A 227,782-nucleotide genomic window follows, 5' to 3' on the forward strand; every position below is an offset into this window, starting at 1 on the left:
CGAGAAGTCGTGCAGGAAGCCTCCGACCAGGCGCTCCGGCCCTTCGCTCTTGAACAGCCCTACCGCAGCCGGGTTGGCCTCTTCCACCATGCCGTCGCGCAACAGGAAGATGGCGTCGCTGGACCGTTCGAACATGTGATGAAAGTTTGCGCCTGCCGCCTTCAAGGCATCGAAGTCCTTGCACCGCTGTGTGACATCGACTTCCATGCAAAAAATCTGCGCCAGCCCGCCGTCATGCCAGACCGGGATGCATGTTGAGTACACCCAAAGTTCGCGGCCGTCGCCTGTTTTGATTTGCCAGTCACCTGACGGCGGGCATCGGCCGCTGCGCCAGACTTCTTCCAGCATCGCGTCATGCTCATCCTGCCGGTCGCCATGCGAACACAGCTTGGACCTGCATTGGCCGACCGCTGACTCAACCGTAAGGCCGAGCATATCGGCGCATGCCTGGTTGCAGAACTGCATCACCCCATCACGATCCAAACTGCATACCGCGACTGACGGGGTCAACTCAAGCGCCGCGACCATCCTTGCGATCAGGTCGAGCGCAGCGTGGGCGGGCGTCAACGCATGGGGCAAGGGGGGCATGGTGGTACGCATAATCCCATTTTTGCCACCGGGGGCGGCGCGCCGGTTGCGATGTATCAAAGGTGCGCCAGAAGCTGCGGCTCCATCCCCGCTTTTTGCATTTCAGGTCGCCGTTTATGCGCTTTATCGCATTCCCATGGCTGCTGGACTTGTTAAAACCTACAGTGACACCATCGCAACCCGCGCCAGCGGACAACTTTAACGAAGAGACAATAATGAGCCCACAACCCGTGCACATGAAATCCCCGAAACGCTGGCGCCTTCCCCTGATCGGCCTGGTGGTGCTGGGCCTGGCCGGGGGCGGCTGGGCCGTCATGAAAGCGCGCGCCAAGCCGGCCGAAGCGCCGAAAGCCACGGCCGCCACGCCGGCGCCAGTGCTGGAACTGGCCAGTGCCGACGTGGCCGCCATCGATACGCGTGCGCTGTCGGTCGGCCTCCCACTGTCGGGTTCGCTAATCCCGGTCCAGCAGGCCACGATCAAATCCAAGGTGTCCGGCCAGGTGCAGCAAGCGGCGCTGCGCGAAGGGGTCTCGGTGCAGGAAGGCCAGGTGCTGGCCCGCCTCGACCAGGCCGACCTGACGGCGCGCCTGGCCCAGCAGCAGGCCATGCTGGAGGAAGCGCAGGCCAGGCTGAGCATGGCGCAGAAAAACGAATACAACGCGAAAGCGCTGCTGTCGCAGAAATTCATCTCGCAAACCAGCTTCGACACCACGGCCAATGCCGTCGCGCTGGCGCATGCCAATGTCAAATCTGCTACCGCCCTGGTCGAACTGGCCCGCATCGCGCTGAACGACAGCGTGATCCGTGCCCCGATCGGCGGGATCATCTCCAAACGTCATGTGCAGGCGGGCGATAAGGTCGCGCCTGACATGCCCGTCTACACCATCGTCGGCCTGCAGGAGCTGACGCTGGAAGCGCAGGTGCCGACTACCGACATCCCGCGCGTGAAAGTCGGCCAGCAAGTCAGCTTCCAGGTCGACGGCTTCGCCAGGCGCGAATTCAGCGGCAAGGTGGCCCGCATCAACCCGACCACGGAAGCCGGCTCGCGCGCCATGCTGGTCTACATCTCGGTGCCGAACGCCGACGGCGTGCTGCGCGGCGGCATGTTCGCCAAGGGCAATATCACCACCGAGCGCACCAGGGAGGCGCCGATGGTTCCCCTGGCTGCCCTGCGAGAGGAAGCGGGCAAGCAGGTGGTCTACAAGATCGCCGATGGCATCGTTGTGTCGCAGCCGGTCAGCCTTGGCCTGCGCAGCGAGGACGTGGGCCTGGCCGAAGTGACCGGAGGCCTGGACAAGGGCGCCAACGTCATCATCTCCAGGCTGGAAGGGGTGAAACCGGGCGCCAAGGTCAAGCTGGCGGCGCCGGCAAGCGCTCCCGCCGCCAAGCCGGCCATGTTGGCAGCGGCTAAAGGCTAAGGGACGCCGCCATGTGGATTACGAAAATCTCGATCCGCCAGCCGGTCTTTGCCACCATGGTGATGGTGGCGCTGATGGTGCTCGGCATCTTCTCTTACAAGGGCCTCGGCGTGGAATCCATGCCGAATGTTTCGTTCCCGTTTGCCGCGATCGAAGTGGTCTACCCGGGCGCCTCGCCCGAAGCGGTGGAAAACGACATCACGCGCCCGATCGAGGACATCGTCAACACCGTATCGGGCGTCAAGACCATCCGCTCGAACTCGTGGGAAGGCAAGTCCGGCGTCTATGTCGAATTCGAACTGTCCACCAATATGGACAAGGCGATGCAGGATATGCGCGACAAGATCGCACTGGTGCGCCCGAAATTCCCGCGCGAAGCCAAAGAACCCTTCATCGCCCGCGCCGAAGGCGAGAACGACCAGCCCATCGTCAGCCTGTCGTTCATCTCGGACAAGCGCAGCCTGCGCGAACTGTCCACCATGACCGACCAGATCCTGGCCAAGCGCTTCCAGGGCGTGCCCGGCGTGGGCCAGGTGCGCGTGTTCGGCACCACCAAGCGCCAGATGCTGGTCAGCCTGCGCCCTGCCGATATGCGTGCGCAGGGTGTCGGCGTCGATGAGGTAATGCGCGCCATCCAGAACACCAACGCCAACCTGCCGGCCGGCCGCCTGACTGCAGACGTCACTGAAACCCTGGTGCGCGTCGAGGGTAAGCTGAAGGAGGCGCAGGAGTTCAACAAGATTATCGTCGCGCGCCGCGCCAATGGCCCGGTCTATCTGGACCAGGTGGCCGATGTGATCGACGGCGAGGCCGAGGAGCAGTCGATCTCGCGCGTCAACGGCAAGCGCGCCGTATCGCTGGACATCACCAAGGTGCAGGACGCCAACGTGGTCGAAGTCGGCAGCGGCATCCTGAAAGTGGTGGAGAACCTGCGCAAGACCCTGCCGGAAGACATCCAGATCAAGGTGATGGATTCGCAGTCCGAGCGCGTGCAAGCGCAGCTCGACAACGTGAAGCGCACCATCATCGAAGGCGCAATCCTGACCATGGTGATCGTGTTCTTCTTCCTGCACTCGTGGCGCTCGACCGTCATCACCGGCCTGACGCTGCCGATCTCGGTGCTGGCGTCCTTCATCGCCATGAAGGCTTTCGGCTTCACGCTGAATTTCCTGACGCTGATGGCGCTGTCGCTGTGCATCGGCCTGCTGATCGACGACGCCATCGTGGTGCGTGAAAACATCGTGCGCCACCTCGGCTTCGGCAAGCATCACCGCAAGGCGGCAGAGGACGGCACCAATGAAATCGGTATCGCCGTGATGGCCACCACCTTCGCGATCGTCGCCGTGTTCGTGCCGGTAGCCTTCATGGAAGGCATCATCGGCCGCTTCTTCCTGCAGTTCGGCGTGACCGTGACGGTGGCCGTGCTGGTATCGCTGTTCGTCTCCTTTACGCTGGACCCGATGCTGTCGTCGGTGTGGCACGACCCGGTCAAGGACCGCTTCAAATACCTGCCATGGCTGGGCCGCATCATGGAAAAGGTCGAACACGGCGTGGAAAAGGTGCACAAGATATATGGCAAGGTGCTGGCGCTTGCGCTGAGGTGGCGCAAGCTGACGCTCAGCACCGCCCTTGGCTTGTTCGTGGGCAGCCTGATGCTGGTGCCGATGATTGGCGGCGAGATGTTCCCGGAGACCGACCAGGGCCAGATCTTCCTTCAGTTCAAGGTGCCTGTGGGCTCCAGCCTGGAATACAACGACGCCAAGGTGAAGCAGGTGGAAGCTGCGCTCAAGGAATTCCCTGAGATCGACGCCGTGCTGGCCAATGTCGGTGACCAGGGCGGCCGCCACATGTCCTTCATGCGCCTGAAACTGACCGACGCCAAGACCACCGGCCGCCAGTCGCAGCAAAAACTGGAGAGCGCGATCCGCAAGCGCCTGGAGAGCATCCCTGGCATCACCATGTCGGTGGGCCAGAAGCCGATCTTCATCGCCATCCTCGGCACCGACGAAGCGAAGCTGGAACAGACCGCGCAGACCCTGATGGCCAAGATGCGCCAGATCAAGGGCGTGGCCGACCTGGAATACAGCCAGGAGGGCGCCAATCCTTCGACCCTGATCAAGATCAACAACGAGCTGGCCAGCGACCTGGGACTCACCGTGCAGCAAATAGGCAGCGCCATGCGGCCTTTTGTGGCCGGCGATACGGCCAGCTACTGGCTGGCTGCCGATGGCCAGAACTATGAAGTCAATGTGCAATTGCCGAAATCGGATCGCCAGCGCATCGCCGACCTGGCCGACCTGTCGCTGACTTCCAGCAAGACCGGCCCGGACGGCAACCCCCTGATGGTGCCGTTGCGCCAGGTGGTGGACTTCGTGCCCGGCTTCAGCCCGCAAGTGCTGAAGCGCCAGGCCTTGCAGCGCCGCGTGGCGATCTACGCCGGCACCGAAGGCCGCCCTGCCGGCGACGTCGATGCCGACGTCAAGAAAGCCATGGACTCGATGACCTTGCCGGACGGCGTGCGCTTCGACGTGGCAGGCAATGCGCAGCAGATGGCCGAAACCATGAACGGCGCCATGACGGCGCTGGGCATCGCAGTGGTGTTCATTTACATCGTACTGGCCTCGCAGTTCGGCAGCTTCCTGCAGCCGATTGCGATCATGGTGTCGCTGCCGATGTCGCTGATCGGCGTGCTGGCGGCGCTGCTGGTGACGGGCTCCACGCTGAACGTATTCTCCGTGATCGGCGTGATCATGCTGATGGGGCTCGTGACCAAGAACGCCATCCTGCTGGTGGACTTCACCAACCACGGCCAGCGCGACGGCATGAGCCAGTACGACGCCATCATGGCCGCCGGCCAGGTGCGCCTGCGCCCCATCCTGATGACCACCCTGGCGATGATCTTCGGCATGCTGCCGATGGCGATCGGCCTCGGCGAAGGCGGCGAAACCCAGGCGCCGATGGGTCGCGCCGTGATTGGCGGCGTGATCACCTCCACCCTGCTGACCCTGGTGGTGGTGCCGGTGGCCTACACTTATCTTGACAGCTTCGGCAAGCGCGCCAGGCGCTGGCTGCGCCGCGGCCACCAGGACGAGGCGCCTGCCGTGGAAAAATCCGACGTGGCGGAAGCCGCGTAAAAGTTCGCCCTACCCGTCCCCGCATTGGCGGGGACGATACGGCGGCCGCCAGCCTCTCTCAACAACCGCCGTCGCCGCCTTCGAACAATTTGTTCCAGCCCTTTCCATTACGCTGCAGCATCTCATAGCGCCAGCTCTCATAGCCGCTGTACGCCAACAGCAGCTCCTGTTGTCCATCGCCGTCCGTGTCAACGTAGGCCAGCAGGCTGTAAGAACCCGCGTCTTCTTCCGTCTGCATTTTCTTGAAATAGCGGTGGGTAGCGCCATACTTCCCGCCCCGGTCCGCTTCCATGACCAGCAAGAAGGAATACCCTTGGCCAGACTCGGGATTGGAATACGAAGACGACGCCACCAGCGCAGGCGACGATTGCCCTGGCGCCGGGACCGCCGTAATGAGCAGGCCCCGCTCGTTCCCGGCCGGCGCACGCAGCAAGCGCGCGATAGCGGCTGCCGGCACGCCCTGGGCTTTCAGCATCGCGCCAGCTACGTCAAGCACGCTGCGTTTTTGCGCATCCGCGACAGACAGTTCCTGGCCAGCCGGCTGCTCCGTCAAGGCAAAGTTTGCCGCCAAGCCGCTGCGGACCGCGAGCCTGGCGCCGACACGCTTGTAGTTGGCCGCCATCGAGGAACAACCCATTTCCTGCCGGCCTGCCGCCAGCACCATTCCATCCACTCCGCCGCGCGCATAGAAGTTGTAGGCACGCCCGAGCGCAAAGTAACGACCGGCAAACTTCTGGTCATTCTTGCGCTCTTCCTCGTTGGCACCATTGCTCGCCGAATACCCATGCCACTTCCCGTCGGCAAAGCGAGCCACGGCGCTCATGCCTTCGCCGTCCACGGCGAACAGCATCTTTTCTTCGTTGGGCGCACGCGTGACGGTGGGCGCACGCAGCAGGGCCAGGCGGCGCTCCAGCTTCTGCGTCCACTCCGCATCGCCCGCGCTGCGCACCACTTGCAGCACGGTTTCGAAATTGCTTTCATCCAGCGGATCGAATGCCAGCACGCGTTCGGCCTGGTTGCGCAAGGCAGCGAAATTTCCGGCCTGAGCGCCGCGCAATGCGGCCAGCGCTGCATCCCGCGTCGGCAGTTGCGCTCCCGCCAGGTCGGCGCGCAGCCAGCCTTTCATGCTTTCCGCTCCGTCGACCGTCACCTTGATCCAGCCGTCCTGCTGGCAGAACAGCTCGAGCGGGCGGGCAATCGGTGCGTAACCGACCAGCTCGGCCGTTGCCGATGGCGCCGAGCGCACGGCGGCGGAGCTGGCAATGACGTAGGCCAAAGCGGGGTCCGCGCTTTCGGACTGCGCTGCACACTTTGGCGGGGATAAGGTGCCCTCGGCGGCAACTGCTGGTGGGCTGTTGAGGAGTGCGGTGGTAATCGATAGTGTGGCGAGGGCGTGTCGTTTCATTATTCCTGTGTGGTGGTGTCCGTCTCGCTGGTTTCGAAGCCGGCCTCATCGGCTGCCTGTTCGGAAGGCGGCCGGTTCTTGGCGTCCAGCTTGCGCTGCGCCTTCTCTTCCGCCTTGCGTTTCTTTTCCAACTCGCGCTGCCGTTTTTCGTACTGGAAATTCGTTTTTGCCATGGTGTGATCCTCCTGGCCTCAAGGTAAGCCGATTGGCGCCGCTGCGCAAACGAAATTATCCGCGCGGATGATGTAGCGCATGAAGCTGCTTCAAACGCTCGCGGGCGACGTGGGTGTAGATCTGTGTTGTAGAAATATCGGAGTGGCCTAAAAGCAACTGTACCACGCGCAGGTCGGCGCCATGGTTCAGCAAGTGGGTCGCAAACGCATGGCGCAGGGTATGCGGCGACAGCGGCGCCGTGATGCCCGCCTTCAGCGCATGCTTCTTCACCACCACCCAGAACATTTGGCGTGTCATCGGCCCGCCGCGGCCGGTCACAAACAGCGCGTCGTCCTGCTGTCCGGCGAGAATGATGCCGCGCGCTTCGCGCAGGTAGCGCTCGATCCACAGGCGCGCCTGTTCGCCGAACGGCACCAGGCGCGTCTTGGCGCCCTTGCCGGTGACGCGCAGCACGCCATCGTTCATGCTCAGCTCGAGCGTCTTCAGGGCCACCAGCTCCGACACCCGCAGGCCGCTGGCATACATCAGCTCCAGCATGGTGCGGTCGCGGATACCCAGCGGCGTGCGCAGGTCGGGCGCGGCCAGCAGCGCTTCCACCTGCCCTTCGCTCAGGGTGTGGACGAAGCGCAGCGGCTGCTTGGCCGAAGCCATGCGCAGGCAGGGATCTTCCGCGATATGGCGCTGGCGCAGTGCAAGCTGATAGAAGCGCTTCAGTGCGGACAGGCGGCGGTTGGCCGAGCTGGCCTTGGTGTCCGCATGGCGCGCCGCGAAATAGGCTTGCAGGTCGGCCGTGCCGGCCGCATGCAGGCTGCCGACCGCGGGCCGCGCCGTTTCCAGCCATTGGGCAAAGGCGGTCAGGTCGCGCCGGTAGGCATCGAGGGAATTCCTGGACAGGCCGTCCTCCAGCCACAGGCTGTCGCAGAACTCGTCGATCAGAGCAAGGTTGCCTGCTGCCATTGATATTCTTTATGTCCTTCGTGCGCCAGCAGCCAGCGCTTCACGCCGAGGGTGAAACCGTTCTGGTCGTCGCTGCCGGCAAATCCGCCCAGGCTGCTGGCGCCCATCACGCGGTGGCAAGGCACCAGCGGCGGGAAGGGGTTGCTGCGGCAAGCCTGCCCCACGGCGCGGGCCACGGAATCAAGGTGCCTGGCCAGCTCGCCGTAGGTGCGCACCTGGCCGCGCGGTATCTCGCGCAGCGATTGCCACACGCGGCACTGGAATTCGCTGCCGCGCATGGCCAGCGGCAGGTCGAAGACGTAATCGGCATCGTCGCAATAGGCCAGCAACTGCTGAACGGCCTTTTCCGCCAGCGCATTGGCGGGCGCCTGTTCCGGCGTGTCGCCGGGCAGATAGAACATTTCCGTCACGACTGCGCCGGCCGTGCCGACGCCCATGGCGCCGAACGGGAGATGGATGATGGCGCTGAACTGCCTGCCAACATGTTGTTTTTCGGTCACGCTTACTCCAATAAAACTGTGGCAATCATGCTACACCAGCGCGCCAGGATAGGGCAAAAAAAAACGCACCCTCAGGTGCGTCTTGAATCTTTTTTTTCACCGCCCCGGCCATTTAACCCCGCTTGTGGCGGCGGCCAACGGCATACTGTCAGGCAGCGTGTCTCCTCTATGATCCGCGGCCGCGCCGCTGGTTCTTCTTCTTCACTCCCCACTAAATCCTGTGCCCGTAACCATCATGGTGCAAGTCGCACCGTTCGGGGGCGTCGCCATAGTAACCGATCTTTTTCCGAATATCGTTATTTATTTTGAGCAACTTGACAGGAATTTACTTTGCTGTTTCGCGGTTGATGGCGTGGATCAGGTCTTTGCCGATGCGTTCTTCCATCTGCTTTTGCACCGGCAGCAGGGCATTGCGCCACAAGGCCTGCTCCTGGGCGCTCAGGTTGTAGATCTGGGTCTTGCCGGACTTGCGGATCGCCTCCAGCGCCATATCGTTGTCGCGCTGGGCGATGGCTTTTTCGTAGGTGGTGGCTTCCTTCATGGCTCCTTCCAGCTTGCCGCGGATATCCCCGGGCAGGCCGTCCCAGAATTTCTTGTTGACGATCACCGCGTAACCCAGGTAGCCGTGGTTGGAAATGGTCAGATGCTTTTGCACCTCATGCATCTTCTGCGTGTACATATTGGAGGGCGGGTTCTCGGTGCCGTCCACCACGCCGGTCTGCAGCGCCATATACGCTTCCGAGAAAGCCAGCGATTGCGGAACCGCGCCCAGTGCGCGCATCTGGATGTCCAGCACCTTGGAGGACTGGATGCGCATCTTCAGGCCCTTGAAGTCGGCCGGCACGCGCAACTGGCGGTTGGCCGACATGACCTTGAAGCCATTGTCCCAATACGCCAGGCCCGTGATGCCCTTGGTCTCGAGCTTCTTCAGCAGCGATTTGCCGATCGGGCCTTCGGTCACGTTGTACAGCGCCGTCTTGTTGGGGAAAATGTAAGGCAGGTCGAACACTTCGAACTCCTTCACGCCCAGCGGGCCGAACTTGGCCAGCGACGGCGCCAGCATCTGCACCGCACCCAGTTGCAGGGCTTCCAGCTCCTCCTTGTCCTTGTACAGTTGGCTGTTCGGGTAGACCTGGACCCGGACCCGGCCGCCGGTCGACTTCTCGGCGAGCTGCTTGAAGCGCTCCGCCGCCTGCCCCTTGGGGGTATCCGGCGCCACCACGTGGCTGAATTTGATGACGATGGGCGCCTGGGCCAAGGCTTGGGACGTGACAAATGCGGCCGCGCCGAAGGCGGCCAGGAGGGGCTTCAAATGCATAAGGTCTCCCGGCGATTTTGGTGCATTATTATTCTCACTTTATATTGTGTCCACCGGAATGGTGGCACACAACTGTGGAAACCCACAATACAAGCAGCAACTGGATTCGCTACCCTCGGTGCATGTTGAAACGCATATCCCTGCCCTCTTCCATACGCTGGCTGCTGCCGGTGGTCCTGGTGCTGCTGTTCGTTGCCATCGTGTTCTGGCTGCCGTGGCAGGCGCGCCAGCTTGAAAGCAATGAGCGACAGGAGCAGCTGATCGCCGATACCCTGTGGGTGGAACAGTCGCTCCGCTTCCAGCTCGGCCGCCATGAAGAAAGCCTGCGCGGCCTGGCCAATGAGATCGCCAGCGGCCACCCGGCGCCGGCCGAAGTGCAGCAGCGCATGGGCCGCATGCTGAGAAATGGTGCCGAGCTGAAAAGCGTGGTGCAGGTCGATCCCGCCGGCCGCATTGTCGTGGCAAGCGAGGGGGCGCCGGCCGCCCCGAACGGCAGCGCTATGCTTGGCGCGGCCTCGCTGGCGGCGCAGGACCATGCGCGCCGCACCCACGCTCCAGTCTATGCCGAACCGGAACCGATGGCCGGCAGCACCGCGCCAGGCGAGTTGAAGATGGACCTGCACTTTCCAATTTACCGCGGCGACCAGTGGCTGGGCAGCCTGGTGGCAAGCTTCCAGCTGAGCAGCCTGCTGGAGGAAATGGTGCCCTGGTGGTTCGCGCAAGATAACCAGATCAGCCTGCTCGACCGCGACGACAAGGTGCTGGCGCGCCGCAGTTCGGCCGGTCCCGGCCACGGCGTCTACACCCACAAGCGCGCCCTCGACCTGCCCGGCACCACCATCATCCTGATGACCGACAGCGTCAAGAGCGCACCGAAACTGCTGCCCAACCTGCTGGTCGGCTCCGTCATCGCGCTGTCGCTGGCCCTGTTGTGGAGCCTGTTCGCGCTATGGGGCCACATCTCGCGCCGCCTGGCGGCCGAGGGCGAACTGCGCCAGCAAATGTCGTTCCGCACGGCGATGGAAAACTCGCTGGTGACCGGCTTGCGCGCACGCGACCTGGAAGGCCGCATCACCTACGTCAATCCCGCCTTCTGCCAGATGGTGGGCTACCCGGCGGAAGAACTGATCGGGCGCTCGCCGCCCATGCCCTACTGGGCGCCGGACGTGATGGAGGAATATCAGCACCGCCTGGCCAGCGTACTGGCCGGTTCCATCACGCCCGAATTCGAAACCCTGTTCCAGCGCCCGGACGGCACCCGCATCCCGGTGCTGGTGTTCGAGGCGCCGCTGGTGGACAAGGAAGGGCGCCACACCGGCTATATGGGCTCCATCCTCGACATTTCCGACCGTAAGCGCATGGAGGAACTGAACCGCCAGCACCAGGAAAAGCTGCAAGCGAGCGCGCGCCTGGCCACCATGGGCGAAATCGCTTCCATGCTGGCGCATGAACTGAACCAGCCGCTGGCCGCCATTTCAAGCTACACCACCGGTGCGTTGAATATCCTTGCGCGCGGCGGCGACCCGGCCTTGCTGAAACCCGCGCTGGAACAAGCCGGCACCCAGGCCCAGCGCGCCGGACAGATCATCCGCAGCGTGCACGAATTCGTGAAGAACCGCGAATCGGAGCGGCAGGACGTGGCGCTGCAATCCATGCTCGACGCCATCCTGGTGCTGATCGAGCTGCAGGCGCGCCAGCATCATGTTTCGCTGCAAATCGACATTCCGGAATCGCTGCCGCCGGTGCGCGCCGACCGTATGCTGATCGAACAGGTGCTACTGAACCTGACCCGCAACGGCATCGAAGCGATGGCCGATGTACAGCCGCTGAAAAGGGTGCTGCGCGTGGTGGCTGCAAACGATCCCCTGGCGGGCGTGGTGGTGGTGCAGGTCATCGACAATGGCCACGGCATTCCGCAGGAAGTGGCCGAGCGCCTGTTCTCGCCCTTCTTCTCGACCAAGGCGGAAGGCATGGGCATGGGCCTTAACATTTGCCGCACCGCGATCGAATTCCATGGCGGCACATTGACCCACCGCGGCAATCCGCAAGGCGGTACCATATTCACTTTTACGCTGCCGGTCGCAGGCGGCGCCTAATACAGCAAATTCGGGAGACCCCAGAATGCTACATATCGTTGACGATGAAGCCGTGGTGCGCGATGCCCTGTCCTGGCTCGCATCCTCGCGCGGCATCGCAGCTACCAGCTACGACAGCGCAACCGCCTTTCTCGCCTTCGCACAAAGCGGAGCGTTCGATCCGGAAGGCGACTGTGTGCTGCTCGACGTGCGCATGCCCGAGATCAACGGCATCGCCGCCTTCGACCAGCTGGCGGCGCGCGGGCTGACGGCACGCCTGCCGGTCATCTTCCTTACCGGCCACGGCGACGTACCCATGGCGGTCGACACCCTCAAGCGCGGCGCCTTCGACTTCTTCGAAAAACCCTTCAATGACAACCAGTTGATGGACCGCGTGCAGGAAGGCCTGGCTGCCTCGCGCCAGGCCAGCGCCAAGGCGGCCGTGCAGGCGCGCCTGGCCACGCTCTCGAGCCGCGAGCGCGAAGTGCTGGACCTGATCCTGGCCGGCAAGATGAACAAGGTGGTGGCCGACGAACTGGGCATCTCGATGCGCACCGTTGAAGTGCACCGTGCCCATATCTTCGACAAGATGCAGGTCAAGACCGCTGTCGAACTGGCCGGGCTGCTGAAGTAAAGCGGGCTACACGCCCATGACGGCCTGGTTGCGCCCGCCCTGCTTGGCCCGATATAGTGCCTCGTCGGCACGCCGCACCCATTGTTCATAGCTCGCCTCGTGCTTGTCGCTGATGGCGATGCCGACACTGACCTGGCAGCGGAAAAGGCGGTTGTCGTGGTTGATCTCGCAGCCCGCCACGCGCTCGCGCAGGCGTTCGGCAAATACGAAGGCCCCTTCGCGACCGGTTTCCGGCAGCACGACCAGGAATTCCTCACCGCCGTAGCGCGCGCCGACGTCGACTTCCCGCATCACCGAGCGGATGCAGGACGCCAGCACGCGCAGGGCCGCATCGCCGCCCGGGTGGCCGTACTTGTCGTTCACCTGCTTGAAATGGTCGATATCCAGCAGTACCAGGGCCGAGGCATGGCCTGAGCGGCGCGCGCGGTGCCACTCCGCATCGAGATGGCGGTCGGCGGCGCGGCGGTTCAGCAAACCGGTCAGCGCATCCGTCGTGGCCAGGCGTTCCAGGTCGACATTCATGCGCTGCATCTCGTTCAACAGCCCGTCGGTCGAATCCTGCCAATGCGAGAACAACTGGTAGCCGAAGAAGGCGATGAAAACGATGATGGCCGCGAACACCCAGTAGAAGATCCATACCGTCTGGCGGAATACCTCCGGCGCGTGAGCGGCATCCGCCTCGGCCAGGCGGATCGTGACAAAGCCATAAATCAGTACGCCAGCCGCCACCGTTGCCAGCATGCGCAATACGGAGCGGCGCGAGCCGCCGCGCCGCCTGCGCATCAGTTTCTGGCGCTGCAACTGCCAGCGGTCCACGCGCGGCCACAACACGGCCATTGCCGGGCCGCCAATCAGGACGCTTTGCAGGAAGGAGCCGAGCCACCAGCCCTGCCATACCGGCAGCTGTGCCCCGGGCGCAATGTGATTGGTATAGCTCCAGATCAGGGCTCCGGACGAACCGAAAATGCTGGCCACGAAACAAAGCTGGACGTAAAACATCAGCGAGGTCAGTTGCCGCAGGTCGCGCCGCATGACCATGGCGCGGTAGCCGATCGCCAGGATGCTGAACCCCAGCGGATTGGCGCAGGCGAACAACAGCGCCCAATGCAGGGACATGCCGGCATACAGCGCCAGCACCAGGGTCGAACAATAGGCCGGAACCGCGCCCCACCACCAGCCCAGCGTAAGCGTCAGCAGCAGGCAGATGGGCAGCGGCGGATAAATGGTGACATAGGCGGTGACGCCGCCCATGTCAATGGGCATGCCGGACCAGTTCCATTTGACGGTGGCCACGCCCAGCGCCACGCAAAGCAGCAGCAACAGCAGCCAGCCGCCGAAGATCGCGCGCTTTTCTGGCGCACTGCCATGCCGCCACACATTCACAGGCGACAATTCGCGATAACTCTGTACTGCTTCCGCAAATGGAGACAATTAGTCACTCGGGATTTTTGACCAGGACAGGTCAATTATGCCCTAGTGCTGCCTGTTGATGCTGGCTAAGCGCCCATTCCACGTGCTCGCGCACCATTTCCGACGGGTGGCCGCGGCGCGCCCGCAGCGCAGCCAGGATGGCCGGGTCGCCCTCGGCGCCCATGCGCGCCGCATTGCCAAGTCCTACTGCGAGGTTGCGCAGCCAGCGCTCATGGCCGATGCGGCGGATCGGGCTGCCCTCCATGCGGCGGTTGAACTCCTCCTCGCTCCACGCAAACAGCTCGATCATGCCGGCATTGCCCAGGGCGTGGCGCTCGTCGAAATCCGGCAGCGTGGCGCGCTGGGCGAACTTGTTCCAGGGACAGACTGTCTGGCAATCGTCGCAGCCGTAGACACGGTTGCCCAGCAAAGGCCGCAGTTCTTGCGGGATGGAGCTTTTGAGTTCGATGGTCAGGTAAGAAATGCAGCGTCGCGCGTCCAGCTTGCCCGGCCCGAGGATGGCCTGGGTCGGGCAGACATCGATGCAGGCCGTGCACTGGCCGCAGTGCGCACCGGTCGGTTCATCGACCGGCAATGGCAGGTCGACCAGGATCTCACCCATGAAGAACATGGAGCCCGCGCTGCGGTTGATCAGCAAGGTATGCTTGCCGCGCCAGCCCAGGCCCGACTTTTCCGCCAGCGGCAGTTCCATCACCGGCGCCGAGTCGGTGAACACGCGGTAGCCGAACTGGCCGATCTCCGCGCTGACCTTGTCCGCCAGCTGCTGCAGCCGCGCGCGCAGCACCTTGTGGTAATCGCGGCCGCGGGCATACACCGAGATCACCGCCTGCGTGGGATCGGACAGGCGCGCCGTTTCGCGCTCGCGCCAGCCCTCGCCGGCTGCAGCGGGAAGGTAATTCATGCGGGCCGTGATCACGCGCACCGTGCCCGGCACCAGTTCCGCCGGGCGCGCGCGTTTCATGCCGTGGCTTGCCATATAGTCCATATCGCCGTGCATGCCGGCATCCAGCCACGCTTGCAACCCCGCCTCGGCAGCCGACAGGTCGATATCGGCAATGCGCACCTCTGCGAAGCCGAGTTCCAGCCCCCACGCCTTGATGCGGCTGGCTAATTCGTCTAAATTGGCTTGGGAGAGTGACACGGCCTTACAATGCGGGGAAATCCAAACCATCATTTTATTCGATGCAGCACTTTAAATCCCATCTCCACGACGAAGCCGGTACTGCGGCGCTAGGCGCTGCGCTGTCGCGCGCCCTGCTGCCCGGCATGGCGATCTACCTGCATGGCGACCTGGGCGCCGGCAAGACTGCGCTGACGCGCGCGCTGTTGCATGCGGCAGGCCATGTGGGACCGGTGAAAAGCCCGACATATACCCTGTCCGAGCCCTACCGCGTGAAGGTCGACGGCAAGCTGGCCAATGTGGTGCATTTCGACCTGTACCGCATGGGCAGCCCGGAGGAATTCCTCGATGCCGGCTTTCGCGAAGAGTTCAATCGCGAGAACGTGTGCATCGTCGAATGGCCGGAGAAGGCGGACGGCGTGTTGCCGCCGCCCGACCTTCATGTTTACCTCTCTGTAGCCGGGTCCGGACGTGATGTAGAATTGCAGCCGTCTTCCGCTCTTGGTACGTCATGCCTGCAACGCCTCCAATTCGCTCCAAACCTGTAAGCCGCCGCACGGTGCTCAAGGCCGGCGGCACCCTGCTGCTGTCCGTGTTCGCACCGATGACTGCGCAAGCCGCGCAGATCCTGGCTGTACGCGTGTGGCCGGCGGAAGACTACACGCGCGTCACGCTGGAGAACGACACCGATCTCAAGGTCAAGCACTTCCTGGTCCCTGACCCGGACCGGCTGGTGGTCGACATCGACGGCCTGGTGCTGAACTCCACGCTGAAAAGCCTGGTCGCCAAGATCGAGTCCAACGACCCGTACATCAAGGAAGTGCGCGTCGGCCAGAACCGCCCGAACGTGGTGCGGCTGGTGTTCGACCTGAAGGAAAAGGTCACGCCGCAGGTGTTCACGCTGGAACCGGTCGGCAATTACAAGCATCGCCTGATCTTCGACCTCTACCCGGTCAAGGCCGTCGACCCGATCGCCGCGCTGATCGAGAAAGGCGAGTGGTCGCAGGACGACAAGGCTGACGGCGCCAGCGCGCAGGCGCCTGGCAGCCAGGGCAACGCAACGGGCCAGCCTGCGCTTGCTGGCCAGCCGGCCTCCCCAGGCCAGCCCGCCGCGCCAGGCCAAGCCGGCAGCGCGGGCCAAACGGCCCTGCCCGGCCAAGGCAGCGCGTCCGCAGGCCAGGGCGCCGCTGGCAATGCCCAGGCCACAGCCAGCCAGCCCGGGGCAACCGCGCCAGCGCCCGGCGCCGGCACGCCTGCCCAATCGCCTGCCATCGCTGCGCAACCCGGCGAGCCGGACCCGGCGCCGGCACACCACAAGCCCGGCCAGAAATCCGGCCAGGAAAAGATGGTGCGCATGCTCACCATCGCGCTCGACCCCGGCCACGGCGGCGAAGACCCCGGTGCAATCGGCGCGCGCGGCAGCCGCGAAAAAGACATCGTGCTGGCCATCGCCAAGCGCTTGAAGGACAAGATCGAAGACCACCCCAATATGCGCGTCATGCTCACGCGCGACGGCGACTACTTCGTCCCGCTCGGAAAACGCGTGGAAAAGGCCCGTAAGGTCGATGCCGACCTGTTCGTCTCGATTCACGCCGATGCCTTCGTGAAAGCCAGCGCCCGCGGCTCTTCCGTCTTCGTGCTGTCCGAAAAAGGCGCCACCTCGTCCGCCGCGCGCTGGCTGGCCGACAAGGAAAACCAGGCCGACCTGATCGGCGGCGCCAACGCCAAAGGACACGACCCGCAATTGGCCAGCGTGCTGTTCGACCTCTCCACCACCGCCCAGATCAACGACAGTATGAAGGTCGGCAAGGCAGTGCTGGGCGAAATCGGCGGCATCAACAAGCTGCACAAAGGCTCGGTCGAACAGGCCGGTTTCGCCGTGCTGAAAGCGCCCGACATCCCGTCGATCCTGATCGAGACCGCCTTCATCTCCAACCCGGAAGAAGAAGCGCGCCTGCTGGACGACGCTTACCAGGACAAGATCGCGGACGCCATCGTCAAAGGCATCCGCCGCTATTTCGCCAAGAACCCGCCGCTCTCGAAGAACCGGCTCACTTAAGGAAAGCGCATGAACGAAGTTCGCATCTCCACTGCCGAAGGCGCCGAAGCCTCCATTTCCCTGTTCGGTGCACATCTGATGTCGTGGAAGACTGCGGACGGCAAGGAACGCCTGTTCCTGAGCCAGCGCTCAGCGCTCGACGGCAGCGCTGCCGTCCGCGGCGGCGTACCTGTCATCTTCCCGCAATTTGCCACCCGCGGCGACGGCCTGCGCCACGGCTTCGCCCGCACCTCCACCTGGCGCATCGTGGAGCAGGCCAATGACTGGGCCGAACTGGAGCTGGCGCAAACCGACCTGTCGCGCAACCACTTCCAATCCTGGCCGCGCGCGTTTGAATTGCGCCTGCGCTTCGAGCTGAAGGCCAATGCGCTGGCCATCAGCTACACCGTTCGCAACACAGGCCAGCAGGACTTCAGCTGGGCCGGTGCACTGCACACCTATTTCGCGGTCGCCGAATTCGAGCAGGCCACGCTGGACGGCATGCCCTTCAGCGGTGCGCTGGACGATATCCGCCCCGGCACACCGCAGCTTCTCCTCGACACCGGCGCCGGCCGGCTGCAGCTGGAACAGCAAGGCTTTTCGGAATGGGTAGTCTGGAATCCGGGGGCGGAAGGCGCGGCAGCGACCGCCGACATGGACGACGGCGACCACCGCCGTTTCGTCTGCATCGAACCTGCCCGGGTAGACAAGCAAGTGCTGCAGGCCGGTGCCGGATGGACCGGCCTTCACACCATCAGTTTGATTCCTTGATCATGCGGCCGGAGCTGGCCTGGATCGGACGTGCATTGAATGGATAAAGACGGCTGAACAAGGCCAGTTGCGCAGGCGAGGCCTGCACCGGCTCCTTCATCACCAGCCACAGCACGCCTTCGGTGCACGGCGGCGTGGTCAGCGAGCCCATAAAGGTGTAGTAGTCGCGGCGTTGCGGCAGCAGGTCGTTGGGGTCCAGCACGATGCTTGGCGTGGCCGTATCGCCTTTCTCCAGCGGCAGGTTGTTCCACACGGTCTGGATGGTCGGTTGCGGCTTGCCGCGCTCGAGCAGCAGCGCCAGCACCGCCAGCCTGCCTTCCGGATCCTTGTGCACCAGGTGCACCACCATTTCGAAGCCCTTGCCGTTGACGCGCTCCTCGGCCGGGCGGTGGAAGTGGAACTGCTGCAGCTCGTAGGTGCGGCCAGCCACGCTCAGGTAATTGCCCGGGCCAACCATCACCTGCACGGTATGCCCGTTGTCGGTCACATTGAAACCGGATGGACGGTAATCGAAGGCGATCTGCTCCAGGTCCACCTTCATGCCGTCACGGATATCGATCGGCGACTGGCGGCTGCCGCTTGAGCATTTCGCCCAATCCGAATTGATCTTGGACCAGTTGGCCGGGCCATGTTCACCCTCATAGGTCCAATGGGTGCCATAGACGCGCGGCGGCGGGGCCTTGGCGGCGACTTGGGCAGCGGCAGCCTTGGTGGCTTTCTGCTTGCGTGCCTTCTCCGCAGCGGCAAGGCGGGCGGCCTGATTGGCACGCATTTCGGCCAGGCGCTGGGCGATCTTCTCCGACAATTCCGCTTCCGCGCGCGCCTCTTCCTCGCGCTGGGTTGCGGCCGATGCGGCCGGCTTTTTGCGTACCGGCGGCACATACTTCGGGCCGCTGGCCGCACTGGCTTCCTTTTCAACGTTCGCCTTGTCGGCCGCAGCGGCAGCGGCCAAGTTGGGGCGAATGCTCGGCACGCCTTTCGACGGCGGGATGACGGGATCGGCGGCGCCTGCTGTCCCGATGACAAGACAACAGGCCGACAGGGCGATCAAGTTACGCATGTTAAATCCGGAGGAGAGACTGTTTCTCCGGTTAACGGTTGCGCTGGGGGAAAACTTGAGTGCGGCTTAACGCTTGAGTACGCGGCGGCCCAGTTTCCAGGCAGCGCCCAGTGCCATCGGCACCACGGCCGCGCTGACGCCCACCAGCACGATGGCGCTCAGGTGGTCACGCACCCAGGGGGTGTTGCCGAAGATATAACCGGCCACGCAAAGCGACACCACCCAGGCTATGGCGCCGACAAAGTTAAACAGCTGGAAGCGGCCATGGGTCATGTCCGACACCCCGGCCACAAACGGCGCGAAGGTGCGCACCACGGGGACGAAACGCGCCAGGATGATGGTCTTGCCGCCATGTTTTTCGAAGAATTCGTGGGTGCGGTTCAGCGCATCCTTGTTGATCCACCGGTAATCATGGGTAAACACGCGCTGGCCGATCGCCTCGCCTATCCAGTAATTGGTCGTATTGCCCAGGATTGCGGCAGTGGTCAGCAGGAACATCAGCAGGCCCAGATGCATGTCGCCGGTGGCGCAGAAGGCGCCGGCAATGAACAGCAGCGTATCGCCAGGGAAGAAGAACAGTACCACCAGGCCGGTCTCGCAGAAGACGATGGCAAACAGCAGTGCATATACATATACGCCGTACTGCGCGATCAGGGTGCCCATCGCGCGGTCTACGTGAACCAGCATGTCCAGCAATTGAACGAAATCCATTATTTATCCCAAAAAGGTTGCGGCGGGAATCATACCAAACTGTCCATCTTACAGGCTAAAATTCCCCGGCAACTTAGAACCCGCTTAGAACCCCACAAAGGAGACATTTGTGAAGTCCACCATGCTCGCCGCCTTCGCGTTGGCCTCACCCCTGGCCGCCATGGCCGCGCCCGCGAAAGAATTGCCGCCCAAGCCGACCGTCAGCGACATCATCAAGGCCGCGCCAGCGGCGCACTGGCGCCAGCTCGACCCGGCCAACACCCTGTACATGGACCTGCCGGCGGGCCGCGTGATCATTGAACTGGCGCCGGCCTTCGCGCCCAACCACGCCGCCAATATCCGCACCCTGGCCAGGGAAGGCTACTGGGACGGCCTGTGGATTTATCGCACGCAGGACAATTTCGTGGTGCAGTGGGGCGATCCGCGCGAGGACAAGCCAAAGGCGATCGGCACCGCCAAGGCCCGGCTGGAGCAGGAATTCACGGTAGCGATGAAAAACGACAGCCAGTTCACCCGCCTGCCGGACAAGGACGGCTATGCGCCGCAAGTTGGCCATTCAAATGGATTCCCGTCCGCACGCGACCCGAAAACGGGCCAAGCCTGGCTGGCGCATTGCTACGGTATGGTCGGCGTGGCGCGCGGCAATGAATCGGACAGCGGCAATGGCGGCACCCTGTATACCGTGATCGGCAATTCCCCACGCCACCTGGACCGCAACATCACCGTGGTGGGGCGCATCGTCAGCGGCATGCCGCTGCTGTCCGTGCTGCCGCGCGGCCCGGCGCCGATGGGCATGATCGAGAAAGAGGACCAATGGGTGCCGCTCAAATCGGTCAGGCTGGCAGCCGACGTGCCGGAAGCGGAACGTTCGAAGTTCGAAGTGATGCGCACCGAGTCGGCCAGCTTCAAGTCGGTGGCCGAAGCGCAGCGCAACCGCGGCGGCCCCTGGACCAAATACGCCGCCGGCCATGTCGACCTGTGCAACGTCCCCATCCCCGTGCGCGAAGTGAAATAAGGCAAATGTCCACCTTGGGGTCAGGAACAGAAGTGGACATTGTCCACTTCTGTTCCTGACCCCAAGGTGGACATTATAATGTGGCAATGAACGCGCCGACCCCACCGCGCCCGATCCGGGCCCTTCCTGACCAACTGATTTCCCAGATCGCCGCGGGCGAGGTAGTGGAACGCCCATCGGCTGTTGTCAAAGAGCTCCTGGAAAACGCCCTGGACGCCGGTTCGACCCAGGTCACCGTGCGGCTGGAAGAAGGCGGCGTCAAACGCATTTGCATTACTGACAACGGCCGCGGCATCCCGCCCGACCAGATGCCATTGGCCCTGGCACGCCACGCGACCTCGAAAATCGCCTCGCTGGATGACCTGGAAAACGTCGGCACCCTTGGCTTCCGCGGCGAAGCCCTGGCTTCGATCGCCTCCGTGGCGGCAGTCACCCTCACCTCCCGCACCGCCGACGGCGCCCATGCATGGGAACTGGAAGGCTCGCACGAAGGCACGGTGGTGCCATCCTCCGGCGCTCCCGGCACAACAATCGACGTGCGCGACTTGTATTTCAACACGCCGGCGCGGCGCAAGTTCCTGAAATCCGAGCAAACCGAATTCGGCCACTGCGCGGAGGTCGTACGCCGCATCGCCCTGGCCCGCCCTGACGTATCGTTCACGTTAAGCCACAACGGCAAGACTGTCGACCACTGGATGGTCAGCGACATGGCCAAGCGTAGCGCCCAGATCCTGGGCAGCAATTTCGAGGAGGCCCGCCTGGCGCTGGACGAAGGTTCCGGCGTGCTGCGCATCCACGGCTTCGCCGGCCTGCCGACCGCCTCCAAGGGCCGTGCCGACAGCCAGTACTTTTACGTCAACGGCCGCTTCGTGCGCGACAAGCTGCTGGTGCATGCCGTACGCGCCGCCTATGAAGACGTGCTGCATGGCGACCGCTATCCATCCTATGTGCTGGCGCTCGACCTCGATCCCGCGCTGGTCGACGTCAATGTGCACCCGTCGAAGATCGAAGTGCGTTTCCGCGACAGCCGTGCCGTGCACCAGTTCGTGTTCCACGCCGTACAGCGCGCGCTGGCTGCTACCTCAGCCACCTCGCACGGCAGCGTGCCTTCGCCACTGCCGGCCGCGGACAACCTGCAGGCCTCGGGTCCCGTCTGGCGCCCGCAGCAGCAGACCAGCTTCGGCTCGATCCTGAACCCGGAATATCGGCCAACTTTCTCGCCATCGCCATTCGGCGGCGCAGGCAGCGGCGGCGTGGCCCAGAGCACGGAACGCTACGGCGCCCTGTGGTCGAACGACCCGCGCGACAATTTCGTTCCCGGTGCGACGGCAGCGGACGGCGGCAATGGCTTCCGCGCCTCTTCCGATTACACGCTGCCGCAAGCGGCACCGATCGCCGCCTCGTCGGCGCAAATGGCCGGCGAGGAGTTCCCACTCGGCTTCGCGCTGGCGCAACTGCATGGCATCTACATCCTGGCCCAGAACAGCAAGGGCCTGGTGCTGGTCGACATGCATGCGGCGCACGAACGCATCCTGTACGAGCAGCTGAAGAACGCGCTGGACGCCCAGATCGACGGCACTGAAATGTCGGTGCAGAACCTGCTGATTCCCGTCACCTTCTACGCCGATGCAGTGGAAGTTGGCACCGTGCAGGAGCACGGCGACACGCTGAAAACCCTTGGCTTTGACATTGCCGTCATGTCGCCCACCACGCTGGCCGTGCGCGCCGTCCCCGCCCTGCTGAAGAACGCCGATGCGCAAACCCTGGCGCGCGACGTGATCCGCGACGTACGGGAGTATGGCGGCTCGCGCGTGCTGATCGAGCGCCGCAATGAGCTGCTCGGCACCCTCGCCTGCCACACCGCGGTGCGCGCCAACCGCATCCTGGCTGTGCCGGAAATGAATGCACTGCTGCGCCATATGGAAGCGACCGAACGCGCCGACCAGTGCAACCATGGCCGCCCGACCTGGGTCCAGATCGACATCAACGCGCTGGATAAACTTTTCCTGCGCGGGCAGTAGAACGGGCAGCAGGCTATGAACGAGCAGTCCAACAAGCGCCCGCTGGCGGTCGCCATCATGGGGCCGACCGCGTCCGGCAAGACCGCCGCCGCGCTGGCCATCGCACAGCAGGTCCCGTGCGAAATCATCTCCGTCGATTCCGCGCTGGTGTACCGCGGCATGGACATCGGCACCGCCAAGCCTTCGAAAGAAGAACTGGCCGCCGTGCCGCACCACCTGATCGACATCATCGACCCGCTGGACTCTTATTCGGTCGCCCAGTTCCGCACCGACACGCTGCGCCTGGCCGCTGAAATCAGCGCACGCGGCAAGATCCCGCTGCTGGTCGGCGGCACCATGCTGTATTACAAAGGTCTGGCCGACGGCCTGGACGACCTGCCCGGCGCGGACGCAGCGCTGCGCGCACAGCTGGACGAGGAAGCAGCCCGCATCGGCTGGCCCGCCATGCACGCGCGTCTGGCGCAAGTCGATCCCGAAACTGCCGCCCGCCTCAAGCCAGCCGACGCGCAGCGCATCCAGCGCGCACTGGAGATCCACGCCCTGTCCGGCAGGCCGATGTCCGAGCTGCTGGCCCAGCGCGCGAAGGAAGAACTGCCCTTCGACCTGGTGTCGTTCGCGCTCGAACCATCCGACCGCGCCTGGCTGCACGAGCGCATTGCGCGCCGCTTCGACATCATGCTCGATACGGGCTTCCTCGACGAAGTGAAGACCCTGCGCGCGCGCGGCGACCTGCACCTTGGCCTGCCATCGATCCGCTGCGTGGGCTACCGCCAGGCCTGGGAATACCTGGATGGCAGCATCGACTACGCGACGATGCGTGAAACCGGCATCATCGCCACCCGCCAACTATGTAAGCGCCAGCTAACCTGGCTGCGCGCGATGCCTGACCGGATCGTGGTCGACTGCTGCGCCGCGGACGCCAGCGGGCAATTGCAACAGCAAGTGCTTGCAAAAATCGCCACAGCGTAATCCATCCTTGACAGATCGCCGGCCGACACCGATAATGCTGGCCTTGCGGTGATATAGCTCAGTTGGTTAGAGCATAGCATTCATAATGCTAGGGTCGGTGGTTCAAGTCCACCTATCACCACCAAAGGATTCAGCGAGAACCCGCAATGCACCCGGTGCACTGCGGGTTTTTCGTTTTCTCAGCGCTCACGCGCAGCGTGGCGCAACACCTGGGTAACCGGCTCCAGCAGATATTCCAGGGGCGTGCGCCGCGCCCCTTCGATATAGACTTCCGCCGGCATCCCCGCCAGCAGTTTCAGGTCGCCCGCCCTGGCCAACGACGCCGGAGCGGCCTCCACCAATACGGAGTAATAGGGAGCGTCCGTGGCGCGGTCGACCAGGCGATCGGCCGAAATGTAAATTACCTTGCCGCGTACCAGTTGCGTAGTGCGGTAGTTGAATGCGGTGAAGCGGATGTCGGCCGGCTGGCCACGCGCAATGCGGCTGATGTCATCCGGGCGTATCCGCGCCTCCGTCACCAGGCGCGCGTCATCCGGCACGATGTCGGCGATCGTTTCGCGCGGCGCGATGACCGCACCGGGCACCGGATACTTCAGCCCAATGACTTCGCCGCTGGCCGGTGCGATAATGACCTGGCGCGCAGAAGCATCCGCCGACTTGCGCTGCTCCTGCTCAATCTCGGACAGGCGCGCGGTCGCCACCTTGAGCTGGTCGCTTGCCTGCTGTCTGTACTCGCCCTGCAGCGCACTCACCCGCAAGTCAATGTCAACCATGCGCTGCTGCGCACGCGCCAGCTCCGAGCGCCGCTCTTCAAGCTTGACCCCATAGTCGGCAACTGCCCCTTCGATCTGGGCGATTCGCGTGGCGGAAACAAAGCCGTCCTTACGCAGCTTGTTGTTGGTGTCCAGCTCTACCCTCTGGAATTTCATCGATTCGCCAGCCTGCACGATCTGCGCGCGCAGTGCGACGACCTCCTGCGCCACCCTGTCCCGCTGCGAATGCAGCAGCCGCACCTGTTCCACCAGGGCGTCGCGCCTTGCGGCAAACAACGCCCATTCCTTGCGGACCTGCTCGGCCAGGCGCTGATCGAGCTTCGCGGCCGCCGCTACATCTGCCGGGAAATCCAACGAGTGCTGCATGCCTTGCTCGGCCTCGAGGCGCGCCAGGCTGGCACGCTCCGCCTTGACCCGATAGTCCAGCCGGTTCTTGTCGGCATCGACTGACACATCACCAAGCACCAGCAGGGGTTCGCCCTGCCGCACGCGCTGGCCATCGCGCGCCAGCACCTGACGCACGATGCCGCCCTCCGCGTGCTGCACGGGCCTTCGGTTCAGGTCCACCTTCACATACGCCTGCGCCACTACCGCTGACGACAGGGGCGCGAACGTCATCCAGGCCGTTAGCGGCAGCAGCCCGAGGATCACCACAGCCAGGCCCCAATTGGCCAGGCGACGCGTTTCGCTGACAAGCAGTTGCAAGGAATTGCTTGCTGTCACCTTATGCAATGCGCTTTCCATCATGCCCTCCCTTCCGCGACGCGCGGCATTGCCACCACCTGCGCACCCGCCCTGCCCTGGCCAGGTTGTATCGCCTGCATGACCTCCGCCACGGTGCCGAAGTGCTGGACGCGGCCGGCGTCGAGGACCAGCATCTTGTCCATGTGCTGCACCAGCGTGCTGCGATGCGTGACAACGACCACGGTTACCTGCCCGCTCAGCGCTTTCAACGCATCGGCGAGCGCCAGTTCACCGGCCCCATCGAGATTGGAATTGGGCTCGTCCAGCACCAGCAATTTTGGATCGCCGTATAAGGCGCGCGCCAAGGCGATGCGCTGCCGCTGGCCGGGCGACAGCATCACGCCCATGCCGTCGATCTGCGTGTCGTAGCCTTGCGGCAGGCTCAGGATCAACGCATGCACGCCGGCGCGTTGCGCCGCCAGCACCACCTTTTCCGAATCGACCTCGCCCAGCCGTGCGATATTGTCCGCCACCGTGCCTGGAAACAGCTCAACGTCTTGAGGAAGATAGCCGAGCCAGGGTCCGAGCTCCTGGCGCGGCCACTGGGCCAGGTCGACGCCGTCCAGCCGTACCGTCCCCGCATTCGGCGGCCAGAGCCCGGTCAGCAGACGCGCCAGCGTCGACTTGCCGGCGCCGCTGGCGCCTACCACGGCCAGCGATTCACCTGGCTCCAGGCTGAATGTGACATTGGCCAGGATCATCCGCTCGCTTTGCGGCAGGCGGAATACCAGCCCCTGCGCCTGCAGCCGGCCGCTGGGCGCGGGCAGCTTCATCCGCTCCGGCTGCACAGCGGCGGCCAGCAACTCGGACAAGCGCGCGAAACCCAAACGTGCCTCGGCCAGGGTACGCCAGCTGCCGACCACCTGCTCCACCGGCGACAAAGCCCGCCCCAGCAGCACCGTGGTCGCCACCAGGATGCCTGCTGTGCCCTCGCCGCTGATGACCAGATAAGCACCCAGCGCCTGCACCATGACCTGTACCAGTTGCCGCGTCATGCGGGTGATGGCAGCCATTGCCACCGACTTGCGCGCGGTCGCCCCCTGCAGCTTTGAGACCTTGGCGCTCTGGCTCTGCCAGCGCCCGATCAACGCGTCGGCCATGCCGAGCGACTGCACCACTTCCGCATTGTGCAGGGACGATTCAAGATAGCGCGTGGCTTTGGCTGCCTCCATTTGCAGCGTTTCGATGCCGCGCCGGGTAATGCGGTCGTTGATCAAGGCCAGGAACAGCATCAGCACCGAAGCACCTGCCGCCGCAGCGCCAAGCAGCGGGTGGGCCAGCCAGATGACTGCGACATACACGGCGGCCCACGGCGTATCGAACAGCGCCAACAAGCCTTGCGCAGAAAAAAGGTTGCGCAATGCCGCCACATCGCGCAAACCCTCGGATGCAGCCCGCTCGGCGCGGCGCGCCGACCTCTCCAGCATCACCTTGGCGACAAGCGGCGCCAATTGCTCGGCAATCAGGTTGCCAATTACGCCCTGCAAGCGGCTGCGCAGGTAATCTAGCATCAGCATCAAGCCAAGGGCGATCACCATGCCCAGCAAGAGCAGCAGCAAAGTTTCCTCGCTCTGACTGGTTAGCACGCGGTCAAAGACTTGCAGCATGAAGAGCGCAGGAGCCAGCAGCAAGAGGTTGACGATGAAAGAAAATGCCGCGACAACCAAGAGCGGGCGTTTAATGATTTCAAAGAGCGGTTTCATGATTGGCCCCGTCCCGTTGGCAGATCAGGAACCGATCTTGATGTCGTTCTGGTTGAATGTGTCGGCCGGATTGTCCAGCGTCAGCGTTGCGAACAAGATGCGGTTAGCGGCGCCTAGCCCGTCCGGATCGTAGAAAAGGTTACCCGTGATGCTATCGAAAATCACCCTCACTCCGGCGGCCATGGCATCCGATGCGCCTCCACCTGCTGACGCCGCGAACTCGGACGAGGATAACGAACTGCCTGCGCTCGTAGCAATACCGCTAAAGGTGGTCCGCGACAGTTCGATCCAATCACCGCTCGCCGTCGATCCAGACGCATTGAAGTCAGTTACCGAATCGGCCGCATGGGGAGCTGCATCGAAAACGAAAGTGTCACGGCCGGTGCCGCCGGTAAGCACATCGGCACCCGCTCCGCCGATGATCCGGTCATCGCCGCCGTTACCGAAGAGAAGATCGTTACCGGCAGAGCCATTCAAGGTGTCGGCCGCATTGCCTGTCCCGCCAATGAATACGTCTCCTGCAGCACCGCCTGTCAAGTTATCCGATCCACCTCCAGCATCGATATACGAGGCTTGGTAAGTGCCGGCGGAACTAAGGTCGATCGTATCGCCACTGCTGTTGCTGTTGGTCGTGGTCCGGATATCAATCGTTACCGAAGCTGTCGCGCTGCCTCCGGCGCCGTCCGCTACCGTGTACACGAAGCTGCCCGACGTCGCGCTGTTGCTGCTTGTAAAGCTGATTGTGCCTGTGCTGGCATTCAGGGTGAGGCCAGTGATGCCGGTGCCGCCACTGACGCCCGTGATTACCAGGGCATTGCCGTCTGCATCGGTATCATTACCGAGCAACACACTGGTCGACATTGTGACGAGGGTGTTGTTGGAGACGATGATACGGTCGCCTGCACCGACAGGCGCCACGTTAATTGCGTCGACAGTAATGCCTGCGGTATCGGTCCCAGTCGAAAATGCCGAGCTGCCGCCGTTGACAGAAGTATCGGCTCTAGTTCCTGCCGTGCCGCTGGTGCCATCCCAGGCACGGAAAGTCACGCCATCGCTGACAGTTCCATTGAAATTCGAGGTTCCCTGGAAGTAGATCCGGGTATTCGCGTCCGCCGATAACAACAATGCGGAAGAATTCGAAACGTTGCCCACAGCCGCCCAGGTGCTGCCGCCATTAGTGGAATACCACCATGTTCCGTTAGCGGTGTTCGTTCCGGTCAACGCTACACCGGTCACTGCATTGTGGTCTGCATCGGTCACGTTATCCAGTCCGCCTGGGGGAGCTAAATCGACCAAGTCGGAGACAAGCGAACCTGCCGCGCCACTCGGTGCCCCAGCATTCTGGAGAACCCTTGCCAGGACAGGTGTCGCTGCGGAGACCAATACTGGCGCATCGTTAATTCCGGTTACGGTGAATGTCAGCGATTGCGCAACAGTCGCGCTGCCGTCGGACACGCCATAGCTTACCATTATGTCCTTAGTTTCACCGGAGGCCAGGCTTTGATAGCTTGTGTGGCCGGGATCCATCGTAAAACTGTGAGTCGCGGCGTCATAGGTGACACCATCTGGCAGCGTGGCCGGCACCGCCACCACCCCAAGCACTGCGCCATGATCCACATCCGATGCATTGACCAGTGCGTTGAGCGTCACTGCCACACCGTCTTCAGTCGCATTGCCAGTCACGGCCCCCGTCACCACCGGCGCATCATTGGTGCCGGTGACCGTGAACGTCACAGATGCAGGCATGGCCGTGATGCCATCCGACACCTGATAGCTGACTGTCACTTCTTTCTCCTGCCCCTGAGCAAGGCTCTGATAGGCCGCATGGCTGGGGTCTAACGTAAAACTGCGCGTCCCGGCGTCATAGCTGACGCCCGCTGGCAGAACACCCGGCACCGACGCCACCATGAGTGTCGTGCCGGCATCCACATCCGAGGCATTGGCCAGTGCATCGAGCGTCACTACCACACCATCTTCAGTCACATTGCCAGTCACGGCCCCCGTCACCACCGGCGCATCATTGGTGCCGGTGACCGTGAACGTCACAGATGCAGGCATGGCCGTGATGCCATCCGACACCTGATAGCTGACTGTCACTTCTTTCTCCTGCCCCTGAGCCAGGCTCTGATAGGCGGCATGGCTGGGGTTCAACGTAAAACTGTGCGTCCCGGCGTCATAGCTGACGCCCGCTGGCAGAACATCCGGCACCGACGCCACCATGAGTGTCGTGCCCGAATCAACATCCGATGCATTGGCCAATGCATCGAGCGTCACTACCACACCATCTTCAATCGCATTGCCAGTCACGGCGCCCGTCACCACCGGCGCATCATTGGTGCCGGTGACCTTGAACGTCACAGATGCAGGCGTGGCCGTGATGCCATCCGACACCTGATAGCTGACCGTCACCTCCTGCTCCTGCCCCTGAGCCAGGCTCTGATAGGCGGCATGGCTGGGGTCCAACGTAAAACTGTGCGTCCCGGCGTCATAGCTGACGCCCGCTGGCAGAACATCCGGCACCGACGCCACCATGAGTGTCGTGCCCGAATCAACATCCGATGCATTGGCCAATGCATCGAGCGTCACTACCACACCATCTTCAGTCACATTGCCAGTCACGGCGCCCGTCACCACCGGCGCGTCATTGGTGCCGGTGACCTTGAACGTCACAGATGCAGGCGTGGCCGTGATGCCGTCCGACACCTGATAGCTGACCGTCACCTCCTGCTCCTGCCCCTGAGCCAGGCTCTGATAGGCCGCATGGCTGGGGTCCAGCGTAAAACTGTGCGTCGCGGAATCGTAGCTGACGCCCGCTGGCAAAACATCCGGCACCGAATCCACCATGAGTGTCGTGCCGGCATCCACATCCGATGCATTGGCCAGTGCATCGAGCGTCACTGCCATACCATCTTCAGTCACATTGCCAGTCACGGCGCCCGTCACCACCGGCGCATCATTGGTGCCGGTGACCTTGAACGTCACAGATGCAGGCGTGGCCGTGATGCCATCCGACACCTGATAGCTGACCGTCACCTCCTGCTCCTGCCACTGAGCCAGGCTCTGATAGGCCGCATGGCTGGGGTCCAGCGTAAAACTGTGCGTCCCGGCGTCATAGCTGACACCCGCTGGCAGAACATCCGGCACCGACGCCACCATGAGTGTCGTGCCGGCATCCACATCCGATGCATTGGCCAGTGCATCGAGCGTCACTACCACACCATCTTCAGTCACATTGCCAGTCACGGCGCCCGTCACCACCGGCGCGTCATTGGTGCCGGTGACCTTGAACGTCACAGATGCAGGCGTGGCCGTGATGCCGTCCGACACCTGATAGCTGACCGTCACCTCCTGCTCCTGCCCCTGAGCCAGGCTCTGATAGGCGGCATGGCTGGGGTCCAACGTAAAACTGTGCGTCCCGGCGTCATAGCTGACACCCGTTGGCAGAACATACGGCACCGACGCCACCATGAGTGTCGTGCCGGCATCCACATCCGATGCATTGGCCAGTGCATCGAGCGTCACTGCTACACCATCTTCAGTCGCGCTGCCAACCACGGTGCCCGTCACCACCGGCGCGTCATTGGTGCCGGTGACCTTGAACGTCACAGATGCAGGCGTGGCCGTGATGCCATCCGACACCTGATAGCTGACCGTCACCTCCTGCTCCTGCCCCTGAGCCAGGCTCTGATAGGCCGCATGGCTGGGGTCCAGCGTAAAACTGTGCGTCCCGGCGTCATAGCTGACACCCGCTGGCAGAACATCCGGCACCGACGCCACCATGAGTGTCGTGCCGGCATCCACATCCGAGGCATTGGCCAGTGCATCGAGCGTCACTGCTACACCATCTTCAATCGCATTGCCAGTCACGGCGCCCGTCACCACCGGCGCATCATTGGTGCCGGCAATGGTGATCGTTGCGCTCTGAGCTACTGTCGCTCCGTGCACATCCTTGACAAAATAATTGACCACAATGGTACTTTGCGCGCCAGCCGCCAGATGGTCGAAGGCGCTATCTGCAGGATCAACCCTCAGTATGTGCCCCACCAGGCTGACGCCTTCGGGAATGTCGACAACAGACTCCCCGTCGACGACATAGGTAACGCTGTCCACGCCCAACGTTGCGGTCTCGCCGTGGTCGTCGTCACTCGCACCTGCCAATAAATCCACCGAATAGTAACCCGTCCCCTCTGCCGCGCCGGAAGACAGGGTAGAACCAACCACCGGTGCGTCGTTGCTGCCAGTTATGGTGATATCGACGACCTTGACCGCACCGTCCAGGCTTATCACAGTGAAAGTATCAGTCAGCGATTCGCCGAATGCGAGCGCCTGTACATGACTGTTCCCGTTATTCAGCGTGTAAGTCCACACGCCATTTGCAGTAACGCCGTACGTTCCGTAGTTGGTAGCCGTCCCCTCGCTGACAGGTTGGAAAGCATCGTCGGCACCGTTCAGGTCATCCGAGTAAAGATCGCCGCTGACCGTCGATGGTCCGCCACTTGAATTGCCGAATCCTCCAGCCTCACTTACCGTACCTGCCGAATTGCCACTGATAAGTGAAGTGCGGTAGTCGACCGTCGCAAATGCGGTTCCCGACTCTGGCTGCACCATCACGTCCAGCCTTTCCATCATTTGCACGGTCAACGTCGTTGCTCCCGCCGTGCCGGCGCTAAAGGTGAATACGAAATCACTGGCCGATCCATTCGAGACTTCACCCTGCGCACTCACCTTGACCGTCGACAGGAACCGCACATATCGTTCGAGCTCCGATCGCACTGCCGGATCGCACCACTGCTCCCAACTCAACTGAAGCTGAATCACATCCACGCCAGCGCCACCCGTGTACACATCCCTGGCTCCTGCTGCCAGGTTTTCGCTCAGGTTGTAGACCAGCGTATCCTGCCCGGATCCACCGTTAAGTTGGTCGCTGCCGCTGCCACCATCAAGTATGTCGCTGCCAGCGCCGCCATTTAGCGTATCGCTTCCGGCACCGCCATAAATGTAATCGTCGCCGTTTCCGCTGTTGATGGTGTCGCTCCCGCTGGTGCCGCTCAGCGTATCGCTTCCATTAGATCCGGTAATGGTGGCCATGCTCTTCTCCTGACTTCGCCGGCTGACCGACGATAGATGATTAATCGTAAATATTGATACTTTTCATCCAGCTAAATTGATCGCGGGGCATTTATATTTCCCATCAACATCGATATCAATTTAACAGCCGAGAATACGTGAGCGCATGAGAACAATGCCCTCTCTTATCCAGGTGTATCAGCCCATCAATAGACCGCCGGATACAGGGCTTTTGTCACGTTTCGTTCAGGAATTTATCGTTCAGCCGCTCGCATAAGCCTGTCAACAGTTTGGTTGCTTGATAAACAACTGTTGACAGTTCCGGCGGAACGCCTCATAATGCGTGGCTCTGGTGATATAGCTCAGTTGGTTAGAGCATAGCATTCATAATGCTAGGGTCGGTGGTTCAAGTCCACCTATCACCACCAAGATTCATGAGAAGCCTGGCCCGGAAACGGTTCAGGCTTTTTTATTATCTGGAGCCGGCAAGCCGGTCAGGGCTTGGCCGGCAATACGGCATCACTGGACTCTGTAATGAGGATCGGTGCTCCGTTCGCCAAGCCGCAGCATTGCGTCACCACCATAGACTCATTAGATGTGGTCTGAACCAGCAGCGGTCCAGGCCATTTTTGTTTTCCAACCGGTCCGGCAATTGCAGGTCCCTCACCAGGCCTAAGTGTTCCAGGCCGCGCAAAGCCCACCAGCCCGGGTCCCACTCCCCTTCCGCCAACCCAAGCCTCGCCGAATGCGGGAAGGCGTGGTGGTTGTTATGCCAGCTCTCCCCCATCGTCAGAAGTGAAGTCCAGCGGATGTTGCGGCCCTGGACCGCGGCGCCATCGACCTCATACGACATGTCGCCGTGATTATGGGCAAAATAGCCGATCAGCCAATGGCCGGTGACGCCAGCGGCGATGCGTGCGCACACGCCCCAGCACACGAAGGCCCAGCCGCCCCATAAATAGAACAGCACGGCCAGCGGCAACTGCTGCAGCATCCATGTGCGCTCCAGGAACCGGTAAAAGGCGTCGCCGGCAATGCGCTGCTCGATATGGATCGCTGGCGGATTGTCCAGCACCAGCTCGCAATGCAGCTGCCACCATGCGTCGTGCCAGAATCCAGCGCCGTGCCGCAAATATGCGTGACAATCGGATTGGCGTTGAGCGTAGTCCCGCAGCTCATGCTGGCGCAGCAGGCCAATCGGCCCGGCCAGACCAACTTGCACGCCCAGCCAGATCAGCAGGTATTCCAGCCATTTAGGACATGCAAAGCTGTTGTGAATCAACTTGCGATGGCTTCCCAGCGAATGCCCGAACAGCAGCACAAAGGCCGTTGCGATGGCGAACAACACCACCGCTGAGATCAGCGGATATGCCAGCGCACCATATAGCGCGCCGCCGCACATCGCGACCAGCCAGAGCGACTTTACCGGGGAATAGCGCACCTCGCCGACATCCACCGCGGGCAAGCAATCGCTTGCGACCCGATGATTTCTTAAGACGTTGCGAATCTTTCTCATGCCAGCCTCCCTTTTTTGCCACATCCATCGCCCGCGATTCGTGTCTAGGCGAGGGTCCAGCCGGGGAGACTTCGAGTACATGAGCGGTCGCCCCACAATTTAAATATTAACTAATTCGTTAATAGTTGAAATGATTTTTGAGCCCATGTCAAGCATGGCGAGGAACTCAGGGATTTCGCGCCAGCGTCGTCAGGCGTACGACACTGGCGACTTCCTTTCTCAGGTCTCTGCGGCAGGTGCGCCGTTGGAACAGCGCTCAGTGTCCGCTTTTTTTCTGGTAACGAAGACTTCAAGATACTCACCGTCTATCCCAAGGCTTCTGTCCCGGATGATGTAAGTAGTCGTCGTGGCGTCTGACCAGTAGTTCATTAATTCTTCAAAGTCATCCCCATAATCCCACGTCACCAGCGCCCTGCCGTCGCCAACCGGATTGCCGTGGTAGCTTTCTTCCAGCAGGTACTCGATTTGATTGCCAAGCAACCGTGCGCGCGGATAGCTCTTACGCAGCCCCTTGTGCTTGGGGGCTGTAAACACATGCACGCCCCCAGGTTTAAGGACTCGCATAATTTCCCTGGCTGCGCGATCCGGATGAAATATGTGCTCAAAGACATCCTGGGTAATGAAAATATCAAAGGTATGGTCCGGGAACGTCAGGGACTCCAGGTTTTCGCATCGCACCCCGCTGACCAACGTTCCTTCGGTGACTCCCTCGAAATACTGCGAGGACGAATAAGACGCGCAGTACCGCGAAATCAGTTCGTTCGACGGAGAGGACTCGTGTATGTTCTTTTCTTCCCAACCCTTGAAATAGGTATCCAGCACATGCTGGATATGGCGCTGCCGCGGAATGGAAGAACAGTTTGCGCACACATATTGGTCCCGCAGCCACGTTCCCTTCATTACAAAGACCGTCTCCTGCCTGCAGCAGTGGCAGTATCCGGGATTCGTTGACTCGCATACCTCCACAGGTTCGCGAACCAACCTCTCGCGCTCCTCATAAAATTGCGCAACTTCCTGTCTGAGCCGATCACGTTCGATCACAATCGGGCCAAAGACTGGCGATCGTAAGGCCAATGATTTGAAAATTTTTGGATACACTCAGCGCCCCATAGAATCTAAAAGTCTACCTCCGCCGGATAGCATCCTCCCGACTAGCGATGAGGATGAGTTGGCGCTTGTATCAGACTGCGAAACCATGGGCGCACGATGACTGGCCCACTACATTAATAATTATGCAATTGCAGGTGTTGTGTCAAGCAAAACGCCGAATCAGCGCATCAGGGGGGTATCAGGCGCCGGCGATCTGGCCGAAGCCTTCGCGCAGCTCGTCGGCTTCTTCAGGACGGACAACGCGGGCCACTTCCTTGCCGTCTTTCAGGAAGATGACCGTCGGCCACAGTTTGATGCGGAAGGAGCGGCCCAGCGCGCGGCCAGGACCGTCTTCCACCTTGAAGTGAGGGATGTTGGCGTACTCGCGGTAAGCCTCGGCGATGGCCGGCTGGGCGCCACGGCAGTAGCCACACCAGTTGGTGCCGAATTCCAGCACTGCTGGTCCGGTGAGCGCGTCGATGTCGGCCCGGCTAGGCTGCTCTGTCTTGTACACAGTTTCCATCATGCGGCCCACCTTACCACGATCGCGCGGGCTTATGCGCCCGGCTGGATCTTGCCGTCGACCACGCGCGGCACGTTCTGCGGATTGCTGTTGGCCAGGGTCGATGGCAGCGCCCATTCCGGCGCATCCTGGTAGCACACCGGGCGCAGGAAGCGGTCGATCGCCGTCGCACCGACCGAGGTGCTGCGCGGGTCGGAAGTCGACGGGAACGGGCCGCCGTGCACCATGGCATGCGCCACTTCGACGCCGGTCGGGAAGCCGTTGAACAGGATGCGGCCAGCTTTGCGCTCCAGCGTTGGCAGCAGGCCGGCGGCGATTTCGCGGTCGTCGGCCGTGGCGTGCACGGTGGAGGTCAACTGGCCTTCCACATGCTCGGCGATCCGGCGCAGGTCGGCCGCGTCGCGGCAGCGCACCAGCACCGAGCTCGGGCCAAAGTTCTCGTCTTCCAGCGCTGGCGTGGACAGGAAGGTGTCAACGTCGGTGCTGTACAGGTGCGGTTGCGCGGCGCATGCCGTACTGCCTGCGCCGCCTTGCGCCAGCAGTTCCACCTTGTCCAGCGCAGACAGCTTGCCCACCCCGGCTTCGTACGATTTGTGAATGCCAGGGGTCAGCATCGTGGTCGACGGCTTGGCTTGCACCGCGGCCGCAGCAGCTGCGGCAAACTCATTCAGCTCAGGACCTTCCAGCGCGATCAGCAGGCCTGGATTGGTGCAGAACTGTCCAGAGCCCATGGTCAGCGAATCGGCAAAGCCTTGCGCGATGCGTGCGGCGCCAGCTTTCAGCGCACCCGGCAGCAGGAACACCGGATTGATCGATGCCATTTCGGCGTAGACAGGAATCGGTTCCTTGCGGGCCTGGGCGATACGCACCAGTGCCAAACCGCCGCCGCGCGAGCCGGTAAAGCCGACAGCCTTGATGGCAGGATGCGCCACCAGGTCGCCGCCGATCTGTACATCACCGATCACCAGCGAGAACACGCCCTCATGCAGGCCGCAGTCGGCCACGGCTTTCTGGATCGCCTTGCCCACCAGTTCGGAGGTGCCGAGGTGCGCAGGGTGTGCTTTCACAACTACCGGGCAGCCGGCAGCCAGTGCCGATGCGGTATCGCCGCCGGCAACCGAGAACGCCAGCGGGAAGTTGGAAGCCCCGAACACGGCAACCGGGCCGACCCCGATCTTGCGCATGCGCAGGTCGGAGCGTGGCGGTACGCGTTCCGGCAAGGCGGAATCCAGCGTCGCCCCCAGGAACAGGCCATCGCGCACCACCTTGGCGAACAGGCGCAGCTGGTTGACGGTGCGTCCCCGTTCGCCTTCCAGGCGGGCTTGCGGCAAGCCGGATTCCTGCATGGCGCGCTCGATCAGTTGCGGGCCGATGTCGAGGATGTTCTGCGCCACCTGCTCCAGGAATTGCGCGCGCTTTTCCAGCTTGGTTTCGCGGTAGGAGTCGAATGCTTGCGCCGCCAGTTCGCAGGCGCGTTGCAGGTCGGCCGGAGTAGCCATGCCAAATGCTGGCTCGATCTCGGTATTGCGGGCCGGGTCGGTGGCCTTCATCTGGCCTGCGCTGCCCTTGATGGCGGCTTGTCCGATCAACATTTCACCTGCGATCTGCATTCTTTGCTCCTTGATGTAGTGGGTCGGCAGGGCCGAAAGTTTACTTGAATTTGGCGCAAGGGTCTGTGCGCTTTTGCGCAGCTACCTTGCGGATTTCGTCATAGCTGCCCTGCACTGCATCCGGCTCGACAAAGCCAATGGTGCGCACGTTCAGCCTGGGCTCTATGGCATTCAGCCAGCGCGGCACGCCGATGTCCTTGCGCACGTGGCCGTTGCCGGCAATAAGGACCACGTCGCGCGGCTGCTGCTGGCGAATCAGCTTGGCCATCCAGATATCGCGCGCAACCTGGGCATTGACCATGCCGGGCACCATCATGTCGGGCGCCATATTACAATGGCCTTCCTGAATCGCCTTTTCCTGGCCGCGCCGCAGGTCCGCAGGCAACGGGTCTTTCAGCTTATAGGCTGCAACGGTGGCGGCATCGAAACTGGAGGCGACGCCGTCGCGCACCACTTTCGACGCATCGGCGCGCGACAGGTTCACCGCGATCAGCGGCAGGTGGTTGCTTAGTGCGAGCTGGATGATCGGGTGGTAGAACTGCCAGTCCCACCCCTTTTTGTTCATGACGCGGATCACGCAGGAGGCGTCAAGGCAGCCCTTTTGCGCTTCGTCCAGCAAGTCTTGCGATTCGCGGTCGAACTGTTCCATCGCGATCGCGGGACGCCAGCCGGCCTCCACGCGCTGGCGCAAGTCCTCGAAGCGCAGCTTGTGGCCCTCCTTGTTGTCGTGCACCTCGCCCAGGAGCAGCACTTGCGGGTTGGACGCGGTGGCGGGGGCCGTGTAGGTAACGGCTTGTTTGCTGCTGCAGCCGGCCAATGCCAGGCCGGCCAGCAGCATTGCGATGGTGTATGGCTTCATCGATGCGTGGTCAGGCTTTCCTCGAAAGCGTCTAGTCTAACAGGGCGTGGATGGCTTTGCCGATCACCCCGGCGTGGGTCTCCAGTGCAAAGTGGCCGGTATCGAGCAATTGCACAATCGCGTTCGGGTTGTCGCGGCGATAAGCCTCGGCGCCCGGCGGGGTGAAGAACGGATCGTTCTTGCCCCAGATCGCCAGCGTCGGCACCTGCGCTTTGCGGAAGAACTCCTGGAATACCGGGTACAGCTCCAGGTTCTTGCGATAGTCGTAGAACAGCGCGAGCTGGATGTCGATGTTGCCGGGGCGGGCCAGCAGAGCGGAATCCAGGGTGTAGGACTCCGGCGCCACGCTGCCAGGATCGGCGACGCCGTGGGTGTACTGCCACTTGGTGGCTTCAGGCGTCAGGAAGCCGCGCATCACGTTGGTGTTCTCCTCGTTCGGGTCAGCCCAGTGCTTGCGCATTGGGCTCCAGCCATCGCTCAAGCCTTCCAGGTAGGCGTTGCCATTCTGGGATATCAGGGCAGTGACGCGTTCGGGTCTGGCCGCAGCCAGGCGCAGCCCTACCGGTGCGCCGTAGTCGAACACGTACAGTGCGAACTTATCCAGCCTGATGGCTTGCAGGAACGCCTCCATGGTATTTGCCAGGTTGTCGAAGGTGTATTCGTAGTGGCGTTCGGCCGGCACCTCGGTGAAACCGAAGCCTGGCAGGTCCGGTGCGATGACGCGGTACCGGGTCGCCAGCAGCGGGATCAGGTCGCGGAACATGTGGGAGCTGGTGGGGAATCCATGCATCAGGAGTATGGCCGGCGCGTCCGGGGCTCCCGCTTCGCGGTAAAAGATGTGGACGCCGTCGGCCTGGATGGTGCGGTTCATGATTAACCCTTTAAAGTTTGTTTTGATGGTTACAAGATTACGCCGGCCATGTAACTTGTCAAGCATTATTTTGATGGTTACAATCAAAGCAGGAGGACAGGAAAATGCTTGAGTTCTATGGTGATCATCCGGCGCTGGACTTGATCAATACCGTTGTGCAGGGAGAGGAAACCTGGCACGGCGATGCCGACGTCATGGCCTGGCTGGCGGCGGCAGGACAGCTTGCGGCAAGCGCCAGGGCTCCCGGCCAGCCGGGCGAGCTGTTGGCGGCGGCGCGTGCCTTGCGTGAGACGGTGCGCAGCGCCGTGGCAGCGCGCAAGGCTGGCAGGCGGTTCGGCGTCGCAGCCTTGAATGCGGCGCTGGCGCATGCCGAGCGCCACTTGGTGCTGGTGGAAGAAAGTGGGGATGGGCTGTCGCTGCACACGCGCTACGCTGCCCGCACGCCAGAACAGCTATTGGCGCCGCTGGCGGAAGCGGCGGCGCAGTTGCTGGCAACGGCCGACTTCAGGCTGGTGCGCAAATGCGAAGACCACGCGTGCACGCTATGGTTCCTGGACCGCACCAAATCCCACCGCCGCCGCTGGTGCAGTATGACGCTGTGCGGCAACCGCAACAAGGTGGCGGCCTTTCGCCAGCGCCAGCACGAAAGCTAGCGCAAGAGGAAATCGACCAAGCTGCGCACCCGCAGCGACAAGTGGCGCGCGTGCGGGTAAATCAGGTAGAACGGCCGCGAGCAGCCGCCATGCTGCGGCAGCAATTCAACCAGCTCCCCGCTGGCCAGCTCGCGCGCCACGGCAAAGCGATAGGTTTGCGCAATGCCGCCGCCATGCACAGCCAGCGTGCCCATGCCGAGGAAGTCTTCCGCACACACAAGGGCATCGCCGCCCGCCAGTTCGATCTCCGCGCCGTCGCGCATGAACTGCCAGGGAATCAGCCGTCCCGTGCTGGGCAGGACGAACTGGATGCAGTCATGCCCGGCCAGGTCCTGCAGCGATGCGGGATTGCCGCGCCGCTTCAGGTAGGATGGCGCGGCTACCAGGACCAGTTCGGCATCCTCCAGCTTGCGTGCGACCAGGGTTGAATCCTGCGGCGCACGGCCGCGCACAGCCAGGTCGTAACCCTCTTCCGCGAAGTCGATGTTGCGGTTGCTGACGTGGACTTCGAGCTGCACCCCGGGGAACTGCCGGCGGAACGCTGCGACACGCTCCAGCAGGCGATAGTGCGCATAAGGCGTCGGCACGCTGATACGCAGTTTGCCGGATGGCGTGGCCTGCTGCCCGGTCACCTCCCGTTCTGCCTCCACCAACTGCGCCAGCGCTTGCCGGCACTGCTCGAAATACACCTGGCCGCCATCGGTCAGGCGAATCTGTCGTGTGGTGCGCACGAACAGGCGCACCCCAAGGCGCTCTTCCAGCCGTGAAATCGAACGGCTTACCGCCGCCGGGGTCACGCCGGCCATCGCCGCTGCCGCGGTGAAACTGCCCTGCTCTCCCGCCAGCACGAACAGCTCGATGCTGCCCAGCTGCATATCATCGAAATGGCGCCGCATTCATTACCCCATGTATCAAGTCAAATACCAAAAGCCATATTTATCTACCGAAACAGCATAAGTATAGTGGGCTCACCTTCACCAATCTCATGGAGTTCAACATGACCAAGACAGCCATCGTCACCGGCGCCTCGAGCGGCCTGGGTTTTGCCATTGCCAAGGCTTACCTGGCGCGCGGCTACAACGTGATCGGCAATGCGCGCACCATGGCGCGCCTGCAAACCGCGGCAGCCCAACTGGGCAACCCGCCCAACTTCCTGCCGGTCGCCGGCGATATCGCCTCGCCTGCCACCGCCAAGGAGCTGTTCGGGACAGCGGCGGCGCGTTTCGGCAAGGTCGACATCCTGGTGAATAACGCCGGCATCTTCATCGCCAAGCCGGCCGTCGATTACACCGAAGCCGAGACCGATGCCCTGGTGGCGACCAACCTGAAGGGCTTCCTGTTCCCCGCGCAGGAAGCGGTGCGCCATATGGAAGCCAACGGCGGCGGCCATATCGTCAACATCACTGCCAGCCTGGGTGTCACGCCGGCCAAGGCGGCCGCCGTGCTACCGGTGCTGATCAAAGGCGGACTGAACATGGCAACCCGCGCCCTGGCGCTGGAAGTGGCCAGCAAGAACATCAAGGTCAATGCGGTAGCGCCGGGCATCATCGGCACGCCGCTGCACAGCCCGGACGCCGCCACCCAGGAATTCCTGAAAGGCCTGGTGCCGACCCACAGGATGGGCACGGCCGACGACATCGCCGAGGCGGTGCTCTACCTGACCGATTCGACTTTCATCTCCGGCCATATCCTGACGGTCGACGACGGCGCTGCTGCGGGCAACTGGTAAACCAGGTGTGGACAAAGGCCGGCCGCCACGCCGTCATCATCGACGAGGCGGGAACCGACAACCGGGGAGGGGCATGTGAATCGGTGGCGGGGCGCCGCGCGCGCCCGTCATAAACCGCAAACGCTGTGGATATTGCTCAAGGCGACACCACCGGCAATGGCGCGCCCAATGCAACTGACTTTCTGCCAGCCATTGTCGGCCACAGCAAAGCCGCCGATGACAAGGACCAATACCACGGCGCCAAGAATCATGGCTCCTCTTATCGAATCAGTAATCTTCATTATTCATCTGACAAAATCGTGGACAAGCGATTTTAGACGCTCAACGTGCCGCTCGACAACTAATTATTTGCCATCGCGTGCAATTTGCTGATGGTGTTCCAGTTGCGCGAGGTGACCGCATCGCCCAGCGCCTTGCCCATGGCAGCGGCGGCGCGGCTGGCCAGCACCCCGTCCGGGCACCAGATATAAGCGGCGTGACGGCCCAGTGCGAACGCTTCCGGCTGCCAGCTCTGCCGCGCCAGCGGTTCCAGCTTGCCGCGGTCTTCATCCGGTTTGTTGAGGACAGCCACCAGCAGGCGCGAATGGTCATGGGCCACGTCCTGCAGGCTGTTTTCCTTGACGATCTCGGCCAATTGGACGGCTTCGATCACGGTGACTTTGGCGGGGACGCCGAGCTTCAACACCAGCGCTTCCTCGATGCGCGCAGCGCAATCGATCGCATCGCTGGCATTGCAATCGAACACGACATTGCCACTGTTGAGCAAAGTGCGCACATCGCTATATCCCATATCGCTCAGCACCTTGCGCAGGTCGGCCATCGCAACGCGCTTTGCACGTCCGACATTTATGCCGCGCAGCAAGGCAATCAGGCGCTGCTTATCCATGACATTCCTCCCTGCATGGCTGCAGTATGCGGCAGTTGCGGCCGCGGCGGCGCTCAGCTCACCGATGGCGCGTGCAAGGGCGCGTCCGGGTGCTTGCCTCCGTGCTCGTCGCCGGGCGTCACGCGCGGGATACGGAACACGAAGCTGGCGCCCTGGCCCGGCGTGCTCGACACCGAAATGCTGCCGCCGAACTGCTTGACCACCAGGTTGAAGACAATGTTCAGCCCGAGGCCGGTGCCGCCCTGCCCGCGCCGGGTGGTGACGAAGGGATCGAAGACCTTGTCCAGCATATCGGCGGGGATGCCCTTGCCGTTGTCGACCACCTGCATCTCGATGTTGTCGCCGTCAGGGATGACGTTGATATCGATATTGCCAGCGCCTTCGGGCTCGAAGGCATGTTCGACGCAGTTCAGCGTCAGGTTGGTGATCACCTGCGCCAGGGCGCCGGGATAGCTGTCCAGCACGACGTCATCGGGGCAGTTGATCGTGACCACGATGCGGGTTTTCTTCAGCTTTGGCTGCAGGCTGGACACCACCTCGCCGATGTATTCCTTCAGTTCGAAGCGGCGCCGCGCTTCGCTGACCTGGTCGACCGCGATCTGCTTGAAGCTGTGGATCAGGTGGGCGGCGCGATAGGCGTTGTTCATGATCAGGCGCGCGCTTTCGCCGGCCGTGTCGATGTACTTCTGGATCTCGGACCTCTTCACCTGGCCGGCTTTCATCGACTCGTCAACGGCCGTGGTGGCATCCATCAGCACCGAGGCGCTGGTCAGGGCGATGCCGACCGGCGTATTGATCTCATGCGCCACGCCGGCCACCAGCGAACCAAGGGACGCCAGGCGCTCGGCCTGCAGCAGCGATTCCTGGGTGCGCTGGAGGTCGTCCAATGCCTGCGCTGTTTCCTGCGCCGAGCGGCGCGCCAGGTCCTCCGCTTCGCGCGTGCGCTTGATGATCGATTTAACCTTGCGCTGGATGGCGTTGAAGCCGCGGATCACATCGCCCAGCTCATCGCTGCGCTTTTCCGGCAGTTCCTCCACTTCGTCGGAACCGCGGGTGGCCAGCTCGAACAGGCCGTCGCGCAGCTTCTTCAAGGGGTCGAACACGATACGCAGGGAAAGCGCCAGCGCCACCACCAGGATCAGGTCGAGTGTCAGGACCTCCACCACCTTGCGCCGCACTTCGGCCGCCAGCGTGGCGTCGATCTGGGCACGGCTGAAATTGACCACGACGCGGCCGACGATCACCGGTTTCAAGGCACTGCCGGCGGCGCCCGCATCGCGGTATGCCAGGTCGGCCACCACCGGGGCGCCCGGCACGGCAGTTTCGGATTCAATGGGGACGATGCTGCCGTCTTCCTTGCGGCGCTTGCCGGAAAACAGGCCGACCGAGGTGTCATAGACGCGGATGGCGACCAGTTCCGGCGGCAGCATCTCGGCCGCTACGATATTGTCGACCTTGGCCTTGTCCAGGTCCCACAGGGCGGAAGGCAAGCTGGTTTGCAAACGGGTCAGCACCCCTTCACGCAGGCGCTGGTTGGCCACTTCCAGTTCATGGCCCAGGCTGTACTGCGCATAAGTGCCGGAAATGCCCAGCACAACGGTGACAATCACCACGAACAGTGCGGTCAGCCGGCCTTGGATACCAAACATTCACTCCCTCCCCCGAATTCCCACCAATGTAAGGGATGCAGTGGTGCTTGGCAAGATTTTAAGGATGATGGCTTTTCATCACTGAGGTAAGATTTGCTTTGCAAACAATGGAGAACAAAATGACGGGCACATACCGCCACCTGCCGCTGGCTAAAGTCGAGCCTGGCATGGTGCTTTCGGACGAACTGCTGGACACGCAAGGCCACGTCCTGCTGCCGGCTGGCGCCGTGCTGACCGAACGCATGCTGGAGCGCTTGCAGGGCCACGGCATCGAATCGCTGGCCGTGGTCGACGACACGCCGCCCGATCCGGCCCGCACGGCCGCCGAACGCGCAGCCCAGCTGGCGCGCATCGGCCTGCTGTTCCGGCGCCACGATCCGGCCAATGCCGAGGACTGGGCCGCCAACGCGCTGCGCGCGCTGGTCACCGAATTCCGCGTCGGCAAGGAGATGCCATGAGCGGACAAATCAGTTACGACGACGTGGTGAAGAACCTGGACGACCTGCCGTCGCTGCCGGCTGTGGTGATGGAATTGCTGAACAGCGTGGACCAGGAGGAAATCGATATCGCGGTGCTGGCCAAAAAGGTTTCGCACGACCAGGCCCTGACGGCCAAGACCCTGCGCCTTGCCAATTCATCGCTGTTCGGGCTGCAGGTCAAAGTCACCACGATCCAGCAGGCGATCACCTTCCTGGGCTTCCAGAGCACGCGCAACCTGATCACGGCGGCGGCCGTGACCGGCTGTTTCGCCGACAAGCTGTGCCCCGGCTTCGACCACAATATGTTCTGGCGCCATTCGATCGCCACGGCCGCTTGCGCCAAGGTGCTGGCGCGCCACGTGCGCTTCAACCAGGATTACGCTTTCACCGCGGGCTTGCTGCACGATATCGGCCGCCTGGTGCTGGTGTCGACCTTCCCGGACCTGTACGCCGAGGTGATCGCCTACCAGAAGGAAAACGACTGCTATATGCTGGAGGCGGAACGCGCCGTGCTCGGGATCGACCACGTCGAAGCCGGGCTGGCATTGGCGGAACACTGGAATTTTTCAGACACGATGCGGCTGGCCATTGCCGGCCACCACGAGCCAGGGACGCCGGGGGCCGGCTTCCTGGCTGCCATCGTGCACGTGGCCGACGCGGTGGTGCATGCGCTGGACCTGGTGCGCAAACCGGACGACCTGGTGCCGCCGGTTTCCCCCATCGCGTGGAAAGCGCTCAACCTGGGCGAAGACACTTTCCTGCACCTGTTCCGCGAAACGGAACTGCAATATGAGGAAATTGCGTTGGTGCTGATGACCTGAGGCGCCGGCGCGCTCAGTGCGCGCTGGCTTGCGGCATGCCGCCTTGGGCCGAAGAGCCGACCGGCTTGTCCTCTGGTTTCGGGCGGCCCTGGGCATCCGACAGGCGGTACTTGGTGCGGCGGTCGCCCATCAAGTCACGCAGTTCGCGGATGCTCATGCCTGTCACTTCATGCATGCGAATCAGCAGCGAAGCGCCGACTGGCAAGCGGTGATGACGGATCTTACTGATTACAGGCGGAGCAACTTCCAGCATGCGCGAGAGCGCAGCGTCGTTCTTCAATTGCATTTTGCCGAGCAGGATGTCCAGCAGGTGATTCGGGTTGTAGCTTTCCTGCGAAGCGAGAGCGTGGTGTGCCATGATGATCCTCTCTTGACAGTGGAGTGTTGAGGAAAGGGCCTTGCAGTCTTGCTAAATTTTCATGCTGCTCTGCGAAGCGAACCTTGTTCAACATCAAGACTTGGCGATGATTTGCCGAAAATCTTGACAACAATGCCATTTCAACACAGTCATTATTCCTGTGTCGCACGAAAGAACCACAAGGAAATTGTGTTACGCGGATATTTCAGGCCGTAACGGAAATGATGCTGCCCGGCGCCGGCGTGCCCGGCGTGGGGCGGTTAGCCTGGGCATTCTGGACCAGCAGGTCTTGCCGGGTAAGGAAGTCTTGCAGCTCTGCTGACTGGGCTTGCTCCAGGGCGCGGGTCTCTTCCCGGCGGGTGCTGATCTGCTCGGTACGCGCCGTTTGCTGTTCGCGGATGCGCTGCTCTTCCTGCTGCAGCTGGCGCTGTTCGGCCAGACGGCGCTCGGCGGCCGCACTGTTGACCTGGAAACTCGGGGTGGTCGGTCCTATTCCATTGATAGCCATGACATCGCTCCCGCAGAAAATTGCTCTTTTAACTCTAGAGCTCGCCGGGCCCGTTTTCAAGGGACGATTGGCGATTTACGGTAAACTTGCGGGTATGCAGAAAAAAGTCTTTATTAAAACCTTCGGCTGCCAGATGAACGAGTACGACTCGGACAAGATGGCAGACCTGCTCGGCGCGTCCGAGGGACTGGTACGCACCGAATCCCCGGAAGAGGCCGATGTCATCCTCCTGAACACCTGCTCGGTGCGCGAAAAGGCGCAGGAAAAGGTGTTTTCCGACCTGGGCACCTTCAAAAAGCTCAAGCAGGCCAAGCCTGGGCTGGTGATTGGCGTGGGCGGCTGCGTCGCCTCGCAGGAGGGCGAAGCCATCGTCAAGCGCGCGCCGCTGGTGGACGTGGTGTTTGGCCCGCAAACCCTGCACCGCCTGCCGAAGATGATCGAACTGCGCCGCCACACCGGCAAGCCGCAGATCGACATCAGCTTCCCCGAGATCGAAAAGTTCGACCACCTGCCGCCGGCACGCGTGGAGGGCGCTTTCGCCTATGTCTCGATCATGGAAGGCTGCTCCAAGTATTGCTCCTACTGCGTGGTGCCCTACACCCGCGGCGAGGAAGTGTCGCGCCGCTTCGAAGACGTGCTGACCGAAGTCGCCGGCCTGGCCGCGCAGGGCGTGAAGGAAGTCATGCTGCTTGGCCAGAATGTGAATGCCTTCCGCGGCGAGACCGCCGATGGCAGCGTCGCCGATTTCGCCATGCTGATCGAATACGTGGCCGAGATTCCCGGCATCGAACGCATCCGCTTCGTGACCAGCCATCCCAAGGAATTCACCCAGCGCCTGATCGACTGCTACGCGAGGATTGCGAAACTGGCCGACCAGCTCTACCTGCCGGCCCAGCATGGCTCGGACAAGATCCTGGGCGCCATGAAACGCGGCTACACGGCGCTGGAATACAAATCCATCATCCGCAAGGTGCGCGCCGTGCGCCCGAACGTGGTGATCTCGTCCGACTTCATCGTCGGCTTCCCCGGCGAAACCGACGAGGATTTCGAGGCCATGTACAAGCTGGTGCAGGACGTCGACTTCGACAACAGCTTCAGCTTCATCTTCAGCAAGCGCCCCGGCACGCCGGCCGCCAACCTGGCCGACGACACCCCGGCCGAGGTGAAATCGGCCCGCCTGCAGCGCCTGCAAGCCCTGTTCGATGAAAACACCAGGCGCCACAGCGCTGCCATGGTCGGCATGACCATGCAGGTGCTGGTGGAAGGCCGGTCCAAGCGCGGCGGCAACGAAGTGCAGGGCCGCGCCAGCAATACCCGCACCGTCCATTTCGACGGCGGCGCCAATGCGCAGGCACTGGTCGGCCAGATGGTCAGCGTGCGCATCATTGAAAGCCTGGATTACTCCCTGCGCGGAGAAGCGATACTTTGAAAACCAAAACCCCGGTGCAACCGCACTACTTCGTTCCAGAACCACTGGACAATACGCGCCTGGCCCATTTGTGCGGCCCGCTCGATGAAAACCTGCGCCAGATCTCCGCGGCGCTGGACGTGACCATTTTCCGCCGCGGCGAGAAGTTCATCGTCAGCGGCACCAATGCCGAACGCGCCGTTGCCATCCTGGAGCGCTTCTATGAAGTGGCCGACAAGGTGGTGCCGGTGGAGGAAGTGCAGCTCGCCCTGGTCGAACAGCGCGCCAGCGAAGCGCCGGACGATTTCGCCCCGACGGGCGAAGAGCCGCCCTTCCACGAGCCGGACATCACCAGCCCGGTGCTGAAGACGCGCCGCAACGACCTGCGCGGCCGCACGCCGCACCAGATCCGCTACCTGCGCAACATCCTCGACCACGACATCAGCTTCGGCATCGGCCCGGCCGGTACCGGCAAGACCTACCTTGCCGTCGCTTGCGCGGTCGACGCGCTGGAACGCGACGCCGTCAAGCGCATCATCCTGACCCGCCCTGCGGTGGAAGCCGGCGAGCGCCTGGGCTTCCTGCCGGGCGACCTGGCGCAGAAAGTGGACCCGTATTTGCGCCCGCTGTACGACGCGCTGTACGACCTGCTCGGCTTCGACCGCACCCAGAAAATGTTCGAGAAGCAGGTGATCGAGATCGCACCGCTGGCGTATATGCGCGGCCGCACCTTGAACCACGCCTTTGTCATCCTGGACGAGGCGCAGAACACCACCGTCGAACAGATGAAGATGTTCCTGACCCGTATCGGCTTTGGCAGCAAGGCCGTGGTGACGGGCGACGTGACCCAGATCGACCTGGCCAAGCACCAGAAGTCCGGCCTGGTCGATGCCATGCATGTGCTGCGCAATGTGCGCGGCATTGCATTCAGCCAGTTCTCCAGCGCCGACGTGGTACGCCATCCGCTGGTGGCGCGCATCGTGGATGCCTATGAAAACGCCCAGGAAGCCAGCGCCGAAATCGCCCCCCTGCTGCAAACCGTCAAACCCGCTGTGAAAGCTGTGCGCAATGTCCGAAAAAAATAAGCTGGCCCTGTCCGTCCAATACGCCGACCCGCGCCTGCAGGAAGAAATCACCCGCCCGATGATCCGCAAATGGGTCAAGGCAGCCCTGTTCGCGCCGGCCGAACTGACCATCCGTTTCGTCGACGCGGCAGAAGGCCAGGAACTGAACCGCGACTACCGCGGCAAGGACTACGCCACCAATGTGCTGACCTTTGCTTATAACGAGGGCGAGGAAGTGGCCGAGGACGAACCAACCCGCGCCGACATCATCCTGTGCACCGACGTGCTGCAGCGCGAAGCGGCCGAACAGAAGAAAACGGTGGAAGAGCACACCGCCCACCTGATCGTGCACGGCGTGCTGCACGCCCAGGGCTACGACCACGAAGACGACGAGGAAGCGGCCGAGATGGAAGGCATCGAAACGGAAATCGTCACCGGCCTCGGTTACGCCGACCCGTACTGAGCGCCCCACCGTCCCGGACGGGGCGATTCAAGCCTGGCCGAGTGCCAGTAGCGCGGCGTTATACCAGGCATGGGCCGCGAACAGGGCCGCCCCATACGCCGCCCGCATGGCCGCCCTGGCCTGGCGCACCGCCAGCACGGCGCCGGCCGATAACAGGAGCGCCATAGGAAGCGAGGCGAATGCGCCCGTGCCTCGCAGCGCAACATGGCTGGCGACAAACGCGAAGGCGATTATGGCGGCGCACGGCAGCATGCCCTGCCCGGCGGCTGCGCTGCGCTGCGCCGGCAGGCGCCCGACCAGCGCCGCCGCCAGCAGCAGTTGCCCCGTCTCCAGCAGCGGCCCCACCAGCACAAGCTGCGGCAACGCCTGCGCAGCAAGCGGCGATGCGCCGCCGGCCGGCCATTGGCCCAGTTGGGGCGCCAGGCGCGCCGCCAGCCATGCCAGCGACAAGGGCAGCGCCAGCAGCAAACCCGCCCCCAGCATGAGCCGCCCTGCCATGCCTGTGTTCCTGGCCATGGCCGTGCAGCTAGGCAGGCGCTCCCGCTGCCGGAAAGTCCCCGATCAGGGTATCCGGCTGCGGCTGCAGGTCCGCCAGGTTGGCGATCAGTTCGACCGCAGGACCGCTGGCGTGGCCGAAGTTGCAGACATACGCGCTGCGCAGGCGCCGGATCTGCTCGGCCCGCCCCGGGCTGCCGATCTCCTGGGCGATGATGTCCTGCAAGGAAGACAGGTCATCCATGCCGATACGCCGTCCCAGCAATTCCAGGCTGCCGATCTCCCAAGGCTCGAATGGCAGGTCCATCGCTTCGAAGCCGCGCTTGTCGACTTCGAAATCCAGCGTCAGCACCGGACGTCCGGTCAGGAAGGCATAGTCGAACACAATGCCGGAAATATCGGAGACCAGGATGTCCGACATGGCCATCGCATCCACCGGATCGTCGCTGATGTCCCAGCGGCAGCTGGCCATGGATGCAGTCTCCTGCCGCAGCTGTTGCAGCATCTCCGGCTCCGAGCGCGCGCTTTGCGGGTGCGGGCGGATGATCACCTGGGTATCGCCCTGCGCCAGTTCGCGGATCAGGCGGCTGCCAAAGCGGGCCAGCAGGCCGTTCTTGCCCCAGGTCGGCGCCAGCAGTACGCGCAGTGGCCTGTGCTGGGCGGAAGCTGCCGCGGCGCTGGCGCGCGCCTGGGCCACCGCATGGCGCGCTGCCAGGCCGTCGTAATAGATGCAGCCGATATAGAACAGGTCCTTGCGCTTGCGCCCGCGCAGCGTTTCCAGCTCGCGGATCACGCGCTCCTGGTGCGGCCCGTTCAACAGCACCGAATCGAAGAAGTCGAACGAATACGGCCGGTTGAACGATTTGTCGGTCGGCGAGTGCACGATATGCATATAGTGCTGCACATGCGGCGAGCGGCGGATCTGCAATACATCCAGTCCCGGCGTGGTCATGCAGACCAGCCGGGCGCGCAAGGTGCGCAGCCGGGCCCACGCCATCGCACCGCTGCCGATGCATTCGGTTTGCAGCAGCCGATGTTCGCCCTGCTGGCCCAGTGCCAGCAGCGGGTCGGCCGCATCGCTGCTCAGGTACAGGCAAGGCAGGCCGCGGCGCGCCATCTGCTGCAGCAAGGGCAGGAAAGTCCCCTGGTATTGCCTGCCTTCGCTGTAAAACACCACGGCATGCTGCGCGTCGCCGGCGGCACGCAAGGCGGCGCGCGCGGCCGGCGAGAACAGCAGAGCGATGCGTGCCCTGGAACGGTACAGCACATCCCTGGCCACGAAATAAGCGGTGCTGACAATGCCGACGATGACCGAGAACAGCAGGCTGCCGGTGCCCGGGTCCAGGTACAGCAGGGCCGCCGCAGTTTGATTCGTGAAATTGAACATGGCAGCTCCGGTCAAAGTTTCAGCGTCAGCATGGTGAGGCCGAAGGCAAAAAACACCAGTGCACTGAGGCGCGACAAGGCACGCGCCGTGCGCGGCCGGCTGAGCCAGATCCTGGCGCGTGCCGCCAGCCCTGCGTACATGCCGTGAATCACGATCAGTACCACGCAATAGGTGGCGATGGCCAGCACCAGCGGCATCTGCTGCTGCGCCGAGCCGGCGGCGCCGGCGACCTGCGGCAGCACGGACAGGAAGAACAGCAGCGACTTCGGATTGCTCGTCTGCAGCAGGGCGCCGCGCACCAAGCGGCTGCGCTGGCCGTCGGCTGGCGCCTCGGCCGTACTGGCGCCGATCGGTGTGGGCACGCGGTACCAGGTTTTGTAGGCCAGGTAGAACAGATAGCTGACGCCGCAGTATTTCAACAGCATGAACAGGAGCGGCGACGAACGGATCACCAGCCCGATGCCGGCCGACGACAGTCCGGCCATGACCGCGGCACCGATTGCCAGGCCGAACACGCCATGCATGGCAGCCCGCCAGCCGCTGGCGATGGCATTATCCAGCGTCATCAGCACACCGGGGCCCGGGCTGGACACCGTGAAAATCACCATGACGACAAAAATCCAGTACGTGTTACTCATTGTTTCTCCTTTACAGTCAGCGCCAGCCTGGCCGCCTGGGCGGGCGGTGCCGCTGCCGCCAGTTGCTGGTCCAGCACCATGTTCCAGCTCGCCTGCAAGTTCACAGGGCCGTTGTTTTGGTGCATGGCTTCGATCACGAATTGATGCTGCGTTTGTCCGGCCGGCTGCCATGGCGTCTCATACAGCGTGACCGGGCCCGCCAGCGGGGTGTAGCGGATCAGCTTGCCGCTCGCCTTGTCCTGGCAGCCGCCGATCGTGTCGCAGATCAGGCCCGGCACCTTGAAATTCGCGATATAGCGTGGATCGCGCTCGAGCTCGCCGTTGCTGTTGAAATCCTTCACCATCAGGAATGCCTGGTACATCGAGAATGTCTGCTGGCCCTGGATGCCGTCCAACAGCGGGTTGTCGGAGACCCAGCCATGGTCCGAGGCAAACACCACATAGCTGTTGTCAAGGATGCCTTCGGCCCGCATCCAGTCCATGAACTTGCCGACCCCGCGCAGCACGCAGCGGTGGGTCTCAAAGATCTTCTGCGTCTCCTGGTCGGCAAAGCGCGGCGCGCTGCGGCCTGCGGTGCCGCCCTGCCCGCCGCTTGGCAGGCAGTCCTGGTCCAGCAGGAAGGTGGCGCGCGGCGCTTCGTTGGTGATGAAATTGAAGGTTGGGCGGTCGGCGTCGACGCTCGACAAGGAGGGCATTGCGGCCAGGCTGAAGTAATTGTTGAGGTACTTGTCCATGCGCTTTTTCCAGGCGAAGGACAGCGACAGCCACTTGCCGTTGTCGTAGACGGCATTTTTCAGCGAGTGCGGCGCAACGCGGAATGCCGTCAGCGCCAGGTACTGCCGCGCCAGCCCGAAGAAGAACTCGGGCTTGCGTTCCGCCGTGACGGCCCGCTTGCGCGCTTCCACGCCGCGGCCGATGGAATGGATGCAGCGGCCCTTGCCGTCGGCAGCATACTGCGCATTGAACAATTCGCAGTCGCCGCTGCGCACCAGCCCAAACCAGAACGGGTCGGCATACTGCACCGCGTACCCTTTGGCGTGGAAGTTGTCGACGAAGATCCGGTACGCGTCGCTGACCTTTTCCTTCAGCGTGCCATCGGCGCGGGCATTGATGCCGCCGACCGTGTAATCCTCACCGCCGAACACCGACGGCAGGCCGTTGATGGTGCGGTTGCCGGAGGAGATGGTATTCGGGTACCACCTGAACCCGCGCAGCTGCTGCGCCAGCTGTGGCTCATCCTCCAGGATGGCCGGCATATAGCCGCTCATGGCGCCGTCCAGGAAGACCAGCAGCACGTTCGGCTGCGTCCGGGAATACTGGAACAGCTTGGCGCCGTCGGGCAAGGCGGCGGCCATGTTCTTGCGGATGCGCGTGTCCAGCGACATCAGGCTGAGGGCGCTGCTTGCCACGCCTGCCAGCAGCACGACCGCCATGGTATGGCGCATGGCAGCCGGACGGCGCAGCGCCAGCCACCATGCCAGGGTCGCCACTGCCGCCAGCAGGACGATGTCCAGCACCGCCTTGCCGGCGCTCGGCGCCAGCGCCTTCGGCGTGAAGAAGGTGAAGTTGTCCATCATGCCCGCGTCGGGCTGGTGGATGAAGGCGAACGCCAGCGCCAGCAGCATGATGCAGAACATCGCATATGTGCTCCAGGCGCGCAGTGCCCGTCCTGCCACGCGGTACCAGAGCACGCAGGCAAGGCCGAACGGCAGCGCCGCCGCCAGGCTGCCCGCGATGAAGAAGCCGACGTAGCCGGCCAGGCCGTCGACATTGTCTTCCAGGCTGGTAAAGCCGATCGGCAAGGCGACTGCCAGCAGCACGAACAGGCTGGCGCAAGCCAGGCTATAGCTCGACTGCAGGGTGCCGCCCAGGCTGTCGAGCAGCCGCTGCGTGCGGCCGCTGCGCCAGCTGGCGCGCACCTCTTCCAGCAGCGTGGCCAGGTGCGGGGCGGCGGCCGGCGGCGCCGGCAGCCGGCGCGCATACCAGGCGCTCTTGAGTACCGACAGCAGGTTGTTGCAGGTCCAGTACAGCACCAGGCCGCTGGGCGAGGCGTACAGCAGCGCCAGGAAGACCAGGGCCACTACCACCCCCTGCACCCAGTCGGAGCGGGACAACTGGCGCGAATAGATCTGCACGGCATACAGGTTGAGTGCCGTCATCAGCAGCGGCAACAGGTTGACCCCGCCCAGCAGGCCGTCCGGCCGCGACAGGTCGCGCAGGAACAGGAAGGCGGCACCCTGGAACGGCACGTAGTGCGTCAGCAGGCCGAAAGCGGCAATGAAGAACGGCACCTGGATGGCCAGCGGCGCCAGCGCGCGCAGCGCGTACACCGGATGATAGCCGTGCAGCCGATACAGCTGGCGCAGCATCATGTGCCGTTCCTGGCCCTGGAACACGGCCGTGAACTCCTCGATCTTGGGCCGCATGCGCCGCTGCACGTCGCGCTCCCTGCCCTGCAGCCATTCGGCCCAGTGGTAGGCCGGAACCAGCAGCAGGTTGAAGGACACGCTGAGGATCAGCAGGGCCACGCCGTGGCTGCCGCTCATCGCATAGGCCAGCTCCAGCACCGACAGCAAAGCCCAGCGTATGGGCTCGATCAGTGCCGCATTCAATAAATCCAGCATCAGTCAGTCCCTGTCCGGTTAGGCTACCGCCGCCAGCGGCGGGAACAGCATGTTGGCAATGGCCAGGTCTTCCGGCGTATCGACCTCGAACCATGGCAAACCGTCAGTGCCGACCGCGTCGATGCGTATGCCTTCGCCCACCAGGTTCTGCATGGCGTATTCCAGCGGCGCCGTGACGCCGGCGCGCCCGATCACGCTGCTGACCTGGCGCAGCAGCTGGGCGCGCGGCAAGCCACGCCGCACGAAGGTCAGGTTGACCGTCTTGAAGCTGCTTTCCAGGCCGAAGCCGGGAGCGCGCACGCTTTCATGCAGCCAGGCCGTCACCACGCCCTCGCCGACGCAGGCGAAGGTGCCGCTCAGCGCCGGTTCGTACGGCGCCAACAGGGTCGCCGCTTCGCCGCCGCGCACGCCCTGCTCCAGCAGGCGCTGCAGCAGGTCGCGGTCGATCACCACATCGCCTTCGATCAGCAGCAGGTGCTGGCGGTCGCGTTCCGGTTCCGCAGCGCGCAGTGCCATTTCCAGCGAAAAGACGGAACCGGTTTGCGCATAGCGTTCGTTGAACACGAAGTCGACCTGCATCGGCCGCGGCTGCAACATGGACCAGCCGGCAACGAACTGGCGGATCGCATGGTCCAGGTAGCCGACCACGATCGTGACCCGGCGCACATCCAGCGCCCCCAGTTGCTCGAGCATGCGTTCCAGGATCGGGCGGCCCGAAACCGGTACCAGGCATTTGGGAATGGCCCGGGTATTTTCCTTGAGTCTGCTGCCCAGCCCGGCAGCCAGAATGATGGCGTGGGTATCGGCGCCAAGGCCGACGGAATGCTTGATCATCTTGATATCCGTAGTCAAAGTGTTGGGATGTGAAAGCGCGTGGCTCAGCGCAGCCGCTGCAGCAGCTGGCGCAGGCGTTGCAGACCTTCGACCACGTCGTCGGTGCTGATCGCATACGAGATGCGTACCGAGCCTGGGTCGCCGAAGGCGGCGCCGGAAACCATGGCAATGCGCGCCTCGCGCAGCGCCGCTTCGCAGAACTGGTCGACATCGGCAATGACGGTGCCGTCGAGCTGCTTGCCAAGGTGGGCCGAGATATCGAGGAACAGGTAGAACGCGCCTTGCGGCTCGGCCACCCGCACCGCGGGCATGTCGGCCACGATGGCCAGCGCCCGGCGCAGCCGCTCATCCAGGGTGCGGTTGACGCGGGCGATGAACTGGCCGTCCTCGCGCGCCAGCGCATAGCTGATCGCGTGCTGCGCCACGCTGCTCGGGTTGGAAGTCGTATGCCCCTGCAGGTTTTCCATCGCCTTCATCACGTGGGCCGGCGCGGCCACGTAGCCCAGGCGCCAGCCGGTGAGCGCATGGCTTTTCGAGAAGGAATTGACCAGCACGATGCGCTCCTTCAGGCGCGGCTCGATGGCCAGGATGTGCGCATGCCGGTGGCCGGCACGCACCAGCGAGGCGTAGCATTCGTCGAAAATGATCCAGAAGTCGTGCTGCAGCGCCAGGGCGGCGATCTTCGCCAGCTCCGCTCCCTGGTAGACGGCGCCGCTCGGGTTGTTGGGCGTATTGATGATCAGGGCCTTGGTCTTCGGCGTGACCGCCTGTTCGACCTGGCTGGCCATGAGCTGGTAGCCATGTTCGCGCGTTTCAATGAAGACCGGGCGTCCTTGCGCCAGTTCCACCTGGGTCGGGAAGGTGACCCAGTACGGGTTGGGGATGATCACTTCATCGTCCGGGTCCAGCAGCACCATGGCGGCGTTGTACAGCGCCTGCTTGGCGCCGGCAGTCAGGCCCACCTCGTCGTGCGCGTAGTCGACGCCGGTGTGCTGCGAGACCAGTGCGCCGAGCTGCTTGCGCAGTGCCGGTGCGCCCATGGTCGGCGTGTAAATATTCTTGCCGGCGTCAATCGCCTCACGGGCGCCCTGCTTGACCGTGTCGGAAGTGTCGCCATCGAGTTCACCGGCGGCGAAATTGACGACATGCAGTCCCTGTGCCTTGAGCTCGTTGGCAATGGTGCGCATCCTGGAAGTGCCAGGCGGGGCGATTTTTTTCGTGCGTTGCGCGAGTGTCATGTTGTGGTTCCTTGTTGGATGGGCAAACGGGTACGGCTCAGGCCGTGCCTGGGATCAGCCGCAGGATCTCGTCGATGCCCAGGCAGCGCGGTTCGATTTCCAGCGTGCGGCCGTTGCGCAGGATGTCTTCGGCCACGCCTTTCATGGCCAGGTAGGCGCTGCGCAGCATGTGGTTGGCATAGATCACGACATTGAAGCCGGCGCGTTCGAGTTCTTCGAACTTCAGGTGCGCATAGCTGGTCGGCACGCAGATCAGCGGCACATCGGGGTGGCGCTGGCGGAACAGGCGCGCGAACTCGATGATCTCCTGGCCGTCTTTTTTCCGGCTGTGGATCATGATGCCGTGCGCGCCCGCTTCCACATAGGCCAGGCAACGCTGCAGCGCGTCGTCCATGCCGCGCTCGAGGATCAGGCTTTCGCAGCGCGCGATGATCATGAAGTCGTCGGTGATGCGGCTGGCGCGCCCGGCCCGGATCTTGTCGCAAAATTCCTCGATCGAGTCCTGCAGTTGCAGCACATCGTTGCCCAGCAGGGAATTCTTTTTCAGGCCGCGCTTGTCCTCGATCACCACGGCCGATACGCCGGCCAGCTCCAGCGCCTTCACGTGCAGGGCGAAGTGTTCCGGCTTGCCGCCGGTATCGCCGTCGAAGATCATGGGCAATGCGCACACGTCGAAGATCTCATGCACATTGAGCAGGCGGTTGCTGGCACTGAGGATTTCAATGTCGGGCAGGCCCTTCTGGGTGGAGTCGGTCAGGGAACTCGACCAGATGGCGTCATAACCCACGGTATGGCCGGGAGCCGGTTCGAAGCAGGCGTGCTGGGCCAGCAAGGCGGAAATCGGGCTGTGCGCTTCGAGGGCGCGCAGGCAGCGTTTGCTGTTCAGCAGCCGCTTGAATTCCGAGCGGCGTTTATCGGAAGTCATCATAGTTTCTTGTTTTCCTTATTAAGTCAGGCTTCATATTGAAAGGGAAACCCATCCCCTGCCGCGTGCCGCCGGCGGGGAAGGTCCGGACAAACGGGGAGGACTACTCCCAATGGGTAGACAGAAGCTCCTGCCATGCCTTCAGTGTTGCCGCGTCGAGCCCGGCGCCGCTCAGGACATCCGGCGGACGCGGAAATGCGATATCGCAGTAGGTGCGGCCCAGCACTTCGACCGGCGCGGCATAGCGCGGGATCGCGTGGAAGTGCGGATTGGGATCAACCATCATCAGCGCCAGGTAGTTGAACTTCACGGCCGGGACCAGCCGCCTGACGGTGGCTTCGAAACTGCGTATCAGCTGCGGCAATTCCGCCCCGGCCTGCGGGCTCAGCCCGCCCAGGCTGTCGACCGGCGCGCGGGCCGCGATAATGCAGCTCAAGGGGGTTGTCTGCAGCGGCCTGAGCAGCACAACCCAATGCTCGTATTCGGTGACTGCGGTAGCCGGATAGCCAAAACGCGCCAGGGTCGGGTTCACCTTGCCTCCTGGCCGAAGTGCCATGCGCGCCAGAACAGCAACATGCCGCATAGCGATCCCAGCAGCAACACCATCAACACCGTGCCCGGGCTGCCCGATGCCTTCACCAGCAAGGCGGCGCCCACCGGCCCGGCGGCACGCGCCAGCAGGGAGGGGGCGCCCAGAATGCCGCTATTGGCCGCATAGCTTTCGGTGCCGGCCAGCTCCAGCGGCACCGCCGCGCGCACCACCGTGAGCAGCCCGAGGGCCAGGCCGTAGGCTGCAACGAATAACAAGGACAGGGCGGGCAGCCATTCGGCCAGCCACAAGGCGGCCAGCGACAGCGACATCAACCCCAGGGTGAACATGCCCACGCGCTGCACGCTCGCTTGGCGGCCGAAAACCAGGTCAGCGGTGCGGCTCGCCACCTGCATCGGGCCGATGCAGGCCGCCAGGCTCAGGGCCGTTGCCGGGGCAAAGCCGCGCGACTCGAGCATCGGTATCGCCTGTACCGCCATGGCGGCGGTGATGAAGCCGCATATTGCGAAGCAGAGCGAGAGGTAGCCCAGCACCGAGTGGCGGGCCGGCCGCGCGCTGCGCTGCGGGACCGGCGGCGCCGGTGCGCGCTGGCCGGCCGGCAGGCGGCTGAACTGCAGCAGCACGCAGAGCAGCAAATGCATGGCCGCATACAGCAGCAGCGTATTGCGCCAGCCGATACGCTGGCCCAGGTAATAGCTCAGGGGCCAGAAGACGGTGCTGGCCAAGCCGCCAACGATGGTCAGCCAGCCAATGCGGCGCTTGTGCCCGCTCTCATAGCTTTGCACCACCAGGGCAAAGGCCGGTTCGTACAGGCTCATCGCCATGGCCAGGCCCAGCAGGGCCCACATGGCATACGCCATCCCGACCGAATTGGCGCCGCTCAATCCGACCAGGCCGGCCGCGGCGAGCCCGGCGCCAAGCATCATCACACTGCGCGCGCCCCAGCGGTCCATCGCCACCCCGACCGGGTAGGTGGCCAGGCCCCACACCAGCAAGGCCACGGAAAAGGCGCCGGTCAGCGTTCCGGCGCTGCAGTGCAGGTCCTGCTGCATGGCGTGTCCCAGGACGCCGAAGGCGTAGTACAGGCTGCCCCACGACACCAGCAGGGCAAGGGACAGCACGGGAACCAGGCATTGAAAACGCATTGTTATGTCATCAATTTGTCATATGCGCAGTGTGCAGATTGCCTCTCTGGCAATCAAACGAGAATTTGGTATGATGTGTTGAGTATTTTTCAACACCACCACGCTGAGTTATCGATGACTGTTCGCCCCCCGCTCCATGCGCTGTATGTGTTCTGCGTCGTTGTCAGGGAAGGCGGCTTCCGCCAGGCAGCGCAGGTGCTGCACCAGACGCCGGGCGCGGTCAGCCGCCAGGTCCAGGCGCTGGAAGAGCGTCTCAAGCAAGTGCTGTTCGAGCGCACCAGCGGCAATTCGGCCACGCTGACCGTCGCCGGCCGGCAATTGCACGACAAGGTCGCCGACCAGCTGGCCGGCATCATCGACGTGCTGGAGCCATCCGGGGGAACGGGAAGCCAGCATTCCATCCTGGTCGATACCAGCGTGACGCTGGCCATGCACTGGCTGATTCCCCAACTGCCGGATTTCCGGCAGCGTTATCCGCACATCCACGTCGACGTGCGCACCGTTGACGGCGATATCAATCCCTCGGCACCGGTCGACGTCTTCCTGCGGCGCGATCCGGCAGAATTGCGCGGGCTGCCTTCCCAGGCGTTCATGCAAGAGCGCTGTGTCCTGGTATCGAGTCCGGCCTTCGCATCGACGCTGGGCGCGCCGGAGCCGGACGGCATGCGCTGGCTGGCCAAGGTGCCGCGCATCGGCATGCGGTCCCGGCCCGACCTGTGGCCCGGCTGGAGCAAGGCCCATGGCATGGAGCCACGGATGCTGGCCCCGACCATTGAGTTCGACAATACCGTCCTGGCGATCCAGGCCGCCATGCAGGGGCTTGGTGTACTGGTGGTGCCGGAGGCCTTTGTTGCGGCAATGGTCGAAGGCATCGCATTGCAGCGCATCCATCCGGCCCGCATCGAAAGCGGCACGTACTCGTTTGCCGTGGGCCGGCAGCGCGCGTCGCCACGCGTCGACACCTTCACGCAGTGGCTGAAGGAGCGCGGGATGCGCTAATCGTTACGCTGGCGGAACAGGCAGGCGCCCGCCGCCACGGTAAACAGCGCCACGCTGCCGGCAATGTGGCGGTCGGCCTCGCTGGCCCAGGTCGGCGGCCGTTGCAGCAGCCGGAACACACCAGGGTCGAAACTGAAGTCGCGCAGCACGTCGTTGACCACCGCCACCAGCGTGTCGTCGGCCTGCTCGTTGCGCGTCGAGCGCGCCCTCTTCATGCAGGCTGTCGTAGTATTCATTGGCCAGCACGGCATGTTCGCCCAGCCATTGTTCGGCCCCGGAGGCCTCGATCGGCACCGGCTGCGGGCCGCGCCCGAACAGGTAAGCGCAAACGAGGCCGCACTGGTCGGAACCATAGGTGACTGCACTGATCTGCACGAGTTTCCAATCTGATAATTTCGGCCGGGACTCGGCCGTTTAGTGTATGCTATAGCACTTCGGAACAACGGCTTTCATGCCAATTATGCAAGAGCACTCTAGTAGCGTCAGGAATGACGCTAAACCACACCGGTCGCTGTTCGAGCGACTCACCGCCCTGATTTCCCCTGAGCCCGAGAGCCGCTCGGAGCTGCTTGAAGTCCTGCACGACGCCCATGAACGCAACCTGATCGACGCCGACGCACTGTCGATGATCGAAGGCGTGTTCCAGGTGTCGGACCTGTCGGCGCGCGACATCATGGTGCCGCGTTCGCAGATGGACGTCATCGACATTACCAAACCGATCGAGGAATGGATCCCGCTGGTGCTGGAAACGGCCCACTCGCGCTTCCCCGCCATCGAGGGTGAACGCGACAAGGTGATCGGCATCCTGCTGGCCAAGGACCTGCTGCGCTACTACGCGGAGGAAGAGTTCGACGTGCGCGACATGCTGCGCCCGGCGATTTTCATCCCGGAATCGAAACGCCTGAACGTGCTGCTGCGCGATTTCCGCGCCAACCATAACCACATGGCCATCGTGGTCGATGAGTACTCCGGCGTGGCCGGCCTGATCACCATCGAGGACGTGCTGGAGCAGATCGTCGGCGATATCGAAGACGAATACGACTTCGACGAGGAGGAAGACAATATTCTCTCCATCAAGGAAGGCAAGATCGGCCCGCGCTGGCGCATCAAGGCGCTGACCGAGCTGGAGCAGTTCAACGAAGAACTCGATGCCGACCTGGCCGACGAGGATGTGGACACCATCGGCGGCCTGGTGGCCAAGCACCTGGGCCGCATGCCGCACAAGGGCGACACCTTCGACATCGCCAACCTGCGCTTCGAAGTGCTGCGCGCCGACGCGCGCCAGGTCCATGTGCTGACGGTTGAAAAACTGCCCGCCTCGGTGGACGAGCAGGACTGATGCGCTGGCGTAAGACCAAGGCAGGCGAACCGCCTGCCGCGCCCCGCTCTACCCATAGCCGCATGCTGATCGCCGCCGTGGCCGGCGCGGCCGGCGTGTTTGCGTTTGCCCCGTTTGGCTGGTGGCCGCTGCAGATCCTGTCCCTGGCAATGCTGGTGTACCAGGCCTTACGTGCCGACGGCGTGCGCGCCTCCGCCCTGGTCGGATGGGCTTTCGGCTTTGGCTGGTGCCTGGCCGGTTTCCATTGGCTGTACGTCGCGATCAACCGCTTCGGCGGCATGCCCGCGCCGCTGGCAGCCATATCGATCGCCCTGCTGGCGGCTGCGATGGCGCTGTATGCCTGCGGCGCCATGGCCGCTACCGCCTGGCTGCGCAAGCGCTGGTCCCTGCCGCTGCCGGCCGCCACGCTGCTGGTGCTGCCGGCGTGCTGGGCATTGTTCGAATTCCTGCGCGGCTGGCTGTTTACCGGCTTTCCCTGGGTAACGGCGGGCTACGCCCACAATACTTCGCCGCTGGCCGGGTATGCTCCCGTGCTGGGCGTATACGGCATCAGCTGGCTCGCCGCCGTCACTGCCGGCGCATTGCCGCTGCTGATGCATCCTTTCCGCTACAAGGCTATCGCGCTGCTTGTTGCCATCTGGATGGGCGGCTTTGCGCTGGGGCGCATCGAATGGACCACGGCATCGGGCAAGCCGTTGTCGGTGCGCCTGGTGCAGGGCAACGTCCCGCTGCAGAACAAATTCAACAGCAAGCATCTCGGCGAGATCCTGCGCATGTACCAGCAGGTGGTGACGTCCGCCCCGGCTGACCTGATCGCGATTCCCGAAACCGGCGTGCCACTGTTCGCTTCGCAATTGCCGCCGGGCTACCTGGACTCCTACGGCCAGTTCGCGCGCCGTACCGGCAGCCATATCGTGCTGGGCATACCGATGACCAATGGCGTGGTGTATTCGAACAGCGTGCTGGGCCTGCCGCCCACCCTGGCCGCCAGCACCTACCGCTACGACAAGCACCACCTGGTGCCGTTTGGCGAATTCATCCCGACCGGCTTCCGCTGGTTCACCAATCTGATGCAGATCCCGCTCGGCGACCAGACGCGCGGCGCAGTGATCCAGGCGCCCTTCCCGGTGAAGGACCAGAAAGTGCTGCCGAATATCTGCTACGAAAATGTGTTCGGTGAAGAGATCGCGGAGCAGATTTCGCTGACCGGCGCAACCGTGTTGCTGAACGTCTCCGAGCTGGCCTGGTACGGCGAATCGATCGCCATCCCGCAGCACTTGCAGATGTCGCAAATGCGTTCGCTGGAGACCGGCCGGCCCATGCTGAGCGCTACCAACAGCGGCGCCACGGTCGTGATCTCGCCACGCGGCGAAGTGGCGCACGCCCTGCCCTACCGCCAACCGGGCGTGTTGAGCGCAACGGTGCAAGGCATGTCCGGCGACACGCCTTACATCAAGTTGCAGAACAAGCTGTTCCTCGCCTTGGCCGCCCTGTCCATCGCCGCCGCCTGGCTCTGGTCGCGCCAGCGCCGCAGCTAAAACACCTCATCAATAGTCCTGGCGCTCACCACCGCCAGGCACCATCGTTGCAACTCATCCTGAGAGCCGGCCTCGACTTTGCCCCGCACGCCGTCGTCGATCGGCCCAAAACGGATTTCGAGCTGATCGCACAGCATTTTTCGCAACGCTTCCAGTCGGCCACGAACCACGCCTCTTGCTTCACCTCTTGCCTCACCTCTTGCTTCCCCAATTGCTTCACCCCGCGCTTCGCCGCGTGCCATTCCCCGCTGTTCCGCGCGCTCTTCCCATAGGTATTTCCAGGCCATGTCAGTTCTCCCCTCCAAAAGATCCTGCTGCTGCTCGATCGCCTGCTGCCAGGCTTTCGGCAAACCCATCATTCGATCAACGAGGTCATATACGTCGCGGAATTTTGCCTGTTCCCATCCAACCGCTCGCAGGCCAGCCAGCAGTTTGTCTTTGACGATCGCGCATGCTGAAGGTTCCCTGCGCGTGCGCAGGGTGAACAGATGTGCCGCGACCAGCCACGCAAAAACGTTGTCGCTAAGAATCAGTTCTGCCATGAAGTCTTCAAGGTCTCGCAGCTTGACGGTTTCAAAAGCGAACGTGGTGCGGGTGTCGCCCGCAGAGAGATCGAATCGATGGGGCCGCCAAGTCGGACTACGGTCGCCCAAGATCGCGATGCTGCGCACTGGCAGCCGAAACTGGTCATAAAGGCGATATTGGCAAACAAACATGCGCTCCGCAAACCCTCGCTGGCGAGCGACCTGGACTTCGATATGCCACAGGCATGGCTGGCCGTCCTCGCCCTGGGCGCGGAGCAGCTTATCGACCCGGAACAGGCCCAGTGTGCTCTCGCGGGAGCATTTGCCTAATTCCTGGTCCAGGCTCTCGGGCGCAGGACGGTTTCCCCACGCTTCGCGCGGGAAAAGCACTGTGAAATCAGGCCAGTAGCGTTCGATCGCCTGCTTCCAGACGGAGTCATAGTCGGCGTTTGGCGTATCCATGCAGCTTGGACGGCCCGGCGCGGGCGGGGTTCCGGCCGCACGCCCTGGCTTTGATCGCGATCAAACGCCCTGCGGGCCGGGCGAAACTCTACAGGTTCGCCGCAAAAACCGCTAAAATGAGCCGTTTTAGCGAACCGATAACGCTCGCGCCCAGGGCGCCACCAACGACCACGATGCTGACATTTCAACAAATTATCCTGACCCTGCAGACCTACTGGGACAAGCAGGGCTGCGCACTGCTCCAGCCGTACGACATGGAAGTCGGCGCGGGCACCTTCCACACCGGTACTTTCCTGCGCGCCATCGGCCCTGAGCCTTGGCGTGCGGCCTACGTCCAGCCATCGCGCCGCCCGAAAGACGGCCGCTACGGCGAGAACCCGAACCGCCTGCAGCACTACTACCAGTACCAGGTCGTCCTGAAGCCGGCCCCGGAAAACATCCTGGACCTGTACCTGGGTTCCCTGGAGGCGCTGGGCCTGGACCTGAAGCAGAACGACGTGCGTTTCGTGGAAGACGACTGGGAAAGCCCGACCCTGGGCGCCTGGGGCCTGGGCTGGGAAGTCTGGCTGAACGGCATGGAAGTGACCCAGTTCACCTATTTCCAGCAAGTGGGCGGCCTCGATTGCAAGCCTGTGCTGGGCGAGATCACCTACGGCGTCGAGCGCCTGGCCATGTACCTGCAAGGCGTGGAGAATGTCTACGACCTGGTCTGGACCGAGTGGGAAGAAGGTGGTGTGAAGAAGCAGCTGAAGTACGGCGACGTATTCCACCAGAATGAAGTGGAGCAATCGACCTACAACTTCGAGCACGCCAACACCGACCTGCTGTTCGCGCAATTTGCCAACCACGAATCCGAAGCCAAGCGCCTGATCGAGCTGCAACTGACCCTGCCGGCCTATGAGCAGATCATGAAAGCCTCGCACAGCTTCAACATGCTGGACGCCCGCGGCGCGATCTCCGTGACCGAGCGCGCCGCCTACATCGGCCGCGTGCGCAACCTGTCGCGCATGGTCGCCCAGGCCTACTACGAGTCCCGCGAACGCCTCGGCTTCCCGATGGTCGCCAAATAAAAGAATACCGAACATGAATCAGACCCTGCTCATCGAACTGCTGACCGAAGAACTGCCGCCGAAAGCCCTGTCCAAGCTGGGCGCCGCTTTCGCTGCGGGCATTGTCAACGGCCTGAAATCGCGCGACTTCCTGGAAGAGGACAGCGTCGCCACCACCTACGCCACTCCGCGCCGTCTGGCCGTGTCGATCACCAAGGTGCGCGCCACCTCGCCGGACAAGCAGGTGCGCGAAAAGATCCTGCCGGTCGCCATCGCGCTGGACGCCGACGGCAACCCGACCGCACCGCTGACCAAGAAGCTGGCCGCCATGGGCCTGGCCCATGTCGCCGTGGCCGATATGGAACGCGCCCAGGACGGCAAGGCTGAAAGCTTCTTCTACACCAAGCTGGCTGCCGGCTGCGCCCTGCAGCTCGGAGCCCAGGCTGCGCTGGAAGAAACCATCGCCAAGCTGCCTATTCCCAAGGTCATGAGCTACCAGCGCCCGGACGGCGAGACCGTGCAGTTCGTGCGCCCGGCCCACGCGCTGGTCGCCCTGCACGGCGCCACCGTGCTGCCACTGACCCTGCTGGGCCTGAGCGCCGCCAACAAGACCGAAGGCCACCGCTTCCTGACCGCACCGGGCAAGCGCGAAGTGACCATCGCCGACGCCGAGTCCTACGCGGCAACCCTGGCAGAAGCCGGCAAGGTCGTCGCGGGCTTCGACGCACGTAAAGAGGCGATCCGCGCGGCCCTGCTGCACAAAGCCGGCGCCGACCAGGTGCTGATGCCGGAAGCACTGCTGGAAGAAGTGTCGTCCCTGGTCGAATGGCCGGTGGTGTATGAATGCCGCTTCGAGGAGGAATTCCTGGCCGTGCCGCAGGAATGCCTGATCCTCACCATGCAGACCAACCAGAAATACTTCGCCCTGACCGACGCCAGCGGCAAGCTGCGTTCGCGCTTCCTGATCGTGTCGAACATCGCGACCGACACCCCGGCAGCCATCATCGGCGGCAACGAGCGCGTGGTGCGCCCACGCCTGTCCGACGCCAAGTTCTTCTTCGAGCAGGACAAGAAGAAGTCGCTGGAATCGCGCCTGCCGCTGCTGAAGAACGTGGTGTACCACAACAAGCTGGGCACCCAGGCCGAACGCTCCGAGCGCGTCACCTCGCTGGCTGCTGCCATCGCCGGCCGCCTGGGCGGCGACAAGGCGCTGGCCGAACGCGCCGCGCGCCTGTCCAAGGCCGATCTGCTGACCGACATGGTCGGCGAATTCCCCGAGCTGCAAGGCATCATGGGCACCTACTACGCACGCCACGACGGCGAGCACGAAGAAGTCGCGCTGGCCGCCTCCGAGCACTACCAGCCGCGCTTCGCCGGCGACACCCTGCCGTCCACTGCCACCGGCACCGCCGTGGCGCTGGCCGACAAGGTGGAAACCCTGGTCGGCATCTGGGCTATCGGCCTGCAGCCAACCGGTGACAAGGACCCGTTCGCGCTGCGCCGCCATGCCCTGGGCGTGCTGCGCATGCTGGTGGAAAAGCGCCTGCCGCTGTCCATCTCCGCGCTGCTGGGCGACGCTGCCGCGCAGTTCGTGGCCGTGCCGAACTTCAAGGACCCGACTGCCGAAGTCACCGCCTTCATGATGGACCGCCTGCGCGGCATGCTGCGCGAGCGCGGTTTCAGCGTGAACGAGATCGAGGCTGTGGTGGCGCAAAACCCTGACCGCCTGGACGACATCGTGCAGCGCCTGGAGGCCGTGCAAGCCTTCGCCGCCCTGCCGGAATCGGTCTCGCTGGCCGGCGCCAACAAGCGCATCACCAACATCCTGAAGAAGAACGAGGAAGCGCTGGCACAGGCCAGTATCGTCAAGGCCGAACTGCTGCAGGACGCAGCAGAGAAAGCCCTGCACGCCGCCATGGGCCGCGTGGCGCCGGAAGTCGATGCGGCATGGGCCAGGGGCGACTTCACCGCCACGCTGAAGACCCTGGCGCAACTGAAGGAGGAAGTCGATGCCTTCTTTAACGACGTGATGGTCATGGCCGAAGATATCGCCCTGCGCAATAACCGCCTGGCGCTGCTGTCTGCCCTGCACGGCATGATGAACCGCGTGGCCGATATTTCCAAGCTGGCGGCCTGATATGCCTCAGTCCCAGCCGACCAAGCTGATCATCCTGGACCGGGATGGCGTGATCAACCACGACTCGCCCGACTTCATCAAGTCGCCGGACGAGTGGATCCCCATCCCCGGCTCGCTGGAAGCGATAGCCCGCCTGAACCAGGCGGGCTATCGTGTGGTGATCGCGTCGAACCAGTCGGGCATCGCCCGCCAGTACTTCGACATCAACACCCTGAATGCGATCCACCAGAAGATGCACCGACTGGCGCAGCAGGTTGGCGCCGACATCGACGCCATCTTCTTCTGCCCGCACGCGGCGGCCGACAACTGCGACTGCCGCAAGCCAAAACCTGGCATGTTCACGGAAATCTCGAAGCGCTTCGAGATCAGCCTGAAAGGCGTGCCGACCGTCGGCGACTCGCTGCGCGACCTGCAGGCAGGCTTCATCAGCGGCTGCGTGCCCTTCCTGGTCTTGACGGGCAAGGGCGAAAAGACCCATGCTACCGGTGGCCTGCCGCCGGGCACGCAGGTCTTCCCCGACCTGGCGGCCACTGTAGACCATATACTTAAGACCGATTGATTGGAGACCGTCGTTGCGACATTTCGTTCTGTTCTTGCGTTCCGCCCTGTTCATGGTTCTGATGGCAATTGCCACCGTCATCTGGTCCGCAGTGTGCATGCTGGCGGCGCCGCTGCCATACAACAAACGCTATTTCGTGACTTCGCGCTGGAATGTCTTCATCGTCTGGTGCGCCAAATGGATCTGCGGCATTCACTATCAGTTCAAGGGCTACGAGAATTTCCCCGATGCCCCGGCCATCATCCTGTCCAAACACCAGTCGGCGTGGGAGACCATCTTCCTGTTGGCGAACCTGCCACGCCCGCTGGTGTTTGTATTTAAAAAAGAGATCCTGTACATCCCGTTCTTCGGCTGGGGCATCGCACTGCTGCGCATGATCCCGATCGACCGCAAGCAGGGCAAGAACGCCTTCAAATCTGTTGTCGCGCACGGCAAGCGTCGACTCAGGGACGGCCAATGGATTATCATGTTCCCGGAAGGGACTCGCATTCCGGTCGGCCAGCAAGGCAAATACAAGAGCGGCGGCACGCGCCTGGCGGTGGAAACCGGGGCGGTGGTCGTGCCGATCGCGCTGAACTCCGGCGAATGCTGGCCAAAGAATTCCTTTATCAAGAAACCGGGCACCGTCACGGTGTCGGTTGGCAAACCGATTTCGTCGGAGGGTAAGACCCCGGACGAATTGATGGAGCAGGTGGAACAGTGGATCGAATCAGAAATGCGCGTCATTTCGCCCCACGCCTACAACGCTGGCTAGCCGAAAAGGCTGAAGCGCAACAGGAGGCGCCGCCGGCAGCGGCCGCGCCTTCTTCCCCGTTTCCCGTTCCCGCTCCCGCAGCAGTGAACCTGCTGCGCCCCCCGGTGCAATTGCGCCGCCCAGAACCCACCTCCCCGCCGCTGTCCGGCGACCAGGACAAACGACAGCTGCTGGTGGGCGAATACATCCTCGAATATGTGCTGAAGCGCTCGACGCGCCGCTCGATCGGATTCACGGTCGACGACACCGGCCTGTATGTGACCGCGCCCAGGCGCTGTTCGCTGGCCGACATCGACAACGCCATCCGCGCCAAGCAGCACTGGATCCTGTCCAAGCTCGATGAACGCCGCCAGCGCCGCGCCGCGCGCCTGGAAAAGCCGCCTGTCGTGTGGGATGACGGCGCCAAACTGCCCTACCTCGGCGAGGAAATCACGCTGCGGCTGTACCAGGCGCCGCGCAACCGCACAGAGTTCGATGCGACGGCAATGGAGCTGTCGATGGGCCTGGTGCAAGGCGCCACCGAGCAGTTGCTCAAGGAGCGCGTCAAGAACTGGTACAAGGCGCAGGCGGAAGGCCTGTTCCAGCAGCGGCTTGACCTGTATGCGGCGCGCCTGGGTGTCCAGTACGCCGGCTTCTCATTGTCCTCGGCCGATACGCGCTGGGGCTCCTGCACCGCGCAGCGCACCATCCGCCTGAACTGGAAGCTGATGCATTTCTCGCTGCCGCTGGTCGATTACGTGGTGGCGCACGAATTGGCGCACATCCTGGAGATGAACCACAGCCCGCGCTTCTGGGCCAACGTCGGCCGCATCTATCCGCAATACGAAGAAGCCAAGCAGTTGCTGCGCAAACGCGCTGCGGAACTGCCGCCCTTGTTTACCTGATGCGTTTTTCCGCGGCCGTCGCCTCCCTGCCCCTGTTCTCTCTGCTGGCGGCCTGCACATCGACGCCCGCGGCGGAACCCCGTTTCACCGTGGTCACGGTCGATCCGGCCCGGGAACGCCTGCAGCTCTTTCTCAACGATGAACAGGGGCGCCCCTACAAACGGCTGGGGAAGCTCGCATCGGCGCTGGCCGGACGCGGCCAACGGCTGGCATTTGCCATGAATGGCGGCATGTACCACCCGGATTTCTCGCCAGTCGGCCTGTTGGTTGCCGACAGCGTCGAACTCTCGCCGCTCAACCTGGCGCGCGGCAAGGGCAATTTCTTCCTGCGGCCAAACGGCGTGTTCCTGGTGACCGATGCCGGCGCGCAGGTTGTCGAATCGTCGGCTTACCCAGCACTGGCCGGCAAGGCGCTGATTGCCACGCAGTCAGGCCCGATGCTGCTGTCGGCCGGCACGATCAACCCACTGTTCGATCCCGCCTCGCGCTCCGTCCATATCCGCAACGGCGTATGTGCAATCGACGGCAAGGCAGCCTTCGTCATCAGCGAAGGCCCGGTCAACCTCCATGACTTCGCGCGATACTTCCGTGACACGCTGAAGTGCCGTGATGCCCTGTACCTGGATGGTTCGATTTCCTCGCTGTATGCCCCGGCATTGGGGCGCAACGACAACCGCGCCGATCTCGGGCCGATCATTGGAGTGGTGGCAAACTAGAGCCAGCCGGCGTCGCGGGCCAGGCGGAAGGCTTCCACGCGGTTGCCGGCATCTAACTTGCTGATCGCCTCCGACAGATAGTTGCGCACCGTGCCTTCCGACAGGCTCAGTTGCTTCGCGATGTCGGCGCCGCTGCGGCCCTCGCCGGCCAGGCGCAGTACCTGGCGTTCGCGTTCGCTCAGCGGGTCTTCGCTGCCGCCCCAGCTCTCCAGCGCCAGCTCGGGCGCGATGGCGCGGCCGCCGGCATGCACGCTGCGGATGGCTGAGGCCAGCGATTCGGAGGGCGCATCCTTCAGCAGGTAGCCGCGCACCCCTGCCGCCATGGCACGGCGCAGGTAGCCGGAGCGTGCGAAGGTGGTGACGATCACCACCTTGGCCGATGCGCGGCGCTCGGACAGCGCCGCCGCCAGTTCCAGCCCCGTCATCAGCGGCATTTCGATATCGGTCAGCACGATGTCCGGCTGCAGTGCTTCGCATAGCGCCAGCGCTTCGGCTCCATTACGGGCCTGGCCGGCCACCTCGATGTCAGGTTCGAGCTTCAGCAGCGCGGCCAGTGCGCCCAGCACCAGCGACTGGTCTTCGGCAATCAGAATACGGATCATGCGGCTGCTCCCATCGGTAAGCACAATTCCAGCGCCAGCCCGTCCCCGGCGTGCACGGCAAGGCGTCCGCCAGCGGCGGCGACCCGCTCGCGCATGCCGCGCAAGCCGTTGCCCTGCTCCAGGGCCGCGTGGTCGAGCAGGGCCCGGCCGTCGTCGCGGATATGGCAGACGATCTGGCCGTTCTTCTGCCGCACGCTGACCTGGCAGCGCGTGGCACGGGCGTGGCGCAGGATGTTCGTCACCGCCTCGCGCAAGGCCAGCGCCAGCACGTTCTCCGTCGTGGCAGGCATGGCGAAGGGCTGCACGTCCGCCTCCAGCGCCACGTCGGCAGCGGCCAGGGCGGCGCGCGCCTGCGCCAGTTCCTGCGCCAAGCCGCTGCGGCGAAAACCAGTGACTGCGCTGCGCACTTCCGCCAGGGCGTGGCGCGCGGTCGTTTCGATGTCCCTGATCTCTTTTGCGGTAGCGGCGCTATCGCGCTGCAGCAGGCGCCCCGCCAGCTCGGCCTTGATGGCGATCAGCGACAGCGTATGCCCCAGCAAATCATGCAGGTCGCGCGAAATGCGCTCGCGTTCGGCGATGCGGGCAAGGTGTTCGACTTCCTCCTGCTTGCGCAGCAGTTGCTGGCTCGAGCGCCGCACGCGGGCATCCATCACGCTGGCAATGCCGACCGGTGCGCCGACTGCCAGTGCCGGCAACAGGAAGGGCAGCGGCTGCTTCAGCGACAGCGCCGCCAGCGTGGCGGCAGCAAGGATCAGGCCGATCCCCAGGTAGGCTTGGCGCGGCTGTTCCAGCGCGGCGCACATCGAGCAAGCGAAGATGAAGAAGGTGCAGGCGCCGAAGTTGAACGGCGCCCAGGCCAGCCCCAGCACAACAGACGCCAGCAGCAATGGCAGCAAGCGCCGGTTGCGCAGCCAGTAGCTGGCAAAGTACATCGGCACGAAGACGGCAACGGTCAGCGCCAGCAAACCCAGCTCCAGCAGCGGCGCCCGGGTGTGGAAGTATTTCCACAGCAGGAAGTTCAGCGACAGCAGCCAGAGGTAAGGCGCCTTGCCAAGATGTGGCGGCACCCAAGGCCCGGCCAGCAGTCGCTTGAACTTTTCCATCCCCGCTCCCCTATTGCAGCATCAGGCGCACATCGGAAATCTGGAACTGGTAGTCCCCGGTCTGCGGCCCTGCATTGAAAGCGATCATTGTAATCGCGCTGGTATCGATTCCTTTGAAGTCGGCCAGGGGCATGCTCACCTCCTTCCAGTCGGCAGCGGCCTCGAACGGTACATTGACCGGGATCTGGCCGGCGCGGGACATGATCGCCACCACATAGCGCTTGCCGTCGCCCTTGACGCGGAAGCGCAGCACTTTGACCGCGCTCAGGTCGGCAGCCGCCATCGGCGAAGTGCCCGGCATGAAGGCCAGGCCGGCCCACGGGAAGGCAAAGCCGGGCTGCACGCTGGCCTTCACGCTGGCCGCCGCCTCGTCGATGTAATCGACCTGCACGCTCGACTTGCCGCCCAGGATAGCGTCATGGGACGGCATCCAGCCGGCGCCGAACGGGCTGGCCAGCTTGTCCCTGGTGAACAGGCTGATACGGCCATCGGCCGGCATGGCCGGCGGCACGCCTTTCGAATGGAGTTCCTGCACCACCAGCTCCTGCTTCCTGGCGCGGGCCGGCGATACGATCTCGCCATCCTTCCATACTTCCACGATGCGGCGGGTCGCGTGAATGTCTTTGCTCGGGTCGCCCTCGACCAGCACCACGTCAGCCTTGTAGCCATCGGCAACCTGGCCGCGCATGCCGAGACGGAAGGACCTGGCCGGCACTGAAGTTGCCGCGGCCAGCGCCTGCAGCGGCGTCAGCCCCGCCCTGGTCATCGCCAGCAGTTCATGATGCAGGCTGGCGCCATACAGCGTGCCCGGGTTGCCGGCGTCGGTGCCGGCCAGCAGCGGCACGCCCGCATCGCGCAGCGCTGCCACCACAGCATTGGGCGCAGCCATGATGGCCGGGCGCGCTTGCTTGCTGAAGGATGACTTCAGGATTGCCACCTGTTCCTTGTCGAGCAGGGCCGCCACCTGCTGGTCCCCCAGCAGCTCTTGTGGCGGCATGCCGGCCACGCTTTCCATCACGCTGAAGGTCGGGATGATGAAGGCCTTGGTCCGGCTGGCCAGCTTGACGAAGGACGTCAATTCGGCAGGAGCGACCGATGCCGCAGTAAACAGGTGCACCAGGCCGTCGGCCCCGGCCTCCAGCGCCGAGCGCGCATCGTCGAGTTTGGAAATATGCACCACGGCCAGCTTGCCGCGCTTGTGCGCCGCATCCACCAGGGCCTTGACGGTCGGCACGTCAAGGCTATTGCTCGGGCGGCCCGGCCAGCCCGGTTCCAGCACGATCTTGATGAATTGCGAACCCTCGGCGATGCGCGCGTCGACCCAGGCCTGCGCTTCCTCAGGCTTGGTCAGGGTCGGGACCGGCAAACCGTACTCCGTGCCATGGCCGCCCGGCGCCGTGGCCAGGATGCCGGCCGAGAAAACGTCGGCAGCGTCCTTGTTCTCGCCTTTTGCCATGCGGCTGTGTATCGCCTGCATGCCCTGCACCGGCATGAACATGTCGACCTGGGTCGTCACGCCGAACAGCAGCGGCAGATCGGGGTAACGATAGGCGTGCACGTGGGAGTCGATCAGTCCCGGCATCAGGGTGCGCCCGGCGCCATCGACCACCTTGGCGTGCGCCGGCGCCTTGCCCTTGAAATCGGCGCTGGCGATCTTGCCGTCTTCGAGCAGTACGCTGCGCCTGGCATGCACTTGCTGGCCGTCGAAAACACGGACGTCCTTGATCAAGGTGGTGTCGGCTGCCACGGCAGGCAGGGCGCAGGCCAGGCTGGCGGCGATCAACAGCTTGCGGAACGATTGCATTGCGGTCTCCTTGGGTTCAGGTGAACGCAGTATCCGGCCTGCCTTCGCTTTGCGCCAGAACGGAATGCCATGACTTCGTCATGACATTTGTCACTTCAGGTCAGGAAGCAATGCAATCGTGCGGGCGGTGGCGCCGCGGTGGGTATTGGCGAAAGTCAGCGCATGCGCGCCCATTGCGCCGCGTGCTGCGCTGTCGGCCAGCAGGCGTGCAGCCTGGTGCATCAGGCCATCGCTGTTCGGCACGCGCACTGCGCCGCCTTGCTGCAGACAGTCTTCGGTCGCTTGCGCGAAGTTGAAGGTATGCTCGCCGACGATGATCGGCTTGCCCAGTGCGGCCGGTTCGATCAGGTTCTGGCCGCCCAGCGGCTGCAGGCTGCCGCCGATGAAAGCCAGGTCGCAGGCCGAATAATAGGCGAACATTTCGCCCATCGAATCGCCCAGCACCACCTCGGTGGCAGGATCAACGCTGGCGCCGGGAGCCGCCAGCGACGAGCGGCGCTGCAGCGACATGCCGCGTTCCGCCACCATTGCGGCCACTTCGTCGAAACGTTGCGGATGGCGCGGCACGATCAGGAGCAGCAGGTCCTGCGGCAGCGCAGCGCGTGCCGCCTGGAAGGCCTCCAGGATCACGCCCTCCTCGCCTTCGCGCGTGCTGGCACACAGGAAGACCGGGCGCACGCCGAACTGCCGGCGCAACTGCGCGCCGGTTGCCAGCGCTGCTTGCGGAATCACGACGTCAAATTTGATGCTGCCGGTGACGCTCACGTTGCCGGCACCCAGCTCGCGGATGCGCAGCGCATCGGCCTCGGTCTGGGCTGCCACCAGGGTGATGCCCTGTGCCGCGTCGCGTATCACCTTGCCAAAGCGCTGCGCCTTGCCCAGCGAGCGTTCGCTCAGGCGCGCGTTGGCCAGCACCACCGGCACCTTGTCGCGCTGGCATTGCAGGATCAGGTTCGGCCACACTTCCGTCTCCATCAGGATGCAAAGGCGCGGCTCGAAGTGGCGGATGAAGCGCGCCACCAACGGCGGTATGTCGTATGGCAGGTAGGATTGCACTACGCGCGCGCCGTGCTTGCCGAACAAGGTCTTGCCGGTGGCACGTCCGGTTGGCGTCATGCAGGTCAGCACGATGCGCGCTTGCGGGTACTTCGTCAGCAGGGCGTCGACCAGCGGTTCCGCAGCGCGCGTCTCGCCCACCGACACCGCGTGCACCCAGATGGTGGCCGGTTCATCGTTGGCCGCGCGCGCACCATACAAGCCCAGGCGCTCGGCCCAGTGCTGCCGGTAGCCCGGCTCCTTGCGGCCGCGCCACCACAGGCGCCCCAGCACCAGGGGCAAGGCCAGCCACCACATGAAAGTGTAGAAGATACGCATGCTCAGAGCAGGCTTCTGGCTGCGGCCAGCACTTCGGCCAAGCCAGGCGGCGAGCCTTTGTCGCCGAGGTTGATGATGCGGGGGGACCAGTTGCCTTCCGTTTTCCAGCGCGGCGAGTCGGCGTAGATTTCCACCACCGGGCGCGAAAAGGCCGCTGCGATATGGGTCAGGCCGGTGTCAACACCCACGGCCAGGGCGGCGCGGCGCGCCAGCATGACAGCGTCGGCCATCGACAGTTTCGGCAGCACGCGGGCATTCGGGATGTGAGCGGCCAGTGCTTCCGCTTCCGCCTTTTCCTTCTCCGAGCCCCAAGGCAGCAGCACCGGCATCGGCGCCAGCGCCTGGCCCAGCCCAATCCAGCCGGCCGGCGACCATTTCTTGGCGTCGCGTGCGGTGCCGTGGAAGAATACGGCGTAAGGCGCCTCGCCCATCCAGTCCGGACGCGGTTCAGCGGCTGCAACTTCCGGCAGGCCGAAGTCGGCAGGGTAGTCGACCTTGAAGCCAAGCGCAGCGCCCACCACCAGGCGGCCGCGCGCCACCGCGTGCGTGCGCGGGTCGAGCGGAATACTCTTGCTGTGGAAGATGCGGGAAATGCCTTCGTAGCCGGAGCCTTCGCTGCCGTTGGCCAGGCCGACCTTGTTCTTGCCTCGTGCGGCGCCCATGATGATGCCGGTCTTCAGCAAACCCTGGGTGTCGAACACATAGTCGTACTGGACTTCACGCAGCTTGCGGAAGAAGGCAGCAATTTCGGCGCGCGTTTCCTTCTTGCCCAGGCTCTTGCGCCAGCGGCGCAAGCCCCACGGCAGGATATTGCGCACCATCGGGTTCAGGCGCACCAGGCTGACATAGCCCTCTTCCACCACCCAGTCGATGTTCGCGTCGGGAAAGTGGCGCTTGATATCGGCCACGATGGGCATATTGTGCAGCACGTCTCCAAGCGAAGAGACGCGCACCAGGAGAATGTTCATTTAGAACGGGAGTTGCGCGTCCGGCTTGGCAGCCAGGATCACATCACGGAACTGGCCCTGGATGCGTGCCAGCGCTTCCGGCGATTCCGCCTCGAAGCGCATGACGATCACAGGCGTGGTGTTCGACGAGCGTGCCAGGCCGAAGCCGTCGGCATATTCCACGCGCAGGCCGTCAATATCGATGACGCGCTCATTGCCCGGGAATTTTGCCTCGGCGGCCAGCTTGGCCATCAGGGCGTAATTCTCGCCTTCGTTCAGATGCAGGTGCAGTTCCGGCGTACTGTCGGACTTGGGCAGCGCATTTAGCAGCGCCGAAGGGTCGGCGTGGCGGGTCAGGATCTCCAGCATGCGTGCACCGGCATACAGGCCATCGTCGAAGCCGTACCAGCGGTCCTTGAAAAATACGTGGCCGCTCATTTCACCGCCCAGCGGGGCGCCGGTTTCCTTCAGCTTGGCCTTCACCAGGGAGTGACCGGTCTTGTACATCAGCGGTTTGCCGCCAGCCTTCTCGATGTACGCAGCCAGGTGGCGCGTGCATTTCACGTCGTACAGGATTTGTCCGCCCGGGTTGCGGGCCAGCACGTCTTCCGCAAACAGCATCAGCTGGCGGTCGGGGAAGATAATCTGGCCGTCCTTGGTCACGATGCCGAGGCGGTCGCCGTCGCCGTCGAAAGCAAGGCCGATTTCAGCGTCGCTGTCTTGCAGCGCCTTGATCAGGTCCTGCAGGTTTTCCGGGTGCGCCGGGTCCGGGTGGTGGTTCGGGAACGTGCCGTCCACTTCGCAGAACAATTCGACCACTTCGCAGCCCATGCCGCGATACAGGTCGCCGGCGAAGGCGCCGGCCACCCCGTTGCCGCAGTCGACCGCAATCTTGATCGGACGTGCAATCTTCACGTCGCCGATGATGCGCTGCAGGTACTGCTCGCGGATGTCGTAGGTGCCGTACTTGCCGACGGCAGCGGCCGGCTGCAGGCCTGCTTCGATGGCGTTATACAGGGCGGTGATGGCCTCGCCGTGGATTGCCTCGCCCTTCAGCACCATCTTGAAGCCGTTGTAGTCCGGCGGGTTATGGCTGCCGGTGACCATGATGCCGGAACGGGTGTCGAGCACCTGGGTGCCAAAATACACCATCGGCGTGGCCACCACGCCCAGGTCGATCACATCGACGCCGGCGGCCTGCAGGCCCTGCGCCAGTGCGGCAACCAGGCCGGGGCCTGACAGGCGGCCGTCACGGCCGATCACCACGCTGCGTTCTCCCTTGGCGGCGGCGGCCAGGCCGAAAGCATGGCCGACTGAACGCGCTACGCCTTCGTCCAGCGTTTTACCGATGATGCCGCGGATATCGTAGGCCTTGAAGATGGATTTAGAGAGAGCAACCATAGGGAACTGAAACGACAGAAATTGAAAAATGAAAATGGCTCAGATACGCAGCTCGTCCATCGACTTGCCGCCCTCGACCCAGTCCTTGACCCATTTGGGCTGGCGGCCGCGGCCGGTCCACTGCTCGGCTGCATTGGCCGGATTGCGATAGCGCGCTTCCACCTTGCCGCCCTTGTTGCGGGTGCCAGGGAAGCCCGCCAGCAATTCCTTGAGCGGGACGCCGGCTTGCTGGGCGATCGCGAAAATCTGCTCGCGCGCCTTTTGCTTGTCCATGCCCTCGCGCTGCTTTAATTCGCGCTTAATTTGCTCTTGCAGGCTGCGCAATTCAGGGGACGACAAATTCGACAGGTCCATCTTCCTATCCTTTAATAGATTTCGATGCTGGAAATATACACGAAATCGGCTTAACGGATTTTCTTATGTCGAATCATCCAGCGCGGCGCTTTAAATCGGACAATGCGCGCATACAGCCAGACATAACTGGCGATAAATAGCAGGCAGAACAGCATCAATACCCAGGTATAACGCCAGAATACCGTGGCGGGTATCACCGCCATCAGGGAAAACATCCACAGGTAGGGCGAAGTCATGGAATTGCGGCGCACCAGGGCGCGCGCATCCTTGCGGCCCACCGCCCATTGCACCACGCGCCGGAAAATCAGGCTATGCAGGTGAATACCGTCCGGCATGGCCGGCGATGCGCCCCGGATGAAGAAACGGCGATAAACGCTGAACAGGGTTTCAACTGTTGGATATATTAATAGCAATACCGCATACCAAGTAGAAACTTGTGGATTGCGCATTACCAGCAGCAGGGCCAATTCCCCCAGCATAAATCCTATAAAATACGCACCGCCGTCGCCCAGGAAAATCAGCCCGACCGGATAATTCCAGATCAGGAAACCGGCAGTCGCGCCCGCCACCATCAAGGCTGCCACCAGCACGAACATATCATTGACCTGCAGTGCGACATAACCCAGGGAAAGCAACATGCAAATCGTCACCACGCTGGCCAGCCCGTTAAAACCGTCGATGATATTGACGGCATTGGCAATGCCGGCGACCGCCAGCACCGTGAGCGGCAGCGTCAACCACAAGTAGGGCAGCGGCGTCGTGGAGAACACCCAGTCGATGCGGTCGATGCGCGCATCCATCAGGAAATAGGCGAGCAAGGCGGCAAACATGGTCAGCAGCAGGCGCCGCCGGGCACTGACCTTGCCGGTGTAATCCTCGACGATGCCGCCGAGGAAGGCGAACATGGCACACATCACCAGCGACAGCATCCAGCTGGTCATCACCGGCACGCGCCAGATGGAAATGCAGGCGCTGAGCGCAACTGCCAGGAAAATCGAGAGGCCGCCAATGCGCGACACATGATGGACGTGCACTTTTTGCACGCCTTCGAAATCGGTGTCCAGCGCGGGGCCGTGTAAGCGCACTTCCTTGATAACCCACAGGGTCAAGAGTGCAGACGTGAAAAAGCTCACGAGGAAGGAAAACATTAGTTCTTATCAGTATAGTGAGCCAGCCGCCATTGTTCGCAGCGCAGCAAGAAAGATTGCTCGCGCGCTAAGCGGCGATTGTACCGTATGCGCGGGGACCGACGGGAAATTCTAGCCTAGGGCGTGGCGTCTAAAGCATTTACTTACCAATTGATACTTTTACCCGGCCGCAGCGCCTGCGCTGCGCCAGCTGCGCGGATGCGTTATCCTATTCAAATGAAAACTTATGTAGTGGGCGACCTGCAGGGTTGCCATGGCGAGACAGTCACCCTGGTCGAAAAGATCCTGGACACCGAACATGCCGCCGGAAACGACCCGCCGGCCATTCTGTTCTGCGGCGACCTGATCAACCGCGGCCCCGATTCGCTGTCCACCCTGCGCTATGTCCAGGCGCTCAGCCAGGGCAGCGACGGCCGCATCGACGCGGTGCTGGGCAACCATGACCTGCACCTGCTGGCGGTGGCCAATGGCATCCGCCCCGAATCGAGTTCCGACACCATCGAGCATATCCTGGCGGCGGCCGACCGCGACGCACTGCTGCACTGGCTGCGCCTGCGCCCGATGGCCCTCATGCGCCTTGGCCACCTGCTGGTGCACGGTGGCGTCCTGCCGCAATGGACGGCGCAGCAAGCCATGGCGCTGGCAGGCGAAGTGGAAAATGCGCTGCGCGGCGACGCGTGGGTAGGCTTCCTGCGCGAGATGTACGGCAACCAGCCCGACCGCTGGAGCGATGAATTGCGCGGCGCCGCACGCCTGCGCTGCATCGTCAATGCCCTGACCCGCATGCGCTTTTGCAGCGCCGAAGGGGTCATGGACTTCAAGATGAAGGAATCGGCGCACGCCGATCCCGCGACCGGCCTGATGCCGTGGTTCGAAGTGCCGGGCCGCCGCACCAGCGATACCACCGTCGTGTTCGGCCACTGGTCGGCGCTGGGCCTGCGCATCATGCCGCGCCTGATTGCGCTCGACAGCGGCTGCGTGTGGGGCGGCAAGCTGTCGGCCGTCTGCCTGGACGACCGCAGTCTGCTGCAGGTGGATTGCCCGGAATACCGGACGGCTTAGCGCCTGGACTTGCCTTCGGCCGGGTCCGGGGCCTGCGCCTGCCCCTCGGCCTGGGCTGCTTCGCTTGCGCCTTCCGCCGCAGCGGGCGCCTCGCCTTCGGCCGGTGCGGCAGCGGCCGGGGCGAAGGTGGCCGCCATCAGTTCCCGGTACGCTTCCGACTTGCGCAGCGGCTCCAGGTTGGCGCTGCCCTTGATTGCCTCTTCGTCGGTGAAGCCGTTGACGATCGCCGTCTCCAGCGACGCCATGGCGGCATTCTTGCGGCCCAGCTGCGCCTGGGCCTGCGCCAGCAGGAAATAGGACTCCGCTTCCTTGGGCGCCTTCAGCGTGGCGGCATAGGCCTTGTCGGCCGCGATGCCGTAGTTCTTCTGCGCCAGGCTGTCCGTCGCCTGCGTGCGCAGCGTCTTGGCATTGGTGAAGGTGTCGCCGCAGGCCGCCAACAGCAGGCAGGCTGCCAGCACGCTGATCCTGGTCATGCTGATTGCTCCTGTAAAGATTCCGCCTCCGGCACGATGCCCAGGGCGCTGCCGATTGCTGCGCGGGTCGCCGCCGCCAGCTCGCGGCGATGGGCGCCTTCGCCCGGTATCGCTTCCAGCACGGCCAGGCGTGCCCGCACCGGCTTGCCATCGAGGATATTCACCACGCTTTGCACGAAAGTCATGTCGCCGATGAAGTCCACCGTGGTATGCGGCTGGCCTGCTGCGTCGACGTAGGACAGGGCGAAAGGCTGCACCGGCACCTTGCCGTCGACAGCAGCCTCGAACAGGTTGGCGTGGAACGGCAGCAGCGTGCCCTGCGCGGCGGTCGTCCCTTCGGGGAAGAAGGCGACGCGCTGCCCATCCTGCAGGGCATGCACCAGGCCCTTGAAGATATTGCGCAGCTCGCGCTTGTTGCCGCGTGCGATGAACACCGTGCCCGCCTGCGCCACCAGCCAGCCGGCCAGCGGCCAGTCGCGGATTTCCGACTTGGCCACGAAACGGCACGGGTACAGCGCATTGATGACGAAGATGTCCAGCCACGATATGTGGTTGCACACGATCATGCCCTGCTCCAGCGGCGCCGCGCTGCCGGGCGTCACCTGCACGCTGACGTTGCAGATCGCCAGCAGCTGGCGCGACCAGCGCCGCACATGACTGTTGCGCTTTTCCGTCCCGATGAAGGGGAAGATGAAAGCGCAGATCGCCATGCCGGCCAGCAGGTGCAGCACCATGCGCCCAATGCGCAGCATCAGGCGCCAGTCGAGATTGCGTTTAGCCGGCTGTGCGCTCATATGCCACTTGGCCCGCTACGATGGTCGCCTGCACCTGTCCCGCCAGTTCGTAGCCGACGAACGGCGTGTGCTTGCCCTGGCTGGCCAGCGCGCTGCCGCTGACGGTCCAGCGTGCGGCCGGATCGAACACGACCACGTCGGCCACGCTGCCTACGCCCAGCTGGCCCGCTTGCGCCAGCCCGGCCACGCGCGCCGCTTCGCTGCTGACCCTTGCCAGCGCGCGCGACAGCGCGTCGTCCTTGCCTTGCGCGACGGCGTAATCGTCGGCCCACTTGATGGCCAGCGACAGCAGCAGTTCCAGTCCGGTGGCGCCCGGCGAAGCCTCGCCGAACGGCAACAGCTTCTCGTCGTCGTCGCACGGGGTATGGTCGGAACACATCGCATCGATGGTGCCGTCCATGAGGCCGGCGCGGATCGCATCGCGGTCGCGCTGGGTGCGGAACGGCGGGTCGACGCGTGCATTCGAATCGAAGAAGTTGATGTCAGTGTCGGTCAGGTGCACATGGTGGGCGCCCACGTCGCAGGTGATCGGCAAGCCTTCCGCCTTGGCGGCACGCACCAGCTCCAGGCCGGCCGCGGACGAAATGCGGCACAGGTGGATCCTGGCGCCGGTCGAGCGCATCAGCTCGAAGATGGTGTGCAGCGCGATGGTTTCGGCCATGACCGGCACACCGGACAGGCCCAGGCGCGAAGCCAGCGGGCCGCTGTGGGCCACGCCGCCGCGGCCGATCCAGGCGTCCTGCGGGCGCAGCCAGATAGTGAAGCCGAAGGTGGCGGCGTACTGCATCGCGCGCTGCAGCACGGTGGTGTCCCTGATCGGGGTCTCGGCCTGCGAGAAGCCGATGCAGCCGGCGCCGGTCAGCTCCACCAGTTCGGTCAGCGCCTCGCCTTTCAAGCCGTGGGTCAGGGCGCCCAGCGGGTGCACGTGGGCCTGGTTCAAGCCGCGCGCGCGGTACTTCAGCATTTCCACCAGGCCCGGCTCGTCGAGCACAGGGTCGGTATCGGGCGGGCACACCAGGGAGGTCACGCCGCCCTGCACTGCCGCCTGCATTTCAGATTTCAGCGTGGCCTTGTATTCGAAGCCCGGCTCGCGCAGGCGCGCCGACAGGTCCACCAGGCCCGGCGCCACCACCTTGCCGGCGGCGTCGATGGTGCGGTCGGCCACGAAGCCGGCCGGCGCGCTGCCGATGGCGGCTACCTTGCCGTCCACGATGTACAGGTCTTGTTTGGAGTCGATCTTGTTGGCCGGATCGATCAGTCGGCCGTTGGTGATGTGGAGTTTCATGCCTGGGTGCCTGCCAAAATGCTCATAACCGCCATGCGGACTGCGATGCCGAAGGTGACCTGCGACAGGATCACCGCTTGCGGGCCGTCGGCCACGGCGGAGTCGATCTCCACGCCGCGGTTCATCGGGCCCGGGTGCATCACGATGGCGTCGGGCCTGGCCAGCGCCAGGCGCTCCGGCGTCAGGCCGTAGGCGCGGAAGTATTCGCCGGCCGAAGGCAGCAGCGCGCCGCTCATGCGCTCGTTCTGCAGGCGCAGCATGATGATCACGTCCACATCTTTCAGCCCTTCATCCATGTTGGTGAAGGTGCGCACGCCCAGCTGCTCCAGGCCGCCCGGCAGCAGGGTGTGCGGGCCGATGGCGCGGATTTCGGGCACGCCAAGGGTGGTCAGCGCATGGATGTCGGAGCGGGCCACGCGGCTATGCAGGATGTCGCCAACGATCGCCACGCGCAGGTTGGTGAAGTCCTTCTTGTAGTGGCGGATGGTGTACATGTCCAGCAGGCCCTGCGTCGGGTGCGCGTGGCGGCCGTCGCCCGCGTTCACCACGTGCACGTGGTTCTGCCTGGTATCCTGCAGGTGCTTGGCGATCAGGTAAGGAGCGCCGGACTGCGAATGGCGCACCACGAACATGTCGGCGTGCATGGCCGACAGGTTGTCGATGGTGTCGAGCAGCGATTCGCCCTTGCTGGCCGAGGACGCCGCGATATTCAGGTTGATCACGTCGGCCGACAGGCGCTTGGCCGCGATCTCGAAAGTGGTGCGGGTACGGGTGGAATTTTCGAAGAACAGGTTGAACACGCTTTTGCCGCGCATCAGCGGGACCTTCTTCACTTCGCGGTCCGACACGGATACGAAAGAGGAGGCGGTATCGAGGATCTGGTTGATGATGGCCTTGGGCAGGCCCTCGGTCGTCAGCAGGTGCTGCAGCTCGCCGTGTTTGTTAAGTTGCGGATTAAGCATGGTTCTGTTCAAGAGTCAGGGAAAACTTTCCGTCGCCGGTTTGCTGCAGGCGCAGCGCCTGGCCGGCCGCGCAGCGGGTATGGGCCGCCACGAAATCGGCCGCCACCGGCAACTGGCGTTCGCCGCGGTCCACCAGCGCGGCGAGCATGATGCGCGCCGGGCGGCCGTAGTCGAACAATTCATTGATGGCGGCACGGGTGGTGCGGCCGGTGTAGAGCACATCGTCCACCAGCACGATGGTGGCGCCGTTGACGTCGAAGCCGATATGGGTCGGCTTGACTTCGGCCGGCAAGCCCTTCTTGGCATAGTCGTCGCGGTAAAAGGACACGTCCAGCACGCCCAGGCGCGCGGCGAGGCCCAGGTCCCTGGCCAGGCGCTCGGCAATCCAGGCGCCGCCGGAGTGGATGCCGACGATGGCCGGATCGTTGGCGCCGGCCAGGCCGGCCTTGACCTGTTCGAGCAGGCTGGCATACAGCGCTTCAGCGTCAAGCTGTTGGGGATCAGTGTGGGACATATTCGTCAAAGTATTGTTGGAGGATGATGGCGGCGGCACGGTCGTCGATGATTTCGCCGCGCTTGGCGGCAATCATCGCCGACGAGTAGCGCTCGTCGACCAGCACCACAGGAAGATTGAAGCGGCCGTTCAACTGGTTGGCGAACTTGCGGCAGCGCGCCGTCATTTCGTGCGCGGCACCGTCCGGATGGAAAGGCAGGCCCACTACCAGTTTCGTCGGCCCCCATTTGTCGATCAGGGCCTTGATTTCGGCGAAGCGTGCATCGTTGACCGTGGATTGAATGACGGCCAGGGGGGTGGCCTGGCCGATCATCGTGTTTCCCATTGCGACGCCAACGCGTTTGATGCCGAAGTCGAATCCTAAAACAGTTTCCGGACTATGCATGACCCGCTTCAGAGTTAAGCATCAAGGGGTCGAAGCCCAGCAGCTTGATGGCGGCCTGGTAGCGGTCCTCGATCGGCACATCGAATACGATGCGCGGGTCGGCGGCCACGGTCAGCCAGCCATTGCGTGCCAGTTCGTCTTCCAGCTGGCCCGGGCTCCAGCCCGCGTAGCCGATCGACACCATCATGCGTTCCGGCCCCTGGCCGCGGGCCACCGCTTCCAGCACGTCGATCGAGGTGGTGAAGGCCACATCGTTGGTGACCGTCAGCGAGGACGAATAGTGCGCGCCCGGGGTGTGCAGCACGAAACCGCGGTCGTCCTGCACCGGGCCGCCGAACATGATCGGCTCCGATTCCAGGTGGCGCTCGGCGGCGGACGACACTTCGAGGTCGATCCGGTCGAACAGCACTTCCATGGTCATATCGGTAGGTTTGTTGATCACGACGCCCAGCACGCCGTTTTCATTGTGTTCGCATACATACACGACCGTGCCGCCAAAGATCGGGTCTTGCATGGATGGCATGGCAATCAGGAAATGATTTGCCAGGTTGAGCGCAGGGGCAGTCATAGGCGCCTTTAGCTCCTTCAGTTCACTAGTTTCCGGTAACAATCCCGGCACAGGCATGCTTCTGGTCAATTTGACTTTTTTCATGATTGCTCTCTATGCAGGACTGTTAAGAGTTCTTTACTGTAATATCCGCGCTGCAACTGCCGGATATACCGACAGTTTACTATGAATTGCTGATCCAGCCATGAAAAACGCCCTTGTCTGGTTGCGCCGGGACCTCCGCCTGTTCGATCATGCCGCAATGCATCACGCGCTGGCCTCTGCCGGGACAGTGTACTTTGCCTTTATTTTCGACCGCGCCATCCTGGATGGCCTGCCGGCAGCCGACCGCCGGGTCGAGTTCATCCACGATACGCTGGCCGCCCTTGCGGCCGAGCTGGCAGCGGATGGCGGGCACCTGATCGTGCGGCACGATTTTGCAGAAAGTGCCATTCCGGCCCTTGCTGCAGAGCTCGACGCGGATGTTGTTTTTGCCAACCACGACTATGAGCCGGCAGCCATTGCCCGCGACGCGGCGGTCGCCAGGAAGCTGGGCGCTGCCGGCCGCGAGTTGCGCACCTTCAAGGACCAGGTGGTATTCGAGCGCGATGAGGTGCTGACCCAGGCCGGCCAGCCGTTTTCCGTGTTTACACCCTACAAGAACGCCTGGCTGCGCAAGCTGGAAGCCGACCCTTCGGTGCTGGCGCCGTGGACGGTGGCGCCGGCCCGCTTAGCGCCCGGCCGCAGCGTGCTGCCATCGTTGGCCGATATCGGCTTCGAGCGCAGCAACCTGCATGAACTGGGCATCGGTAACGGGCCGCAGTTGTTCGACGACTTTCTGGGCCGGATTGCCGATTACGGCGCGGCCCGCGATTACCCGGCCATCAAGGGGCCATCCTACCTGTCGATGCATCTGCGTTTCGGCACCGTCTCGGTGCGCCACCTGGTGCGCACTGTGATGGCCATGTCGGCGCGCGGCGCGGCGGGCGCAGGCGGCGCGGTCTGGCTGTCGGAGCTGATCTGGCGCGAGTTCTACATGCAGGTCCTGTATCACAACCCGCATGTGGTGGAAGGCGCCTTCAAGCCGGCCTACGACAAGATCGAATGGGAAAGCGGGCCGCACGCCGACGAACTGTTCGCCGCCTGGTGCGAAGGCCGCACCGGTTATCCGCTGGTGGACGCGGCCATGCTGCAACTGAACCGCAGCGGCTACATGCACAACCGCCTGCGCATGGTGACGGCATCGTTCCTGTGCAAGGATCTCGGCATCGACTGGCGGCGCGGCGAAGCTTACTTCGCCTTGCACCTGAATGACTTCGACCTGGCAGCCAACAACGGCGGCTGGCAATGGGCATCGTCTTCAGGCTGCGATGCGCAGCCCTACTTCCGGATATTCAACCCGGTGACGCAGTCGCAAAAATTCGATCCCGAGGGGAAATTCATCAAGCGCTACCTGCCGCAGCTTGCCGCACTGTCGGCCAGGGAAATCCACCTGCCGCGCAATCCGGTGGTCGACCACGACGCGGCGCGCAAGCGCACCCTGGAGCGCTACGCGGTTGTCAGGAAGTAGGCGATGTAGCCGGCCGCCTCCCGCGGAATGGAATACAGATCGCGCAGTTCGGCATGGCGCGCATGGCGCGCATGGCTGTGGCCGGCAACGCGCACGCCGGCACGCGCCAGCGCAAGCCGGGTGCGCGGCACATGGAAGTATTGCGTCGCAACGATCGCCGTCCGCAGGCCCCTGGCGCGCATGACGGCAGCAGCGTTCCTGGCCGTCGCCATGGTATCCAGGCCCTGGCTGTCAACGATGACCGCAGCCATTGGCACGCCGTTCCTGGCGAGATAGGCGGCCATCGCCAGCGCCTCGTCAAAACCTTCCTTGCCCACCCCGCCGCTGACGAAAATCAAGGGCGCACGATGGCCGCGATACAAGGCGAGCGCGGCGTCGAGCCGCGCCTGCAGCCTTGGACTGGGCGTTCCGTCCGCAGCTACCGTATTACCCGGCACCACGATCATGTCGGCATCGGCATGCCGGTCGCTGCAGCCGGCGACGACCAGCAGGCCGCAGCCCAGCAGGAAAAAGGCCGCAAGCGACGCGGCAAAGAGCTTGAGCAGTCGCATTCGTTCAGACGAAAAAAGGGCAGGCGCTATGGCCTGCCCCATTGTTTGCCGCCGCAGTGCTCAAGCGCGTAGCGGCAGCAGGCCGGCGATGGCGCCGAGCAGGATGTCTTCCTGGAACGGCTTGCCGAAGTAGGCATTCACGCCCAGTTGCAGCGCATAGTTGCGGTGCTTGTCGGCCGAACGCGAGGTGATCATGATGATCGGGATCTCTTTGGTGCGTTCGTCGCCGCGCACGTTGCGGGTCAAGTCGAAGCCGTCCATGCGCGGCATCTCGATGTCGACCAGCATCAGTTCCGGCAGGCGGTCCTGCAACTGCTCCAGGGCATCCACGCCGTCCTTGGCCAGCATCACGTGATAGCCTTCGCGCTCCAGCAGGCGCTGGGTCACCTTGCGCACGGTGAGCGAATCGTCCACCACCATGACGGTGCCATGCGCGCGGCTCGGTTCCGCTGCTTCGGCAACGCCGCCGGCCGGTGCCGGCGCCGGGGTCGCTGCAGTGCGCGGCGCCAGCTCCGGATGCTGCGCCACGTGCAGCTGCAGCGCCACCGGATTGAGGATCAGCACGATCTCGCCCGAACCGAGCACCGTTGCACCGGCAATGCCGGGCATACGCGACAGCTGCGGGCCGATGTTCTTGATCACCACCTCGCGGTTGCCGAGGATTTCGTCGACGTGCAGCGCGACGCGGTCGGTACCGTTACGCAGCATCATCACTGGCGAGGAGCGCTGCAGCAATGGCCGCGCATCGCCGTCGCCCAGCAGCGTGGCCAAGTAGCGCAGCGGCACGTGCTGGCCATGGTGCACCACGGCGCCCTTGGCGGTGGCTTCGGCCAGGGCGCCTTCCTTCAGCTGCAGCACCTGTTCCACCATCAGCGCCGGCACCGCGTGGGTGCGGCCGCCGGCGGAGATCAGCACCACCTGGGTCACGGCCAGCGTCAGCGGCAGGCGGATGGTGAAGCGCGAGCCCTTGCCGGCTTCGGTAAAGGTTTCCACGCGGCCGCCCAGGGCTTGCGCCTCGGACAGCACAATGTCCATGCCCACGCCTCGGCCGGCCAGTTCGGTCAGCGTATCGGCGGTCGAGAAGCCCGGCTGGAAGATCAGGTTGGACGCTTCGGCGTCGCTGATCACCTGGTCTTCGGCCAGCAGGCCGACACTGCGCGCCTTGGCGCGGATGCGCTCCAGGTCCAGGCCGGCGCCGTCGTCGCTGAACTCCAGCACCACTTCGTTACCCTGCTGGCTGACCTGCACCAGCAGCTCGCCGGTTTCGCCCTTGCCGTGTTCAACGCGGCGTTCGCGCGGCTCGATGCCGTGCACGATGGCGTTACGCAGCAAGTGTTCGAATGGCGCGGCCATGCGCTCGAGAACGCTGCGGTCCATTTCCACGCCGCCGCCGCGGATGTCCAGGTTGACGCGCTTGTCGGTTTCCTTCGCGCCCTGGCGGGCCACGCGGAACAGACGCTCGGAGACGCTGTTGAACGGCACCATACGCACGCGCATCAGGTCGCGCTGCAGGTCTCGCGTCATGCGCGCTTGCTGCGTCAAGTCGCCGGTGGCGCCGTCGATGGAACGGATCAGGCCTTCGTGGAAGGAGGCCACGTCGTTCACCGATTCGGCCATCATGCGGGTCAATTCCTGCAAACGGGTGAAGCGGTCGAACTCCAGCGGGTCGAATTCGCGTTCACCGGCGATCGACATACGCGAGGCGATCTGCGATTCAGCCTGCATTTCGACTTCACGCAGCTGGCGGCGCAGGCGATTCAAGTTTTCCTGGAAGTCGGATACCGACGTGCGCAGCGAAGTTACTTCGTTTTCCAGGCGCGAACGAGTGATCGACACTTCACCGGCCTGGTTCACCAGGCGATCGAGGATGTCTGCACGCACACGCACCAGCGGCGAGGCCTTGGCGCCTTCCGCTTCGTCGCCGCCGCGGGCTGCCGTCGCCGGCGCTGCGGCCAGGCGCGCGGCCAGGGCGCTGAGCGTAGGCTGGGCTGCACCCGGCGCGCCGGCTTCGGCGGCAGGTGCTGCGGCCGCTGCCTGCGCGGCGGCCATGGCAGCGGCGTACGCTTCCGGATTTTGCAGCTGTTCGAACAGCAGCAGCGCGTGGTCATAGTGCGCCATCAGCTCGTCGAACGAGTGCTGGGACGCGCTGCCCGCGTGCACCATGTTTTCAATGTGCGTTTCGATTTCGTGCGCGTGCTGGCCCAGGCGCATTGCGCCGGCCATGCGGGCGCTGCCCTTCACGGTGTGCAGCACGCGCTGCAGGCTGTGGGCGTGGCTGAAATCGGTCGGCTTGGCATGCCAGGCGCGCAGCGATTCGCCGATCTGCGGCAGCAGGTCGGTGCCTTCTTCCAGGAAGACCGGCAGCAGGTCCGGGTCCAGCTCGTCATGAATATCGGACGGGCTGGCGCCCAGCAGGTGCGGCGTTTCCGGCAGTTCGACGACCTGCACTTCGCTTGGGGCAGCGTGGTCGAGGTCGACCGCATCTTCCTCGATGGCTTCGCCGGCGGCCAGGGCGGTGGCGTCGATGGCGTCGACTTCCATTGCGGCTGCGGCGCTTGCGGCTTCGGCTTCGGCCAGCAGCGCGGCTACTTCGATCTCTTCCGCGGCCGGCGCCGCTTCGGCTTCGGCAACGGCCGGTACCGGGACTTCCTCGACGACCGGTGCGACGCTTTCCGCAATGGCCGGTGCGGCAATTTCTTCGACCACCGGCGCCGCGATTTCTTCAACGGCCGGCGCAGCGACTTCTTCGACGAGCACAGCCGCGAGTTCCTCTACAGCCGGCGCAGCGACTTCTTCAGCGACCGCTGCCGCAACTTCCTCAACGGCCGGCGCAGCGATGTCTTCGCCGAGCGGCGCAGCGATTGCTTCGATGGCCGGTGCGGCTTGCTCAACGGCAGGTGCAGCGGCTTCGGCCACGGCTTCCCCGACTGCCTCGGCAGGCGCCTGGCCGGTTTCCACCAGGCGCAGCGTTTCGGCCGCGGGCGCCGCTGGCGTCAGCTCCGGCGCCTCGAAGGCATCGTCGAAGGCGGCATCGAACAGGTTGTCGATGTTGCCGTCTTGCGCAACCACCGCCGGCTTCGGCTGCTCGGCGCCATCGGCTGCTGCAGGCGCTTCGGTGACCAGGCTGTGGTAGGTGTCGCTGAACAGGTTGTCAAGGCGCGCTTCCAGCTTCTCCCCGCCCGGCTCGCCCACGATGCTGTCCAGGCGCTCGTCCAGTGCTTGCCCGACTTCCGGCGGATGGGCCAGTGCGTCGCGCAGCTTGTGCAGCGCTTCGATCAGTTCCGGCTGTTCCGGCGGCAGTTCGCCGGTGGCGAAGCTTTGCAGCATCTGGCGCACGCGTTCGATCGTGAAATCGAACAGGTCGTGCTGGGCATCGTCCAGGTGCGGCGCTGGCGGCTGCAGCTCCTGCAGCGTGATTTCCAGCGCGTAGGACAGCTCGCGCAGCGGCTTGAAGCCCACCGTGCCGGAGGTGCCGGTCAGGGTGTGCACTGCCTGCAACGCTTCCGGATTGACCGGACGCTGCTCGTGGCGCCATTCGCCAAAATCCTGCGACAACAGGCGTACCAGTTCGTCGGTCTCGGCCATGTAGATGTTGTACAGCGGCAGCGGGATCGCCAGGCGTCCCACGAACTTCATATTGTCTTCCACCGGCGGCTCAGCCGGCGTCGGCGCGGTGGCGGTCGGGAAGTCGATGACGTTGGTCGGGCGGGCCGGGGCCGCCGCTTCTTCCGCCGCCTCAATGGCCAGCGGCTCTTCCAGCGTCAGGACGGCCTCAGGTTCGGCAACTTCAAGCGCTCCCAGGTCAAAGGACAGGTCGTCGGACAGCGCTTCAACCGCATCCGCAGACGCTTCGCCTGCAACTGGCGCGGCTTCGGCAACTTCCACGGCATCGGCCTCGATCGCCGCCGCGTTTTCGTCAGCTGCCCCGGTCACCTCGACAGGCGCATCGGCCACAGGCTCGCTAGCCGTCACTGGCTCTTCGGCCAGCGGCACGCCCGCTTCGGCCAGCGCTTCGCTCGCAGGGGCGGCTGCTTGCGCGGCTGCTGGCGCCCCCGGTGCAGCGGCGGGCTGGGTGCCAACGGCCGGACGCTCGAACACACCGGTATCCTGCACGCGGGTGGCAGCGTCGACGATCGGTTTTTCCTGGCGTGCCGAGGTGCCGGTGGCGGCCAGTTCCTCCACCCAGGCCGACATCTCTTCGCTCGCGTAATTGAGCAGCGCGAACAGGTCCTCCGAGGCGCGGCGCTCTTCCGCCAGCCACAGGTTCATGACCTTTTCGATCGCATGCCCGCCGTCGCCGAAGCGGTTCAGGCCCACCATGCGGCTGCTGCCCTTCAGCGTGTGGAAGGAGCGGCGCAGCATGGTCAGGGTGTCGAGGTTGGAGATCTCGCTATGCGGACGCGCCAGCGTCTCGCGCACAAAGGCCAGCACTTCCTGTGCCTCGCCGATGAAAATCTCCAGCAGTTCGGCCTCGACCGCCTCGTCGCCGGCGGCGCCGGCTTCAGGAACCGGCGCGGTCAGCACCGGCTCGGGAGCCGCTTCCGGCTCCGGCAATGCTTCTTCCAGCACCGGAATCGATTCCGGGCCGGAAATTTTCTTGAACGGCACGGCGCGGAAAGTGCCATGCTCAGGATCGAAAGCGAAACGCTCGCGCGCGCCGGAAGGGTTCTGCGCCAGCATATCGACGAAGAAGCCCAGCGCACCGACGTTCTGGGCGATATCGTCCAGCGCCTTGGCTTCGTGCGCCTCATCGAACTGGCCCGAAGCCAGGCGGCCGATTTCGATGCGCACGTGCGCGGCCGCGTTCATTGCATCGTCCTGGTCCAGGATGGCGCAGGCGCCGTGCAGCTGGTGCAGCACCTTGTCCAGGTCCGACAGCTCGCCGCGGCGGGCCGGGTCGGTGTAATACTCGTCCAGCATCTTCTCGACCTGGCGCAAGCCGGTCTTCATTTCCAGCGCCAGGGCGACAACGGTGTCTTCCTCGTGCAACTGGCGGGCCAGGCCGCCTTGCCATTGCGCCGGCTCCGGCGCCGTGCCGCCGGCCGCCAGGGCCTGCAGGCGCGCCGCGATGGTGTCGGCGTGGGCGTTGAAATCGTCCGGCAGGTGGCGGATCTGGGCGATGCCGTGCTCGGCAAACAGCAGGGCCGTCGCCATTTCCAGTCCCAGCGCCTCGCTGCGGCGGGTGCCAACGGTGCTGCGCGCCGATTCAGCCAGCTGGCGCAGCAGCGCTGCCAGCGCGCCCAGGCCCAGCATTTCGCTGGCCACGGCCACCCGGGCCAGGGACTGCCCGAAATCGTTGTCGAGTTCCGGATTGTTTTCGTTTTGCTCGATACGCTGCCAGACCGAGCGCGCATGGGCAATGCCCTCGCGCGCGGCCGCCAGCGACGCGTCGTCGATGCGGCCGTAGCGGCGCGTTTCGAAATCGTGCGGCACCATGCCGTCGAGCGCATAGCCGGCGCGCAACTGGCGTGCCAGCGGCGGCAGGGTTTCCGGATCGGCCGAGGCGATGAAGAACAACGCCTCCTTCAGCACATTGTCCGGCAATTCAGGCGCGCCGGCCGACAGGCGGCGCAGCTGCAGGTTGATCAGGCCGAACAGCTGCTTGACGTAGCGGTTGCTCTCCTGCTGGCCGCCCACCACCAGTTCGGCGAAGGCTTGCATGGCGCGCCAGAACACGCGCGCCTTGTGCTCGCTTTGCTGGTCGGCCACGTCGGTGATGGCCGCCTGCAGCGCCGCTGCGTGGATGGCCTGGCTGCCGGCGTCGGCCGCCTTCAGGTAAGGCAGCAGCGCACGCTCGAAGCGCTGGCGCAGGGCCTTGTAGTCCGGCGTGCCGGTCGGCGCGCCAGTGGACGGCAAGGCGGCCGGCAATTCCGGCACATGCGATACGTCAGGGAAGAACAGGTCGGCCGGGTGCACCCGGTCGATGCCCAGCAAATCCTGGATATCACGGAAGAACGGGAACAGGCGCACCGGCTGGAACGGGGCGCCGGACAGCAGCTCCTCCAGGAATTCCACCAGTGCCTGGTACATATTGGCCAGCAGCTGGGCGTGGTCCGCCGTGCATTTCAGCGTGCCGTCACGCATGCGGTCCAGCACCACTTCCGCCAATTGCGTCAGCAGCGCCACGCCGTCCACGTCCACCATCTGCAAGGCGCCGTGCGCCTGGTGCAGGTGGGACTTGGCATGCATCAGCGCCGTGGTCTGGTCTTCCGCATCACGCCCGCCGGCTTCGAACAGCGCCGTGCGGGAACGGGCCAGCGCTTCGCGGATTTCACCCATGACCCAGGACAGCGGGCCGGTGTCGTATTGCGGCAAAGCGGTGAACGAAAGATCAGGTTTGCTCATAGATTCTAAAAATTAAGCGGCAACTTGGGCACTAATCAGGCACCAACTCGGAATCGCGACACGGAATTCTTCAACTCCTGCGCCAGCGAGGTCAGTTTGCGAACCGAACTTGCGGTTTGCTGGGTACCGTCCTGGGTTTGCTGCGTTACCTGCAGGATGTGCTGCATATTGTGCGCCACGCCGTTAGCGGACGTCGCCTGCATGCCGGTCGCGTAGGAAATGCCCTGAATCAGTTCCGCCAGGCGGTTCGAAACCTGCGAAATGTCCTGCAGTGCGGTACCTGCCGCGTCGGACAGCTTGGCACCTTCCACCACACCCTGCGTGGATTTTTCCATCGCGGCCACCGCGTCGTGGGTGTCGGTCTGAATGGTCTTCACCAGCGCACCGATCTGCTTGGCCGCTTCGGCGGAACGTTCCGCCAGTCGCTGAACCTCCTCCGCAACCACCGAGAAGCCGCGGCCAGCTTCACCTGCCGATGCCGCCTGGATCGCCGCGTTCAGCGCCAGCACGTTGGTCTGTTCGGTAATGTCGGAAATCAGCTCGGTAATCTCGCCAATCTCCTGCGACGATTCACCCAGTCGCTTGATGCGCTTGGAGGTTTCCTGGATCTGCTCGCGGATCTCGTCCATACCCTTGATCGCGTTCTGCACCGCGTCCGCCCCCTGGCGTGCCGCATCAACCGACTGGCGCGCAACGTCCGCCGATTCGGCCGCACTGCGCGACACGTCGGTAATCTCGTTGGCCATCTTCACAACGGTGTTGGACGCTTCCTGGATCTCCTTCGACTGCGCAGCCGATGCCGCCAGCAGGTCGTTCGAAATACCCTGCGCGTGGCTGGATGCGGAGGTAACCTGTTCCGCGGTAATCGTCACACGGCCTACCAGGCCGCGCAGCTCTTCCACGGTGTAATTCACCGAGTCGGCAATCGCACCGGTAATGTCTTCGGAAACGGTTGCCTGCACGGTCAAGTCACCGTCCGCCACTTCCTGCAGTTCGTTCATCAGGCGCAAAATCGCGGCCTGGTTCTGCTCGTTAATGGCCTTGGTTTCTTCTTCCTGCTGCTGCGCTTTCAGGCGCATCGCTTCCGCTTCCTGGCGGCGGCGCTCGGAAGCGCGGCCACGGTTCTGGGAATCGATCAGCAGCACGCGGCCGATCGCCGCCGCGGAGACCAGGGTCACCACCAGGCCAACCACCATCAGCCAGAACGAAATGCCCAGCGAGTCCTGCTGCTCACGCAGCTTGGTCTGCAGGTTGGCGAAGTTGGCACGCACTTCTTCGTTCTCGTTGAACAGCAGTCGTTCCGCGCTCTTCGCTGCGGAGAATTTTTCCAGACGGTCCAGAATGAACTTGACCAGTTTGTCGTAGTCTTCGAAGCCTTTTTTCAGGGCTTGCAGGTTTTCGCGGGTCTCGCCATCCTTCACGGCCGGCAGGCCCAGCGTATCGCTGCCGCCCAGGAAGCCGTCCACGGTCTGGCGGAACACGGTCGCGTCGCGGCCCAGCTGGAAGGCGGTCTCGGACGAGGAAATGCCGCCTTCGGTCAGGAAGGCCGATGCGCTACGGCTCATGCGCTGGGTCAGCATGCCCAGCTTGCCCAGGGCCGCCAGTTCCTTGGCGCTGCCGCCCTGCTTCAGGCGCGCCGACGCCACTTCCTCGGTCAGCGACAGCAGGTCAGGCGACATGGCGTTCAGTTTTTGCAAGGTCTCGTCCAGACCGGCCAGGTCCCACTTGTATTTGGCGATGGTGGCAGCCGCCTTGTCGGACGCAGTCCACTTCTTGCGGGCATCGTTCAGGGTCGGCAGCACCGCGCCGGGCGCCGACAGCACCGAGTGGCCGGCATAGCGGCCGCCGTCGGCCAGCGCCAGCAACGCGCGATTCAGTTCGCTGCGGCTGTCTTCCAGCTGCTTGATCGCTTGCTGGTTGCCCTTAATCGCGTTAGGCGCCGCCTTGCCGATACGCTGCGAGTGCATCAGCACGTCGGAAGCGATCTGGGTACGGGTCGACGTCACGCCGCTGTTGTAGGCGTTCCATGCCACGAACACCACCGACAGCAGCAGCGACACGCCCAGCGTGGTGGACAGCAGGCTCAGCTGGCGTGCGCTGGGCAGGTGGCCGATCAGCGGCAGCCTGACGTTGGCCGCGGCTTCGCCCACCGAGCTGGTACGCAGGCGCTGCAGCAAGCCGCGAGCGCCTTCCGCCGCTTCCGGGGTAACGCCTTCGGTCGCGGCCGGTTGTTCAGCAGTGGCAACAGCCGCATCCGGCGGCGTACCCTCGTACTGAGAATTGTTAAAGCTGGCAAACTCCGAATTGGAACCCAGCTCGGCGCTGGCCTCCGGTGCGGAGCGCGACAAGAATTTAAATGCCATTACTACGTCCCCCGATAGCTTTCGATAGTGTTGCGCCTGCCCGATGGCAGCGCGTGATTACAGGCCGATTTGCAGGAACCGCGCATCGTGCACCAGTTCACCCAGGTCCAGCCTGGTCCACTGCTGCCCTTCACGGTCTTTGAATTGCTGGCCACCCCAGGCGGCTTGCCCGTTGTCCGCCGCCGCCACTTCCACCATTTCGTCCAGGTTGCGCAGGCCAAGCACGCGCCCGGCCAGCACTGCCACGTTGAAACCAAGGTGGGTGGCAAAGGTCACCAGGCGGCTGTCCGGCCCTGGCTGGGTGCCTGCTTCGCCCATATAGCGCGCCAGGTCGACCACACCGACCAGGTTGCCGCGAATATTGGACAGGCCGCGATACCAGTCCTGCGACAGCGGTACCGCCGTCACCGACTGGAACGGCACGATTTCGCCGACCTGGGTCAGGTCCAGCAGGCAGCGGCGGCCGCCCAGCAGCACGCCCAGCTCGCGGCCGGCATTGCCCGTGCCGGCCTTGGCGGCCTGCATGCGCTCCAGCAGCGTCACTTGGTACTGCCGCAGGCGGCTGCGGCGTTCAGCGCCGGTCGGCGCCTGCTGTTCGGTCGTCATCGCTTAACCGAGTGCCGCGATCTTGGCCAGCAGCTCGGCCGCATCGACCGGCTTGACCAGGTAATCCTTGGCGCCCTGGCGGATGCCCCAGATACGGTCGGTTTCCTGGTTCTTGGACGAGCAGATGATGATCGGCACGTCCTGCAGCTCAGGATCCTTGGCGATGGCGCGCGTCACCTGGAAGCCGTTCTGGCCAGGCATCACCACATCCATCAGGATCAGTTGCGGTTTGTCGGCCTTGATCTTGGCCATCGCTTCTTCGCCGTTTTCAGCGGTGGAAACGGTGAAACCGCTGCGCACCAGGATGTCGGTCAGGTAATAACGCTCGGTCGGCGAGTCGTCTACGATCAGGATTCGTTGAATGGCCATGCTTTACTCTCTGTATTACGGTGTATTACGCACTGGCAGCGGCGGTGTGCTCTCGCACCGCAGCCAACAGGCTATCTTTGGTGAAGGGTTTAGTCAGGTAAGCAGCCGAACCGACCATGGCGCCGCGCGCGCGGTCGAACAGGCCATCCTTGGATGAGAGCATCAGCACTGGGGTGGAATGAAACTTGGCGCTCTTTTTGATCAGGGCGCAGGTTTGGTAACCATCCAGCCGCGGCATCAGGATGTCGCAGAAGATCAGCGCGGGCTGCTGGTCATTGATCTTGGCCAGCGCGTCGAAACCATCTTCGGCCAGGATCACCTGGTATCCCGCCTGGGTCAGGAAAATTTCTGCAGACCGACGAATGGTGCTGCTATCGTCGATCACCATGATTTTCAGTCCGGTTCCTTGCGGTTTTGTCGTCATTTGTAAGTCAGTTTTCTTTTAACAGTCGGTGTCTGCGCCTGACACGCGCAGCGTGTTTGGGTCCCGGCACCGCTAATCTCCGCTACGATAGCACAGGGGAAAGGCCTATGGCAGGTCGTGCTGCTGAAAAGAAACACTTATTTATTTGAAAACTTGGAAACATTCATTATTTGACAAGAAACTCAGTTTTCAAAAATATAACTTTTTAAATCGCTACCATCTCGAAGTCGTCCTTGCGCGCGCCGCACTCCGGGCAAGTCCAGTTCATCGGCACATCGGCCCAGCGCGTGCCTGGTGCGATGCCTTCTTCCGGCAAGCCGGCGGCTTCGTCATAAATCCAGCCGCAGATCAGGCACATCCAGCTTTGGAATTCCTGGCTTGGTTCATTGCTGCTCACGTTGAGTCACCTTCTAATAAAGTAAAATGCTGAATTAGGTATCTTAATCTACCCGCCGTGCAAAACCAAACATCTCCCCTGATCCTGACATTTGGCGTGGCCGATCCGGTCGGTGCGGTCGGCGTGCATGCCGACCTGGCAGTTTTCCATGCCCTGGGTTGCCGCGGCCTGGCCGCCACCACCGCCTTGCTGGTGGGCGACAGCGCGCGCGTCGAAGACCAGCAGCACGTCGATCCCGACTGGGTGGCCGACCAGGCCCGCATGGTGCTGGAAGACGTGCCGGTGCAAGCCTTCAAGGTCGGCGCGCTGGACCATCTGGAACATGTCTCCACCCTGGCCGAAATCGTCTCCGACTATCCCGATGCGCCGCTGGTGCTCGACCCCTTCGGCAGCCAGCTGCCGCCGCCGGGCGACGAGGACGATCCCGAAGAACTGCTGACGGTCCTGCGCCAGCTGCTGGTGCCGCAGGGCACGCTGCTGATGCTGTCCGAAGTCGAACTGGTGCGCATGGCCGAAACCTGGCGCGACTTGGGCAACGGCGAAACCATGGCCGACGACGCCGAACACCTGATCGACCTGGGTTGCGAATATGTGCTGGTCACCGGCAGCAATGCCGGCGGCGGCCAGCGCGCCAACACTCTGTTCAGTGCCGAAGGCGTGCTGCGCCACGACAAATGGCAGCACCTGCCGGGGCCCTTCGTGGGCGCCGGCGGCACCCTGTCGGCCGCCATCGCCGCCTGGCTGGCGCACGGCCTGGCCGTGCCAGAAGCGGTGGAACGCGCCGAACAATACACTTACCAGACCCTGCTCCATGCCCAACGCTACGGCATGGGGCGCTTTGTCCCCAATCGATTCTTCAAGCCATGACTACTTCGAAAAACGACATCCTGTTCGAACGCGCCCAGAAATCCACCCCGGGCGGCGTGAATTCGCCGGTGCGCGCCTTCCGCTCGGTGGGCGGCACGCCGCGCTTCATCACCCGCGCCGAAGGTCCCTACTTCTGGGATGCGGACGGCAAGCGCTATATCGACTACATCGGGTCCTGGGGCCCGGCCATCGTCGGCCACGCCCATCCTGAAGTGGTCAAGGCCGTGCAGGATGCCGCCACCCGCGGCCTGTCCTTCGGCGCCCCGACCGAGGCCGAGATCGACATGGCGGAAGAAATCTGCCGCTTGGTGCCGTCGATCGAACAGCTGCGCCTGGTCTCCTCCGGCACCGAGGCCACCATGAGCGCCCTGCGCCTGGCGCGCGGCGCCACCGGGCGCGACAAGATCGTCAAGTTCGAAGGCTGCTACCACGGCCATGCCGACTCCCTGCTGGTGAAGGCCGGCAGCGGCCTGCTCACCTTCGGCAACCCGACATCGGCCGGCGTGCCGGAAGACTTCGTCAAGCACACCATGGTGCTGGACTACAACAACGTGGCAGCGGTGCGCGCCGCCTTCGCCCAACACGGCAAGGAAATCGCCTGCGTCATCGTGGAACCGGTGGCCGGCAATATGAACCTGATCAAGGGCACGCCGCAATTCCTGGGCGCGCTGCGCGAGCTGTGCACCGAACACGGCGCCATCCTGATCTTCGACGAAGTGATGTGCGGCTTCCGCGTCGGCCTGGGCGGCGCCCAGGAACTGTACGGCATCAAGCCGGACCTGACGGCACTGGGCAAGGTGATCGGCGGCGGCCTGCCGGTGGCGGCCTTCGGCGGCGCCAAACGGCTGATGGCGAACATGTCGCCGGTCGGCGCGGTGTACCAGGCCGGCACCCTGTCCGGCAATCCGGTGGCCGTGGCAGCCGGCATGACCACCCTGAAACTGATCCAGCAGCCCGGCTTTTATGAAGGCCTGGCCCGCAGCGCGCGCCGCCTGGCCGACGGCCTGACCGCCGCCGCCCGGGAAGCCGGCGTCACCTTCTGTGCCGACGCCGCAGGCGGCATGTTCGGCCTGTACTTCAGCGCCAGCCCGCCCAACAACTACGCCGAAATGATGGCTGGCGACCGCGACAGGTTCAACGTCTTCTTCCACAAGATGCTGGACGAGGGCGTCTACTTCGCCCCGGCCGCCTTCGAAGCCGGCTTCGTCAGCGCCCAGCATGACGACGCCGTGATCGACGCCACCATCGCCGCCGCCAAAAAAGTCTTCGCTACCATTTAAAAAGTCGGGGTCAGCTCCGGCAATCGGACATTTTGCTTCGCAAAATGTGATTGCCGGAGCTGACCCCGACTTTCATCCTCTAAGTTCAGGGCAGCAGGTCGATGTCGATGTCGCGTGTGTCGGCGTGTCCGTTGCTGTCGGCCACGCGCACCGTGTAGCGGCCGGGGCCGGGCGGCTGCCAGGCGACGGTCGCGCCGGGCGCGGCGCGCCCCAGCAGCGCGCCATCGATAAACCAGAACAGTTCGCTGACCTCGCCAGCCGCCTGCGCCACCAGCAGGATCGGTTGGGGATGGCCGGCGCGTATCACGTGGCGCACGCTGCGCAGCGGTTGCAGGATGCGCGGCGCGCTGTCGGCGTCGGACGCGCCGCAGGCGCCGCTGCCGCGCAAGGGCAGCCCGGCCTGGCGCATCAGCTGCTGCACGTCGGAATCCCAGGCTTCGACCGTCCTGGCCACCGTGTTGGGTCCCTGCTGGCAAGCCAGCGTGCCCTTGTCCTTGTCGATCCATACCTGGCGGTGCAGCGTGCTGCGCTTGACCGGCGACTTGCCGGCGATGAACCAGGATGGCACGACGCGCGGACAGGCGGCATCGGGCAGCTCGCCGCTGGCGGCGCACACGTCCACCAGGCGCAGGTCCGCCGGCAGCGCGCGCGGCACGGGGCCGGGATCGAGCCGTTCGGCGCGCAAGGCGTCGACAATGCGCAGGAACAGCGGGGCGGCCATGTCGACGCCGATCAGGGCCGGATTGCCGGCGCCGTCGAAATTGCCCAGCCATACCGCCAGCGCGTAGCGGCCAAACACGCCTGCCGTCCATGCGTCGCGGAAGCCCCAGGAGGTGCCGGTCTTCCAGGCGATCGCCGGCTGGCCGGGGGCGGCGGTGTCGGGACGCGGCGTGCGGCGCAGCATATCGAGCGTGATATAGGCGGCTTCTTCGCTGAGCAGGCGGCGCTGCTGCCCCGGCGCCGCCGCGCCGCGGTAGGTGACCGGGCGCCACTGGCCGCCGTTGGCGAGCATGGCATACATCTGCACCAGCTCCTCCATCGTCACCTCGCCGCCGCCCAGCACCAGGGCCAGGCCGTAGTGCTCGCGCGTGTTCATGTGCGCCACCCCGGCCTGCTGCAGGAAGTCGTGCAGGTCGGGGCGCGACAGCCTGGCCGCCACGGCGACCGCGGGCACGTTGCGGCTGCGGATCAGGGCGTCTTCCGCCGGCAGCGGCCCGGCGAAGCGGCCGTCGAAATTTTCCGGCGTGAAGGCGCCGAAGGCGGACGGCGTATCGCGCAGCACCGTCTTCGGGTGCAGCAGCCCCTGGTCCAGCGCCAGGCCGTAGATGAACGGCTTGAGGGTGGAGCCGGGCGAGCGGCGTCCCAGGGTGCCGTTGACTTGCCCGGCAATCGCGGCGTTGCCGTAGTCCGCCGAACCCACCAGCGCCCGCACTTGCATGGTCGCGGTATCGACCAGCATGGCGCTGGCATTGACCACGCCGGTGTCGGCGCGCGCGCGCAGGTAGTCGCCGATCACGCGCTCCAGCACGCGCTGCGCGCGCAGGTCGAGGCTGGAGCCGAGCGCGCCCTGGGTCTGCAGCGCCTGCTGCTGTTCGCGCAGCAGCAGGTCGACCAGGTGCGGCGCCAGGAACGGCATGTTGGCCCGCCCTTCCGTACGCAAGGTGAGCTGCATGTCGGCCTGCCAGCGCCGGTCTTGCGGGTGGTGTTGCGCCCAGCGCTGCCACAGCCGCGCGCGGGCGGCGCGCAGCGCAGCCGGGGCCGAAGCGCTCACCAGCCGCTGGCGCGGGTTCTGCGGGATGACAGCCAGCGCCAGCATTTCCGGCAGCACCAGCGCGGCCGCACTCTTGCGGAAGTAGACCAGGCTGGCCGCGCCCACGCCCTCCACGTTGCCGCCGTAGGGCGCCAGGTTGAGGTAGGCTTGCAGGATGTCGCGCTTGCCGTAGCGCGCTTCCAGCCACAGGGCGGCCGCGGCTTGCTGCAGCTTGCCGCCGATGCTGCGGCTGTCGATGCCGTACAGGCGGCGCGCCAGCTGCATGGTAATGGTGGAGCCGCCCTGGCGCCGCGTGCCGGTGGCGCTGGCCCAGGCGCTGCGCACCAGCGCCAGCGGGTTGACGCCGGGATGCCAGTAGAACCAGCGGTCTTCGTACAGCAGCACCGCTTGCGGCAGCGCCGCCGGCATCTCCTCCAGCCGCAACGGCAGGCGGAATTGCTGGTCCGCCGCCAAAGTCAGGCGCAGCAGCTCGCCGCCGCTGGCGTGCACCGCATGCGACCAGGGCTGGCCGGCCAGCAAGGGTTCATGCGGCCAGAGGCGCAGCGCCAGCACCGCCAGCGCGCAGGCAGCTGCCACAGCGGCGGCGCGCCGCCAGCGGCCGGCCCGGGCGCGCAGGCCTTGCCACATCACTTGCGGTCCCGGATCACGAGCTTCGCGCCGGCCGAGCGGCCGAACACCTTGCGCTCGTACATCGCTTCGCCGAACGCGCCAGGCACGACAAACTCGCCGACATTGGTGGCCCGCACCTTGTAGGTGATCTCGGCCTGGCTGCTGCCGACATTGCCGAAGATGATGACGCGGTCTTCGCGCAGGTCGACGTAATCGACGTTCCAGCTCCAGCCCCGGGTGCCGACCCGGCGCTGCCACAGCGGCGCGTCGGAGTCTTGGTCCGACGGGCTGCTCAGCACCGGCTCCAGGCCGCCCGGCAGCACATCCACCAGGGCCACCTGCTGCACCTCGCTGCGGCCGACGGCACGCACGCGTACCCGCACCGTCACTTCGTCGCCCAGCGTGACCTCCGACAAAGGCTTGCCGGCGCCGTCGACGAATTCGCGGATGATTTCGATGCCGTTGGAGGCGGCCGTGGCGGCAATATTGCGCTCGAAGCCGGTCTCCGCCAGCGAATAATAGAGCGGCAGGCCGCCGCTGCTGCCAAGCTTGAGCCGCGCCGCATCGTTCGGCACTGCCGCCCTGGCGATCGGCTTCAGCGCGCCCAGTTCCAGCGCCTTCTCCTTGCCCTGGCGGTCGAGCGCCCGGGCCGTGATGGCGCCGGCGGCGCCGCCGGCGGCAGCCGTGCTGTAGGCATCGACCGCAGTCACCACGGCTGCCGACGACAGGCTGCTGTACCAGCCCTCGCTCATCCAGGCTGCCAGGCGGTCGAACACTTCCGGCGGCAGTTCCCTGAGCCGGTTCGGGAAGTGGCGCGCCACCAGGGTCACCAGCGTGGCGTCATGCACCAGCGAGTCGTAATACCAGCCCCAGCTCTTGAACTGCTCCTTCTTCGCCAGGCGTGCCAGCATGTCTTTCCACAGCGGGTCGAGCAGCTGGGCCGCCACCTGGTCCTGCTTCAGGATCTGGTAGCTGGCCGCCAGATAGGCGTTGCCGATGTCGGCTTCGGCGGCCTGCCCGGCGCGCGCATCCTTCGGCGTTGCGCCGCGCAGGTTCACCAGGGCCGCCGTCGTCACCGCGCCGCTGCGGGTCAGCAAATAGGCGGCCTGGGCACGCGTGCGCCAGCCGTAGCGGTCGTCGCCGCCGCGCGCAGCGTAGTTCTGCAGCCAGGCCAGGGAACGCGCCAGCATGTCTTCCGGCACCTGCAGCTTGTGTTCGCGCGCCTCCAGCAGCATCTGCGCCGCATACACGGTGGCAAACGGATGCGCCGACTCGCCCGGGCCATACAGCCCGAAGCCGCCATCGCCGCTCTGGCGCGAGCGCAGCACGGTCAGCGTGCGCTCGAAGCCCTTCTTCGGATCGACCGCCGCGCCGCCCGCCTTCGCCGCCTGCAGTTCCTTTGCCAGGTCCGGCCGGTTGGCCAGCAGCACCGTCGGCATCATCTGGCTGACGATCTGCTCGGTGCAGCCGTATGGGTACTCCTGCAGGTAGCGCAGCATGCCCGAGGCCAGCGACCACGGCGTGGCCGATACCGACAGCTCGCTGCGCTGCATCTGCGGATAGAACTGGCCTTGCGTCGCGATTTCGCCGCCGCCTTTGAAGCGGCCGCTCTGCACCAGGGTGACCAGCGCCGAAGCCGGCCGCACCGACAGGTCGGTCGACAGCCTGGCCTTGCGCTCCTGGTACTGGGCGCTGAACACGACACTGGCCGAACCGAGTTGCGCCTGGGCGCCGCTGCGGGCGCGCACGCGGAAGCGCGCAGTCGCCTCGCCGCCTTCGTTGATGGCCAGCGTCACCTGGGGCTTGCCGACCACTTCCAGCGCCGGCGCCACCTGCAGTGTGAGCGCCACGGGAGCATTCCTGCCCGAGCCCTTGATATTGTTGGCCACCCCGATGCCTACTTCGGCCTCGTCGCCCGGCGTCAGCGCCACCGGCACGTTCGGCAGCAGCACGATATCGCCGCGCACCGTGGTTTTGGCGCTGGCCGCGGCAGCCGAGCTGTCATCCACTGCCACCGCCATCACGCGCAGGCTGCCATTGAAGTAATCCGGCACCGTATAGCTGAAATCCCGGCTGCCGTTGACGTCGACGATGCCCGACCAGTAAGCCACGGGCTTGTCGCGCTTGCGCTTGAACGGATTGAGGTGCTTGCCGGCCTCGCCGTCGCCGTCGCCGCCGGGCGCCGCGCCCTGCATCAGCTTGCGGAACTCGGGCAGGATCTGGTCCAGGGTCTGCGCGGTCGTCACTTCCAGCGCGCGCTTCTGGAAGAAGTACTGCAAGGGATTGGGCGCCTGGTAGCGTGCCACCTGCAGGATGCCTTCATCCACCGCAAACACCACGGCACGCACCGGCTTGGGCGCGTCGAGGCGGAACTGCACCGTCTGCCCCGGCTTGACCAGCTCCGGCGCCTTCAGCGCGAACCTGGTGGTGCGCCGCTCCAGGCTGGTGGCAAACGGCGCCACGCCGTAGCTCAGGGGGCTCATGTAAATCTCGTCGGACGACGGGTCGCGCGTGAATTGCACCATCACGTAGCCGTTGCCGTCATAGTCCTTGGGCAGCGTGATCTTCTGCACCGAGGCGTTCTTGTCCGCCTTGAACCACTTGTAGGCATACACCTTGTCACGCTCGATCGTGATCAGGCCGGACCCGGTGTAGGGCGCACGCACGCTGATCTCGATTTCCTCGCCGGGCTGGTAATCCTTCTTGTTCAGCGTCAGCTGCAGTTCCGCGTTGCGGTCCAGGCTGCGCGTGACGTTGCCGCTGCCCGCCACGCTGTAGCGGAACTGGGCCAGCGCCCTGCCCTGGGCATTTTTCAGCACATAGGTGAAGTTGCCCGGCGTATCGGTCGCCGGCGCCAGTTGCGCGCCGCCGGCCGCAATGGCAAACGGCTGCGACTTCAGCAACACGTCCTTGCCGCGTGACTCATACTTGAACAGGCCGTTGGCCTGTTTGACCAGTACCGACAGCACGCGGTTCTCATAGCGCTCCAGCGTCAGGCCGGAGACGGCAGTCTTGCGCGCTTTCGGGTCGATCGCGATCAGGTGCACGCTGCGCGCCGCGCCGCGGTTGATGTAATCGAGGTCGCCATCGGCCTTGTAGCCGACCAGGTAGGGCGCGTCGGACACCAGCGCCTGCACTTCCGCGCTGACGCTGCGGCCGCCTTCCGGCTCGAAGGCCTTGGCCAGCACGTGCAGCTGGTAGGTGGCGGACTGGTAGCGGTGCAGGCCCAGGTCGAAGCTGGCGTCGCCCTTGTCGTCGGTCTTCTGGTCGGCGATGGTGTCGCTGAAGCGGTCCTTGGCGCGCTGCGGGTCGTAGAAGCTGTAGCCGGGCCAGGATGCAAAGGCCGGATAGGCCGGCGTCAGCGTCACTACCGCCTCCACCTTGCGGTTGGGCGCCGGCGTGCCGAACAGGTTTTGCACATTCATCTGCGCCGTCAGCGACTGCGGGCTGACCCAGCCCTCAGTCGCATCGGCCGACAGCTTGAGCGCGACCTTGGTGCGGTCGGGCAGGAATTCCTGCACCTTGACGGTGGTCGAACCCAGGCGCAGCGGTTCGCCTTGCGCCCCGTCGCGCGGCAGGTTCAGGTAAATCGTGTAGCTGCCGGTGGGCGCGCTATCGAGCGTGGGATGGGCGACTTCGGCCATGCCGGCCGGGCCGAGCTTGAGCTTCTCGCGCCGCACCGTCTGGCCGCGCGCATCGACCACTTCGGCCTCCACCGGCAAGTCCTTCAGGTTCTGGCTCCAGTCGCCGCTCTTGACGATGATGCCGGCCTGGATGGTGTCGCCGGGGCGGTAGATGCCGCGGTCCGAGAACAAGTAGGCGCGCATCTGGTTCGGCAGGCCGCCGCTGTGGGTGCCGCCGACGTCGAAGCGCGACATGTCCAGCGCGCGGTCGCTGCGGTTCAGCGCCATGAAGGCGGTATCGCCGGCCTTCTTCACCACCAGCAGCACCGCCTGCTTCTCGCGCGTGTAGCCGCGCAAGTCCGGCAGGCGCACCGTGCCGCCGGCATCGGTCGCCTGGGTGTGCAGCACCAGGCCGTTGCGGCTCCATACTTCGACTGTGGCGCCGGCCACCGGGGTGCCGCTGCCGATGGACTGCACGTACACCTGCTGCGAGCCGTCCAGCGCACGCTTGCTGACCAGGCCCAGGTCGGTCAGCATGACCAGGCGGCTATCGGACAGCGCGCCGGCATCGCCGCTGTACTGCTCCTCGCCCATGCCCTCGCCTTCGCCTGCTTCCTGGTCGTATTGCGGGCCGGCCGGCTGACCCTCGTCTTCCCGGGACGGATCGTAGCCATTGACCTTGACCAGGAAAATGCCGCGCCGCTCGCCGCCGTCGGTTTTCAGGTATTCCGAAAAGTCGACGGTCTCGAAATGCGTCTTGCCCGGCGCCAGCTTCAACGGCAGCTTCTTCTCGAAGCGTTCGGTCAGGCTGTCCGGCGCCAGGCCCTGGTAGAACTCAGGCCTGGCATAGTTGCCGGAGGAGTGCGTGGCGAGGAAATGCAGCTGGTGCGGCAGCACGCGGCCGATCTCGACCTTCACGCCCGGGATGTCGCGCACCATGATCGGCAGTTTGCGCTCGCCATTTAGCGCCAGCAACGCGCCCGCGCCCATGATGGACAACTCGGGCGCGGAAGCCTTCACCTGCAGGATTGCTTCACGCTTGCGGCCCAACTGGTAGCCGCCGACCGATCTCATGCCTTGCGCGATGCGCACGAACATGAAGCTGCCCGGATCGGCTTCGAACCGGAAGGCATGGAGTTCGGAATTGTCGCGCTCCTGCGGCAACGGCGTCAGCGCCAGGCGCCGGGCGTTCTTCAGCACGGCCTCGGTGACCTCGGCCGGATCGTCCCAGCTCTTCGTTTCATTGGTGGCGGCCGGCAGCGCCCAGGCGCTGACCGTGCGCGCCGCTTCCTTCTCGTTGACTGCCATGCCGGTGGTGATCTTCAGGACATTTTCCATGTCGCCGGTCTGGCCGGTGACGATTTGCGTCTCGAGCGCCTGGACTTCCAGCCCGAACAGGCCGGGTACCGACACCGCCCTGGTCACTTCCTCGGGCGTACCATCGCCGCCGCGCTGGGCCTTCACGCCCGCATCGATATGCAGCGTGAGCGCCGCCGTGTCCTGCGGGATGGCCAGCGGCTCGGACTGGATCGTGGCGCCGACCTTCCACTTGTCGTAAGTGAGCGTATACTTCGCCGGTTTGCCGTCCAGCTCCATGCGCAGGCGTTTTTCGAATTCGGCCGGCGCCACCGGGTGCGTGAACTTCACTTCGAACACGCCCTTGCGCAGGTTGAATTGGGTGGGGTCCTGGTAAAACTCGCCGTTGGCGACCGTGACGGCAAAGCGCGCGGTTTCGAATTCGTATTCCTTGTCCGCCGTGACGTGCGCCGCCAGCGCCTTGGCGCCGAAACGGATTGTAAACTTCTGGCCGACCGGCCAATCCTGGGCCGGCTGGAAAGACAGTTCACGGTCGCTGTTCCAGGTCCATTTGCCGGCGATTGCAGGGGACAATTGCACATCCGTCGCCTCGCGCCCTACCCGCGCCAGCGGCGCGGCCGATGCGCTGAACTCGATACGCAGGGCTTGCGGCTGCCCCTCGTTCTCCAGCTCCGTACGGCCGGGGGCAATGATGCGCACGCCGGCATCGCCGGAGGCGACCTTGTCCGGCTTGATGTAGGGCATGCGGCTCTTGACGAAGGGGTAGGCGGCCAGGCCGGCCACGATCAGCACGGCCAGCGCCGCCACCACGCGCAGGTGGCGTGCAGCCCAGGCGCGCAGAGGCAACAGGCGCTGCCCGGCGCTGCGCAGCCATGCGGGAGGAGACCAGGACACACTGCCGAAAACGGCGGCAGCGACGCGTACGAGCAGATTCCAGATGTACTTCACCCGGCTCCCCTTAGACAATTGATAAGTTGGCGGGGATTCTATACGCAGCGGGCTATTTCATCCAGTGCACGAGCCGGTGACCGGCGCGCCGCTGAAAGGCCGCGCGTCCATTGGGATGTCGATCAGGAAGGTGGTGCCCAGCGCCGCCGAACTGGTAACGATGATGCTGCCGCCGTGGCTCTCGGCCACGCGGCGCGCATACGGCAGCCCCACTCCCCAGCCATCCTTGCTGCATTTGCCGCCGCGTGCGCGGCGATACACCTGGAAGATCGATTCCAGCTCTTCCGCCGGGATCGGCTCGCCTTCGTTATGCACCGACAGTTGCACCCGTGCGCCCTGGCACACCACCCGCAGCAGGACCGGCGTACCGGGCGTACTGTATTTGATCGCATTGCCCAGCAAGTTCTCCAGCGCCCGCTGCAACGAAGCACGGCACCAGTGTCCCAGCGCCGACTCGAACGCCACCTTCACCTGCCGCGCGCTGCGCTCCATCGTTTGCTGCGCAACCTCATAGGCCAGCAAGGCCAGGTCGAACTCCTCCAGATGCAGCGGCAGGCGCTGGCCGCCCTCGAACACCATGCAGTCCAGCAGATCGCGCGTCATCGCTTCGATGCGCTGCGCGTTCAGCACGATGCGCTCGGCCAGCCTGCGGATATCTTCATTCGGCGCCCTGGTTTCGATCACTTGCGCCGCCACGCTGAGCGTCGACAAGGGCGTGCGCAAATCGTGGGTCAGCGCTGCGATGAACTGCTCGCGCAGGGCCGACTGGATCAGCGCAAACGCCGTCACGCTTTCGCGGATCGCGCTGTCGATCGAGGTGGCAATCGCCTCGCGCTGCTCATGCGTCAGCATCACGCCGCACTGGTGCAGCATTCTGAACAGAACCTGCCGGAACAGCTGGTATTCGCGGATCAGGGTGGTGGTGTCGTAGCCGCTCAGGCGCGCCCGCTCGCCGCCGTGCTCCTGCGCGATCAGCGCCACGTCGACCCCGCTGGCCTGGTAATACTCCGGTGTCAGCAGGCGCGCCAGGTGCTCGTAAAAGGTCGGCAAGGTGTTCTGCAAGATCGGATCGGGCAGCTCGCCGGCCTTGCACAGCGTCTCGCGCGCTGCCTGGCGCCAGGCATCGATCACCTGGTCGCGCAAAGCCAGCATCGCTTGCGATGCAGGAGACAATCCGACCTCAGTCATTCAGCCTCCGGGAAAAAGTAAATTGTGAAACGAAAGAATGTGACGGCGACACTATCGTGTCAATATGTGGCGCAAATGCCATTCATGATTGACAAGTACAAATACCGGCCTCTGGTGGCCACGCTGGGCGCCCATCTGCTGCCATAGCGCATGCGGGACAAGCCGCTGGACCATCCCGAGCGGCCTTGGCTATTGGACCTTTTGGTTACACTGCCTGTTGTATATTTGCTGACTTGCCGGCCTGGAAGGCACGCGGCTGCCCTGCCCCAGGCCGGCTTGCTACAGCGGCGGCGGCTCGCACTCGGGCCCGGCCGGGCGCGCGCGCTGGACGGGAATCGACATCAACCAGCCGCGCAAGTTCCTGACCAGCGCACGGCCGCATTGCTCACCGATCGGTTCTGCGCGTTCGACGACTTCCTGCTTCCCTTCCAGGTAGCGGAAAGTGCGCTGGGCGCCGGCGCTTGTGGCTGGCGCCAGCGCATGCGCACGCGCGATCTCGACGGACGCGCGGAACAGCGCGGCACTCACTTCGCGCAGCCGCGCCCCGCCATTGCGTTGCCAGAAGACGGCCTCGTTCTCCACTTCCACGGCGCGCGACACCACCCGCACCGTATTGCTGTAGACCGGCTGCTCGCTGCCGGCCTGGAACACGGACACGGTATTGTCCACCATCAGCGCGCTCTGGTCCTGCGTCATGTAAAACACCGGTGCGCTGGCAATCAGCCAGCCTGACTGCGGCCGGGCGCCGCTGCCCAACCAGGTCACGCCCGACGCTGCCGGAAAGGCGCGCTCAGCCAGTTCGCCATAACTGAAGGTGTCCAGCGTCTTCCTGAAAGGGACCAGGATCCGGTCCGCGTCCGCTTCGATCTCGCTGCGCTGCTCCTTCATCTGGCCCTTGACCACCGCGGCGTGCGTCGCCAGGGCCACGACAAAACCAGCCAGGCCAGGCGCAGGGTACAGCATGGTGCCCGGCCCCTGCCCTGCCTTGTCAAAATTGACCTGGCCGCGGAAATCGATTTTTTCCGTAGCCGGCAAGCTGAGCGACCAGGCGGTATCGGACTGCACCGCGTCGGCCGCCTTAGCCGGCGCCAGGCAAGCCAGCAGCACGGCCAGCGTCATTGCGTGAAGGCGGGCCATCATCTCAGTTCGCCAGCGGCTGCAGGACGGCCTGCCGGGCCGCTTCGATCGCCTGGAAATAGGCATTGCTCAAGCCCGGGAATGCCGGCGCTTCATCCCAGTTGCCCAGGGCGCTCTTTTGCTGCACCAACGGCAGGTACCACTCGTAGGAATGGTCCTTGAAGTCGACCATATAGGACACCCCGCTGACGATGCCCTTGGGCTCGCCGGTGGGAATGTACGAAGAATAGGCGCGCGTGATGCCCAGTTCCTTCAATTCCACCACCAGCAGCTTGTCCAGCCGGTAGCGCGCCTGGAGCGCGGAATAATCCCTGGGTGCTGCATTGCGCACGGTGCTGCTGGTTTTGGGCAGCTGCTCCACCAGCAGCGGCTCTTCGATCACCACCGGTATCTGGCCCTTCCGCTGCAGCACCTGGGCGATTTCATCCTTCAGGCCGGCCAGGTCGTCCGCCGGCAAGGTCCGGGTATGGGCCGTCAGCCTGGCGTGCGCCAGCGCGGCAGCCGCGTGGCACAAGGGCCACTCGGCACCGGGAAAACTGGTATCGGCCTTGGGCAATTTGCTCATCGCGACCCCGATGCGCAGGCCCGGTTCCGCAAACGGCCTGTAACCCATCGGGACAGGGGCCTGCAGCGGGGTGGCGCAACCGGTCAGGAATGCTGCGGCAGCGGCGACCGGCAACCCAAATCGGAATCTCATTTCAGCCCTTTCGTATCGTTAAAATTGCCGCAACCGGCTTTGCGGCGAAATTTTACCCATGAAACAGGACTTGGCAAATAAATATGTTGCCTTCAATCAACGAAATTACATTCCCTGCTGCATGCCGGCCGATTGTTCGCCCGATAACTGGCGGAAAGCGGCAGGGATGCCCTCCGCGTCATAGATGCGCCGTCCCAGCTGCCACGAATAGCGCATGGTGAAATGGGAGCCGTCAGCATAGCGCAGTTGGCCATCGGCCTCGTGCGACGGACACATACCATTGTCGCAAAGGTAGGCATTGGCGTCGAAGTAGAAGATATTCGGCCGGCTTCCGGCAAGCTCGCGCAGGAAATTGTTGGCCGCCGCAATTTCGGGCTTGAGCGCGGCACTGAGCGGCGCGCAATCGAGAACGGGATAGGTCAGCGCCTTCATCGGGCAGCTGCGGTGCACGCCGGCCAGTTCCGGCGCTTTCCCGAGCAGCACCACTTTTTTGCCGCGGCGCGCCAGTTCGGTCACCGTGGCCTGCATCGTGTCCAGGAACTGCGCGGACCGCTGCTGGTACAGCGACCAGGAAGCGGCCAGGATCACCGTATCGTACTGGTCCAGCGTTTTGCGCACCAGGGCCAGCGAACTGCGGCAATCGGCAATTCGCTTCGGCAGCAGGAACGGGGCCGGGTCGTCCAGCAAGGGCGGGCATTCCCCGATCTCCACATTGCGGAACTGCAGCGCTTCGTGGCGCGCGAATTCGCCCAGCATGCCGATGTAGTGGGCTGCGTTCGAATCCCCCCACAACAGGACCTTGACCGGGCCGCCGCTGGCGCCCACCACGCAGCGGTCGTTGCTGATATCCGTTTCCGTCAGGCGCTGCCGCTGGCAGACATAGGACTGCCCGAAGGCCGGCTGGTTCAGCTTGAACAGGCGCGTCAGCTCCCGGTGGTAGGGCGTGTCGACCAGGCTCGGCCAGACCCTGCCGCCATACACCAGCGCCACCGCCGCCAGGCAGGTGGCGGCCGATGGCAGGACGAACTGGCGCCACGCCAGCGGCAGCAGCGGCGCCCGGGAATGGCGCGCCGGCGTTTCGACATAGCGATAGCTGAGCGCCGCCAGCAGCATCGTGGCCGCGACCAGGAGCAGCGCCGCACCCACGCCGGGTTCGCCATAGCCGTAGCTCCAGAGCGCAATCAGCGGCCAGTGCCAGAGGTAGGCCGAATACGAGACCTTGCCGACCGCCACCATCCAGGGATGCGCCAGCAGATGCGCGCCGGGATAAGGGAAGCGCCCCGCCTGGATCAGCAAGGCCGCGCCTACGGTTGGCGGCACGGCCAGCAAGCCCGGGAAGGTGTCGCTCTTGGACACGAAGAGCAGGGACCACAGGATCAATGCCGCGCCAATCCAGGCGGCGGCGCCGGCCATGCGCGGCGGCCAGGCGGCATGCGGGCCGCGCACCTGCCACGCCAGCATGGCCCCCACCAGCATTTCGCCGCCGCGCGTGGGCAGCATGAAATAGGCCAGGTCCTGCCGGCTTCTGGCGAGCCACTCGGCGCCAAGGAAGGAGGCGGCCGCCAGGATACCCGCCACCAGCAGGTAGTGGCGCCGCCTGCGCGGCCGCCAGGCCATCAGCAACAAGGGCCACAGCATGTAGAACTGTTCTTCCACGCCAAGCGACCACAGGTGGAGCAAGGGATAGACTTCGTTGCCGCCGCCAAAGTAGCCGAACTCCTTGAAGAAGCAGAAATAGAAGTTGGCCAGCGAGGCAAGCGACCAGACGGCCGACTTGGCCGTCTTGCGCATATCGTCCGGCAGCATCAGCAGGGCCGACAGGACCAGCGTGGTGCCCACCACCAGCAGCAGGGCCGGTGCGATACGCTTGATGCGGCGGCGGTAGAATTCGGCCAGCGAAAAGCTGCCGGCATCGAGCTCCTGCAGGATATAGCGCGTGATCAGGTAGCCGGATATGACGAAGAAGATATCGACGCCGACAAAGCCGCCGGGCAGCCACTCCGCCCGCAAATGGAAGATGATGACAGCCAGGACGGCCACCGCGCGCAGCCCATCGATGTCAGGCCGGTAGTCCTGAGGCTGCGCTTGCGGCATGGTGATGCCTACCTTAGCCAGCCGCGGCGGCGGAAGTACAGCAGTGGTGCGGCGGCGCTGACAATCATCAGGCCCCAGGCCCAGCCATAGCCCATCTGCCACTTCAGTTCCGGCATGAAATCGAAGTTCATGCCGTACACCGAGGCGATCAGGGTCGGCGGCAGGAAGGCCACCGACGCCACCGAGAAGATCTTGATGATCTTATTCTGGTTAATGTTGATGAAACCGACGGTGGCATCCATCAGGAAGTTGATCTTGTCGAACAGGAAGGAGGTGTGGCCATCGAGCGATTCGATGTCGCGCAGGATCTGGCGGGCTTCCTCGAACTGGTCGGAATTGAGCAGGCGGCCGCGCATCAGGAAAGACACGGCACGGCGCGTATCCATCATGTTGCGGCGGATGCGGCCGTTCAAGTCTTCCTCGTGCGCGATGGCGCTCAGGGCGTCGGCCGCGTCCTTGTCGGTGAATTCTTCCTGCAGCACGCGGCCGGAGACTTCTTCCAGGTTCTGGTAGATGCCTTCCAGCGCGTCCGCCGAATACTCGGCATCGGTGGCGTACAGGTCCAGCAGCACGTCCATATAGTCGGCGATCGAGCCGGGGCGCGAACGCGCGCGCATGCGCACCAGGCGGAACACCGGCAGGTCGTCGGTGTGCACCGAGAACAGCATTTTCTTGGCCAGGATGAACGCCACGGTCACCACGCGCGACGGACCCTCGTCTTCTTCCAGCAGGAAGTCGGTACGCAGGTGGAGGTCGCCGTTTTCCGCTTCGTAGTAACGGGCGGAGGCTTCGATGTCCTTGACTTCGTCTTCGCCGGGCAGGATTACGCCGTAGATGGACTTGACCCAGGCGCGCTCGTCTTCTGTCGGATCGGTCAGGTCGACCCAGACCGGCGCCACTTGTTCAAGGTCTTCGCGCGTCTCAATGGGCACCTGGTTGAGCCGGCCATTTTGTAAAACGAAAACATTGATCATAGGCAATCTCAGCCGGACAGGAGGTGTAGAGCGCGGGTTCTAAAAAACTTCGCAAGTGTACCCGCAAAGGGGTGCGGGCTGCCACCCCGGCGATGCATATTTTTAACGCGTCGCCTGCTCTATGGCGCGCTCTTGGGCACTCGGCATCGCTTGCGGCGCCGGCTTCGGCGGCTCCTTCGGCGGCTCGATGCCGCGCGAGTCGTGGATCTCGATCACTTTGCCTTTTTCGCCACATTCGGCGTTGGAGATGATGGTCTGGCCATTGATGACGCACTTGCGCATCGGCGCCGCCGGCGGCGTCACCGTCGACACCACTGGCGCCGCCACTTGCGCCGCCTTGGCGCCGACCTTGTTGAGCCCTTCGGCAAACAGGTTGCGCTCTTGCCGCATCGAGATCAGGGCAAATGCCGCCGCCCCGCCCAACACGCCCATAATGACCGCCACCGCGACCAGGCTGATACCGGTTTGATATTTTTTCATGGAAGGTCCGCAGAATTCATTCGTTGCATGATGATGCCGGTACGCCGCGCCAGGTAAGCCGACTCGCGGTGGGCATCATAATATTTGGGACGCGGCAGCATCACCGCCAGCCGCGCCGCCTGTTCCGGCCCCAGCTTCGAGGCCGGGATCCGGTAATAGTGGCGTGCCGCCGCTTCCGCGCCATAGATGCCGCGCCCGAACTCCGCCACGTTCAGGTAGATCTCGAAGATGCGGCGTTTGTCCATCAACATCTCCAGCATATAAGTGATGATCAGCTCCTGCCCCTTGCGCAGGTAGCTGCGCGAGCCGGACAGGAACAGGTTCTTGGCCAGCTGCTGGGTGATCGTCGAACCGCCGCGGATCTTTTTACCCTTCTTCTTTTCCTGGTTATGCTCGTAGGCCTTCTGCATCGCCTCCCAGTCCACGCCCTCGTGCTCGGCAAAGTTGGCGTCTTCCGAAGCGATCACCGCCCGTTTCAGGTTCGGCGAAATGGCCTGGTAGCTGACCCATTGCTGCTGCACGCGCGCTTTCGGATTCTTCTCCTGCATGGCTGCCTGCTGCTCGCGCATGAAAGCCGTCATGCCCGGGTTATGCTCGACCCACCACCAGATCTGCACGAAGAAGTAGAGCTGCACCGCGAGGAAAATCGCGATGGGCACGATGATGAACCACTTCAGCTTCCTGATCATAATTTGGCGCGCAACTGCTGCAGCACTTCGGCAGTTTGCGGGCGCACGCCGCGCCAGAGCTGGAAGGCTTCGGCCGCCTGCTCGACCAGCATGCCCAAGCCGTCGCGCGCGGTGGCGCCGTGCTGCGCGGCAAACGCCATGAACACGGTCGGCTCGGCGCCGTACATCATGTCCAGCGCCAGCGCGCCGGGCGCAAAGACGGTGGCTGGCACCGGCGGCAGGTCGGCGCTCAGGCTGGCCGAGGTCGCGTTGATGACGATGTCGAATGCGCCCAGCACGTCGGCAAAGCCGCAGGCCGACAGCACGCCGGTCCCGGCCAGTGCGCCGAACTGTTCGACCAGGGCTTCCGCGGTAGCGACGGTGCGGTTGGCAATCACCAGTGCCGCGGGACGGTGCTCAAGGACAGGCAACACCACGCCGCGCGCGGCGCCGCCGGCGCCTAACAGCAGCACGCGCTTGCCGGCGATCGGCACGCCGGCATTGTGCACGATGTCGGCCACCAGGCCGGCGCCGTCGGTATTGTCGCCGGTGATGCTGCCGTCAGCATCGAACACCAGGGTATTCACGGCGCCTGCCGCCTGGGCGCGCACGGTCAGCGCCGTGGCCAGCTTGTGCGCTTCCAGCTTGAACGGCACCGTGACATTGGCGCCCTTGCCGCCGGCGGCAATGAAGGCTTGCACCGCCGCGCCAAAGCCATCCAGCGGGGCCAGCCATTTTTCGTAACTCAGTTGCTGGCCAGTCTGCGCCGCATAGGCCGCGTGGATTTCAGGCGACTTGCTGTGGGCAATCGGGTTGCCGAAAACGCAGTACCTGTCCATTACTCTGGGCTTCCGTAGGAGACCTGGACCTTCTCTTCCCGCGTAAACACGAACTTCTGCACGATCACCCACAGGTCGTCCCTGTCCTTGGAACGCATATTCGGCGGGAATTTGCCAAACGGTGCCGAACGGCGCACGATGCTGATGGCTGCCGCATCCAGGTCCGGGTTGCCGGAACTGCGCTCGACTACGGTGCCGCCTTCCTTTTCATAGACGCTGCCGTCCTGGAAGATCGGGATGCTCAGCACCACCACGCCGTACAGCTTGCGCCCGTTCTTCTGCGGGAAGTTCAAGGTGCCGATATCCTCCACCCGGCGGCGGAAAGCGTTGTAATACATGGCATAGCCGACGCCCTGCGTGCTCGGCGACAGGAATGTCTTCTTCGGCCGCTTGTTCTGGTCCTCGATGGTCTGCGTGATTTCCGCTTCCATGCGGGCGATGGCCTTGCTGCTTTCAATCAGCTCGGCGCCAGTGCGGCTCGGGTCGGTCTGGTTCTTGTCCGTCACGGGCGCTGCGGACAGCGGGCTCTTCTTCACCTGGGTCAGCAGGTTTTTCTGGCGCTCTTCCAGCTCCTGCAAATAACGCTGGGAGGCCTTGATGCTGTCGCCGGTGTCCATGCGGCGCATGTCCGGCAACGGCGACTTGGCGCGGCCGGCATCGGCATTGCCGCCGCCGTCCAGGTCAGCCTGTGCCAGGGCATCGGCCTTCAAGGGCTTGGAGGCATGCTTGGCATTGACCAGGATGACTTCAAGGCCGGGGTCGGTTGGCTCGACCTTGAAATCTTTGGGGGCGACGAAATGCACCATCAGCGCCACGGCGTGGAAACCCACCGATACTGCGGAGGCGATGACAAGGAACTGGTTTTCTTTGAAATACTTCACGCGCTGGAATCAAAAATGATGCTTTAGAGAATCTTGAATTCTACTTCACTGTGGGCCTGGTTCGGTAACAACCGTCTCGCTGGCGAGCGAAGCTTCCTCCGCATCGGCTTCGGTCGGCTGTGCCGGGTCGGCCGGCGCCTCTTCCTCGTCCAGTTCCGCCTCGGGCTCGGAAGGCAGGACAATCGAGCCTTCCTGCAGGCGCGTTTCGATGGCCAGGTCGACTTCGTCCCAGCGCAGCACGTCCAATTTCACATGTGACCCACGCGCAACAGACGGCATGCCCGGCATGCGCACGATCAGCGGAATATCGGCCAGGCGCAGCACTTCATCCTTCAGCACCACGGCTTCGACTTCCCTGGCGTTTTCCTGGCCCAGCCAGCGCAGGCACCAGTAGCGCTCCATATTCGACTGGAAGTCGGCATAGGCGGCGTAGGCGGCATCGAAGGCAGACACGATGGCGAACAGGTTGGCATCCTTGTGCTTGAACGGCGCCACCATCGGCGCCGTCACGCCATGCGAGGCGCAGGCGAGGATCTGCCACTGGTTGACCAGGTCGGTATACCGGCGCAGCGGCGAGGTCGACCACGCGTACTGGTCCACGCCCAGGCCCTGGTGCGGCGCCGCCTGGGTCATCATGCGCACCTGCATCTTGGCGGCCCAGCCGCCCACGCCCTGCCCCTGGGTGCGGTAAATGCCCGGCACGCCATGCTCGTGCATCAGCTTGCCCCAGGTGCTGTTGGCGAAGATCATCAGTTCGGCCACGATCTTGTCCAGCGGCGCGCCGCGCTTGCGGCGGGAAATGGTGACCACGTCGTCTTCGACATAGAAGTTGAAGTCGACCCGGTTGTTCTGTTCCGGCTTCAGGCCGAACGCTTCGCGCTTGACCATGCGGCCCGCTTCGAGGTGCTGGGCCCAGCCCCACAACAAGGCCAGTTCAGCCTTGCGCGGGTAGTCGCCGGCGCCGCTGGCCAGGGTTTCTTCGTTGACCAGTTCATCCAGCGCGTTGTGGCGCAGGTTGTTGGCGATCGGCACCAGTTCGGCCCGGGTTTCGGTCGAGACCACCGACCAGTCGGCCGGATCGAGCACGGCGTACAGCGACAGGGCCGGGCAAGTCTTGCCCTCGGCCAGGGTGAAAGCGTCGACGATGCTGTCGGGCAGCATGGTGATCTTGTCGCCTGGCATGTACACGGTGGACATGCGGCCGCGCGCGATCTTGTCGATCGCATCGTCCGGCTTGATGCCCAGGCCCGGCGCGGCAATGTGGATGCCGACACGGACCTTGCCGTCCGCCTGATGCACGACGGAGAAAGCGTCGTCGATCTCGGTGGTGGTCACATCGTCGATGGAGAACGCTTCCACTGCCGCCAGCGGCAGGTTGGCCGGCGCGGATGGCAGCGGCAGCTCCGGGAAGCCATGGCCCTTCGGGAAATTCTCGAACAGGAACTTTGCCATATGCAGCTCTTTCGGCGACTTGATGCCGCCCGCCGCCAGCATCAGGCGCGCCGGCGTGGTGTGCGCCTCGTTCGCGGCCTGCTCCAGCGCCTTGTATTCGATGGTGTTCTTGTCCGGCTTGAACAGCAGCTGGCTCACGATGTTCTGCATCGAGGCCGGCAGGCTGCCCGCCTTCAACTGCTCGGCATACTGGCCCTGGATGATGGCTTGCTGTTTCTTCTTCTCGATGCCCGCCAAAGCCGCCTTCAGGGTCTGCTCCGGCGCTTTCTTATAGCGGCCGCGGCCCTTCTTGTGGAAATAGATCGGCGCCGAGTGCAGGCTCAGGATCAGGCCGGCCGCCTCGGCTGGCTGCGGGGCGTGGCCGAAATACTCGGCGCCCAGCTCGGCGAAACCGAACTCCTCTTCGCCCGCCACTTCCCACAGGAAGTCCAGGTCGACGTCGGCGGCGATGGCCTTGGCCTGCTCCATCAGCTCAACTGGCGACGGCTTGTCGAACTGCAGCATCACGTCCTTGGTTTTGACCTTGTTGCGTTTACCGCTTGCCATTTCAACCTGGTAAGCCTCGCCCGCTTGCGACAGCACGCTGCCCGCTTTGAAATCGCCAGATTCTTCAAAAAATACATTCATTTCGCATTATTCCGTTCGAGCTTGAGCACCGGAGGCAGGAACACCTCGGTCACCAGCAAAGTTCCTTCATGGCGCCGGTACAGGCAGCGCCGTGCATACAGTAAAGCATCATCCGGCACCGCGGCGCCCTGCGCCGCCAGGGCGCCGCGGGCGCGCACAGCCAGCGGATGCGTCGCGCGCAGGCGCGCAAATTCCAGTTCCCCGCGCCGCACCCGCGGGTCGCCGAACAGCGTACTGCCGAGCGAGCGTTCGCCCAGGGCGCTGAACAGCGGCCAGTCCGAGGCGTCGGCCGACATTGGCACCACGGTATGGGCGAAGACGACCGGCGTATTATCACACCGCAGCAGGACCTCCCTCTCCCAGACGCGGCCGGGGCGATGATAGCCGATGATGTTGGCTTCGTCGGCCAGGCAGATTGCCGTGTCCTGGTGCAGCAATTGCACGCGGAAAGCGCTGCTGTGCGCTTTCAGCTTATTGGTCAGCGAACCGCCGCCGGTCAGCCATTGGCGGTATGGGTAGGGGGCGTTTGTCGCGAGCACGTGACCGTGCCAGTTGGCCTGGCGCAGCGATTGACCTTTCATTGAAACTCGCCCGTGACGCCACAGAAGGCAAGCACCTCGCCCAGGTAGGCGGCGTATTCGCTGATGGCGTGGTCGCTGCCCGGCACGACCTTCTGCCGCGCACCGGCATAATGGGCCACCATGTCGCGGTAGTCCAGCACTTCGTCGCCGGTGCAGGCGAGCAGGAAATAGCGTTCCGGCCGTGTGACTTGCGGCACGGCCAGCGCGCGCAGCTCCTCTATATATTCACGCTTGAACTCGAACGGCTGGTCCGAGTGGTAGGCGGTGGTGACGCCAACGTGCTGGTCGAGGTCGAGCATCGGCACCACGGCAGGGTTCAGCAATACGGCCCGGCAGCCGAGCCTTTCCGCCATCCAGGTGGCGTAGTAGCCGCCCAGCGACGAGCCGACGATGGCCAGTTGCTCCGGCGGCACGCCGGTCACCAGGCCGCAGGCCAGTTCCATGGCCAGCCTGGGGCTGGCCGGCAATTGCGGGCATAGGAATTCTGCGCTGCGGCCAAGCTGCGCCATCCGCTCCCCCGTCAGCCGCGCCTTCATCGACAGCGGCGAGGAACGGAAGCCGTGCAGGTACAACATCATTACTTCAGGGCCTCCAGCAATTTCTGGTGGACGCCGCCGAAGCCGCCGTTGCTCATCACAATAATATGGTCGCCCGGCCTGGCCTGCGCGACGATGGCGTTCACCATCACGTCCAGGTCTTCGTATGCCGATGCGATTTCGCCCATGGGCGAGAGCGCCTCGCCCAGCTTCCAGCCCAGGGCTTTTTCGCTGCCGAAGCCAAATACCAGGTCGGCCTCTTTCAGGCTGCCCGGCAGCGCGTCTTTCATGGTGCCCAGCTTCATGGTGTTGGAGCGCGGCTCCAGCACGGCCAGGATGCGGACGTCCTTGCCGACCTTCTGGCGCAGGCCGCCGACGGTGGTCTCGATGGCAGTCGGGTGGTGGGCAAAGTCGTCGTACACGGTCACGCCGTTGACGGTGCCGCGCACTTCCATGCGGCGTTTGACGCTCTGGAAGCTGTCCAGCGCCTGGGCCGCGACTTCGATCGGCACGCCGACGTGGCGGGCGGCGGCAATCGCTGCCAGCGCATTGTAGCGGTTATGTTTACCGGTCAGTTGCCAGGTCACGGTGGCGGCCTTGGCGCCCTGGAAGATGACGTCGAAGCTGCCGTCGGCATGTTCGGTCATGGCCCAGTCGGCGCCTGCCGTGCTGCCGAAGGTTTCCTTCTCGCTCCAGCAACCGCGCTGCAGCACGCGCTGCAGGCTGGCTTCATCGGCATTGGCGATCACGCGGCCGATGCCCGGCACCGTGCGTACCAGGTGGTGGAACTGGGTCTCGATGGCGCCGATGTCGGGGAAGATGTCGGCGTGGTCGTATTCCAGGTTGTTCAGGATGGCCGTCTTCGAGTGGTAGTGCACGAACTTGCTGCGCTTGTCGAAGAAGGCGGTATCGTACTCGTCCGCCTCGATGACGAAGAATTCGGAGTTGGCGCCCGGGCCGGCCAGGCGTGCCGAAATGCCGAAGTTCTGCGGGATGCCGCCGATCAGGAAACCGGGCGCGTAGCCGGCATGTTCCAGGATCCAGGCCAGCATGGCCGAGGTGGTGGTCTTGCCGTGCGTCCCGGCCACCGACAGCACCCATTTGTCTTTCAGTATGTGGTCGCCGATCCATTGCGGGCCGGAGATCATCGGCAGGTTGCGGTTCATGATCTCTTCGATCAGCGGATTGCCGCGCGAGACCACGTTGCCGATGACGTAAAGGTCGGGATTCAATGCCACCTGCTCCGGGCCGAAACCCTGGATCAGCTCAATGCCCTGCGCTTCCAGCTGCGTGCTCATCGGGGGGTAGACGTTGGCGTCGCAGCCCGTCACGCGGTGGCCGGCTTCCTTTGCCAGGACGGCAAGACCGCCCATGAAAGTGCCGCAAATGCCTAGGATGTGGATGTGCATGGTGGTGATGGAAAAGAATCAAGAGCCGGATTTTACCTGATTAACACCGGTAAACCGGTGCCTGACCCTCAGGATCAGGCACCGCCTGCTCAATTGCCAGGGTCACGGCTGTGCGTGGCAAAGACCTTGACGCAAGCCCGCCGCCCGGAGACCGCATAGGGTCTGACCCGGTGGGTCAGACCCTGAATTACCGGTTTTAGGTATGATGCACTCATGAACCCCGAGATCAAAACCGAAATCGCCGCCGCCGCCGCCCGCATGATCGCGCAGGACGGCGCCGACTACGGCAGCGCCAAGCGCAAGGCCGCGCGCCAGATATTAGGCGATGCCCAGGCCCGCGACCTGCCCGATATCCTGCCCGACAACGAACAGATAGAAGAAGAAGTCCGCCTATACCACGCTTTATATAACGCCGACACCCATCCGGCGCACTTGTTCAGATTGCGCGGCATGGCGTTGCAGGTGATGGAAATGCTGGAACAATACCAACCCTTCCTGACCGGTTCCGTCCTGCACGGCACGGCCGGCATGCACGACGACATCCACTTGCAGGTATTCGTGGACAGCGCCAAGGAAGTGGAGATTTATCTATTGAACAAGAACCTGCAGATCGAGATTTCCGAATCGCCCCATTTCCGCGGCCCCCGTTTCGAGGACGTCGAAACGGTCAGCTTCATGTGGAAGAACGTGGGCGTGCATGTCGAACTGTATGAGCAGGACGACCTGCGCGGCGCGAAAAAGAAAAGCGGCGACAAGCTGCTGCGCGCCGATCTGGCGGAACTGCGCACCATCCTCACCAACAGCTCTCACCCAGCCCAACAATGAAAAAACTTGCAATGTACGCCGTGGTCGCCGTCCTGTTTGCCGGCGCCGGCGCCTGGTACGGCCTGCATAAGAAACAGGCGCCTGCCCCCATCACCACCACCGCCCCGGCCGGCGTCAGCGGCCCCGTCGCCGCCATGATGGCCGAATCCTTGCCGAACGATAAGGGCGTGAAGGAAGCGCTATCGAAATGGCAAGGCAAGAACCTGCTGGTCAACTTCTGGGCACCCTGGTGCGCCCCTTGCGTGGAAGAGATGCCGGAATTGTCGGAACTACAAAATTCCGAGCTTGGCAAGAAGGTCCAGGTCATCGGCATCGGCATCGATTCGCCGTCCAATATTGCAGAATTCACACAGAAGGTGAAGGTCGCCTACCCCATCTATGTGGCCGGCATGGGCGGCACCGAACTGTCGCGCCAGTTCGGCAATACGCAAGGCGGCCTGCCCTTTACCGTCCTGATCGGCGCTGACGGCACAGTCAAGAAGACTTACCTCGCTCGCCTGAAATTCGACGACCTGAAGGCCGACTTGGGCGCCTTGAACTAGCCGAAGGCGGGCGCCGAACGACCGTTCTATTAACTTCCGCCAAGTTATTTTCTCTTGCCAATGCTCGTAGATGGCGGCAAAATGCGGAACTTTCGCGGAAAATGGTCAGGGAATCATGGCATCGAACCTGCTGCTACTCAATGGCCCCAACCTGAATTTGTTGGGGACGCGCGAGCCTGAAACTTACGGCGCCAGCACGCTGGCAGACGTTGAACAGGCAGCGCAGGCACAGGCCGGATCAGCCGGTGCACAGCTCGCCTGTTTCCAGAGCAACCACGAAGGAGCGTTGATTGACCGCATCCACGCAGCCCGAACCGAGGGCGTGGATTTCATTGTCATCAACCCGGGGGGCTATACCCACACCAGCGTCGCACTGCGCGATGCGCTGGCCGGCGTAGCGATCCCTTTTATTGAAGTACACATTTCGAATATTTATCGGCGGGAGGAGTTCCGCCATCATTCCTATCTCAGCGCAATCGCACAGGGGACGATCTGCGGGCTTGGTATCGACGGATATCGTCTCGCCATCGACTTTGCTTTAAAAAGCAGTTAATCTACCGCGATCTGCGCACATCTAACGCGATGCCGCCCATAAGGCGACGTCAAAGTAACCGTCAACATAATAGATAGAACAAGGGAGCCAACAACATGGATCTACGCAAGCTGAAGACGCTGATCGACCTGGTAGCAGAGTCGGACATCGCTGAACTGGAAGTGACCGAAGGCGAAAGCAAGGTTCGCATCGTCAAGTCCGGCGGTCTGGCACAAAACCAGGTAGTGATGATGCCGCCGCAAGCGCCAACCCATTACGCACCTGCTGGCGCCCCGGTCGCCGCACCGGTTGCCGCGCCGGCCGCTGCCGCTCCAGCCGCTGCCGCCGAGCCGACCGGCCACGTTGTCAAGTCCCCGATGGTGGGCACCTTCTACCGCGCTTCCGCACCAGGCAACCCGGCCTTCGTTGAAGTGGGCGCCACCGTGAAAGAAGGCGACACCCTATGCATCATCGAAGCGATGAAGCTGCTCAACGAGATCGATGCCGACAAAGCCGGCACCATCACCCAAATCCTGGTCGAGAACGGCCAACCGGTCGAATTCGGCCAGCCACTGTTTGTGATCGGCTAAAGCCGGGCGATGGCTGCTATGGACACCCCGGCAGCCAGCACACACACATCCCACACCGAATCTGCCATGTTTGAAAAAATCCTTATTGCCAATCGCGGTGAAATCGCCCTGCGCATCCAGCGCGCGTGCCGCGAACTGGGCATCAAGACTGTGGTCGTGCACTCCGAGGCCGACCGTGACGCCAAGTACGTGAAGCTGGCCGACGAATCCGTCTGCATCGGCCCTGCGCCTTCGGCCCAGTCCTACCTGAATATGCCGGCCATCATTTCCGCGGCCGAAGTCACCGACGCGGAAGCGATCCACCCGGGCTACGGCTTCCTGTCCGAGAACGCCGATTTCGCCGAGCGCGTGGAAAAATCCGGTTTCGTCTTCATCGGCCCGCGTGCCGAATCGATCCGCATGATGGGCGATAAAGTGTCGGCCAAGCAGGCAATGATCAAGGCCGGCGTGCCTTGCGTGCCAGGTTCGGACGGCGCCCTGCCGGATGATCCGAAAGCCATCGTGCAGATCGCACGCAAGGTCGGCTACCCGGTCATCATCAAGGCCGCAGGCGGCGGCGGTGGCCGTGGCATGCGCGTGGTGCATACCGAAGCGGCCCTGCTGAACGCGGTTACCATGACCAAGTCGGAAGCCGGCGCAGCCTTCGGCAACCCGGAAGTCTATATGGAGAAGTACCTGGAGAACCCGCGCCACGTGGAAATCCAGATTCTCGCCGACGAACACAAAAACGCCGTCTGGCTGGGCGAGCGCGACTGCTCCATGCAGCGCCGCCACCAGAAGGTGATCGAAGAAGCGCCGGCACCAGGCATCCCGCGCAAGCTGATCGAAAAGATCGGCGACCGTTGTGCCGAAGCCTGCCGCAAGATCGGCTACCGCGGTGCCGGCACCTTCGAGTTCCTGTACGAAAACGGCGAGTTCTATTTCATCGAAATGAACACCCGCGTGCAGGTGGAACACCCTGTGACCGAAATGATCACCGGCATCGACATCGTGCAGGAACAGATCCGCATCGCCTCCGGCGAGAAGCTGCGCTTCCGTCAGCGCGATGTGATGCTGTCCGGCCACGCCATCGAGTGCCGTATCAACGCCGAGGACCCGTTCAAGTTCACCCCGTCGCCAGGCCGCATCACGGCATGGCATACTCCGGGCGGCCCAGGCGTGCGTGTTGACTCGCACTCCTATGCGGGTTACTTTGTACCACCGAACTACGATTCGATGATCGGCAAGGTCATTACCTATGGCGCAACCCGTGAGCAGGCTATCCGCCGCATGCAGATCGCGCTGTCGGAAATGGTCGTTGAAGGCATTTCGACCAACATCCCGCTGCACCGCGAACTGATGGTCGATGCGCGTTTCATCGAAGGCGGCACCAACATCCATTATCTGGAACAACGACTGGCAGAGATGCCAAAAGCAGGCAAATAAGGCAGGTAAGTAATATATGAGCTGGACTGAAATCGTCATCGAAGTAGCACGCGAACACGCCGAGGCCTTGTCCGAAGCGCTGATGGATGCGGGCGCGCTGTCGGTGTCGGTGGAGGATGCCGACGAAGGCACCGACGCCGAAAAACCCCTGTTCGGCGAGCCGGGCATGGAGCCGACCGAAGCGGCATGGGATCATAGCCGCGTGGTCGCGCTGACCGATGACGAGGAAGACCAAGCCCTGATCGTGGCCGCTGCCGCCGGCGCGATCGGGCTGGCTCACCTGCCCAAGTTCTCCACCCGCAAGGTGGAGGACGCTGACTGGGTGCGCCTGACCCAGTCGCAATTTGAGCCGATCCACATCGGCAAGAACATCTGGGTCGTGCCAAGCTGGCACGAGGCACCCGATCCGTCGGCCCTGGTGCTGGAACTGGACCCTGGCCTGGCCTTTGGCACCGGCTCCCACCCGACCACCAAGCTGTGCATGGAATGGCTGGAAGCCCACCCCGCCCCGGGCAAGACCGTGCTCGATTACGGCTGCGGTTCCGGCATCCTGGCCATGGTGGCGCGCAAACTGGGCGCCACCACGGTAGCCGGTGTGGACATCGATCCACAGGCTATCGTGTCGGCCAACGACAATGCGCTGCGCAACCGCGTGGCAGATATCCAGTACTTCGTGCCGGACGATTTCGCGGAATCGGCGTTTGCCGCGCAGCGTTTCGATATCGTGGTGGCCAACATCCTGTCCTCGCCGCTGAAGCTGATGGCGCCAATGCTGTCCGGTCGCGTTGCCCCTGGCGGTTCGCTGGTGCTGTCCGGCGTGCTGGCGCGCCAGGCGGACGAAGTCGCTGCGGCCTACGCGCCATTCATCAAGCTGAGCGTCTGGGCTGAGCACGAAGGCTGGGTGTGCCTGTCCGGCACGCTGGCATAAGGTACTTCCCTGACTGATGGCGCTCGCCACTAAATGCCCCCATTGCAATACGATCTTCAGGGTCGCGGCTGACCAACTGAAACTGCGCGGGGGCATTGTCCGCTGCGGCTCTTGCGCGCTGGTCTTCGACGGCAACGCTGCCCTGGTCGAGCCAGCGCCCAAGCCGACCCCTGTTATTCCTGAAGTCGTTGCCGAGGCGCCGCCTGCCAAGCCGGCGATCTCCGACTACGTCCATGGCTCGCCGGTCGATTTCGAGATCGATTTCGGTGAAGCGCCGGCCGCCGCTGCACCCCAGGCGCCTGCCGCTCCGTCGCCTGCCGTCTGGCGTGCCGCAAATGCCCCGGCCTCCGGCGCAGTATCGACGCCCGATATTGCTGCGCCGGCTGCTGAGCAGGTACCGGCAGCCGCCCAGCCGCAAGCGAAAACGCCCACGCCCGACGATATCGCCATCGCCGCCGTGTCGCGCGCATTCGCCGCCGCAACCACACACGCTGTGCCGTCACCGGCAGCGCCACGCTCCGAGGATTCAGCACATGGGGCCGCGCCATCGCAAGCGGCCGGCACCTCGCGTGCAGCAGCGCATGCACCGGCACCCGCCCCGTCGCAGGCATCCGTGCCGTCACGCCCTGCCGTAGCGACCGCCGGCTTCGAGCAGCCGAGCGCCGCGTCGCCGCAAGCTGCCATGCCGCAACCGGTTGCCGCGCCGGCTCCGGCACCTGCTGCCGCGCAGGCAGCGGCGCGAGCACCGTCAGCTCCGGCGGCGCGCTCGCTGATCGATGTCATCTCGCCCGATGCCGCTTTCACGGCCGCTGCCGAACCATCGCCTCCGCTGGTGCCCGAGCCACCTGCCGGGCCGGCTACGGCGCAGCCAAAGCGGCCTGCCGGGCCGTCCTCGCTGGCCGACCTGGTGGCACCCGATGCCATCTTCGCGGCCACCGCAGAACCTTCGCCACCGCTGGCAGCTCCGCCCGTTGCCGAATCGCCGGCCAGCAAAGCGCCAGCTCCTGCTGCCTCCGCCGTGATGCCGGAAGTGCTGGCACCCGATGTTACATTCCCGGCAGCCACGGAATCGGCGCCTGCTGACGCGGCCCCGAGCGAGCCGCCACCGCGCAGCGCTTTTACGCCAGCGCCTGCGCCCGCACCTGCGCCAATACCTGCGCCTGCAGCCGCGCCTTCGCCTGCTGCTGAAGCGCAAACGGTTCTGTCGGATATGCCGCCGCATCGCAGCGAGCCGCCTGCCCAATCCGTCCAGGCTATCGAGGAAAGCGCGCTTCCGCAGGAGGAGGCAGAGGCAAGTGCATTGCCGGCACCTGAAGAGGACGAAGCGGCGCGCACCGAGGCAACGCCGCCGCAACTGTCGGAAGTGCCGGCAGCGCCCGAGCAAGCTGCCGAAGAGAGCCAGCTTGCTGCGGCAGATGCTGCCGCCCTTGAAGCGCCGCCTGCCGACCAGCTGGATGTGCCTGCCGAGGTTGAAGCGCCGGTCCAACCAGATGCAGCGCCCGCCGAGGCGCTGGCGCCTGCCGCGGAGAACGCGCTGCCATGGGACGAGTTGCCAGCGCCCATCGAGGCGGTGCCAGCTGCCGAAGATGAAGCAATGCCGGCGGGCGACGCGCTTGTGGCCGAAGTGCCTGTGCCCCCCGGGCAAACGGATTCGTCGGCCATAGGGGACAGCGCGGCTGCCGAAGCTGGCGAGCAAGCCGGCGCTTCCCTCGTCGAGGCTATCGACCAATGGTCCGCTGACAATACGCATCCTGATGGCCGCGTCGAACCCTCGCTCGACACGCCGCAAGAGCACCTGGTCCTGGCCGCCCTCGACGATGCCCACCATTTTGAAGACTTGCCGTCCGACGAACCTCCCGAGCCTGTTTCGCCAGCCGCTGCAAATGCCGTCGAAGCGGACGGCCTAAGCGAGCCATCCCTCGACGCCGAGCCCTGGCCTGGCAACGACACGCCGACGGCCGACCAGCTCGCGCCAGGCGGCGAACCGTGGAGCCTGTCCGAGCCCGACGAAACCGCCCTGCACGCCGTGGCAGCCGTCAACACGGACGCCCCGGATGACGGCGCATCGGTGACCGACGACGAACAAGCAGTCGAACAGCCTGCCAGGTCGCGCCGCGAACGGGCCATGAAACGCGCCAAATCGCGCCGCGGCGCCAGCGTCCCGGCCGCCGAACACGATGTTTTCGCGCCCGAAGGGAACGGCCCGGAACAAGAGGCCAGCGCCGAAGAAATCGCCGCCCGCATGCGCGCCATCGCAGGCGTCGACGAAGACGCGGCGCAAGCCGGGGACGATGACCTCGACCATTCCGACCTGAGCTTCGTCAAGCGCGTCGACCGCAGCCAGAAATACGGCAAGGCAGTTGCGATCACCATGGCGTTTGCCATCCCGATCCTGCTGGCCGGCCTGGTGCTGCAAGCGGCAACCACCTTCCGCGATACGCTGGCCGCCAACTACCCCCAGCTGAAGCCGGCCCTGGCGGCAGTCTGCCAACCGCTCGGCTGCAAGATCGCCCTGCCGACCCAGCTCGACGCCCTCAGCGTCGAACCGGGTGAGCTGGCCAGCATGACCGAGAACACTTTCAGCTTCAGCACCGTCCTGCGCAACCAGTCCAAGACGCCGCATGCCTGGCCGCATGTCGAGCTGACCCTGAACGACAACGCCGACAAGCCGGTGCTGCGCCGCGTATTCGCCCCGAACGAATACCTGCCGTCGCCGGCCGAAGCGGAAAAGGGCTTCGGCCCGCGCAGTGAGCAAAGCATCAAACTGTACTTTGAGTTGAAAGAGCTCAAAGCTTCCGGCTATCACATCGCCATTTTCTACCCTTAAAAATACTATGACTAAAACCGCGCTTGTCTGTGGCTCGCTGGCCATCGACATCATTATGCAATATGAGGGCCGTTTCGGCGACACGCTGCTGGCTGACCAGCTGCACAAGGTCAACGTGTCGTTCCTGGTGCCGACCATGCGCACCGAGTTTGGCGGCTGCTCCGGCAATATCGCCTACTCGCTGAAGATGCTGGGCGGCGACCCGCGCATCGTCGGCGTGCTGGGCCAGGATTGCGCGGCTTACCTGGAACGCTTGCAGAAGCTCGGTATATCGACCGAGAACATCCTGATCAAGAAGGATGCCTACAACGCGCAATGCTTTGTCACCGCCGATGCGGACCACAACCAGATTAACGCCTTCCACCCGGGCGCCATGTCGTTCGCGCATGAGAACCCGATCGAGAAAGCCGGCCCGGCCCGCATCGCGATCATCTCGCCGGACGGCCACCTGGGCATGTTGAAACACGCGCAAGACCTGGCGCGCCTGGGCATTCCGTTCATCTTCGACCCGGGCCAGCAGATGCCGATGTTCACTGCCGAACAACTGATCGGCTTCATAGAGCAGGCGACTTATGTAACCTGCAACGACTATGAGATCGAGCTGCTGATGTCGCGCACCGGCCTGACCATCCCGGACATCGCTGCCAAGCTGGAAGCGCTGATCGTGACACGCGGCGAGAAGGGTTCGGAGATTTATACCCAGGGCAAGCGCATCGATATTCCTGCCGTGGAGGTGGATTCGTCGCTGGACCTGGACCCGACCGGCTGCGGCGATGCCTATCGCGCTGGCCTGCTGTTTGGCCTGGTCAATGAACTTGGATGGGAATCGACCGGCCGCCTGGCCAGCTTGCTGGGTGCGATCAAGATCGTGACCAAGGGAGCGCAGAACCACGTGTTGACGCCGGCGGAGATTGCGGACAAGTTCGAGGCGGCGTTCGGGTATCGCTTCTAAAAACCGTTAAACCTGGGTCAGACGGGACGGCCATCCGGCAAGGGTCCGACCCGGTACGGTCTTAAGGCAGTCGGACCCAGGATTATCGGTTTAAGAGGCGCGCCACATCCTCCAGCGTCACCCCGGCTACTTCCAGCAGTTTCTTCTTATTGGTCTGCCCATGCGTCAGCGTCACCGCGCTGCGCGACACACCCAGGGCGCCGGCCAGCCACTTCACCAGCGCCTCATTCGCCTTGCCTTCGATGGGTTGGGCGGCCAGCTTGATCTTCAGGACATCGTCCAATACCCCGACCACCTCGGTCTTCTTCGCATTCGGCTGGATCTGCACTGCCACGCGCACGCCGCCCGGCAATGCAGAGCACCAGGTACGGCTCACCCCCCGAACAGCTTGCCCAGCAGGAGCTGGCAGATCTGCAGCAGGATCACGGCCACCAGCACCGACAAGTCCAGGTTGCCGACCAGGGGCACCACCTTGCGGATAGGCCGCAGCAGCGGATCGTTCAGCGCGCGCACGAAAGGCGCCAGCGGCGCATGCGGGTTGATCCAGCTGAAAATTACTTCGATGATCAGCAGCGCCATGAAGCCGAACAGTATCCACTGCAGGAAGCGATACAAGGCCGCCAGCAAGACGTACTCCACCGACCGACCGATCAGGAAAGCGATCGAGGTCGCCAGGATCACGATCAGGAAGGCGCCAATCAGGCTGGCCCAGTCATAACCGCCCATGCCGGGAACGATACGGCGCAGCGGGCGCACCAGCCAATCCGATAGTTGAAACGTAAACTGTGCCACCGACGACGGCGGCCGGACGCGGATGGCCTGCATCCAGAAGCGCAGCAGCAGCACACCGCCGAGGAGACCCGCTACCACATCGACGATCAACTTCAGAATATCAAACACGAGTTCACTCCAAATAAAAAAACCGCTGTGCGATTGTCTCACACAGCGGTGTTTTCGCCATCCGGCACTAAGCGTTGAAGGGCTTAGGAAGGACGGGTGCTGGTCGGGAACGGCCAGGCGGCTGCCGGGGCGATCACGGTTTTAGCTGCCGGAGCGGCGGCTGGAGCTGGAGCGGCTGCAGCAGCAGGTGCTGGTGCGGCGGCTGGCTTCACAGCTTCCTTCTTAGGAGCAGCTGGTTTCTTGGCAGCGGCCTTTTTAGGGGCAGCTGGTTTAGCAGCAGGAGCTGCAGCCGGTGCTACGGCTACTGGCGCAACAGCTGGCTTGGCTGCTGGCTTAGCCGAGGCTTTTTTTGGGGCGGCCTTTTTAGCTGCAGGCTTGGCAGCTGGTTTTGCGGCGGCTTTAGGAGCGGCTTTTTTAGCAGCTGGCTTGGCAGCGGCTTTCTTGGCAGCTGGCTTGGCAGCGGCTTTTTTGGCGGCTGGCTTGGCAGCAGCTTTAGGAGCGGCCTTCTTGGCAGCAGGCTTGGCTGCGGCTTTCTTGGCAGCAGGCTTGGCAGCAGCTTTCTTGGCCGCTGGCTTGGCAGCGGCTTTCTTGGCGGCTGGCTTGGCAGCAGCTTTCGCTACGGTCTTCTTGGCTGCTGGTTTAGCTGCAGCTTTCTTGGCTGCTGGCTTGGCTGCTGCTTTTTTAGCGACGGCCTTTTTAGCTGCTGGTTTAGCGGCTGCTTTCTTTGCTGCTGGTTTAGCGGCTGCTTTCTTCGCTGCTGGTTTTGCTGCTGCTTTAGCTACAGTCTTCTTGGCTGCTGGCTTAGCTGCTGCTTTCTTTGCAGCTGGTTTTGCTGCTGGCTTAGCAGCGGCTTTCTTCACTGCTGGCTTGGCGGCTGCTTTCTTGGCTGCTGGTTTTGCAGCTGGCTTAGCGGCGGCTTTCTTGGCTGCTGGTTTAGCGGCTGGCTTGGCAGCAGCTTTCTTGGCAGCTGGTTTAGCAGCTGGCTTAGCTGCGGCTTTAGCGGCCGGCTTAGCGGCAGCTTTCTTTGCTGGAGCAGCTGCTTTCGCAGCTGCTGGTTTCTTCTTAGCGGCGGTTGCCATTTTTAGTTCTCCTTCATCTGGGATGGGAAAATTCACGCACAAATTTAAAACCCGTCCGGCCCTGCGCTGGACCAGGCGAATTATTCATCGGCACAAACAGGGTTGCGGTTTGCGCTAATGAATTCTGCACCCAGCTGAACTGCTGCACCTCCTCACAAGTGCAGCGCTTCAGCCATCGATTCCTGCGCCGGTGCTTGGCAGCGCAGGACTCAAATTCTTTGTCGCGACGATTGCGCGGGTGGGGCGTAAATTCAGCTCCTCGACCCCTCGTCGGGCCACGTGATACGACCAGCGTTCAAAGAAAAAACCGCCCGGCCTGATCGAGTGATCAGGAGAGCGGCTTCACTGTCGTCGTGTGGTCTTTAAGCATACTTATGCGTTTTTGGTTCCCATTATTCTTCGATTTTTGCGGTAACAACACACTCAAAAAACAGTGCTTGCAAATTCACGCGATTTCAAGTTCGCAAAGTACACGAAAGCTTGTCGATGCGCAACCAGCACGAATGATTTTCTTCTTCTTTTTTTGCGTCGATCTGCGAGTTCGCGCACATTGAAGCGAGCGTCACGAGCCGTTCGCGCGCGTCGATCAGTCATCATGTTGCCGGCCACCTTCGCATAACGCCTTTAGATAAAGGCCGTATAAAAAATGAAGCGCCCCGGTCCGCGTTCGGATGCGAGACCGGGGCCGCTGAAGGATGCGTTTGAAAATTTTTTTTCGTCGCGATTACGCGACATGCAAAATTCGCTTCATCACGCGTTCGAGATCGAGCAAGCAGGTGCTGTGCGTGCTTCCATCTGATTGCGGCAGCTCCACCACTTCGTTCGATTCGGCCGACAAGCCTTGCGCCGTCGCCGGGGTCTTCATCAGCGAGGGCGCGGCGAAGCGCTTGCCGCCATCGACCGCGACGATGTCGGTCACCGCGTCGACCACCAGGCCGTAGCGCCCTTCCTCTCGCTCGACGACCAGCACCTTCCCCCTGCTTTCGCCGGCAGGCATGCCGTACAGGCGGCGCAGATCGACCAGGCTGATGAGCTGTTGTCGCAGGTTCAGCACCCCGCACAGGTAGTCCGGCATGCCGGGCGGATAGCTGATATCGCCGGCGTGGTCGATGATCTCGCGCACATGCGCCAGCTCCAGTGCAAACAGCTCGCCGACCCGAAAGCTCAGGTAGGACTTGCGGCCGGTGCGCTGGCTGGCTTCCGCCGTCCTCGCTTGCGCCGGGGATTGGGCTGGATACAGCTGCCGGTGTCCCAGGTCCATCTCGCCGATTTCGCTGCGCGAGAAGATGCCTTCGTGGTCCAGCAGGATCACGTCCTCCTGCCCGGCGCGCGCCACGCAACCGGCGAACATGGCGCTGCGCTCTTTGCTCAGCAAAGGGATGGCCAGCACTTCATCGCTGGTGAAATGCAGGATGCTTTCCACTTCATCGACCAGGAATCCGAGCGTCGCCTCGCCGATGTGGGCGACCAGGACGCGCTGTGCGGCATCGGCTTGCGCCGGCTGGCCGCCGGCCAGGGCGGCAAAATCCACCACCGGCACCTGCATGCCGCGGAAGTGCATGCGGCCGCGGCACAGCGGGCTGGCCAGGATCGATTCGGCCAGCTCGGGCACGCGGACGATCTCCCGTATCGCCTTCATCTCCATCGCAAAGCGGGCGCCGGCAGCGCGGAAGCTGATCGCATGGCGGAGTACGCCGGCGGCCCGCAACTGGCGCCGCGCTTCCGCGCCGCCGGCACGCATCGATTGCACCTGCGGCACGTTCTCAACCTGCACCAGGCGCTCGATGTCGAGCACCTGGAGCAAGCGCCTGCCCTCGTCCAATAAAATGGTGCCGGCTACTACCCCTTGTGTCGAACCCTCCGCATAACGCAACCGGCTGCGTTGCTCGGGCCGCACGCGCAGGATCTCGCCGGTGGCGTGCACCAGCAAACCGACCTGCACCTCCCGATAATCGACGATGGCGATCTTGTCCGATGCAGCGGCCGCCGGCGCCGCCGGGTCGAACAGTCGTCCCAGGTTCAGCACCGGTATCACGCTTCCGCGCAGCGTGAACATGCCTTCCAGGTAAGGCGGGGCCAGCGGAACGCTGGTCATGCGTTCCGGCAGGTTGACCACCTCCCGGATGCTGAGGGCCGGCAGCGCGAACTCATCCCCGCCCAGCATGAAGGAGCCGAAAAGCTCGACCGCTGCCGCGGCGTCCGCCTGCGGCGGCGCCGGCACCACGCGCAAGGCTTCCATGGCTTACACCACGAAGCCGGCGACCAGCTTGTTCAATGCCCCGGCGCGCGCGTTCAGGCTGGATGTCGACGCGGCAATGCTGTCGCAGCTCCCGGCCGACTGCTCGGCCGCCTCGGCGATATGGTTGATGGCCACGCTGACCTCGCGCGCCGACAGCAGCTGCTCCCGGGCCTCGTGCGAAATCTCGGCAATCGCCTCGCTGGTCTTGCCAACGCCCTTGACGATGCGGTCGAAGGCTTCGCTGGCCTGGTGCGAGATGGCCGTGCCGGTGTTCACCCGCTTGACCGATTCGCCGATCAGCTTGGAGATTTCCTTGGTCGCCTGCGAGGAACGCTCGGCCAGCTTGCGCACCTCGTCCGCCACCACCGAGAAGCCAAGGCCATGTTCGCCGGCGCGCGCCGCTTCGATGGCCGCATTGAAGGCCAGCATATTGGTCTGATTGGCAATATCGCTGATCACCTTCACGATTTCGCCGATGTCTTCCGAGGAACGGTTGATCAGGTCCATCGCCTCGATCGAACGCGCCACCGCCTTGGCGCCGGCCTCGGCCTCGTCTTGCGTCGCCCTGGCCAGCTCATTGGCATGGCCGGTGCTGGTGGCAATCGCGTCGATGGAGCGGGTCAGGCCGTCGACCGTGGCATTCATTTCCTCCACGGTGGCGCCCAGCTCCTGCGAGCCGCCGGCCACCACGCCGGCGCGGGTGGCGATCTCCTCGGCATCGTCGGCAAAGGCCGTGGCCGACATCACCACCTGGCCGATCACGCCGCGCAAGTCGCCCATCATCTTGCCTATGCCCGCGCCCAGCTGGTCGAGCGGCTCGTCGCCGCCTGCCGGCACCTCGGCGGTCAGGTCGCCCTTGGCCGCGCGCGCCACCGCATCGAGCAGGCGCCCGATCCTGACGGCGTCGCTGGCCGCCTTGTCCTGGATGCCCTGCTCCATCACCACCTGCTCGGTAATGTCGCTGGCGAACTTGACGATTTTGAAAGGCTTGCCGTTCATGTCGAGGATCGGGTTATAGGTGGCCTGGATCCAGATCGCCTTGCCGCCATTGCCGACGCGCTTGTAACGGCCGCTGTCGAATTCGCCGCGGTTCAGTTTTTGCCAGAAACGTTTGTAGTCGACGCTGGCCGCGTATTCAGCCTCGCAGAACATGCGGTGGTGTTCGCCCAGGATGTCGTCCAGCGTGTAGCCCATCGCATCGAGGAAGTTGCCGTTGGCGGCCAGCACATGGCCGCCCATGTCGAACTCGATCACGGCCTGCGCCTTGTCCATCGCACTGACCTTGCCTTCGTACTCCGCGTTGCGCAGCTTGCTGGCTGTGATGTCGGTGGCGAACTTGATTACTTTATAAGGCTTGCCGTCGGCATCGAACACCGGGTTGTAGGAAGCATTGATCCAGATCTCGCGCCCGCCTTTGCCACAGCGCTTGTATTCGCCCTGTTCGAAGTGGCCGCCGCGCAGGCGTTCCCAGAATTGCCGATATGCTTCGCTTGCCGCAAAGGCACTGTCGCAGAACATGGCATGGTGGCGGCCCTGTACTTCATCCAGCGTGTAGCCGACCGCGTTCAGGAAGTTGTCGTTGGCGTGCAGGATGGTGCCATCGAGCTGGAACTCGATCACAGCCTGGACCCGATTGAGCGCGGCGTGAATGGCCTGCAGTTCGACTTCCTGTGACTGGTTTGCGTGGAGGGCTGGGCTGTTCATTTGGGTGAGCTCCTGTAGGGATTGTTGCCACTGAGAATTTTCAGTATAGGCAGCGCCCAGCGCCGGATACTCTCCCTTTGTCACCGTTGTCGGCCGACAACGCAACAACGCCCGGCGGACCGGGCGTTGTCTTTGCTTACTCCTCGTGGAAGGCTTCTTCCCGCTTCTTGCGCAAGGCTGGCGACAGCACTACCGCCAGCGCCAGCACCGCCAGCGCCAGCAGCGTGGCACTGATCGGGCGGGTGAAGAACACCATCGGATCGCCATGCGACAAGGTCATGGCGCGCCGCAGGTATTCTTCCAGCATCGGGCCGATGATAAAGCCGAGCAGCATCGGCGCCGGTTCCGCATCGAGCTTGGCGCAGATGTAGCCAAACACGCCGAACAGCGCCATCAGCCAGACATCGAACTGGGAATTGTTCAGGCTGAACACACCGATCGCACAGAACATCAGGATGGCAGGGAACAGGCGATGGTAGGGCACGGTGATCATCTTCACCCACAGGCCGATCATCGGCAGGTTCAGCACCACCAGGAACAGGTTGCCAAACCACATCGACACGATCAGGCCCCAGAACAGCTCGGGCTTCTCCGTCATGACCGCCGGCCCCGGCGTAATGCCCTGGATGATCATGGCGCCGATCATCAATGCCATCACCGGGTTGGACGGGATGCCCAGGGTCAGCATCGGGATGAAGGAAGTCTGGGCGCCGGCATTGTTGGCCGCCTCCGGCGCTGCCACCCCTTCGATGGCGCCCTTGCCGAACTCTTTCGCGTTCGGCGATACCTTCTTCTCGATCGAGTAGGAGGCGAAGGATGCCAGCATGGCGCCGCCGCCCGGCAGGATGCCCAGTGCCGAGCCGAGGAAGGTGCCGCGCAAGACCGGCGCCAGGATGCGCTTGATGTCCTCCTTGCCCAGCATCAGCCCCGCCACCTTCTTCATCAGGACGTGGCGCTCCTCGCTGTGCTCCAGGTTGCGCACGATCTCGCCGATGCCGAACATGCCCATGGCCACGATCACGAAGGAAATGCCTTCCGCCAGCTCCGGCACATCGTAGGTGTAGCGCTGCTGCCCGGAATTGACGTCGGTGCCGATCATGCCCAGCAGCAGGCCCATGACCACCATGCCGATCGCGTTCAGCAGCGATCCGCTGGCCAGCACCACGGCCGCCACCAGTCCCAGCACCATCAGCGAGAAGTAGTCGGCCGGGCCGAACTTCAGCGCCAGGTCGGCCAGCGGCGGCGCAAAGCAGGCCACCACCACGGTGGCCACCGTGCCGGCAAAGAACGAGCCCAGGGCCGCCGTCGCCAGCGCCTTGCCGGCGCGGCCATTGCGCGCCATCTGGTAGCCGTCGATGGCGGTCACCACCGAAGATGACTCCCCGGGCAGGTTGACCAGGATGGCGGTGGTGGAGCCGCCGTACTGGGCGCCGTAATAGATACCGGACAGCATGATCAGCGCCGCCACCGGCGGCAGGCCGAAGGTGGCCGGCAGCAGCATGGCGATGGTGGCGATCGGGCCCAGGCCCGGCAGCACGCCCACCGCGGTACCGATGAAGACGCCCATCAGGCAGTACATCAGGTTGGTCAGGGTGAAGGCGGTTTCAAGGCCCAGTCCCAGGTTGCTTAAAATTTCCATGCCCGCTCCCTAGAAACCGAGCCAGGGGCCGAGCGCAGGTATCGGCAATCCCAACAATTTAATGAACAGCACATAGGCAAACGCGGCCAGGCCAACGGCCAGCAGTGCCTTCTCTTTCCAGTGGAACTTGGGGCTGGCAGATGCGCTGACCAGCACCAACACCAGGGCAGCCGGCACCAGGCCGGCGCCGCGCATCAGGAAGCCGAACAGCACGACTGCCAGCGTGACCAGGACCAGCGGCTTGAGGTGCAGCTTTTCCATCGGTTCGCCGTGGCGGAAGAAGGAGCGCAGCACGCCGGCGGCGCCGATCAGGACCAGCAGGACGCCCAGCACGACCGGGAAGAAGGCCGGCCCCATGCGCAGGGAAGTGCCCATGGCCAGGTCGCCGCGCGTGAACACGGCGCCCAGCCCGATCGCGATAAAGATCACCCCGGTCCAGAAATCCTTGGGGTGACGGATTGCGGAAGACATCAGATACTCCTTGGCCGGCGCTTAGTCAGCGTAGACACCGGCTTTGCTGATGATCGGGGCCCAGCGGTCGATATCGGCCTTCAGGTGGGCACGCAGGGCTTCCGGCGTGGCACGCTTGGCATCCACCGGCTCGGTGCCGAGGTCGGCGAAGCGCTGCTTGACGGCCGGGTCCTTCAGCGCCACCTGCAGCGCACCGACCAGGGAGTCGACCACCGGCTTCGGCGTGCCTTTCGGGGCATACATGCCATGCCACACCGCCACTTCAAAGCCCGGCAGGCCGGCTTCGTTCAGGGTCGGCACGTCCGGCATCGACGCCACGCGGGTCTTGGTGGTCACGCCATAAACCTTGATCTTGCCGCCCTTGATCTGGCTGGTGGTGTTGGTGGTCTGGTCGCACATGAAGTCCACCTGGCCGCCCAGCAGGTCGTTCATGGCCGGACCGGTGCCCTTGTATGGCACGGTGGTCAGGTCGGTCTGGATGGCGGTCATGAACAGCATGCCGCACAGGTGGGAGGCCGAACCCAGGCCGGCATTGGCGTAGGTGACCTTGGTCTTGTTGGCTTTAATGTAAGCCAGCATTTCCTTGAAGTCCTTGGCCGGGAAGTCCTTGCGGGCCACCAGGGTCATCGGCACGTCGGTCACCAGGCCGATCGGCTCGAAGCTGTCGATGGCGTTGTAGCTCAGCTTGCGGTACAGGGCCGGCGCGGTGGAGTGGCCGATGTGGTGCAGGAAGATGGTGTAGCCGTCTGGAGTGGCCTTGGCCGCGCGCGCCGCGCCAATGGTGCCGCCGGCGCCGCCGACGTTTTCCACGATGATCTGCTGTTTCAGCTTGGTGCCCATGGACTGGGCCAGCAGGCGCGCCACGGTGTCGGTCGGTCCGCCGGCGGCGAACGGCACAATCATGGTGATCGGCTTGGTCGGGTAGCTCTGTGCCTGCGCGTGGCCGGCGCCAAACAGGGACAGGCATGCCATTGCGGTGATGAGGGCGCGTCGTTTCATGTGGTTCTCCAGTTGCTGATTAATTGTTGGAATTACGCTACTAGTAATGTTGTACCAGCAATCATTGGCAGACACAAGTAAGGCCTTTCACTTAGATTGACTTCGACCGCCAAGACGCACATGATTGGCTGACCATGTCGCCCAAGCTGCACCTTGCCGCAACAATCCTGGCGCTGCCCTTGGCAGCGCCGGCGGGGCCGCTCCAGCTGTTTACGGAGTACACCCCGCCCGACATCATGCGCGAAGGTGAACGCATTGTCGGCATCTCGCCGGACAAGGTGAAAGAAATCATGGCGCGGGCGGGCATCGGCTACACCATGGAGATCATGGCGTGGCGGCGCGCCTACGAACTGGCGCTGCGCACGCCCGATTCCTGTGTATTTTCGACATCGCGCACGCCGGAACGGGAAGCGCTGTTCAAATGGGTGGGACCGCTGCGCGAGGTGGACTGGACGCTGTACGGCCTGGCCAACCCGCCCTTCCAGCTCGCCACGCTGGACGATGCCAAACACCTGCGCATCGGCGGCTATAACAGCGACGTCCGCGCCCAGTACCTGGTGGCGCGCGGCTTTACGGTGGATACCGCGGGCGACAATTTCTCCAATCCGCGCAAGCTGCTTGGCGGGCGTATCGACCTGTGGGTGACCAGCCACCAGCTGGCCAACGGCGTGCTGGCGCAGGAAGGCCTGCTCGGCAAGATCGTGCCCCTGCTTACCTTCCGCACCTCACGCGCCTACCTGGCCTGCAACAAGGCGGTGCCGGACGCGCAGGTTGCCGCGATGTCGGCCGCCATGGCGGAAATGGTAAGAGACGGTACCTCGGCTGCCATTGACCGCAAGTATGCCAACTGGCGGCCGGCGCCGTCATCTGGCCGCTGACGCGGGCAGCGCATCGGGCCGCTGGCATCGCGCCTCACCTTGCGATCCACTTTCGGTGTCGTGGTGGCGCCACAAAAATAGTTCCTGGTGCCGATGGAGCAAGAATCGACCGTCCGCATCCTGGAATGGCGGGCACCCACCTGCTCCCGCCACGCTTTGCACACAGCATGAGCGTCAACCAGTAGCGTGCCTTCATTAGGACGATTAAGACGAGAAGGCGTACTTCTTCTTGATCTTCATTTCCGAGCGGGGCAAGGCCGCCATCGGGTAATTGCTGCGCTCAGGCCCGACAAAGGATTTTTTCCCGGCCTTGACCGTGATCTTGCCCGGACATTGGACGGTGATATTGCCGCCGTCGATGGTGATATTCGCACCGCCTGCGGTGGACAGGCTGATTTTCCTGGCTGCCGCGAAGTCGATATGCGCGTTTGAGCTCTTCACGTCGATCATGCCCTGCGCCTGCACGCCCAGCGCACCGGCCTGGGCCTGGACGTCGACCGGATCGCGGGCCGCAATGAGCTGGACGCCGACATCCTGCGCGCCGGGACCGGCCGCCCCGCCCAGCACGCCCAGCGCCTGCCCGCTGTGCACGCGCAGCTGGCCGCCGCTGGCAAACTGGGCGTCCTGGCCGCTCGCCACAACGGCTGCCTCGCCGGCCGCCAGCTGCAAATCCCTGGCCGCCGTCATTGCCAGGCCATCCCTGGCCGATATCGCAACAATCGGATCGCTCACATGCGGCAACTGGCCTGCAGCCGGCGCTGTCTTGCGCTTGCCGGCATCGTTGAAAGCATCATCGAGATGGCGCTCGCCAACCATGCCGGAAACGGACGTCAGCAGCGCCTGCAGCGGGGCCTCCTTCGCCGACAGCGCGCTGGCCTTGGCTTTGCGGGCGCCCATGTGCGCAGCCATGCCGACTGTCCGGTGCTTGACGGCCGCGTCGCTGAAAGTTTCCGCCAGCTTCACCGCCTGCTTGAGCATCGCAATGCCGGCAGCGTTGTCGCCGGCCGGATCGCGCTGAGCGGCGCCATGCTGGATCCGGTAGCTGGTCACCAGCAAACCGGCGCCGGCCCGCACCGCGCCGTAGGCATCGCTGCGCAATTCCGCACCCTGGCCGCGCAGGCTGCCGCGGAAGTTGTCGGCACCGTGCACCAGGTGCCCCAGGTTCAGCTCAGTGGCCGCCAGGGTGGTGCGCATCTGGATGCGGCCCTGGTTGTCGGTATCGTCAAACAGGAGCTGGTTATAGCCTTCGCCGCCGAATTCCTTGCTGCGTACGCCCCACTGGGCTGCGGCATTGCGGTGACCGGGGCTGCCGCCCGCCGCGCCATGCCACGCCGGGCTATGGCCGCCCGCCAGGTTACCCTGCCCGGAAACGGCATGGTCATGCGCCTGGCCGAAGGCGTCGGCCGCCTGCTCGCGCGTTGCGCCGCCCGGGGTGGGCGGCACCCCGCCTTCGCCCTGGCCGTTGTACAGGGCGCCGACAATCAGCGGACGGTCGATATCGTTTTCCAGGAACTGCACCAGCACCTCCTGCCCGATGCGCGGCAGAAACTGGCTGCCCATGCCGCCGCCAGCCAGGCGCTGGGCCACGCGCACCCAGCACGTGGCATCGGCCCCGTCCTGCCAATGGAAGCGGATGCGCACACGGCCCAGGCTGTCGCAGTGAATTTCATCTGCACCGTTTGGCCGGTCATTGCCGTCGGCCCCCACCACGATGGCGCTCTGGGCGCCCATTGCGGTCGGTTTGGCGTGTTGGCGGCTTTCGCCGCCGGCGTGCATGGGCCGCCATGGCAAAGCGGCATCCAGTGCCGTGAAACTATTGGCATAACCGCTGCTGGCCGCCTGTGCCAGCGTCGCGCTGAAATCTTCCGGCAGGCCGGCCAGCGGGGCGCCCAGGTCTTCCAGCAGCTCCGGGATGGGGCCGAACAATTCGGCCAACCCTTGCCGGACTGCCACCGGCAGGTTGTTGACCCCGACACCGATCACGCGCAGCACCACAAAATGCTCGCAGCCGGCAGACGTATCGAACGGGCCTTGGGTCAGGTTGAAACGGGTGCCGGCGCGCAGCGTGCGCACCGTTGAGCGGGCTTGCCATAACTGGCTCTGCGCCTCCAGCGCCTGCATGTGCAGCGTGGCATAGCGTTCGGCCTCGCCGCCGTCGGCGTAGAAATACTGGCCGGGATAGTCGAAACTCTCCGGCAACTGGGCATGCTTGCCGAAGTTGCGCAGCCTGGTCGGCACGGTCTTGCTGACCGCCTTCTTGGCTTTATAGTCATAGCTGGCCACGGCGACAGCGCCGCTGATCAGGCCGCGCGCAGTGCGCAGCGACTGGATGCTGTCCTGCCGCTCCCCGGCGCGGGCAGCGTGGTAGCGCAGGCCGCCGCCTGCGGCGCTGCTGGCGTCTTCCGGCGCGGCTTCTTTCAGCACGCTGTCGGCAAACAGCATCATGGTTTGCTCTTCTTCGCCGTCTTCGAAGCGCCAGCCGATGCCTTCTTCGGTCAACAGGCGGCGCACAAAGTCGTAGTCCGATTCGCGGTACTGGCAGCAATAGCTGCGCGGCGGAATCGACTGCATGGCGCTGTGCGCGTCGTCGCTCCATTGCCATTTGGCGTACGGCGAGTACTCGGAGAAGACGGCATCGACGATGTCGGCCACGCTCTTGTCCTGCCATACCCGGCTGTTGCGGCGCTGGGTTGCCAGCCAGAGCCAGGAGCTAAGGCGCAGGCGATAGCGCGCCAGGCCGCCCTCGCTGCCCAGCATGGCGGCGCCGCTGATGAAGCCGTGGAAACTGGTGCGGCTGCCGTCGGCCAGGCTGGCCTGTATGGCCGCGCGCTGGCCAAGCAGCGATTGCAGCGAGACTGCCGCGCTGGTGGACAGGACGATGACATCGCGCGTACCGACCTCCTGCAAGGCGTCATCGGCCAGGAAGGCTTCCACCAGCAGGCCGCCGGAGCCATAATCGCCATCCGTCTCCAGCTTGAGTTCATACAAACGGCTGGCACTGGAGAACTGTGCCAAGGCAGCGTAAACCTGGGTAAGGAGATCGTTCCGCATCGAATGTCCGGGCTACAATAATTATCAAAACGAAAACGATAGCAGCATTGCGGGAAGTCGCTCGCACTGTTGAGCTAACGGGCGCCCCGGCGCTGCGCTTTCATGGTTTTGACGGCAGGCTGGGAACGGTAAAGACGCCGTGCAGCGACTGCAATTCGGCGCGGTGGATGGCGGCCAGGCGCAGCAGCACCGCTTCACCGGCAGGCAGCAGGTGGACTTCGACGCGTCGCCGGTCTTGCGCATGGGGGCGGCGCTGCACCAGCCCGGCCGCCTCGCTGCGCCCGAGCAATGCGACCACGCCATGCTGCTGCGCCTGCAGCCGCTCGGCCAGTTCGCCGACCGTGGCCCAGTCGCGGCCGGCAAAGCCCTTGATATGCAGGAGCAGCAAGTACTGCAGCGGCGTGATGCCCTCGGCCTGGGCCGCATTTTCGGAAAAGCGTTCGAAACGCCGCATCTGGTAGCGGAACTCGGACAGGGCCATGAAGTCGGCCTTGGCCAGGGAATCTGGTGGAGACGCCATTTTATATCACGGTATGATGTAATCAGCGGCTCATCATACCACCATCCCATGCCGCCTCCGGCCTGCGCCCGGCTACTTCGCGAACGGCACAATATGCGCTTGCTGCGGCTCCTGGGTGAAGTGCGGCGACATGATCTGGACGCCTTCGCGGTTGAAGACGTCGACCACTTTCTGGTGCAGCAGGCTAAGCAGCTCAGCCCGGCTATTGGGCGAACTCAATACCGAACATGCCACCAGCTTGTATTCGATGTAGAAATCGGACAAGGCGCTCTGAATCACATACGGCCGCGGTTCGGCAGCAATGCCCTCGGTTGTCGCAGCCGCCTCCTCCAGCATGGCGTAGACCTGGCGCCAGGGGGTGTCATACCCGATCGTCACGGTCGTATCAATGACATAGGCCCCTGGCACGGCACGCGAGTAGTTCTTGATCGTATTCGAGAGCACCCACGCATTCGGCATTGCCACATCCACGCCCATGCCGGTGCGCACGCGCGTGTCGAAGATGCCGGGCTCCACCACAGTGCCATGCACATCGCCGATACTGACATAATCACCTTTGCGCAGCGCCCGCGTGTACATCAGGATCAGGCCCGCAGCGCCCTGGCCGACGATGCTCGACGCCCCAATCGACAGCATCAGCCCCGCCAGCACCGTCACCCCCTGGAACGCCGCCGTGTGCGAACCGGGCAGGTATGGGTAGGCCATGGCCAATGCAAACAGCCAAATCACCACGGTTGCCAGCCGGCGTGTCGGCACGGCCGTATCCCGGTCGAGCCAGCCGAAATGCAGCTCGCCGCTTTCGACGCGCTTGAACACGGAGGCCAGCGTGGCGCTGGCCAGGCGGGCTAGCACGGCAATGACGGCAACCAGCAGCAGGCCCGGAATCGCGCTGGCCACGTTGCTGGCGATCCCGGTGGCAGTATCCAGCAGGAACTGCTGCAAACGCTCGCCCCAGTTGCGCGCAAAGGGGATCCGCGCCAGCACATAGGCCAGCCAGACATAAGCGGCCAACAGCCCCAGAAACCAGGCCAGGACGTCCATGGCGAGCCGCATGAAATGGATCAAGTGTTCAGCATCCAGCACCCGCACGTTGCGCACGCGGACCTGCGCCAGGCGCCGGCCCAGGACCGCCTCCAGCCGCCGCCGGACCTGGCGGCGCAGCGCCGCCAGCGCCCACAGGAAAAGCGCCAGCGCGCAGGTAGCCAGGGCGCACAGGGCTAGTGCCTGGGCAATGTAGGCCGGGCTGCGCTGCTCGCGGCGTTCCTGCAGCGCCTTGCCCAATTGCGCGGCGCTTTCATGGGCCAGGATTTCCGTGGTGTCGCCCGCCAGGGTATTGACGTCGCCGGGCGACACCAGGAACAACAGCGAGCCATCGAGCAGGACTTGCGTGCCCTCGGCGATCGAACGAATGCTGGACCGCTGCGGCCCGCCTTGCGCGAGCGCGCGCTCCAGGCGCTTATCCGCAGCATCGGCGCGGTCCTGCGGGGTGTAGCCACTGAGCATGGCACGGAACACGAAGATGGTGCGGTTGCCAACCGCCAGGCGCGCGGCGGGCGCTTCCGCCTGGGCAGCTGGCGTGGCAGCTTGCAGGACGTGGCTTAGCTGGCCAAGCGTGAGCAGGAAAAGACAGAAAAGCGTGCGTAAGTGCATGGATTCCCTGATGTCATTTTGCGTGCCATCATTGCACACAATGCTGTACAACTCAATCAGCGCCTTCGCCACCGCGTATGAAAATGCTTCGCCCGCTCGCCCTCACCTGTTTGCTGCTGACCGCATCGTACGGATGGTGCGGCGAACTGGTGGTGCTGGTCGACCGTGCCGCCGACATGCCCATGTCGCGTATTGACAATGGCCGCCTGACCGACGGCGTGCACAAAATGCTGGGCGAGGCGCTGGCCCGAGGCACGGGCCGTGAACTGCGCTTCCTGCTGCTGCCGCGCAAGCGGATTGCCAGGGCGCTACAGCAAGGCGAAGCCGATATCCTGTGCGGCTATACGCCGGAATGGATCGAAGGGGATTACTTATGGACGGAGCCTGTCTTTACGGCTGAAGAAGTGCTGGTCACCGATGCCAGGCAGCCGCAACCGCGTTCCATCGCCGACCTGCGCGGACAAGCCATCGGCACCATCCTCGGCTACCAACATCCGGAAATCGAAAAGATCCTGGGCACTGGATTTGTGCGGGACGATTCGCCTAATATGGAAACCAATCTCGAAAAACTGGCGCGCGGCCGGGTTCACCACATTCTGATTGCGCGCGGCGTCCTCGAATATCGCCAGCGCCTGCGGGCCATTCCGCTGAAGCTGCACCCGCCCCTGCCCGCAGCAACCTTTCACACCCGTTGCGCAGTCTCACGCAAGGGCCATCTCAGCCTGGAAGAGGCAAATCGCGCGATCGCCGCCGCCGTCAAGGACGGCACGCTCGCGCGCATCCTGGCCCAGTTTCGCTAGGCAGCTGCCCGGCTTACGTGCCGATGTGCTTCAACTCGTCCGGCAGCAGGTAGGTATAGCTTTTCGGGTCGAACATGACCTTCCAGGTCTTCGCTTCAACCTGGATGCCCTCCTGCATGCCGGCCTTGCGCGTAATGTACAGCGGTGTGAAAGTCGAATCGCTTACCGGGTCGGTCCGATAGGTCCACGCCAGTTGGGTGCAGCGCGGCGGCACGAATTCCTCAACGTCCGCCTCTTCCCCGGCAGTGCCCTCCGGCGCCCCTTCACCCTCGGCCGGCGCGGTCTTCTTTTCACCCTTCGCCTGTTCCCAGGCCGCGTAAAGGCGCTCGGTTTCCTTGCAGTCGCCGCCCCCGATCACCTGGAAGGCCGCAGTAAATTCTGTCAGCACGGCGATCTGCTCATTGCGCGGCGCCAGGACCACGTTGCGGGTGGTCGTGAACTCTTCGCCCTCGCCGGATTCGGAGGAGCGGGTCTTTACCACCCATCCCCATACGTCCGCGCTCAAGGCTTCGAAATGCACGCGTTCCGGGGTGACTGGATCGACGCCGCTTGGACGGCGCGCATCACTGTATTCATAAAGCTGGCCATCACGATAACGCAGCTGGAACACGCCGTAGAACGAATCATCGCCCTCCTTCGATTCGATGGCGCGGCCGCTGGTGACGAGGTAGAGCTCATCCCCCTCCTTGCCATTGATCTTCTTTTGCTGCACAACCGTGACCAGGTAAGTCGCATGGCTCATTTCGTCGACGTAGAGCCAGCCATGCTGGGTTTCCGAGTACTTGCCATAGTTGCGCGTCATGACGCCGTCGATGGCCTCGTTGGCGTCGAAGGTGCGCGGCGCTTGCGGCTTTTCCTGCAGCGCCACAATAGCGATCAGCAGCGAGAACAGCAGGCCGACTGCGGCAAAGACGTAAATGGCAATACGGCCCAGCTTTCTGGCTCGTTTGGGTTGTTCAGGGGTCGTAGCTTCTTCCATGTTGTAGCGTGGCAATATTAATAGACGCGCAATTATACAAAAGCCAAGGAAACGTGATTTCAGCCGTGCGCGGGGCGGAAGCAAAACCGGTCGTGATACACGTCGTATCCCAAGCCAAGCGCGGCCTACTTAGCAGGCACCATCGGCGCTCGAACATTCCACGCCTTCACTGGAGCATCCTTCAGCGTACGTGAGCAAGTGACTTTGACACCTGGGCGCGACGCCTGGTCATCTTTGCCCCAGTTCGCGCCTAGCGGAACAGCGCACTTCCATACGAGAGCCCTGATATCCGGCTCGCCAACTTGCCATTAGGGCCCGCCTTTCAAGTTGTCGCGTCGAAGGAAATCCCTGGCCACCTCTCCGATTTCATAGGGACCGTGCCTGTTCCCTTTGGTTCGATATTTCAACAAGGGATCCTCGGAGACATCCTGCGCAAAGCAATTGGGAAATGCTGCGGTGGCGCAAAGCAAGAGCCCAAATACGTTATGCAGTCGTGATTGTGCCAACATCTACCCGGGCTTTTCTTATCTATTCGAATGCCTTGCCATCACTATCCGCGCGTACTCTTCGGGGCCGTCGTGATCAGGGTGGCGCCACAGCTGGTCTTGTGGCCATCAAAGGCGACTGGCACTCCGTCAATCAGCACTTTGGGATCACCTTCAACGATCACGCAAACGGCATGTCCAGGTACCGGACAGGTGCAGCTGTCCCCCTTGCGGGCGACAGCAATGCCATGGACTTTGGAATGGGGTGATGCACTGATAACGATGCCTCCGTGGCTGGTGGGATCATTCAAGCGGATTACACCGTGCATATGTACACCTTACTCATCGCGAATATCCTTGCGACCCCGGTTTCGCGTCGTGACGCAGCCCCCACCAAGGCAGGAATGCACTGCCACCACCTCGAGCGCGGAACCATGGTGCGTTCGGATCAATCGGGCGTACCTTGGCGGGCGGGCTCACCACGACTGCCGTTGGCTGTTCGGCATCGGTGGTGCCTGCCACCAGCACGTTCTTGCCAAGGTGATTGGCGTAGGCGATGCCTAGCGCCACGTTCGTCAGCGCAGTGCACGCACCCATTTCGCCAAGCAAAGCTGGGGTATTGAAGGTCTGCTTCTTGAAATCGAAGTCCACTAACTCAGTGGTAAGTGTCTGCGCCAAGGCGCCAATGCGCTCGGACGAAGCAGCATGCGTGTTGTTGGCATCGTGGATGACATAGCCAATGTCACTGTCCTGCTTGCCTGCGTTGCCTGCCGCTGTTTCTACAGCGGCCTTCCATGCCTGGATTTGGCGGGGCGGCTGACCTTTCTGGGCTTCGAAGTCTGCCACTTTTTTGGTGGCCGGGTAGCCGATCCACGCCAGCGGTGCACGTTCTGTGTTGTAGTTCGGACCTGCGAGCACCAATAGCACCATGTTCTCGTTGATTTGAGCATCTTTCGGTGGGAAGCTTGGGGCATCCCAGTTCATCACCCAAACTGTTTCATTCGGGTGTGCTTGCAAGTAGTCAAGGCCAGCAGCCAGCGACGTGAATCCGGCATTCGCGCCCCCCATGGTCACACGCACATCAGGCGGGGTGTCGCGACTCCAAGCCTTTGGGAATGCCTTATTGCCGATATTAAATGTCTCGACGATTTCGTCTCTCAGGTAATTTCCTGCTTCAACGGGATCGAGCCTTCCTTGCGGTATAGCATACTGAATGTGAATACCCGCCAGCTCACGCCATGTTTTCTTGTCCGTGAGCGAATGAGCATTGTAGAAGTATGTTGAGCTTGAAAAGTAAATGTCGTGGTAAAGCACAGTCAATGCTTCGACATACTTGTGGTGATATCCCTTGAAGGTTTCCTCGCCATCATTACCGCTGGCGATAATGCCAATCGGTTGGAGCTTGGAATATTTCTCAGGTTTCAGCTTGACCATGTCATCGTCCTTGTTAGGCTGAACCAGCCCCAAGGTCCAAAGCAGTTGCCATTCGGTAGGGTAATCGCGCCGCTGCAGAGGATTGAGCCATTGCAATCCGACGACTTGTGCCTGGAACGGTTTGGCTTCTTGTGGTGCTACCATCGTAGCAGCAGGAGCAGACCGGGTTGAGCTGCAAGCTCCGAGACTAAGCAATGCCAGCACACTCCCAGCATACAGGGCTGGATAAACTAAAAATCGTTTCATAGTTCAGCATCAGGTAGCGAAACAGGTACCGTCTTTTCAGGCGGATCACCCCATGCATATGGACTCCTTACGCATCCTGCTCACCTCAATCGGAGTAGCCTTGCGGCTGCGGGCCCGCATCGTGACGCAGCCCCCACCAAGGCAGGAATGCACTGCCACCACCACGAGCACGGAACCACGGAGCGTTCGGATCGATCGGGCGTACCTTGGCCGGCGGGCTCACTACGACTGCCGTTGGCTGTTCGGCATCGGTGGTGCCCGCCACTAGCACGTTCTTGCCAAGGTGATTGGCGTAGGCGATGCCTAGCGCCACGTTCGTCAGCGCAGTGCCCGCACCCATTTCGCCCAGCAAAGCTGGGGTATTGAAGGTCTGCTTCTTGAAATCGAAGTCCACTAACTCTGTGGTAAGCGTCTGCGCCAAGGCGCCAATGCGCTCGGACGAAGCAGCATGCGTGTTGTTGGCATCGTGGATGACATAGCCAATGTCGCTGTCCTGCTTGCCCGCGTTGCCTGCCGCAGTTTGTACAGCGGCCTTCCATGCCTGGAGTTGGCGGGGCGGCTGACCTTTCTGGGCTTCGAAGTCTGCCACTTTTTTGGTGGCCGGGTAGCCGATCCACGCCAGCGGCGCACGCTCCGTGTTGTAGGTCGGACCGGCGAGCACCAGCAGTACCATGTTCTCGTTGATTTGCGCGTCTTTCGGTGGGAAGCTTGGAGCATCCCAATTCATCACCCAAACTGTTTCATTTGGGTGCGCCTGCAGGTAGTCGAGGCCCGCCGCCAACGATATAAACCCGGCATTAGCACCGCCCATCGTTACGCGAACATCTGGTGGCGTATCACGGCTCCATGCTTTGGGGAAGTTCGGATTACCAATGTCGAACGTATCAATGATCCGCTCTCGTGTGTAGGTTGCTGCCTCAAGTGGGTCTAGGCGACCATTTGGTAAAGCATATTCGACATGGATGCCAGCCAACTCGCGCCAAGTCTTCCTATCCGTTAGAGAATGGGCATTATAAAAATACGTCGAGCTGGAAAAATAGATGTCATGGAACAGCACCGTGAGGGCATCAACATATTTGTGGTGATACCCTTTCAAAGTTTCTTTTCCATCGCTTCCATTGGCGATACTTCCGACCGCTTGCAGCTTGGTAAACGTCTCGGGATCCGACTTCACCATATCGTCATCTTTGTTTGGGTGCACAAGGCCCAGGGTCCACAACAATTGCCATTCTGTAGGGTAGTCGCGTCGTTGCAGCGGGTTAAGCCATTGCAATCCGACGACTTGAGCCTGGAACGGTTTGGCTTCTTGTGGCGCTACCATCGTAGCAGCAGGAGCAGACCGGGTTGAGCTGCAAGCACCGAGACTAAGCAGTGTCAGCAAACCTGCAACATAAAGGGCTGGATGAGTTAAAACGCGATTCATAGTTCAGTATCAGGTAGTGAAACAAGTGACGACTGTTTGATGGCGCAGCTAAGTAAGAGCGCAGCGGTTAGTCCGAATACGAACGCAGGACAAAGCACAAGAGAATCGATGTGAGCGTGCGTCGGCCAGAAGCTCGTTGCCCCCCACCTCAAGTTGCCATTGCTATCCGCGCGTACTCTTCGGGGCCGTCGTGATCAGGGTGGCGCCACAGCTGGTCTTGTAGCCATCAAAGGCGACTGGCACTCCGTCAATCAACACTTTGGGATCGCCTTCAACGATCACGCAAACGCCATGTCCAGGTACCGGGCAGGTGCAGCTGTCACCCTTGCGGGCGACAGCAATGCCATGGACTTTGGAATCGGGTGAAGCACTGATGACGATACCACCGTGGCTGGTGGGATCATTCAGGCGGATCACCCCACGCATATGGATTCCATACGCATCCTGCTCACCTCAATCGGAGTAGCCTTGCGGCTGGGGGGCCGCATCGTGGCGCAGTCCCCACCAAGGCAGGAATGCACTGCCACCACCACGAGCACGGAACCATGGTGCGTTTGGATCAATCGGGCGTACCTTGGCGGGCGGGCTAACCACGACTGCCGTTGGCCGTTCGGCGTCGGTGGTGCCCGCCACCAGCACGTTCTTGCCAAGGTGATTGGCGTAGGCGATGCCAAGTGCAACGTTCGTCAGCGCCGTGCCGGCCCCCATCTCGCCCAACAAGGCTGGGGTATTGAAGGTCTGCTTCTTGAAATCGAAGTCCACTAACTCTGTGGTAAGTGTCTGCGCCAAGGCGCCAATGCGCTCGGACGAAGCAGCATGCGTGTTGTTGGCATCGTGGATGACATAGCCAATGTCGCTGTCCTGCTTGCCTGCGTTGCCTGCCGCAGTTTCTATAGCGGCCTTCCATGCCTGGATTTGGCGGGGCGGCTGACCTTTCTGGACTTCGAAGTCTGCCACTGTTTTGGTGGCCGGGTAGCCGATCCACGCCAACGGCGCACGCTCCGTGTTGTAGTTCGGACCGGCGAGCACTAACAGCACCATGTTCTCGTTAATCTGCTCGTCCTTCGGCGGAAAGTTTGGTGCGTCCCAGTTCATCACCCAAACCGTTTCATTTGGGTGCGATTGAAGGTAGTCGAGACCAGCCGCCAACGAGGTAAATCCAGCGTTAGCACCGCCCATAGTTACCCGCACATCGGGCAATGTGGAACGACTCCACGCATTCGGAAAATTCGGATTGCCGATGATAAAAGTCTTCCGAATGGTGTCCTGTGTGTAATGAGCAGCTTCAATTGGATCCAGCCGCCCCTCTGGCAGGGCGTATTCGACATGTATTCCTGCGAGCTCACGCCACGTCTTTTTGTCTTTCAATGAATGTGCATTGTAGAAGTAAGTGGGGCTGGAAAAATAGATATCATGGAAACGTGCTATTAGAGCACTTACATACTTTTCGTGAAAACCGTCGAAACTCTCCCTACCGTTGTTGCCGTTAGCGATGATGCCAATCGCCTGAAGCTTTGTGAACGTCTGAGGATCTAATTTGACCATGTCATCATCCTTGTTTGGCCGGGTCAACCCGAGAGCCCAAAGCAATTGCCATTCGGTAGGGTAATCGCGTCGCTGCAGGGGATTGAGCCACTGAAGACCGACAACTTGGGCCTGAAACGGCTTAGCTGCCTGCGGCATGGCAGGCATCGTAGCGGCTGATTTAGTCTGAGCAGATGCCGGGGCAATTAAACTAAGCAAGGCCAGCACGCTAACTGCAAACATGGAAGGTAATAGGAAGAACCGATTCATAATTTCACCATCCGATAGTAGATTCGGCGACGATTGATTGGAGTCTCTTGTAATTAAGAGGGCCATGAGAACTGCGAATAAAAAGGCAAATAAAGCGCAGCCTATTCGACGCGGACGCGTCTCAATTAGAAAGCTCACTCTTCCCCCTTTGAAACCTTGGCAAAGAAGCCTCGTTGATTGGCGATCTTCGCGGGCATGATGCCTTCTGGCGTCCTATTCGCCCATTCATGAACTGCCTTTTCTCTGAACAAGCCCGTCAAAAAATACTCGTCAAACAGCTTATTTGGATCGTTCTTAGCAAGCCCCGCGAGGAATCGCCAGTCTGCTGCAATCCTAAAGCCATTAAAGTCTTCTTCCTTGATGTAACAAGCCCCAACTGCCACCTCGTACGCGAGCGCCTTCTGCGCGTGCATACCATTAGTCATGATCGTTGAGTGGTCTGTCGCGTGGGTATCAATATTCTTTGCCAGGCTTTCCTTAATTTTCTTCGTGCGCCAAGCATTGTATTCGGCACTGGCAGTAGATGGCATATCCTCTTCGGTCACTTGTTTTTCCTTAGCATACTTTCCCTCCCTTTTAGCCTGCATGCGCAGCATGGCGTGATGTTCATAACGAAGTCCGGCCTCGGAAGCTGCGTCGCCTTCTGCCGCATCCGTGCGCTTCCTGGAACTCCCCTCGGTACCTCCACTAGGAATGTTCCTATCACCTGCATAAGGATCGTTTGAGTCACGTTCTCGCTTCCTGTCGCGCGAGTCCCCGGGCGCATCGTAGTCTTGGTCAAAATTGTCGCAAGGTTTATCGAAGCGCATTGCGACAGGCAGGAATGGCTCAGGCAAATTCGGCGCGGTAAGGGGCGTCTTCCAATTCGCTGGCGGATCGCCATTGATACGCGTACGCACAGCGGCCGTCACTATGCCAATCACTGGTGCACTGACAATCGTCATTACTTTGCCTAAGATATTCTTATTGGCGGCCAAGCCCTTCGAAATCGAGTATTTCGCTATTGGTGAGGGCGGGTGCCAGAATTCCGTGACGCCGCGGTCCTTCATTGCCTGAGCAAAGTCGTAGTGACCTTGCTCGCCAACCTTGAAGCCTTGTGCAAAGACCCGCTGGCTGAATACGCCATGACCACTCGTGGCATTGATTTCCTGCTGGCTCATCCCACGCCAGCCGATGCCCTGGATGGTAGTGGATGAAATCACTTGGTCGTGCGGATTGAAGTATAGAGTTACACGACCGAGCGTCGAGAGCTTGTCACCATATCCATACTTATTGCGATCGCTCCGGGCATCGAAGCCGTGCGCCTCATTCTTCATTAGTTCGTCGATCGTCGCTGCTGGTTGCTCAAATGCCGACTGCTTTCGGATGATGTCGAAGAATGCGGCCATGGTCTTGTAGCGAGCCTCACCACTGGTGCGGCCGTTATTCCCTTCAGCGTCTTCCATTCCGCGCTCGGCCCATGTCTGGGTGCCGTTTTTCTGCAGCAGGCTGTATGGTGGGTTGCATAGTACATAAGTGTCGGCCACGCAGTTGCCAGTTTTTCCTGTGGCATCGGTCACCGGATCGAGACGATCGCCGAGGAAGGCGGCAGCGATTCCAATCATATTGCCTTGGCTGTGACAGACGATCGTGATGGGTGTATCCGCCTGCTTCTTGCGGATCGATTCAACCAACTTCGCCAGACGTAGTGCAGCCAGGACGTAGTAAGGACGGGGCGGACATGAGTACACCAGACGGTCATTGGTCGGATTCATGTGCTGGACGTGTAGCCACAGGAACAGTGTGTCATCTACACCACTGCCCCAAAGGTCCGGTAGCGAGGTGCAGCCATTGGCAAAAGGACCGCCGCCCCAGTAGTTTTGCTCATTGAGGTAAATGCCGTCACCATACTCTTGTAATTCTTGGCTGCTGGCCTTGTAGCCCCAGCGGAAATGAATTACCGGTGAAAAACTACCTGCACTGTCGACAAACGACTTGTCGCTCAACTTTGGGTTGATAAATCCATCTGGCGTCAGCTCCTCCATGTATTTAGCCGCCTTCAGTTGCCCACCCTCCGGCGTGGCGTGAACAATCTGCCCCTTATTGCGCTTAAGGCGGTCATTCAGGCCGTCGCAGATGCCTTCTTCCGTTTGCTTATACCACTCGCCATCGGAGTTCACTCCGTGGACGAAGATGGTGATACCCGGCAGCGGCATCTGTGCAATGACATCGAGGTGTTTGGGGTCAACCAGGCAGACGCCACTCTTGGCGCCCACAATCAGGTTACATGGGTCTTCAATCGGACTGTCGAAAGTTAAGGGCTTCGTCATTGATGCGATTTCCAGGCTAATACAGGGTGCGCTTTATTTGCGCGGACGATAGAAAATGGCCTTGATCTGCTGAAGGCGGTCGGTGACGATCTTTTCGCCTGTACCGGCGCCATCGCTGACGCCAGCCATCGGGCTGTCGCCGGCGCGCTCGACGTGCAACTGCATGCCTTCCACCGGCTTGCCATCGGTGGCGCGCAGCAGGCGCGGCACGCGACCGAAGTCACCCGATTCGAACTTCGGCAGCTCGGTCGCTGCGCTGGCCGGGCCGTTCCAGTGGTGGCCATCGGTCTTGACCGTGAGCGGGCCGGGGCCGCCGATTTCGGCATTGCCGCCTTTCAGCGTCAGGTAGGCGCCACCACTCACCATCAAGGTCACTTCATCTTCGGCCATGATAATCAGGCGTTTGGCGGCAGTGACCTTGATATCCTTGGCGGAATCGATCTGCATATCATCCAGCTGGCTTTGCAGCAGGAACTTGCCTTTGTGCGCTACCTGGGTAATGCCGTCCATGTGCGAGAACAGCGATATCCCCTTGCCCGCATTGAGGTTGAAACGCCGTCCGCTGGTGAACTGCAGATGCTGCTGGGCCACGGTGTCGACGTTCACGCCAGCATAGCTGACCAGCGTTTTAGGAGTAGTCAGTGCGATGCCGGCCGGTGCTGTCATGCTGAGCGTCGGCTTGCCGCCGTCGCGCTGGCGGTCGGTATTGCTTCCACCGGCGGCTGCATCGACGTGGTCCTTGAGTTCAGATTGCGGCTCCGGGTCCAGCGCCAGGCCCTGGTGTTCGGCGGCGTACTGGCCAAGTGATTTGAATAGGTCCAGGCAATCCTGCATCAGGGCCAGGTGCTCGTCGCTGCTAAGCTGGTTGCCACAGGCGTCCAGCCGCTTCCAGGCCGAAATCAGCAGCGACTTGGCGGTGCGAATGGCGCCGCTGTCGTTGGTGGTCAGCTCGAATCCCTCGCCGCGCGCGTCGGCCTCCCCGTCGGTGCGCGGGTGCGTCAGGTAGCCGAGGTTCAGCTGGCTGTGTCCATGCTCGCTGGCCAGTTGGGCGCTGATCTGGCCGGGAGTATCGTCCATGCGCAACTGGTTGTAGCGCTGCGCCTTGACCTCTTTGCTCTTGATGCCGGACAGGTATTTGTCGCCGGGCAAGCGGCTGCGGTGGCTGAAAGATGGCGGGTTAGTCTTGCCGCCATGTACCCGGCCAATGATCAAAGGTTTGTCCGGGTCGCCGCCGAGGAAGACGCATATGACTTCGTCCCCAGCACGCGGCAGTGAAATCGCGCCGTACTGGGCGCTGGCCCAGCCGCTGGCTACGCGCACCCAGGCCGAATCGCGCTCGCTGTCGGAAGCGCCGGCGCCGTTGGCGTGTTCATGATCCTCATCGCGGCAGCCGGCAAAGCGGATCTTGACGCGGCCCAGAGCATCGCAATGGATTTCCTCGTTGACGGGACCGACTACGGTAACGCTTTGCGCCTCAGTGCGCGGCAGATCAATGCGCGGGTCGTAGCGCGGCACGATAGGAATGCCACGCCGTACGCATGTGAAGCGGTTGGTATACCGCACTCCGCGTTCGGTGCTGGCCTGCTCCATGCCGTTGCTGTCATTGCGCCAGTGATTGATAGCGAACAGGCGGCGTGCGCGGTCGTCGAAGGCTTTGGGCAGGTTGTTTTCTGCCTCCACACGCAATTCGGTAATAACGAACTCGCGCTGCTCTTCCGGGTGGGACTCGAGCTCCGGATGGCCGCTCACGCGGTTCCACTGGCCGATGCACATATTGCGGTCGCTGCCCTCGCCCTGGAAGAACTTGGATTCGTATTCGTGGCGCTGCATACGCAGGGTGCCCAGGCTACGGTAGTCGGCATCGTCGTCGCCTGCGTGTGGCACGTCGACCAGGTAGTCATCGAGGCCGTGGGCGAACTGGTTGCCCAATTTACCCTGGTCTGCCTCGCTGAGGTTCTGGCTGCCCATGGACCAGGCCTGCGCATAGTCCCAGCTGCGGCGGCTGACGCTGCCCGGTGTCAGTTGCCGCACGGCGTGCCAGGCCGTAATAGTATCGCGCTGCTCAGTGCCATCGTCGCGGTGGAAGCGAATAGTGCCGGCCGCGTTCTCCTCCAGAGACATCGCATCGTCAAACAGAACCAGCGTGTGGGCCGGCGCGTCGTCGCTGCCATGTTCACTGGATGCGCAGGGACGGATGAACCATGCGATGCCGCGACGTTTCCAGAGGCGCCGCAGGAAATCGGCGTTCGATTCGTTGTACTGCATGGTGAATTCGCGCGCCGGGTAGGTCTTCAGTTGCCCCAGGTCGAACTGGAATGCGCGAGCCACAACGGGGTTGGCTTCGCGCCATTCACGCAAGATGGTATTGGTGATATCGATTTCGCTGGCGTTGCGGAAGACGCGTGTGTTGCTGGTTTTATCGAGCAGGGACAGCGCATCGCGCACGATCAGCTGGTAGGTGGCCAAGCCGCCGTCGCCCTGCCCTTCGATAGCCGATGCGACGATGCCGCACACGGAACGCAGGCCGCCGGTGTCGGTAACGAACTGCAGTTCAACCGGATTGGCCATGAACTGCTTGAGCGGCAGGCCGGCTTCCGACGATACGCAAAGCAGGCTGTATTCGATGCCGCCGCACATGGTTTCCACGCCGCTGACGTGCTTGACCAGCAGTTTGTCGTCGGCGCTGCCTTCGCCTCGGAACAGGCGCAGGCGGATCGGCCGATTGGCTTCGGTGAGTCCGGTCAAGTCAAGGCCGGAAAGGCGTGGGGCCATGCGGTGCACTCCTGAAAATCGGAAATTCGGAGGCGGAATTATATTTTATTTAACACTTCATTGATGCACGATTGAAATTTTTAACATTGACAGATACTAAACACTCGACACTTCCCTATCGAGTAGTCCACTGAATGACTCCGCATTTACAGTTTGATCACAGCGACAAACAGGCCTACGGAATAGCGCTTCAGTCTTCCTTCCACACTCGCTGAAACGACAAAAGCCCCTTAGTTCTCACTAAGGGGCTTTCGATTCTTCACGCGACGGCGCTGAAACTATGCGTCGTTTGAGATCAAACTAGTGTGTCGCGCGACGGGAGACGTCGCGCGACACATAGTTTGAGCCAGAGCATCTTTAAAAATCAACAACTTAGAAATCTTCGCGCCATTCGGCTCATCGGGGTGCGACACATAGTTTGAACATATTTAAAGATCGCGACACATAGTTTGAGATTTTCCGTGCCTCGCAAATTAGCGGCAGTAACGCTGGATAGGATCGGATGGAAAGCTACGCCCCAGGGAACGGCACACCTTCGTTGATGAAGCGTTCCATCTCATTGATACCTTCTCGGTAAATACCTGCGGCTTGCATGGCAGCATACCAATTCACCAGTGCTTTTTTACTTTCATTCAAGTCACCCTTTGGCGCTGCTCCTACATACTGTACCCACAACTCAATTTCTTTAACTGTGACTTCCCGCTTGCCTGCAAGTAGTTTAGCGATCTTAACGAGGCGCCGGGCGAGCTCCTCGTCAACCACCTCCAATGGGATCGACCAATGCCGAGCCCCAAGGCAGTCTGTGTAAAACCCAAGCTGTTTGATTTGGTCAAGAATAAAAGGATGCTCAGCGTCCCCCTCAAAGAGAGGAAGGAGATCTTCCAGTTTCCGCGCGCCCTTAGAGGCGAGTTCCGGGAGGAGCCACTGCACATTCTTTCGCGTATGTGAACGATAGCTTTTCCAAGCTGCGGCAATTTCTTCCTTTGTTGTTGCTGTTGAGAGCTGTCGAAGAATAGACACCTTGCCCGCCTCCTCGATCGAAAGCGCTGCGAGAGAAGCGGCCGTTGGGACGCGCCCAGAGTTCAACAACAACTCCGCATCCTCCACAAGACGCAGAGCATTTGCGTTGGCGAAGTTAATTCCTTCTGCAATTTCAGCGGGGGACAAGGCCCCCCGATACGCTTGAAGCTTTTTTGACGACATAGTGATTTTAAAATTTCATAGCCGCGTCGAAAATGTCGGATAGAAAATTACGATTGAATAATTTCATTCGCGAGACGCGATATTTCCTTCACGTCGTGACTTTGCAATTTATCGACTAACGCGATCTTTTTACCTATTCCGTTTAATGACGTACCCATAACGATCCCTTTATTCGAATCCGAATCAATCCAAAAACGGTCATGAAATTCGTTCGTTTTCACATCTTTAATAATCAGTGACGGCTTGACCGACTTGACAACGTCGAACACAACCTTCTTTAGCTTACTACCCGTTCCATTCGTAATAAACGTAACCATTTGAAGATCGTCGCAGATTGCATCCATTATCCGCTTAAGCAATTCCAATGCCTTTGCATCAGAAGCACATGCAAAGAAATAGGGGTCGATCACGATAAGATTCCGCACTCCCTTCAGATCCATCATCGACTCCACTATTACATTAGTGATTTCATCGACATGAATACCAGGATGAAGTACCGCATCGCATACTATGGAAAAATTGAACAATGAGGAGATGCCTCTTTTTACATAAAGCTCCTTAAGATAGTCTGCAAGGCTTGTCTCATCAAGTCGACAAACCATATATTGATTATCAATACCAGTTCGCCTAAGCTCTTCAAAAAAATCAAGTGTAGACTTACCTTTCTTGACGCTTTTTACTAAAAGAACACCTGTTTCCATTTTAACTCTAGAGAATAGTTACTCGGGGCAATGGCTACATTGTGGGCATACATGTGAAAGAAATTCATCCCAGCGACTCATTTCGCCGTTTGGACAAGGCACCCCACATACATCGCATGGAACTTCGATTTCTTCAGACTCTTCGTTTCCGCACAAAGGCATTTGGCACTTATAACCAGTTGTAGATTCCGCATCTGGTACCATTGTATGCTCACCACACACGTCGCAATGAAATTCATTCCATTCGACAAACTGCCATTCTTTCGGACGAATTCCCCGAAATGCTTCAGTCTTCCCTCTTTTCATTTCCGTTCTTGCTTCGGCGCGATGTTGCGTGTATTCGTTCGCAAGCATTTCAAAGGTATGGAAGCGCTCTTTGCCGATTTCCTCGGCCAACACCATCAATGAGAAGATTTCGCAAAATTCGATGGCGCCGCGCACAATTCGCCCAATGCAAAGCCGAACATCTTGAGCTGTCAGCGTAAACTCGAAGTGCTCAATGTTGTTACGCAACTGCTTCAGCCAGGAAATGTCATTTGCGAATTCATTGTCGACCAGTTCTACACCACTAACAGAGCACATTTCCAAACGGGCAAACCCTAACGCCTCATCAACATTAACGGTATGTGGATTGGTATCACCTTTTACTAGCGCATCGAAATCAAAACCGCAAGCAAGTAAAGACTCAAAAGCTTGCTTCAAATTTATTTTCTCGGACTTAGCCTTTCTTTGTACTTCGCGAAAACATTTTGTATAGATGAGCGCTGGGGAAATACTTATAAGATACTGCTTCAAAAGCAATTCAACGAATTGGGCCGTAAACAAAATCGAAAACTTTAGGGCTCGTACGTTTCCTTCTTGACCCTGCTGAAATTTATCGAGGGCCTCATTCAAGCTATCGACAGAATTTTCTTTAATGTTTAAAGTAAGTCCAGGCATCTAGCATTCCCCAAAATGATATAGGAGCAACTCACAACTCAAAAATTAGCCGCACTACTCGCCTTCTGCGATCTCTCGCGACGGCTTCCCAACCGGCAAATTCTGAAAAATTACCCAGCAACTAACTGCATAAGCTTCTGCCGAGCTTCGTTGCGCTGGTTCCTCAGCGATTCAATTTCCTGCTCAATCTGAATGTACAAGTCTCCTTTGGGCTCCCCCTCTCTCATTGGCGAAGCTGCTGCCCGTGCAGCCATCCTGTTCTTGATTTCTACATCCAATTTATTGATGAGTGCCTCAAGTTCCGCTTTCCGTACGGCTGGTGCTACTGAAGGAATTTTTGCAAGCGCAGCTATTGTTGCTTGCTGTGCGACTTGTAACTGCGCGTCTTTCTCTTGTACACGCCTTTGATAGTCCGTCACTTGCCGTTCCAGGATATCGACCTCACGCTTATTAAGCGTGCTCGCGACTTGCCAGGTAAGAGCTACTCCAATCAATATCCCTGCAGAAAATGCAGCCCAGCTATCTTTAAATTTCTGAAAGATGGTGGGATCCAAATTTTTCTCCTAAACGATATTTCTAAAAGGCGAATTACTCTTCGCTCGAACTGACAATCCAGAGTACGTTGACCATTTCGCCACGTCGTATGCGACCATGCAAATGGCTATTTGATAAGAAAATCTTCTCTGTTTTTGCCAACTAACCAAAGTGGCACTCGGCCTCGACCAGTCCAAGTGGCACCGGTTGCGGCGTCCCGATACTTTGCAGGCACCCTTTGGCGAACATTAGAGGACTTGGCCTGCTTAGCTCCTCGAAGATCTTCAAGCGTAAGTCCGTAAGTCGCCATAATTTCGGCGATTTTGGCCTTCGCACCTGCTAATTCCACTGCACGTGCTTCTTTCGCTTTGGCTTCCAGCTCAGCGATCTGCGCTTTAATCTCCGCGTAAGTATTCATGTATTCTTGCTCCTGTGTTGATCAACGGTTTTGCAGAATTTATCACGCAAATCAACTTGACGCGAGTCGATTTGATTTGCTTCCTGAGATTAGCACCGTAGAGTTTTTTGTAGCAAGACGAAACTTATCTTTCCAACTTCGATGGGTCTACATATGGCAACTGAAAAAACCGTGTTTGACGACTGGCTGAAAGAAAACTTGTGGCGAGATTTGGTCTTTAGGGCGACGTTTTGGTTTGCGATTGCATCGATCGGCGCATACTATTCCTTAGCGATAGATTCGCAAACTGCAAACGAATATCTAAAGCGTCAATCAAATTCTGTCTTTCGAACAGCAAACATCGTCGGAACGATATCCATTTTGCTGGGAATAGTAGCGATGATGTTCAAGGACATGGAACCGCTCTCGAACAGGTGGACGCGCGACTCAAAGTTAGGTCGAATTGGCGGGGTGTTTCGCCGTTTGGCGGGCGACATGACGCTTTGGACTTTAGGAGCGTTGGTGTCTACGCTCTTTGTTATCGGCTTGGTGGGCTTTCGATCAACGGGCTCTCTGGCTGAGTGGGCGTTGTTCACTTTTCTGTACTTGATACTCGTTGCCATGTGTTTCATGGCAGCGCTCTTAAACGTCCACGTTCGTAGGGCCGAGCCGCTTCTGGCCACAAAACTCCAGAATCCTCGCTGGATGCTCGCAATCTATATAACGGCCATCCTCGGCTGCCCTCTGTACCTTTACTATTGGTCGTGAGCGCCGTTCGAACTATAGCAACAGCCGTGGCCACTCACCAAGCCACGGCAGAGAACTACCTTCGTTCACCTCGAGTTGAACTGCCCTGCGATCCCTACCCGCGTGCGCTCTTCGGGGCCGTGGTGATAAGGCTGGCTCCACAACTTGTCTTGTGCCCGTCGAACGCTACCGGGATGCCGTCAATCAGCACTTTAGGGTCACCTTCAACTATCACGCAAACGCCATGACCGGGCACCGGGCAGGTGCAGCTATCCCCCTTGCGCGCGACAGCAATTCCGTGGACTTTGGAATTCGGTGATGCGCTAATGACGATGCCACCATGGCTTGTGGGGTCATTCAAGCGGATTACGCCGTGCATACGGATTCCTTACCTATGCTGCTTACGTCAATCAGAATAGCCTTGCGGCTCAGGTCCTGCATCGTTGCGCAGCCCCCACCATGGCAGGAACGCGCTGCCGCTACCTCGGGCACGGAACCATGGCGCATTGGGGTCAATGGGGCGCAGCTTTGCGGGCGCGCTCACCACGACTGCCGTGGGCTGCTCGGCGTTTGTGGTGCCCGCGACCAGCACGTTCTTGCCTATGTGGTTGGCGTAGGCAATGCCAAGCGCGACGTTGGTCAACGCCGTGCCGGCCCCCATTTCGCCTAACAAGGCTGGCGTATTGAAGGTCTGCTTTTTGAAATCAAAGTCCACCAACTCAGTGGTGAGCGCTTGCGCAAGTGCCCCTATGCGTTCGGAAGATGCAAGATGCGTGTTATTTGCATCGTGGATGACGTAACCAATGTCGCCGTCCTTCTTGCCCGCGTTGCCTGCAGCAGTTTCTACTGCGGCCTTCCATGCTTGAATCTGTCGGGGCGGCTGACCCTTTTGGGCTTCAAAGTCGGCCACTTTTTTGAAGGCCGGATAGCCGATCCAAGCCAACGGTGCGCGCTCCGTGTTGTAGTTCGGGCCGGCGAGCACCAAAAGTACCATGTTCTCGTTGATTTGCGCGTCTTTCGGCGGGAAGCTTGGAGCGTCGCACCCCATCACCCAAACTGTTTCATTTGGGTGCGCTTGTAAGTAATCAAGCCCAGCCGCCAACGATGTAAACCCGGCATTAGCACCGCCCATCGTTACGCGTACATCAGGAGGAGTACTCCGGCTCCACGCCTTCGGAAAGTTAGGATTCCCAATGTCGAACGTATTAATGATGCGTTCTCGGGTATAGCTCGCCGCCTCGATTGGATCCAGGCGCCCCTCTGGTAACGCGTACTCAACGTGGATGCCAGCTAATTCGCGCCAAGTCTTCTTGTCTTTCAGCGAATGGGCATTATAAAAATATGTCGAACTGGAAAAGTAATTCTTGTGGAAGCGCACCGTCAGAGCATCAACATATTTGTGATGGAACCCCTTGAGCGTTTCCGCACCATCGTTGCCGTTCGCAATAATGCCAATTGCCTGGACCTTAGAGAACGTCTTGGGATCCGACTTGACCATGTCATCGTCTTTGTTTGGCTGAGCCTGTCCTAAAGTCCAAAGCAATTGCCATTCGGTCGGATAATCGCGTCGCTGTAGCGGATTAAGCCATTGCACTCCGACCACCTGAGCTTGGAACGGTTTTGATGCTTCCGGCATCGTCGATGCAGCAGCGGTAGGTGCTGGCTGCGAAGACGCCGAAGCCCCAAGACTTAAAAGTGTCAACACACCAGCCGCGAACACGGTAGGTAGCAGTAAGAAGCGAGTCATAAGTTGGCCATCCGATAGCAATTGGGGCGAAGATAGATTGGAAGCCCTGGTAATGAACAAAGCCATAAGTATGGCGAAGACAAAAGCGAACAAAGCACACGCAATGCGACGCGGCCGAGTTTCAGTTAAGAAGGTCATTGCGCACCTTTAGGCACTTTGGCGAAGAAGCCCCGTTGATTAACGATTTTGGAGGGCATTTTCCCTTCGGGATCTTGCTCCGCCCAATCTGCAACCGCACGCTTTTTGAATTTTCCAAGTTCAAAGTACTCATAGAACTCCCGATTTGGGTCACCATCCTCAAGGCCATCAAGAAAGCGCCAGTCAGCAGCAACGCGTAGTTTGCCCAAGTCTTTTTCGTTAATGAAACAAGCACCAACAGCAACGTCATAGGCAAGTGCTTTTCGCGCATGCATGCCGTTAGTCATGATGGTTGAGTGGTCAGTCGCATGAGTGTCGATGTTCTTTGCTAAGCTTTCCTTAATTTTCTTGGTTCGCCAGGCATTGTATTCTGCACTGGCACTCGTTGGTTTATCCTCTTCCATCACTTTCTGGTCCTTGGCATACATGCCATCACGTTTTGCCTCCATCCGAAGCATGGCGTGGTGTTCATAACGCAGCCCGGCTTCGGAAGCCGCGTCGCCCTCTGCCGCATCGTTTTTCTTGCGTTTACCGCCCTCGGTCCCGCCACGGGGAATGGTCCGGTCACCAGCATAAGGATCGTCGGCATCGTGCTCGCGATTCTTGTCGCGAGAATCGCCCGGCGCGTCATATCCTTGATCGAAATCGGCGCACTCCTGACCAAAGCGCATTGCTACGGGCAAGAACGATTCAGGCAAATTTGGCGCTGTAAGCGGTGTTTTCCAGTCTTTGGGCGGATCACCGTTGATTCGGGTACGCACTGCGGTCGTTGCCACGATCATCACTGGCGCGCTTACGATCGTCATTACCTTACCGAAGATATTCGTGTTTGCGGCCAAGCCCTTGGACAGCGAGTACTTTGCGACCGGCGAAGGCGGATACCAGAATTCCTTGAGGTTGCGATCCCTCATTGCCTGCGCAAAGTCATATTGACCCTGCTCACCAACTTTGAACCCTTGTGCGAATACCCGCTGACTGAAAACGCCATGTCCGTTGGTGGCATTGATTTCCTGCTGGCTCAGGCCACGCCAGCCAATGCCCTGGATGGTCGTGGAAGAGATCACTTGGTCATGCGGATTGAAATATAGTGTCACGCGGCCAAGTGTAGAAAGTTTATCGCCATAGCCATGTTTGTTGCGGTCGCCGCGCGCATCGAAACCGTGTGCCTCATTCTTCATCAGTTCGTCGATAACGGCGGCCGATTGCTCGAACGTCGATTGCTTGCGAATGATATCGAAGAAGGCCGCAAGAGTCTTATAGCGGGCTTCGCCGCTGGTGCGGCCCCTGTCCCCTTCACCATCTTTCATGCCACGCTCAGCCCAGGTTTGAGTGGCATTCTTTTGCAGGAGACTATAGGGCGGGTTGCACAGCACATAGGTATCGGCCACGCAATTGCCAGCCTTGCCCGTGGCGTCAGTTACCGGATCCAGGCGATCGCCTAGGAATGCCGCCGCAATGCCGATCATGTTTCCCTGGCTGTGGCAAACGATGGTAATCGGAGTATCTACCTGCTTCTTTCGAATCGATGCAACCAGTTTTGCAAGTCGCAGTGCAGCTAATACGTAGTAAGGCCGGGGTGGACAGGAGTAAACTGTTCGGTCATTGGTCGGGTGTTGCCGCCGACCGAAAATTGACCCACTTTGAGGGCTGATGCCGACTGAAAATTGACCCAGGTGTTCTACTACTCCCGCCTATTTTTTGGGCAGGAGATAATAAGGTGATCACCATGGAAATGTTAGGTAAAGTTCGACGGATGTACCTGCGCGACAAGCTGTCGCTGCACGAGATCGCGAAGCGCACGGGCCTGTCCCGCAACACGCTGCGCAAATGGCTACGCAAGCCGGAAGACGCGCCACCGCCGCGCTATCGGCGAGAATCGGCACCCACCAAGCTGAGCGAGTTCCACGCCACACTGGAGCAGGCGCTCAAAGCTGACACCCACCGCAACAAGCAGAACCGGCGTACCGGGAAAGCGCTGTTCGCCCAACTCAGGGCCGAAGGCTACGTCGGCAGTTACAGCCGGGTTACCGACTTCATCCGGGAATGGCGTGGCCGCGAAGGCAAGGCGGCAGAGGCTTTCGTCCCGCTCAGCTTCGAGCTGGGCGAAGCGTTTCAGTTCGACTGGAGCGAGGAAGGCATGGTGGTCGGCGGCATCTACCGGCGTCTGCAGGTGTCGCACATGAAGCTGTGCGCCAGCCGCGCCTTCTGGCTGGTGGCCTACCCCAGTCAGGGACACGAGATGCTCTTCGACGCCCACACCCGCTCGTTCACAGCGCTGGGCGGCGTGGCCCGGCGCGGCATCTACGACAACATGAAGACGGCGGTCGACAAGGTCCAGAAAGGCAAGGGCCGCGTGGTCAACACGCGCTTCACCGTCATGTGCGCGCACTACCTGTTTGAGCCCGATTTCTGCAACGTGGCCTCAGGCTGGGAAAAGGGCGTAGTGGAGAAGAACGTGCAGGATAGCCGGCGCCGGATCTGGATCGAAGCCCAAGACCGCCAGTTCGCTTCCCTCGCTGAATTGAACGCTTGGCTCGGAGAGCGCTGCCGGACGCTGTGGGGAGAATTGCAGCACCCGGAGTACGAGGCGCTGAGCGTGGCCGACATGCTGGAACAGGAGCAGGCCCACCTGATGCCCATGCCCACGCCGTTCGACGGCTACGTGGAAAAGGCGGCGCGGGTGTCGTCCACCTGCCTGGTCACCGTGCACCGCAACCGTTATTCAGTGCCGTGCGAGCTGGCCGGGCAGATGGTGAGCACAAGGCTGTACCCGACCCGCGTGTGCGTGGTGGCCGGCGATGCGCTGGTCGCCACCCATGAACGCATCGTCGATCGCAAGCAGGTGTGCTACGACTGGCAGCACTACATCCCGCTAGTGCAGCGCAAGCCCGGTGCGTTGCGCAACGGCGCCCCCTTTGCCGACATGCCCGCGCCGCTGCAGCGGCTGCGGCAAGGCTTGCTGCGCCACGCCGGCGGCGACCGGCTCATGGCGCAGGTGCTGGCGGCCGTGCCCGGCGCCGGCCTGCCGGCAGTGCTGGTGGCGGTGGAGCTGGTGATCGAGTCCGGCGTGCTCAGTGTCGAGCACGTCGAGAATGTGCTGGCCCGCCTGAGTGCCGCCCCGCCGCCGGCACATGCCGAGACCAGCCTGGTATTGAAGGAGGCGCCGGTAGCCAACACCAGCCGCTATGACAGCCTGCGCGAGACGGCTGGCAGCAGCGCGGAGGTGAACCATGCGTGACCTGATCAAGGAATTGAAGGGCCTGCGCCTGCACGGCATGGCCGACGCTTGGACCGATCTGGTGGCGCAAGGAGAGCACGCCGTGTCGTCGTCCAAATGGCTGATTGAGCACCTGCTGCGCGCCGAGCACACGGACCGCGCCATGCGTTCGGTGAACCATCAGATGAACGCCGCCAAATTCCCCGTGCACCGCGACTTGGCCGGCTTCGACTTCGCGGCATCCAGGGTCGATGAGGCCCTGGTGCGGCAACTGGCCACGCTGGCCTTCACCGATACGGCGCAGAACGCAGTGTTCATCGGTGGCCCCGGCACCGGCAAGACGCATTTGGCGACGGCCATCGCGGTGGCGGGCATTGCCTCAATGGGCAAGCGGGTGCGCTTCTACTCGACGGTCGATCTGGTCAATGCGTTGGAGCGCGAGAAGCGGGAAGGCAAGGCCGGTCGGCTGACACAGTCGTTGATGCGGATCGACCTGGTCATCCTCGACGAACTGGGGTATCTGCCGTTCAGCCAGGCCGGCGGCGCGCTGCTGTTCCACCTGCTCTCGAAGCTGTACGAACATACCAGCGTGGCCATCACGACGAATCTGAGCTTTGCTGAATGGTCCGCCGTGTTCGGCGACGCTAAGATGACCACGGCGCTGCTAGACCGGCTGACGCACCACTGCCACATCGTGGAGACTGGCAACGACTCCTACCGCTTCCAGCACAGCAGTATGGCGGCCAAGGGGCGGATCAAGGCGCGGGAGCAAAAACAGAAGGCCGGGAAGGCGGACTTTCCGGTGTAGCTTTGAAGACAGGATGTATAACGATATAAATCGTTTACTCCGTTAATTAACTATTGAACTGACTAAGGGGGGATTCACGGCGGGCTGCGCCCACCGCGAATCCCCCCTGTCTTTGGTACACTTATCCACAGACGCCGGCTCCCAAAGCAGCGTCCCGCCCTGGGTCAAAATTCAATCGGCAGGGTGGGTCAAAATTCAGTCGGCGCCAACACTTCTGGGTTATGAATTCCGCCCCTGGGATTGCCTTCTTTTCCTTCATCCGCAAAGCCATTGCGATCTCATGGCACTGGCCCCTCACCGGAAGATTGCGAGAGCGCAACACCTGATAGACGAGAACGGGGTTAAATCCGTTCTCTCTGGCCCACGAAGCGATTGACCTGCCCTCCGACTTGAAGCTTTCGATGACTTGTTGAGCAGTCAAAACCATGCCCACACCTTGATTTAGTTAACGTTGGCAAAGAAGATACATTGTCTTCAAATTATTCGCAAGTATTTGATTCTATTAGATTTTTGCATTCACAAATTTCTAACTATTCCTTCGAAATCTGTAGATTCGATCCTCAGGAACTGGGAGACGAGGCAATCAAGAAGAGACAATTCTTCGAGCATAGAGGCAGGTTCAACAGCGTTTTGCTTCCGCGACCTTTGTACTCCTAGACGCCATGAATATATTTTCGACAGTATTGTCGAGTTCGTATTAATATCTGACGGACCAAGAGGAGCCTATGAATTTGCCCGATCCACTAAACGTAGACAGTTTGGAAGCTGCATACTTGGACTGGGATCCATCCAGTACCCCTACTCTCCGTTTACCAACCTCTTTGCCGCAGCCACTTCCGTTCTGCGTAGAGGGCACGCTTCTGCAATTAATCGCGTCCGCATCACGCCGAACAGGTGATGGACTAACGATTGAAATGCGCGGGCTGTCGAAAGACGACCCGCACTATGCTGCGTCCTTGAAAAACGCGATCGGAAATACCCATGTGCTTTGCGGATGGATGATGGCAAATCGATTCGTGGATGAAGCTGGACAGGTAATCCCGAAATCTGAAAGCCACATTTACTCCCAATATTTGGACGCAATGGACACGTATGAGTTTATGCAAACTCATGCAACGCAACAGATGCGAGTCAACTTGATTTGTGTTCAAGGGGCAAAGCGCGAATTCGTTCAACCGCTCTATCACGAAGTTAATGGCAGAAAGGTGATTCGCCCAGTTCCGGACGTTCGACTCTTTGTGCAGGACATTCTTTCCCAACTCGCTTCTAGTTGGACGGGGAAACAGATTCGCGACGTTTCAGCTCCGCTGGCTCAGCTCGTAAAAGAGCTCATGGAAAATGCAGACTGGTGGGCTCGAACTGACGCGGCGGGAGACCTCTATAAAGCTGGGAAAAGCTTCAGGGTTCTCAGTTTCCGTCTGGTCGACATTGACGAAGACAATGCCGCAACTTTTGGCGGGGCAAATTATCACCTGCATACCTACCTTAGCACCATCCTCCTGGAGCAAGGTGAATCCGACGGGGGCATCTCCAGCTCGCGACAGAAATCAATAAAACGACATACGTTTTTGGAGGTCACAGTGGTGGATTCGGGCCCCGGCCTTGCAAGACGTTGGCTCAGTTCTCGTGAGGAGGATCCGGTCGTAGTTCGTGACCTGAGTGAAATATCGATGGAAGATGAGCGGAAGGCAGTCACTGATTGCTTTGCAAAATGGGCGACGTCATCACATAACTCTGCACGGGGCATAGGACTATTTTCGGTCGCGCGCATGCTTCAAGAGCGAAATGGTTTCTTGCGGCTGCGTACTGGGCGGCTTGCCTACTTGTTTGGTACGAAGTCCGCCACGAAAGACGTACAGCAAAAAGCGCAACATCTCGGTGTGGAAGGCAAAGCCTCCCAGCATGTGCTGGAAGATGGAACACAAGTTTTTATGGAAGACCACGAGCTCGCGTTCTTCCTCCGCCCATGGAACAAAGGCGAACTGGGGCCAGTTGAAGGCACCTCTTATTCGATTCTGTTACCCGTGCGAGCGTAGATATGTACCTGCTGACTTTTGAAGATTCATCGAGGTCAAAGACTCCATATGGCGACTGTGTCGTTATGTTCTTAGGCACTGGCGTCCCGGACGCGTATGCCATTGACCAAGCCTATTCGAACTGGCTAGAACGTAATGTTCCGCCACCGACCATATTGATCATTGGGCACCATCAGCGATTGGCAGAGTTTCATCAGCAGAATCTCGCGTTAAACGGACGCCTTACTGGGCTGGATCGCCTTTACGGCAGCCGAGTCACGAACAAGGTGATTCTCGCCGGCTTCGACTATACCGGGCAGATCCAAACGATAGTCTCGGGAACTGAAGAATCGGAAGACATCACCGAAGTCTTTAACGATATTGCTCGTTCGTACGTCATTCAGCAGTGCGAAGAGGGCGACGTGATCATTCCAGCGCCACCGGGGGCATACTTTGAAAAACAGTCATCGCGTCTGTCCAGTCACTTCATTAGAGCTGAATCGTTGCTACAGTCAACGGCTTCTATTGAGCTACTTGCGCTTCGCTTACTGAAGCCCCTTCACGATTGGGGCAAACAAGTCGGTGAGCTAGTCATGGAATCATTTCATGTCTACATCGATTCAATGGCAGTTTGGCCGGTCGCCGAAAAGCTTCGTCAGCTGCTGCAACATGGCAATCCAACGAATTCAGTGCTTCACATTGAGAGCATTAGATCGTATGAGGGATTGAAGAATTGGTCTCCAATCAACCGACCCGCGTTCGCAATCATTTCCGCGTCCACGTCAGGCGGATTGGCATCCCAAATTCGAGAAAAGATCAGATCAGAGAAGTTATCGATTTGGACGATCTTAGCGCTGGACTCAGACACGGACTCTCAGCCAAAGTCCGCGAGCGTCGCCTCTATACCCCGGAAGTTGAGCGGTAAAGCGGCACTTGATGGACTACGGCCGATTTTCGAGCCCGATATCACTTGTCCACCACCAGGCACGGAGACTATCAGTATTGTCGGCGAGCGATTCTTAAGTCAGCCCGCCAAACCCAAACGAGTTCGCCTGGTCCATGCGAATTTTGAAGCGAGCATAAAGGCAATGCTTGCCAAGATCGCGAAGCAGAAGCTGATCAAGGTGCACCGAGGTGGGTTTGATTCACAGTCGCGCTGGACCCTTTCGGCGGATCTGGAGGGCTTGATTGCCCAAGCATGCGCTCCATCAAACGGCGAGAGCGATTCGCTCTTGCGCTCGTGGCTTAAGAACTATAGTTCACCGGCCCCCGTGGTTGTGATCTACCCTTCGCCTGAAGGATCCGCTGCGATCGAAGTAGGGAACGCGGCGAAGCTATTTGCGGATCGAATCGTCGAAGTTTTGACGGATCTTTTCCCCGCTGGAGAAGTAACTACGCTAAGTAGTCATGAATTAGAAAGATCGAGTGCCCAGCAGTCCAAAGATCTCAACGGATGTAGCGTGATCGTTGCATGTCCGGTCATTGGGAACGGATTCATCCTAAAGCAAATCAGCGCGGCCCTTCGGCACCGTCAAACAAAAGGACCAAGGTTATTCTTGGCGCTTGCGTCGTTCCCAGAGACGGCGGTTCACTTTACTCAATTGAAAAGTGACATTTCAGGAGTTGCCTTAGACGACAGTCGTTACGATTTCAGATGCCAGTACTCCCTTCCAATTGGGCGACTTGATGGCACGGCAAATTGGCGCGAAGAGCTAGATTTGCTGAGTGAGCTTTCGCAAAAGCTCCTGGAAAATGGAACGGAAGAGCCTTGGCTCAACACCCGGCTGGCACGACTCGAAGGCTCGCGCATATTTGACGACGATGCAGTATTTTTGCCATCTTCGGATGGGCTACCGCTCCCCCTTTCGACTGGGTTCTTGCTTTGGCAAGGAAGCGACAAAATCAGTGGCGAAGATTATGGCGGAGCGGTTCTGCTCTCGATTGCGGGACTATTGCAAGCCGCTCGCATCGCGAAGTCTCAAAAAGATGATACGAGCTTGCGTACAGGCCTGTTCCAACACGCACTCATCTGCCCAGAATCTTTTACTCGATTCAACGACCCTGTTATCCAAGCGGCTCTCCTTCGAGCAGCATACGATCCTGAATTGAATTATGCAGTGTGCCAAGAAATGAGCCGAGACATGGCGCGACTCTTGAAAAAGTGGGTGCGTTATTACGAAGAACCAGCAGGTGCAGCCATTGGTGAGTTTTTATTTGCCATTGCGATAGGCAAGCTAAAACTTAGAGAAAGAGATTTGCGCGAGGTATTACACTCAGCTAAGGACTGCAAAGGTTGGATCGGCCAACTTGCTGGGCTCGCCGCTGCCAAGCTAAAGATAGACATTTCAGGCTGAACTACGTTGAGGGGGGGAACTCCACTCCATTTTGCACCAACTTGAACGCAAAAAAGCAGTGAAAGGGTCGAGTAAATCATTTTTAGATCCCGCAACAGTTTGGCGAAACACCAGTGGTAAGGAACGGTAAGAGTTCGGTAGCAAAAAAGCACAACAACTGATTTCACTCCATAGCCATGTACATCCAAAGCGCAGTGGTAAAGAATTTCCGAAATTTTGAAGACTTAACCGTCACTTTGTCGCCACTTACAATACTCGCTGGCGAAAACGATTCGGGTAAATCAAATTTCCTATATGCGATAAGCCTTCCACTATTTGGTAGCAGCCCCGACTTCAACCATAAGCGTTTATCGATATCCGACATCAATAATCATTGCATACGGAAGTACTATACTGCAGTCGCAGCAGGCAAGTCGGACGTCATCTGCAAAGAGCTTATTCCGCGTGTGTCTGTCACTCTACAGTTTAATAATACGAAAGATTCCTACGAACTGGCCATCGTATCTAAATGGTTGACTGATAATGACGGCCTTCCAGCTTATGAAATTCAATATAACTTCAAACCTCGCAACGATGACGATTTTCTTGTCGCGACGAAGGCTTTGCTGAAGGATCAGAATACTGAACAAATAGGATTTCTATCTTTCCCCATCGAATTGTATGAATATGAGATTATTAGCCCAAATAATGGGAAAGATATCCCGCAAGCAGACCTGAAGCATGTGATACTTAGCAATATAGGCGCCGAGCGAGATTCATTTGCAGAGTCCACCACATCGCGATCTAACAATCTTCTTACCAAGATACTTCTGAGCTCACTTCAGGAGGGCGAGAAAAAGTCGATCAACTCTGCCTATGGAGAATTCTTCGCGGCAATCAAAGAAGCCAAGATATTTTCGACCGTTTTTAAGTTTGATGATGCCTTCGAAAATATCAACAAGTACTTTAGTGAATTACACTGCATACCTAATCTTCCAAACTTACGAAACATAATTTCCAATATTACCCTCGGCTACGGGGAGCAGTTTTTGTATCAAAAGGGGCTAGGCGAGAGGAATATGGTCCTCATATTTTTACTCTTCGCCTACTATAAAGCAACCCATAAATCGTTCAACATCTGTTGTATTGAAGAGCCTGAAGCACATTTAAGCGTTAATAACCTTCGCCTAACTGTGGATTACATTAGGAAGAGCTCAGCACTTGTCGGAGGTCTTCTACAAACAATCGTGTCGACTCACAACCCGACCATTATCAACAAGTTGAACATCAAGAACGTGGTTGTATTTTCTGGTGGTAGAGCCATCAGCCTCAGTAATGCATCAACCGAGTTACAAGATTATCTGTCCAAGCGCCCCAATTTCGACATCTTGAAATTATTGTTCTCGCGGCGTACTCTACTGGTAGAAGGACCTACTGAAGAAATGCTTATCAACACATTCTTGGGCATCGATAATAATAAGCTGTCAGATATAGAAGTTATATCGATTGGCCAAAAGGGATTCAAAACATTTCTGGACATTTGGCTGCATCTCAATAAAGGAAACACTGAAAAGAAAATCGGAATCGTTCGTGACTTCGACAATCAGTCAAAAGCCCAAAGTGAGCACGAAGCTTATGAGAAGCAGCATACAAACATTGTTGTCCGCACTACGAAAGGCTATACACTGGAAGACGATTTTGCTGCTCAGGCCAGCAACTCAAAAGCGCTATCGGCCGCTTTAGGCCAACCTGATGATGCTCCATCAATTGCCGCATTCATGAAGTGTGCCAAGACGGATTGGATGCTTACTGTTTGTAACTATATTGCTGATCCCAAAAGCGAACACAAGATCTCCTTGCCACAACACATCGAACAAGTCCTTACTTCACTTTCATGATCAAAGTTCAGATCGCTGGTGCCGGTGCGGGAAAAACCTTCGGCTTGGCCACAGTCATAAAATCAAGGATCGAGGAAAGTCGAGGCGGCAAATCTGTGTATGCTCTGACCTATACCAACGCTGCCAAAAGAAAAATTCACACTGAGGTCGTCCGCCAGTGCGGTGCCGTACCTCAGAACCTTCATATAGAGACAGTCCACAGTTTTTTGCTGAATGCCATCATCTTTCCATTCTCATCATTTGTCACCAAACAGAAGTATCTGGCTGCATCGATTGAAGGTCTGCCAGATGACGTGAAATGGAAAAATTTGCGAATCAGCACCCTCAAGAAAGCAAATATCGTTCATGCCGAGGTTGTGTATAAGGTGGCCAAAGCAATACTGAATCGTGATAGCACGAATAACAAATCTAAAGCCCAAAAGGCCAAGGTGGACCATGTCCTAGCGATTATCGAAGCCTGCACAGATTCAATTTTCGTGGATGAAGTTCAGGATCTTGATACTGATGCACTGGAAGTTTTCAAAATTCTTGGGGCGCAGGATTGCTTAGTTCATCTCCTTGGTGATCCCAAACAGGCAATCAAGTACCCTAAAGCTTTCGAGGAGTTCGTCTCAAATATAATTGACCACCCTGGTGTGCAGGTATTAGACATAAATAACATCACCCGCAGAATTCCTCAGTCAATACTGCTGCACTCAAATCGGTTCTGCTACCCGAATCAGGCTCAAGAGACCATTTCATCCAAGGTTGGAAGCATTTCCTACATCGAGAGCACGGATCAAGATTTTCATCCTTTTCTCACAGGACACATGCAGTCCGGAAGCATCGTCTGCATCGACAAACGCACCGGTCCGTACGGTACGCACACTGAAGAAAAATACTCTTTCCCGTTCGAAGTGGCTAAGCTTATTGGTGCAGCTCGTCCTGATCGAGATCCAGACCTACAGATTAAGGCAGCCTTTACCGAATTCCTTCTCCATGTCAAGAAAAATGGAAGGAATGCTGTAAGCATATTCCTTAAAGAGTACGCGATTACCGTTGAGAAGCAGGACTACGCGAAACTGATGGCGCTGAGTGAGAAGTTGGCTCACAAATCTTCGTCTTATAGCATCAGAAGCATCGACGCCGTCAAAGGCTTGGAGGCTGAGACCTGTATCTTCGTACTTAGCAAAACCAGTCTTGATTATTTTCTTCAAGAAGATTTGGCAGCGGAGAAAAGGTTCAATAAAGAATGGAAGCGTGTCTATGTGGCGTTAACCCGATCTCAGGATTCACTCCATTTAGTACTAGACCACAGCATCTTGGCTAAAGAAGATATTGACCGAGCAAAGCGCGCTTTTCTGAAATACAGAATAGATAAACATGTGTGCACTTTGCTCTCATAATTTACAACTACCTTTGAAGCAGGACTGCACTTGCCCGAAGTGCCCCGGCGGTCCGCGTCAGTAGCGCTTCTGTCATCCTTTGACGCTCTTCGAAAATGACAAAAAGCCTCTTAGTAGTTGTCACTAAGAGGCTTTCGATTCGTCACGCGACGGCGCTCAAACTATGCGTCGTTCGGTATCAAACTATGTGTCGCCTGGCTCAAACTATGTGTCGCGCGACGGGAGACGTTTTTTAATCCCAGCTCAGCGCACCGCCGGTCTGGTATTCGGTGACGCGAGTTTCGAAGAAGTTGCGCTCCTTCTTCAGGTCGATCATTTCCGACATCCATGGGAATGGATTCTCGTCCTGGTCGAACAGGGTTTCCAGGCCGATCTGGGTGGCGCGGCGGTTGGCGATGAAGCGCAGGTAGCCTTTGAACATGGCTGCGTTCAGGCCCAGCACGCCACGTGGCATGGTGTCTTCCGCGTAGCGGTATTCCAGTTCCACGGCTTGCAGGAACAGGCCCTTGATCTCTTCCTTGAAGGCCGGGGTCCACAGGTGTGGGTTTTCCAGCTTGATGGTGTTGATCAGGTCGATACCGAAGTTGCAGTGCATCGATTCGTCGCGCAGGATGTACTGGTACTGTTCGGCGGCGCCGGTCATCTTGTTCTGGCGGCCCAGCGCCAGGATCTGGGTGAAGCCGACGTAGAAGAACAGGCCTTCCATCAGGCAGGCGAACACGATCAGGGACTTCAGCAGTTGCTGGTCGGTCTCGATGGTGCCGGTCTTGAACGCCGGGTCGGTCAGCACGTTGATGAACGGGATCAGGAACTGGTCCTTGTCGCGGATCGACGCTACTTCGTTGTAGGCGTTGAAGATTTCCTGCTCGTCCAGGCCGAGGGACTCGACGATGTACTGGTAGGCGTGGGTGTGGATCGCCTCTTCAAACGCCTGGCGCAGCAGGTACTGGCGGCACTCAGGAGCGGTGATGTGGCGGTAGGTGCCCAGCACGATATTGTTGGCGGCCAGCGAGTCGGCGGTGACGAAGAAGCCCAGGTTGCGCTTGACCAGGCGGCGCTCGTCTTCGGACAGGCCGTTCGGGTTCTTCCACAGCTCGATGTCGCGCTGCATGTTCACTTCCTGCGGCATCCAGTGGTTGGCGCAGCCGGCCAGGTATTTGTCCCAGGCCCATTTATATTTGAATGGGACCAGCTGGTTGACGTCGGTCTGGCCATTGATGACGCGCTTGTCGTCGGCGTTGACGCGCAGGGCGACTTGTTCGGCGGTGGCTTCGGCAGTGGCGCCCAGTGGTGGGGTTTGGCGCGGTGCTGCCGCGGCTTCATCATCCCAGGATAGCATTGGTTTTTTCCTCTTTGATTGGCTCTTCTTTAAACCGGTAAACCGGTGTCAGACCCGCAGGGTCTGACACCTTCTGCTCGACGGCCGGCGATGCTTTCTTCGGCCGCGAACTTTGCACAGACGGGGTCTGACCCTGCGGGTCAGACCCCGATTTACCGGTTTTAACTATGACTATTGTATTACTGGCAGGCTTCGCATTCCTCGAAACCCGGGTCACCAGGACGCAGGTAGCAGGCGGCGCCATCTGGCTCAGCAGTTACGGCCGCTGGGGCATCCGGCACGTTCGCGGACACGGCGTTCAGCGCGCCGGTGCGGGTGGTGGATTTCTCCATGTGCGAGGCAGCGATGGTGCGCAGGTAGTAGGTGGTCTTCAGGCCACGCAGCCATGCCAGCTTGTAGGTTTCGTCCAGTTTCTTGCCGGAAGCGCCTGCCATGTAGATGTTCAGCGACTGGGCCTGGTCGATCCACTTCTGGCGGCGCGACGCTGCTTCCACCAGCCAGGTTGGCGAGACTTCGAACGCGGTAGCGTAGATGTCGCGCAAGTCTTGCGGTGCGCGGTCGATCTTGCTCAGCGAGCCGTCGAAGTATTTCAGGTCGGCAATCATCACTTCGTCCCACAGGTCGCGTGCCTTCAGGTCGCGCACCAGGTAGGCGTTGATCTCGGTGAATTCGCCGGACAGGTTGGACTTCACGTACAGGTTCTGGAAGGTCGGTTCGATGCAAGCCGACACGCCGATGATGTTCGAGATGGTGGCGGTCGGGGCGATCGCCACGCAGTTCGAGTTGCGCATGCCGAACTTGGCGATGCGTTCACGCACCGGGGTCCAGTCCATGGCGGACGACAGGTCCTGCTCCAGGTAGCCGCCGCGCTGTTCGGCCAGCAGGCGCACGGAGTCTTGCGGCAGGATGCCGCGCGACCACAGCGAGCCTTCGTACGATTCGTAGCGGCCGCGCTCTTCCGCCAGTTCGGTCGAAGCCAGGTAGGCGTAGTAGCACACTGCTTCCATCGAGTTGTCGGCGAAGTTCACCGCTTCCATCGAAGCGTATGGCACGCGCATCATGTGCAGGCAGTCCTGGAAGCCCATCACGCCCAGGCCGACCGGACGGTGGCGCATATTGGCGTTGCGTGCTTTTTCAACCGCGTAGTAGTTGATGTCGATCACGTTGTCCAGCATGCGCATCGCGGTGCGGATGGTCTTTTGCAGCTTGACGTGGTCGATCTTGCCTTCTTTCATGTGCGCCGGCAGGTTCACGGAACCCAGGTTGCAGACGGCGATTTCGTCGGCGTTGGTGTTCAGGGTGATTTCGGTGCACAGGTTCGACGAGTGCACCACGCCCACGTGCTGCTGCGGCGAACGGATGTTGCAAGGATCCTTGAAGGTGATCCATGGGTGGCCGGTTTCGAACAGCATCGACAGCATCTTGCGCCACAGGTCCAGCGCTTCGATCTTCTTGAACAGGCGCAGTTCGCCGTTGGCGGCCTTGGCTTCGTAGCCCAGGTAGGCTTCTTCGAATTCCTTGCCGAACTTGTCGTGCAGGTCAGGCACGTCCGATGGCGAGAACAGGGTCCAGTGGCCCTTTTCCATCACACGCTTCATGAACAGGTCCGGAATCCAGTTCGCGGTGTTCATGTCGTGGGTGCGGCGGCGGTCGTCGCCGGTGTTCTTGCGCAGGTCGAGGAATTCCTCGATGTCCATGTGCCAGGTTTCCAGGTAGGCGCAGACTGCGCCCTTGCGCTTGCCGCCCTGGTTCACCGCCACGGCGGTGTCGTTCACCACCTTCAGGAACGGCACCACGCCTTGCGATTTGCCGTTGGTGCCCTTGATGTGGGCGCCCAGGGCGCGCACCGGGGTCCAGTCGTTGCCCAGGCCGCCGGCGAACTTGGCCAGCAGAGCGTTTTCCTTGATGGCGTCGTAGATGCCTTCCAGGTCGTCGGACACCGTGGTCAGGTAGCAGGAGGACAGCTGCGAGCGCTGGGTGCCGGAGTTGAACAGGGTTGGGGTCGACGACATGAAGTCGAAGGTCGACAGCAGGTTGTAGAACTCGATGGCGCGCGCTTCGCGGTCGGTTTCGTTCAGGGCCAGGCCCATGGCAACGCGCATGTAGAACGCCTGCGGCATTTCGATGCGCACATCGCGTACGTGCAGGAAGTAGCGGTCGTACAGGGTCTGCAGGCCAATGTAGCCGAACTGCAGGTCGCGGTCGGCAACCAGGGCCTTGGCCAGCTTGGCCAGGTCGAACTTGCCCAGTTCTTCGTTCAGCAGTTCGGCAGCGATACCTTTGGCGATGTACTGCGGGAAGTACTCGATGTAGGCGGCGGCGGCGCCGGCTTGCGGCACTTCCTTGCCGAACACTTCCTTACGGATGGTGTGCAGCAGGATGCGGGCGGTCACCTGGGAGTAGGCAGGGTCCTTTTCCATCAGCGCGCGGGCAGCCAGGATGGCGGACTTGTGCAGTTCTTCGACCGGCACGCCGTCGTACAGGTTCTTCACGGTTTCGGCCAGGATGGCGTCGGCATCGACGTGCTTTTCCAGGCCCTTGCAGGCGGCGCCGATCAGGTCGCGCACTTCCTGCATCACCAGAGGACGGGCGACGCCGTTCTCGGTGACGTTGATCTGCGGTTCCGCGGTGGCGGTGGCGCCGGCCGCTTCCTTCTTCAGACGGCGCTCTTCCATGTGCTTGGCGCGGTACAGCACGTAGGAGCGTGCCACGTCGTGCTCGCCCGAGCGCATCAGGGCCAGTTCAACCTGGTCTTGCACGTCTTCGATATGGAAGGTGCCGCCGGCTGGCTGGCGGCGCATCAGGGCGGCCACCACGTTCTTGGTCAGGTCTTCCACCAGTTCGCGGATGCGGGCGGAAGCCGCACCCTGGCCGCCGTTCACTGCCAGGAAGGCCTTGGTCATTGCCACGGCGATCTTGGATGGCTCGAAAGCGACCACGGCGCCGTTGCGGCGGATGATGCGGTAGTCAGCCATCTGGCTAGCGGAAACAGCGACACCGCCGGCGGTTTCGCCAGCGGAAACAGGCACTTGAGGCGCCTGCGTGGTGGAAATATCTTGAGTAGATTGCATTTATGCTCCGCGTATTCAGTATTTGTTAATGGCCACTATATCTAGTGGACCATCGAATTCTGTCCACTAATTGTAGTGACGGGATCCGGATCGTACAAGGTGAAATTTTTTCGTTTAGGCCACGTTTTCTTATTGACATTTGATATCCCCCATCACTACAGGCGATCGGCGGTGAGCGAGCACTAACACAGCTTTTTCGGTGCTGAGTGAATAAGCAATATTGCAGCGCAGCACGGTCTTGTGCGTTGGCGAAAACGCTACATGGCGCTAGGGGATTTTCGCGGCGGACCGGGATTATAGACCAATCGGGCGGCGGCTGCCCCGCCGCCGCGAACGGCTAGCCGGGGTCCTGGATGTTCAGCTTCTGCATCTGGTAGCGCAGCTGGCGGAAGCTGATGCCCAGGAGCTGGGCGGCCTGGGTGCGGTTGTAGTTGGTCTGGGCCAGGGCGCGCGTGATGATGTCGCGCTCGACCGCTTCGAGGTAGGCCGGCAGGTTGCTGGGCAGGACGTCAAACACCGGCAGCGGCGGCATGGATGGCTCGCCAGCCGGCGCAGCCTCCGGTGCCGGCGTTTCGGCCGGCTGGCCTGGCGCCGGCACTGCACCGGCAGGACTGACGGCAGGACTTGCCGCCTGGCCGGCAGCGGCACCGGCGGGGGCGGCCGGCATGGCAGGGGCAGGCACCGGCGCCGCGGCTGGCGCGGCCGGCGGCAGCGTGCCGCCCTTTAGCGCCAGGTCTTGCGCCGAAATCACACCGTCGTTGGAGAACGCCAACGCACGCTCGAGGATATTTTCCAGCTCGCGCACATTGCCCGGGAAGGAATAACCCTTCAATACCTCGAGCACGCCGGGCGCCAGCACCACCTTATGTTCAAAACTGCCCAGCCGCGCCAGGATGGCTTCGACCAGCTCGTCCAGGTCGTCGAGGCGCTCGCGCAAGGGCGCCAGGCGCAGCTCGATCACGTTCAGGCGGTAGAACAAATCCTGGCGGAACAAGCCGTCTTCCACCAGCTTTTCCAGGTTCTTGTGGGTGGCGGAGATGATCCGCACGTCGACCGGTTCTTCGGCCGTGGCGCCGATCTTGCGCACGCGCCGCTCCTGGATCGCGCGCAGCAGCTTGACCTGCATCGCCAGCGGCAGGTCAGCCACCTCGTCCAGCATCAGGGTGCCGCCGTTGGCAGCCTGGAAGAAGCCATCGCGCTCGTCGGAGGCGCCGGTGAAGGCGCCCTTGCGGTAGCCGAAGAACTCGGCCTCCATCAGGGCTTCCGGAATGGCGCCGCAGTTGACGGCAATAAAAGGTTTGTCGGCACGCGAGCTTTGGGCATGGATTTCCCGCGCCGCCAGTTCCTTGCCGCTGCCGGACTCGCCATTGATGGCAATCGGCGCCATCGACCGCGCCAGCCGGGCAATCTGGGCGCGCAAGGCCTGGATCGCGGCCGAACTGCCGCGCAGCCGGCTTTGCGGCTGGCCGCGCGCCGGGGCCGCGGCCGGGGCGCTGTCGCTCACCTTCAACGCCGACTGCACCAAGATGCGCAACTGTTCCAGCTGCACCGGCTTGCTGACGTAGTCAAAAGCGCCCGCCTTCAGCGCGACCACGGCATTTTCGGCACTGCCAAAGGCCGTCACCACGGCAATCGGGATATTCTTGCCGCTGGCCGTCACTTCGCGCACCAGTTCCAGCCCCAGGCCGTCCGGCAGGCGCATGTCGGTCAGCACCAGTTGATAATCTTTTTCGGCAAAGAGCTGGCGCGCTTGCTGAAGGGTTTCGGTGCTGTCCACGTCCAGCCCCATCTTCAGCAGGGTTATTTCCAGCAGTTCGCGCAGGTCGGCTTCATCGTCAACGACCAGGACACGTGGAGAAGTCATGTGTTTTTCGCAAATGTAATTACAAAGCGGCCGCTCGACTTGCGCTCGCCGCCCTCTGTCACGCTGTCTTCGAAACGGTGCTCGTAATCCAGCATGGCTTCGTTATTCAAACACAATTCACGCGCCAGATACAGGCCCAGGCCCGTCCCTTTGCTTGATGTTGTGTAGAACGGTTCGAACAAGTGGGCCCGCACCTGCGGCGATATGCCGGGTCCATCGTCCTGTACGTGCAGTTCCAGCGGACGCCCGGCCACCTGCACGATGAAGACGCGGATGCTGGCCGGCGTGCCGCTGGCATAGCGCACCGCATTGTTGAGCAGGTTGATCAGCACTTCGCGCAGATGCAGCGGGTCGAAGCGCACCATCACCTGGCGCATGCCGCCCAGGCACACGATTTTCCGGTCCAGCTTGTGCGTCTCGTCGAACTCCGTTTTCAACTCGTTGAGGAAGCCTTCCAGTTCCATCGGGTCATGGTGGCTCTGCGCCTTGCGCGACAGTTGCAGGATGTCTTCCACCATGCGGTTCACGCGCGCCACATTGTCGCTGATGATCTTCAGCAGGCGTTTATGCACCGGCGCCTGCAGGTCTTCCTCGAGCAGGGAATTCGCGTGGCCGATGGCCGACAGCGGGTTGCGCACTTCGTGCGCGATGCTGGCAGTCAGGCGCCCCATCGAGGCCAGCTTGAGCTGCTGCGCCTTTTCCTCGATGCTGGTCACGTCTTCCAGGAAGATCACATTGCGCTCCATCTCCAGGCCCTTGGTGTCGGCGGCAGCGAAACGCAACTTGAGGTGCAGGGCGACGTCGCGCCGCGAACTCCATGCCGCCGTGGTGTCTGCCTGCTCCGGGTCTTCGAACGGCTTGATGGTGATGAAGGCGCTGGCCTGTTCCGGCTCCCGGCGCCAGGCTTCGTAGGCGGCCGCGATCGGTTGCAGGGTGGCGCCATCGAGCACTTGCGCGGGTCCGCCCAGCATTTGCTGCGCCGCCGGGTTGCTCATATGGATGGTGCCGTCCGGCCCCACCACCAGGATGCCGTCTGCCGAATGCGCAATGACCAGGCGATTGACGGCTTGCTGCACGCCGATTTCGATGCCGCGCTGGGCCGCCAGTTCTTCCTGGCCGATCAGGCGTGCCGCCATGCGGTTCACGACCAGCACCACGGCAAACCAGGCAACTCCATACAGGCCGGCCTGCAAGACCAGCGACTCGCCGCCCGAAATGGCGAGGTAGGTGCTGTCGGCCAGCATGAACAGCGCGGCCAGCGAAGCGCTGAACAGCGACAGCACCAGTGGCGCCAGGATGGCACAACCGGCAAGCGGGAACAGGTACAGGATCGCCAGTCCGGAGCGCAAGCCGCCGGCAGCAAGGTATAGCAGCGAGATGCAGGTCAGGTCGCAAGCCACCTGCGACATCAGCTGCAGCATGAAGTGGCGGCGCCAGCGCAGGGCCAGCAACTGCATCGCAACGGCTGCCAGCAGGTAGGCGGCGCACACCTGCACCGTCAGCACCGACAGTTCATCGAACGACAGTTTGCCGGCACTGAAGTACAGCATCAATACCAGGACGATGACGATGCGGGTCGCGCCCAGCGCTTTCAGCGAGCGCCAGAAGGTGTCGCGCGAGGCGGCCGACAGGCTGTGGAGACGGGCAAACACGTTAGGGCTTAATGCGGGGTGTGCGCCGCGCAGCAGTAGTCGCGGCCGTTGGCGGGAACGTTCTCTGAGGCCGGGAAATGCACGCCGCAATGGGCGCACTGCAGCATCTTTTCCGTCGAGGGCTGCTCGGCCGCGCGCGGCTGGCGCGGCGCCGGCGCCGGGCCGCCTTGCTGCGGGCCGCCCATCTTGCGCAATTTGCTGCGGATGGCGGCAATCACCAGGATGACCAGCGCCAGCCAGAACAGGATTCGTGTCATGCCAAACCTCGATGTAAAACCACTTCCAGGACAAATCGGCTGCCGACATAAGCCAGCAGCAGGGTCGCAAAGCCCGCCAAGGTGAAGCTGAGGGCGGTCTTGCCGCGCCAGCCGCGGAAATGGCGGCCGGCCAGCAAGGCAGCGAACAGGACCCAGGACAACAGGGTGAAGACCGATTTATGGTCCCACTTGAGGGCCCGGCCAAACAATTCCTCGCTAAATACAATGCCCGACAGGACGGTCAGGCTAAGCAGCACGAAACCGAAGGCGATCAGGCGGAACAGCAGCTTTTCCATCGTCAGCAAGGCCGGCAACTGGTCCAGCGCCGCGGCGAAGAAGCCCGGGCTGTCGCTGCGCGTGTGCAGGCGCGACTCCTGCAGCGCCATCAGCACGGCATGGAAGGCGGCGATGGTCAGCGTGCTGTAGGCCAAAGTGGCAATGGCAACGTGCCAGCCCAGCATGGTGGAGCGGCCGGCAGTCGGCACCAGTGCGCCGGGGAAGCCTGCCTGCAGGGCCACTGCCAGCGCGGCCACCGGCATCACGATGCGGCGCAGGCCATCGAGCGGGAAGTTCTGGTTTTCCAGCCAGTAGGCGCCGACCGAGATCCACAGCGCCGAAGACAGCATGGTGGCAAAGCCGATACGCAGCGAGCCGGGCACCATCACGTCAACCCACAACGCCGCCCCGTGCAGCAGCCAGGCGCCGGCCGTCAGTGCGGCAATAGGCACGGATTTACGCGACGGGAGGAAACCACAGATCAGGTAAAGCAGCGTTGCTGCGAGCAGGAAGTAAGTTTGCATCCGGTAAGTTTAACACCTGAACACCATGGGGTCAGGCCAACACGCTGCGCGTGTCGCATGGCAGTGCCAGACCCCGGCTAATCCACCGCCGCCGCCCGCAGCTCGTCGTTGTGGTGGCGTTGTTGTTCTTCCATCACCAGTTGCCCCAGCTCGCGCTTGAGGGCATTGAATTCCGGCGCCGACGGGTCGCGCAGGCGCGGCATATCGACCAGGATGTCGCGCTTGACCGTGCCGGGGCGGTACGTCATGACCACGATGCGGTCAGCCAGGTAGATCGCTTCCTCGATGCTGTGGGTGACGAAGATGATGGTCTTTTTCAGCTCGGCCCAGATGCGCAGCAGCTCGTCCTGCAGGTTGCGGCGGGTCAGCGCGTCGAGCGCGCCGAACGGTTCGTCCATCAGCATGATTGGCGAATCGAGCGCCAGCACGCGGGCGATCGCCACCCGCTGCCGCATGCCGCCCGACAGGTCTTTCGGAAAGCGATGGCGGAAGTCCTGCAGCGACAGCGTCTTGAGCAGCTTGTCCACCGCGGCTTCGACCTGCGCCTTCGGCATGCCCTTGATTTCCAGCCCGAAGGCCACATTGTCGGCCACCGTCATCCACGGGAACAGGGCGTATTCCTGGAACACCATGCCGCGCTCCGGGCCCGGCTCGGCCACCAGCTTGCCATCGGCGACAATGCTGCCGCTGGTCGGCGCCGAGAATCCGGCAATGGCGTTGAGCAGCGTCGACTTGCCGCAGCCGGACGGCCCCAGCAGGCAGACGAACTGGCCGCGCGGGATGTCCAGGTTGATGTCCTGCAGCGCCACCACCGAGGCGCCGAACACCTTGCTCACGCCCTTGACTTCGATATGTGCAGCGCTCATTCAGCTCTCCAGGCCGCGATGCCAGCGCAGCAGGTGGTTGTTCAGGCGGTCCATGGCCACGTCGATCGCCAGGCCCAGCAAACCGATGGTGATCATGCCGGCGATGATCTTGTCCGACCAGAAGTACTCGCGTGCCTCGCTGATGCGAAAGCCCAGGCCGTTGTTCACCGCCACCATTTCCGCCACGATCACCACGATGAAGGCGGTACCGATGCCGATGCGCACGCCGGCCAGGATCGACGGCACGGCCGCCGGCAGGATCACGCGCAGGAACATGGTCGGGCCGGAAGCGCCCAGGTTGCGCGCCGCGCGCAGGTAGATGCCGTCGACCTGGCGCACGCCGGCGATGGTGTTGATCAGCACAGGGAAGAAGGCGCCCAGCGAAATCAGGAAGACAGCCGGCGGGTTGCCCAGTCCGAACCACAGCATCGACAGCGGGATGTAGGCAATCGGCGGCACCGGGCGGACGATCTGCACCAGCACATTGAACAGGCGGTAGGCGTGGGCGCTGGCGCCCATGGCCAGGCCAAGCGGCAGCGCCAGGCCGGCGCCGATGGCAAAGCCAAGCAGCACGCGATACATGCTGCCCAAGGCATCGTGGATCAATTCGCCCGAGAAGGCCCAGGCCAGCCAGCTGCCGTTGCCGTCATAGGGCTGCAGCGGCAGCAGGTACTCCACCCACTTGCGCGCCACCGCTTCCGGCGAGGGCAGCGCCTGCGGGTTGACCCAGCCGCGGTAGGTGACAAGATGCCAGACCAGCACCAGCGCCGCCGGCACCAGCAGGCCGACAGCGACGTCGCGCCATGCGACCTTCATTTGACGCCCAGCGATTTCTTGGCTTGCTCCAGCAGGTCAGTCTTGACCCAGTCCCTGGCGACCGGCGGCCTGCTCATCTTGCCGACGCCGGTCTTGACCATGGTGTCGGTGGTGACCTGGATGTGCTCCGGCGTCACGTCGTACGAATACGGCGAATTGCCGATCGCGTCCTGGAAATCGTCGCTGGTGATCTGGCCCTTGAATACGGTCTCGCGCACGTATTTTTCAGCGGTGGCCGGCTGGTCGATGAAGGTCTTGGTCGCCTCCACGAAGCAGCGCATGAACTTTTCGGCCAGCGGGCGGCGCTCCTTGTAGAACTTCTCGGTCATCACCATGGTCCGGATCGGCTCGCCGATCGGGGTGTTGTAGGGCTTGAGGATTTCGGTGCCGTAGCCCTTGTTGATGGCCTGCGAGGATTGTGGCTCGGACTGCATCATGGCGTCGATATGCTTGCCGAGCAGCGCCTGGTTCAGGTCCGCATAGGCCAGCAGCACGGTCTGCACGTCCTTGCCGGGCTGCTCGGAAACGGTCAGGCCGGCCTGCTGCAGCTCGGCCAGCAGCAGCACCTCCTGGATGCCGCCGCGCGTCACACCGACTTTCTTGCCCTTCAGGTCCTTGATCGATTTGAGATTCAGGTCGCTGCGGCCAACCAGGCGCGCCCCGCCCTTGGCAAAGCCGGCCACCACGTAGATCGGCGCGCTGCCGGCGCGGCCGGAGATCGCCGCCTCGGAAGCGGTGGCGCCCACATCGAGCTCGCCGGCCAGGATGGCCGACATCACGTCCAGGCCTTTGGCGAACACGCGCTCTTCGACCTTGATGCCGCACTTCGGCGCGATCTCCTTGATATAGGATACGGCGCCGTAATGGGCGAACTTCAGGTTCCCCAGCCGCACCACTTCCTGCGCCTGCGCGCTTCCAGCGGTCACCAGGCCCGCCAGCGCCACAAGGGCCGCGGCCCTGCCGATACTTTTCAGTTTCATCCAGCTCTCCTTAGTGAATAGTTGGCCTGCCCGGCCGCGCGCCCATCATACATTGAAGGCAGTGGCGCTTAAAGTGCGCTGCGTTCGCGCTGTTGCGCCAGGCGTTCCGCGCAGGGCGGATGGATTGCGAGGTAGGCGCGCTCGGCGCCGGCGGCACCGCCCAGCGCTTCCTGCACTTCGCCCAGGAGGCGCAGGGACAGGCCGTTATGTTCCAGCAGGTCGGCGGCATAGTTGTCGGCTTCGATCTCGGCCTGCTGCGGCCAATCCAGGTGCGGCGCCCGCGCTGCCATGCTCGACACCAGCCAGCCGGTGTCGCCCAGCACCAGGCCGGCCACGGCCGGCAGCATGGCTTCCTGCACCAGGCGGCGCAGCATGTGGCGCTGCTGCTGGTGGCCCAGTTCATGAGCCAGCACCGCCAGCACCGCCCCGTCGTCGGGCAGCGCCAGCACCAGGCTGTCGGTCAGGATGATGTCGCCCGAAGGCAGCGTGAAGGCGGCCGCGCCCAGCTGGCTGCTGCGAAACAGCAGGCGGTGGCGCGGCGCTCCTTCATGCGGCGCCTGCAGGCTGGCGAAGGCGGCGCTGATGCGGGCCCGGTGCGTTTCCGACAGTCCGCTGGCCTGCAGCACCTGCGCCTCCAGTTCGTGCAGCATGCCCTGGCCCAGCTGGATTTCCAGTGCCGGCGAGAAGGCCTGGGCCAGCTGGCCGGCCACGGCCGGGCGCGCCAGCTGCCACCCCGTGTACAGCGCAACGCACGCCGCCAGCGCGAGCGCGGCAAAGCGCCAGTGACGCAGGGCGCGCCGCCGGCCGGGCGCGAATAGATTGATCAAGTCTGGAACGGCCAGCGTCTGCACAAGTTCATCCATAAAATTAATTTATGAACAAGATGCACGGAGGTCGTATGTCTTGTCAAGAAGAAACTTTGTTTATTTCGCAAATTTGTGCAGGATAGTGACAATTCGTGAGAGACCGGCGGTCGGCGCCGAGGGCTGCCGCCGGCGCCGGCTCCTAAGGTAAAATGGCGGGATTTTCCGCTGATCGCAGCTCCCTCCATTAATTAGTAGGCCACCAATGCTAGACAACCTGACTACGCGCCTTGCCAAAGTCGTCAAGACGATGCGCGGCGAGGCCCGCCTGACCGAATCCAACACCGCCGACATGCTGCGCGAAGTGCGCATGGCGCTGCTGGAGGCCGACGTCGCCCTGCCGGCCGTGCGCGAATTCATCGCCAAGGTCAAGGAAAAAGCCCTCGGCGAAGAGGTGATTTCCTCGCTGACCCCGGGCCAGGCCCTGGTCGGCGTGGTGCAGCGCGAACTGGGCGCCCTGATGGGCGCCGACCTGGGTGCGGAAGCCTCCCAGCTCTCCTTCGCCCAGCAGCCGCCGGCCATTATCCTGATGGCGGGCTTGCAGGGCGTGGGTAAGACCACCACCGTCGGCAAGCTGGCCAAGTACCTGAAAGAGCAGAAGAAAAAGAAAGTGCTGACGGTATCGGCCGACGTCTATCGTCCGGCTGCTATCGCCCAGCTGCAATCGGTGACCGGCCAGGTCGGCGCCGACTTCTTCCCGTCCACCGCGCAGGACAAGCCGGTCGACATCGCGCTGGCCGCACTGGACTGGGCCAAGAAGCACCACCACGACGTGCTGATCATCGACACCGCCGGCCGCCTCGGTATCGACGAAGAGATGATGCAGGAGATCGCCGCCGTGCACGGCGCGGTCAAGCCGATCGAAACCCTGTTCGTGGTCGACGCCATGCTGGGCCAGGACGCGATCAATACCGCCAAGGCCTTCAACGACGCCCTGCCGCTGACTGGCGTGGTGCTGACCAAGCTCGATGGCGACTCGCGCGGCGGTGCGGCGCTGTCGGTGCGCCACATCACCGGCAAGCCGATCAAGTTTGCCGGCGTGTCGGAAAAACTGGACGGCCTGGAAGCGTTCGACCCGCAGCGCATGGCCAACCGCATCCTGGGCATGGGCGACATCCTGGCCCTGGTCGAGGAAGCGCAGAAAAACGTCGACGCCAAGGCTGCGGCCGACCTGGCGGCCAAGGTCAAGTCGGGCGGCAAGTTCGACATGAACGACTTCAAGGCGCAACTGGCGCAGATGAAGAAAATGGGTGGCATGTCCGGCCTGCTCGACAAGCTGCCGGCCCAGTTCCAGCAGGCGGCCGCCGGCGCCAACATGGACCAGGCGGAAAAGCAGGTGCGGCGCATGGTCGGCATCATCGACTCGATGACGCCGCAGGAACGCGCCAAGCCGGAACTGATCAAGGCGGCCCGCAAGCGCCGCATCGCGGCCGGCGCCGGCGTTCAGGTACAGGAAGTCAACCGCATGCTGACCCAGTTCGAGCAGATGCAGACCATGATGAAAAAGCTCTCCGGCGGCGGCATGATGAAGATGATGCGCTCGATGAAAGGCATGATGCCGGGCCTGCGCTGAACGGCGTTTTGCCGGTGCCGCCGCAGCCAAAGCCGCCTTCGGGCGGCTTTTTTCTTGATGTTGGCCGGTTTAACGCGTCGTTTCTCGGAAAAAACGCACAAAACACTTGCACAAGCTGCAAACCCCCGCCAATATTAGCCGTGCGATAGTATTGCGCAATTTTCCATTTGTTTGTTAAGGAGGCTCGAATATGGCAACAGCCAAGAAAGCAGCACCAGCAGCAAAGAAAGCCGCCGCCAAGCCAGCAGCAAAAAAAGCTGCTCCAGCAAAGGCAGCAGCCAAGCCAGCAGCAAAGAAAGCCGCAGCACCAGCAGCACGTAAGCCTAACGCAGCCTTCATGAAGGCGATGACACCATCGAGCGCACTGTCCGCCGTGGTCGGTTCCGCACCGCTGCCGCGTACCGAAGTGACCAAGAAAGTCTGGGACTATATCAAGAAACTGAACCTGCAGGATGCCGCGAACCGCCGCATGATCAATGCGGACGACAAGCTCAAAGCTGTCTTCGGCGGCAAGGCCCAGGTTTCCATGTTTGAAATGACCAAGCTGATTTCCGACCACCTGAAATAAGCTGCTTCCGGCTGTTGCAGCCATTCGAGGAGCCCCGACGCCACGCGCTCGGGGCTTTTATTTTTTATGCATCCACGCCTTCACCTTACCCTGTCGCTGGCCAGCCTGGCCGCCCTTGGGCCGCTGGCCTACGATGCCTTCCTGCCTGCGCTGCCTGCCGTCGGCCGGGAGTTCGGCATGTCGCTTCCCGCCGCACAATCCCTGCTGGCCGTCTATCTGGCGGCGCTGGCATCGGCCCATCTGCTGGCGGCCTGGCTCGCCAACGCGCTGGGCAAACGCGCCGTCCTCATCGCCAGCGCCCTGCTCTTTTGCGCCGGCAGCGCCGTGTGCGCGCTGGCGGCCATGCCGTGGGAGATTCAGGCCGGGCGCATCGTGCAGGGACTTGGCGCGGGCGGCGTGGCGGCCCTGCTGCCGCTGCTTCTGCGCTCCCATTCGGGCCTTACACTTCGCCTGCTGAACGAAGGCGCGATCCCGGTCCTGGCGCCGGCCATCGCTGCACTATGCGTGCTGCTTGCGAGCTGGCGCCATGCCTTCTGGCTGGCTGCGGCAGCAGGCCTGCTGGTGCTGGTCCTGCTCGCGATGGCGCCGGCCGCCAGCCACCGGGCCGGCGACAGGTTCGAGCTGGCAGGGCCGGCGGGGAGCCTGACCTTCTGGCGCTATGCTGCCTGCCACGCCTTGTGCTTTGGCGCCATGGCAGCCTGCATGGCCCATTTGCCCGTCATGGTGGCGCTCGACCTCGGGCTGGGGGCCGGACAGATCGCCGTACTGCTGGCCGCAGGCGTGCTGGCCATGCTGCTGCAGGCGTTCGGAACCGGCCAGGCGCGGCATGGCCGCGACCCGATGAGCCAGCGCGTGACTGCCGGCCAGGCCATGATGGTGTTTGGCGCAAACCTGATCGCTGGCTGGAACCTGCTGGAGAAAGGCATCGATCCCTTCTACTATCTGCTTGGCTGCTGGGCCCTGTTGTGTACCGGGTTCGCACTGTGCATGACCCCGCTGGCGGCCGGCGCCCTGAAGGCGGCGGGCGGGCATGCGCGCGCCGGCCTGTCGCTGCTGCAATTCGTCAGCCACGCCGCAGCCGCCGCTGCCATCCTGTTGACTGCCAGGGGCAATGTGGAAGACGCCGCACTCATCGCCTTCGGCAGCGCAGCACTGATGGTGATTGCGGGAGGTGCGCTGCTGCCTCTCTTCATCTGGGGCGCAGCCCCGAAAGCGCCCTAGCGAGCCGCCATGCAAGCACTGCACCGCCTTGCCATTCCGCTCGCCAGCCTGACGGCATTAGGCTTGCTGGCATCCGACCTGTACCTGCCGGCCATCCCGGTGATGGCGGCGGAGCTCGGTGCATCGATCCCTTCCGCGCAGGCCACCATGGCGCTGTTCATGGCGGCGCTGGCCCTGTCGCAACTGGCTTGGGGCTGGGCGGCGGACCATTTCGGCGACCGCCGCACCGTCATGGCCGGCACGCTGATGCTCGGCGGCGGCAGCCTGGTGTGCGCGCTGGCGCCGGGCATCGCATGGATGCTGGCGGGGCGGCTGCTGCAAGGACTGGGCGCGGGCGCTGCCACCGTCGCCGTGCCCGCTCTGATACGGCGGCGCTTCAACGAGGCCGACGCGGTGAAGGCGCTGGCCATCGTCGCCATGGCTGAGTCCACCATCCCCGCCCTGGGACCGGTGGCCGGCGCTGCCATCGTGCTGTACGCCGACTGGCGCACCACCTTCTGGCTGATCGCCGCGCTGTCGCTCCTGCTGCTGCCGCTGGTGGCGCGCATTATCGGCCGCGCACCGCACGCCGCCCTGGCAACTGCGCCCAGCCGGCGCGGCTATGCCCCGCTGCTGCGCAACCGCCTCTACCTGCGCTACGCCCTGAGCTACGCCTTCATGTTCGGCGCCCTGCTGATGTACGTGGCCAGCGCACCGCTGCTGGTCACGCATACCCTCGGGCTGGGGATCGAAGCCTTCGCCGTTCTGCAGATGTGCGGCGTGCTGGCCTTCATGGTTGGCGCCTCCGCGGCGGTCAGGCTGGTAAAACAGCTGGGCCGGCAATGGCTGGTGCGCAGCGGCACCCTGCTGCAGTTCCTGGCTGGCGCCGGCCTGATGGGAATGGCCCTGGCGGGGCTGGCGGGCACGCGCGGCCTGATAGTGCTGGCCGTGCTGGCGGCGCTGTTCTGCGGCGGGCTTGGCCTGCGCGGCCCCGCCACCATGGGCGGCGCGCTGCACGCGGCCGGGGAAGATGCCGGCAAAGGCGCCGGCCTGCTGATGTTTCTCGCCTTTGCCTGCGTCGCAGGCGCCACGCAACTGGTGGCGCCTTTCCTGCATCACGGACTGATGCCGCTGGGCGTGCTGCTGTTCGCGATGGTCACTGCCAGCGCGCTGCTGCTGCCCCGCGCTACTTGCTGAACGCAATACTCTTGATGAACTGGAAGCGTTCATCGTCGCCAGGCCCGGCGACACGGCCCGCATTACGCTCAGTGGCAATCGTCGCGCTGACAGCCTTGCCCTTCAGCTTGGGATTCAGCGTCATGTATTCGCCTTCTCCAGCCTCGACGAACCAGTCGCCGCACTGGCCGGCGCAATAGGCCCGGATTTCCTTGCCCTGCGCCGACAGGATGGTCACAGACATGTCGTCACCGCCGCCGCCGTCGACCAGCTTGCCCTTTACCTGCTGGCCGGGAGCTGCCGCCGCACTGCCGGCCAGCGCCAGGCCGGCCAGTATGATTACAAACTTCTTGGGGAACATGGTCATCATCGCTTCACAGCTTCCATTTATTCCACGCGGCCAGCACCGCGTTCGGATATTCGGGACGGCCACGGCTGCCGTTGTAGCGGCCGAGGGCGAGGTAGAGGTTGCCCTGCTCCATATCGATATACATGCGCAGGATCGAGCAGCCATAGCGCAGGTTGGTCTGCATGTTGAACAGCTTGGAGCGGTCGCGGTCGCCGATCACATTGGTCCAGAACGGCATCACCTGCATATAGCCGCGCGCGCCGACAATCGACACCGCGTATTTGCGGTAGGCCGACTCTACCTGGATCAGCCCCAGCACCAGGCCCGGGTCGAGGCCGGCGCGGCGCGCCTCGTACCAGGCGGTTTCGAGGAACTCGCGGCGGGTGAATTCGTCCGGCAGCCTGCGCTTCAGGCGGTCCGACATGGCGGCGTACCAGGTATCGTACTGCGCACGGTCGGCGGGATTGGAAAACACCGGCTTGGGCGGCCGGGCATCCATGATGGCGTTGGACAGCGCCACCCGCACGCCGTCGGCCAGCGCCTCCTCCTTCTGGTTGCCGGCGAAGCCGAACGGCGCGCACAGCACGCCGCCGGCAAATGCCAGCGTATGCCACCAGCGCAGCGGGCGCGCCCACCAGCGGCGGCGGTCGCGTCCCTGCTTCGGCGATCGCCAAGCCATGGCGATCACTTCTGGATTTTGCCCTTGATGAAGGCCAGGGCATCGGCCACGGGCACGGCAGTCGCTTCGGTATCGCGGCGGCCCTGGTATTCCAGGTTGCCTTCCTTCAGGCCTCGCTCGCCGATCACCACGCGGTGCGGCACGCCGATCAGTTCCCAGTCGGCGAACATGGCACCCGGACGCTGGCCACGGTCGTCCAGGATGACGTCGATGCCCGCTTCCAGTGCCGCGTTGTACAGCTTCTCGGTTTCCGCCTTGACCAGTTCGGAGCGGTCCATGCCCATCGGGCACAGCACCAGTTCGAACGGCGCCAGGGAAGTCGGCCAGATGATGCCCTTGTCGTCGAAGTTCTGCTCGATGGCGGCGCCCAGGATGCGGGTGATGCCGATGCCGTAGCAGCCCATTTGCAGCGGGGCCGGCTTCTGGTTTTCGTCCAGGAAGGTGGCCTGCATCGATTCGGAATATGCGGTGCCCAGCTGGAACACGTGGCCCACTTCGATGCCGCGCTCGATCGCCAGCACGCCCTTGCCGTCCGGCGAGGCATCGCCTTCGACCACATTGCGCAGGTCGGCCACGATGGCCGGTTCAGCCACGTCGCGGCCCCAGTTGGCGCCGGTGAAGTGGTAATCCTCTTCGTTGGCGCCGGTCACGAAGTCCGACATCAGCGCCACGGTGCGGTCAGCCACCACGGTCACGGCACCCTTGGTGCCGATCGGGCCCAGGTAGCCAGGCTTGCAGCCGTAGATTTCCAGGATTTCGGCTTCGGTCGAGAAGCGGTTCTGCGCCAGGCCCGGCACCTTGCTGGCCTTGATCTCGTTCAGTTCATGGTCGCCGCGCAGCAGCAGCATGAAGTGCTGCTTGGTGCCGTCTTCTTTGTCGGCCGTCAGGGCGATGGTCTTGACGGTCTGTTTCAGGTCGATGCCCAGCAGCTTGGCCACGTCTTCGCATTTGGCAGCCTTCGGGGTCGAAGTCTTGGCCAGTGCAGCGCCGGCAGCGGCGCGGGTGCCGGTAGCGACGGCTTCCGCCGCTTCCATATTGGCCGCGTAGTCGGAGGTCGGGCAGTACACCAGCGCATCTTCGCCGGTGGAGGCGATCACGTGGAATTCATGCGAGCCGGTGCCGCCGATGGCGCCGTTGTCGGCCGCCACCGCGCGGAACTTCAGGCCGAAACGGGTGAAGATGCGGGTGTAGGCGTCGAACATGATCTTGTACGACTTTTGCATGCCTTCCAGGTCGCGATCGAAGGAATAGGCATCCTTCATGGTGAACTCGCGGCCGCGCATCAGGCCAAAACGTGGGCGGCGTTCGTCGCGGAACTTGGTCTGGATGTGGTAAAAATTCAACGGAATCTGGCGGTAGGATTTGATCTCGCTGCGCACGACATCGGTAATCACCTCCTCGGAAGTCGGCTGGATCGCAAAGTCGCGGCCATGGCGGTCTTTGACGCGCAGCAGCTCCGGACCCATCTTGTCCCAGCGGCCGGTTTCCTGCCACAGTTCCGCAGGCTGTACCAGAGGCATCAGCAGCTCAATGGCCCCGGCATTATTCATTTCTTCGCGAACGATCGCTTCGACTTTCCGGATCACTTTCAGGCCCATTGGCATATAGGTATAAATGCCGGAACCGAGGCGTTTGATCATGCCCGCGCGCATCATCAACTGGTGGCTGACGATCTCCGCGTCAGATGGAGCTTCCTTGAGGGTTGAAATAAAAAAGCGAGATGCACGCATATCGGTGAATTCTTTTTAAAAAGAGAGAGTTATAATCGACCTAATTTTAAAGGATTAGCTGGCCCGATGCGTCCAAACTTTATACAAAGAGCGCTATTGCAGTTGGATTTGTAGTCAAAAATATAAGAGGACGCCTCGGCCACAGAAAGTTTGAGGTGCAATATGCTCGATCGTGAAGGGTTTCGCCCCAACGTCGGCATCATCCTGCTCAACTCGCATAACGAGGTGTGGTGGGGCAAACGGGTGCGCGAGCACTCGTGGCAGTTCCCGCAAGGCGGGATCAAGTATGGTGAAACGCCGGAGCAAGCAATGTATCGCGAGCTCGAAGAGGAAATCGGACTGCGTCCGGAGCACGTCAAGATCATCGGCCGCACGCGCGACTGGTTGCGGTATGAGGTGCCGGATCACTTCATCAAGCGGGAAATCCGCGGCCATTACCGTGGCCAGAAGCAGATCTGGTTCCTGTTGCGCATGTGCGCGCGCGACAACGACGTGAACCTGCGCTTGACCGACCATCCCGAGTTCGACGCCTGGCGTTGGCACGATTACTGGGTGCCGCTCGACGTGGTGATCGAATTCAAGCGCGAAGTCTACCAGCGCGCCTTGCAGGAGCTGTCGCGCTTCCTGACCTGGCCGGCGCATGGCGACCGCCGCCACTCCTCGCGCTACCTGCGCCAGCCGCACGGCCAGCGCGGACAGCGCAGCGGCGACAAGCCGCAGCAGCCGGCGGTGACGCCGCCGCCAACGGAACTGGTGACCAAGGAATGAAGAAGCTGCCCGCCAGGGCGGCTTTTTTTACGGCTGGCGCAAGGCCCAGCGCTGCGACACGTAGTCGATCACCAGCACCTTGCCCAGCAAGTGGTGCAAGCCCACCACGCCCGCCAGGGGTTCCGCAGGCTCGAATCCCAGGCCTTCGCAATATCCCCCCTGGAAGCGTTGAAGCTTGACGCTGTCGCCGATCTCCAGCGCGCGCGCCACCGTGCCCATGACACATGGCAGCTGGCGCCCGAACGCATTGGCCGAAAAGCGCCGCTCGTCGCGCAGCGGCGCGCCGCCTGTCAGGCCCTCCCATGCCTGCGCCGAATGGCCATTGATGCCGAAGGCGGCCGAGCCAGTGTCCAGCAGCGCCGCTTGCGGTGCCCCGCCTGCCACGCGCACCGTGACCAGCGGATGGCCTCCTGCCCCGCCCCAGCGCGCATAACGCATGGCTTGCGCATCCGGCGCGTCCTCCAGCACCGCACGCTGCGTCCAGCGGTAGCGGGCGCCCGCCAGATCGAGCTCTAGCGTGCCCTGTTCGAAGAACTCGTTGCCTATCGTGGCAATCAGGTCGCTGCTGCACCCCTGCTCCAGCAAGGCCAGATTGGCGGCATCCGCGCTGACGGTGCGGTGCAGCCCGGCCAGTTCAATCGCTACCTCCTTGCGCGGGCCGCCCCCCTTGCCTTTGCTGTGCCAGATGACGGCGTTGGGAGCGCCGGTGTCGAGCTGCGCGTAACAGTCGACTCCCTCGACCTTCACGGGCAGCACGATGGCTGCAGGCACTTTGGGCGCGCCTTCGTACAGCGCATGGTCGACAAAGAAAAACGGCAAGAATCCCGGCATTATCAAAAAAGCAGCAACCAAAGGGCCGCAGGGTACACGTTTGCGCGGCAAGGTACAATGGCGGGATGTTTACGCCGTCTTCCCATGACGTTCGCCGCTTCTTCTGCGACGTCTACCGCAAAGCCAACGCCAACGACATCATGGATCCGATCGAGCTGATCGCCCGCGACTGGATCATGGCGCACCCCGAGTACCACGACCAGCTGAAGGATGTGGAAGCGGCCATCGCGCGCGACTACTCGGTCGAGGGCAGCGAGGCCAACCCCTTCCTGCACCTGTCGATGCACCTGTCGATCACCGAGCAGCTGTCGATCGACCAGCCGCGCGGCATCCGCGAAGCCTTCGTGGGCCTGGCGCGCAAGCTCGGCACCGAACATGCAGCCCACCACGAAATCATGGAGTGCCTGGGCGAGATGATTTGGAACTCCCAGCGCCGCGGCGTGCCGCCGGACGGCGCCGCCTACGTCGAAGCGGTCAAGCGCCGGATTTGAGGACCAGGCGCGCGGCGCCCGCCAGGCCGAATCCTGCTGCCAGCAGCAGCGCATAGCGCAGCTCTGACATGGTGTGCGTCAGCAGCCACACAATGACAGCCAATACCAGCATGATTCCCGCAGTAGCAAACAGTCCCAGGGCGGCACGGTGCCGGCTTACCGTCCGCGTCTGCCATACGGCCAGGGCCGCCAGGCAGAAGGCGGTAAGGTAAGCCATCACGTCTCGTCGACACGAATGATAGGCAGATGCCAGATCAGGGCGAACACCAGCGGACTGGCGACTGCCGCGAAGATCACCGCGCGCACCAAGTGGTCCGACCCTGCCGCCAGGGCCGGACCGACATTGATCAGCCAGGGGAGCGCGGCCGCCAGCAAGGCTTGCCACTTGCGCCCCAGACGGGCGATCAGGCACAGCATCAGCACTGCCACGCCGGCCAGCAGTGCAGTAAGCAAGTACACCATCTCTTGGCACCTCCGCGATTTCCGATACGGCCATCATAGACCAATAGTTCTAGCCGGAAACTATCCAAAAATCGCGCAAGGCCAAATATTCAGGCCGGCTTGCGGAACACGCAATAGCCGCCTGCCAGGCGCGTATGCGGCGCCGCGGCCAGATGCCCATCTGACAGCAGGTGGATGCAGGAGCCTGCGCATAGTTCCAGGTGCGCCAGCATTTCGGGCAGCGTCGCATCGGCGGCAAAGTCTTGCCACGCAGCGCCGGCGCCTGGACCGCCGCGCGGCGCAACCACGGCATGGCTGGAGCCAAAGGCTGACGCCAGCCGCAGCGCCAATCCCGCCAGGGCGGCGCGGCTGCCCACGCGCTGCAGCACGCATGGCCAGCAGAAGGCGTCATCGCGCAGTTCGATGGCCACCATATGCCGGCTGGCCTGGCGCACGCTGGCCGGCAATCCGCCCACCCGGCCCAGCGCCTTGTCAACGCGCCGCAGCAAGCCGCGCGGCGGCAGCGCATGGCTGACGTAGATTGTCGAAGTTTCCATGTTCATTTCCTCCAAGAATCTTGCCTTCCTTCAGCATAGACCATGGATGCCACATAGAAACTATCCAATCATTGCAGCCGCAGCCCCGCCTTGATTAATGGCAAATCGGTATAGCGCTTGCCGGTGGCGGCGAACAAGGCATTGGCCAGCGCCGGCGCCAGCGGGCCGACCGCTTCCTCGCCGACACCACCGGGCGCCTCGTTGCTGTCGATGATCACGACTTTCATTTCCGGGGTTTCAGCCAGCGACAGCAGCTTGTAATCGGTGAAATTCGACTGCTCCACCGCGCCGTCCCTGACCGTGATTTCGCCGTAGAAGGCTGCGGTCAATGCGAAGATGACGCCGCCCTCGACCTGTCCGCGCACATTGCGTGGGTTGACCGCGATGCCGCAATCGAGCACCGTGGTGACGCGATGCAGTTTGACGCGCGACTCCGCGTCAACCGACAGCTCGACCACCTGGCCGATATACGTTCCGTTGGCCCAGGTAAAGGCCATGCCGCGGTGGCGGCCAGCCGGCGCGCCTGCCCGCCAGCCGGAACTTGCTTCCAGCCGGTCCAACAAGGCACGCTCGCGGCTGCCGGGTTTCATCAGGCTGCGCCGGTAATCGAGCGGATCCTGGCTGGCGCGCAGTGCCAGTTCGTCCACGAAGGACTCGCTGGCAAAGATGTTCTGCGATGCTGCAACCGCGCGCCAATAGCCAAGGGGCACACCGGCATCGACAGTATTGGTGCGGTGGACGAAGCCGGGCAGCCCATAGTAGCGCGTAAGCAGCACGCCGACTGCGCTGCGGTCGAATGGTTTGGCGTACTGCTTGTCCGCGCCGAAGCGCGAATAGCTGAACAAGGTATCGCTGGCGCTGTCCATGCGCACCGCCGTCACCGCACCTGTGGCGTCAAAGCCGGCGCGCAGGCGCAGCACTGCCGCCGGGCGATGGTAGCCGTGGCGCATATCTTCTTCGCGGCTCCACAGCAGCTTGACCGGCACACCGGCCTCCTTCGCGACCAGGGCTGCCTGCACCGCGAAGTCGGCTTCGATGCGGCGGCCGAAACCGCCGCCACTGAGCGTGGTGTTGATCGTTACGGCTTCCGGCGCGATGCCAAGCGCCTGGGAGACGTAGGTGCGGGCAGTGTCCTGTGCCTGCGTCGGCAGCCACAGCTCCGCCTTGCCGTTCCCGACGCTGGCGGTGCCGTTCATCGGCTCCATCGTGGCATGCGCCAGCAGGGGCACGGTGTATGTCCGTTCCAGCCAGGCAGTCGCCTTGGCCAGACCGGCATCGTGTGCGGCATTGATGTCTTCCGCCTTGCCATTGCGCGGCACCACCAGGTCGCCCTCTTTCTGCACGGCCTCGCGCAGCATGTCGCGGTAAGGTGCGCTGGAGTGCCTGCTGGCGGCCGCAAGATCCCATTGCGGCTTGAGTGCATTGAGTGCCTGCTGCGCGCGCCAATAGCTGTCGGCCACGACTGCCACCGCATCGGGCAGCCGCACCACTTTTTTCACGCCGCGCCTTGCCAGGGCCGGCTGCGGATCGAGCGCTGCCAGCTTGCCGCCGAAATGCGGGCACTGCAGGATGGCGGCATGCAGCATGCCGGGCAGTTTCACGTCGATGCCATACACCGCGCTGCCATCGGTCTTGGCGGGCAGGTCAAGGCGCGCAACGTCCTTGCCCATATGGCGCCAGCGCTCCTTCGGCATCAGCGGGGGATCGGCCGGCACCGGCTGCGCCGCCGCCTGCTGCACCAGTTTCGCGTATGGCAGCTTACGGCCGGTAGGCTTGTGCAGCACGACGCCGAAGTGGGTATCGCATTCGGCCAGCGGGACTTTCCACTGCGCCGCCGCCGCGCCCACCAGCATGGCGCGCGCCTGGGCGCCGGCCTTGCGCAGCTGCGGGAACTGGCGCGCCACGCCGCCGCTGCCATAGGTCGCATATTCGCCCCAGCCGGCGTTGATGAACTGCTTTTCGAGCGGCGCCATTTCGATGCGCACGGTGTTCCAGTCCAGGTCCATTTCATCGGCCAGCAACTGGGCGATCGCGGTACCGGTGCCCTGCCCTATTTCGCTGGTATTGGAGAGGATGGTGACGCTGCCATCGGGCGCAATGCGCACCCAGCCGGGCGGGGGTGGCGGCGCAGCGGCGGCGACCGCAGCGGAGGACTGCCCTGCCGCTTGCAAGCCCGGACCGACGGCGACCAGCAGCCCGCCGGCGGCAAGCGTCTTCAGGAAATCGCGACGGTTGCTCATGCCAGCTCCTCCAGCGTCATGCCAGCCGCCCGCCTGATCGCCCGCCGCACGCGCGGATAGGTGCCGCAGCGGCACAGGTTCGTCATGGCTTGTTCGATCTGCGCATCGGTCGGCCTGGGGTATGATTTGAGCAGCGCGGCCGCCGCCATCAGCATGCCCGACTGACAGTAGCCGCACTGCGGCACCTGCTCCGCGATCCAGGCCTGCTGCAGGGCATGCGAGCGGTCCGGCGCGAGCGCCTCGATGGTGCGCACCTTGCCCTTGCCGACCGCGCTGACCGGCATCACGCAGCTTCGTACCACCTGCCCGTCGATATGTACCGTGCAGGCGCCGCAAACGCCGGCGCCGCAACCATACTTGGTACCGGTCAGCCCCAGCGTATCGCGCAGCACCCACAGCAGCGGCGTATCGCCCTCGACGTCGGCGCTCCGGGCCGCGCCATTGATATTCAGTTTGTAGGCCATTGTCTCCCCCATAAGGTGGGGGAAGCTTAACAGCGACGCCGCTGCGTGGATTACCGGTGTGACGAAAGCGGCTAACCGTGGTTTGAAAAAAAAAGCCCGCACATGGCGGGCTTCTCTTCAAGCGGCGCTGGTTCAGCGCTTCAGGACCAGCGAACCTGGCAGCGAGTGCAGGTAGGCGGCGATATCCTGAATGTCCTTGTTGGTCAGTGGCTTGACCTGGCCGGTCATGATCGCGTTGGAGCGGCCGTTCGGTGCATCGCCGCGCTTGTAAGCGATCAGCGCGTGCGCCAGGTAGTCCTTGTGCTGGCCCGCCAGCTTTGGATAGCTCGGGTCGATCGGGGTGTTGTAGTCCTTGCCGTGGCAGGCGGCGCAGCTGTATTTGTCAGCCAGAGCCTTGCCGTTTTCGATGTTGCCGCCAGCCAGGGCGCTGAACGAAACCGCGGAGCAGAACAGAGCAATAATCAGTTTTTTCATGGTTCAGGGCCTTATTTCTGCTGGGAGTAGAACGCGGCGATGTCGGCGATGTCCTGGTCGGACAGGCTGACCGCGATGCCCTTCATGGACGGATGCTTGCGCTCACCCTTCTGGTAGCCCTTGAGCGCGTTTTCAATGTACTTGGCAGATTGGCCGCCGATCATCGGCACCTGGAAAACTTCGGGGAAAGTCGCTTTGTAACCTGGAATTGCATGGCAACCGATGCACATCTCGATCTTGCCTTTTGCGTTCTTGGCGTCGCCGACGATGTCCGCGGCTACGGCTGCCTGCGCAACTGCGGTCAGCGCGAGGAGTGCGAAGATTTTTTTCATAGGTGTGGGCTTTAGTCAGTTGAAATCGGACACTGCATTGCGCAACAAAACCGCTCCTTTGCGCCCTCAACCTGCGATTTTACCTTAGAAGTTGGCCAATCGTCCATAAGACGGAACAAGCAACAGCGGGAAACTGTGGTTTGCCAGGGCTTGTCATTACAGCAAGCCCTGGCTGAACCTTAATAGCCGGCCGGATAGCTGGCAGTCGCGCTCATGGCAACCGGCTGCCCGACCCCGCTTGCCGAGCTGGCCAGGTCATTCATCGGGAAGAACAGTTGCGCCGCCGCCGGCAAGTTGTAGGCCGCCACCTGGGCTTCTGCGCCGGCACTGACCGTAATACCCCACAGCTTGAACACCGGACGCATGTCACGGCCAATCAGGAAAGAGCTTGAGATCAGCATGAAGTCGTTGCCGTCCATATTGGATGGGTAGCTGGTATAAGTGCCAAAGCCATAGCTGGCTGCCACGCTGGCCCATTTGCCCGAATTGGCGCTCATATTGCGGTCCAGCAGGTACTGCAGGGTGAACAGTTCCCAGCCGTCGACGTAGCTGCTGTTGTAGTAGCGCGCGTATTCCACCAACTGGCGATAGAACATGATGCGTGCCGAATTGTTCGCCGCATAGCTCGCATCGGACCAGGTGCTCTGGTACATGGCAGAGACCGGGTCAGCCGCAGCCAGCGCTGTCTTCATGGACGTGAAGACGGCGAAACCGACATCGGTGCGCGCCTTGAGCGGCGCAGCCTGGCCGGCAGGCGACTGATTGAACTTGATCATCTTATGTGTCGGGAAGATGTTGTTCGACACCTCAGTTGACCGGTCATCGTAGATCTTCATGCGGCCAACCTGGAGATTGTGGCCAATCTCGTGCGATTCGCCCCAGCCAAGCGGATCGAATGGCCAATCCTGGTCGTAAGGATTGCCGGAACAGCCGTTGCCGCACGCGGCATGCGCATCAACGATCACGTTCTGCATGGTGTCGCGGCGGTGCTGCGTGCCGCTGCAATCCCAGCCCAGGCTGTCGCATTTGGCCTTGGCGCTTGGCGCCAGGCTAAGGAAACCGCTCGACGCGTTAAAGCCGGCCAGCTCGTAGGTGTCCTTGATGGTGTACTTGAAAGTGTAGTCCGCCAGTCGCGACATATTGCCCTGGTAGTTGGCGATGGTCTGCTTGAACTTGTCCTTTTGTGACTGTACGGTCAGGGTGTCGGTGGCGAAGGCGATCCAATTGGTTGGCGTGGTGTTGAAGGCATCCCGGAAGCTCGCGACTTGTACCGGATCGTAGGCGTCGCGCAGGATAGGGTGCGTGATCACGCCGTCCACCTTCACACTGACCGACTGCTCGCCTGCCTTCGGCGCGTCGATGAACAGGATCAGCGGGCCGCCGTAAGGGCTGGTGATCGTCACCGGCTTGTTCGGTTGCAGCGCAAAGCGTTGCGAGCTGATTTGCGACGGCCGGTCGTAGGTGTTGAAGACGCGGGTGGTGTCGCGCAGCATATTCACGCCGAAGCGAACCGTGTTGCTGCCACCGTCAGTTCGGGTCAGCGTCACTTTGGTGCCGGGCATGACGTACAGGCCCGTCATATATTGCTTGCTGCCGCTGGCCGGCAGGCCCGTCGTGACAGTGCTGGAAATGACCGGAGTACCAGCCGGGAACATGTCCGAGAAGTTGCCCAGGTTCTTCGCAACAGTGGTGAAGCTGCGGTTGTTCATCACCGTCATATCGGAGAACAGGCCACGGAAGAAGTCCTGCCGGTTGCCAGTTTTGGTCATCGGGTACGACAAGGCCGCACGGTACTTGTCGCCCAGCAGGACCAGCAGCTTCTCCATCTGGTAGCCGGCTTGCGCAAACAGCGGGGCATCCGGGTCATCCAGCCGCTGGACCACCTCCCGCACCTCGCTGACCGGACTGCCGAATTCGGCCATGTAAGCGGTGTCGCCCGAGCAGTCGATGCGGCCGCCCGTGCCGCATCCGCTCCAGCTGGTGCTAAAGCTGTTCTGGTTCAGGCGATTGAGCAGCGCCTGGAATTTCGACAGCTGCGGCGACACGGCAGGCAAGGCTGCAGGATCGAAAGACAACAGGCCCTGGCGCGCCCAGTAATTGGTTTGCTGGCTGAGGCCGAAGTAGTTCAGCATGCGGGCCGACAGGTCGTCGTTGTCGCGATAGTGGTGCAGGTACAGCACTGGAATGCCGCGCTTTTGGGCATCGCTCACTGCTTGCATGACGGCCGCGCCGTCGTAAGCGCCCGCCCCCTGCTCGCGGCCAATCACCAGCAGGTCGGCGTTCTGCAGGCAGCCGGCCAGCGCCGCGCCGTCGCACACATTGTCATTTTGGTTTGCACCAGCTGCCAGGCCGTTGACGGTGGCCGTGGGAGACTTGGCAAAGAACCAGTCGCGCACTTTTTTCTCATGCGGGAACCAGTAGGTTTCAGTGCCGGGAAGATGGGCGGTAACGACTTTCATGTTGGCCAGGTCGGTACGTGCAGTCAGCCAGGACACGACATTGACCATGAACTGGTCCATGTTTGCATTGCCCGGCACACCCAGCGGATTGCCGCCAAATGCGGAATAGCGCGCCTTGCCATCCAATGAATAGCCGGCAACCGCCAGGGTCGCATTGCTGCCAGCCGACTTGCTGCCGTAGTTCCAGTTGGACGGCAGGATGACGTGGTTGCGCGCGCTGTCCTTCACGCCAAAGGTCGAGGAATCCCAGCTTGGGTCCCAGTCGATCAGGCCGACACTGGAAGCGCTGCGGCTGCCGTCCGGGTTGAGCTTGAAGAGTGCCTGCTTGACCTCGCCGAACTTGGCCGCCTGGCCCGATATCAGTGCCAGCGCTGCTTGCATGACTTCCTCGGTGCTGGCGTATTGGGCATCGCCCGCTACCAGCGCAGCGCTGACGCCGGTCTGCGGCCCCGTCTGGCCGCCCGGCGGAGTGCCAGGCTGGGTGCCCGGAGTGGCAGGCTGGCCAGCCGCAGGACCGACACTGCCGGATGAATTCGCGCCCTCTGTGGAGCCGCCGCCACAACCGGCAAGGAGCAGGTACAAGCCGGCCACAGGGATCAAATGGAGAAAGTTCTTTTTCACGCCCATCCTTTTTTATGGAATATCAGCAGTCAAACAAATGATTGCCTTATGGAAATATTGCAAAGTATATCGCATAAATTCCTGGATTATTCCGGGCGCCCCCAATATTTTAGTAATTTTTCAAGTTGCCGCGCATTTAGCAACAATTGGCCAAACTTTGACGAAGATGGGTGGTGATCGCGGCCCAGGAAAGAAGCCGAAACCGTGCGCCATTTCCGCCAAAGCCGGCGGCCGATAATATTGATATATTCAAGACATTCAAATTGACGATTAAATAACTTGCAAAGTAATAAATAGGAATTAATCCAATTGCATCGAACATCCCTGCGGCGGCCCCCTCCGGATGCGGCTCTGGCATATACTTCCGTTGATCTCCTCTTCCGGAAGTTTTTATATGCAAGCACCGCAACGATTTGAAGGCTCCGACAACTACGTCGCCACCAATGACCTGAAACTGGCCGTCAACGCCGCCCTGACCCTACAGCGCCCCCTGCTGATCAAAGGCGAACCGGGCACCGGCAAGACCATGCTGGCCGAAGAAGTCGCTGCCGCCCTCGATATGCCGCTGATGCAGTGGCATATCAAATCCACCACCAAGGCCCAGCAAGGCCTGTACGAATACGACGCCGTGTCGCGCCTGCGCGACTCCCAGCTAGGCGATGAGCGCGTGCGCGACATCCACAACTACATCGTCAAAGGCGTGCTGTGGCAAGCCTTCACCGCACCGGAACCGGTGGTGCTGCTGATCGACGAGATCGACAAGGCCGACATCGAATTCCCGAACGACCTGCTGCGCGAACTGGACCGCATGGAGTTCTACGTCTACGAAACGCGCGAGATGGTGACAGCCAAGCACCGCCCGCTGGTGATCATCACCTCCAACAACGAGAAAGAGCTGCCGGACGCCTTCCTGCGCCGCTGCTTCTTCCACTACATCAAATTCCCGGACAAGGACACGATGGAAGCCATCGTCAAGGTCCACTACCCGCACCTGAAGCAGGAACTGCTGGCCACCGCCCTGCAAACCTTCTACGAAGTGCGCGACGTGCCGGGCCTGAAGAAAAAGCCATCCACCAGCGAATTCCTCGACTGGCTGAAGCTGTTGATGGCCGAAGACATCCCGCCGGAAGTCCTGCGCGGCAAGGACCAGAAAGCCGCCGTACCGCCGCTGCACGGCGCCCTGCTGAAAAACGAGCAGGACGTACACCTGTTCGAACGCCTGGTGTTCATGTCGAGGACCAACCGCTGATGGAAGCCCCAACCCCGGTCACGCTGGAGGCCAACGGCCTGCGCCTGGAGCCGCTCGGCCCGCAGCACGCCGGCGCCCTGAGCGAAGCCGCGCAGGACGGTGAACTGTGGAAGCTGCGCATCACCTCGGTGCCCGAGCCGCACAACGTGGCGGCCTACATCGCCACCGCGCTGGACATGCGGCCATCGCGCCTCGCCTTCGCCGTGATCGAAAACGCCACCGGCCGGGTGCTGGGCACCACCAGCTACCACGACATCGTACCGGCCATCGACCGCGCAGAAATCGGCTACACCTGGTACCGCCGCAGCGTGCAGCGCACCCACGTGAACACCACCTGCAAGCTGCTGTTGCTGACCCACGCCTTCGAAACGCTGGGCTGCGCCGTGGTCGGCTTCCGCACCGATAACTTCAACCACGCCTCGCAAGCGGCCATCGAACGCCTGGGCGCCAAAAAGGATGGCGTCATCCGCCACCATGCGGTGCGCCGCGACGGCACGGTGCGCGACACCGTCATGTACAGCATCGTGCGCGGCGAATGGCCGGAAGTGAAAGCGCAGTTGCGCTACCTGCTGGCGCGCAGGGAGATGGCATGCTGATCGATTTCTTCTTCACGCTGAAAGAGGCCAAGATCCCCGTCACGATCAAGGAATTCCTCACCTTGCTGGAAGCCATGCAAAAACAGGTGCTGCAACCGTCGCTGGACGACTTCTACTACATGAGCCGCCTGTGCCTGGTGAAAGACGAGGCCAACTACGACAAGTTCGACCGCGCCTTCGGCCAGTACTTCAAAGGCATCAACGCCGTCTTCGACACCACCAAGGAGATCCCGCTCGACTGGCTGGTACAGCGCATGAAGCGCGAGCTCACGCCCGAGCAGATCGCCGCGCTGGAGAAATTCGGTTACGACAAGCTGATGGACCGCCTGAACGAGCTGCTCAAAGAGCAGAAGGAACGCCACGAAGGCGGCAATAAATGGATCGGCAGCGGCGGCACCTCCCCGTTCGGCAACGGCGGCACCAATCCGGAAGGCATCCGCATCGGCGGCAAAGGCGGCAACCGCACGGCAGTGAAAGTGTGGGAGCAGCGCACTTACAAGGATTACGACGGCGACCGCGAGCTGGGCACGCGCAACATCAAGGTCGCCCTGCGCCGCCTGCGCAAGTTCGCGCGCCAAGGCGCGGCGGAAGAACTGGCGCTGGACCAGACCATCCGCGCCACCGCCAACAACGCCGGCTACCTTGACATCAAGATGCAGCCCGAGCGCCGCAACAACGTCAAGGTGCTGATGCTGATGGACGTGGGCGGCACGATGGACGACCATATCGAACGCGCAGAAGAACTGTTCTCAGCCGCCAAGACGGAATTCAAGAACATGGAGTTCTACTACTTCCACAACTGCGTGTACGACTACCTGTGGCGCAGCAACCGGCGCCGCAATGCCGAACGCTTCGCCACCTGGGACGTGCTGCGCAAGTACCCGCCCGACACCAAACTGATTTTCGTCGGCGACGCCACCATGAGTCCCTACGAAGTGCTGCAGCCGGGCGGCTCGGTCGAATACAACAACGAAGAAGCCGGCGCCGAATGGCTGGGCCGTTTCACCTCCCACTTCCCCAAATTCGTCTGGCTCAACCCCGAGCCGGAAGGGTTATGGCAATACCGCCAATCGATCACCGTGATCCGCCAGGTCATGCAGAACCGCATGTTCCCCATCACGATCGAAGGCCTCGAACGCGCCATGCGCATGCTCTCAAAATAAAAGTCGGGGTCAGCTCCGGCAATCGGACACGGGCTCAGCCGCTAGCGGCTGAGCCCGTGTCCGATTGCCGGAGCTGACCCTGACTTTCACGATAGTTGGAGGCGGTAGCCGACGGCGGTTTCGGTCAGCAGGTATTGCGGCTGGGCGGGGTCGTCTTCCAGCTTGTGGCGCAGGTGACCCATGTAAATGCGCAGGTAGTGGCTGTTGTCCGATTGCGCCGGTCCCCAGACGGCGCGCAGCAATTGCGGCGCGGTCATGACGCGACCGGCATTGGCGACCAGCACCGAGAGCAGGCGGTATTCGGTGGGTGTGAGGTGCACGTGCTCGCCGCGCTTGCTTACGCGGCGGTTCGGCAAATCCACGCTTACCTCGCCGAACTGCACCTGGCCGGCGCTGTCGGCTTGCGGTTGCCGCTGGCGGCGCAAGGTGGCGCGTACCCGGGCCAGCAGTTCGCCGGTGCCGAAGGGCTTGCTCAGGTAGTCGTCGGCGCCGGCGTCCAGCGCCTTAATCTTGTCCGCTTCATTGACGCGGGCCGACAGCACAATCACCGGCACGTTCGACCACTTGCGCAGGTCGGCGATGAAGTCGGTGCCGTCGCCATCCGGCAGCCCCAGGTCGAGGATGACGACATCGGGCCGGCGCGTACCGGCGTCGATCAGGCCGCGCTGCATGGTGGCTGATTCGTGAACGTGCCAGCCCTCCTCTTCCAGCGCGGCACGCACGAAGCGGCGGATCTGCGGCTCGTCCTCGACCAGCAGTGCTGTGGGCGCGACGTCTGTCTGTTGCATATTCAGGTTTCCTCTATCTCGGGCACTTGCGGCGGCGTGCCGACCGGCAGCGTGAAGACGATGGCGGCGCCTCCCAGCGGCGATTTGTCGGCCGCGATGGTGCCGCCATGCGCGCCTACGATGGCGCGGCAGATCGCAAGGCCAAGGCCGACGCCAGGTTTCGACGACTCCTTCTCGCCGCGGGCGAACTTTTCGAAGATCGCTTCTTCGCGGCCGCGCGGCAAACCCGGGCCGTTATCGTACACCATCACGCGTACGAACTCCCCGCGCTGTACGGCGTAGATCACGATGGATGCTCCGGGCGGCGTGTACTTGGCGGCGTTCTCCAGCAGGTTGCACAACACGCGCTCGATCAGCACTGCGTCCAAACGCAGCAGTGGCAGTTCCAGCGCCAGCTGCGTGCTGACCTTGTGCTCTTTCAATTGCAGGCCGCTGTGGCGCAGCGCGCTGCCCACCACTTCCTCGAGCGGCTGCCATTGCAGGTTGATTTTCAGTTCGCCGCTTTCGATACGGGCCATGTCCAGCAGGTTGGCGACCAGGGCGCTCATGCGCAGCGCTTCGGCGTGCAGCGAGTGCGCGACCTCGAGCTGCTGCGGCGCCAGCGGCGGGCGCGCTTGCGCCAGCGATTCGGACAGGCCGACCAGCGATGTTAACGGCGTGCGCAGGTCGTGCGACAAGGCGGCCAGCAACGAGTTGCGCAAGCGTTCCGATTCCATGTTGACCAGCGCTTCCTGCGCTACCTCGATGTAATGCACCCGTTCGAGCGCGATGGCGGCCAGTGCGGCGAAGGTGTCCAGGTGCTGCCGCTGCTCGGGAATCAGAATCCAGCGCCGTTGCACCGGTTCAATTGCCAGCACGCCGCGCGTGCGCATCGGCGCCACCAGCGGCATATAGAACAGCGGGCTGGCGGGCAGCGTGTCGGTGCCAAGGCCGGCGCTTTCGGCGTGGTCGAAGGCCCACTGGGCCACGCCATGGTCGAGCGAGGGAGGCGCCACCACAGCGGGCGGCAGGTGTAGTCGGCCTTGCGCATCGGGCACCAGCAAGGTGGCCTTGGCGCGGAATGTGCCCTGCACGAAACGGGCTGTGGTCTCGAAAATCTGTTCGGTCTGCAAGGCGCCGGACAGTTCGCGCGCGAATTCGTACAGCGCACGCGCACGCGCTTCGCGGTAAGAGGCGACACGGGCTTGGAAACGCAGGCCTGCGGTCAGGTGGCCGGTGATCAGGCCAACCGCCAGCATCACGGCGAAGGTAATCAGGTACTGCAGGTCCGAGATCGCAAAGGTGAAGCGCGGCGGGACGAAGAAGAAGTCGAAGCAGGCCACGCTGACGCAGGTAGCCAATACCGATGGCGCGCGGCCGTAGCGCACTGCGACCAGCAGCACGACCAGCAGGAACAGCATGGCGATGTTGGCCAGGTCGAAATACGGCAGCAGCGGCGTTGCCAGCAGAGCCATGCCAAGGCTGGAGCCGGCGGCCACGGCGTAGCCGGCCAGGCGCGACTTGCGACGCTGCGCGTCTTCCTCGGCATCGGCTTCTATTTGCGGCTTGGGCGCCGGCTCGCGCTCGCTGACGGCCACCTCGATCAGATCGACGTCGGGAGCGTGGGCGGCCAGGCTGCGGATATGCGAACGGCGCCATGGCCAGGTGCGGCGCGCCCGGCCCATGGTGATCTTGGACAGGTTGTGCTCTCGCGCGTACTCCGCAGCGGTGGCGGCGATGTCGCTGCCGGAGAGCACGGCGGTCGTGGCGCCAAGGTCCTGCGCCAGTTTCAGGGTTTTCAGGATGCGTTCGCGCTCGGCAGCGGACAGACGCTGCAGGGAAGGCGTTTCGACGTAGATGGCGTGCCATTCGGTGCCAAGCTGGCCAGCCAGGCGCGCGGCGCTGCGCACCACCTGCGCGCAGCCGGGCCGTGGACCGACCAGTGCCAGCACCGAGGCGCCGGTTTTCCAAATGGTGTCGATCGATTGTTCGACGCGGTAGGCGCGCACGTCGTCCTCGATGCGGTCGGCAGTGCGGCGCAGCGCCAGCTCGCGCAGCGCGATCAGATTCCCTTTGCGGAAGAAGTTCTGCGCGGCGCGCTCGGCCTGCTGCGCATGATAGACCTTGCCACCCTTCAGGCGCGCCAGCAGTTCATCGGCTGGAATGTCGACCAGCACCACCTCGTCGGCGGCGTCGAACACCGTGTCGGGCACGGTTTCGTTGACCTGCACGCCGGTGATGCCGCCCACCACGTCGTTCAGGCTTTCCAGGTGCTGCACGTTGACGGTACTGAAGACGTCGATGCCCGCTTCCAGCAACTCCTCCACGTCCTGCCAGCGCTTGGGGTGGCGCGAGCCGGGCGCGTTCGAGTGCGCCAATTCGTCGATCAGGATCAGCGGCGGGCGCCGGGCCAGCGCGCCGTCGATGTCGAATTCATGCAGCGTCTTGCCGCGATAGGCGGCTGCGCGCAGCGGCAGCAGGGGCAACCCGTCCACCAGTGCGGCGGTCTCGCTGCGGCCATGGGTCTCGATGACGCCCACCAGCACCTGCTGCCCCGCCGCCTGCAGCTTGCGGGCAGCCGACAGCATGGCGTAGGTCTTGCCTACGCCTGCCGAGGCGCCGAAGTAAATGCGCAGCTTGCCGCGCGCGGCCTTGCGCTCCTGCGCCTGCATTTGCGCCAGCAGCGCGTCCGGGTCCGGTCGGTCGTCGTCGAGTGGGATCATGTCAGCGAGTATGCGGCGTTTTTCCGTCCAGCGCCAGATTCAGCGCCAGGACGTTTACGCGCGGCTCGCCGAAGATGCCCATCACCGTGCCCGATGCATGCTGCGCCACCAGCGCCCGCACCTGTTCCGGCGCCATGTGGCGCTGTGCAGCAACCCGGTTGACCTGGTACTGCACCGCCGAGAGGCTGATTTCCGGGTCAAGGCCGCTGCCGGAGGCAGTCACCAGGTCGACCGGGATCGGCGCGGTGTTGCCTGGATCGGCAGCTTTCAGTACTTCAATGCGGCCCTTGACGGCGTCAGTGAAGGCCGGGTTCAAGGGGCCCTGGTTGGAAGCGCCGGAGGCGCTGGCGTTATAAGGCATTGGAGCGGTGGCCGACGGGCGGCCCCAGAAATACTTTGGCGAGGTGAATTGCTGGCCGATCAGCGCGGAACCGACCGGTTTGCCGTTCACTTCGAGGATCGAGCCGCTCGCTTCCGTTGGGAAGGCAGCCTGGCCAACGCCAGTCACCGCCAGCGGGTAAATGACGCCGGTTGCCAGCGTCAGGGCCCCAAACAGCACCAGGGCGGGGCGCAAAGTCGAAATCATCTTGTTCTCCAGCTTAAACGAGGTTGAAGGCGGCCAGCAGCATGTCGATCAGCTTGATGCCGATGAATGGCAGCACCAGGCCGCCCAGGCCGTACACCAGCAAATTGCGGCGCAGCAGCGCAGTAGCGCCGATGGCGCGGTAACGCACGCCCTTCAGGGCCAGCGGGATGAGGAACACGATGATCAGCGCATTGAAGATCACGGCTGACATGATGGCCGAATTCGGGCTGGCCAGGTGCATGATGTCCAGCGCCTTCAGTTGCGGATAAGTGCCCACGAACGCGGCCGGGATGATGGCGAAGTACTTGGCGATGTCGTTCGAGATCGAGAAAGTGGTCAGCGAGCCGCGCGTCATCAGCATCTGCTTGCCGATTTCCACGATCTCCAGCAGCTTGGTCGGATTCGAATCGAGGTCCACCATATTGCCCGCCTCTTTCGCGGCCTGGGTGCCGGAGCTCATGGCCACGGCCACGTCGGCCTGGGCCAGTGCCGGGGCGTCGTTGGTGCCGTCGCCGGTCATGGCCACCAGGCGGCCGTCGGACTGGTAATTGCGGATAAGTTTCAGCTTGTCCTCAGGCGTCGCTTCTGCCAGGAAGTCGTCCACGCCCGCTTCGGCCGCGATGGCGGCAGCGGTGATCTTGTTGTCGCCGGTGATCATCACGGTCTTGATGCCCATGCGGCGCAGTTCGGCGAAACGCTCCTTGATGCCGCCCTTGACGATGTCCTTCAGTTCCACCACACCCATTACGCGGCCGGAATCTGCCACCACCAGGGGCGTGCTGCCGCGACGCGACACGTCTTCCACGGCGCGCGCCACTTCCGCCGCCCATGGCTGGCCGGTTGCCTCCACGTACTTGCGGACCGCATCGGCTGCGCCTTTGCGCACTTCGCGGCCGTCCATGTCCACGCCGCTCATGCGGGTGTTGGCCGAGAAAGGAATGAAGGTCGCGTGCACCGGCGACAGTTCGCGCTCGCGGATATTGAACTTCTGCTTGGCCAGCACCACGATGCTGCGGCCCTCCGGCGTTTCGTCGGCCAGGGAAGCCAGCTGCGCCACGTCTGCCAGTTCGCGCTCGGTTACGCCCGGCGCGGCAAAGAAGGCCGAGGCTTGGCGGTTGCCGAGGGTGATGGTGCCGGTTTTGTCCAGCAACAGCACGTCGACGTCGCCTGCCGCCTCCACGGCACGGCCGGAGGTTGCGATCACATTGGCCTGCATCATGCGGCTCATGCCAGCGACACCGATGGCCGACAGCAGGCCGCCGATGGTGGTCGGAATCAGGCAAACCAGCAGTGCGATCAGCACGGTGATGGTGATCGGCGCGCCCGATTGCGCAGCCGCCACCGAAAACAGGGAGAACGGCAGCAAGGTGGCGGTCACGATCAGGAATACGATGGTCAACGCCACCAGCAGGATGGTCAGCGCGATCTCGTTCGGGGTTTTCTTGCGCTTGGCGCCTTCCACCATCGCGATCATGCGGTCGAGGAAAGTCTCGCCGGGGTTGGCGGTGACCTGCACCACCAGCCAGTCGGACAGCACGCGGGTGCCGCCGGTCACGGAGGAAAAGTCGCCGCCGGACTCGCGGATCACGGGCGCCGATTCGCCGGTGATGGCGCTTTCGTCGACCGAGGCCACGCCTTCGATCACGGTGCCGTCGATCGGGATCACGTCGCCCGCTTCAACCAGCAGGTAGTTCCCCTTGCGCAGGTCGGTGGCCGGGCATGGCAGCCACTGGGTGCCATGCTTCGGCGCGGCCAGTTTCTTCGATGTCACGCATTGTTTCAAGCTGCGCAGCGAGGCCGCTTGCGCCTTGCTGCGGCCTTCGGCCAGGGCCTCGGCGAAATTGGCGAACAGTACGGTGAACCAGAGCCAGATTGTGGTGGCGAGGATGAAACCGGAGCTGGTTTCACCCTGGCCCGACAGCGACTGGATATACAACAGCGTGGTGATGATGCTGCCGACGTAGACGACGAACATCACAGGGCTGCGCAGCTGCACGCGCGGGTCCAGTTTGTAGAACGACTCGGCGATTGCAGGCAGCACCAGCTTCGATTCGAACAATTTCAGGCGCTCGCCTGTTTGGGCGGCAGTCATCGCTTGCGATTGCGACATATTAGTGCCCTCCTTTATTTATACAGTTGCAAATGTTCGATGACCGGACCGAGGGCCAGGGCAGGAACGTAGTTCAGGACGCCCACCAGCAGCACCACGGTCACCAGCAGGAACACAAACATCAGGCCATGGGTCGGCATGGTGCCGGCGTTTGCTTGCAGGCGCTGCTTGCCGGCCAGCGAGCCGGCAATGGCCAGCACCGGCACGATCATGGCGAAGCGGCCGAACCACATGGCGATGGCCAGCATGGTGTTGTAGAACGGCGTGTTGGCGGAGAGGCCGGCAAATGCGCTGCCGTTGTTGTTGGCAGCGGAACTGAAGGCATACAGGATTTCCGTGAAGCCGTGCGCGCCAGGATTGGCGACAGCGACCTTGCCCGCATCCGTCATCACGGCGATGGCAGTACCCAACAGCACCAGCGTCGGCGTGACCAGGATGGCAATGGAAGTCATCTTCATCTCATACGACTGGATCTTTTTGCCCAGGTATTCCGGCGTGCGGCCGATCATCAAGCCGGCGATGAACACCGCCATGATGGCGAAGATCAGCATGCCGTACAGGCCCGAGCCGACGCCGCCAAAGACCACCTCGCCGAGCTGCATCAATAGCATCGGTCCGGCGCCACCCAGTGGCGTGAAGGAGTCGTGCATGCCGTTCACAGCGCCGCAGGATGCCGCGGTAGTCACGGTTGCAAACAGGCCGGTGGCGGCAATGCCGAAGCGTGTTTCCTTGCCTTCCATATTGCCGCCCGATTGCAGCGCGGTGGCCGCCTGGTCGACACCCATCGCTTGCAGTGCCGGATGTGCAGCCTGCTCCGCAGCCGTGATGCCAGTAGCGGCAACCACGAATATGATCGTCATTGCACCCAGCACGGCCCAGCCCTGGCGCCGATCGCCCACAAGACGGCCAAAGGCGAAGCACAGTGCGGCGGGAATCAGGAAGATCGCCAGCATTTCCGCGAAATTGGACAGCGGTGTCGGGTTCTCATAAGGATGCGCCGAGTTGGCGTTGAAAAAGCCGCCGCCATTGGTACCCAGCATCTTGATCGCTTCCTGCGAAGCGACCGGACCCATGGCGATCAGTTGCGTGGCCGCAGTCCGGCTTTGCACCGGAGCGTCGGGCGTGGCGCCGGGTACAGCGTATGTGACCGGCTCTACCAGGGTCACTTCCTTATAGGCGGAGAAGTTCTGGATCGCGCCCTGGCCGACCAGGAACACTGCGAATACAAAGGACAAGGGAAGCAGAACGTATAACATGATGCGGGTCAGGTCGACCCAGAAGTTGCCGATCGATTTGGCGGAACGCGCAGCGAAGCCACGGATCAAGGCGAAAGCCACGGCGATGCCGGTGGCGGCCGAGAAGAAGTTCTGGCCGGTCAGCGCCAGCATCTGGCTCAAATAGCTCATGGTCTGCTCGCCCGCATACCCCTGCCAGTTGGTGTTGGCCACAAAGCTGACGGCGGTATTGAAGGAGGAGTCCGGGCTGATGCCAGGCAAGCCCTGGGGGTTCAGCGGCAGCCACGCTTGCAAGCGCTGCACTGCGTAGACAAACAGGGCGCCAAGCAGATTGAAAACCAGCAGTGCGATGGCGTAGGCTTTCCAACCCATGCCGCGCCGCGCTGCGTCGGCCGGCACACCGGCGGCGCGGTACAGCAGCTTTTCGACCGCCGCCAGCCAGCCCAGGCCAGGAATCTTGCGGCCATCGGCCACGCGCGCCAGCAAGCCGCCCAGCGGCCACGCTGCGGTGGCCAGGACCAGCAGGAAGACTGCCAACAGCAGGAAAGATTGGGTGGTCATACTAGAGGTCCTCCGCTTTCAACAGCGCCAGCAGCAGGTAGGCCAGCAGGCCGGCGCTGGCAACGGAGCCGATGAGATAAAAGGTGTTCATTGCTGGCCTCCCAGCTTGTCGCAACCGGCCGCCAAAGCGACAACCAGCACAAAAAAGGCGACGAATGCGCCGATAAAGACGATGTCCATTGGTTTCCCCGAAAGGTCTTGTTTGTATGGGAGCCAGCTTATCGAGCCAGGCCTAAAATCGGTGTAAAGACTCGGCAAGCCGGTGTAAACAAGATGTAAAAATCAGAAGGTCCTGCTGACGGTGAGCTGCAGGGCGTTCTTGCCCAGGAACTTGCCGTTGGCTGGCGCGGCATAAGCTGCCTTGCCGGCATTGGTGCCCACGGCAGCCAGTTGCACGCTGGCGAAGCCCACGTCCCTGGTCACGCCCAGCTTCCAGTCGCTGTAATCGGAGGCGCTATTGTTCTTCACGCGCTGGCGGCCGGCGTGCAGGTTGACGGTGTAGCCGGCCCCCGCGCCGATGGTGGCGCTCAGGTCCAGGTAGCCGGAATTTCTGCTGTCGACAAAGCCGAACAGACTGGTTACGGAGTGCGAATATCGCAGGGTGGCGGGGCCATAGCCAAGCTGGGCGTAAAGTTCCGTAGTGTCGGGATTGTCGAGACCTGGGATACGGCCCTTGTAAACATAGGTCAGCACGCCAGCGTCGTAGCTGATGGCTTGCGTGAGTTGGCCGCGCTTGCCGGCGTATATATCCAGCTCCACGCGACCGGAGCCGCCGGCGTCGCGCGTCCAGTTGATGGTCGAGGCCCAGGCGCCCACGTACAAGCCGGTAGCGGCGCCGGCTAAGTCGGCGCCGACCTGCACAGCGGGCTGCAGGCGCGATTGCGAGATGCCGCGATAGCGGTAATCACTGACCAGTCCAGCGTTGAAGCTCAGGTCATCGGCAAAGGCAGGAGCCGCCAGCATGGCAGCGGCAAGGAAGAGCGCATTCTTCATACATCCACTTTCGTCAAAAAAGAAGGTGACGAAAGCGTATCGGCCAGGGCGTAAAAACGGTCTAAATAGGCGGCAGCGATCAATCAACGCTGCGTAAAAATGTCCACCTTGGGGTCAGGAACCGAAGTGGACATTCTGCTGCGCAACAATGTCCACTTCGGTTCCTGACCCCAAGGTGGACATTTTTACAGGCGCATGAACTTGCGCAGCACGGCCTGCACCTGGTGTTCGGTCAGCGGCTTGTCCAGCATGCCGGCGGCGCCGGCAGCGCGGCCGCGGGTCTGGTCGTAGTCGTGGGCGGATTGCACCAGGAAGACCACTTCGGGCTGCGCTTCCAGGCTGCGCAGCTGGGCGCAAAGCAGGTAATGGTCAAGGATCGGGGCTGCGAAGTCGATCAGGACCACAGCCACCGGATGCTGGCGGCAAAGCGCCAATGCGGCTACACCATCGACCGCCCACAGCACCGGGGTGCCGAACTGATTCAGCGATTGTCCGAGCTGCTCGCTGAAACTGGCGTTGGCATCGACGCACAGCACGGCGCCCTCGCGCCGGGGCTTGCGCATCTTTTCATAGACAGTGGGGTCGGTCAGGTCCAGGTCGAGCCGTTCGCGGCGCCGGCGCTCGGGCACCAGCGAGTCGACGGAGGCCGACAGGCCGGACAGCACCTCGGTGCGGCGTCCGACCAGGCGGGCCAGCTCGGCATACATGGCGGCCCATTGCACGGGCAGCGGCAGGTTAGGGTACGGCAGGAGCACGCCAGTCGCCCCCAGCACCAGCGCCGGCCGAATGTCGCCGGCAGCCAACGAGGCGATGGCGGCCAGCGCTTTCAGTTCGGTACCGTTGGCCAGGAAAATATCGGGGTCCTGCAGGCTGTCGTCGGACAGGCAAAGATACGACGGCCCGCCGGCAGGCGCCCGGGCCAGGCCCTGCGCAAGCGTGCGCGCGGCTTCTGCGGGGAAGCCGACCAGCCTGACTGCGAACGGGCGCCGATCTGTGGTCATAAAACCCATTTTAGCGCCGCGATTTCCTTGCGCCACTGCCCGTAGCGGATAGAATGCGCAAGCATGCGATCCGTCAAAGCGGAAAATACTGTATATAATCACAGCACTTTGCATTACCAATAACACGTATGGCCACTAAAAAACCAGTTTCCGACTACAGCGAATCATCTATCCGCGTCCTCAAAGGACTGGAACCCGTCAAGCAGCGCCCGGGCATGTATACCCGCACCGAGAACCCGCTGCACATCATCCAGGAGGTGATCGACAATGCCTCCGATGAAGCACTGGGCGGCCATTGCAAAAATATTATCGTGACGCAGAATGCCGACGGCTCCATCACCGTCGAAGACGATGGCCGCGGCATTCCGGTCGGCTTGCATCCTGAAGAGAATGTGCCGACGGTGGAAATCGTCTTTACCCGCCTGCACGCGGGCGGCAAGTTTGATAAGGGCTCCGGCGGCGCCTACGCCTTCTCGGGCGGCCTGCACGGCGTCGGCGTTTCGGTCACCAACGCGCTGTCCAAGCGCCTGGAGATCACTGTGTGGCGTAAAGACGACGCCGGCAACGGTTTCCACCAGATCGCCTTCGAACACGGTGACCTGGTCGAGCCACTGAGCTCCCAGCCGGCGCCAAAAGACGGCAAAAAGTCCGGTACCCGCGTTACCGCCTGGCCGGACGCGAAGTATTTCGATTCGCCGCTGATCTCCCAGGTCGAGCTGCAGCGCTTGTTGCGCTCCAAGGCCGTGCTGCTGCCTGGCGTATCGGTCACGCTGAAGAATGCCAAGACCGGCGACGAGCAGACCTGGATGTACAAGGATGGCCTGCGCGGCTACCTGAACGAGCAGCTGGCGCAAACCACCTCCGGCGGCGAAACCCTGATCCCGCTGTTCGAGGGCGAGCAGTTCGCCACCCCTGACGCGGAAGGCTTTGCCGAAGGCGAAGGCGCATCGTGGGTAGTGGCCTGGACCGAGGAAGGCGCGGTGGTGCGCGAATCCTACGTCAACCTGATTCCGACCCCGAATGGCGGCACCCACGAATCCGGCCTGCGCGAAGGCCTGTTCGGCGCGATGAAGAACTTCGTCGAACTGCACTCGCTGCTGCCAAAGGGCGTGAAGCTGTTGCCGGAAGACGTGTTTGCACGCGCTTCCTTCGTGCTGTCGGCCAAGGTGCTGGACCCGCAATTCCAGGGCCAGATCAAGGAGCGCCTGAATTCGCGCGACGCGGTGCGCCTGGTGTCGACTTTCTCCAAGCCTGCGCTGGAGCTGTGGCTGAACCAGCACATCGACTACGGCAAGAAGCTGGCCGAACTGGTGATCAAGCAAGCGCAATCGCGCCTGCGTTCGGCGCAGAAGGTCGAGAAGAAAAAGTCGTCCGGCGTAGCCGTGTTGCCGGGCAAGCTGACCGATTGCGAATCGGATGAAGTGACCCGCACCGAATTATTCCTGGTCGAGGGCGATTCGGCGGGCGGTTCGGCCAAGATGGGCCGCGACAAGGAATTCCAGGCCATCCTCCCGCTGCGCGGCAAGGTGCTGAACTCCTGGGAGACCGACCGCGATCGCCTGTATGCCAACAACGAGATTCACGACATCGCCGTGGCGATCGGCGTCGATCCGCACAACTATGGCGACTCGCCGGACCTGAGCGGCCTGCGTTACGGCAAAATCTGCATCCTCTCCGATGCGGACGTCGACGGCTCCCACATCCAAGTGCTGCTGCTTACCCTGTTCTTCCGCCACTTCCCTGCCCTGATCGACAAAGGCCACATCTGCGTGGCGCGTCCACCGCTATACCGCGTGGACGCACCGGCGCGCGGCAAGAAGCCGATCCAGAAGCTGTACGCGCTGGACGACGGCGAGCTGGTGGCCATCGAAGACAAGCTGCGCAAGGATGGCCTGAAAGAAGGCTCCTGGACCATCTCCCGCTTCAAGGGCCTGGGCGAGATGAATGCCGAGCAGCTGTGGGAAACCACCATGAATCCGGACACCCGCCGCCTGCTGCCAGTGTCGCTGGGCGATTTCGACCACAGCTACTCTTCCTCGCGCTTCAATATGCTGATGGGCAAAGGCGAAGCCGCCGCCCGCCGCGCGTGGATCGAAGAACACGGCAATGAAGTGGAAGCAGACATCTAATATAAGTATCGAACATGACTCAAGCAAACCTCTTTGACGATCCAACTCCCGAGCTGCCGCCAAGCGGTGGCAGCGGCGGCGATGACGGCGGCGAATCGCTGACCCTATCGACCTTTGCCGAGCGCGCCTACCTCGATTACGCCATTTCCGTGGTCAAGGGCCGCGCCCTGCCGGACGTGTGCGACGGCCAGAAGCCGGTGCAGCGCCGCATCCTGTACTCGATGAATGAACTGGGCCTGGGCCCGACCGCCAAGCCGCGTAAATCCGCCACTGTGGTCGGCGACGTGCTGGGCAAGCTGCACCCGCACGGCGACCAGTCGGTGTACGACGCGCTGGTGCGCATGGCGCAGGATTTCTCGCTGCGCTATCCGCTGATCGACGGCCAGGGTAACTTCGGTTCGCGCGACGGCGACGGCGCCGCGGCAATGCGGTACACCGAAGCCCGCCTGACCCCGATTTCGCGCCTGCTGCTCGACGAAATCGACCAGGGCACCGTGGACTTCATCCCCAACTACGACGGCTCGTACGAAGAACCGGCCCTGCTGCCGGCACGCCTGCCGATGGTGCTGCTGAACGGCGCCTCCGGTATCGCGGTGGGCCTGGCGACCGAGATCCCTTCGCATAACCTGACCGAGGTGGCGAAAGCTGCCGTGGCGATGATCCGCAATCCGAAGATCAGCCACGCGGAACTGATGGAACTGATCCCTGGCCCGGACTTCCCGGGCGGCGGCCAGTTGATCACTCCACGTGCGCAACTGGACGATATGTACGCGTCCGGCCGCGGCTCGATGAAGGTGCGCGCACGCTGGAAGATCGAAGAACTGGCACGTGGCCAGTGGCAAGCCGTGGTGTACGAGCTGCCGCCGGGCACTTCGGCACAGAAGGTGCTGGAAGAAATTGAAGAACTGACCAACCCGAAGGTCAAGCTGGGCAAGAAGGCCCTGTCGCCGGAGCAGGTAGCGCTGAAAGGCCTGATCCTGGGCCAGCTGGACAAGGTGCGCGACGAAGCAGGCCGCGAGGCTGCAGTGCGCCTGGTGTTCGAACCTAAGTCGAAGAACCAGAACCAGACCGAGTTCATGCACATGCTGCTGGCGCACACTTCGCTCGAGACTTCGGCTTCCATGAACCTGGTGATGATTGGCGGCGACGGCCGTCCGCGCCAGAAGGGCATCAGCGAAATCCTGGGCGAGTGGATCGAATTCCGCTTCGCCACCGTGACCCGCCGTACCCAGTTCCGTCTGAACAAGGTCGACGAGCGCATCCACATCCTGGAAGGCCGCCAGATCGTCCTGCTGAACATCGACGAGGTGATCGCCATCATCCGCAATTCGGACGAGCCGAAGGCGGCGCTGATCGAGCGCTTCAAACTGTCGGACCGCCAGGCCGAGGACATCCTGGAAATCCGCCTGCGCCAACTGGCGCGCCTGGAAGCGATCAAGATCGAACAGGAACTGGCCGAGCTGCGCAAGGAGCGCGAAGGCCTGCAGGACGTGCTGGACAATCCGTCCACCCTGCGTCGCCTGGTCATCAAGGAAATCGACGGCGACGCCAAGACTTACGGCGACGCACGCCGCACCCTGATCGAAGAAGCACAGAAAGCTGTCGTCGAGCAGAAGGTAGCCGACGAACCGGTGACTGTGATCATCTCCGAAAAAGGCTGGGTGCGCGCGCGTACTGGCATCGGCCATGACCCGGCACAATTCACCTTCAAGGCCGGCGATTCGCTGTACGGCGCTTTCGAGTGCCGCACAGTGGATACCCTGCTGGGCTTCGGCGACAACGGCAAGGTGTACTCCGTGCCGGTGGCCGCGCTGCCTAACGCACGCGGTGACGGTGTACCGATTACCACCCTGGTCGACCTGTCGGGCGGTGCGCGACTGCTGCATTACTTCGCGGGCAATGGCGACAAGCAGCTGCTGCTGGCCTCCGATGCGGGTTATGGCTTTATCGCCAAGGCCGGCGATATGGTGTCGCGCCTGAAGGGCGGCAAGTCGTTCATTACGCTGGATGAAGGGGCGAAACCGCTGCCTCCTTCCGTGGTGACCGAAGGCGCAAGCGCCGTGGCGGTCATTTCCGAAAAATCGAACCTGCTGGTGTTCGGTATGGACGAGATGAAGGTGCTGTCCAACGGCGGCCGTGGCGTGATCCTGATGGATCTGGCTGATAAAGAAAAGCTGGTTGCCGCTTGCGCGATCACCGACAAGGGTGTGACCGTGCAGGGCATCGGCAATGCGCAGAAGGCGAAGGAGGACCGCATGGGACCTACGGCGTTGGCGCCGCACTTTGGCAAGCGCGCGCGCAAGGGTAAGCCGATGCCGGTGCGGATCAAACCTACTGGGTTGGCGCCTAACACCTAAACCGGAAAACCAGGGTCTGACCCAAGGGTCAGACCCGCGTCTGCGGCCGCCGCGTAACCGGGCTTAGCGCGGCGCGTACAGGTCAATTGTCTCCTGCACCGCATCACTGCAAACCGCACAAAACTCCTCACTGCGGTCAAACATCAAGCACTGCTGCTGCGAACGGTAGTAGCCACTCGCCTCATAATTCGCTCCCTCAAACGCCCCCACCGCCTTACGGTTAGGCGCCTTCGAGAACAGCGCATTGGTCCAGGCCAAATCTTCCTTGAACAATTTGCTCATCTCCGATTCCGGACGATTGTCCTTGCGCAATTGCGCACGGATCTTCTGGTACTCGCGCGAATGCGCCTCATACTCCGCCTTCGGCCAGGTGGTCGGCAGCGCAGTCCCCGGCGTCACGAACTTCTTCCACTTCACATTGGCAGGATCCAGCAAGGCCGTCACGTTCGGCTCCCACGGCTCCATGCGCACGCCACCGGTCGCGTAAGCCACCGGCGAGGTGTAATACTCATCCGCCAGTCCCGCGAAGTGATGGCCGAATTCGTGCACGAAAAGATAGTTCGCCCAATCGTTATCCGCTGCCGCAGTGCTGAACTGCCCGTAGATGCCGCCACCCCCGTAAGTATCGTTATTGACCAGGATCTCAATGAACTCATACGGCGCATGCTGCGCAATCTCGCGCAGCGCACGGTTATCGATGGTGAGCACATAACGCTCGCTGCCAAAGATGTCGTAACGCGTGCCCAACTTCGACGCATGGTGGGTATTGGTCGAGGGGCGCGAAACACCCGATTCCGGCGTAGGCACCGCCATTGCCCAGACGTTGAAGTCCTTGGCGCGCTCCTTGAACGGCGAGACAGTGAACAGGTAGTCCGACAGCTTGCGTGCTCGAGCTTCGAACTTGGCCATATCTGCCTTGGTATAGCCGTCGCCCAAGATCAGCAAGTCCACCTTCTTCTCGCTCGGGCCATTGACGCGGATCGGAATCGGCTTGGCAGGCGCTGCGTCCTGCTTGCGCACCACATCCATCGCATCGGTGTCGACGTCCACACTCCACGCCACGGAAAACTCATTGCGCTCGTCGCGCCTCAGGATACGTACCTTGACGGGACGGTCAGGCTTTGGAAAACGCACCGACTCGTGGAAGCCGCGCGTCAGCTTGGACGCTTCCTCGGTCGACTTCCACTCGCCGAAGATGGTGGAGAACGTGCGCGAATACAGCACCTTGCCGGTCTTGGCGTCCGCCACCTCGACCTTGTTCACGCCGCGATTGGTGGTGTCGGTTGTCTTGGACATATCGCCCGGCCATGGCAACGGCTCAATCACAACTTGTTCGATCGCATAACTTTCGTTTAGCGCGTTACCGGTGTGCATATAGTCCAGGCGCACGGTCGCTGGTTGCGCTGCCAGCGCGAGGCCGGCGACGGAGCCGAGCGCCGCTCCCGCCAGCAAACGATTCAGGTACAACATGAAGTCTCCAGTGTGGTTTTGGTGGCGGTTATTGTAGCTTTGCTTTGCGGAATACAGTAGACCGGCCAGAAAGCCAGGCATAAGATGGCCGCATGCCCATCGAACCCGAACAGCTGAGAATTTGGCTGGCTGCGGCCGGCCGCCAGGACGCCGCGGCGTTTCGCGCGCTGTACGATGCAGCCGCACCGAAACTGTTTGGCTTTGCCTTGCGTATACTGCAAAAACGGGAGCTGGCCGAAGAAGCGCTGCAGGATGGCTTTGTGTCGATCTGGCACGCAGCCCCGCACTACGAGGCCGGCCTGGCTGCCCCCCTGACGTGGATGGCTGCCATCGTGCGCAACAAGGCACTGGATATCCTGCGCCGCACGGACGACACGGTGGAGCTGGACCATGAAGCTTTTCGCGACGAGTATACAAGCACCCCGGACGAGGCAAGTGAAATGAGCAGCGACGCGCGCGCCCTGGCCGCCTGCATGGCGCGGCTGGAAGGCTTGCACCGGTTGGCGATCGGCCTTGCCTTCTTCCATGACTTGTCACATACCGAGGTGGCGCAGCGCATGGCGCTGCCGGTCGGCACGGTCAAGACCTGGATCCGGCGCGGCATGGAAAAGATCAGGCTTTGCCTGTCGCGGGGAGAATCGCCATGAACATCCGCGGCAATGAGAGCTTGCGCGACAAACTGGCCGCCGAGTATGTGCTGGGGACCTTGCGCGGCGGCGCGCGCCGCCGTTTCGAAGGCTGGATGTACAGCGATGCCGCATTGCGCATGCTGGTCAAGGAATGGGAGCGCCGCCTGCTGCCAATGCATGAATTTGTACGCTCTGCAGAGCCCTCCCCGAACCTCTGGCGCAATATTGAAATGCGCCTGCACCTGAAACCGGAACGCAGCAGTTGGCACTTCTGGCGCGGCTTTGGCCTCGGTACGGTATCGGCCGCGGTGGCTGCGGCACTGGTGGTGACGATCAGCTTGCAGCACTTGCGCGGGCCTGTCTACGACCTGGTCGCCACCTTGACCGACCAGCAGGCGCAACCCGCCCTGCTGGTAAAAGCCGATACCGGCAAGCGGCTGCTGCAGGTGCATATCGTTGGCGGTGTGCCAGTGCCCCCCGACCGGTCCTTGCACTTGTGGGCGATCCCTAAAAAGGGCTCGCCACGTTCGCTGGGCGTGCTGGGCACCGAAGGGCGTACAACGTTCTCGCTCGCGTCGGGCGCCGTGGGCGATGACGTTGCCGTGCTGGCGATCTCGCTGGAGCCACGCGGCGGATCACCGGATCCGAACGGGCCGACCGGGCCAGTGCTATACAAAGGCCCGTGGGTGCGGGCCATGTGATCACACCGTGGCTCGCTCGACGAGCCATACCGTCGCCAGCACGGCGATGCCGGCCGAGCCGGCCTTCACCATGAGCCGCTTGTAGACCCAAGTGCTGCGCAGGGCATGGGCCAGTGGCAAAAACACCGCGACAATCGCAAGCTGGCCCAGCTCGACGCCGATATTGAACGCAGCCAGCGCCTGCGCCGTTGCGCCTTTTGGCAGGCCCAGGTCGTCCAGCACGCCCGCAAAACCGAAGCCGTGCAGCAAGCCAAAGGTGAAGGCAGCCAGCCAGCGCCTGCCTCGCAACAGCGGCCAAATGTTGTTCAGGGCAGCGATTGCGACCGACCCGGCGATGGCCGATTCGACCAGGCGGCCAGGCAGTGCGACAAGCTGCAGCGCTGCGAGCGAGAGCGTGACCGAATGGGCGAGGGTGAAGGCGGTGACGACGCGCAATACGTCCACACTGGCAAGCCGCCAGCTTGTCGCCAGCAGCGCCGGCAGCAACAGGGAGAGCAGGAAGAGCACGTGGTCGTAGCCGGTCCAGATGTGCCAGATTCCGTGGCGCAGATATCCGATGGCCTGGTGCCACGCGCCGCCATCAGCGCCGCCTGCAGCCAGGCGCGTGTGGCCGCCGCCCAGCACGGCCGCTTGTGTACGGCCTTCGAATGCGATGCTGGCCATGCCGCGGTGCTGGGCATCGATGTCGGCAAACAGCTTGTAGTCGATTGCGGGCGTGGCGCCGGGTTCGCAATCGCCTTGCAGCATCAGGACCGTGTATGCGCCGTCCGTGTGGCGGTCGATTTGCTGGCCTGTCACGCGCAGCCGGCAGCCCGGCGCCAGGCCGAGGCGCGGCATTGCATAGGCTGCGATGTCGGGGTGACGGGAACGGACTTCGGCCCAAGTCAGCCGGCCGTCGCCATCGGCATCGAGGCCGATGGCGAAGTCGAGGTCGCGCAAGGCAATGTCCCAGCGTCCATCGATAACGCGCCGCTCTGAAGGCGTGCCGGCCGCGCCATGCTGCGCCGCGTCCACTGTCATGACACGCAGCGCCAGGTAGCTGTCGCTTGGCTTGTGCGCACGGGCCGCCCCGACAGTCAACAGCAGCACGGTCAGCGCAATCAGCCTGCGCGCCGTGTTCTGCCGGGGAATCATAAGGCACCCCCTTCCAGTCGACGCGCAAGTGCAGCGATCTTGCTGTCCTCAAAGCCATGCTGACGGCGCCAGGCAAGTGCCGGATGGACGGCGGCGGGATCGCGGGCCGCGAGCGCGGCTTCCAGCAGGATGCGCAGGTCGGCGGGCTCTTTCTGCACTTGCCAGTTGGCCAATGCCAGCGCTAATGCCGCACGCGCGTTATGCCGTAGATGCAGTTCGAAGCGGGCTTGTTCGCGCTGATGGATAGCGTCGCCACGGCGCGCGGCTGCTTCAAAGCGTGCCTGCAGTTCGGCGACAGCGCCGGCTACGGCTGGCGCGGACGCCAACGGTGCGGAGCGCGCGGCAATCGCGTAACGCAGCAGCAGGCCATCGATGCGGACGTGGTCGCGCAGCAGCACCTGCACCTCCGCGTAGCGGCCCTGGTCCAGCAGGAGATCCGCATAGGCGCCAAGCACGTAGCTATCGCCCGGCGCCAAGGCCAGTGCCCGGCGCCAGCGCGCTTCAGCGCGTCCGGCATCGCCACGCCGCGCCGCCAGCTCGCCAAGTAGCGTCATCGCCCAAAGCCGCAGGCCAGCGTCCGCCGCGTCCCGCCGGCTGGCCGGTTCGCCGCCTCTGGCGATGCCCGAATGCTCGACAGCAAGCGCCAGCAAGCGCTCGCTGGCCGCAAGCTGGCCGCTGGCGGCGCGGGCGTTGGCGAGGCAGGTGATGCTGGCCAGTTGCCCAGCCAGCGACGAGAGCCGTCCGCAACTGCGCACAGCCGCATCGTACTCGCCGCGGACTACCTGCACGGTCGCCAGCGTCAGCCAGGCCTGGGCGTTACCCGGGTCGGCACGCGTGACGGCGTCCAGGTCGCGGACAGCTGCCGCGAAGTGGTGGCCCGATTGCAGCAAGGTCGCACGCAGCAGCAGAATGGGCACCGGCGGTGCGGGAGACATCCACCATGGGGCCAGTGCCGCTTGCGCATAACCGAAGTAGCGCGGATCGCTCGCCGCGCGGCCAAGCTCGATATAGCGCCGCGCAGCGTCGGCGGCAACGGCCGGATCGCGTTGCGCCGCCGCCAATAGCGCGCGCTGGCGGAGCTGGGACGCATGACCCGCGTCGCCGCGCGGGAGCGTCTGCAGGACCTCGGCGCCGGACTGCGGCACGTACGGAGCGGCCAGGGCGGGCAGAGGCCTGGCCATCGCCACGACGCTTGCCAAGGCCAATGCGGCGGCCGGCGCCGCCGCACGGATGCTGATCGCAATGGGCTTCATGGCCGCCCTCACTCTACAGCTACCGGCTCGGCGCCGTCCGCCAAGGCCAACGGCGCTCCTTCCACGTCGGCCGGCTCGGTGGACTCGGGCGTGCTGCGAACCAGCACGAGCAGCGCCGAAGTGAAGGTGTCGGCTGGTGGCGGCGCGACCGGTGACTGGTCAGGCATCGACATCGCCGGCGCGGCTGCGCCGCCACCGCCGCCGCAGCCGGCCAACAGCAGCGCCGCAAGCACAAGACAAAAGCGTTTCATGGCCTGGCCCTCCTATTGCTGCGGCGAGCCGGGAATCGGCGTTTTCAGGTAAGGGAAGCCAGCGCTGAAATAGCTGTCGTCCAGGAAAGCGCCATCGGTGAAGCGGATCGCGCCCGCCGGCGCATCGGCAGGCGCGCAGCCGATATTCAGCGTGCACAGCTTGCCCATGACCACGCGCAAGGCGATATCCACCACGTCATCGCCCGGCCGGCGCCCGTTGGGGAAGCCGGCGTTGTCGCCATCGATCACGCCCAGGCGCTTCTGCGCTCCCTTCGCAACCGGGGCGATCGCGGTGTTCAGCCGCAGCATCTCCGATGCCTTCACGCGCGAAGGCTGGTTCAACCCCGGCACGCCGGTAAGGAACACCGTCACCAGGTCGTTGCGCGGGAAGTTGGTCGGCGCCTTGGCGCCCGCACTGCCGAACAGCACTTCGACCAGGGCCGGCAAGGTCGGATTGGTGACGTAGTCCACAAACTGTCCATCCTGCGCCGGCTTGCTGTGGTTGAAGCGGTCCTTGTCCGCCAAGCCGACCACCACCTCGTTCACCAGCGGCATGCCGAGCCGCGACACCTGCGTCCACGCTCCACCCTCCTTCGAGCCGCCATTCGGCTTGATCAAGCGGCCCTGGCGCAGGCTGGCCGTGGTCCAGCCGCCGATCACCGGCTCCGTGCCGGCGGTCAGGCAGGAGGCCGCCACTTCCAGCTCAATCGAAGTCACGTTCTTGTCGTACAGGTCGTCGCGCGCGTTCCTCTCTGCGTTGGCGAGGAACTCTACTGCCGGCGCCTTGATATTGATCAGGTCAAAGGTTTCCCCCAGGTTGACCACGAAGGAATCCTTACGCTGCCCGACAAACATGCGTGCCGGCACCGCGCAGCCGGGAATATTCACGCTGTACACATGCTTGCCCGCGTAAGCTGCGTAATCGGGAATCGACTTGTTGCCGATATTGTCGATCGGCTTGTCGAACACCGTGGCGCCGCTGCCGGCCATGCGCACGGACTGGCGCACGCCGCGCCGGTCGCCGCGCACCAGGTCCACCGTGTAGGTTTCGCGCACGTTCAGACCGGCCGCATTGACTTCATTGATGGGTC

Annotated in this window: 197 protein-coding genes and 2 tRNA genes (2 of these 199 cut by a window edge); 63 read left to right on the plus strand and 136 right to left on the minus strand. The window is 62.6% G+C overall.

All coding sequences use genetic code 11. The features are described from left to right. Window positions 1-600: the 5' end (the start) of a sensor domain-containing protein gene (locus ACWBU6_RS25740; RefSeq protein WP_452646172.1), read on the minus strand. The gene continues 1,833 nt to the left of window position 1, outside the view; the window shows 600 of its 2,433 coding nt (coding positions 1-600); its start codon is at window positions 598-600; its stop codon lies off the left edge, out of view. Window positions 601-803: 203 nt separating this feature from the next. Between ACWBU6_RS25740 and ACWBU6_RS25745 the strand changes: the two genes are divergently transcribed. Both ACWBU6_RS25745 and ACWBU6_RS25750 read left to right on the plus strand, forming a co-directional pair. Next, window positions 804-2,006 (plus strand): efflux RND transporter periplasmic adaptor subunit, encoded by a 1,203-nt coding sequence (locus ACWBU6_RS25745; protein ID WP_452646173.1) that lies wholly within the window; start codon window positions 804-806, stop codon window positions 2,004-2,006. Between the two features lie 11 nt (window positions 2,007-2,017). Next, window positions 2,018-5,140: an efflux RND transporter permease subunit gene (locus ACWBU6_RS25750; RefSeq protein ID WP_452646174.1), complete on the plus strand. Its 3,123-nt coding sequence runs from the start codon at window positions 2,018-2,020 to the stop codon at window positions 5,138-5,140. Window positions 5,141-5,198: 58 nt separating this feature from the next. Here the strand turns inward: ACWBU6_RS25750 and ACWBU6_RS25755 are convergent, their stop codons facing one another. The 5 genes from ACWBU6_RS25755 to ACWBU6_RS25775 all read right to left on the minus strand — a co-directional run bounded on the left by ACWBU6_RS25755 (window position 5,199) and on the right by ACWBU6_RS25775 (window position 9,494). Further along, the gene (locus tag ACWBU6_RS25755; RefSeq protein ID WP_452646175.1) at window positions 5,199-6,545 is read right to left on the minus strand and encodes a hypothetical protein; all 1,347 of its coding nucleotides are present in this window, start codon (window positions 6,543-6,545) and stop codon (window positions 5,199-5,201) included. After that, on the minus strand, window positions 6,545-6,718 hold the full coding sequence (locus ACWBU6_RS25760; RefSeq protein ID WP_452646176.1) for a hypothetical protein: 174 nt from the start codon (window positions 6,716-6,718) through the stop codon (window positions 6,545-6,547). Before ACWBU6_RS25760 ends, ACWBU6_RS25755 begins: the two co-directional genes overlap by 1 nt. 55 nt (window positions 6,719-6,773) lie before the next feature. Then, entirely contained in the window at window positions 6,774-7,676 is a 903-nt protein-coding gene (xerD, locus tag ACWBU6_RS25765) for a site-specific tyrosine recombinase XerD (protein WP_452646177.1), read from the minus strand. Continuing rightward, window positions 7,652-8,176, minus strand: coding sequence for a methylated-DNA--[protein]-cysteine S-methyltransferase (locus ACWBU6_RS25770; RefSeq protein ID WP_452646178.1), 525 nt, complete (start codon window positions 8,174-8,176; stop codon window positions 7,652-7,654). Before ACWBU6_RS25770 ends, xerD begins: the two co-directional genes overlap by 25 nt. A 325-nt stretch (window positions 8,177-8,501) precedes the next feature. Beyond that, window positions 8,502-9,494 carry a TRAP transporter substrate-binding protein gene (locus ACWBU6_RS25775; protein WP_452646179.1) on the minus strand — a complete coding sequence of 331 codons (993 nt, stop codon included), beginning with the start codon at window positions 9,492-9,494 and terminating at the stop codon, window positions 8,502-8,504. Window positions 9,495-9,616: 122 nt separating this feature from the next. Here ACWBU6_RS25775 and ACWBU6_RS25780 point away from each other — a divergent pair, with 122 nt between their 5' ends. Both ACWBU6_RS25780 and ACWBU6_RS25785 read left to right on the plus strand, forming a co-directional pair. Next, window positions 9,617-11,590, plus strand: a complete 1,974-nt coding sequence (locus ACWBU6_RS25780) for a sensor histidine kinase (RefSeq protein ID WP_452646180.1) — start codon at window positions 9,617-9,619, stop codon at window positions 11,588-11,590. Between the two features lie 25 nt (window positions 11,591-11,615). Beyond that, on the plus strand, window positions 11,616-12,203 hold the full coding sequence (locus tag ACWBU6_RS25785; RefSeq protein ID WP_452646181.1) for a response regulator transcription factor: 588 nt from the start codon (window positions 11,616-11,618) through the stop codon (window positions 12,201-12,203). Window positions 12,204-12,209: 6 nt separating this feature from the next. On the opposite strand, the gene ACWBU6_RS25790 is transcribed toward ACWBU6_RS25785, so the two are convergent. Both ACWBU6_RS25790 and queG read right to left on the minus strand, forming a co-directional pair. After that, window positions 12,210-13,634 (minus strand): GGDEF domain-containing protein, encoded by a 1,425-nt coding sequence (locus ACWBU6_RS25790; protein ID WP_452646182.1) that lies wholly within the window; start codon window positions 13,632-13,634, stop codon window positions 12,210-12,212. A gap of 31 nt (window positions 13,635-13,665) precedes the next feature. After that, the gene (gene queG, locus ACWBU6_RS25795; protein WP_452646183.1) at window positions 13,666-14,775 is read right to left on the minus strand and encodes a tRNA epoxyqueuosine(34) reductase QueG; all 1,110 of its coding nucleotides are present in this window, start codon (window positions 14,773-14,775) and stop codon (window positions 13,666-13,668) included. A gap of 41 nt (window positions 14,776-14,816) precedes the next feature. Here queG and tsaE point away from each other — a divergent pair, with 41 nt between their 5' ends. Genes tsaE through ACWBU6_RS25810 form a run of 3 tightly spaced genes read left to right on the plus strand, consistent with a single transcriptional unit; the run spans window position 14,817 to window position 17,563 of the window. Next, a complete protein-coding gene (gene tsaE, locus ACWBU6_RS25800; RefSeq protein WP_452646184.1) occupies window positions 14,817-15,302 on the plus strand; it encodes a tRNA (adenosine(37)-N6)-threonylcarbamoyltransferase complex ATPase subunit type 1 TsaE in 486 nt (161 codons plus the stop codon). Continuing rightward, a complete protein-coding gene (locus ACWBU6_RS25805) occupies window positions 15,266-16,813 on the plus strand; it encodes an N-acetylmuramoyl-L-alanine amidase (protein ID WP_452646185.1) in 1,548 nt (515 codons plus the stop codon). The genes tsaE and ACWBU6_RS25805 overlap by 37 nt, the downstream gene beginning before the upstream one ends. A 9-nt stretch (window positions 16,814-16,822) precedes the next feature. After that, window positions 16,823-17,563, plus strand: coding sequence for a D-hexose-6-phosphate mutarotase (locus tag ACWBU6_RS25810; RefSeq protein WP_452646186.1), 741 nt, complete (start codon window positions 16,823-16,825; stop codon window positions 17,561-17,563). Here the strand turns inward: ACWBU6_RS25810 and ACWBU6_RS25815 are convergent. Both ACWBU6_RS25815 and ACWBU6_RS25820 read right to left on the minus strand, forming a co-directional pair. Then, complete coding sequence (locus tag ACWBU6_RS25815) at window positions 17,547-18,623, minus strand: carbonic anhydrase (protein ID WP_452646187.1); 1,077 nt, start codon at window positions 18,621-18,623, stop codon at window positions 17,547-17,549. The genes ACWBU6_RS25810 and ACWBU6_RS25815 overlap by 17 nt on opposite strands. A 66-nt stretch (window positions 18,624-18,689) precedes the next feature. Next, complete coding sequence (locus tag ACWBU6_RS25820; RefSeq protein ID WP_452646188.1) at window positions 18,690-19,334, minus strand: VTT domain-containing protein; 645 nt, start codon at window positions 19,332-19,334, stop codon at window positions 18,690-18,692. A gap of 109 nt (window positions 19,335-19,443) precedes the next feature. On the opposite strand from ACWBU6_RS25820, the gene ACWBU6_RS25825 reads away from it, so the two are divergent. The 4 genes from ACWBU6_RS25825 to ACWBU6_RS25840 all read left to right on the plus strand — a co-directional run bounded on the left by ACWBU6_RS25825 (window position 19,444) and on the right by ACWBU6_RS25840 (window position 23,463). Beyond that, window positions 19,444-20,349: a peptidylprolyl isomerase gene (locus ACWBU6_RS25825; protein WP_452646189.1), complete on the plus strand. Its 906-nt coding sequence runs from the start codon at window positions 19,444-19,446 to the stop codon at window positions 20,347-20,349. A gap of 86 nt (window positions 20,350-20,435) precedes the next feature. Further along, complete coding sequence (mutL, locus tag ACWBU6_RS25830) at window positions 20,436-22,370, plus strand: DNA mismatch repair endonuclease MutL (protein WP_452646190.1); 1,935 nt, start codon at window positions 20,436-20,438, stop codon at window positions 22,368-22,370. Between the two features lie 15 nt (window positions 22,371-22,385). Beyond that, window positions 22,386-23,339 (plus strand): tRNA (adenosine(37)-N6)-dimethylallyltransferase MiaA, encoded by a 954-nt coding sequence (gene miaA / locus ACWBU6_RS25835; protein WP_452646191.1) that lies wholly within the window; start codon window positions 22,386-22,388, stop codon window positions 23,337-23,339. Window positions 23,340-23,386: 47 nt separating this feature from the next. Next, a tRNA-Met gene (locus tag ACWBU6_RS25840) sits at window positions 23,387-23,463 on the plus strand. A gap of 55 nt (window positions 23,464-23,518) precedes the next feature. Here the strand turns inward: ACWBU6_RS25840 and ACWBU6_RS25845 are convergent. Genes ACWBU6_RS25845 through ACWBU6_RS25855 form a run of 3 tightly spaced genes read right to left on the minus strand, consistent with a single transcriptional unit; the run spans window position 23,519 to window position 31,647 of the window. Then, window positions 23,519-24,859: an HlyD family type I secretion periplasmic adaptor subunit gene (locus ACWBU6_RS25845; RefSeq protein ID WP_452646192.1), complete on the minus strand. Its 1,341-nt coding sequence runs from the start codon at window positions 24,857-24,859 to the stop codon at window positions 23,519-23,521. Beyond that, on the minus strand, window positions 24,856-26,559 hold the full coding sequence (locus tag ACWBU6_RS25850) for a type I secretion system permease/ATPase (protein ID WP_452646193.1): 1,704 nt from the start codon (window positions 26,557-26,559) through the stop codon (window positions 24,856-24,858). The genes ACWBU6_RS25845 and ACWBU6_RS25850 overlap by 4 nt, the downstream gene beginning before the upstream one ends. A gap of 24 nt (window positions 26,560-26,583) precedes the next feature. After that, window positions 26,584-31,647, minus strand: a complete 5,064-nt coding sequence (locus ACWBU6_RS25855; protein WP_452646194.1) for a beta strand repeat-containing protein — start codon at window positions 31,645-31,647, stop codon at window positions 26,584-26,586. Between the two features lie 330 nt (window positions 31,648-31,977). Between ACWBU6_RS25855 and ACWBU6_RS25860 the strand changes: the two genes are divergently transcribed. Continuing rightward, window positions 31,978-32,054: transfer RNA gene (locus ACWBU6_RS25860), tRNA-Met, on the plus strand. Between the two features lie 146 nt (window positions 32,055-32,200). On the opposite strand, the gene ACWBU6_RS25865 is transcribed toward ACWBU6_RS25860, so the two are convergent. From ACWBU6_RS25865 to ACWBU6_RS25890, 6 genes are all read right to left on the minus strand, one after another. Next, on the minus strand, window positions 32,201-33,142 hold the full coding sequence (locus ACWBU6_RS25865) for an acyl-CoA desaturase (RefSeq protein ID WP_452646195.1): 942 nt from the start codon (window positions 33,140-33,142) through the stop codon (window positions 32,201-32,203). Window positions 33,143-33,361: 219 nt separating this feature from the next. After that, window positions 33,362-34,042 (minus strand): class I SAM-dependent methyltransferase, encoded by a 681-nt coding sequence (locus tag ACWBU6_RS25870; RefSeq protein ID WP_452646196.1) that lies wholly within the window; start codon window positions 34,040-34,042, stop codon window positions 33,362-33,364. Between the two features lie 388 nt (window positions 34,043-34,430). After that, on the minus strand, window positions 34,431-34,754 hold the full coding sequence (locus ACWBU6_RS25875) for a thioredoxin family protein (RefSeq protein WP_452649620.1): 324 nt from the start codon (window positions 34,752-34,754) through the stop codon (window positions 34,431-34,433). A 32-nt stretch (window positions 34,755-34,786) separates the two neighbouring features. Then, the gene (locus tag ACWBU6_RS25880; RefSeq protein WP_452646197.1) at window positions 34,787-36,364 is read right to left on the minus strand and encodes an aldehyde dehydrogenase (NADP(+)); all 1,578 of its coding nucleotides are present in this window, start codon (window positions 36,362-36,364) and stop codon (window positions 34,787-34,789) included. A gap of 40 nt (window positions 36,365-36,404) precedes the next feature. Beyond that, window positions 36,405-37,223, minus strand: a complete 819-nt coding sequence (locus ACWBU6_RS25885) for a ChaN family lipoprotein (protein ID WP_452646198.1) — start codon at window positions 37,221-37,223, stop codon at window positions 36,405-36,407. A 31-nt stretch (window positions 37,224-37,254) separates the two neighbouring features. Then, window positions 37,255-38,094 carry an alpha/beta fold hydrolase gene (locus ACWBU6_RS25890; protein ID WP_452646199.1) on the minus strand — a complete coding sequence of 280 codons (840 nt, stop codon included), beginning with the start codon at window positions 38,092-38,094 and terminating at the stop codon, window positions 37,255-37,257. A 104-nt stretch (window positions 38,095-38,198) separates the two neighbouring features. Between ACWBU6_RS25890 and ACWBU6_RS25895 the strand changes: the two genes are divergently transcribed. Further along, complete coding sequence (locus ACWBU6_RS25895; protein WP_452646200.1) at window positions 38,199-38,747, plus strand: CGNR zinc finger domain-containing protein; 549 nt, start codon at window positions 38,199-38,201, stop codon at window positions 38,745-38,747. Here ACWBU6_RS25895 and ACWBU6_RS25900 read toward each other — a convergent pair. Then, the gene (locus ACWBU6_RS25900; RefSeq protein WP_452646201.1) at window positions 38,744-39,643 is read right to left on the minus strand and encodes a LysR family transcriptional regulator; all 900 of its coding nucleotides are present in this window, start codon (window positions 39,641-39,643) and stop codon (window positions 38,744-38,746) included. The genes ACWBU6_RS25895 and ACWBU6_RS25900 overlap by 4 nt on opposite strands. A gap of 101 nt (window positions 39,644-39,744) precedes the next feature. Here ACWBU6_RS25900 and ACWBU6_RS25905 point away from each other — a divergent pair, with 101 nt between their 5' ends. Beyond that, window positions 39,745-40,476, plus strand: a complete 732-nt coding sequence (locus ACWBU6_RS25905; protein ID WP_452646202.1) for an SDR family NAD(P)-dependent oxidoreductase — start codon at window positions 39,745-39,747, stop codon at window positions 40,474-40,476. Between the two features lie 107 nt (window positions 40,477-40,583). Here the strand turns inward: ACWBU6_RS25905 and ACWBU6_RS25910 are convergent, their stop codons facing one another. Genes ACWBU6_RS25910 through ACWBU6_RS25920 form a run of 3 tightly spaced genes read right to left on the minus strand, consistent with a single transcriptional unit; the run spans window position 40,584 to window position 43,011 of the window. Beyond that, on the minus strand, window positions 40,584-40,757 hold the full coding sequence (locus ACWBU6_RS25910) for a hypothetical protein (RefSeq protein WP_452646203.1): 174 nt from the start codon (window positions 40,755-40,757) through the stop codon (window positions 40,584-40,586). Between the two features lie 59 nt (window positions 40,758-40,816). Further along, the gene (locus ACWBU6_RS25915; RefSeq protein ID WP_452646204.1) at window positions 40,817-41,362 is read right to left on the minus strand and encodes a DUF1697 domain-containing protein; all 546 of its coding nucleotides are present in this window, start codon (window positions 41,360-41,362) and stop codon (window positions 40,817-40,819) included. A 53-nt stretch (window positions 41,363-41,415) separates the two neighbouring features. Then, window positions 41,416-43,011 (minus strand): sensor histidine kinase, encoded by a 1,596-nt coding sequence (locus ACWBU6_RS25920; RefSeq protein ID WP_452646205.1) that lies wholly within the window; start codon window positions 43,009-43,011, stop codon window positions 41,416-41,418. A gap of 119 nt (window positions 43,012-43,130) precedes the next feature. Between ACWBU6_RS25920 and ACWBU6_RS25925 the strand changes: the two genes are divergently transcribed. Together ACWBU6_RS25925 and ACWBU6_RS25930 are read left to right on the plus strand one after the other, a co-directional pair. Then, on the plus strand, window positions 43,131-43,469 hold the full coding sequence (locus ACWBU6_RS25925) for a hypothetical protein (protein WP_452646206.1): 339 nt from the start codon (window positions 43,131-43,133) through the stop codon (window positions 43,467-43,469). After that, entirely contained in the window at window positions 43,466-44,311 is an 846-nt protein-coding gene (locus ACWBU6_RS25930; RefSeq protein WP_452646207.1) for an HDOD domain-containing protein, read from the plus strand. Before ACWBU6_RS25925 ends, ACWBU6_RS25930 begins: the two co-directional genes overlap by 4 nt. 13 nt (window positions 44,312-44,324) lie before the next feature. Here the strand turns inward: ACWBU6_RS25930 and ACWBU6_RS25935 are convergent, their stop codons facing one another. Together ACWBU6_RS25935 and ACWBU6_RS25940 are read right to left on the minus strand one after the other, a co-directional pair. Beyond that, window positions 44,325-44,669: a hypothetical protein gene (locus ACWBU6_RS25935; RefSeq protein WP_452646208.1), complete on the minus strand. Its 345-nt coding sequence runs from the start codon at window positions 44,667-44,669 to the stop codon at window positions 44,325-44,327. Between the two features lie 205 nt (window positions 44,670-44,874). After that, entirely contained in the window at window positions 44,875-45,177 is a 303-nt protein-coding gene (locus ACWBU6_RS25940) for a hypothetical protein (protein WP_452646209.1), read from the minus strand. Window positions 45,178-45,271: 94 nt separating this feature from the next. On the opposite strand from ACWBU6_RS25940, the gene miaB reads away from it, so the two are divergent. Genes miaB through ybeY form a run of 3 tightly spaced genes read left to right on the plus strand, consistent with a single transcriptional unit; the run spans window position 45,272 to window position 48,112 of the window. Next, window positions 45,272-46,606: a tRNA (N6-isopentenyl adenosine(37)-C2)-methylthiotransferase MiaB gene (miaB, locus tag ACWBU6_RS25945; RefSeq protein ID WP_452646210.1), complete on the plus strand. Its 1,335-nt coding sequence runs from the start codon at window positions 45,272-45,274 to the stop codon at window positions 46,604-46,606. After that, window positions 46,603-47,670, plus strand: a complete 1,068-nt coding sequence (locus ACWBU6_RS25950; protein ID WP_452646211.1) for a PhoH family protein — start codon at window positions 46,603-46,605, stop codon at window positions 47,668-47,670. Before miaB ends, ACWBU6_RS25950 begins: the two co-directional genes overlap by 4 nt. Next, window positions 47,654-48,112: an rRNA maturation RNase YbeY gene (gene ybeY, locus ACWBU6_RS25955; protein ID WP_452646212.1), complete on the plus strand. Its 459-nt coding sequence runs from the start codon at window positions 47,654-47,656 to the stop codon at window positions 48,110-48,112. The genes ACWBU6_RS25950 and ybeY overlap by 17 nt, the downstream gene beginning before the upstream one ends. Before the next feature lie 27 nt (window positions 48,113-48,139). Here ybeY and ACWBU6_RS25960 read toward each other — a convergent pair whose 3' ends face one another. The 9 genes from ACWBU6_RS25960 to ACWBU6_RS26000 all read right to left on the minus strand — a co-directional run bounded on the left by ACWBU6_RS25960 (window position 48,140) and on the right by ACWBU6_RS26000 (window position 57,948). Then, complete coding sequence (locus ACWBU6_RS25960; protein WP_452646213.1) at window positions 48,140-48,610, minus strand: hypothetical protein; 471 nt, start codon at window positions 48,608-48,610, stop codon at window positions 48,140-48,142. A gap of 28 nt (window positions 48,611-48,638) precedes the next feature. Next, window positions 48,639-49,994, minus strand: coding sequence for a CDP-glycerol glycerophosphotransferase family protein (locus ACWBU6_RS25965; protein ID WP_452646214.1), 1,356 nt, complete (start codon window positions 49,992-49,994; stop codon window positions 48,639-48,641). 11 nt (window positions 49,995-50,005) lie between these two features. Further along, complete coding sequence (locus tag ACWBU6_RS25970; protein ID WP_452646215.1) at window positions 50,006-50,632, minus strand: LysE family translocator; 627 nt, start codon at window positions 50,630-50,632, stop codon at window positions 50,006-50,008. Further along, window positions 50,629-53,256 carry a YidC/Oxa1 family membrane protein insertase gene (locus ACWBU6_RS25975; RefSeq protein WP_452646216.1) on the minus strand — a complete coding sequence of 876 codons (2,628 nt, stop codon included), beginning with the start codon at window positions 53,254-53,256 and terminating at the stop codon, window positions 50,629-50,631. The genes ACWBU6_RS25970 and ACWBU6_RS25975 overlap by 4 nt, the downstream gene beginning before the upstream one ends. An 18-nt stretch (window positions 53,257-53,274) precedes the next feature. Beyond that, window positions 53,275-54,090: a phosphocholine cytidylyltransferase family protein gene (locus ACWBU6_RS25980; protein ID WP_452646217.1), complete on the minus strand. Its 816-nt coding sequence runs from the start codon at window positions 54,088-54,090 to the stop codon at window positions 53,275-53,277. A 44-nt stretch (window positions 54,091-54,134) separates the two neighbouring features. Next, the gene (locus tag ACWBU6_RS25985; RefSeq protein WP_452646218.1) at window positions 54,135-55,328 is read right to left on the minus strand and encodes a pyridoxal phosphate-dependent aminotransferase; all 1,194 of its coding nucleotides are present in this window, start codon (window positions 55,326-55,328) and stop codon (window positions 54,135-54,137) included. Between the two features lie 37 nt (window positions 55,329-55,365). Continuing rightward, window positions 55,366-56,256 (minus strand): phosphoenolpyruvate mutase, encoded by an 891-nt coding sequence (gene aepX, locus ACWBU6_RS25990; protein WP_452646219.1) that lies wholly within the window; start codon window positions 56,254-56,256, stop codon window positions 55,366-55,368. Window positions 56,257-56,356: 100 nt separating this feature from the next. Then, complete coding sequence (locus ACWBU6_RS25995; protein WP_452646220.1) at window positions 56,357-56,785, minus strand: hypothetical protein; 429 nt, start codon at window positions 56,783-56,785, stop codon at window positions 56,357-56,359. Beyond that, window positions 56,782-57,948 carry an MFS transporter gene (locus ACWBU6_RS26000; RefSeq protein WP_452646221.1) on the minus strand — a complete coding sequence of 389 codons (1,167 nt, stop codon included), beginning with the start codon at window positions 57,946-57,948 and terminating at the stop codon, window positions 56,782-56,784. Before ACWBU6_RS26000 ends, ACWBU6_RS25995 begins: the two co-directional genes overlap by 4 nt. Before the next feature lie 114 nt (window positions 57,949-58,062). Here ACWBU6_RS26000 and ACWBU6_RS26005 point away from each other — a divergent pair, with 114 nt between their 5' ends. Further along, window positions 58,063-58,947 (plus strand): LysR family transcriptional regulator, encoded by an 885-nt coding sequence (locus tag ACWBU6_RS26005; protein ID WP_452646222.1) that lies wholly within the window; start codon window positions 58,063-58,065, stop codon window positions 58,945-58,947. Here the strand turns inward: ACWBU6_RS26005 and ACWBU6_RS26010 are convergent. Next, window positions 58,944-59,183, minus strand: a complete 240-nt coding sequence (locus tag ACWBU6_RS26010; RefSeq protein WP_452646223.1) for a hypothetical protein — start codon at window positions 59,181-59,183, stop codon at window positions 58,944-58,946. The genes ACWBU6_RS26005 and ACWBU6_RS26010 overlap by 4 nt on opposite strands. 224 nt (window positions 59,184-59,407) lie before the next feature. Here ACWBU6_RS26010 and ACWBU6_RS26015 point away from each other — a divergent pair, with 224 nt between their 5' ends. Further along, window positions 59,408-60,286: an HlyC/CorC family transporter gene (locus tag ACWBU6_RS26015; protein WP_452649621.1), complete on the plus strand. Its 879-nt coding sequence runs from the start codon at window positions 59,408-59,410 to the stop codon at window positions 60,284-60,286. Then, complete coding sequence (gene lnt / locus ACWBU6_RS26020) at window positions 60,286-61,824, plus strand: apolipoprotein N-acyltransferase (RefSeq protein ID WP_452646224.1); 1,539 nt, start codon at window positions 60,286-60,288, stop codon at window positions 61,822-61,824. The genes ACWBU6_RS26015 and lnt overlap by 1 nt, the downstream gene beginning before the upstream one ends. Here the strand turns inward: lnt and ACWBU6_RS26025 are convergent. Continuing rightward, window positions 61,821-62,810, minus strand: coding sequence for a hypothetical protein (locus ACWBU6_RS26025; RefSeq protein WP_452646225.1), 990 nt, complete (start codon window positions 62,808-62,810; stop codon window positions 61,821-61,823). The two genes, lnt and ACWBU6_RS26025, sit on opposite strands and share 4 nt — an antisense overlap. Window positions 62,811-62,983: 173 nt before the next feature. On the opposite strand from ACWBU6_RS26025, the gene glyQ reads away from it, so the two are divergent. The 6 genes from glyQ to ACWBU6_RS26055 are packed head-to-tail and all read left to right on the plus strand — an operon-like array spanning window position 62,984 to window position 68,909. Then, window positions 62,984-63,880, plus strand: a complete 897-nt coding sequence (glyQ, locus tag ACWBU6_RS26030; RefSeq protein WP_452646226.1) for a glycine--tRNA ligase subunit alpha — start codon at window positions 62,984-62,986, stop codon at window positions 63,878-63,880. Between the two features lie 13 nt (window positions 63,881-63,893). Next, on the plus strand, window positions 63,894-65,996 hold the full coding sequence (gene glyS / locus ACWBU6_RS26035) for a glycine--tRNA ligase subunit beta (protein ID WP_452646227.1): 2,103 nt from the start codon (window positions 63,894-63,896) through the stop codon (window positions 65,994-65,996). A 1-nt stretch (window position 65,997) separates the two neighbouring features. After that, window positions 65,998-66,555 (plus strand): D-glycero-beta-D-manno-heptose 1,7-bisphosphate 7-phosphatase, encoded by a 558-nt coding sequence (gene gmhB, locus ACWBU6_RS26040; protein ID WP_452646228.1) that lies wholly within the window; start codon window positions 65,998-66,000, stop codon window positions 66,553-66,555. A 13-nt stretch (window positions 66,556-66,568) separates the two neighbouring features. Then, window positions 66,569-67,309 (plus strand): lysophospholipid acyltransferase family protein, encoded by a 741-nt coding sequence (locus ACWBU6_RS26045; protein ID WP_452646229.1) that lies wholly within the window; start codon window positions 66,569-66,571, stop codon window positions 67,307-67,309. Next, window positions 67,255-68,193, plus strand: coding sequence for a M48 family metallopeptidase (locus tag ACWBU6_RS26050; RefSeq protein WP_452646230.1), 939 nt, complete (start codon window positions 67,255-67,257; stop codon window positions 68,191-68,193). The genes ACWBU6_RS26045 and ACWBU6_RS26050 overlap by 55 nt, the downstream gene beginning before the upstream one ends. Further along, entirely contained in the window at window positions 68,193-68,909 is a 717-nt protein-coding gene (locus tag ACWBU6_RS26055) for a phosphodiester glycosidase family protein (RefSeq protein ID WP_452646231.1), read from the plus strand. The genes ACWBU6_RS26050 and ACWBU6_RS26055 overlap by 1 nt, the downstream gene beginning before the upstream one ends. On the opposite strand, the gene ACWBU6_RS26060 is transcribed toward ACWBU6_RS26055, so the two are convergent. From ACWBU6_RS26060 to ACWBU6_RS26095, 8 genes are all read right to left on the minus strand, one after another. After that, window positions 68,906-69,511 (minus strand): response regulator transcription factor, encoded by a 606-nt coding sequence (locus tag ACWBU6_RS26060; RefSeq protein WP_452646232.1) that lies wholly within the window; start codon window positions 69,509-69,511, stop codon window positions 68,906-68,908. The genes ACWBU6_RS26055 and ACWBU6_RS26060 overlap by 4 nt on opposite strands. Continuing rightward, window positions 69,508-70,614, minus strand: coding sequence for a sensor histidine kinase (locus ACWBU6_RS26065; RefSeq protein WP_452646233.1), 1,107 nt, complete (start codon window positions 70,612-70,614; stop codon window positions 69,508-69,510). The genes ACWBU6_RS26060 and ACWBU6_RS26065 overlap by 4 nt, the downstream gene beginning before the upstream one ends. 10 nt (window positions 70,615-70,624) lie before the next feature. Then, window positions 70,625-72,418 (minus strand): CIA30 family protein, encoded by a 1,794-nt coding sequence (locus tag ACWBU6_RS26070; protein ID WP_452646234.1) that lies wholly within the window; start codon window positions 72,416-72,418, stop codon window positions 70,625-70,627. 90 nt (window positions 72,419-72,508) lie between these two features. Next, on the minus strand, window positions 72,509-73,792 hold the full coding sequence (gene waaA / locus ACWBU6_RS26075; RefSeq protein WP_452646235.1) for a lipid IV(A) 3-deoxy-D-manno-octulosonic acid transferase: 1,284 nt from the start codon (window positions 73,790-73,792) through the stop codon (window positions 72,509-72,511). Between the two features lie 2 nt (window positions 73,793-73,794). Continuing rightward, the gene (gene waaC, locus ACWBU6_RS26080) at window positions 73,795-74,760 is read right to left on the minus strand and encodes a lipopolysaccharide heptosyltransferase I (protein ID WP_452646236.1); all 966 of its coding nucleotides are present in this window, start codon (window positions 74,758-74,760) and stop codon (window positions 73,795-73,797) included. After that, on the minus strand, window positions 74,761-76,140 hold the full coding sequence (locus ACWBU6_RS26085; protein ID WP_452646237.1) for a phosphomannomutase/phosphoglucomutase: 1,380 nt from the start codon (window positions 76,138-76,140) through the stop codon (window positions 74,761-74,763). It lies immediately after the preceding gene. 39 nt (window positions 76,141-76,179) lie between these two features. Beyond that, a complete protein-coding gene (locus tag ACWBU6_RS26090) occupies window positions 76,180-76,494 on the minus strand; it encodes an H-NS histone family protein (RefSeq protein WP_452646238.1) in 315 nt (104 codons plus the stop codon). A gap of 50 nt (window positions 76,495-76,544) precedes the next feature. Beyond that, window positions 76,545-77,642, minus strand: coding sequence for an MraY family glycosyltransferase (locus ACWBU6_RS26095; protein WP_452646239.1), 1,098 nt, complete (start codon window positions 77,640-77,642; stop codon window positions 76,545-76,547). A gap of 216 nt (window positions 77,643-77,858) precedes the next feature. Here ACWBU6_RS26095 and ACWBU6_RS26100 point away from each other — a divergent pair, with 216 nt between their 5' ends. Continuing rightward, window positions 77,859-78,704 carry a symmetrical bis(5'-nucleosyl)-tetraphosphatase gene (locus ACWBU6_RS26100; RefSeq protein ID WP_452646240.1) on the plus strand — a complete coding sequence of 282 codons (846 nt, stop codon included), beginning with the start codon at window positions 77,859-77,861 and terminating at the stop codon, window positions 78,702-78,704. Here ACWBU6_RS26100 and ACWBU6_RS26105 read toward each other — a convergent pair. The 7 genes from ACWBU6_RS26105 to ACWBU6_RS26135 are packed head-to-tail and all read right to left on the minus strand — an operon-like array spanning window position 78,701 to window position 83,685. Then, entirely contained in the window at window positions 78,701-79,177 is a 477-nt protein-coding gene (locus tag ACWBU6_RS26105) for a hypothetical protein (RefSeq protein WP_452646241.1), read from the minus strand. The genes ACWBU6_RS26100 and ACWBU6_RS26105 overlap by 4 nt on opposite strands. Next, complete coding sequence (locus ACWBU6_RS26110; RefSeq protein WP_452646242.1) at window positions 79,174-79,971, minus strand: lysophospholipid acyltransferase family protein; 798 nt, start codon at window positions 79,969-79,971, stop codon at window positions 79,174-79,176. Before ACWBU6_RS26110 ends, ACWBU6_RS26105 begins: the two co-directional genes overlap by 4 nt. After that, window positions 79,952-81,256, minus strand: a complete 1,305-nt coding sequence (locus ACWBU6_RS26115; RefSeq protein WP_452646243.1) for a dihydroorotase — start codon at window positions 81,254-81,256, stop codon at window positions 79,952-79,954. The genes ACWBU6_RS26110 and ACWBU6_RS26115 overlap by 20 nt, the downstream gene beginning before the upstream one ends. Continuing rightward, window positions 81,253-82,218: an aspartate carbamoyltransferase catalytic subunit gene (locus ACWBU6_RS26120; RefSeq protein WP_452646244.1), complete on the minus strand. Its 966-nt coding sequence runs from the start codon at window positions 82,216-82,218 to the stop codon at window positions 81,253-81,255. The genes ACWBU6_RS26115 and ACWBU6_RS26120 overlap by 4 nt, the downstream gene beginning before the upstream one ends. Then, window positions 82,211-82,732, minus strand: coding sequence for a bifunctional pyr operon transcriptional regulator/uracil phosphoribosyltransferase PyrR (pyrR, locus tag ACWBU6_RS26125; RefSeq protein WP_452646245.1), 522 nt, complete (start codon window positions 82,730-82,732; stop codon window positions 82,211-82,213). Before pyrR ends, ACWBU6_RS26120 begins: the two co-directional genes overlap by 8 nt. After that, window positions 82,719-83,057, minus strand: a complete 339-nt coding sequence (ruvX, locus tag ACWBU6_RS26130) for a Holliday junction resolvase RuvX (protein ID WP_452646246.1) — start codon at window positions 83,055-83,057, stop codon at window positions 82,719-82,721. Before ruvX ends, pyrR begins: the two co-directional genes overlap by 14 nt. Before the next feature lie 52 nt (window positions 83,058-83,109). Further along, a complete protein-coding gene (locus ACWBU6_RS26135) occupies window positions 83,110-83,685 on the minus strand; it encodes a YqgE/AlgH family protein (protein WP_426319245.1) in 576 nt (191 codons plus the stop codon). Window positions 83,686-83,869: 184 nt separating this feature from the next. On the opposite strand from ACWBU6_RS26135, the gene ACWBU6_RS26140 reads away from it, so the two are divergent. Further along, complete coding sequence (locus ACWBU6_RS26140; RefSeq protein WP_452646247.1) at window positions 83,870-85,234, plus strand: cryptochrome/photolyase family protein; 1,365 nt, start codon at window positions 83,870-83,872, stop codon at window positions 85,232-85,234. On the opposite strand, the gene ACWBU6_RS26145 is transcribed toward ACWBU6_RS26140, so the two are convergent. The 7 genes from ACWBU6_RS26145 to ACWBU6_RS26175 form a co-directional block, all read right to left on the minus strand. Beyond that, the gene (locus ACWBU6_RS26145; protein ID WP_452646248.1) at window positions 85,213-85,785 is read right to left on the minus strand and encodes a YdcF family protein; all 573 of its coding nucleotides are present in this window, start codon (window positions 85,783-85,785) and stop codon (window positions 85,213-85,215) included. The genes ACWBU6_RS26140 and ACWBU6_RS26145 overlap by 22 nt on opposite strands. Before the next feature lie 60 nt (window positions 85,786-85,845). Next, entirely contained in the window at window positions 85,846-92,130 is a 6,285-nt protein-coding gene (locus ACWBU6_RS26150) for an Hpt domain-containing protein (protein ID WP_452646249.1), read from the minus strand. Between the two features lie 35 nt (window positions 92,131-92,165). Then, window positions 92,166-94,493 carry a methyl-accepting chemotaxis protein gene (locus ACWBU6_RS26155; RefSeq protein ID WP_452646250.1) on the minus strand — a complete coding sequence of 776 codons (2,328 nt, stop codon included), beginning with the start codon at window positions 94,491-94,493 and terminating at the stop codon, window positions 92,166-92,168. 57 nt (window positions 94,494-94,550) lie between these two features. After that, on the minus strand, window positions 94,551-95,099 hold the full coding sequence (locus ACWBU6_RS26160; protein ID WP_452646251.1) for a chemotaxis protein CheW: 549 nt from the start codon (window positions 95,097-95,099) through the stop codon (window positions 94,551-94,553). Window positions 95,100-95,102: 3 nt separating this feature from the next. Continuing rightward, the gene (locus ACWBU6_RS26165; RefSeq protein ID WP_055929369.1) at window positions 95,103-95,468 is read right to left on the minus strand and encodes a response regulator transcription factor; all 366 of its coding nucleotides are present in this window, start codon (window positions 95,466-95,468) and stop codon (window positions 95,103-95,105) included. 25 nt (window positions 95,469-95,493) lie between these two features. Continuing rightward, on the minus strand, window positions 95,494-95,892 hold the full coding sequence (locus ACWBU6_RS26170; protein WP_130310456.1) for a response regulator: 399 nt from the start codon (window positions 95,890-95,892) through the stop codon (window positions 95,494-95,496). 205 nt (window positions 95,893-96,097) lie between these two features. Next, window positions 96,098-96,250 (minus strand): rubredoxin, encoded by a 153-nt coding sequence (locus tag ACWBU6_RS26175; protein ID WP_028104578.1) that lies wholly within the window; start codon window positions 96,248-96,250, stop codon window positions 96,098-96,100. Between the two features lie 96 nt (window positions 96,251-96,346). Between ACWBU6_RS26175 and thiD the strand changes: the two genes are divergently transcribed. Continuing rightward, complete coding sequence (gene thiD / locus ACWBU6_RS26180) at window positions 96,347-97,156, plus strand: bifunctional hydroxymethylpyrimidine kinase/phosphomethylpyrimidine kinase (RefSeq protein ID WP_452646252.1); 810 nt, start codon at window positions 96,347-96,349, stop codon at window positions 97,154-97,156. After that, window positions 97,153-98,436, plus strand: coding sequence for a glutamate-1-semialdehyde 2,1-aminomutase (gene hemL, locus ACWBU6_RS26185; RefSeq protein ID WP_452646253.1), 1,284 nt, complete (start codon window positions 97,153-97,155; stop codon window positions 98,434-98,436). Before thiD ends, hemL begins: the two co-directional genes overlap by 4 nt. Window positions 98,437-98,521: 85 nt before the next feature. On the opposite strand, the gene pbpC is transcribed toward hemL, so the two are convergent. From pbpC to mpl, 15 genes are all read right to left on the minus strand, one after another. Further along, window positions 98,522-100,834, minus strand: a complete 2,313-nt coding sequence (pbpC, locus tag ACWBU6_RS26190) for a penicillin-binding protein 1C (RefSeq protein WP_452646254.1) — start codon at window positions 100,832-100,834, stop codon at window positions 98,522-98,524. Then, window positions 100,834-106,704: an alpha-2-macroglobulin family protein gene (locus tag ACWBU6_RS26195; protein ID WP_452646255.1), complete on the minus strand. Its 5,871-nt coding sequence runs from the start codon at window positions 106,702-106,704 to the stop codon at window positions 100,834-100,836. The genes pbpC and ACWBU6_RS26195 overlap by 1 nt, the downstream gene beginning before the upstream one ends. A 57-nt stretch (window positions 106,705-106,761) precedes the next feature. Further along, window positions 106,762-107,892 (minus strand): ATP-binding protein, encoded by a 1,131-nt coding sequence (locus tag ACWBU6_RS26200; RefSeq protein WP_452646256.1) that lies wholly within the window; start codon window positions 107,890-107,892, stop codon window positions 106,762-106,764. Window positions 107,893-108,171: 279 nt separating this feature from the next. Next, window positions 108,172-109,032 carry a hypothetical protein gene (locus tag ACWBU6_RS26205; protein WP_452646257.1) on the minus strand — a complete coding sequence of 287 codons (861 nt, stop codon included), beginning with the start codon at window positions 109,030-109,032 and terminating at the stop codon, window positions 108,172-108,174. Window position 109,033: 1 nt separating this feature from the next. Beyond that, on the minus strand, window positions 109,034-109,726 hold the full coding sequence (locus ACWBU6_RS26210; protein ID WP_452646258.1) for a hypothetical protein: 693 nt from the start codon (window positions 109,724-109,726) through the stop codon (window positions 109,034-109,036). Between the two features lie 105 nt (window positions 109,727-109,831). Next, the gene (locus ACWBU6_RS26215; RefSeq protein ID WP_452646259.1) at window positions 109,832-111,820 is read right to left on the minus strand and encodes an acyltransferase family protein; all 1,989 of its coding nucleotides are present in this window, start codon (window positions 111,818-111,820) and stop codon (window positions 109,832-109,834) included. An 8-nt stretch (window positions 111,821-111,828) separates the two neighbouring features. Continuing rightward, window positions 111,829-112,794: a magnesium/cobalt transporter CorA gene (gene corA / locus ACWBU6_RS26220; RefSeq protein ID WP_452646260.1), complete on the minus strand. Its 966-nt coding sequence runs from the start codon at window positions 112,792-112,794 to the stop codon at window positions 111,829-111,831. Between the two features lie 102 nt (window positions 112,795-112,896). Further along, the gene (locus ACWBU6_RS26225) at window positions 112,897-113,274 is read right to left on the minus strand and encodes a DUF4124 domain-containing protein (protein WP_452646261.1); all 378 of its coding nucleotides are present in this window, start codon (window positions 113,272-113,274) and stop codon (window positions 112,897-112,899) included. Next, complete coding sequence (gene mtgA / locus ACWBU6_RS26230; protein WP_452646262.1) at window positions 113,271-113,963, minus strand: monofunctional biosynthetic peptidoglycan transglycosylase; 693 nt, start codon at window positions 113,961-113,963, stop codon at window positions 113,271-113,273. Before mtgA ends, ACWBU6_RS26225 begins: the two co-directional genes overlap by 4 nt. Then, the gene (aroE, locus tag ACWBU6_RS26235) at window positions 113,960-114,781 is read right to left on the minus strand and encodes a shikimate dehydrogenase (RefSeq protein ID WP_452646263.1); all 822 of its coding nucleotides are present in this window, start codon (window positions 114,779-114,781) and stop codon (window positions 113,960-113,962) included. Before aroE ends, mtgA begins: the two co-directional genes overlap by 4 nt. Continuing rightward, a complete protein-coding gene (locus tag ACWBU6_RS26240) occupies window positions 114,781-115,662 on the minus strand; it encodes an energy transducer TonB (RefSeq protein ID WP_452646264.1) in 882 nt (293 codons plus the stop codon). The genes aroE and ACWBU6_RS26240 overlap by 1 nt, the downstream gene beginning before the upstream one ends. A gap of 45 nt (window positions 115,663-115,707) precedes the next feature. Next, window positions 115,708-117,741 (minus strand): RNB domain-containing ribonuclease, encoded by a 2,034-nt coding sequence (locus tag ACWBU6_RS26245; RefSeq protein WP_452646265.1) that lies wholly within the window; start codon window positions 117,739-117,741, stop codon window positions 115,708-115,710. Next, window positions 117,738-118,322: a chorismate--pyruvate lyase family protein gene (locus ACWBU6_RS26250; RefSeq protein WP_452646266.1), complete on the minus strand. Its 585-nt coding sequence runs from the start codon at window positions 118,320-118,322 to the stop codon at window positions 117,738-117,740. Before ACWBU6_RS26250 ends, ACWBU6_RS26245 begins: the two co-directional genes overlap by 4 nt. After that, window positions 118,319-118,900 (minus strand): YqiA/YcfP family alpha/beta fold hydrolase, encoded by a 582-nt coding sequence (locus ACWBU6_RS26255; protein WP_452646267.1) that lies wholly within the window; start codon window positions 118,898-118,900, stop codon window positions 118,319-118,321. The genes ACWBU6_RS26250 and ACWBU6_RS26255 overlap by 4 nt, the downstream gene beginning before the upstream one ends. Further along, window positions 118,900-120,267 carry a UDP-N-acetylmuramate:L-alanyl-gamma-D-glutamyl-meso-diaminopimelate ligase gene (mpl, locus tag ACWBU6_RS26260; RefSeq protein WP_452646268.1) on the minus strand — a complete coding sequence of 456 codons (1,368 nt, stop codon included), beginning with the start codon at window positions 120,265-120,267 and terminating at the stop codon, window positions 118,900-118,902. Before mpl ends, ACWBU6_RS26255 begins: the two co-directional genes overlap by 1 nt. Window positions 120,268-120,480: 213 nt before the next feature. Here mpl and ACWBU6_RS26265 point away from each other — a divergent pair, with 213 nt between their 5' ends. The 8 genes from ACWBU6_RS26265 to ACWBU6_RS26300 all read left to right on the plus strand — a co-directional run bounded on the left by ACWBU6_RS26265 (window position 120,481) and on the right by ACWBU6_RS26300 (window position 128,888). Beyond that, the gene (locus tag ACWBU6_RS26265) at window positions 120,481-121,092 is read left to right on the plus strand and encodes a hypothetical protein (RefSeq protein ID WP_452646269.1); all 612 of its coding nucleotides are present in this window, start codon (window positions 120,481-120,483) and stop codon (window positions 121,090-121,092) included. Beyond that, a complete protein-coding gene (locus ACWBU6_RS26270) occupies window positions 121,089-121,634 on the plus strand; it encodes a redoxin family protein (RefSeq protein ID WP_452646270.1) in 546 nt (181 codons plus the stop codon). Before ACWBU6_RS26265 ends, ACWBU6_RS26270 begins: the two co-directional genes overlap by 4 nt. A gap of 115 nt (window positions 121,635-121,749) precedes the next feature. Then, window positions 121,750-122,187, plus strand: a complete 438-nt coding sequence (gene aroQ / locus ACWBU6_RS26275; protein ID WP_452646271.1) for a type II 3-dehydroquinate dehydratase — start codon at window positions 121,750-121,752, stop codon at window positions 122,185-122,187. A 95-nt stretch (window positions 122,188-122,282) separates the two neighbouring features. Next, the gene (accB, locus tag ACWBU6_RS26280; RefSeq protein WP_452646272.1) at window positions 122,283-122,756 is read left to right on the plus strand and encodes an acetyl-CoA carboxylase biotin carboxyl carrier protein; all 474 of its coding nucleotides are present in this window, start codon (window positions 122,283-122,285) and stop codon (window positions 122,754-122,756) included. Between the two features lie 66 nt (window positions 122,757-122,822). Beyond that, window positions 122,823-124,181, plus strand: a complete 1,359-nt coding sequence (gene accC / locus ACWBU6_RS26285; RefSeq protein WP_452646273.1) for an acetyl-CoA carboxylase biotin carboxylase subunit — start codon at window positions 122,823-122,825, stop codon at window positions 124,179-124,181. A 16-nt stretch (window positions 124,182-124,197) separates the two neighbouring features. Beyond that, window positions 124,198-125,109, plus strand: coding sequence for a 50S ribosomal protein L11 methyltransferase (gene prmA, locus ACWBU6_RS26290; RefSeq protein WP_452646274.1), 912 nt, complete (start codon window positions 124,198-124,200; stop codon window positions 125,107-125,109). A gap of 16 nt (window positions 125,110-125,125) precedes the next feature. Continuing rightward, entirely contained in the window at window positions 125,126-127,936 is a 2,811-nt protein-coding gene (locus tag ACWBU6_RS26295; RefSeq protein WP_452646275.1) for a DUF3426 domain-containing protein, read from the plus strand. A gap of 7 nt (window positions 127,937-127,943) precedes the next feature. Next, complete coding sequence (locus tag ACWBU6_RS26300) at window positions 127,944-128,888, plus strand: carbohydrate kinase family protein (RefSeq protein ID WP_452646276.1); 945 nt, start codon at window positions 127,944-127,946, stop codon at window positions 128,886-128,888. Between the two features lie 82 nt (window positions 128,889-128,970). Here the strand turns inward: ACWBU6_RS26300 and ACWBU6_RS26305 are convergent, their stop codons facing one another. From ACWBU6_RS26305 to ACWBU6_RS26315, 3 genes are all read right to left on the minus strand, one after another. Then, window positions 128,971-129,264 (minus strand): DUF167 domain-containing protein, encoded by a 294-nt coding sequence (locus ACWBU6_RS26305; protein WP_452646277.1) that lies wholly within the window; start codon window positions 129,262-129,264, stop codon window positions 128,971-128,973. Then, on the minus strand, window positions 129,261-129,788 hold the full coding sequence (locus tag ACWBU6_RS26310) for a YggT family protein (protein ID WP_452646278.1): 528 nt from the start codon (window positions 129,786-129,788) through the stop codon (window positions 129,261-129,263). The genes ACWBU6_RS26305 and ACWBU6_RS26310 overlap by 4 nt, the downstream gene beginning before the upstream one ends. 83 nt (window positions 129,789-129,871) lie before the next feature. Continuing rightward, window positions 129,872-130,000, minus strand: a complete 129-nt coding sequence (locus ACWBU6_RS26315) for a hypothetical protein (protein ID WP_267874961.1) — start codon at window positions 129,998-130,000, stop codon at window positions 129,872-129,874. Window positions 130,001-130,109: 109 nt separating this feature from the next. On the opposite strand from ACWBU6_RS26315, the gene ACWBU6_RS26320 reads away from it, so the two are divergent. Then, on the plus strand, window positions 130,110-130,985 hold the full coding sequence (locus ACWBU6_RS26320) for a hypothetical protein (protein WP_452646279.1): 876 nt from the start codon (window positions 130,110-130,112) through the stop codon (window positions 130,983-130,985). A 606-nt stretch (window positions 130,986-131,591) separates the two neighbouring features. Here the strand turns inward: ACWBU6_RS26320 and ACWBU6_RS26325 are convergent. From ACWBU6_RS26325 to ACWBU6_RS26345, 5 genes are all read right to left on the minus strand, one after another. Further along, window positions 131,592-133,106, minus strand: a complete 1,515-nt coding sequence (locus tag ACWBU6_RS26325) for a chemotaxis protein CheW (protein WP_452646280.1) — start codon at window positions 133,104-133,106, stop codon at window positions 131,592-131,594. A 3-nt stretch (window positions 133,107-133,109) separates the two neighbouring features. Then, window positions 133,110-134,810, minus strand: coding sequence for a methyl-accepting chemotaxis protein (locus ACWBU6_RS26330; RefSeq protein WP_452646281.1), 1,701 nt, complete (start codon window positions 134,808-134,810; stop codon window positions 133,110-133,112). 136 nt (window positions 134,811-134,946) lie between these two features. Beyond that, the gene (locus tag ACWBU6_RS26335) at window positions 134,947-136,449 is read right to left on the minus strand and encodes a tripartite tricarboxylate transporter permease (protein WP_452646282.1); all 1,503 of its coding nucleotides are present in this window, start codon (window positions 136,447-136,449) and stop codon (window positions 134,947-134,949) included. Window positions 136,450-136,458: 9 nt separating this feature from the next. Beyond that, window positions 136,459-136,920, minus strand: coding sequence for a tripartite tricarboxylate transporter TctB family protein (locus tag ACWBU6_RS26340; RefSeq protein ID WP_452646283.1), 462 nt, complete (start codon window positions 136,918-136,920; stop codon window positions 136,459-136,461). Between the two features lie 21 nt (window positions 136,921-136,941). Then, the gene (locus ACWBU6_RS26345; protein WP_452646284.1) at window positions 136,942-137,919 is read right to left on the minus strand and encodes a tripartite tricarboxylate transporter substrate binding protein BugD; all 978 of its coding nucleotides are present in this window, start codon (window positions 137,917-137,919) and stop codon (window positions 136,942-136,944) included. Between the two features lie 134 nt (window positions 137,920-138,053). Here ACWBU6_RS26345 and ACWBU6_RS26350 point away from each other — a divergent pair, with 134 nt between their 5' ends. Next, window positions 138,054-138,797, plus strand: a complete 744-nt coding sequence (locus ACWBU6_RS26350; protein ID WP_452646285.1) for a substrate-binding periplasmic protein — start codon at window positions 138,054-138,056, stop codon at window positions 138,795-138,797. Between the two features lie 204 nt (window positions 138,798-139,001). Here the strand turns inward: ACWBU6_RS26350 and ACWBU6_RS26355 are convergent, their stop codons facing one another. The 3 genes from ACWBU6_RS26355 to ACWBU6_RS26365 form a co-directional block, all read right to left on the minus strand. Continuing rightward, entirely contained in the window at window positions 139,002-141,848 is a 2,847-nt protein-coding gene (locus ACWBU6_RS26355; RefSeq protein WP_452646286.1) for a type VI secretion system Vgr family protein, read from the minus strand. A gap of 100 nt (window positions 141,849-141,948) precedes the next feature. Then, complete coding sequence (locus ACWBU6_RS26360; protein WP_452646287.1) at window positions 141,949-142,368, minus strand: MarR family winged helix-turn-helix transcriptional regulator; 420 nt, start codon at window positions 142,366-142,368, stop codon at window positions 141,949-141,951. A 72-nt stretch (window positions 142,369-142,440) separates the two neighbouring features. Continuing rightward, window positions 142,441-144,018, minus strand: a complete 1,578-nt coding sequence (locus ACWBU6_RS26365; RefSeq protein ID WP_452646288.1) for a mechanosensitive ion channel family protein — start codon at window positions 144,016-144,018, stop codon at window positions 142,441-142,443. Window positions 144,019-144,095: 77 nt separating this feature from the next. Between ACWBU6_RS26365 and ACWBU6_RS26370 the strand changes: the two genes are divergently transcribed. Beyond that, window positions 144,096-144,818: a substrate-binding periplasmic protein gene (locus tag ACWBU6_RS26370; RefSeq protein WP_452646289.1), complete on the plus strand. Its 723-nt coding sequence runs from the start codon at window positions 144,096-144,098 to the stop codon at window positions 144,816-144,818. Between the two features lie 13 nt (window positions 144,819-144,831). Here ACWBU6_RS26370 and ACWBU6_RS26375 read toward each other — a convergent pair whose 3' ends face one another. From ACWBU6_RS26375 to ACWBU6_RS26435, 13 genes are all read right to left on the minus strand, one after another. Continuing rightward, on the minus strand, window positions 144,832-145,797 hold the full coding sequence (locus tag ACWBU6_RS26375) for a hypothetical protein (RefSeq protein WP_452646290.1): 966 nt from the start codon (window positions 145,795-145,797) through the stop codon (window positions 144,832-144,834). A 550-nt stretch (window positions 145,798-146,347) separates the two neighbouring features. Next, window positions 146,348-146,611, minus strand: coding sequence for a PAAR domain-containing protein (locus tag ACWBU6_RS26380; RefSeq protein WP_452646291.1), 264 nt, complete (start codon window positions 146,609-146,611; stop codon window positions 146,348-146,350). 13 nt (window positions 146,612-146,624) lie between these two features. After that, window positions 146,625-147,860, minus strand: a complete 1,236-nt coding sequence (locus tag ACWBU6_RS26385) for a hypothetical protein (RefSeq protein WP_452646292.1) — start codon at window positions 147,858-147,860, stop codon at window positions 146,625-146,627. Window positions 147,861-148,047: 187 nt separating this feature from the next. Continuing rightward, window positions 148,048-149,283 carry a hypothetical protein gene (locus ACWBU6_RS26390; protein ID WP_452646293.1) on the minus strand — a complete coding sequence of 412 codons (1,236 nt, stop codon included), beginning with the start codon at window positions 149,281-149,283 and terminating at the stop codon, window positions 148,048-148,050. A 264-nt stretch (window positions 149,284-149,547) separates the two neighbouring features. Next, window positions 149,548-149,811, minus strand: coding sequence for a PAAR domain-containing protein (locus ACWBU6_RS26395; protein ID WP_452646294.1), 264 nt, complete (start codon window positions 149,809-149,811; stop codon window positions 149,548-149,550). Window positions 149,812-149,838: 27 nt separating this feature from the next. Beyond that, window positions 149,839-151,317, minus strand: a complete 1,479-nt coding sequence (locus ACWBU6_RS26400) for a virulence factor (protein WP_452646295.1) — start codon at window positions 151,315-151,317, stop codon at window positions 149,839-149,841. Beyond that, window positions 151,314-153,488: a T6SS effector phospholipase Tle3 domain-containing protein gene (locus tag ACWBU6_RS26405; RefSeq protein ID WP_452646296.1), complete on the minus strand. Its 2,175-nt coding sequence runs from the start codon at window positions 153,486-153,488 to the stop codon at window positions 151,314-151,316. The genes ACWBU6_RS26400 and ACWBU6_RS26405 overlap by 4 nt, the downstream gene beginning before the upstream one ends. Before the next feature lie 33 nt (window positions 153,489-153,521). Beyond that, window positions 153,522-156,260 (minus strand): type VI secretion system Vgr family protein, encoded by a 2,739-nt coding sequence (locus ACWBU6_RS26410; RefSeq protein WP_452646297.1) that lies wholly within the window; start codon window positions 156,258-156,260, stop codon window positions 153,522-153,524. Window positions 156,261-156,770: 510 nt separating this feature from the next. Continuing rightward, on the minus strand, window positions 156,771-157,463 hold the full coding sequence (locus ACWBU6_RS26415) for an AbiV family abortive infection protein (protein WP_452646298.1): 693 nt from the start codon (window positions 157,461-157,463) through the stop codon (window positions 156,771-156,773). 47 nt (window positions 157,464-157,510) lie between these two features. Further along, window positions 157,511-158,164 (minus strand): hypothetical protein, encoded by a 654-nt coding sequence (locus ACWBU6_RS26420; protein WP_452646299.1) that lies wholly within the window; start codon window positions 158,162-158,164, stop codon window positions 157,511-157,513. A gap of 18 nt (window positions 158,165-158,182) precedes the next feature. Next, on the minus strand, window positions 158,183-159,103 hold the full coding sequence (locus ACWBU6_RS26425) for a hypothetical protein (RefSeq protein ID WP_452646300.1): 921 nt from the start codon (window positions 159,101-159,103) through the stop codon (window positions 158,183-158,185). Window positions 159,104-159,213: 110 nt separating this feature from the next. Then, window positions 159,214-159,657: a hypothetical protein gene (locus tag ACWBU6_RS26430; RefSeq protein WP_452646301.1), complete on the minus strand. Its 444-nt coding sequence runs from the start codon at window positions 159,655-159,657 to the stop codon at window positions 159,214-159,216. 107 nt (window positions 159,658-159,764) lie between these two features. Then, on the minus strand, window positions 159,765-160,055 hold the full coding sequence (locus tag ACWBU6_RS26435; protein WP_452646302.1) for an H-NS histone family protein: 291 nt from the start codon (window positions 160,053-160,055) through the stop codon (window positions 159,765-159,767). A 153-nt stretch (window positions 160,056-160,208) separates the two neighbouring features. On the opposite strand from ACWBU6_RS26435, the gene ACWBU6_RS26440 reads away from it, so the two are divergent. Beyond that, window positions 160,209-160,802, plus strand: a complete 594-nt coding sequence (locus ACWBU6_RS26440) for a hypothetical protein (RefSeq protein ID WP_452646303.1) — start codon at window positions 160,209-160,211, stop codon at window positions 160,800-160,802. A gap of 94 nt (window positions 160,803-160,896) precedes the next feature. Here the strand turns inward: ACWBU6_RS26440 and ACWBU6_RS26445 are convergent, their stop codons facing one another. The 3 genes from ACWBU6_RS26445 to ACWBU6_RS26455 all read right to left on the minus strand — a co-directional run bounded on the left by ACWBU6_RS26445 (window position 160,897) and on the right by ACWBU6_RS26455 (window position 164,339). Beyond that, window positions 160,897-161,160, minus strand: coding sequence for a PAAR domain-containing protein (locus ACWBU6_RS26445; protein WP_452646304.1), 264 nt, complete (start codon window positions 161,158-161,160; stop codon window positions 160,897-160,899). Window positions 161,161-161,187: 27 nt separating this feature from the next. Then, complete coding sequence (locus ACWBU6_RS26450; RefSeq protein WP_452646305.1) at window positions 161,188-162,528, minus strand: hypothetical protein; 1,341 nt, start codon at window positions 162,526-162,528, stop codon at window positions 161,188-161,190. A gap of 134 nt (window positions 162,529-162,662) precedes the next feature. After that, window positions 162,663-164,339, minus strand: coding sequence for a T6SS effector phospholipase Tle3 domain-containing protein (locus tag ACWBU6_RS26455; RefSeq protein WP_452649622.1), 1,677 nt, complete (start codon window positions 164,337-164,339; stop codon window positions 162,663-162,665). A gap of 53 nt (window positions 164,340-164,392) precedes the next feature. Between ACWBU6_RS26455 and istA the strand changes: the two genes are divergently transcribed. Then, window positions 164,393-165,904, plus strand: a complete 1,512-nt coding sequence (gene istA, locus ACWBU6_RS26460; protein ID WP_452644063.1) for an IS21 family transposase — start codon at window positions 164,393-164,395, stop codon at window positions 165,902-165,904. After that, on the plus strand, window positions 165,897-166,691 hold the full coding sequence (gene istB, locus ACWBU6_RS26465; RefSeq protein ID WP_452644064.1) for an IS21-like element helper ATPase IstB: 795 nt from the start codon (window positions 165,897-165,899) through the stop codon (window positions 166,689-166,691). The genes istA and istB overlap by 8 nt, the downstream gene beginning before the upstream one ends. 121 nt (window positions 166,692-166,812) lie before the next feature. On the opposite strand, the gene ACWBU6_RS26470 is transcribed toward istB, so the two are convergent. Then, the gene (locus tag ACWBU6_RS26470; protein ID WP_452646306.1) at window positions 166,813-167,118 is read right to left on the minus strand and encodes a DNA-binding protein; all 306 of its coding nucleotides are present in this window, start codon (window positions 167,116-167,118) and stop codon (window positions 166,813-166,815) included. A 298-nt stretch (window positions 167,119-167,416) separates the two neighbouring features. Here ACWBU6_RS26470 and ACWBU6_RS26475 point away from each other — a divergent pair, with 298 nt between their 5' ends. The 4 genes from ACWBU6_RS26475 to ACWBU6_RS26490 all read left to right on the plus strand — a co-directional run bounded on the left by ACWBU6_RS26475 (window position 167,417) and on the right by ACWBU6_RS26490 (window position 174,322). Continuing rightward, a complete protein-coding gene (locus ACWBU6_RS26475; RefSeq protein ID WP_452646307.1) occupies window positions 167,417-168,727 on the plus strand; it encodes a hypothetical protein in 1,311 nt (436 codons plus the stop codon). Window positions 168,728-168,729: 2 nt separating this feature from the next. Continuing rightward, entirely contained in the window at window positions 168,730-171,060 is a 2,331-nt protein-coding gene (locus ACWBU6_RS26480) for a hypothetical protein (protein ID WP_452646308.1), read from the plus strand. Window positions 171,061-171,236: 176 nt separating this feature from the next. After that, the gene (locus tag ACWBU6_RS26485) at window positions 171,237-172,937 is read left to right on the plus strand and encodes an ATP-dependent nuclease (RefSeq protein WP_452646309.1); all 1,701 of its coding nucleotides are present in this window, start codon (window positions 171,237-171,239) and stop codon (window positions 172,935-172,937) included. Further along, a complete protein-coding gene (locus ACWBU6_RS26490; protein ID WP_452646310.1) occupies window positions 172,934-174,322 on the plus strand; it encodes a UvrD-helicase domain-containing protein in 1,389 nt (462 codons plus the stop codon). The genes ACWBU6_RS26485 and ACWBU6_RS26490 overlap by 4 nt, the downstream gene beginning before the upstream one ends. A gap of 232 nt (window positions 174,323-174,554) precedes the next feature. Here ACWBU6_RS26490 and ACWBU6_RS26495 read toward each other — a convergent pair whose 3' ends face one another. The 10 genes from ACWBU6_RS26495 to ACWBU6_RS26540 all read right to left on the minus strand — a co-directional run bounded on the left by ACWBU6_RS26495 (window position 174,555) and on the right by ACWBU6_RS26540 (window position 186,830). After that, window positions 174,555-175,661, minus strand: a complete 1,107-nt coding sequence (locus ACWBU6_RS26495) for a ribonucleotide-diphosphate reductase subunit beta (protein ID WP_452646311.1) — start codon at window positions 175,659-175,661, stop codon at window positions 174,555-174,557. Between the two features lie 179 nt (window positions 175,662-175,840). Next, complete coding sequence (locus ACWBU6_RS26500; RefSeq protein WP_452646312.1) at window positions 175,841-178,732, minus strand: ribonucleoside-diphosphate reductase subunit alpha; 2,892 nt, start codon at window positions 178,730-178,732, stop codon at window positions 175,841-175,843. Between the two features lie 337 nt (window positions 178,733-179,069). After that, entirely contained in the window at window positions 179,070-180,596 is a 1,527-nt protein-coding gene (locus ACWBU6_RS26505; protein WP_452646313.1) for a sigma 54-interacting transcriptional regulator, read from the minus strand. Next, window positions 180,593-182,248, minus strand: a complete 1,656-nt coding sequence (locus ACWBU6_RS26510) for a sensor histidine kinase (RefSeq protein ID WP_452646314.1) — start codon at window positions 182,246-182,248, stop codon at window positions 180,593-180,595. The genes ACWBU6_RS26505 and ACWBU6_RS26510 overlap by 4 nt, the downstream gene beginning before the upstream one ends. Window positions 182,249-182,256: 8 nt before the next feature. Continuing rightward, window positions 182,257-182,505, minus strand: a complete 249-nt coding sequence (locus ACWBU6_RS26515) for a PP0621 family protein (RefSeq protein ID WP_452646315.1) — start codon at window positions 182,503-182,505, stop codon at window positions 182,257-182,259. Continuing rightward, complete coding sequence (locus tag ACWBU6_RS26520; protein ID WP_452646316.1) at window positions 182,502-183,305, minus strand: cytochrome C assembly family protein; 804 nt, start codon at window positions 183,303-183,305, stop codon at window positions 182,502-182,504. The genes ACWBU6_RS26515 and ACWBU6_RS26520 overlap by 4 nt, the downstream gene beginning before the upstream one ends. A 77-nt stretch (window positions 183,306-183,382) precedes the next feature. Continuing rightward, entirely contained in the window at window positions 183,383-184,171 is a 789-nt protein-coding gene (locus tag ACWBU6_RS26525; RefSeq protein WP_452646317.1) for an ABC transporter ATP-binding protein, read from the minus strand. Next, the gene (locus tag ACWBU6_RS26530) at window positions 184,172-184,987 is read right to left on the minus strand and encodes an ABC transporter permease (RefSeq protein WP_452646318.1); all 816 of its coding nucleotides are present in this window, start codon (window positions 184,985-184,987) and stop codon (window positions 184,172-184,174) included. After that, window positions 184,984-185,967: an ABC transporter substrate-binding protein gene (locus ACWBU6_RS26535; RefSeq protein WP_452646319.1), complete on the minus strand. Its 984-nt coding sequence runs from the start codon at window positions 185,965-185,967 to the stop codon at window positions 184,984-184,986. The genes ACWBU6_RS26530 and ACWBU6_RS26535 overlap by 4 nt, the downstream gene beginning before the upstream one ends. 68 nt (window positions 185,968-186,035) lie before the next feature. Beyond that, entirely contained in the window at window positions 186,036-186,830 is a 795-nt protein-coding gene (locus ACWBU6_RS26540; RefSeq protein ID WP_452646320.1) for a M48 family metallopeptidase, read from the minus strand. Window positions 186,831-187,035: 205 nt separating this feature from the next. Here ACWBU6_RS26540 and ffh point away from each other — a divergent pair, with 205 nt between their 5' ends. The 4 genes from ffh to ACWBU6_RS26560 all read left to right on the plus strand — a co-directional run bounded on the left by ffh (window position 187,036) and on the right by ACWBU6_RS26560 (window position 191,368). After that, on the plus strand, window positions 187,036-188,403 hold the full coding sequence (ffh, locus tag ACWBU6_RS26545) for a signal recognition particle protein (protein WP_452646321.1): 1,368 nt from the start codon (window positions 187,036-187,038) through the stop codon (window positions 188,401-188,403). Between the two features lie 190 nt (window positions 188,404-188,593). After that, window positions 188,594-188,971: an SWIB/MDM2 domain-containing protein gene (locus tag ACWBU6_RS26550; protein ID WP_055929217.1), complete on the plus strand. Its 378-nt coding sequence runs from the start codon at window positions 188,594-188,596 to the stop codon at window positions 188,969-188,971. A 66-nt stretch (window positions 188,972-189,037) separates the two neighbouring features. Beyond that, window positions 189,038-190,192 carry an MFS transporter gene (locus tag ACWBU6_RS26555; RefSeq protein WP_452646322.1) on the plus strand — a complete coding sequence of 385 codons (1,155 nt, stop codon included), beginning with the start codon at window positions 189,038-189,040 and terminating at the stop codon, window positions 190,190-190,192. Window positions 190,193-190,201: 9 nt separating this feature from the next. Then, window positions 190,202-191,368: an MFS transporter gene (locus tag ACWBU6_RS26560; protein ID WP_452646323.1), complete on the plus strand. Its 1,167-nt coding sequence runs from the start codon at window positions 190,202-190,204 to the stop codon at window positions 191,366-191,368. Here the strand turns inward: ACWBU6_RS26560 and ACWBU6_RS26565 are convergent. From ACWBU6_RS26565 to ACWBU6_RS26575, 3 genes are read right to left on the minus strand one after another with little or no spacing between them, the layout of a single operon-like run. After that, entirely contained in the window at window positions 191,358-191,717 is a 360-nt protein-coding gene (locus ACWBU6_RS26565; RefSeq protein ID WP_452646324.1) for a hypothetical protein, read from the minus strand. The two genes, ACWBU6_RS26560 and ACWBU6_RS26565, sit on opposite strands and share 11 nt — an antisense overlap. Before the next feature lie 4 nt (window positions 191,718-191,721). Then, entirely contained in the window at window positions 191,722-192,375 is a 654-nt protein-coding gene (locus ACWBU6_RS26570) for a lytic transglycosylase domain-containing protein (protein ID WP_452646325.1), read from the minus strand. A 5-nt stretch (window positions 192,376-192,380) separates the two neighbouring features. Continuing rightward, window positions 192,381-194,105: a proline--tRNA ligase gene (locus ACWBU6_RS26575; RefSeq protein WP_452646326.1), complete on the minus strand. Its 1,725-nt coding sequence runs from the start codon at window positions 194,103-194,105 to the stop codon at window positions 192,381-192,383. Window positions 194,106-194,267: 162 nt separating this feature from the next. Between ACWBU6_RS26575 and ACWBU6_RS26580 the strand changes: the two genes are divergently transcribed. Then, window positions 194,268-194,873 (plus strand): RNA pyrophosphohydrolase, encoded by a 606-nt coding sequence (locus ACWBU6_RS26580; RefSeq protein ID WP_452646327.1) that lies wholly within the window; start codon window positions 194,268-194,270, stop codon window positions 194,871-194,873. 27 nt (window positions 194,874-194,900) lie between these two features. Here ACWBU6_RS26580 and ACWBU6_RS26585 read toward each other — a convergent pair whose 3' ends face one another. After that, window positions 194,901-195,692 (minus strand): hypothetical protein, encoded by a 792-nt coding sequence (locus ACWBU6_RS26585; RefSeq protein WP_452646328.1) that lies wholly within the window; start codon window positions 195,690-195,692, stop codon window positions 194,901-194,903. Between the two features lie 77 nt (window positions 195,693-195,769). Between ACWBU6_RS26585 and ACWBU6_RS26590 the strand changes: the two genes are divergently transcribed. Continuing rightward, entirely contained in the window at window positions 195,770-196,195 is a 426-nt protein-coding gene (locus ACWBU6_RS26590; RefSeq protein WP_452646329.1) for a DUF1841 family protein, read from the plus strand. Here ACWBU6_RS26590 and ACWBU6_RS26595 read toward each other — a convergent pair. The 8 genes from ACWBU6_RS26595 to ACWBU6_RS26630 all read right to left on the minus strand — a co-directional run bounded on the left by ACWBU6_RS26595 (window position 196,179) and on the right by ACWBU6_RS26630 (window position 203,783). Next, a complete protein-coding gene (locus ACWBU6_RS26595) occupies window positions 196,179-196,412 on the minus strand; it encodes a hypothetical protein (RefSeq protein ID WP_452646330.1) in 234 nt (77 codons plus the stop codon). The genes ACWBU6_RS26590 and ACWBU6_RS26595 overlap by 17 nt on opposite strands. Then, the gene (locus tag ACWBU6_RS26600) at window positions 196,412-196,657 is read right to left on the minus strand and encodes a hypothetical protein (protein ID WP_452646331.1); all 246 of its coding nucleotides are present in this window, start codon (window positions 196,655-196,657) and stop codon (window positions 196,412-196,414) included. Before ACWBU6_RS26600 ends, ACWBU6_RS26595 begins: the two co-directional genes overlap by 1 nt. Window positions 196,658-196,746: 89 nt before the next feature. Then, window positions 196,747-197,193 (minus strand): hypothetical protein, encoded by a 447-nt coding sequence (locus tag ACWBU6_RS26605; RefSeq protein WP_452646332.1) that lies wholly within the window; start codon window positions 197,191-197,193, stop codon window positions 196,747-196,749. A gap of 68 nt (window positions 197,194-197,261) precedes the next feature. Beyond that, complete coding sequence (locus tag ACWBU6_RS26610) at window positions 197,262-199,433, minus strand: molybdopterin cofactor-binding domain-containing protein (protein ID WP_452646333.1); 2,172 nt, start codon at window positions 199,431-199,433, stop codon at window positions 197,262-197,264. Beyond that, the gene (locus ACWBU6_RS26615) at window positions 199,430-199,909 is read right to left on the minus strand and encodes a (2Fe-2S)-binding protein (RefSeq protein ID WP_452646334.1); all 480 of its coding nucleotides are present in this window, start codon (window positions 199,907-199,909) and stop codon (window positions 199,430-199,432) included. The genes ACWBU6_RS26610 and ACWBU6_RS26615 overlap by 4 nt, the downstream gene beginning before the upstream one ends. A 120-nt stretch (window positions 199,910-200,029) precedes the next feature. Next, entirely contained in the window at window positions 200,030-200,371 is a 342-nt protein-coding gene (locus ACWBU6_RS26620; protein WP_452646335.1) for a c-type cytochrome, read from the minus strand. Between the two features lie 11 nt (window positions 200,372-200,382). After that, window positions 200,383-200,703, minus strand: a complete 321-nt coding sequence (locus ACWBU6_RS26625) for a c-type cytochrome (protein WP_055929173.1) — start codon at window positions 200,701-200,703, stop codon at window positions 200,383-200,385. A 179-nt stretch (window positions 200,704-200,882) separates the two neighbouring features. Continuing rightward, window positions 200,883-203,783, minus strand: a complete 2,901-nt coding sequence (locus ACWBU6_RS26630; protein ID WP_452646336.1) for an ImpA family metalloprotease — start codon at window positions 203,781-203,783, stop codon at window positions 200,883-200,885. Window positions 203,784-204,177: 394 nt separating this feature from the next. Between ACWBU6_RS26630 and ACWBU6_RS26635 the strand changes: the two genes are divergently transcribed. From ACWBU6_RS26635 to ACWBU6_RS26645, 3 genes are read left to right on the plus strand one after another with little or no spacing between them, the layout of a single operon-like run. Further along, window positions 204,178-205,032 (plus strand): AAA family ATPase, encoded by an 855-nt coding sequence (locus tag ACWBU6_RS26635; protein ID WP_452646337.1) that lies wholly within the window; start codon window positions 204,178-204,180, stop codon window positions 205,030-205,032. Then, window positions 205,032-205,628 carry a GNAT family N-acetyltransferase gene (locus ACWBU6_RS26640; protein ID WP_452646338.1) on the plus strand — a complete coding sequence of 199 codons (597 nt, stop codon included), beginning with the start codon at window positions 205,032-205,034 and terminating at the stop codon, window positions 205,626-205,628. The genes ACWBU6_RS26635 and ACWBU6_RS26640 overlap by 1 nt, the downstream gene beginning before the upstream one ends. After that, window positions 205,622-206,791: a vWA domain-containing protein gene (locus ACWBU6_RS26645; protein ID WP_452646339.1), complete on the plus strand. Its 1,170-nt coding sequence runs from the start codon at window positions 205,622-205,624 to the stop codon at window positions 206,789-206,791. Before ACWBU6_RS26640 ends, ACWBU6_RS26645 begins: the two co-directional genes overlap by 7 nt. An 86-nt stretch (window positions 206,792-206,877) precedes the next feature. On the opposite strand, the gene kdpE is transcribed toward ACWBU6_RS26645, so the two are convergent. The 8 genes from kdpE to ACWBU6_RS26685 form a co-directional block, all read right to left on the minus strand. Beyond that, window positions 206,878-207,579, minus strand: a complete 702-nt coding sequence (gene kdpE, locus ACWBU6_RS26650; RefSeq protein ID WP_452646340.1) for a two-component system response regulator KdpE — start codon at window positions 207,577-207,579, stop codon at window positions 206,878-206,880. 2 nt (window positions 207,580-207,581) lie between these two features. Further along, window positions 207,582-210,281 (minus strand): two-component system sensor histidine kinase KdpD, encoded by a 2,700-nt coding sequence (gene kdpD / locus ACWBU6_RS26655; RefSeq protein ID WP_452646341.1) that lies wholly within the window; start codon window positions 210,279-210,281, stop codon window positions 207,582-207,584. A 1-nt stretch (window position 210,282) separates the two neighbouring features. Then, window positions 210,283-210,867: a potassium-transporting ATPase subunit KdpC gene (kdpC, locus tag ACWBU6_RS26660; protein WP_452646342.1), complete on the minus strand. Its 585-nt coding sequence runs from the start codon at window positions 210,865-210,867 to the stop codon at window positions 210,283-210,285. Between the two features lie 13 nt (window positions 210,868-210,880). Further along, entirely contained in the window at window positions 210,881-212,977 is a 2,097-nt protein-coding gene (kdpB, locus tag ACWBU6_RS26665; protein WP_452646343.1) for a potassium-transporting ATPase subunit KdpB, read from the minus strand. A 14-nt stretch (window positions 212,978-212,991) separates the two neighbouring features. Next, entirely contained in the window at window positions 212,992-214,773 is a 1,782-nt protein-coding gene (gene kdpA / locus ACWBU6_RS26670) for a potassium-transporting ATPase subunit KdpA (protein WP_452646344.1), read from the minus strand. Window position 214,774: 1 nt separating this feature from the next. Continuing rightward, entirely contained in the window at window positions 214,775-214,864 is a 90-nt protein-coding gene (locus tag ACWBU6_RS26675) for a potassium-transporting ATPase subunit F (RefSeq protein WP_452646345.1), read from the minus strand. Between the two features lie 191 nt (window positions 214,865-215,055). Next, window positions 215,056-215,766 (minus strand): TorF family putative porin, encoded by a 711-nt coding sequence (locus ACWBU6_RS26680; protein WP_452646346.1) that lies wholly within the window; start codon window positions 215,764-215,766, stop codon window positions 215,056-215,058. Window positions 215,767-215,951: 185 nt separating this feature from the next. After that, on the minus strand, window positions 215,952-216,767 hold the full coding sequence (locus tag ACWBU6_RS26685) for a response regulator (RefSeq protein ID WP_452646347.1): 816 nt from the start codon (window positions 216,765-216,767) through the stop codon (window positions 215,952-215,954). A 128-nt stretch (window positions 216,768-216,895) separates the two neighbouring features. On the opposite strand from ACWBU6_RS26685, the gene ACWBU6_RS26690 reads away from it, so the two are divergent. Both ACWBU6_RS26690 and parC read left to right on the plus strand, forming a co-directional pair. Beyond that, window positions 216,896-218,896 (plus strand): DNA topoisomerase IV subunit B, encoded by a 2,001-nt coding sequence (locus ACWBU6_RS26690; RefSeq protein ID WP_452646348.1) that lies wholly within the window; start codon window positions 216,896-216,898, stop codon window positions 218,894-218,896. A gap of 14 nt (window positions 218,897-218,910) precedes the next feature. After that, window positions 218,911-221,253, plus strand: coding sequence for a DNA topoisomerase IV subunit A (parC, locus tag ACWBU6_RS26695; protein ID WP_452646349.1), 2,343 nt, complete (start codon window positions 218,911-218,913; stop codon window positions 221,251-221,253). A gap of 63 nt (window positions 221,254-221,316) precedes the next feature. Here parC and ACWBU6_RS26700 read toward each other — a convergent pair whose 3' ends face one another. Beyond that, window positions 221,317-222,723, minus strand: a complete 1,407-nt coding sequence (locus tag ACWBU6_RS26700) for a M64 family metallopeptidase (protein ID WP_452646350.1) — start codon at window positions 222,721-222,723, stop codon at window positions 221,317-221,319. Between the two features lie 92 nt (window positions 222,724-222,815). On the opposite strand from ACWBU6_RS26700, the gene ACWBU6_RS26705 reads away from it, so the two are divergent. Beyond that, entirely contained in the window at window positions 222,816-223,370 is a 555-nt protein-coding gene (locus ACWBU6_RS26705) for a sigma-70 family RNA polymerase sigma factor (protein ID WP_452646351.1), read from the plus strand. Beyond that, window positions 223,367-224,053, plus strand: coding sequence for an anti-sigma factor (locus ACWBU6_RS26710; RefSeq protein WP_452646352.1), 687 nt, complete (start codon window positions 223,367-223,369; stop codon window positions 224,051-224,053). Before ACWBU6_RS26705 ends, ACWBU6_RS26710 begins: the two co-directional genes overlap by 4 nt. On the opposite strand, the gene ACWBU6_RS26715 is transcribed toward ACWBU6_RS26710, so the two are convergent. The 4 genes in view from ACWBU6_RS26715 to ACWBU6_RS26730 are tightly spaced (at most 12 nt apart) and all read right to left on the minus strand, a layout consistent with a single transcriptional unit that may run on beyond the window. Then, window positions 224,054-225,187, minus strand: coding sequence for a HupE/UreJ family protein (locus ACWBU6_RS26715; protein ID WP_452646353.1), 1,134 nt, complete (start codon window positions 225,185-225,187; stop codon window positions 224,054-224,056). Next, window positions 225,184-226,440 (minus strand): tetratricopeptide repeat protein, encoded by a 1,257-nt coding sequence (locus ACWBU6_RS26720; RefSeq protein ID WP_452646354.1) that lies wholly within the window; start codon window positions 226,438-226,440, stop codon window positions 225,184-225,186. The genes ACWBU6_RS26715 and ACWBU6_RS26720 overlap by 4 nt, the downstream gene beginning before the upstream one ends. An 8-nt stretch (window positions 226,441-226,448) precedes the next feature. Continuing rightward, the gene (locus tag ACWBU6_RS26725) at window positions 226,449-226,691 is read right to left on the minus strand and encodes a hypothetical protein (protein ID WP_452646355.1); all 243 of its coding nucleotides are present in this window, start codon (window positions 226,689-226,691) and stop codon (window positions 226,449-226,451) included. A 12-nt stretch (window positions 226,692-226,703) separates the two neighbouring features. Then, window positions 226,704-227,782: the 3' portion of a DUF4331 domain-containing protein gene (locus ACWBU6_RS26730; protein WP_452646356.1), read on the minus strand. Its footprint extends 385 nt past the window's final position; only the last 1,079 of its 1,464 coding nucleotides appear in the window; the start codon falls outside the window, past its right edge — the gene reads right to left on this strand; it ends in the stop codon at window positions 226,704-226,706.

This window comes from Pseudoduganella sp. HUAS MS19 (assembly GCF_053615455.1).

What these genes read in the sequence shown, in the direction of transcription:
- aroQ (WP_452646271.1), top strand. Translation starts at nt 121,750, where the DNA reads ATGGCATCGAACCTGCTGCTACTCAATGGCCCCAACCTGAATTTGTTG.
- hemL (WP_452646253.1), top strand. Translation starts at nt 97,153, where the DNA reads ATGACTACTTCGAAAAACGACATCCTGTTCGAACGCGCCCAGAAATCC.
- ACWBU6_RS26360 (WP_452646287.1), bottom strand. Translation starts at nt 142,368, where the DNA reads ATGGCGTCTCCACCAGATTCCCTGGCCAAGGCCGACTTCATGGCCCTG.
- ACWBU6_RS26375 (WP_452646290.1), bottom strand. Translation starts at nt 145,797, where the DNA reads ATGGAAGAAGCTACGACCCCTGAACAACCCAAACGAGCCAGAAAGCTG.
- kdpD (WP_452646341.1), bottom strand. Translation starts at nt 210,281, where the DNA reads ATGATCCCACTCGACGACGACCGACCGGACCCGGACGCGCTGCTGGCG.
- ACWBU6_RS25905 (WP_452646202.1), top strand. Translation starts at nt 39,745, where the DNA reads ATGACCAAGACAGCCATCGTCACCGGCGCCTCGAGCGGCCTGGGTTTT.
- ACWBU6_RS26210 (WP_452646258.1), bottom strand. Translation starts at nt 109,726, where the DNA reads ATGAGATTCCGATTTGGGTTGCCGGTCGCCGCTGCCGCAGCATTCCTG.
- ACWBU6_RS26540 (WP_452646320.1), bottom strand. Translation starts at nt 186,830, where the DNA reads ATGGATGAACTTGTGCAGACGCTGGCCGTTCCAGACTTGATCAATCTA.
- ACWBU6_RS25965 (WP_452646214.1), bottom strand. Translation starts at nt 49,994, where the DNA reads ATGTTCAATTTCACGAATCAAACTGCGGCGGCCCTGCTGTACCTGGAC.
- aroE (WP_452646263.1), bottom strand. Translation starts at nt 114,781, where the DNA reads ATGGACAGGTACTGCGTTTTCGGCAACCCGATTGCCCACAGCAAGTCG.
- ACWBU6_RS26225 (WP_452646261.1), bottom strand. Translation starts at nt 113,274, where the DNA reads ATGAAAAAATATCAAACCGGTATCAGCCTGGTCGCGGTGGCGGTCATT.
- ACWBU6_RS26135 (WP_426319245.1), bottom strand. Translation starts at nt 83,685, where the DNA reads ATGACTGCCCCTGCGCTCAACCTGGCAAATCATTTCCTGATTGCCATG.
- ACWBU6_RS26445 (WP_452646304.1), bottom strand. Translation starts at nt 161,160, where the DNA reads ATGCACGGCGTAATCCGCTTGAATGACCCCACAAGCCATGGTGGCATC.
- ACWBU6_RS26560 (WP_452646323.1), top strand. Translation starts at nt 190,202, where the DNA reads ATGCAAGCACTGCACCGCCTTGCCATTCCGCTCGCCAGCCTGACGGCA.
- glyS (WP_452646227.1), top strand. Translation starts at nt 63,894, where the DNA reads ATGAATCAGACCCTGCTCATCGAACTGCTGACCGAAGAACTGCCGCCG.
- ACWBU6_RS25760 (WP_452646176.1), bottom strand. Translation starts at nt 6,718, where the DNA reads ATGGCAAAAACGAATTTCCAGTACGAAAAACGGCAGCGCGAGTTGGAA.
- ACWBU6_RS25890 (WP_452646199.1), bottom strand. Translation starts at nt 38,094, where the DNA reads ATGAACCGCACCATCCAGGCCGACGGCGTCCACATCTTTTACCGCGAA.
- ACWBU6_RS25875 (WP_452649620.1), bottom strand. Translation starts at nt 34,754, where the DNA reads ATGGAAACTGTGTACAAGACAGAGCAGCCTAGCCGGGCCGACATCGAC.
- ACWBU6_RS26410 (WP_452646297.1), bottom strand. Translation starts at nt 156,260, where the DNA reads ATGGCCCCACGCCTTTCCGGCCTTGACTTGACCGGACTCACCGAAGCC.
- ACWBU6_RS26215 (WP_452646259.1), bottom strand. Translation starts at nt 111,820, where the DNA reads ATGCCGCAAGCGCAGCCTCAGGACTACCGGCCTGACATCGATGGGCTG.
- ACWBU6_RS26385 (WP_452646292.1), bottom strand. Translation starts at nt 147,860, where the DNA reads ATGGTAGCACCACAAGAAGCCAAACCGTTCCAGGCACAAGTCGTCGGA.
- ACWBU6_RS26270 (WP_452646270.1), top strand. Translation starts at nt 121,089, where the DNA reads ATGAAAAAACTTGCAATGTACGCCGTGGTCGCCGTCCTGTTTGCCGGC.
- ACWBU6_RS26170 (WP_130310456.1), bottom strand. Translation starts at nt 95,892, where the DNA reads ATGACGACAAAACCGCAAGGAACCGGACTGAAAATCATGGTGATCGAC.
- istA (WP_452644063.1), top strand. Translation starts at nt 164,393, where the DNA reads ATGGAAATGTTAGGTAAAGTTCGACGGATGTACCTGCGCGACAAGCTG.
- ACWBU6_RS26295 (WP_452646275.1), top strand. Translation starts at nt 125,126, where the DNA reads ATGGCGCTCGCCACTAAATGCCCCCATTGCAATACGATCTTCAGGGTC.
- ACWBU6_RS26390 (WP_452646293.1), bottom strand. Translation starts at nt 149,283, where the DNA reads ATGGTAGCGCCACAAGAAGCCAAACCGTTCCAGGCTCAAGTCGTCGGA.
- ACWBU6_RS26435 (WP_452646302.1), bottom strand. Translation starts at nt 160,055, where the DNA reads ATGAATACTTACGCGGAGATTAAAGCGCAGATCGCTGAGCTGGAAGCC.
- ACWBU6_RS26245 (WP_452646265.1), bottom strand. Translation starts at nt 117,741, where the DNA reads ATGAATGTATTTTTTGAAGAATCTGGCGATTTCAAAGCGGGCAGCGTG.
- ACWBU6_RS25895 (WP_452646200.1), top strand. Translation starts at nt 38,199, where the DNA reads ATGCTTGAGTTCTATGGTGATCATCCGGCGCTGGACTTGATCAATACC.
- ACWBU6_RS26595 (WP_452646330.1), bottom strand. Translation starts at nt 196,412, where the DNA reads ATGGCTTACCTTACCGCCTTCTGCCTGGCGGCCCTGGCCGTATGGCAG.
- ACWBU6_RS26515 (WP_452646315.1), bottom strand. Translation starts at nt 182,505, where the DNA reads ATGACACGAATCCTGTTCTGGCTGGCGCTGGTCATCCTGGTGATTGCC.
- ACWBU6_RS25900 (WP_452646201.1), bottom strand. Translation starts at nt 39,643, where the DNA reads ATGCGGCGCCATTTCGATGATATGCAGCTGGGCAGCATCGAGCTGTTC.
- ACWBU6_RS26370 (WP_452646289.1), top strand. Translation starts at nt 144,096, where the DNA reads ATGAAAATGCTTCGCCCGCTCGCCCTCACCTGTTTGCTGCTGACCGCA.
- ACWBU6_RS25810 (WP_452646186.1), top strand. Translation starts at nt 16,823, where the DNA reads ATGAACGAAGTTCGCATCTCCACTGCCGAAGGCGCCGAAGCCTCCATT.
- ACWBU6_RS26530 (WP_452646318.1), bottom strand. Translation starts at nt 184,987, where the DNA reads ATGAAGGTCGCATGGCGCGACGTCGCTGTCGGCCTGCTGGTGCCGGCG.
- ACWBU6_RS26025 (WP_452646225.1), bottom strand. Translation starts at nt 62,810, where the DNA reads ATGGATACGCCAAACGCCGACTATGACTCCGTCTGGAAGCAGGCGATC.
- kdpE (WP_452646340.1), bottom strand. Translation starts at nt 207,579, where the DNA reads ATGCAACAGACAGACGTCGCGCCCACAGCACTGCTGGTCGAGGACGAG.
- ACWBU6_RS26440 (WP_452646303.1), top strand. Translation starts at nt 160,209, where the DNA reads ATGGCAACTGAAAAAACCGTGTTTGACGACTGGCTGAAAGAAAACTTG.
- ACWBU6_RS25805 (WP_452646185.1), top strand. Translation starts at nt 15,266, where the DNA reads ATGCCTGCAACGCCTCCAATTCGCTCCAAACCTGTAAGCCGCCGCACG.
- ACWBU6_RS26110 (WP_452646242.1), bottom strand. Translation starts at nt 79,971, where the DNA reads ATGAGCGCACAGCCGGCTAAACGCAATCTCGACTGGCGCCTGATGCTG.
- parC (WP_452646349.1), top strand. Translation starts at nt 218,911, where the DNA reads ATGACTCAAGCAAACCTCTTTGACGATCCAACTCCCGAGCTGCCGCCA.
- ACWBU6_RS26520 (WP_452646316.1), bottom strand. Translation starts at nt 183,305, where the DNA reads ATGCAAACTTACTTCCTGCTCGCAGCAACGCTGCTTTACCTGATCTGT.
- pbpC (WP_452646254.1), bottom strand. Translation starts at nt 100,834, where the DNA reads ATGTGGCAAGGCCTGCGCGCCCGGGCCGGCCGCTGGCGGCGCGCCGCC.
- ACWBU6_RS26690 (WP_452646348.1), top strand. Translation starts at nt 216,896, where the DNA reads ATGGCCACTAAAAAACCAGTTTCCGACTACAGCGAATCATCTATCCGC.
- accB (WP_452646272.1), top strand. Translation starts at nt 122,283, where the DNA reads ATGGATCTACGCAAGCTGAAGACGCTGATCGACCTGGTAGCAGAGTCG.
- miaB (WP_452646210.1), top strand. Translation starts at nt 45,272, where the DNA reads ATGCAGAAAAAAGTCTTTATTAAAACCTTCGGCTGCCAGATGAACGAG.
- ACWBU6_RS26580 (WP_452646327.1), top strand. Translation starts at nt 194,268, where the DNA reads ATGCTCGATCGTGAAGGGTTTCGCCCCAACGTCGGCATCATCCTGCTC.
- glyQ (WP_452646226.1), top strand. Translation starts at nt 62,984, where the DNA reads ATGCTGACATTTCAACAAATTATCCTGACCCTGCAGACCTACTGGGAC.
- ACWBU6_RS26340 (WP_452646283.1), bottom strand. Translation starts at nt 136,920, where the DNA reads ATGTCTTCCGCAATCCGTCACCCCAAGGATTTCTGGACCGGGGTGATC.
- ACWBU6_RS26150 (WP_452646249.1), bottom strand. Translation starts at nt 92,130, where the DNA reads ATGAGCAAACCTGATCTTTCGTTCACCGCTTTGCCGCAATACGACACC.
- ACWBU6_RS26300 (WP_452646276.1), top strand. Translation starts at nt 127,944, where the DNA reads ATGACTAAAACCGCGCTTGTCTGTGGCTCGCTGGCCATCGACATCATT.
- ACWBU6_RS26015 (WP_452649621.1), top strand. Translation starts at nt 59,408, where the DNA reads ATGCAAGAGCACTCTAGTAGCGTCAGGAATGACGCTAAACCACACCGG.
- ACWBU6_RS26550 (WP_055929217.1), top strand. Translation starts at nt 188,594, where the DNA reads ATGGCAACAGCCAAGAAAGCAGCACCAGCAGCAAAGAAAGCCGCCGCC.
- kdpA (WP_452646344.1), bottom strand. Translation starts at nt 214,773, where the DNA reads ATGACCACCCAATCTTTCCTGCTGTTGGCAGTCTTCCTGCTGGTCCTG.
- ACWBU6_RS25850 (WP_452646193.1), bottom strand. Translation starts at nt 26,559, where the DNA reads ATGAAACCGCTCTTTGAAATCATTAAACGCCCGCTCTTGGTTGTCGCG.
- ACWBU6_RS26685 (WP_452646347.1), bottom strand. Translation starts at nt 216,767, where the DNA reads ATGACCACAGATCGGCGCCCGTTCGCAGTCAGGCTGGTCGGCTTCCCC.
- ACWBU6_RS26450 (WP_452646305.1), bottom strand. Translation starts at nt 162,528, where the DNA reads ATGACTCGCTTCTTACTGCTACCTACCGTGTTCGCGGCTGGTGTGTTG.
- gmhB (WP_452646228.1), top strand. Translation starts at nt 65,998, where the DNA reads ATGCCTCAGTCCCAGCCGACCAAGCTGATCATCCTGGACCGGGATGGC.
- ACWBU6_RS26355 (WP_452646286.1), bottom strand. Translation starts at nt 141,848, where the DNA reads ATGCGGAACGATCTCCTTACCCAGGTTTACGCTGCCTTGGCACAGTTC.
- ACWBU6_RS26505 (WP_452646313.1), bottom strand. Translation starts at nt 180,596, where the DNA reads ATGACTTCTCCACGTGTCCTGGTCGTTGACGATGAAGCCGACCTGCGC.
- ACWBU6_RS26635 (WP_452646337.1), top strand. Translation starts at nt 204,178, where the DNA reads ATGCAAGCACCGCAACGATTTGAAGGCTCCGACAACTACGTCGCCACC.
- ACWBU6_RS26380 (WP_452646291.1), bottom strand. Translation starts at nt 146,611, where the DNA reads ATGCACGGTGTAATCCGCTTGAATGATCCCACCAGCCACGGAGGCATC.
- tsaE (WP_452646184.1), top strand. Translation starts at nt 14,817, where the DNA reads ATGCAGCACTTTAAATCCCATCTCCACGACGAAGCCGGTACTGCGGCG.
- ACWBU6_RS25820 (WP_452646188.1), bottom strand. Translation starts at nt 19,334, where the DNA reads ATGGATTTCGTTCAATTGCTGGACATGCTGGTTCACGTAGACCGCGCG.
- ACWBU6_RS25775 (WP_452646179.1), bottom strand. Translation starts at nt 9,494, where the DNA reads ATGCATTTGAAGCCCCTCCTGGCCGCCTTCGGCGCGGCCGCATTTGTC.
- ACWBU6_RS26610 (WP_452646333.1), bottom strand. Translation starts at nt 199,433, where the DNA reads ATGAGCAACCGTCGCGATTTCCTGAAGACGCTTGCCGCCGGCGGGCTG.
- waaA (WP_452646235.1), bottom strand. Translation starts at nt 73,792, where the DNA reads ATGCGTATCTTCTACACTTTCATGTGGTGGCTGGCCTTGCCCCTGGTG.
- ACWBU6_RS26010 (WP_452646223.1), bottom strand. Translation starts at nt 59,183, where the DNA reads ATGAATACTACGACAGCCTGCATGAAGAGGGCGCGCTCGACGCGCAAC.
- ACWBU6_RS25780 (WP_452646180.1), top strand. Translation starts at nt 9,617, where the DNA reads ATGTTGAAACGCATATCCCTGCCCTCTTCCATACGCTGGCTGCTGCCG.
- ACWBU6_RS26060 (WP_452646232.1), bottom strand. Translation starts at nt 69,511, where the DNA reads ATGATCCGTATTCTGATTGCCGAAGACCAGTCGCTGGTGCTGGGCGCA.
- ACWBU6_RS26485 (WP_452646309.1), top strand. Translation starts at nt 171,237, where the DNA reads ATGTACATCCAAAGCGCAGTGGTAAAGAATTTCCGAAATTTTGAAGAC.
- ACWBU6_RS26330 (WP_452646281.1), bottom strand. Translation starts at nt 134,810, where the DNA reads ATGAACAGCCCAGCCCTCCACGCAAACCAGTCACAGGAAGTCGAACTG.
- ACWBU6_RS26160 (WP_452646251.1), bottom strand. Translation starts at nt 95,099, where the DNA reads ATGACGACCGAACAGCAGGCGCCGACCGGCGCTGAACGCCGCAGCCGC.
- ACWBU6_RS26700 (WP_452646350.1), bottom strand. Translation starts at nt 222,723, where the DNA reads ATGTTGTACCTGAATCGTTTGCTGGCGGGAGCGGCGCTCGGCTCCGTC.
- ACWBU6_RS26145 (WP_452646248.1), bottom strand. Translation starts at nt 85,785, where the DNA reads ATGCGACTGCTCAAGCTCTTTGCCGCGTCGCTTGCGGCCTTTTTCCTG.
- ACWBU6_RS26405 (WP_452646296.1), bottom strand. Translation starts at nt 153,488, where the DNA reads ATGACGAAGCCCTTAACTTTCGACAGTCCGATTGAAGACCCATGTAAC.
- ACWBU6_RS26500 (WP_452646312.1), bottom strand. Translation starts at nt 178,732, where the DNA reads ATGCAATCTACTCAAGATATTTCCACCACGCAGGCGCCTCAAGTGCCT.
- ACWBU6_RS25745 (WP_452646173.1), top strand. Translation starts at nt 804, where the DNA reads ATGAGCCCACAACCCGTGCACATGAAATCCCCGAAACGCTGGCGCCTT.
- ACWBU6_RS26265 (WP_452646269.1), top strand. Translation starts at nt 120,481, where the DNA reads ATGAACCCCGAGATCAAAACCGAAATCGCCGCCGCCGCCGCCCGCATG.
- ybeY (WP_452646212.1), top strand. Translation starts at nt 47,654, where the DNA reads ATGTCCGAAAAAAATAAGCTGGCCCTGTCCGTCCAATACGCCGACCCG.
- ACWBU6_RS26205 (WP_452646257.1), bottom strand. Translation starts at nt 109,032, where the DNA reads ATGATGGCCCGCCTTCACGCAATGACGCTGGCCGTGCTGCTGGCTTGC.
- ACWBU6_RS26000 (WP_452646221.1), bottom strand. Translation starts at nt 57,948, where the DNA reads ATGCGTTTTCAATGCCTGGTTCCCGTGCTGTCCCTTGCCCTGCTGGTG.
- ACWBU6_RS26425 (WP_452646300.1), bottom strand. Translation starts at nt 159,103, where the DNA reads ATGCCTGGACTTACTTTAAACATTAAAGAAAATTCTGTCGATAGCTTG.
- ACWBU6_RS26345 (WP_452646284.1), bottom strand. Translation starts at nt 137,919, where the DNA reads ATGAAACGACGCGCCCTCATCACCGCAATGGCATGCCTGTCCCTGTTT.
- ACWBU6_RS25880 (WP_452646197.1), bottom strand. Translation starts at nt 36,364, where the DNA reads ATGCAGATCGCAGGTGAAATGTTGATCGGACAAGCCGCCATCAAGGGC.
- ACWBU6_RS25785 (WP_452646181.1), top strand. Translation starts at nt 11,616, where the DNA reads ATGCTACATATCGTTGACGATGAAGCCGTGGTGCGCGATGCCCTGTCC.
- ACWBU6_RS26105 (WP_452646241.1), bottom strand. Translation starts at nt 79,177, where the DNA reads ATGACCAGGATCAGCGTGCTGGCAGCCTGCCTGCTGTTGGCGGCCTGC.
- mutL (WP_452646190.1), top strand. Translation starts at nt 20,436, where the DNA reads ATGAACGCGCCGACCCCACCGCGCCCGATCCGGGCCCTTCCTGACCAA.
- prmA (WP_452646274.1), top strand. Translation starts at nt 124,198, where the DNA reads ATGAGCTGGACTGAAATCGTCATCGAAGTAGCACGCGAACACGCCGAG.
- ACWBU6_RS26605 (WP_452646332.1), bottom strand. Translation starts at nt 197,193, where the DNA reads ATGGAAACTTCGACAATCTACGTCAGCCATGCGCTGCCGCCGCGCGGC.
- ACWBU6_RS25815 (WP_452646187.1), bottom strand. Translation starts at nt 18,623, where the DNA reads ATGCGTAACTTGATCGCCCTGTCGGCCTGTTGTCTTGTCATCGGGACA.
- ACWBU6_RS26645 (WP_452646339.1), top strand. Translation starts at nt 205,622, where the DNA reads ATGCTGATCGATTTCTTCTTCACGCTGAAAGAGGCCAAGATCCCCGTC.
- ACWBU6_RS26710 (WP_452646352.1), top strand. Translation starts at nt 223,367, where the DNA reads ATGAACATCCGCGGCAATGAGAGCTTGCGCGACAAACTGGCCGCCGAG.
- lnt (WP_452646224.1), top strand. Translation starts at nt 60,286, where the DNA reads ATGCGCTGGCGTAAGACCAAGGCAGGCGAACCGCCTGCCGCGCCCCGC.
- ACWBU6_RS26165 (WP_055929369.1), bottom strand. Translation starts at nt 95,468, where the DNA reads ATGGCCATTCAACGAATCCTGATCGTAGACGACTCGCCGACCGAGCGT.
- ACWBU6_RS26525 (WP_452646317.1), bottom strand. Translation starts at nt 184,171, where the DNA reads ATGAGCGCTGCACATATCGAAGTCAAGGGCGTGAGCAAGGTGTTCGGC.
- xerD (WP_452646177.1), bottom strand. Translation starts at nt 7,676, where the DNA reads ATGGCAGCAGGCAACCTTGCTCTGATCGACGAGTTCTGCGACAGCCTG.
- ACWBU6_RS26715 (WP_452646353.1), bottom strand. Translation starts at nt 225,187, where the DNA reads ATGATTCCCCGGCAGAACACGGCGCGCAGGCTGATTGCGCTGACCGTG.
- ACWBU6_RS26570 (WP_452646325.1), bottom strand. Translation starts at nt 192,375, where the DNA reads ATGGCTTGGCGATCGCCGAAGCAGGGACGCGACCGCCGCCGCTGGTGG.
- ACWBU6_RS25925 (WP_452646206.1), top strand. Translation starts at nt 43,131, where the DNA reads ATGACGGGCACATACCGCCACCTGCCGCTGGCTAAAGTCGAGCCTGGC.
- kdpC (WP_452646342.1), bottom strand. Translation starts at nt 210,867, where the DNA reads ATGATTTCGACTTTGCGCCCCGCCCTGGTGCTGTTTGGGGCCCTGACG.
- ACWBU6_RS25970 (WP_452646215.1), bottom strand. Translation starts at nt 50,632, where the DNA reads ATGAGTAACACGTACTGGATTTTTGTCGTCATGGTGATTTTCACGGTG.
- ACWBU6_RS25980 (WP_452646217.1), bottom strand. Translation starts at nt 54,090, where the DNA reads ATGATCAAGCATTCCGTCGGCCTTGGCGCCGATACCCACGCCATCATT.
- ACWBU6_RS25750 (WP_452646174.1), top strand. Translation starts at nt 2,018, where the DNA reads ATGTGGATTACGAAAATCTCGATCCGCCAGCCGGTCTTTGCCACCATG.
- ACWBU6_RS26140 (WP_452646247.1), top strand. Translation starts at nt 83,870, where the DNA reads ATGAAAAACGCCCTTGTCTGGTTGCGCCGGGACCTCCGCCTGTTCGAT.
- ACWBU6_RS25915 (WP_452646204.1), bottom strand. Translation starts at nt 41,362, where the DNA reads ATGGATAAGCAGCGCCTGATTGCCTTGCTGCGCGGCATAAATGTCGGA.
- ACWBU6_RS26095 (WP_452646239.1), bottom strand. Translation starts at nt 77,642, where the DNA reads ATGTTTTCCTTCCTCGTGAGCTTTTTCACGTCTGCACTCTTGACCCTG.
- ACWBU6_RS25910 (WP_452646203.1), bottom strand. Translation starts at nt 40,757, where the DNA reads ATGAAGATTACTGATTCGATAAGAGGAGCCATGATTCTTGGCGCCGTG.
- ACWBU6_RS26120 (WP_452646244.1), bottom strand. Translation starts at nt 82,218, where the DNA reads ATGCTTAATCCGCAACTTAACAAACACGGCGAGCTGCAGCACCTGCTG.
- ACWBU6_RS26590 (WP_452646329.1), top strand. Translation starts at nt 195,770, where the DNA reads ATGTTTACGCCGTCTTCCCATGACGTTCGCCGCTTCTTCTGCGACGTC.
- ACWBU6_RS26480 (WP_452646308.1), top strand. Translation starts at nt 168,730, where the DNA reads ATGTACCTGCTGACTTTTGAAGATTCATCGAGGTCAAAGACTCCATAT.
- ACWBU6_RS26420 (WP_452646299.1), bottom strand. Translation starts at nt 158,164, where the DNA reads ATGGAAACAGGTGTTCTTTTAGTAAAAAGCGTCAAGAAAGGTAAGTCT.
- ACWBU6_RS25940 (WP_452646209.1), bottom strand. Translation starts at nt 45,177, where the DNA reads ATGGCTATCAATGGAATAGGACCGACCACCCCGAGTTTCCAGGTCAAC.
- ACWBU6_RS26070 (WP_452646234.1), bottom strand. Translation starts at nt 72,418, where the DNA reads ATGCAATCGTTCCGCAAGCTGTTGATCGCCGCCAGCCTGGCCTGCGCC.
- ACWBU6_RS26680 (WP_452646346.1), bottom strand. Translation starts at nt 215,766, where the DNA reads ATGAAGAATGCGCTCTTCCTTGCCGCTGCCATGCTGGCGGCTCCTGCC.
- ACWBU6_RS26725 (WP_452646355.1), bottom strand. Translation starts at nt 226,691, where the DNA reads ATGAAACGCTTTTGTCTTGTGCTTGCGGCGCTGCTGTTGGCCGGCTGC.
- ACWBU6_RS25975 (WP_452646216.1), bottom strand. Translation starts at nt 53,256, where the DNA reads ATGCTGGATTTATTGAATGCGGCACTGATCGAGCCCATACGCTGGGCT.
- ACWBU6_RS26155 (WP_452646250.1), bottom strand. Translation starts at nt 94,493, where the DNA reads ATGGCATTTAAATTCTTGTCGCGCTCCGCACCGGAGGCCAGCGCCGAG.
- ACWBU6_RS26640 (WP_452646338.1), top strand. Translation starts at nt 205,032, where the DNA reads ATGGAAGCCCCAACCCCGGTCACGCTGGAGGCCAACGGCCTGCGCCTG.
- ACWBU6_RS26620 (WP_452646335.1), bottom strand. Translation starts at nt 200,371, where the DNA reads ATGAAAAAACTGATTATTGCTCTGTTCTGCTCCGCGGTTTCGTTCAGC.
- ruvX (WP_452646246.1), bottom strand. Translation starts at nt 83,057, where the DNA reads ATGGGAAACACGATGATCGGCCAGGCCACCCCCCTGGCCGTCATTCAA.
- ACWBU6_RS26100 (WP_452646240.1), top strand. Translation starts at nt 77,859, where the DNA reads ATGAAAACTTATGTAGTGGGCGACCTGCAGGGTTGCCATGGCGAGACA.
- ACWBU6_RS26470 (WP_452646306.1), bottom strand. Translation starts at nt 167,118, where the DNA reads ATGGTTTTGACTGCTCAACAAGTCATCGAAAGCTTCAAGTCGGAGGGC.
- ACWBU6_RS25855 (WP_452646194.1), bottom strand. Translation starts at nt 31,647, where the DNA reads ATGGCCACCATTACCGGATCTAATGGAAGCGATACGCTGAGCGGCACC.
- corA (WP_452646260.1), bottom strand. Translation starts at nt 112,794, where the DNA reads ATGATCAATGTTTTCGTTTTACAAAATGGCCGGCTCAACCAGGTGCCC.
- ACWBU6_RS26335 (WP_452646282.1), bottom strand. Translation starts at nt 136,449, where the DNA reads ATGGAAATTTTAAGCAACCTGGGACTGGGCCTTGAAACCGCCTTCACC.
- ACWBU6_RS26200 (WP_452646256.1), bottom strand. Translation starts at nt 107,892, where the DNA reads ATGACTGAGGTCGGATTGTCTCCTGCATCGCAAGCGATGCTGGCTTTG.
- ACWBU6_RS26720 (WP_452646354.1), bottom strand. Translation starts at nt 226,440, where the DNA reads ATGAAGCCCATTGCGATCAGCATCCGTGCGGCGGCGCCGGCCGCCGCA.
- pyrR (WP_452646245.1), bottom strand. Translation starts at nt 82,732, where the DNA reads ATGTCCCACACTGATCCCCAACAGCTTGACGCTGAAGCGCTGTATGCC.
- ACWBU6_RS26175 (WP_028104578.1), bottom strand. Translation starts at nt 96,250, where the DNA reads ATGTGCCTGATCTGCGGCTGGATTTATGACGAAGCCGCCGGCTTGCCG.
- ACWBU6_RS25985 (WP_452646218.1), bottom strand. Translation starts at nt 55,328, where the DNA reads ATGACACTCGCGCAACGCACGAAAAAAATCGCCCCGCCTGGCACTTCC.
- ACWBU6_RS26325 (WP_452646280.1), bottom strand. Translation starts at nt 133,106, where the DNA reads ATGGAAGCCTTGCGCGTGGTGCCGGCGCCGCCGCAGGCGGACGCCGCG.
- ACWBU6_RS26350 (WP_452646285.1), top strand. Translation starts at nt 138,054, where the DNA reads ATGTCGCCCAAGCTGCACCTTGCCGCAACAATCCTGGCGCTGCCCTTG.
- ACWBU6_RS26365 (WP_452646288.1), bottom strand. Translation starts at nt 144,018, where the DNA reads ATGCACTTACGCACGCTTTTCTGTCTTTTCCTGCTCACGCTTGGCCAG.
- ACWBU6_RS25755 (WP_452646175.1), bottom strand. Translation starts at nt 6,545, where the DNA reads ATGAAACGACACGCCCTCGCCACACTATCGATTACCACCGCACTCCTC.
- ACWBU6_RS26555 (WP_452646322.1), top strand. Translation starts at nt 189,038, where the DNA reads ATGCATCCACGCCTTCACCTTACCCTGTCGCTGGCCAGCCTGGCCGCC.
- ACWBU6_RS26675 (WP_452646345.1), bottom strand. Translation starts at nt 214,864, where the DNA reads ATGAACACCTTTTATCTCATCGGCTCCGTTGCCAGCGCCGGCCTGCTG.
- ACWBU6_RS26055 (WP_452646231.1), top strand. Translation starts at nt 68,193, where the DNA reads ATGCGTTTTTCCGCGGCCGTCGCCTCCCTGCCCCTGTTCTCTCTGCTG.
- ACWBU6_RS26415 (WP_452646298.1), bottom strand. Translation starts at nt 157,463, where the DNA reads ATGTCGTCAAAAAAGCTTCAAGCGTATCGGGGGGCCTTGTCCCCCGCT.
- ACWBU6_RS25935 (WP_452646208.1), bottom strand. Translation starts at nt 44,669, where the DNA reads ATGGCACACCACGCTCTCGCTTCGCAGGAAAGCTACAACCCGAATCAC.
- ACWBU6_RS26085 (WP_452646237.1), bottom strand. Translation starts at nt 76,140, where the DNA reads ATGGTTGCTCTCTCTAAATCCATCTTCAAGGCCTACGATATCCGCGGC.
- ACWBU6_RS25865 (WP_452646195.1), bottom strand. Translation starts at nt 33,142, where the DNA reads ATGAGAAAGATTCGCAACGTCTTAAGAAATCATCGGGTCGCAAGCGAT.
- ACWBU6_RS25960 (WP_452646213.1), bottom strand. Translation starts at nt 48,610, where the DNA reads ATGGCAGGGCGGCTCATGCTGGGGGCGGGTTTGCTGCTGGCGCTGCCC.
- ACWBU6_RS26705 (WP_452646351.1), top strand. Translation starts at nt 222,816, where the DNA reads ATGCCCATCGAACCCGAACAGCTGAGAATTTGGCTGGCTGCGGCCGGC.
- ACWBU6_RS26005 (WP_452646222.1), top strand. Translation starts at nt 58,063, where the DNA reads ATGACTGTTCGCCCCCCGCTCCATGCGCTGTATGTGTTCTGCGTCGTT.
- ACWBU6_RS26535 (WP_452646319.1), bottom strand. Translation starts at nt 185,967, where the DNA reads ATGAAACTGAAAAGTATCGGCAGGGCCGCGGCCCTTGTGGCGCTGGCG.
- ACWBU6_RS26615 (WP_452646334.1), bottom strand. Translation starts at nt 199,909, where the DNA reads ATGGGGGAGACAATGGCCTACAAACTGAATATCAATGGCGCGGCCCGG.
- ACWBU6_RS25885 (WP_452646198.1), bottom strand. Translation starts at nt 37,223, where the DNA reads ATGAAGCCATACACCATCGCAATGCTGCTGGCCGGCCTGGCATTGGCC.
- ACWBU6_RS26575 (WP_452646326.1), bottom strand. Translation starts at nt 194,105, where the DNA reads ATGCGTGCATCTCGCTTTTTTATTTCAACCCTCAAGGAAGCTCCATCT.
- ACWBU6_RS25930 (WP_452646207.1), top strand. Translation starts at nt 43,466, where the DNA reads ATGAGCGGACAAATCAGTTACGACGACGTGGTGAAGAACCTGGACGAC.
- miaA (WP_452646191.1), top strand. Translation starts at nt 22,386, where the DNA reads ATGAACGAGCAGTCCAACAAGCGCCCGCTGGCGGTCGCCATCATGGGG.
- ffh (WP_452646321.1), top strand. Translation starts at nt 187,036, where the DNA reads ATGCTAGACAACCTGACTACGCGCCTTGCCAAAGTCGTCAAGACGATG.
- istB (WP_452644064.1), top strand. Translation starts at nt 165,897, where the DNA reads ATGCGTGACCTGATCAAGGAATTGAAGGGCCTGCGCCTGCACGGCATG.
- ACWBU6_RS26250 (WP_452646266.1), bottom strand. Translation starts at nt 118,322, where the DNA reads ATGAAAGGTCAATCGCTGCGCCAGGCCAACTGGCACGGTCACGTGCTC.
- mtgA (WP_452646262.1), bottom strand. Translation starts at nt 113,963, where the DNA reads ATGATCAGGAAGCTGAAGTGGTTCATCATCGTGCCCATCGCGATTTTC.
- waaC (WP_452646236.1), bottom strand. Translation starts at nt 74,760, where the DNA reads ATGAACATTCTCCTGGTGCGCGTCTCTTCGCTTGGAGACGTGCTGCAC.
- ACWBU6_RS26475 (WP_452646307.1), top strand. Translation starts at nt 167,417, where the DNA reads ATGAATTTGCCCGATCCACTAAACGTAGACAGTTTGGAAGCTGCATAC.
- ACWBU6_RS26565 (WP_452646324.1), bottom strand. Translation starts at nt 191,717, where the DNA reads ATGATGACCATGTTCCCCAAGAAGTTTGTAATCATACTGGCCGGCCTG.
- ACWBU6_RS26600 (WP_452646331.1), bottom strand. Translation starts at nt 196,657, where the DNA reads ATGGTGTACTTGCTTACTGCACTGCTGGCCGGCGTGGCAGTGCTGATG.
- ACWBU6_RS25870 (WP_452646196.1), bottom strand. Translation starts at nt 34,042, where the DNA reads ATGAAGGGAACGTGGCTGCGGGACCAATATGTGTGCGCAAACTGTTCT.
- aepX (WP_452646219.1), bottom strand. Translation starts at nt 56,256, where the DNA reads ATGATGACTTCCGATAAACGCCGCTCGGAATTCAAGCGGCTGCTGAAC.
- accC (WP_452646273.1), top strand. Translation starts at nt 122,823, where the DNA reads ATGTTTGAAAAAATCCTTATTGCCAATCGCGGTGAAATCGCCCTGCGC.
- ACWBU6_RS26255 (WP_452646267.1), bottom strand. Translation starts at nt 118,900, where the DNA reads ATGATGTTGTACCTGCACGGCTTCCGTTCCTCGCCGCTGTCGATGAAG.
- ACWBU6_RS26115 (WP_452646243.1), bottom strand. Translation starts at nt 81,256, where the DNA reads ATGAAACTCCACATCACCAACGGCCGACTGATCGATCCGGCCAACAAG.
- kdpB (WP_452646343.1), bottom strand. Translation starts at nt 212,977, where the DNA reads ATGTCGCAATCGCAAGCGATGACTGCCGCCCAAACAGGCGAGCGCCTG.
- ACWBU6_RS26490 (WP_452646310.1), top strand. Translation starts at nt 172,934, where the DNA reads ATGATCAAAGTTCAGATCGCTGGTGCCGGTGCGGGAAAAACCTTCGGC.
- ACWBU6_RS25845 (WP_452646192.1), bottom strand. Translation starts at nt 24,859, where the DNA reads ATGATGGAAAGCGCATTGCATAAGGTGACAGCAAGCAATTCCTTGCAA.
- ACWBU6_RS26395 (WP_452646294.1), bottom strand. Translation starts at nt 149,811, where the DNA reads ATGCGTGGGGTGATCCGCCTGAATGATCCCACCAGCCACGGTGGTATC.
- ACWBU6_RS26090 (WP_452646238.1), bottom strand. Translation starts at nt 76,494, where the DNA reads ATGGACCTGTCGAATTTGTCGTCCCCTGAATTGCGCAGCCTGCAAGAG.
- ACWBU6_RS26625 (WP_055929173.1), bottom strand. Translation starts at nt 200,703, where the DNA reads ATGAAAAAAATCTTCGCACTCCTCGCGCTGACCGCAGTTGCGCAGGCA.
- ACWBU6_RS25920 (WP_452646205.1), bottom strand. Translation starts at nt 43,011, where the DNA reads ATGTTTGGTATCCAAGGCCGGCTGACCGCACTGTTCGTGGTGATTGTC.
- ACWBU6_RS26065 (WP_452646233.1), bottom strand. Translation starts at nt 70,614, where the DNA reads ATGGAAAAGTTCAAGCGACTGCTGGCCGGGCCTTGGGTGCCGCCACAT.
- ACWBU6_RS26495 (WP_452646311.1), bottom strand. Translation starts at nt 175,661, where the DNA reads ATGCTATCCTGGGATGATGAAGCCGCGGCAGCACCGCGCCAAACCCCA.
- mpl (WP_452646268.1), bottom strand. Translation starts at nt 120,267, where the DNA reads ATGCACATCCACATCCTAGGCATTTGCGGCACTTTCATGGGCGGTCTT.